The sequence below is a fragment of the Janthinobacterium sp. 1L-D-8-B-C4 genome (assembly GCF_057291295.1).
Window position 1 is genome coordinate 1 of record NZ_JBXAVX010000014.1, and the last position, 219,708, is coordinate 219,708.

Consider the following 219,708-nt stretch of genomic DNA (forward strand, 5'->3'; position numbering starts at 1 on the left):
TGTTAATTGTTAAAGAACTGTATTCGGTACTGCGTGTTTCGCGCTATCGACAAAGCGTTGTGTTTGTCAGCTGCGAAGAAGGAAGAGTATGAAGCTTTTTCAGCATTTCGTCAACCTTCTTTTCTACCCCCGCTTCACTGTGCAACACCTTGTTTTGTGTGCGTCGTTTTGCGAGGAGGCGAACTATAGCAAAGCGCCATGCCGGGCGCAAGGCTTTGGCCGGCTATTTTTACTCCACTGCTACAATTTCGCCCCCTCGACGTCCGTTGACGCTTATAGATAGTGAAGAATCACATGAAACAACAAAAACGCGCAGGCTTCAGCTCCAGCTTCGGCGTGCTGGCCGCCACCCTCGGTTCGGCCGTCGGTCTCGGCAATATCTGGAAGTTCCCCTACCTGACAGGCGCCAATGGCGGCGCCGGCTTCTTGCTGATCTATCTGCTGGCGACCTTGCTGGTCGGCCTGCCGGTGATGATTGCGGAAATCACCCTGGGCCGCCGCGCCAAGGTCAATCCCATCTCGACCATGGAGCAACTGGCGTCCAGGGGCCAGCCCTGGTGGCTGGTCGGCGTGATCGGCCTGGTGGCGGCCTTTCTCATCGTGGCGTTTTACTCGGAAGTGGTGGGCTGGGTGTTTGCCTATATCGTCAAGGCCATCGACGGTTCCATCCTCAGCAGCGACCGCCACGTCACGGAGGCGGCGTTTGCCTCGCTGATCAGCAACCCGCTGCAGGCGCTGCTGTGGCAGTGGGGCGTGCTGCTGTTTATAGGCGGCATATTGATGCTGGGCGTAACCAAGGGCATCGAAGCGATCGCCAAAAAGCTGATGCCGCTGCTGTTCCTGCTGCTGTTGCTGCTGTGTGCGGTCAGCCTGTCGCTGGACAAGGCCAGCGAAGGCCTGGCCTTCCTGTTCCGCCCTGATTTTTCCAAGCTGTCCGCCGCCGTGGTGCTGACAGCGATGGGCCTGGCCTTCTTCAAGTTGTCGGTCGGCATGGGCACCATGATGACCTACGGCAGCTACTTTCGCGATGACCAGGATATTCCGCTGACCACCTTGCGCGTGATGGCGGCCGACCTGGGCGTATCGATGCTGGCCGGCATTGCCATTTTCCCTGCCGTGTTCACCTTCGGCTTTGCACCGAGTGCAGGGCCGTCGCTGGTGTTCATCACCATCCCGGCCGTGTTCTCGCAAATTCCGATGGGCCAGGTACTGATGGTGGCGTTCTTTATCCTGGCGGCCGTGGCCGCTACCGGCGCGATGCTGTCACTGATGGAAGTACCGGTGGTGATCTTTCATGAGCGGCTGGGCTGGGGTCGGCGCAAGGCCACCCTCATCACCATGCTGTCGCTGGCCGCGCTCGGTTCCTTGTGCGCACTCAGTAACAGCACCCTCGCCGGTTTCACGCTGTTCAAGCTGAACATGTTCGACCTGTTCGATTTCGTGTCGTCGAATATTTTCCTGCCGGTGGGCGGTATTGCAATTGCCCTGTTTGCCGGTTGGGTTTGGGGCAAGGACAACTTCAGGCAGGCGATCAGCAACCAGGGCCGCTTGCACAATGGCGCGCTGGCCAACGTGCTGCTGTTCCTGCTGCGCTATATCTCACCCGTATTGATCTTGCTGGTGATGCTGAAGGGGTTGAACGCCTTTTGATTACAGTATGCGGGTGTAGGTCTGGCGCACCAGCACCCGGTCGCCGCAGTCGAAATGCCACCATTCGCTGTTGATGCCAAAGAAACCCGCCTGGAACATGGCGCCGCGTAATAAACGACGGTGCTCCACCTGCTGTTCGGTGACCTCTCCCCGTTCCAGCATGACCAGTTCCAGCGCCGGGTGCGAGCGTTCGCTCAAATCGTCAAAACCGGTGCCCATATCGAGTTCGCGCCCATCCGGTCCGACGATGGTAATGTCGAGCGCCATGCCGAACGAATGGATCGAGCCGCGCGACGGTTCGGCGATATAGCCGAGCAGTTCCGTTCCCTGCAAGGCATCCCACAGTTGCTGCTGCACCCGCTGCGGACGCAAGGCGTCGAGCACCAGCAGATGATGCCCGGGCCTTTGCTGCGCCAGCCAGGCCACGGCGCTTTCCAAAGCAAACGCCGCATCGCGGTGCAGCCAGGCGCAATCGATGGGGCTGTACAGGTCGCGGCCAACGAAGTTATCGGGCGTGGCGTAGCGCAAGTCGACGGCAATGCCGGCGATGCTGCTCAGGTGGCGAAATTGCGGATCGCTGGCGACCGCTTCCAGTTGCAGGCTTGCACCAGCCATTACATTCCTCTTTCCAGGCAGTTACGGGCCGCCACGCCGATGCTGTCGGCCAGGCGGCGCGCGCCATGCGACAACGGCGAGTGGCTGGCCGTCAATAAATACAGTTGAATCGGCACCGCCGGCGCCCAAGGCCGGCGCTGCAGCAGTTCCGTCGAACCGGAGGCGGCCGTGAAGGGATCGACCACCGCCATGCCGGCACCCGCCTCCACCAGCGAGCGGGCGATCTGGTAGGTTTGCACCACGGTGGAAAACACCGGGTGGATATCCTGTGCTTCGCAGCCGGCAATCACCAGTTCGCCCAGCGGATCATTGTCGGCATGGCCGATCAGCTCGCCCGTCAGGCCCTGCGCCGTCAAGGGCGTGCCACAGTCTGCCGCACGCCAGGTGCCGGCGGGCGCGATTACCGTCATCACCCCCTGGGCGATCGGCTCGGCCACGATGCCGGGATGGCGCGGGTCCTGCAGCGACAAAGCCAGGTCCGCTTCACCGAGGCGCAGGGTATTGACGATCTCGCTCGTATGATGGGTGGCCAGCTGGCAACGCGTATGAGGAAAGTCGCGGCGCCAGGCCGTCATGGCAAACGGCAACACGCTGATGGCAATCGTCGGCGTCGATACCAGGCGGATGGTTTCCACCGCATGGCCTTTCAAGCTGGCGGCCAGGCGGCGGATGCCGATCAGATCACGGTTGAGTTTTTCGGTCTCGACAAACAGGCGGTGCGCTTCGGGCTTGGGATACAGCTTGCCGCGCACGCGTTCGAACAGCGGCATGCCCAGTTGCAGTTCGCAATGTTGCAATACTTTAGTGACGGCCGGCTGCGAAATATGCAGCACTTGCGCCGCACCGCTGATGGTGCCGACCTGCATGATGGCGTGGAAGACTTCGATATGGCGCAGCCGCATGACTTGTTCCTTTGCTCTTTACATTCGACCGCTGGGGCCGCAAAGGTTCAGCTTAATGGAAAAAGTCATGGGCTGGAATGACATGCTACTTCGCAGCAACAGCCGGTGCAGGCGCGACCACCGGCAGTGGCGTCGTCAACACTTGCAGCAAGGCCGCCGTTTCCGCATCCGCCGTGCCATTGAACAAGGTGTTACGGTACTTCATCTGGAAAGCGATCAGCACGTTTTTGGTTTCTTCGTCGAACACGCCCGTTTGCGGCGTGGCATAACCATGTTCGGCCAATTTCTTCTGGAACCAGACGGCGTCCGGCAGCGATTGCTCATACATCACGCGCTGGGCGGCCACGCGGGTGGCGTCCGGCCAGACGATCAGGCCGGCATCGGCCAGTTGCTTCCATGGAAACAATGGGCCCGGATCCTGCTTGCGCTGCGGTGCGATTTCATTATGGCCCAGGATGTTTTCCGGCGCGATATTGTAGCGGGCCTGGATATCTTTCAACAGCGGAATCAGCTTGTCGATCTGCGCCTGCGGGAACGGATACCAGATGCGGCCTTCCGGCGATTCGGTAAAGCCCGGGTTGACGATCTCGATGCCGATCGAGCTGACGTTCAGTTGCGTGTACGTCTTCCAGTTGCTGACACCGGCGTGATTGGCCTGGCGCGATTCGTCGACCAGGGCATAGAACTTCGGCTGGGCGGTATCGGTCAGCAAGTAATGGCTGCTGACGACCTGTTCCGTCAGAATCTTGATCGAGCGCGGCAAGTCGCTGACCGTGTAATGGATGACGATGAATTTCACGCGCGGACTCTGGCCGCGCGCCGTCAGGCTGCGGTCGATCTGGGGAACGGTGGTGGTACAGGCCGACAGCAGGGCAACCAGCAGGGCAAGAGCAATTTTTTTCATACGGTATCCATAACAGGGTTAATCAATGCATGCTGCGGCCAGCCGGGCGGCAGCCTCATGCGAGCGCGCCATTTTTTGTTCCAACATCAACGATACAGGCAAAGCGGCGCGCATGGCTGCTGCAATTGCCGGATGCAACTGCGCCGCCCGGCCGGCCAGCACCACCGGACGCGAACCGTGGCGCGCCGTCAGCGCCAAGGCGAGCCGCGCCAGTTCCTGGCCGGCCCGCTGCAAGATGTCCAGCGCCAGCGGGTCCAGCTCGGCACTGGCGGCCACGGCCAGCGCCAGCCGGCCGATGGCGCCGCGGTCCTGGCCGTACATGAACTGGCGCGAGCTGTCCCAGTCGCTGCCACCGATATGCCCGAACACTGCATGGGCCATCGGCGAGGCCTGCCAGCTGCCCGGCGCCTCATCTTCCCTGCGCCAGATCTGGCGCAGGGCTTCACGCGCGATCCAGTAGCCGCCACCGCCATCGTCCAGCAGTACGCCACGCCCGCCCGCGCGGTGAAACACGCCATCGGCATCGATCCAGGCTGCAATCGAACCCGTGCCGGCATACACCAGGTAGCCTTCACCGGGTGCAAAGCTGTCCAGATAGGCAATTTCAATATCATTGCACAAAGTCACGTCCGCCGCGCGCAGACCCAGCATGGTGGCAAGGGCCTGCGCCAGCCGGTCGCCATCGCCGCCAAAGCCGGTCAGCCCGGCATGCACATGGCTGGGCTGGCCGACGGCCAGCACGGCCTGGCACAAGGCGGAAAAAGTGGCATGCAAGGCCGCGCGGCCCGCATCGCTGCCCATTTGCAAGGCTGACAAGCCGTCCACCGCGCCGCTGGCCACGATGGCGCCATCACTGCTGGCCAGCGCCCAGCGCGTCTGGGTGCCGCCGGCATCGATGCCCAGGCCCAGTCGGGAAGTTGCATGGAAAGAAGTCATGCCAGGAGTGTAAAGCGAGAAAAGACTGGCAGGCATGAAAGCTTGCGCACATGACATGCCTGCAGGTTATAGGAGCTGTTACCGCGCAGCCACCACCGTCGGCTGGCGCAGGGTAATGCGCGGGCTTTCATTGCCCAGGCGGTCAACCGCGCTGACCACCACCGCATTGACCCTGCCGATAGCGTCGTCCACCAGGTTCAGCTCGGCTTGCGTGCCGGCCACTACCGAAAAACGCCACTCGTCGCCATAGCGCGCCCACACCGCATATTGCGCCGTCGGCTTGCCGCCGCCAGCCGTCAGTTTCACGTTGACGCCATCGCCGGCACGCCGCATGGCCACCAGCGGCGTGCCGGGCGCTTCCGTCCCCAGCCAGGGCGTGGCCGGGATCAGGGCCGCGCTTTGATACACGCCTGCCTTCAGTTGCTCTCCGATGCCCTTGCGGTTCTGCATCAGCGGCGCCATGCTGAAATGCACCTGGCCATTGGCGCCAGTGCGCGTGCGCGTCACTTCGATCTGCTTGACGATTTCCTGTGGCGTGAAAGACTTGGGCGTATTGTCGATGCGGCTGGTGTACAGGCCCGGCCATACGTGGCGGCCATACGGGTTTTGCGCCAGCCAGTAGTCGAGCAGCACGCCAAACGCCTGCGGCGCCTGCGCCACCGGCCAGTACAGCTGCGGCGACAGGTAATCGAGCCAGCCCTTGGCCAGCCACAGTTCCGCATCCGCATACAGTTTGTCGTACTGGCTGAAGCCGACGATGCCGGGCGGACGCAGGTTGGGGCGGCCAATGCCGAACGGACTGATGCCGAAGCGCACCCAGCTTTTCTCGCGGTGGATGCCGGTATACAAGCCTTCGATCAGCTGATTGACATTCTGGCGGCGCCAGCCGGCGCGATCGAGCTGGCCGCCACCGAGCAGGTACTTTTGCCACGATGGTTCGTCGGGAAACGGCAGTTCGCGCTTGGCGGCGCCGCTGCCCGCGTCCAGCGCGGCGGTTTCGGCACCGGCGCCGGCGCCGGGCGCGTCGATCGGGTAGGGATAGAAATAATCGTCGATATGCACGCCGTCGATATCGTAGCGGCGCACCACATCGAGCACCACCTCGGTCGTGTGTTTCGAAGCAAGCGCGTCGCCCGGGTCCATCCACAGGTAGCGGCCATACTGTTTCACGGACGCGGGGTTGGTAGCGGCAAAACTGTCGCGCGCCAGCGGCGACTTGGCGGTGGCGTGGCGGGCACGGTAGGGGTTGAACCAGGCATGCAGTTCCAGGCCCCGTGCATGCGCCTGGGCCACCCAGAAGGCCAGCGGGTCATACATGGGCAGCGGCGGCTGGCCCTGCTTGCCGGTCAAAAATTCCGACCACGGCTCCAGCTGCGACGGGTAGATCGCGTCCGCGCTGGGGCGCACCTGCAGCACGATGGCGTTCAAATTGAGGGACTTGGCGCGGTCGAGGATGGCGATCGCTTCGGCTTGCTGCTTGGCGACCGTCAGGTTGCTGCGGCTGGGCCAGTCGATATTGGCCACCGTCGAGACCCAGGCGGCGCGAAACTCGCGCGGCGCCGGCGGCGGCACTTCACCACGAATATGCTGCACGGGCGGCACGGCCGGCAGGGCGGCCGGGCCCGGTGTCGCATCGACGGGCATGCGGGAGCTGGTGCAGCTGCTGAGCAAGCTGGCGGCGGCCAGCGCGGCCACCATGGTGGCGGTGGCCGCCAGCCGTTTCTTAAAAGTAGACAACAAAACAATTCCTTGCAAGGGTAGGGCGCAGGTCTATCGGTGCGGGCATTCTACTGTGCGCGGCCGGGCCGCGGCGCGCACTCTTGAAAAGCTCAGGCCTCGGCCTTCTTGCCGAATTCGGGATCGATGTTAACCAGGGCCGCCATGATGAAGGCGGGAATGGTGGCGATACATACCCAGATAAAGAAGTGCTGGTAGCCCAGCATCTGCTGTATCCAGCCGCTGGCCATGCCAGGCAACATCATGCCCAGCGCCATGAAACCGGTGCAGATGGCGTAATGGGCCGTCTTGTGGACGCCATCGGAGACCATGATCATGTACAGCATGTAAGAAGCAAAGCCGAAGCCGTAGCCGAACTGTTCCAGCGCGATGCCGCTGGCGATCACGACAATATTGCTGGGCAGGACGGTTGCCAGGTAGACAAACACCAGGTCGGGCAGGTGTACCGACAGCACCATCACCCACAGGCAGCGCTTGAGGCCGAAGCGCGAAATGATGTAGCCCCCCAGCAAGCCACCGAGGGTCAGCGCGATCACGCCGATAGTGCCGTAGACCAGGCCCACCTGCTCTGTAGACAGGCCCAGGCCGCCCTTGGCGACAGGGTCGAGCAGGAACGGCGCGGCCAGTTTCAGCAACTGCGCTTCGCCGAGACGAAACAGCAGCAAAAAGCCCAGGATGACGAAAATATCCTTCTTTTTGAAGAAGGAGGCAAAGGTGGCGACGAATTCCTGCAGCGGCGAAACACCGGCATCGGCAATGCTGGGCCGGTCGCCGGCCGGTTTGGGCAGGATGAAATAGTGGTACAGGAACAGGCTGATGAACAGGCCCGCCAGGATGGCGAACACGACCGACCAGGCCAATTGCACGCTGCCGGTCGAGTGCGTCAGATAGCCAGCCAGGTACACCAGCAGGCCCTGGCCGGAAATCATCGCCAGGCGATAAAACGTGCTGCGCACCCCGACAAACGCCGCTTGCTGGTGTTCTTCCAGGCCCAGCATGTAAAAACCGTCGGCGGCGATATCATGCGTGGCCGAACTGAAGGCCATCAGCCAGAAGATCGCCAGGCTGATCTGGAAAAAGTGCGGCAAGGAGGTAGTCAGGGCCACCAGCGCCAGCGCCGCGCCGATTACCAGCTGCAAGCCGACGATCCAGAAGCGCTTGGTGCGGTACATGTCGATAAAGGGCGACCACAGCGGCTTGATCACCCATGGCAGGTACAGCCAGCTGGTATACAGTGCGATATCGGTATTGGTAAAACCGTAGTTCTTGTACATGATCACGGACAAGGTCATGACCACCACATACGGTATGCCCTGGCCAAAATACAGCGAGGGAATCCACAGCCAGGGGTTTTTCGCGCCGACAGAAGCTGAGGGCGGGGTTTGTTTCACAAGCTGCATACATCCTTCATCGTCAAAACAAGCAGAAGAATGCCGCGCCATCGGCTCAGGCGGACAGTGCCGAGCGCACGCTGCCGCCAGTGCCGGCCAACAATGCTTGTGCCTGGTCTGTGGTAATTTTTTTTAACAAGGCAACAATCGCTACCTTGACGTGAAACTGGCATTGTTCCAGCACGCTTCTCGCCTGCGCTTCATCGGCGCCGGTGGCATGCATGGTCAGTTTGACGGCCCGCCAGATCAGCTTGGCGTTGGTCGGCTTCAAGTCTACCATCAAGTTTCCATAGGTTTTGTGCAAACCGACCATCAGCGCACTGGAAATGGTGTTGAGGGTGATTTTCTGCGCCGTGCCGGCTTTCAAACGCGTGCTGCCGGAAATCACTTCCGCGCCCGTGTCGAGCACGATGCCGCATTCGGCTTCCAGCGCCACCGGCGCGTCGACATTATTCGCTATCCCGACCGTCAGCGCACCGGCCCGACGCGCGGCGCGCAAGGCCCCCAGCACATACGGCGTAGCGCCGGACGCGGCCAGCAGGATCACCACATCATTTTCCTGCGGCTGCAGGGCCAGCAAATCCTTTTCACCTTGCAATAAATCATCTTCTGCACCTTCGACGGCCGCGAACATGGCGCCCGCACCGCCGGCCAGGATGGCGACGGCGCGGTCCAGCGGCCAGGAAAACGTAGGATGCAATTCAACGCTGTCGAGTACGCCCAGGCGCCCCGACGTGCCGGCGCCCACGTACAGCAGGCGTCCGCCGGCGGCGATACGGGGCAGGGCAACCGTGATGGCGGCAGCGATGTCGGGTGACGCCAGTCGTACGGCCTCGACAGCCCAAAACTGGTCGTCGACCAGCGCCGCCACCAGTTGCTCTACAGGATACATATCCAGATCCGGGTGCCGCCGGCTCGGGGTTTCAGTTTTCAACATGATCTCGAACATGGTTGAAGTTGAAACCAGTTTAATACCGATATGTAAGATCAGCCATGAAAGGATGGCGGGCGGGCATAACGGGAGTTTATGGCTGGGACAGGAGCGTGGTATGCCACCGTCCCGCAGCGCAAGTTCGTGTACCGCATTGGCCATTCAATTTGTTCATTCAGGCCCCAGAGCCAAGTTTCAGACCCCGTTTGTGTCTATACTTCGCCTGGACGCCATAATCAACGACACGCCATGATCGCTCGCCAATTGCTGTTCCTGTTCAGCGCCCTTGGCGCCATCAACGGCATTTTTCTGGCCGTCTATTTTTTCAGCCGTCGGCCTCGCCTCCTTGCCGACTGCATGCTCGGTGCATTGCTGCTTGCCGTCGGGGTGCGCACCGCCAAATCCGCCTTCCTCTTCTTCAATCCTGGGATCGCACTCGAATTCCGCCAACTGGGCCTGTCGGCCTGCTTGCTGATCGGTCCCCTGACCTATCTCTATGTTCGCGCTTTCATAGACGGGCTCGCGCAACTGCCTGCTGGACAACAATGGCGTTGGCATCTCGGCTTGTCCTTCCTGCTGATAGGCATTGGCGTTGCCTTTCCATATTCCGCGTATCGTTCTGTATGGGACCTGTCGAGCCATGCAATTCATGTGTTCTGGCTTTGCTACCTGCTGGCGACCGCCAGGTTGCTCTGGCAAACTCGCCATGTATGGTTTAACGAAGGGCATCGGATGGCGACCGGCACCGTGCTCCTGCTGAGCGTCTTTGCGGGCAGCTGTGTCATGTTGGCGGCGTATGCGAGCACGCCGTTTACGTCCTATATTGTCGGCGCCTTGTCGTTCACCTTCTCGCTGTATGTCGCGGTCATGGTCTTTCTTCTGAGAAAGGAAGTCTTGACGCCTTCCGAGCCGAAGGAGAAGTACCGGAATAGTCGCCTGACGCACGAAGATGCGCTTGCCGTGCTCGCTGCGCTGGAACAACTGATGACCGGGCAGAAATCCTATCTGAATCCGAATCTCACCTTGGCCCAACTCGCAAAGCGGGCGGGATGCACGCAGGCGCAGGTGTCCCAGGTACTGAATGACAAGCTGAGCAAGAGTTTCAATACCTACGTCAACGAATACCGTATCGTCGAAGCGAAACAATTATTGACCGACGCGCCGCAACTCAACCTCGATACAGTTGCCGAGCGCTGCGGGTTCAATTCCAGTTCCACCTTTTACTCTACCTTCAAGAAAGTTGCCGGGCAGACTCCGGCCAGCTTCCGCGCCCAACCCAGCCAAGCGGTCAGGGTCATTTCCACGTGAAACCTCTCCGGAATCGCCATTCCGGAGTCTGAAATCATGTTTGGCGACATCAATTCCCGGACACTTCGATAAATTATCGACTACCAACGATCTGAAACGCTCGTTGCTCCGATAAACGAAGTTCTTCATCAGGGTAAAGCCATGATTCAGTTTTTATTGCGAACGATACTCGCCTGTTGCTTGCTAAGCAGCGCCGCCTTTGGCACCGCCGCGACCGCAGACAAGGACGAAAATGCCATCCGGGAGACCGTGCGCTTGTATATGCATGGCACCAGCTACAACGTACCGGACCACATCAACCAGGCCTTCTATGCAAACGCCCGCCTTTACCTGGACGGTAAAGACGATTCGGAATGGGAGTTGAGCGGTCCGGAATACGCAAAACTCTTTTCACAACAGAAAATAGCGCAGTTCAATGGCCGCCACGGGCGACTGATCAAGGTGGATGTGAGCGGCAAGGTGGCCACCGCCAAGGCCGAGATCCATATTCCCAAACAGGGAATCCGCTATGTGGATGTATTTCTTTTAAAAAAGATCGCCGGCAACTGGAAAATCATCAGCAAGTCGGCCCATCGCGAACAAGCTGCGCGCCATGCACGCAAGGTGCTGCTGGTGGTGTCGAATGTCCATCAATATCCCGGCACAAAAATTAACGCAGGCAATAATTTTCCCGAACTTGCCTATACCTATGATGCATTTCGCAAAGCAGGGTACACGGTCGACTTCGTCAGTCCCGACGGTGGCGCCGTGCCGTTGGAAATGATCGTCACGTCGGACGAGCTGCTCAAGCAGCATCTGTACGACGGTGATTTCATGTGGGCACTGGCCCATACCCGGCCCGTTTCCGAGGTCAGTGCAGACGAGTATGCGGGCATGGCTTTCGTCGGCGGCGGCGCAGCCATCATCGGCATCCCGGAAAACAAGCCACTCCAGGACATCGCTTTGCGTATCTACGAACAACAAGGTGGGGTGATCGCGGCAATCTGCCAAGGAACCGAGGGCATCAAGAATCTGAGGCTCAGTGACGGTACCTTCCTTATCCAGGGCAAGGTGCTCACCTCGTTCCCCGATGCGTTTCTCAACAAGGAGTCGCCGATATACAAGGCCCATCCCTTTTCGGCCGAAGGCAGCATCAAACGCCATGGCGGAATATTCAGGCACGGCGCAAACGGAAAGAGTCACGTCGAGGTCGATGGCAGGCTAGTGACCGGCATGAGCTGGGAGTCCTCGGTCGGCGTGGCGGAATCAATGATGCGCCTGCTCGAGCAGTAACGTGCTGGCGGGTCGGGTAGCGTAGCCGCACTGGCGTGCGGTGGGCAACGCAGACTCGTCAGGGAAACTTGCAGCGGATTTATGGCGCGCGGCGCATTTCGGCCACGAAATCATAATGGTCGCTGCGGCAATACGAATGCGTGAGTTCCACCGCGACACCCGACTCCAGGTAGGCCAGGCGGGTTATGAATAGCACGGCCTGGCCGTCAGGCACGCCCAGTTGCGCGGCCAACACGCCGGTGGCGTTCATGGCGCGGATGTGTTGCAGCGCACGCACGGGCGATTTTTTGATCTTGGCCAGATGGGCGTACAGCGAGTCACCCACGGCGGCCGGGTCCGGCACCACGCTGAAGGGCAGCACGCTGACCTCGTAGGCCATCACCACGTCGTCGGCCAGGCGCAAGCGCTCCAGGCGCGCCACCTTGGTGTTTTGCGCCAGGCCCAGGCTCAGCTGTTCTTCGCTGCTGGCGATCACGACCTCGCGCTTGAGCCAGCGCGAGCCGGCCCGGTAGCCGCGCTGCTGCAATTGTTCCGAAAAGCTCGACAGGTTCGACAGCGGCTGTTCGATGCGCGGCGCAATATAATTGCCCGAACCGCGGCGGCGCACCACCAGGCCCTGCTCGACCAGCTGGTCGATGGCCTTGCGCGCGGTGACCCGCGAAACGTCGAGCAGTTCGGACAGCGTGCGTTCGGACGGCAGGGCCTGGTCTACCTGGTAGCGGCCATTGCGTACATCATCGCTCAGCTTGCGGGCGATCTGCATATACAAAGGCGAATTGTCATTTAAATCGACCTTGAGTTCCATGCTGGTCTGGCTCATTACCGTTCTCCTAGTGTGCCTAGTGTAATGGCGATGGCGCTTGCGCGTGGCGCGCTGCCCATGAATAAATGGAAAACAGGCATAAATAACGGTTATACGCTTTTTAAAACAATGTTTTTTTCGAATAAGACACTTCAGGCATAACCTGAAATTATAGATAAATAAGCAATTTTCATTGGCGCTGTCCTGCACCCCACCCTATGCTGGCTCCTCATGGCAAGAGTGCTCAAGGAAAACCACATGAATCAGACAACGCTGCGATGGCTTGGTGGCTGGATGGGCGGATTGCTGCTCAGTAGCACGGCGATGGCAAGCGCAGGCGAGGTGCGCAAGGTCAAGCTCGATCATCAGCTGGCCGCCATCGCCAGCGATGTGCGGCTGCCATTGGCCAGCTTGTCGGTGCTGGCGATACGCGGTGGCCGGCCGGTGTACCAACAGCAATTCGGCTACCGCTATCTGCCGGCGCAAGCGGAACATGGCCTGCCGGCCACGCCCGACACGCTGTTTCGCATCGCCTCGGTCTCGAAAATGATGACCACCCTGGCCCTGATGCGGCTGCTGGAACAGCACAAGCTGCAGCTGGACCAGGACGTGGGTATTTATCTGGGCTTTTCGCTGCGCAATCCGTACTTTCCCAAACAGCCGCTTACCCTGCGCAGCCTGCTCAGCCATACCTCGTCGCTGCGCGATGCGGCTGGCTACTTCTGGGGCACCGAGCGCAGCCTGCGCGATGTGTTTACAGCGGGCGGCGACGCCATGTGGGCAAGCAACTGCGCGCCCGGTCAGTATTTCAGCTACGCCAACCTGAACTGGGGCGTGATCGGCACGGTGATGGAAAAGGTCACTGGCGAACGCTTCGACCGCCTGATGCGGCGGCTGCTGCTGGCGCCGATGGGATTGCGTGGCGGCTATAACCCGGCAGAATTCTCCCCAAGCGAACTGAACGACGTGGCCACGCTGTACCGCAAGCGCCCGGCCGACAGTGAAACGTGGAACCCGGACGACCCCTGGATTGCCCAGGCCGATGATGTCCATGTGCAGGCCCCGGTGCAGCCGGCCGGCCTCGACAACTATATGAGCGGCAGCAATGCCACCATCTTCAGCCCCACCGGCGGTTTGCGCATCTCGGCGGCAGACCTGGGCAAGGTCATGCAGATGCTGCTGGACGGCGGGCGCTATCAGGGCCGGCAGCTATTGCAGCCGGCCAGCATCGAGCTGATGTTTACCCGGCACTGGCAACTGGCGGCGGACGGCAGCAATGGCGACAGCAGCCAGGGACTGTTCCGTGCCTGGGGCCTCGGTAACCAGCAGTTTGACGCCGATGGCGCACGCGGCAACGGGCTGGTAGCAGGCGCGCATTTTTCCGCCGCCGGCCACCTTGGCGACGCGTATGGCTTGCTGTCCGGCTTCGTGCTCGACTTTGCCAACAAGAACGGCATGATTTACCTGATCGGCGGCACTGGCAGCGACCCTGGCCTGCATCGCGGCGGCCACACTGCGCTATCACAGCCGGAAGAAGCGGTGCTCGACGCGCTCTACCATGGCGCCATTGTCAATCGTGAATAATCCGCACCAAAACTGTGCATTCCTGTAAGTTATGGCTGCACCATGATGTTTCATTGGCCCGCCCCGTACGCACCCTCTAAGCTCTCACCGAATGCTCCCGTGCCCTGGGAGTTCCTACGCAGCGAGGCAGCATGCAACAACAAGTCATCATCATCGGTGGCGGCGTCGTCGGCCTGACGTCGGCCTGGTGGCTGGCCGAAGCCGGCTACAAAGTCACGCTGCTGGAACGCAACGAACAGGTCGGCACCGCCGCCAGCTACCGCAATGGCGGCCAGCTCAGCTATCGCTACGTGGCGCCGCTGGCCGACGCCGGCGTGCCCTTGAAAGCGCTGCAATGGCTGCTGCGCAAAGATGGTCCGCTGCGTTTTCGCCCGGAAGCGGACTGGCGTCAATGGCGCTGGCTGGCCAGTTTTTTGCGCAACTGCAATGCCGCCAGCAATGCGCGCACCACCGCCAAGCTGCTGGAGCTGGGCGAACTGAGCCGCGCCGGCATGGCGCAGCTGGAGCTGGTCGTGCCGCCGGAAGCATATGCCTGGCGCGATGCGGGCAAGCTGATCGTCTACCGTTCACCAGCCCTTTTCCAGCGCGCCGTGGCGCGTCCCGAATCGGAAGAAGCGCGTTTGGTGCTGACGCCTGCGCAGGCGGTGCAGCGCGAGCCGGCGCTGGCCGCGCTGCAAAAGTCGCTCGCTGGCGCCATCTTTACCGAAGGCGAAGCGGTGGCCGACTGCCACGCGTTTTGCCTGGCGCTGGAAGCGCGCTTGCGCCAGCATCCGAATTGCTCGCTGCTGCTCAAGGGCGAAGCCTACAAATTGGTGCTGCGTGGCGGCAAGGTTGCTGGCGTCGACACCAGCCTGGGCCTGCTCGACGCCGACCAGTACGTGCTGGCGGCCGGCATCCAGAGCCGCGACCTGGCCGCCAGCGCCGGTATCTACCTGCCGCTATACCCATTGAAGGGCTATAGCCTGACCGCGCCTATCCGCGCGCAAGACCTGGCGCCCGAGATCAGCATCACCGATTTCGAGCGCAAGGTGCTGTATGCGCGCATCAAAGGATCTTTGCGTGTGGCGGCCATGGTCGACATGGTGGGCGCCGACACCAGCATCACGCCAAGCCGGATCGCCGGCCTGAAACGGCTGGCGTGCGAAGCGATGCCGCAGGCAGCCGACTATGAACAGGCCACCGCCTGGGCCGGCTTGCGCCCTGCCACGCCAAACAGCGCGCCGCTGGTGGGCGCCAGCAAAGTCGCCAATCTGTGGCTGAACGTGGGCCACGGCCCGCTGGGCTTTACCTTTGCGGCCGGCACCGCGCGCATCCTGGCCGACCTGATGACCGGCACGACGCCACCGTTCGCGCTGGACTTCCTGCAGCCGCGACGCTAGCGGCCACGCGCCTTTCCCTTATGGCGGATAATTGCGGAACTTTCCGCTCTTGCCGCCTATCGCATGTCCACAACTTCGAAATCCGTTGCCTGCCCCTGCGGCGGCGGCGCCTACGCCACTTGCTGCGGCCCGTACATCACGGGCGCCGCGTTGCCGCCCACGGCCGAAACCCTGATGCGCTCGCGCTACACGGCATTTACGCTGCGCGACGAGCCGTATCTGCGCGCCACCTGGCACGCCAGTACCTGCCCGGCCGACGCCCTGTTTGCCGAAGAAGAAAAAGTCCAGTGGCTGGGACTTGAGGTAAAATCTGCTTTACGTTTACGTCAACGTAAAGCAGAATCTGCCGATCAGGCCGAAGAGAGCAACCGCGATACCGTCGAATTCGTCGCCCGCTACAAGGTCAAGGGCCGCGCCCACCGCCTGCATGAAGTGAGCCGCTTCGTGCGCGAAGCTGACACTGGCGGCACCGTGCGCTGGTTGTATCTCGACGGCAGTTTTCCCGAATAGCGCGACCCGAGAGACCGGGCGATAATAAAAAGGAACCGCAATGCCGCACATCGAAAGCAAACTCAATCCGCGCAGCGACGATTTCAAGGCCAACGTGGCCGCCATGCAGGCCATCGTCGACGACTTGCGCGACAAGGTGGAAAAAATCGCCGCCGGTGGCGGCGCGGCGGCTGCCGCCAAGCACCTGGCGCGCGGCAAGCTGCTGCCGCGCGACAGGGTGCAGATGCTGCTCGATCCCGGCACGCCGTTTCTCGAGTTGTCGCAGATGGCGGCCTACGCCATGTACCAGGACGCCAACGGCTTCGATGCGGCCCCAAGCGCCGGCATCATTACCGGCATCGGCCGCGTCTCGGGCCAGGAATGCGTAATCGTCTGCAATGACGCCACCGTCAAGGGCGGCACTTATTACCCGATGACGGTGAAAAAACATTTGCGGGCCCAGGAAATCGCCGACCAGAACAACCTGCCGTGCATCTACCTGGTCGACTCGGGCGGCGCCAACCTGCCGAACCAGGACGATGTATTCCCCGACCGCGACCATTTCGGCCGCATTTTCTACAACCAGGCCAATCTGTCGGCCAAGGGCATACCGCAGATCGCGGTGGTGATGGGTTCCTGCACGGCCGGCGGCGCCTATGTGCCGGCCATGAGCGACGAGTCGATCATCGTCAAGGAACAGGGCACGATTTTCCTCGGCGGCCCGCCACTGGTCAAAGCAGCCACCGGCGAAGTGGTAACGGCCGAAGACCTGGGCGGCGGCGACGTGCATACGCGCTTGTCGGGCGTGGTCGACCACCTGGCGCAGAATGATTTGCATGCCTTGTCGCTGGCGCGCACCATCGTCTCGAACCTGAACCGCACGAAACCGCAGCAGATGGCGCTGCGCGAATCGGTCGAGCCGAACTACCCGCCGCAGGAACTGTATGGCGTGATACCGGTCGATACGCGCAAGCCGTTCGATGTGCGCGAAGTGATCGCGCGCATCGTCGACGCCAGCGACTTCGATGAATTCAAGGCCCGCTACGGCACCACCCTGATCTGCGGCTTCGCGCATATCCATGGCATCAAGGTCGGCATCATCGCCAACAACGGCATTCTGTTTTCCGAGTCGGCGCTGAAAGGCACGCACTTTATCGAACTGTGCTGCCAGCGCAAGATCCCGCTGGTGTTTTTGCAAAATATCACCGGCTTCATGGTCGGGCGCAAATACGAAAACGAGGGCATCGCCCGCAATGGCGCCAAGATGGTCACGGCCGTGGCGACAGCGGCGGTGCCGAAATTCACGGTGATTATCGGCGGCAGCTTTGGCGCCGGCAACTACGGCATGTGCGGCCGCGCGTTCTCGCCGCGCTTCATGTGGATGTGGCCCAATGCGCGCATTTCCGTGATGGGCGGTGACCAGGCCGCATCCGTGCTGGCAACCGTCAAGCGCGACGGCATCGAAGGCAAGGGCGGCGCCTGGTCAGCCGAAGAAGAAGCCGCGTTCAAGCAGCCGATCAAGGATCAATACGAACACCAGGGCCACCCCTACTACGCCACCGCGCGCCTGTGGGACGATGGCGTGATCGACCCGGCCGATACCCGGATGGTGCTGGGCCTGGGCCTGTCGGCGGCGCTGAACGCGAAAATCCCCGACACCAAGTTCGGCGTATTCCGCATGTAAGGGAAGGAAAATATCATGGAATTTGAAACCCTGAAGCTGGTCATCGAAGGCAATGTCGCCACCGTGACCCTGAACCGCCCGGACGTGCGCAACGCCTTCAACGAGACCACGATCGCAGAACTCACGCGCGCCTTTGAAGGCCTGGGCCGCAGCGACATGGTGCGCGCCATCGTGCTGGCCGCGAATGGCCCGGCCTTTTGCGCCGGCGCCGACCTGCACTGGATGAAGAAGATGGCCGGCTACACGCATGCCGAAAACCAGGCCGACGCGCTGCAGCTGGCACAGATGCTGCGCACGATTTATACCTGTCCCAAGCCCGTGGTGGCCAAGGTCCAGGGCGACTGTTATGCCGGCGGCATGGGCCTGGTGGCCGCATGCGATATCATCCTGGTTGCGGAAGACGTGCAATTCTGCCTGAGTGAAGTGCGGCTGGGCCTGATCCCGGCCACCATTTCACCGTATGTCATCAAGGCCATGGGCGAACAGGCGGCGCGCCGCTACTGTATCTCCGCCGAGCGATTCTCGGCCCACGAAGCGCTGCGCATCGGCTTTGCCCACGAGGTAGTCGAAGCAAGCGCGCTGGACGCGAAAACCGCGGAAGTGCTGAAAGCGCTGACCGGCAACAGCCCGCACGCGGTGGCGCAAGCGAAAACGCTGGTGCGCGAAATCGCCGGCCAGCCGGTGACCGACGCGCTGCTGGAAGACACCGCCGAACGCATCGCGCAGATCCGCGCCTCGGAACAGGGGCGCGAAGGCGTGCAATCATTCCTGGACAAGCGCAAGCCGGGTTGGCTCATGGGCTAGCGCATGGACGAATAAATCACTGGAGCAGTTTTGAAATCAGAAAAACAATCGGCATGGGTCGAACGCAGCCTGCGCAGCGTGTGGCATCCGTGCACGCAGATGCAGCACCATGAAAGTGTGCCGCTGATCCCCGTCAGCCATGGCCGCGGCGCCTGGCTGTACGACCACGACGGCCGGCGCTACCTGGACGCCATCAGCTCGTGGTGGGTGAATCTGTTCGGCCACGCCAACCCGCGCATCAATGCGGAACTGAAGGATCAATTGGACCGGCTGGAGCACGCCATGCTGGCCGGCTTCACGCACGAGCCGGTAATCGAACTGTCGGAAAAACTGTCGGCCCTGACCGGCGGCGTGCTCGGTCACAGCTTTTACGCCTCCGATGGCGCTTCGGCGGTGGAAATCGCCCTGAAAATGAGTTTTCATGCCTGGCGCAACAGCGGCAAAAGTGAAAAACAGGAATTCGTCTGTTTGAAGGGGAGTTACCACGGCGAGACCATCGGCGCGCTGGCCGTGACCGACGTGGCGCTGTTCAAGGACGCCTATGGCCCGCTGCTGCGCGCCACGCAGACGGTGATGTCGCCGGACTTCCGCCAGGCTGGCGAGGGCGAAACGGCGCAGGACGTGGCGCGCCGCGCGGCAGCCGAAGTGGAGCAGCTGTTCCAGCAGAAATCGGAAAAAATCGCCGCCATCATCATCGAGCCGCTGGTGCAATGCGCGACCGGCATGGCGATGCACGACCCTTTGTACCTGTCACTGGTGCGCGAGCTGTGCGACCGCCATCAGGTCCATCTGATCCTCGACGAAATCGCCGTTGGCTGCGGCCGCACCGGCACCTTCTTTGCGTGTGAGCAGGCCGGCGTGTGGCCCGATTTCGTGTGCCTGTCGAAAGGCATCAGCGGCGGCTACCTGCCGCTCTCCCTGGTGATGACGCGAGAAGATATCTACCAGGCGTTCTACAGCACCGACGTGCGCCGCGGTTTTCTGCATTCGCACTCGTACACCGGCAACCCGCTGGCCTGCCGCGCCGCGCTGGCGACCCTGGCCATCTTCGAGGAAGACGAGGTGCTGGCCAATAACCGCGTGCGCGCCGACAAAATCACGCAGGCCCTGGCGCCGCTGGCGCAGCATGCAAAAGTACAGCACTTCAGGCAGCAGGGCATGATCTGGGCGTTTGACGCGGTCGACGCCGCGCCTGATTTTTCGCGCCGCTTTTTCAGCACCGCGCTGGAACATGAACTCCTGATGCGCCCGATCGGCTCCACCGTCTACCTGATGCCGCCGTATATCCTTGACGACGAGCAGATAGACGGCGTCGGTAAGCAGATGCTGGCTGTGTTCAACCACGTGATGGGAGCTTGACGTGGAACTGATCACACGCTTGCAACAGCAGTTGCAGACACTGGAAGAACGCAGCCTGATACGTCGGCGCCGCACGGTCGACACGCCGTGCGCGCCGCGCATCACGGTCGACGGCCGCGAGATGCTGGCCTTTTGCAGCAATGATTATCTTGGCCTGGCTTCGCATCCGCGCATCGTTGCGGCCTTGAAGGAAGGCGCCGATCTGTATGGCGCCGGTAGCGGCGCCTCGCACCTGATCAGCGGCCACAGCCGCGCCCATGCGCTGCTGGAAGAACGGCTGGCCGCATTCGTCGGCGTGAACCTGGAAAGTGCGCGCGCGCTGTATTTCTGCACCGGCTATATGGCCAACCTGGCCGTGCTGACGGGCCTGGCGGTGGGCGACAAGGACACCGAGATTTTTTCGGAGGCGCTCAATCACGCCTCGCTGATCGACGGCACGCGCCTGGCGCGCGTGGCCACGCGCGTGTATCCGCATGCCGATCTCGATGCACTGGCAAGCCTGCTGGCTGCCAGCACGGCGGCTACGAAAATCGTCGTCACCGACAGCGTGTTCAGCATGGATGGCGACATGGCGCCGCTGCCAGCACTGCTGGCGCTGTGCGAGCAGTACGGCGCCTGGCTGGTGGTCGATGATGCACACGGCTTCGGCGCGCTCGGCGAGCATGGCCGCGGCGCGCTCGAACATTTCGAGCTGCATTCGCCCAACCTGGTGTATGTGGGCACCCTGGGCAAGTCGGCCGGCGTCGGTGGCGCGTTCGTGGCCGCGCATGAAGCCGTGATCGAAACGCTGATCCAGAAAGCGCGCCCGTATATCTTTACCACCGCCGCGCCACCCGCGATGGCCCATGCGCTGCTGGCCAGCCTGGACATCATCGCCGGCAAAGAGGGCCGGCAGCGCCGCGCGCACTTGCAGGCGCTGGTGGCACAATGGAACACCGGCCTGCAGCTGCGCCACTGGCAGCCGCTGGCGTCGACCACCGCGATCCAGCCCGTGATCATTGGCGAGAATGCCGAGATGATGGGCATTGCCGCCAGCCTGTACAGCGAAGGTCTGTGGGTCGGCGCGATCCGCCCGCCGACCGTGCCGGTGGGTACGGCCCGCCTGCGCGTGACCCTGTCTGCCGGCCATACACAGCAGGAAGTCGAACAATTGATCAATGCAGTCAATCACCTGGAAAGGACGCGCCATGAGCTTGAATGATCCTGTGGTCGTGGGCACGGCCGACGTCTCGGAAATCGAACCGGTGCTGGAAGCGGCGCTGGAGCCGGCGTCCGTGGCCGCCACACTGCCATCGCGCTTTGCCTGTTTTGTCACCGGCACCGACACGGAAATCGGCAAGACCCTGACCTCGTCGGCGCTGCTGCACGCGCTGGTCGAGCGCGGCGTGCGCGCCTGCGGCATGAAGCCGGTAGCCGCCGGCGCCGAGCTGCGCGATGGCGAACTGCATAATGAAGACGCCGACAGCCTGAAAGCGGCCGGCAATGTCACCCTGCTGCCCAATATCACGACACCGTATATGTTCAGGGAACCGGCCGCGCCGCATATCGCCGCCGCGCTCGAAGGCGTGACGATCGACCCGGTGCCGATTCTGGCGGCATACCTGGAAGTGGCGGCCGCCTCGGACGCGGTGGTGGTCGAGGGCGTGGGCGGCTTTCGCGTGCCGCTGTCCGCCACGTTTGACACCGCCGACCTGGCGCAGCAGCTGGACCTGCCGGTAATCCTGGTGGTCGGCATGCGCCTGGGCTGCATCAACCAGGCCTTGCTGACGCTGGAAGCGATCGAAGCGCGCGGCCTGACGGTGATCGGCTGGGTCGCCAATACGCTCGAAGTGGAAATGCGCTTTATCGACGAAAATATCGATGCGCTGATCGAACGCATCCCGGCGCCGCTGCTGGGCAAGGTGCCGCGCATGGCGCAGCCAAGCGCCGCAGAAGCGGCGTCGTATCTCGATTTTAGCGGCCTGCCGAACTGGCCGATGCAACATCCCGACAATTGAAAATTGAAGTAACCGCAACCCAAGGAATCACGATGTCATTCATCCAAGAAGCAGCAAAAACCGTCGAACTGCACCGCCCAACGGCGCGCATCACCGTGCCCGAAGCGGCTACCTGGCCCGTCGCCGACGTGCTGGCCCTGTTCGACCTGCCGTTCAACGACCTGATGTTCAAGGCCCAGCAAACCCACCGCACCAACTTCCCGGACGGCGACGTGGAACTGGCGACCCTGCTGTCGATCAAGACCGGCGGCTGCGAGGAAGACTGCGGCTACTGCCCGCAGGCGGCCCGCTACGACACGGGCGTCGAAGCGAAAAAAATCCTCGACATCGACACCGTGCTGGACGCCGCGCGCCAGGCCAAGGCCAACGGCGCCACGCGTTTCTGCATGGGCGCCGCCTGGCGCAGCCCGAAAGAGCGCGACATGGAAAAAGTCGAAGAAATGGTCAGCAAGGTCAAGGCCCTGGGCCTGGAAACCTGCGCCACGCTGGGCATGCTGGAAGAAGGCCAGGCCGACCGCCTGAAAAACGCCGGCCTCGATTTCTACAACCATAACCTGGACACGGCGCCCGAGTTCTACGACAACGTCATCTCGACGCGCGAATACCAGGACCGCCTCGATACCCTGGGCCGCGTGCGCGAAGCGGGCCTGAAAGTGTGCTGCGGCGGCATCGTCGGCATGGGCGAAACGCGTTTGCAACGCGCCGGCCTGATCGCCCAGTTGGCCAACCTGAATCCGTATCCGGAATCGGTACCGGTCAACCATCTGGTGCAGGTGGAAGGCACGCCTTTATATGGCATCGAAGCGCTGGACCCGTTCGAATTCGTGCGCACCATTGCCGTGGCCCGCATCACCATGCCGAAAGCCCGCGTGCGCCTGTCGGCCGGCCGGCGCCAGATGGGCGAAGCGGTACAGGCGATGTGCTTCCTGGCCGGTGCCAATTCGATTTTCTACGGCGACAAGCTGCTCACCACCGACAATCCGGAAGCGGAAGACGACCGTGTCTTGCTGGGTAAACTCGGCTTGCAGACGCGCGGCGCGATGCTGGAATCGGTGCAGAAAGAGAAGTGCGGCTGCTGATAGCGGTCCTTGTCGGGTTACGCCGTTCCGGCTAACCCGACCTACGAATCTCGCCTTCGTGCGTAGGTCGGCTTAGCGCAACGCGCGTAAGCCGACAAGCCAGCAGACCAGGTCCATCAAGAGACAGCTGCCCCTTTGAGAGAATAGAGAGAGAGACCATGTTCACTAAAATCCTGATCGCCAACCGTGGCGAAATCGCTTGCCGCGTGGCCGCTACCGCGCGCCGCATGGGCATCCGCACGGTTGCCGTGTATTCCGAGGCGGACGCGAATGCCAAGCATGTCGCCGTATGCGACGAAGCCGTATTGATTGGCCCCGCGCCGGCCAAGGAAAGCTATCTGTGCGGCGACAAGATCATCGCCGTGGCGCTGGCCACCGGCGCGCAGGCGATCCATCCCGGCTACGGCTTCCTGTCCGAAAACGCCGATTTTGCCGACGCTTGCGCAGCTGCGGGCCTGGTCTTTATCGGCCCGCCAGCGTCGGCCATGCGCGCCATGGGCTCGAAATCGGCCGCCAAGTCGCTGATGGAAAAAGCCAACGTGCCTTTGGTGCCCGGCTATCACGGCGAAGAACAGGATGCGGACTTTTTGCACGCACAGGCCGACCAGATCGGCTACCCGGTACTGCTGAAGGCCTCGGCCGGCGGCGGCGGCAAGGGCATGCGCGTGATCGACAATTCGATTGATTTCAAGGCCGCGCTGGCCTCGTGCAAGCGCGAAGCGATCAGCTCTTTCGGCGACGACAAGGTGCTGGCCGAAAAATACCTGTCGCGCCCGCGCCATATCGAGATCCAGGTGTTTGCCGATACCTTGGGCAACTGCATCTATCTGTTCGAGCGCGACTGCTCGGTGCAGCGCCGCCATCAAAAGGTGCTGGAAGAAGCACCGGCGCCGGGCATGCCGCCTGAACGCCGCGCCGCCATGGGCGAGGCGGCCGTTGCGGCCGCAAAAGCGGTGGGCTACGTGGGTGCCGGCACGGTGGAATTCATCGCCAACCAGGACGGTTCGTTCTACTTCATGGAGATGAACACGCGCCTGCAGGTGGAGCATCCGGTCACCGAAATGATCACCGGCACCGACCTGGTGGAGTGGCAGCTGCGCGTCGCCTTTGGCGAGCCGCTGCCGAAAACGCAAAGCGAGTTGACCATCCACGGCCACGCCATCGAGGCGCGCATTTATGCGGAAAATCCGGAGAAGGGTTTCCTGCCGTCGATCGGCACCTTGCGCCATATGCGCGCACCTGCCGCGGTGACGTTCGAACTCGGTGGCACGCTGGTGCCGGCCGGCGTGCGCATCGATTCGGGCGTGCGCGAGGGCGATGCGATTTCGCCGTTCTACGACCCGATGATCGCCAAGCTGATCGTCTGGGGCGTGGACCGCCGCGAGGCGCTGGCACGCATGGCGCAGGCGCTGGCCAACTACCAGATCGTCGGCCTGGCCAGCAATATCGCGTTCCTGAAACGCCTGGTCGAAGGCGAGGCATTCAGCAATGCCGACCTCGATACGGGCCTGATCGAGCGCAATCACGACGCGCTGTTCCCGGCCCTGCAGGCGGCGCCCGATACGGCGCTGGCGTTGGCCAGCGCGGCGCTGCTGACGCAGGAAGCGGCGTCCAGCCACGGCAGCGGCCCGTGGGGCAATGCGCTGGGCTGGCGTTTGAACAGCACCCTGGGGCGCAGCTTGTCATTCGCTGACGAATTCGCGCTGGCCAGCGACAGCAAGGCCTACATCACGCGTATCGCCTATCAACAAGACGGCTGGCTGTTCAACGGCCAGCGCCTGCGCCTGTCGGCGCGCGACGGCCAGGAACTGCATGTGAAACTCGGCGAGCGCGCCGTGCATGGCACCGTGCATCGCGACGGCGAGCAGTTCCATGTATTTACGGGCGGCGCGCATTACACCTTGCACTACAACGATCCGATGGCGCATGCGGGCGAGGCGGAGGCCGAAGGCGGCCGCCTGACGGCGCCGATGCCGGGCAAGGTGGTCGCCGTGCTGGTGAACAAAGGCCAGGACGTGAAAAAAGGCGAGCCGCTGGTGATCATGGAGGCGATGAAGATGGAACACACCATCGCCGCGCCGCATGACGGCCTGGTGGAAGACGTGCTGTATGCGGTCGGCGACCAGGTGACCGACGGTGCGCCGTTGCTGGCCTTCAAGGCCGCCGCCTAGGAGGCGCCATGCGGATTCTTTTGCAACGCCCGGACGGCACGGAAGCGGCCTGGATCAGCGAGTTTGCCGGGCAACTGCCCGAAGCCGAAGTGCTTGCCTGGCGCGAGGGCGAGCACGTGCCGGACTGCGACTACGCCCTGGTCTTCCGGCCGCCCGCCGCCATGCTCGGTGACCTGGGCAAGACCAGGGCGATTTTCAATATGGGTGCCGGTGTCGACGCGCTGCTGAAATTCGGCGAGGCGCTGCCGGCCCATGTGCCGCTGGTGCGCCTCGACGATGCGGGCATGGGCGTGCAGATGGCCGAATATGTCAGCCACGCCGTGCTGCGCCACTTCCGCCGTTTCGACGACTATGAAGCGCAGGCGCGCGCCGGCATCTGGCAGCCGCTGCCCGCGTTCGACAAGCACGATTTTCCCGTCGGCGTGCTGGGCCTGGGGGTGCTGGGCAAGCGCGTGCTGGGCGCGCTGGCGCAGTTCGAGTTTCCACTGCGCGGCTGGAGCCGCAGCCAGAAAAACATCGAAGGCGTCGATTGCTTCGCCGGCGCAGAAGGGCTCGAAGCCTTCCTGCGCGGCACGCGCGTGCTGATTTGCCTGCTGCCGCTGACACAAGACACGCACAACCTGCTCGACCGCGCGAGACTGTCGATGCTGGTGCCTGGCGCCTATGTGATCAATGTGGCGCGCGGCGCGCACCTGGCCGAGCCGGACCTTTTGAGCCTGATCCGTTCGGGCCATATCGCCGGCGCCACCCTGGACGTGTTTCGCAACGAGCCGCTGCCGCAGCAGCACCCGTTCTGGCAGGAGCCGCGCATCACCATCACGCCGCATATTTCCGCCAATACCCTGCGCCGCGAAAGCGTGGCGCAGATCGCCGCCAAGATACGCCGCCTGCAAGATGGCGAGACTGTCGCCGGCACCGTCAACCGTTTGCAAGGATATTGAAATGAGCATCCAACCGAGTTTGCCGAAGCAGGTCAAGATCGTCGAAGTGGGCCCGCGCGACGGCCTGCAAAATGAAAAGGAAACCATCAGCGCCGCCGTCAAGATCGAACTGGTCGACCGGCTGACGCAGGCGGGGTTTGCCAATATCGAGGCCGCCTCGTTCGTGTCGCCCAAGTGGGTGCCGCAGATGGCCACCAGCACCGAAGTGATGGCCGCCATCGCGCGCCGCCCGGGTACCATCTATTCCGCGCTGACGCCCAACATGCAGGGCTTCGAGGCGGCGCTGCTGGCCAAAGCCGATGAGGTGGTGATCTTCGGCTCGGCCTCGGAGGCCTTCTCGCAAAAGAACATCAACTGCTCGATCGCCGAATCGATCGCCCGCTTCGAAGGCGTCGCCAAGGCGGCGAAAGACAACGGTCTGCGCCTGCGCGGCAGCATCAGCTGCGCCTTCGGTTGCCCCTACCAGGGCGAAGTGCCGCTGGACGCTGTCGCCGACGTGGTGGGGCGCATGCGCGACCTGGGCTGCGACGAGATCGACATTGCCGACACCATCGGTGTCGCCACGCCGCGTAAAACCCAGGCGGTGATGGCGCGCGCCATCGAGGCGTTTCATGTGGAAGGCCTGTCCGGGCACTTCCACGACACCTACGGCCAGGCGCTGGCGAATATCTACGCCAGCCTGGAACTGGGCATCGCGATTTATCACTCGTCGGTATCGGGCCTGGGCGGCTGCCCGTATGCCAAGGGTGCCACCGGCAATGTCGCCACCGAAGACGTGCTGTACATGATGAATGGCCTGGGGATTGCCACCGGCATCGACCTGGACCTGGTGGTGGACGCGGGCCAGTTCATTTCGCAGCAACTGGGGCGCAAGGGATCGAGCCGCGCGGGCAATGCGCTGGCGGCGAAGCGAGCGGCGGCGTAACACCACGTCATGGCCAACAATATTGTCGGGTTACGCGCTGCGCGCTAACCCGACCTACCCGACCTACCGGCAAGCACAAATCGTACAGACGAAAAAAAACCCAAGAGCCGTAACTCTTGGGTTTTTTTCTACAAATTTGGTCGGAGTACAAGGATTCGAACCTTGGACCCCCTGGTCCCAAACCAGGTGCGCTACCGGGCTGCGCCACACTCCGAAGACCAAGATAATACAGACCATATTCGATTCGGTCAAGGGTCCGGCAAAACTTCGCGCAAATAATTTACGCCCCTGCCAGCCTCAGGCGTTTTGGTGCCAAAAAAGTATGCGACACTGGGCGCCAGTTTTCTCTCACAGGATGCGAAAACATGACGGCATTACCTTTTACCTATTCGTCTCATGATTACCCGGGCCCGGTACGCCGGCGCCCCATTGTGCTGGGCGCTGGCGTCTTGCTGCTGCACCTGGCGCTGCTGTACGGCTGGCGCCATGTCCAGCCACCGTCGCTGCCAGATAGCGGGCCGAAGGTGGAATCGATCACCGTATGGATACGCCCGCCCAAACCCATCATCAAACCGCTGCCGCCACCGCCGCCCGTGGCAAGGGTCGAGCCGAAGCGCGAGAAGAAACCGGTGCGTGCAGCAGCGGCATCGCCCGGATTGAAGGTCCCCGCGACGCCCGTAAGCGAAGCCGTGCCGAACGCCATCACCGTGGCGCCGTCACCAGTACCGGCCGATACCCTGGCGGCGGACGCGCCGAAGTTCGACATGGCAGTGGCCCTGAAAACCGCGCGCAAGGTGGCCAGCGAAAAGGACCCGGCCAAGGCCGGCACGGCGGTCGGCCAGATCCCCGACAAGCCGCTGCGCACGGAAACCCAGCTGGCGCGCGATATTGCCAGTGGCAAGCGTGGCGATTGTCGCACTGCCTATGCGGGGGCAGGGCTGCTGGCGCCCTTGGTCATGCTGCTCGACAAGAAAGATAGCGGGTGCAAATGGTGACGGGATAGCAACATACCCATTTCGGGTACGATCATGCCCGGATTGGGTGGGCTTACTCCTGCCCCTTCAACTGCAACGCCCGCTCATATAAAGCATTCTTCTTGCGTCCGGTAATTTGCGCCGTCAGGTTGGCTGCCTGCTTGACGCTGCATTCGGCCAGCAGGATGCCCAGGATGCGCTCGGCTTCCACGTCTTCGGCGTCCTGGGCTTCGGTAGCGCCTTCGAGCAGGATGACAAATTCGCCTTTTTCGCGATGGGCGTCTGCACGAATCCAGGCTTCGGCCTCGGACAGCGGGCAGCGGTGGATTTCTTCGAACAATTTCGTCAGTTCGCGCGCGAACACCACCTGGCGCGTCGGTTCGAACGCTTCTGCCAGCGCGGTGGCGCAGTCGAGGATGCGGTGCGGCGCTTCATAGAACACCATGGTGGCAGTCACGCCGCGCAGGCTGTGCAGCATGTTTTCGCGCTGCTTGGCTTTCGCGGGCAGGAAGCCGACAAAGTAAAACTGGTCGTTCAGCAGGCCGCTGGCGGAAATGGCGGTAATCGCCGCCGAAGGGCCGGGCAGGGGCAGCACGCGCAGGCCGGCCGCGCGCACGGCGTCGACGATGCGTGCGCCGGGGTCGGATACGGCAGGGGTTCCCGCGTCGGACACCAGCGCGATGCGCTCGCCGGCATGCAGGCGGGCGATCAGGGTTTGCGCCACTTCGCGCTCATTATGTTGATGAGCAGCAATTAATGGCTTGTTCAGGCCAAAACGCGTCAGCAGGTGCGCGGTATTGCGGGTATCTTCACAGGCGACGGCGTCAGCCAGGCTCAGCAAGTGCAAGGCACGCAGGCTGATATCGGTGACATTGCCGATGGGCGTGGCCACTACATACAATGTTGCGATAGGATAGACCTGGTGCGCCGCCTCTGTCATGATGGGCAGGCTGGCGATGGAGCTGATTTCTTGTACGGTCATTTTGGAGGTTGAATGCTTGCTAATAGTGTGAAGTTACTGCTTGTTTGTGCCGCGACCGGCATGCTGAGCGCTTGCAGCACGCCTTGCGACGCGCCCGGGCAATTGTGCGCGCCTATTGAATCTAACACAAGGGCACTGCCGCCACCGCCGCGGCCGGCACCTGCACCGATCCCTGCGCCGCTGCCCAAGCCGCCCGCCCCCGAGCCTGTCACGTTCACCGTGGCCGTGCCCGACATCACCTCCTACGATGAAAACGGCAAGCCCGATCTGGCGCCCGTCACCGGCAAGCCAGCCGCCGGCACACCACTCGACATGCCGGCCGCCACGGCGCCGGCGCCGTCCGACGGCAAGGTTCACCATATCGGCCTGCTGCTGCCGCTGCGCTCGGCTACCCTGGGTCCGGCGGCGACCTTGCTGCGCGCCGGTTTCATGGCTGCCTACGAGCGCGACCGCAGCGGCTTCGAAGTGGCCGTGATCGATACGGGCGACGGCAGCGATGATGTACTGAACAAGTTTGCGCAAGCCCAGCAGGAACAGGATATCGTCGTCGGCCCGCTGTCGCGTTCGGCCGTCACGGCAGTGGCCAACAGCGACCTGGTGAAAAAACCGACCATCGCCCTGAACCATCCAGACAACCGCGGCCAGGCACGGCTGCCGGCAAAACTGCTGGTGATGGGCCTGTCGATCGAAGCGGAAGCGCGGCAAGTGGCCGCCTGGGCCGCCAGCGAGCAGCCGCGCGCCAATGCCTTGATTTTGTCGGCCAATTCGGCCTCGCAGCGCCGCACCAGCACCGCCTTCAAGCAGGAATGGCTGCGCCAGGGCGGCAGCGCCGACCAGGTCGACCTGACGGCCACCAACGGCTATCTGAGCGATGCCGAAATGGTGCAGTTGCGCGCGCGCCTGGGCAGCAATCCGCCGGCGCTGATCTTTGCCGCGCTCGACGCCGACCAGGCGCGCCAGCTGCGCGTGGCGATCGGCCCCGACCTGCCGCTGTATGGCACCTCGTCGCTGAACCCGGGCCTTGGCCGTGGCGCCAGCGGTCCGGAACTCGATGGCGCGCGCCTGCTCGACCTGCCATGGCAGGTGCAGCGCGATCATCCGCAAGTAATGGTGTATCCGCAGCCGCCGCAACCCGTCGACGGCCGCCTGACGGCCGACATGGAGCGCCTGTATGCGCTCGGCATCGACGCCTTCCGCGTGGCGCGCGAGGTGGCGCTGCGCCCCGAAGCGCCGTTCACGCTGGACGGTGTGACGGGCCGCCTGGCCGTGCGCTATGACGACGGACAGACGCGTTTCGAGCGCACCGAGCAGGCCGCCACCTATCAGCAGGGCGTGGTCGGCACCTGGCCGCCGAAGCCGGTCCCTGAACCAGCACCGGCCTTGCCGGCGGCACAGTAGAACGCCACCATGCCGGCCGCGCCAGACAAACGTGAATTGGGGCGGCTGGCGGAAGACGATGCGCTGGCGTATTTGCTGCTGCAAGGGCTAAAGCTGGTGGAACGCAATTTCCTGTGCAAGGGCGGCGAGCTCGATTTGATCATGCGCGACGGCAAAAGCGTCGTCTTCATCGAAGTGCGCCAACGCAGCAGCAGCGCTTTCGGCGGCGCCCTGGCCAGCATCACGCCGGCCAAGCAGCGGCGCATGACGCGCGCTGCGCAAACCTGGCTGTTGACGCAAAAGAGCATGCCGCCGTGCCGCTTCGACGCCGTCGTCATCGATGGCGGCCAGATGGACTGGCTGAAAAACATCCTCGATATGTAAGCATTTTTAACAGCGCTTGTCCGCCTTGCGGCGCGCCTGCACTATAATCGGCAGACTATGAATAATCAACGCATCCTCTCGCACTTCCACGAAAGTGCCGAACTCAAGATCCAGGCCGCTACGGTGCTGGCGCCCGCGATTGCCCAGGCAATCGAGCTGATGTTTGCTGCATTGTCGAACGGCAACAAGATCCTGGCCTGCGGCAATGGCGGTTCCGCCGCCGACTGCCAGCATTTTGCCGCCGAGCTGGTCGGCCGCTTCGAGCGCGAACGCTTTCCGCTGCCGGCGCTGGCCTTGACCACCGACACCTCGATCATGACGGCGGTGGCCAACGACTACAGCTACCGCGAGATTTTCTCGAAGCAGGTGCAGGCCTTCGGCCAGGCCGGCGACATCCTGCTGGCCATTTCCACCTCGGGCAACTCAGGCAACGTGATGGCGGCGGTGGAAGCGGCGCTGGAGCGCGAAATGCGCGTGGTGGCGCTGACGGGCAAGGACGGCGGCGCGATCGGCAAGCTGCTGACGGACGCCGACGTGCATATCTGCGTGCCGGCCGAACGCACGGCGCGCATCCAGGAAGTCCATCTGACAACCATACACTGCATTTGCGACGGCATCGATGTCGCGCTATTCGGAGGAGACGTGAATGACTGAATTCGGTACTGGCCCAGGCTGGAAACGTGTACGACGCCCTTTGGTGACCGCCGTGCTGTGCGGCGCCATGCTCACCTCGCTGACCGGCTGCATCGAATTGATGGTCGGTGGCGCGGTGATGAGCGGCGTTGCCGCCGCCGACCGCCGTACCCTGGGCGCCCAGACCGAAGACAAGGCGATCGCCGTGAAGGGCGAGTCGCGCATGCAGTCCATCACGGGTGACGCCGGCCATGTCAATGTCACCAGTTTCAACCGCCGCGTGCTGCTGACGGGCGAGGTGCGCGACGAAGCAATGAAAAACGCCGTCGAGCGCGAAGTGCGCAATATCGCCGGCGTGGAATCGGTGGCCAACGAGCTGATCATCGCCGGCCCAGCCAGCTATACCTCGCGCTCGAACGACGCGCTGATCACCACCAAGGTGAAAGCCAGCCTGGTCGACATGAAAACCATCTCGGCTGCCTCGTTCAAGGTGGTTACCGAAAACGGCACCGTGTTCCTGATGGGCCGCGTGACCCAGCGCGAAGGCACCGTGGCGGCCGACGTGGCGCGCGGCGTGGGCGGCGTGCAGAAAGTGGTCAAGCTGTTCGACTACATCTCGGAGGCGGAACTGAAGCAGTTCCAGGCCGATCCGGCGCCGGCGCGCGCTGTCAGCCAATAATCTCCCAGGCCATCGGGCCTGCGGCGTGAACAATACGATGGGGCTATAATGGCCCCATTGTTACGTATCTGGTGTTTAAAACTATGTCAACATCGACTTCCAAATCCTGGCTCAAGCCCGCCCTGATCGCCGTGCTGGTCGCTGGCGTGGCGGTAGCAGGCTATCTGTCGCTGAACAACAAGCAAAGCGCACCGGACGTGACCTTCCACGCCATCGACGGCGAAAAGATCTCGTCAAGCAGCCTGCGCGGCAAGGTGGTGATGGTCAATTTCTGGGCCACCTCGTGCACCACCTGCGTGGCGGAAATGCCGGAAATGGTCGATACCTACAACAAATACAAGGCGCAAGGCCTGGAGTTTGTTGCCGTCGCCATGCAGTACGATCCGGCTAACTACGTGCTGAACTTTGCCCAGACGCGCCAGCTGCCGTTCAAGGTAGCACTCGATGTGACGGGCGAAGCGGCCAAGGCTTACGGCGACGTGGCGATGACGCCGACCACCTTCGTGCTCGACAAGCAGGGCAAGATCCTCAAGCGCTATGTCGGCAAGCCCGAATTTGCTGAACTGCACAAGTTGCTGGAAAAAGCCATCGCCGGTTAAACACCTGCGCACGACACATAACGTTGTTGCAAAACATTGCCTGGTTGATATAACCTTTGCATTCGTGAATCCCTTTCACCTTGTGAAGGCCAGCCGTGTCCCTCGACGCCCAGACGCTCGACCCGCAACAACTGAAAACCTGGCTGCTCGCAGCCGGCAGCAAGGACGCCAAGGCGTTCCGTCAACTATATAACGCCACATCATCGAAACTGTTTGGCTTCGCGCTGCGTATATTGCATAAGCAGGAGCTCGCTGAAGAAGCCCTGCAAGAGGGTTTCGTCGCCATCTGGAACAACGCCGCCACGTATCAAAGCCACCTGGCGGCGCCGATGACCTGGATGGCCACCATCGTGCGCAACAAGGCGTTCGATGTGCTGCGGCGCAGCGACGACACAGTTGAAATCGATGCCGAACAGTTTGATAGCGAAGTCATGAACGCACTACGAGATCCCCAGGCCACGCCGATAGAGTCGCTGCAGATGAGCGGCGACGCCAAGGCGCTGGCGTTTTGCATGTCGGCCCTGGAAGGGCTGCACCGCCAGGTGGTTGCGCTGGCGTACTACCATGACCTGTCGCACAGCGAAGTGGCGCAGCAGATGTCGCTGCCGATCGGCACCGTCAAGACCTGGATACGGCGCAGCCTGGAACGGCTGCGTACCTGCCTGGCAAAACGGGAGGCACCATGAATATCCGCGGCAACGATGTGCTGCGCCAGAAGCTGGCGTCCGAATACGTGCTGGGTACCTTGAAAGGGGGCGCGCGGCGCCGTTTCGAAGGCTGGCTGTATAACGACGCCGACCTGCGCAATATCACGGCCGAGTGGCGCCAGCGCCTGGAACCGATGGCTGAATTTGCCACGCCGGTGGCGCCGCCCAAACGCGTCTGGCAACAGATAGAACGACGCCTGCACCTGGCGCCGCAGGGTGGCTGGAGTCTATGGCGCGAGTCGGTCTCGTTCTGGCGTAGCCTGGGCCTGGCCTCGAGTGCGCTTGCCGCGCTGCTGGTGATCGTGCTGTCGACGCAGCTGCTGAACGCGCCGCAGATCAGTCATGTGGCCACCCTGATCGATGAAAAATCGCAGACCGCCATGCTGCTGACCGCCGACAGCCGCCACGACACGCTGGAAGTGCGCATGGTGGGCAATGCGCCGGTGCCGACCGACAAGGAACTGGAATTGTGGGCGGTGCCGAAAAGCGGCAACCCGCGCTCGCTGGGCCTGTTGGCCGACAAAGGCAGCGTGAAGCTGGCCTTGTCCAGCCGTGCCATCGGCAACGACGTGGCCCTGCTGGCGGTGACCCTGGAACCTCGTGGCGGCTCGCCCGATCCGAACGGACCGACCGGGCCAATCTTGTATAAAGGTAACTGGGTCAGGCTGTAAGCTTACTTTGGATAAAGAATCATCTGCGTGCAGCGAAACAGCGCCAGGGTCTTGCCGGTTTCCTTGCTCCTGACCACGGCGTCCCACACCTGCGTGTTGCGGCCCTTGTGCTCGACCCTGGCGGTGCAGATGATGGTGCCGTCACGGGCCGTGCCCAGGTGGTTCGATTTCAGTTCGATGGTGGTGAAGTTGTTCGCGCCTTCGGGCAGATTGGCGATGCAGCCATAGCCCGAGGCCGTGTCCGCCAGGGTCACCACGCTGCCGGCGTGCAGATAGCCGTTGGGCGCCAGCAAATGTGGCTGCACCGGCAATTCGGCCGTCACCTGGCCGTCGCCGACGGACGTGATGACGATGCCCAGGTGGCCGGGCAGGCGGCCGACGCCGCGTTCATTCAATAACTCCAGGGTAATTTCAGGATGGCTCATGGTCTCTTTCTCTCTTTATTGTAGGGTCTGAAAACACTATGATGATAGCAACTTTAGCGAAGGGTGGCACGGGACGCTGTTGGTCGATAAAGCAAATCAATTGCAACAGACGCTGACAACATAGCGTTTTTCTTGCTACCATGCGCCACATGTCCATCCGCCAGCCATCCAGTCAGCCACGCCTCAAGGTGTTCGCCCCCGCGCGCACGCCGTGGCAGCTGTGCGTGGCGCTGTTCAGTGCGCTGGCGCTGGTGTTGCTGCTGTCGACGGCCGCCTCGCACCTGCACAAGACCAGCCTGGACGCGGAAGAGTGCACGCTGTGCGCCACCGTCATCGACAAGGTGGCCGATATTGCCGTGCCGCCAGCGATCGCCGAACCACCTGCGCAATTGCTGCCGTACCGCCTGCTGGCGCTGCTGCCGGCGATTCCCGCTCCCGTCATCACCCTGCTGTTGCCGCCCGTGCGCGGCCCTCCATCGACCTCGCTGTAGTTCCCACGCTTTTACTTTTTTCAGGCTGCATCGCCGCGCCCACGAGGCTCGCGCCATGCTGCCTGGCGTACACTATTTTGAGGTTCACCATGCAACACACTCCACGCCTGAGCGCGCTGTCGCTCGCCATTGCCAGCCTGTTTACGATTTCCGCCCATGCCGATGAGGCAGCGCCGCAAGAGATGCAAACGGTCGAAGTCACCTCGGCCCACCTGCGCAGCGCGCGCATCGAACTGTCGCCGAAAGTGGGCACCACCATCTACAGCATCGACAGCCATATGGTCGACATGCTGGGCCAGGGCGACAACACGCCGTTCAATGAAGTGCTGCTGCGCCTGCCAGGCGTGTCGCAGGATTCGAAAGGCTCGGGCGCCCTGCATGTGCGCGACGACCATGCCAACGTGCAATACCGCATCAATGGCGTGCAGCTGCCGGAAAGCATCAGCGGCTTCGGTCAATCGATCGACACGCGCCTGATCGACAAGACCGATTTCATGACCGGCGCCTTGCCGGCCCAGTTCGGCCTGCGCACAGCCGGCATCGTCGATATCGAAACCAAGGAGGGCGGCATGACGCCAGGCGGACGCATCGGCATCCTGGTGGGCAGCCACAACCATATCGAGCCGAGCGCCGAATTGTTCGGCAGCGTCGGCAAATTCAATTACTACCTGTCCGGCAGCTACCTGGGCAACTCGCTGGGGGTGGAAAATCCGCAGGACACGCGCAATGCGCTGCACGACAAGACGCGCCAGAACAAATCGTTCGGCAACCTGTCGTATTTCCTCGATGACAATACCCGCCTCGGCGCCATGTTCGGCACCTACAATGGCCGCTTCCAGATCCCGAACAATCCGGACCAGGCGCCCGGTTTTACCCTGGCCGGGCGCAGCGATGCGCAAGCGGGCACCTCGACCCTGCCGTCGTCGCAGCTCGACGAGAGCCAGCGCGAAGTGAACCGCTTCCTGGTGCTGTCGCTGCAAAAAAGCCTGGGCGACCTGAACTACCAAGTCTCTGCCTTCCACCAGTATTCGCAATTGCACTTCACGCCCGACTCGATTGGCGACCTGATCTACAACGGCGTGGCCTCCGATTCGCGCCGCGCGAACAGCGCCTCCGGTGCCCAGTTCGACGTCAGCTACAAATTGCATCAGGATCACACCGTGCGCGCCGGCCTGGCCTATACGCGCCAGAAAACCAGCAGCGACAATACGGTCGGGGTGTTCCCGGCCGATGAAAACGGCCAAAGCGCCACCACGCCGATGACCATCGTCGACAACAGCGGCAAGACCGGCACCCTGGCCAGTTTCTACCTGCAGGATGAATGGCATATCAGCAAGCCTTTGACCCTGAACTATGGCGTGCGTTTCGACAAGGTTTCGGCCTTTACCGAAGAGCAGCAATGGAGCCCGCGCCTGAACCTGGCCTACCAGGTGGCGCCAGGCACCGCCGTGCACGCCGGCTACTCGCGCTACTTCACGCCGCCGCCGCAGGAACTGGCGGCGCAAGGCAGCATCGACCTGTATGCGAACACGACCAATGCGCCGGAAATCGCCAATTCGGACAACGTCAAGGCCGAGCGCACCCATTATTACGATGTCGGCATCAGCCACCAGGTGAGTTCAAAACTGACGCTGACGGCCGACGTGTACTACAAGAAAATCACCAACCTGCTCGACGAGGGCCAGTTCGGCCAGGCACTGATCCTGACGCCGTTCAACTACGCCGAAGGCTATGCCAAGGGCCTGGAATTGTCGGCCATCTACAGCGAGAAAGACTGGGGCCTGTTCCTGAATGCCAGCACGCAAAAGGCGCAGGGCCGCAACATCAATTCGGGCCAGTCGCTGTTCGGCGCCGATGAGGTGGCGTATATCAAGAACAACTATGTGTTCCTCGACCATGACCAGACCTACACCATGTCCGGTGGTGGCCACTACCACTTCGGCGATTCGCAAGTAAGCGCTGACTTCCTGTACGGCAGCGGCCTGCGCATGACGCCGGACGGCGGTGCACCGAATTCCGGCCACCTGCCGCATTACTTCACGGTCAATACGGCGCTGACCCACACTTGGAAAAACACGCCGGTGGGCAAGGTGGAAGGGCGTTTGGCGCTGATCAATCTGTTCGACAAATCGTATCTGCTGCGCGACGGTTCCGGCGTCGGCGTCGGCGCGCCGCAATATGGCGCCCGCCGCAGTCTGTACGCTGGCCTGTCGACCAGCTTCTAAAGAGTTACGTGCGAAGACAGCGGCAGGGAGCAACGCCTGCCGCTGTCGGTTGCCGTGAAGTCAGCCCCTGTGATTTAACCCCAATGGATCGGCTGCTGGCCGTTTTCCTGCAAATAGGCATTGGCCTGGCTGAATGGCTTGCTGCCAAAGAAACCCCGGTGCGCGGATAGCGGTGACGGGTGCGGCGCCGTCAGCACCAAGTGCTTGCCTTCGTCGATCAGCGCGCGCTTGGCGATCGCGTAAGACCCCCACAAAATGAAGACGATGCCTTCGCGTTCCTGCGCCAGATGGCGAATCGCGCTGTCGGTCAGCTTTTCCCAGCCCTTGTTCGCATGTGAGCCGGCCTCGCCCGAACGTACCGTCAGCACACTGTTGAGCAGGAACACGCCTTGCTCTGCCCAGTCGCTCAGATCCGTATGGGTGCGCTGCACGCCGACATCGCTGGCGAGTTCCTTGATGATATTGCGCAAGCTGGGCTGGGGACGGGTGCCATCCGGTATCGAAAAGCATAGCCCCATGGCCGCGCCCGGCGTGTGATACGGGTCCTGTCCCAGGATCACCACCTTCACTTTGTCGAACGGCGCCAGGTCAAACGCGCGGAAGATGTCCTTACCCGGCGGAAAACAAGGCCCCGCCGCATATTCTTGCTTGACGAACGCCGCCAGGCTGGCCCACCAGGGCTGCTCGAATTCGGCCAACAGCCGGGCTTTCCACGATGGTTCGATACGTACTTCCATGTTCACTCCAGAGATTTTTCGCAAGCCAAGTATAGCTTCCTGAACAATATGGATTGTTTTCGATTCTGCAAAGAAAAAGCCGCCCGGCTTGCGCGGGGCGGCTCGATCTGGTTGCTGCGGTGTTTAGTCGTTCAGCGCCGACTCCACCCCGGCCATATGCGCCTGCTCATCGGCGTGGTACGAGCTGCGCACCATGGCGCCGATGGCGGCGTGGGTAAAGCCCATCTTGTAGGCTTCTTCTTCGAACATCTTGAACACATCCGGATGCACATAGCGGCGTACCGGCAGGTGGCTGTTCGATGGCGCCAGGTATTGGCCGATGGTCAGCATGTCGATGTCGTGCTCGCGCATATCGCGCATCACTTGCAGGATTTCCTCGTCGGTCTCGCCCAAGCCGACCATGATGCCGGACTTGGTTTTCACGCCAGGGTACATGGCCTTGAAGTCCTTCAGCAGTTTCAGCGAATGCATGTAGTCCGAACCGGGGCGCGCTTCCTTGTACAGGCGCGGCGCCGTTTCCAGGTTGTGGTTCATGACGTCGGGCAAGCCATCCTTGAACAGGTTCAGGGCTTTTTCCAGGCGGCCGCGGAAGTCGGGCACCAGCACTTCGATGCGGGTGTTCGGCGACAGGGCGCGCGTTTGCTGGATGCACTCGACGAAGTGGCCGGCGCCGCCGTCGCGCAGGTCGTCGCGGTCGACCGAGGTGATGACGACGTAGTTCAGGCGCAGCTTGGCGATGGTTTTCGACAGGTTGGCCGGCTCTTCCTTGTCCAGCGGATCAGGACGACCGTGGCCGACGTCGCAGAACGGGCAGCGGCGGGTGCACTTGTCGCCCATGATCATGAAGGTGGCGGTGCCCTTGCCGAAGCATTCGCCGATATTCGGGCAGCTCGCTTCTTCGCAGACGGTCACCAGCTTGTTTTCGCGCAGGATATCCTTGATTTCATAGAAGCGGGTCGAGGCCGAAGCGGCCTTGACGCGGATCCAGTCCGGCTTTTTCAGGCGCTCGATCTGTTCGATCGGTACGATCTTGATCGGGATGCGCGCTGTCTTGCTGGCGCCTTTTTGCTTTTCGCTAGGGTTGTAGGCCGGAGCGGCGGTGGCGACGGGGGCGGTGCTGGAAATGGTCTCAGAAGTCATGGCTGCGAGCCCTTGACGGGCATGTTGGTTTGTTAGCTCAGGCATCCGCTGCCTGAGGCGCGCCTGCGGCGCTCTGCTGTACATCGAGTAATTCGGTCAGTTCACGGGCCAGCGCGTGCTGCACGTCGGCCAGCGGGGCGTCCACGCCCATGCTGCGCATGTCGACCGTTTTCAGGCCGGAATAACCACACGGGTTGATCCAGGAAAACGGCGCCAGGTCCATCGCCACATTGAGCGACACGCCATGGTAGGTGCAGCCGTTGCCGCGCACTTTCAAGCCCAGCGCGGCGATCTTGGCGCCTTTGTCGGGCCCGCCGGCGATATAAATGCCGGGCGCGCCATCGATGCGCTCGCCTGCAAGATTATACGCCGCCAGCACATTGATGATGGCCTGCTCGATTTTATGCACGAACTGGCGTGCATACAGCTTGCCGCCGGGCTTGTTGCGGCGCAGGTCCATCAGCAGGTAGATCACCACCTGGCCGGGGCCGTGGAAGGTCACTTCGCCGCCGCGGTCGGTCTGCACCACGGGGATCGCCTCGGCACCGGCCAGCAAGTGGCCACGGTCGGCCGCCAGGCCCAGGGTAAATACGGGCGGGTGCTCGACGATCCACAGTTCGTCGCGCGTGTCGGTCGTGCGCGCGTCGGTAAACGCGCGCATGGCGGCAAAGGTCGGCTCGTAATCGACACGGCCCAGCTCGCGGATCAGGGCCGCTTCGGTTCGGGTGGTGGTCATGACAGATTCTATGATCGGCTGCCGGCGCGCGGTGGACGCTGCGGCGAAGCCGTGATTATACCGCCACCGTGGGGCGAGGGCGGACCACGGCTCAGATCTGCAACAACAACTGCGCCAGTTGCGACGCCGCCAGCCGGATCTGCGCCGGGCTCAACGCGGTGTAGCCAAGCAGCACGGCCGGCGGCAATTGCGCCTGCTGGCAAAATTCGCCCAGCCCCTGCAACGCCAGCCCCGCCTGCGCGGCGCGCGCGCAGAATGCCGCTTCGTCGCTGCCCGGCGGCAGCCACAGCACGCAATGAAAGCCGGCTTGCTGACCCGAAATGCTGTAACGGCCGGGCGCCAGCCGGTCGAGGCAGCCCAGCAGCAGGTCGCGCCGCTCCTTGTAGGCCAGGCGCGCCTGGCGCAGGTGGCGCACGAAGGCGCTTTCTTCGATCCAGGCGGCCAGCGCCAGCTGGTCCGTCATGCCTACCGAGCGACCCGTCACTTGCAAGGTGCGCAGCAGCAAGGGACGCAAGCCAGGTGGCAGCACCATGAAGCCCAGGCGCAGGCCGGCAAACAGGGTCTTGTTGAAGCTGCCGCAATAGATCACGCGCTGATACTGATCCAGCGATTTCAAGGCAGCCAGCGGCGCACTCTGATAGTTGAACTCGCTGTCGTAATCGTCTTCCACCACCCAGGCGCCGCTCTCGCTGGCCCAGTCGAGCAGGGCCAGGCGGCGCGTGACGGACATGGTCACGCCCAATGGCGACTGGTGCGCCGGCGTGACATACACCAGGCTGGCGTCGGCATGTGCTTGCAGGGCGGCGCAATCGATGCCTTCGGCGTCGACCGCAATATCGACCGGCACGGCGCCAGCCAGCGTGAACAGGGTGCGCGCGGCCGGATAGCCGGGGTCTTCCAGGCACACCTTGTCGCCTGCGCGCACGGTGGCGCGGGCGATCAGGTCGATCGCATGGCGGATGCCGGTAGTGATGACGATATCGTGCGGGTCGCAGCGGATGCCGCGGTACTTGGCCAGATAGTCGGCGATCTGCCGGCGCAATTCGGGCGCGCCGGCCGGATCGGTGCTGCACAGCTGGGCCGGCGTGGCGGCGGCCAGCGCCCTGGCCGCGCAGCGCGACCAGGAGGCGGTCGAGAACAGCGCCGCATCGGCGCGCCGCGCCACGAAGGGCAGGCCGTCGCGCACGCCGGTGTCAAACACCGGCTGGGGCGGGGCGCTGCCTGCCTCGGCCGCCGGCTGTGCCGGCAAATCGAAGCCGGCCATCAGGAAGCGTTCCGGCACCACTGCGCACACGCGCGTGCCGGAACCCGGTACGCGCGTGACATAGGCCTCCGCATGCAGGCGGTCGAACACTGTTTCAATGGTGCCGCGCGACAATTCCCAGCGCGCCGCCAGGGCGCGGCTCGACGGCAGGCGGCTGCCGGCCGGCAGTACCTTGCCGAGAATGGCAGAGCGCAGCGCTTCATAGGCGCCATCCTGCTTGCTGACGCCGGGCTGGTCCAGCCAGCTGGTGGGGCGCGGCAAGTCCAGCGCTAGCGGTAATTTTCCTCGCGGCATAGATAACTGTCCAAGTGGTCCAATGATTTTTCGTGCTAACGGCACTTCGCATTACACCACAACCATTTTACTCTCACCGTTCTGGTGCGCCAGCCCTGGCACGCCACTTTTTATTGTGAAAGATCATGAGAAATTTATCATCGCCCCGGGCCTGGAGCGCCATCCTGCTGTTGCTGGTCTGTTTGCCACGCCTGAGCATCGACCTGTACCTGCCGTCGCTGCCGGCAATGGCCGATGCGCTGCACGCCAGCGATGCGCAATTGCAGCTGACCCTGAGCGGGTTCATGGCCGGTTCGGCCGCCTCAATGCTGGTGTGCGGCCCGCTGGCCGACCGCTACGGGCGCCGCCCGGTGCTGCTGGCCGGCACGGTGATTTATCTGCTGGCCAGCATCGCCTGCGCCTGCGCCTGCAATGCGACCGTGCTGATCATCGCGCGCCTGCTGCAAGCCTTTGGCGGCTGCAGCGGCACCATGCTGGGCCGGGTGATGGTGCGCGACCGTTTTGACCGCGCCACGCAGGCGCGATTGCTGGGTCGCATTTCGATGGGCATGGGCCTGTCACCGATCGTCGCGCCGCTGGCCGGCAGCGTGATTGATGCGGCCTTCGGCTGGCGCGCCGTGTTTGCCGCGCTGTGTGCGCTGGGCTTGCTGTCGCTGTGTTTGAGCTTGCTGTACGTGCCAGAAACCCGGCCAGCCAAGGCGGCATCGACAGAAAACGTGCTGGCGCTGTACCGGCGCCTGCTGGGCGACGCCTATTTCCTGCGCTACGCGCTGGCGATCGGCTTTGTGTATTGCACCTATTTCCCGTTCATTGCGCAGTCGCCGGTGCTGCTGCAACGCGGCATGCATTTGTCGCCAGGCGCCTATGCATTGGTGTTTGCGCTGACGGTCAGCGGCTATGTGGTGGGTTCGACGTTGTTTCAGCGCTGGGGCGCGCAACAGGGCGCTGACCGCATGCTGGCCCTGGCCGTGGGGCTGAATCTGGCGGGCGCGGCCAGCCTGCTGGTGGCCGGCAGCCTGGCGCCGCAGCACCTGGCGTCACTGGTAGCACCGATGCTGCTGGTGATGGTGTCGGTCGGCATGGCGATTCCCGCCTGCCAGCTGGCGGTGCTGCAGCCGTATGGCGCACAGGCGGGCAGCGCCACCGGCCTGTTCTTTTTCGTGCAGATGCTGATCACGGCCGCCTGTGGCGCGCTGGTGGCGGCGATTTCCGACGGCAGCGCGCGGCCCATGGTGTGGATCACGGCCGGCGCCAGCGCCGCGTTTGCCACTGTCTGCCTGGCTACGCGGCAGGTACGCTCGCCAGCCATTGCTGCACGCCAGGGCGCTGCCACTGCGCCGCCGCATAGTCGCGCAACCGTTGCGGCACCGGTTCACCGCTCTTGATCAGGCGCAGCAGCATCAATGCCAGGTCAGTGTCGGCGATGCTCCAGGCATCAAACAGCGACGCACCCTGCAGCAGTTCGCCGGCGATGTGCAACAACTTGGCGGCCGCCGCCTGCGCGGCCGGCGACAGCGGCGCATGGTCGGCACGAGGTGGGTAAAACACGACGGTCGAATCGCGCTCGTTGCGCAGCGCCAGCAGGTCGCTGCGCAACCATGCCTGCACCTGGCGTGCCCGCGCGCGCTGGCGCACGTCGTGCGGCAGCAGGCATGGATAAGCGGGTTCGCCGAAAACGTCGTCGAGATAGTCGGCAATCGCGTTCGATTCCGTCAGGATAAAGCCGTCATGGTCGATGGCAGGTACGCGCTGTGTCAGGCTCAGGTCGCTGAAAGGCGGCTGGCGCGCCGCGCCGGCATCCAGGTCGACGTCCTGCACGTTAAAGGAAATCTGCTTTTCGCTCAGGCAGACAAAGGTTGAGAAGGCATACGGACTGATGCGTTTACGGTCGACATACAGGGTCAGGGACATGGTTTCTTTCCGATGGCAAGTGAGCAGCATTCATCATAAAGCCCCTTATGACGCCGTCAAAACGAGTTATATTCGGCATTCTGGTTACTTTTATTCACATCAAACGACATGTCCAGACTACCGAATTTTTCAGCCTTGCGCGCCTTCGAGGCGGCTGCCCGCCACGGCAATTTTTCACGCGCGGCCGAGGAGCTGCACCTGACGCACGGTGCCATCAGCCACCAGGTACGCAAGCTGGAAGCGGAACTGGGTATCTTGCTGTTCGTGCGCAACGGCCGCCAGGTGACAGTCACGCCGCAGGGACAGCAATTTGCCCTGGTGCTGGGCAAGTCGTTTGCCGAGATCGCCACGGCGGCGCAAGCCCTGCGTCCGGCTGGCGCCAGCACGCGCCTGACGATCACCTCGATTCCCTCGTTTGCAGCGCGCTGGCTGGCGCCGCGCCTCGGGCATTTCATCGAGCGCCATCCTGGCATCGAAGTGCTGCTGCAAACGAGCGGCATCCTGCAGGACCTGGCCGCCGAAGGCATCGACGTGGGCATCCGCTTCGGCCGCGGCCATTATCCGGGTTTGCTGGTGCAGCCACTGATGGGCGACGTGTATTACCCCGTCTGCAGCCCTCATTACCGGGGCGGCCAGCTGCCGGCCACGCCGGGCGACCTGGCCCACGCGACCTTGCTGCGCTCGCTCGAACCCTGGCGGCCGTGGCTGGCGGCGGCGGGCTTGCCACTGCCCGAACCGGCGGGCGGCGTGCTGTACGAGGATTTGTCGATGCTGATACGCTCGGCCATCGATGGCGACGGCGTGGCGCTGGTGCGCCATGCGATCGTGCTGCAGGAACTGGCGGAAGGACGGCTGGTGCGCCTGTTCGAGACGTTCGCGCCCAGTGCCGACAGTTATTACCTGGTCAGCCCGCCGACCGTGGCGGACCGGCCGGTGGTGCGCGCCTTTCGTGCCTGGCTGGGCGAAGAGATCGCCGCCTTCCAGGTACGGCATGCGCTGCTTACATGACGATCTTGACCATCGGATGCGCCGACAGCGCGTTGTACAGCGCGTCGAGCTGTTCGCGGCTGACGGCGCGTACGGTCACCGTCAGGCCTGTGTAATTGCCCTTGCCCGATGGACGCACTTCCAGCCGGCCTTCGTGGAAGGTGGGGTCATGGCTGACCACCAGCGCGGTGATGGTGGGCGCGAAATCGACATGCGTCGGACCCATGATCTTGATGGGGAAGTCGCTCGGGTACTCGATCAGCGATTCGCTGGGAGGGATGGTTTGCATGATAGTTCCAATCAGAAGCGGTCAGGGCAGGCGGGGCACGCCTGCATAAGGCCGTATTGTAGCGAAATTCGACAGCGGGTGAAGCGGCCACCAGCGGCGCGCCGGCCGGGCAAAAAAAAGCCAGCTGGGTAAGCTGGCCAAAACTATTTCGCTTGCACAAAATAGCCGGAAAAATCGGTGCTGTCGCGCCGCAGGGCGTTGCGCTGTACTGCAATGACACGACTGTAGACAAAACACCGATGCTTTACTTCCGGCATGTGACGAACTGCCAGTTTGGCGGCATGAAGCGCCTGCATCGCCGCCAGACGGTAACGCTCAGCGCTCCGCTTCCTGGGTGCGGCCATTGTTTCTCCCCTGGTTAGGGCGTTCGCGCGCAGGATTGCCGCGCTCGCCGCCGCGCTCGACACGCGGTTCGGCGGCGGGCCGCGGCGCTGGCATGGCAGGCGCTGGCGCTGGCGCGGGTGCCGCAGGCCGTGGCGCGGCGACTGGCGCAGCGGCGGCCGGTTGCGGCGGTGGGCGGTTGCCGCGCTCGCCACGGTCGCTCCGGTCCACACGCTCGGGACGATCCGGGCGATCCGGGCGTTCGATACGCTCGGGACGGTCGCCGCGTGGCCGCTCTTCGCCGCGCCAGGCCGGACGGCCAGGCTGGCCGATCGCATCCTGTACCGGCGGCAAGGCAGGCGCAGCGGGCATGGCGGGCGCGGCCGGTGTCGCGGGCATGGACGGTACCGCCGGACGGCGTGGTTCGCGCACCGGCATGGCGCCGTCTTCCGTCTGCAAGCGTCCGGGCCGGTTATTCAAGTCGCGGCGCGGAAAATCGGGACGATTCGTTTCGCGCGGCGGACGCTGCCAGTCAGAACCAGTGCCGGGGGCAGGTGAGGGTGCGGTGCTCAAGGGAGCGTTATGGACCTGCGGCGGCGGCATCGTCGTTCCACCATCGCGCCGGGGCCGGTCGCGGTCCCGGTTCCGATAGTCGGGCACATAGCGGTCGCGCGGCGACAATGGAAACCAGCCCATGCCCGGGCCTTTGCCGGGAGCCGCACCCGGGCGTGGTCCGTGCTGCAGGCCAGGGCGTGGACCGTGATCGCTACCGGCCCAGCCCACCAATGCTGGCGCCCAGGCATTGCGGACGCGTTCGCGGCCCGGCGCCCAACCCCAGCGCTGGCCAACCTGCACCCAGCGGCCATAGTGCGACGGCGCATAGCCCCACGGCGCATTGTCGATCCAGGTCCAGCCCCACGGCGCGATCCAGCGCCAAAGGCCATCGCTGTAGGGCGCCCAACCGACGGGCACGGCGCGCGGCAGCCACAAGGGGCCATATTCGGCGTCTTCCTGCCATGCGCCGTGGCGGTCCAGCTCTTCATAGCCGGTCACGTCTTCGGTGACATAGCGCAGCGCCGGCGAGGCGGACACCACCGTTTCGGGCCAGCTGTCAAAGGCGATGCGCTGCAGCGGCCCGGTGCGCAGCTCCTCGTCCGTCAGTTCGGCGCGCTTGCCGGCGCGCAGCATCACGCTGGCGGTGCTGCCGTCGACGTCGGCCGCGCCTTCGAGCACGCTGACGACGCTGGTGCCGGGCGGGCGTTCGGCGTCGATGCGCACCCAACCGGGCTGCGTCAGCACCACGCGCGCCCGGGCGGTGGTTACTTCCAGGCCGCGCAGGCCATCCTGGTTGCGCACCCGCACACTGGCGCTGCCGTAACCGAGATGCAATTTGAAACTGTCGTCATCGAGCTGCGTCACCTCCAGCTCGGAGTCGCCGTCGAGCCGCACGACGGCGCCGCCGACGCGAAACTCGGCCAGCGCATTGCGCCTGGTGGTGATCAGGTTATCGGTGCTGATTGGCCAGTTCAGCAGGGCGTCCTGCGGCGCGCCATCGCCGGCGCGCACCAGCACTTGCCCTTCGACCGTGGAAATGCGCCCCACGCGCTCGGGGGAATCGGCCAGCGCCGGCGCCCCGGCCGAGGACAGCACAAGGGCAAACACGGTGTTCAGGAAAGTCGGACGCATGATGGCGCTCCAGTGAGGGACAATGAAAGTACGGTGCAGGTAGTCAATTACAGCCCGAGGCGCACGGCGCCACAAGCAGGCTTACAAATGATTGCAAGTGGCCCGGTCACGAAGTGGCGTGCGCGCCACGCTTGACGAAAAACAGGGCCGCGCCGACCGCCATCAGCAGGCCGCCAAAGAAGCGGTTCTGCTTCCTGACGGCCTTGGCGTCGCGGAAAAAGCGCTGCATCGACGACGCCAGGTAGGCATAGCTGTGCATGACGATCAGGTCGATGGTGCACATGGTCACGGCCAAAATCAACAGTTGCGGCAGCACCGGAGCACTGGGGCTGATAAATTGCGGCAGCACCGCCACCATGAAGATGATGCCCTTGGGGTTGGTCACGTTGGTCAGGAAACCGGTCAGTACGCGCCGGCCCATGCTTGGCAGCACGGCTGCGGCATGCAGGTCGCCGGCCACCGCGATCTTTGCGCGCCACTGCGACAGGCCCAGGTAAATCAGGTACAGCGCGCCGACGGTTTTCACGATATTGAAGGCCACTTCCGAGGCCAACAGCAGGGAACCGACGCCGGCGCCGGCGATGAACAGCACTACCAGCAGGCCCAGCTGCAGGCCAAGGATGGTGGCGCTGGTCTTTTTCACGCCGTATGACAGGCCGTGCGACATCGACAGCACGGCGCCGGAGCCGGGCGAGATGGCGATGATGGAAGCGGCGAAGACAAAGGCAATCCAGGTGGCAAAGCTCATGCGAAATCCAGAAAGGAGAAGAAGAGGGCGATTTTACCGCGCCGCGTGCGTCGCTGCCGGCCGGGCTGGGTTAAGATCATGCCAACACCTTTCTTGCATCTCAACCAATAAGAACATGATGAACCTTACTTCCATTTTATTTTCGTCGTCCCCATCCACCATCGTGGGAGGATACTGAGATGGCCGGCTCCAGCCTGTTTGCCCTGCTCGACGATATCGCCAGCATTCTCGACGACGTTTCCCTGATGACCAAGGTGGCGGCCAAGAAGACCGCTGGCGTGCTCGGCGACGACCTGGCGCTCAACGCGCAGCAGGTATCGGGCGTGCGCGCCGAGCGCGAACTACCGGTGGTCTGGGCGGTGGCGGTCGGCTCCTTGAAAAACAAGGCCATCCTGGTGCCGGCCGCGCTGGCCATCAGCGCGTTTGCGCCGTGGGCCATCACGCCGCTGCTGATGGTAGGCGGCGCCTACCTGTGCTTCGAAGGCTTTGAAAAGATCGCCCATCCGTTTTTGCACCCGGACGACAGCCACAAGGCCGAGCTGGCCGAGGCGCTGCGCGACCCGAACGTGGACCTGGTGGCGCTGGAAAAGGACAAGATCAAGGGCGCCGTGCGCACCGATTTCATCCTGTCGGCCGAAATCATCGTGATTGCGCTCGGCACGGTCGCTACCGCCACCTTTGCCGAACAGGTGGCGGTGGTGGCCGGCATCGCCGTGATCATGACGGTCGGCGTGTACGGCCTGGTGGCCGGCATCGTCAAGCTCGACGATGCCGGTTTCTGGCTGGCCGCGCGCAAGGGCGCCGGCGCGCTGATGAATGGCGTGCGCGGCTTTGGCCGCATGCTGGTGGCAGCCGCCCCCAAGCTGATGAAATTTTTATCCGTGGTCGGTACCTTGGCCATGTTCATGGTCGGCGGCGGCATCCTGACGCATGGCTGGCCGTGGGCCAGTGACATGCTGCACCAGATGGAGCATGCGGTGGCCGGCGTGGCGGTGGCAGGCGGCGTGCTGGCGGCCGTGCTGCCCAGCGTGGTCAACGCCATCGTCGGCGTGATCGCCGGTGGCCTGGTGCTGGCGGTGGTCAGCGGCGCCCAGGCTTTGTTGCGCATCGTCAAGCCTGCCAAATGAACTTTCTGTTCTGATGGGGCGGCAGCCGCAACCGTGGCTGCCGCCCGCCTCCCCCTTCCATCCACCTCAGGAGTCAAGCATGCCGCAACCAACCTTCCAACGTCCGAGCAGCGCCTTTGTCGGCGCCTCGTGGGCCGCGCTGCTGATCGGCGCCGTCACCTATCTGTCGGGCCTGTGGAATGCCGGCATGGCGCTCAATGAAAAAGGCTATTACTTCACCTTGCTGATGTACGGCCTGTTTGCCGCCGTTTCCCTGCAAAAATCGGTGCGCGACCGCAGCGAGGGGATCGCCGTCACCGGCATTTATTTCGGCTTGTGCTGGATCTCCGTGCTGCTGGCCTTGCTGCTGCTGACGGTCGGCCTGTTCAACGCCACCATGCAGAACAGCGAAAAAGGCTTTTATGCCATGTCATTCCTGCTGAGCCTGTTTGCGGCGGTGGCGGTGCAAAAAAACGTGCGCGATGTCGGCCAGGCTGCCGTCGCCGAACCGGCTGACATGTCGCCGCCTTGATCTGCCGCAACTGGCGCGGGAACTAAACTCCCGCGCGCGCATCTACCCTTCTTTCAAGGGGAGAGCGTGATGAGCGACCAACAACAACGTTTGCATATGGCGCTCGAAGCGGCGCATATGGCGATCTGGGATTCGCGCATCGTCGGCGGCCAGGTGATCGACGGCACGGTGACGTGGTCGGCCAAGGGTGCCACGCTGCTGGGCTTGCCCGAACTCCCGCTGACGCATTCGTTTCGCGATTTCCTTGCCTGCGTGCATGCCGATGACCGCGAGCATGTGCTGCAAGTGCTGCAGGAGGGGGTCGAACGACACGGTAGCTACTCTCTCGAATATCGTGTCGTCTGGCCCGATAACAGCGAGCACTGGCTGGCTGCCAAGGCACAGGTATTCCTGGACGCGCACGGCCAGCCCGAACGCACGCTGGGCATCATCTGGGATATCACCGAAAAAACCTTGCAAGAAATCATGATCGCCGAACACAAGGAGCTGGCCGAAGTCACGCTCAGCTCGATCGGCGACGCCGTGATCACCACCGACCCGTTCGGCAAGACGCGCTACCTTAACCGCATGGCCGAGCAGCTTACCGGCTGGACCAACCAACTGGCGCGCGGCCTGGATATCTGGCAAACCATGCAACTGGTCGATGAGCGCACGGGCGAGCCGCTGGAACATGTGGCCCTCAAATGCCTGCACCAGCGCCAGTCGGTCGGCATGTCCTCGCACACCGAGTTGATCATGCGCGACGGGCGCCATATCGCCATCGAAGATTCGGCCGCGCCGATCTGGTCGCGCGACGGCGAGATCCTCGGCGCGGTAGTGGTGTTTCGCGATGTCAGCCATGAGCGCAAGCTGAGCCAGCAATTGTCGTGGCAAGCCACGCACGACTCGCTTACCGGGCTGATCAACCGGCGCCATTTCGAACACGTGGTGGCCAACGCGCTGCACAGCGCCAAGGAACAGGGCCATGTGCATGCGCTGCTGTACCTCGACCTGGATCAGTTCAAGGTGATCAACGACACCTGCGGCCATGGCGCCGGCGACATGCTGCTGCAACTGCTGGCCAAGCTGCTGCAGTCGCAGATGCGCGACAGCGACATTCTGGCGCGCCTGGGCGGCGACGAACTGGGCGTGCTGTTGCCGAACTGCCCGATGGATCACGCGCGCATTATAGGCGAGCAATTACGCCAGTCGATCCGCGATTTCCGTTTCAGCTGGGACTCGCGCAGCTTCGAACTGGGCGTCAGCATCGGCATGGTGGAAGTCAACCAGGACAGCAAGTCACTGAGCGAACTGCTGATCGCCGCCGACCAGGCCTGCTACCTGGCCAAGGAGCAGGGCCGCAACCGCATCCACGTGTACCAGGAAGCCGACGTGATGCTGGCCCAGCGCCATGGCGAAATGCTGTGGATTTCGCGCCTGAAGGAAGCGTTCGAGCATCAATATTTCCGCCTGTATGCGATGCCCATCGTGCACCTGCACGATGGCCAGGAGAGCCACGACGAAGTGCTGCTGCGCATCCGCAACAGCAAGGGCGATTTGATACTGCCCGGCGCCTTTATCCCGGCCGCCGAACGCTATGACATGATGATTTCGATCGACCGCTGGGTCATCCGCGCCGTCTGTCACCATATCCAGAGCATCCGCGACAGCCTGCCGGTCGCCCTGGCACAGATTGAAAACTGCCGCCGCGCGCCGGCCCTGTATTCGGTCAACCTGTCGGGCATGTCGCTGGCCGATACCCACCTGCAAGATTACATCATTGAACAGTTCGTGCAATACGCCGTCGCGCCCGAGCAGATCTGCTTTGAAATCACCGAAACGGCGGTGATCGCCAACCTGCCCAAGGCGCAGGTCTTCATGCACAAGCTCAGGGCGCTCGGCTGCCGCTTTTCGCTCGACGACTTCGGCAGCGGCTTTTCCTCATTCGGCTACCTGAAGGCGCTGCCGGTCGACTACCTGAAGATCGACGGCGTGTTCGTGCGCGATATCGCCACCAATACGATCAACCGCGCGATGGTCAAGGCCATCAATGAAGTGGGCCACGTGATGGGCCTGAAAACCGTCGCCGAATACGTGGAAGACGAAGCAACGCTGGCGATTATCCGCGAACTGGGCGTCGATTATGCGCAGGGTTATGCGGTGGGCAGTTTGCGGCCGCTGACGGCCGGCATGGATTGAACGGCCTGGCCAGCGCAAAACCGCCAACGCCATAGGCATGATGGCGGCATCGATCAAATCACCCCCCGGTAGAAGTGACTACCTGCGCCCGCGCGCCGTCAAATTACCCACTCCAATTTTAAGGATTTTGATCTACATCAATAAATTTGCGCTGACGACTCCTTACACTGATCCACGTTCTTGCAATCCTGCAAGCTTTATTCAATAAATGCGTCCGACTGCCGTTTGACGCAACCTGTCCGGGAAGCCGTCATGCGCCAGAATTTGCCAGTTACCAACCGTGAAACCCTTGTGCTGGAAGACCAGGCGATCGTCTCGAAAACGGACATGAACGGCAACATCGTGTATGTGAACCCGTATTTCAGCCAGGTCAGCGGCTTTACCGAAGCCGAACTGATCGGTTCGCCGCAAAACATCGTGCGCCATCCGGACATGCCGGCCGAAGCATTTGCCGACATGTGGGCCTCGCTGCAGGCCGGCACGCCATGGACCGGGCTGGTCAAGAATCGCTGCAAGAATGGCGACTTTTACTGGGTGCGCGCAAACGTCACGCCGATCCGCGAGGCGGGCCAGACGGTCGGCTACATGTCGGTGCGCGTGAAGGCCGACAAGGACCAAGTCAAGGTGGCCGAGGAAGCCTATCACGCCATCCGCAACCAGGAGGGCGGGCGCATCGTCATCAAGCACGGCCAGATAGTGCGCCCGGGCCTGGCCCACCTGCTGCACAAGCTGACCCACATGTCGCTCAACCTGCGCATCTGGATGGCCACCAGCGCCGTCAACTGTTTGCAACTGCTGGTATGCGCCATCACCCTGTTTGCCGCCGGCGGCGCGGCAACCAACTACGGCATCTTCGGCGCCACCCTGGTCGGCTTCCTGATCAACGTCTTCCTCTGGTACACCCTGCGCACCTCGGTGCTGCAGCCCTTGAACAAGGCCCTGAACGGCGCGCGAGCGATTGCCGCCGGCGACCTGTCGGGCAGCTTTGAAACCGACAGCACCGACGAAGTGGGCCAGTTGCTGCGCGCGCTGCAACAGATGAACAGCAACCTGATCGCCACCATCCGCGACGTGCGCATCAACGTTGAAACCATGGCGGTGGCCACCAAGCAGATTGCGGCCGGCAATATGGACCTGTCGGGCCGCACCGAATCGCAGGCCGCCAGCCTGGAAGAGACGGCGTCAAGCATCGAAGAATTCTCGTCGACCGTCAAGCAAAACGCCGACAACTCGGTGCAGGCCAACGACCTGGCGGTAGCCGCCTCCAGGGTGGCGGTGCAGGGCGGCGAGATCGTTGCCGACGTGATCACCACCATGGATGAAATCAACACCTCGTCGAAGAAAATCGTCGACATCATCGGCCTGATCGAAGGCATCGCCTTCCAGACCAATATCCTGGCGCTGAACGCGGCCGTGGAAGCGGCGCGCGCCGGTGAACAGGGCCGCGGCTTTGCGGTGGTGGCCGGTGAAGTGCGCAACCTGGCGCAGCGTTCGTCGCTGGCGGCCAAGGACATCAAGCAGCTGATCGACATTTCCGTCAGCAAGGTCGGCGCCGGCATGGTGCAGGTCAACCGCGCCGGCACCACCATGGAACAGGTGGTCAGCTCGGTGCAGCAGGTCACCGCCATCATGCAGGAAATTTCGATCGCCTCGCGCGAGCAAAGCATCGGCGTCGACCAGGTCAACACCGCGATTGCCCACATGGACCAGGTGACGCAGCAGAACGCGGCGCTGGTCGAGGAGGCGGCTGCGGCCGCCACGCGATTGTCGGAGGAAGCGGCCAGCCTGTCGCAGGCCGTCAGCCTGTTCAATTTCGGCAAGATGCCGCCACCGCGCCGTGTCACCCTGAACAACGGCCGCAGCGGCGCCGCCAACGCCAGCAAAAGCGCCGGCCTGAAACGCCTGGCTGCCTGATCTTTTCAAGAATCGAACCATCATGAACACATTACTGAGCAGCAATACCGGCGAACTCGACGCCGTTGTCGAATTCGATCCCGTCATCATCGGCAAGATGAGCCAGTCCGGCCCGCGCTACACCTCGTATCCGACTGCCGACCGTTTCCATGCCGGCTTTGGCTATGGCAATTTCCTCGAAGCGGTGGCCGCCCTGCGCATGCGCGGCGGGCGCCGACCGCTGTCGCTATACGTGCACGTGCCGTTTTGCGACACCCTGTGCTACTACTGCGCCTGCAACAAGATCATTACCAAAGACCGCAGCAAGGCGGCCACCTACCTCAGCTACCTGAAGCAGGAAATCGCCATGCAGGGCAAGCTGTTTGCCGGCATCAACCAGATCGAGCAACTGCACTTCGGCGGCGGCACGCCCACCTACCTGAGCGAAAAGCAGATGGACGAGCTGATGGCGCATTTGCGCCAGCACTTCGACTTCGCGCCCGACGCCGACGGCGAGTATTCGATTGAAATCGATCCGCGCACGGTCTCGCGCGAACGCGTTTTTTCATTGCGCGCGCAAGGCTTCAACCGCATCAGCCTGGGCGTGCAGGACTTCGACGCCGATGTGCAAAAGGCCGTCAACCGCATCCAGCCGGAAGCGGAAACCGTGGCCGTGATGCAGGCCGCGCGCGACGCGGGATTCCGTTCCATCAGCATCGACCTGATCTATGGCCTGCCCAAGCAGAGCATGGACACCATGACGGAAACCTTGCGCAAGGTGATCAACGCCAGCCCCGACCGCATCGCCCTGTACCACTACGCGCACATGCCGCACCTGTTCAAGCCGCAGCGCCGCATCCTCGACGCCGACATGCCCGACAGCAGCACCAAGCTGGCCATGCTGGGCCTGTGCATCGCGCGCCTGACGGCCGCCGGCTATGTGTATATCGGCATGGACCATTTCGCCAAGCCCACCGACGACCTGGCCGTGGCACAGCGCCAGGGCCGCCTGCACCGCAATTTCCAGGGCTATTCGACGCGCGCCGAAGCGGACCTGATCGCCTGTGGCGTATCGGCCATCAGCTCGGTCGGCGCGGTCTACAGCCAGAATGAAAAGACCCTCGACGCCTACTACGAGAAACTCGACGAAGGCGTGCTGCCGATCGCGCGCGGCATCAAGCTGGAAACGGACGACATGCTGCGCCGTATCATCATCCAGATGCTGATGTGCAATTTCGAACTGTCGATCGCCACCATCGAGCAGGCGCACCCGGTGGTCTTTCGCAGCTATTTTGCGGCCGAACTGGAAAAGCTGCGCGAACTGGCGCGCGACGGCTTGCTCGTCATCGAAGAGGACTGGCTGACGGTGACACCGAAAGGGCGCTTGTTGATCCGCAATATCTGCATGGTGTTCGACCGCCACCTGGCCGAAGCGCGCGCCAAGGCCGCGCTGGCGCCAGCCGATGCGCCGCAACCGCTGCGCTACTCGAAAACGGTATAGCGCCAGCCGATGAATCCCCTCAGCCTCTTGCCGCTGTTCATGGTCGGCCTGGCCGGCAGCGTGCACTGCATCGGCATGTGCGGCGGCATCGTCGGCGCGCTGTCGGCAGGCGTGCCCAGAGCGCGTCAGCGCGCCGTGATCGCCATCCATGCGCAGCGTACGGTATCGGAAAGCCATGCGCTGCGCGTGCTGGCCTATAACGGCGGACGCATCGGCAGCTACATGCTGGCAGGCGCCTTTGCCGGCGGCCTGGCCGGCGCCGGCATGCTGCGCATGGCCTCCTTGCAGGTAGCTGGCTACTGGCTGGCCAACCTGATGCTGGTCGCGCTGGGCCTGTACCTGATGGACGCCTGGCGTGGCGTGGCGCATCTGGAAGCGGCCGGCAACCTGCTGTGGCGCCGCGTGCGCCCGCTGCTGGCGCCATTGATGCCGATGGACACGCCATTGAAAGCGCTGGCCGTCGGTGGCCTGTGGGGCTGGGTGCCGTGCGGCATGGTCTACAGCGCCTTGCTGACCGCCATGATGGCCGGCTCGGCTCTGCACGGCGCGGCCGCCATGGCGGCGTTTGGCCTGGGCACCTTGCCGACCCTGCTTGGCATGGGCTTGCTGGGCGCGCGCCTGCGCCAGCAGTTGCAGCGCCGCCCGGTGCGCATCGCCAGCGGCCTGCTGGTGCTGGGTTTTGGCCTGCTGGGCTTGCTGCGCGCGGCCAACGGCGTCTCGCTGGGCTGGCTCGACGCCCTGTGCGTGGCGCCCCATTGATGAAAAGACGCATGAAAAGTCCCCTATGAATGCCGTATTGAAACCGGCCGACTGCTTCCACTGCGGCCTGCCCGTGCCGCCCGGTTCCAGCTGGAGCGTCACCATCGATGAATTTCCACGCGCCATGTGCTGCCCCGGCTGCGAGGCGGTGGCGCAAACCATTGTCGACATCGGCCAAAGCAGTTATTACCGCGAGCGCGACGATTACGCCGCCAACGCGTTTGACGCCACCCTGGTGCCGCCCGAACTGCGCCTGTACAGCAATGACGATGCGCAGTTCGCGCGCGACGCCAGCAGCTGCGAAGCGACCCTGTCGGTCGAAGGCATACGCTGCGCCGCCTGCGTCTGGCTGATCGAGCGCCAGCTGATCCGCCTGCCCGGCGTGCAGGCGGCCAGCCTGAATGTCGCCACCGAGCGCCTGTATGTGCGCTGGAGCAAATCGCAGTGCGAACCGGGCGATATCCTGCAAGCGGTGCGCCAGGTCGGCTATACGGCGTATCCGTATGACGCCGTGCGCCATGGCGAGCAACTGCAAAAGGCCAGCAAGACGCTGGGCCGCCAGCTGTTCGTGGCCGGCCTGTCGATGATGCAGGTGATGATGTATGTGGCGCCGTCCTACCTGGCGGCCGAAGACGGCACGCTGGACCCGGCCATGGCCAGCCTGATGCGCTGGGCCAGCCTGCTGTTGACCTTGCCGGCCATCTGCTACTCGGCGCTGCCGTTCTTCCAGGGCGCCTGGTCCAGCCTGCGCGCGCGCACCCTGGGCATGGACGTGCCCGTTACCCTGGGCATCCTGGCGGCGTTCTTCGGCAGCCTGGTGGCCACCTTCACGGGCCAGGGCGAGGTGTATTTCGACTCGGCCACCATGTTCATTTTCCTCTTGCTGTGCAGCCGCTACTTTGAACTGCAAGCGCGCCGCAAGGCCGCTGGCGCACTGGAACGCCTGCAGCACGCCTTGCCCGCTTCGGCAACCCTGATGCCCGGTTTCCCGGACAGCCGCGCTACCCTCCTGGTGCCGGCCGGCAGCCTTGCGGTGGGCGACATGATCCTGGTGAAACCGGGCGAAGCGATCGCCGCCGACAGCGTGATTATCGAAGGCAACAGCGCGCTCGATCTGTCGCTGCTGACGGGCGAGAGCGCGGCGCAGCGCAGAAACATCGGCGAACAGGTACCCGGTGGCGCCATCAACGCCAGCGCGGCGCTGCTGCTGCGGGTCTTGAAACCGGCACGCGAGAGCACCCTGTCCGATCTCTTGAAACTGATCGAGCGCGCTGGCAGCGGCAAGCCGCAGATCGCGCAATGGGCCGACAAGGTGGCCGCCTGGTTCGTGCTGGGCCTGCTGCTGTTCGCCGCCGCCGTGTTCGCCTTCTGGAGCTGGCACGATCCGTCGCAGGCCTGGCCGGTGGCGATTGCCGTGCTGGTGGTGTCGTGCCCGTGCGCGCTGTCGCTGGCCACGCCGACCGCGCTGGCCGCCGCCACCGACAGCCTGCTGCGGCGCGGCGTGCTGATCGTCCAGCCACATGTGCTGGAAACCTTGCACCGCGCCACCCATATCGTGTTCGACAAGACGGGCACCCTGACCTTGGGCCGGCCCGTGCTGCGGCAGACCGACAGCCTGGGCAAGCTTGATGAACAGGCTTGCCTGCAAGTGGCTGCCGCGCTGGAAACGGGCAGCGCCCATCCGCTGGCGCAAGCCATGCTGGACGCGGCCGGCGCCATCGGCCCGGGTCACGCTCAGCAATTGCAGGAAGTGCAGGGCCAGGGCCTCGAAGGCGTGCTCGATGGCGTGCGCTACCGCCTCGGCAATGCGGCTTTTGTGGCGGCGCTCGCCGGCCCGCCGCTGGGCGACACGGCGCTCGGCGTCAACGGCATGACGCCCTTGTACCTGGGCACGCAGGGGCAGTGGCTGGCGCGTTTTCTGCTGAGCGACGCCCTGCGCCCGGAAGCGCGCGAAGTGGTCGAATACTTCCAGCGCCATGGCAAGCAAGTGGTGCTGCTGAGCGGCGACCAGGAAGCGCTGACGCAAGGCGTGGCGCGCGAGCTGGGCATCGCCACCGCCTGCGGCGAATGCCTGCCCGATGAAAAGCTCGATTTCGTGCAGCAGTTGCAAGCGACCGGCGCGGTGGTGGCGATGGTTGGCGACGGCATCAACGACGCCGCCGTGCTGAGCGCGGCCGACGTCTCGTTTGCCATGGGTTCCGGCGCCGCGCTGGCGCAGGCGCATGCCGATACGGTGTTGTTGTCCAGCCAGCTGCGCTCGGTGCTCGACACGGCCCATACGGCCGCGCGCAGCATGCGCATCATCCGCGAAAACCTGGGCTGGGCCACCTTGTACAACCTGACCGCCATTCCCGCCGCCGCGCTAGGCTACCTGAACCCGTGGCTGTCCGGCGTCGGCATGGCCGCCAGCTCGGCGGTCGTGATCGCCAACGCGCTACGCCTGAGGAAAACCTGATGGAGTCCTTGTACCTGCTTATTCCGCTCAGCATCGTGGTGGTCTTTATCGCGCTATGGGTCTTCTTCAAGGCCTCCGACGGCGGCCAGTTCGACGACCTGGTCGGCCCCGGCATGCGCGTGCTGCAGGACGATGACACCACGCCGGAAAAGCCGGCACAGCAGCCGCCGGATCAGCGCGAATAACCTTGCGAACCGGGCCGCGCATCGTGGCGCAGGCCCCACCAGGGCAGGAACACGCTGCCGCCGCCGCGCGCGCGGAACCACGGCGCATCATGGTCGACCGGCCGCGGCACCGTCGGCGGCGCCACCACCACGGCGCTGACCTGCTGCGCCTCGCTGGTGCCCGCCACCAGCACCGGCCCACCCACATGATGGGCGTAGGCAATCGCCAGCGCCACATTCGTCAAGGCCGTGCCGGCGCCCGTCTCGCCCAGCAAGGCGGGCAGGTTGAAGCTCTGCCGGTTGAAATCGAATTCCGGCAATTGCTCGGTCAGGCTTTGCGCCAGCGGCCCGATGCGGTCGGACGCGGCCGGATACGTGACGCCGGCGTCGTGGATCACATAGCCGATGGCGCTGTCGCTGGTCTGCGCATTGGCCGCGGCATCGGCCATCGCACTGCTCCACGCCTGCACGATGCGCGGCGACTGCCCCTTTTCAGCCTTGAAATCGGCCACCGCGCGCGTGACGGGAAAGCCCAGCCACGCCAGCGGCGCACGCCCGGTCTTGTAAGCGGGCCCGGCCAGCACCAGCAGCACCATGTTTTCATTGATCTGCTCATCCCTGGGCGGAAAACTCGGCGCGTCCCAGTTCATCACCCACACGGTTTTGTCCGGGTTTGCTTGCAGATAAGCCAGGCCGGCGCTCAATGACGCAAAGCCCGCATTGGCGCCGCCCATGGTGACGCGCACATCGGGTGGGGTGGCAGTGGTCCAGGAATCGGGGAAGGAGGTATTGCCAATGCTGAAGGCGCGCCTGATTGTATCCTGCACATATAATCCGGCTTCGACTGGATCGAGGCGTCCTTCAGGTAGGGCATATTCGACATGGATACCGGCCAGTTCTCGCCGCGTGGATTTATCGGTCAGGGAATGGGCATTATAAAAATACTCTTCGCTGGAAAAATAAATGTCGCGAAAACGATAAATCAGCTCCGTCACATATTTGTGATGGTAACCGTGGAAGGTTTCCTCGCCATCATTGCCTGCAGCAATCATGCCAATCGATTGTACCTTGCCAAAACGCACAGGATTTTCTTTCACTTTGCTATCGTCCTTGTTCGGCTTGGCCAGGCCCAGTGTCCACAGCAGTTGCCACTCGGTTGGATAGTCGCGGCGCTGCAAGGGATTCAACCACTGCACCCCGACAACCTGCGCCATATAGGGCTGCTCTGGTGCGACGGACGCAACAGCAGTAGTCGGTGCAACGACAGATCCCTTGCTGGCACAAGCCGAAGTAAAAAAAAGCACGGCAAGCGCCAGCAGTGCTGGCATCAACAATAGTCGTTTCATCAGCAATCCTTCGTCAGGAGAAACATCGAGTGGCGCGGCCTGCAAGACAAACCAGCATGCCATGCCAAACGCAAGGCTGAATACGAACAGGCTCCAGCCTAGCCGGCGTGGCAAAGTCGCAATCAAGTTGCGCATCAGGAGGTCTCCGGGCGCTTGTACATGCGTTCATCCTCTATTTCGGGCGGCATGGCGCCGGTGCTGCCACCGCTACGCACCCAATTGAGCAATGACAATTCCTTGAACATTCCAGACACAAAATACTCATCAAATATCTTCTGTGGATTGTTATCGCCAAGACCATTTAACAATCGCCAGTCAGCTGCAATGCGTAACTTAAGCATCGCTTTTTCGCTGATAACATTGACCCCGATCGCCACGTCATACGCCAGCGCTTTTTCCGCATGCGCGCCGTTCGTCAGGATCGTGGAATGGTCGGTCGCATGCGTATCGCAGGTGGCCACCAATTGCGCCTGGATTTCCTGCTTGCGCCAGTGTCGATATTCGGGCGTAGCGGTCGACAGGTCGTCTTCCATGCCCACCTTGTCGCCATTGCCATACACCTTTTCGCGCCGCGCTTTCATGCGCAGCCGGGCATGGTCTTCGTAGCGCAGGCCCGCTTCGGTATCGCGGTTGCCGGCCGGCCTGCCACCGAGTTCCTCGTCCGCATAGGGATCGTCTTCGGCGCGCGCCTTGCCGGCATGGCGGTGCGTGGCCGGCGGATCGAGATCCTGGTCGAATTGCGCACTGGGCGTGCCGAAACGCACGGCCTGCGGCAAAAAAGTGTTCGGCAGCGCAGGCGCATTGACGGGAATGCGCCAGTCAGCGGGCGGCACGGCATGGATCGGGATTTTCAGCCACTTCATCAGTTGCGAGGCGGCGGCGGCCGTGCGCACGGTGGCGGCCCTGCCGGCGTCGCTGGTACTGGCGCGCACGCCCTTGTTCGGGTCGTACTTTGAAATCGGCGAATGGGGAAACCAGAAATCAACGCTGCCACGTTCGGGCTGGCGATAGTGATTGCTCCAGTAGTCATAATCCCCCTGCTGGCCCACCAGGTGGCCCTGCGCAAAAACCCGCTGGCTGAACACGCCATCGCCGCGCGTGCCCTTGATCTCTTCGGCGCTGAGGCCAAGCCAGCCGATACCCTGTATCGGCGTGGCCGAGATCACCTGGTCATGCGGATTGCAATACAGCGTGACGCGCCCGCGCGTCGATTGCTGCGGGCCGCAGCCATAGCTGGCCCTGTCCTTGTCCAGGCTGAAATCGTGTTTCTGGTTGTCCGCCATGCGGCTCAGGCAAGGGTCCATCGGTGGCTCCTGCGCCTGGCCGCGCACGATATCGAAGAACGCCGCCAGCGTCTTGCGGCGCGCTTTGCCGCTTTGCCGGCCCACATTGCCGTCCACGTCCTTCACCTGTCCTTGCAGCCAGCCTTCGGTGTCATTCCGGCGCAACAGGCTGTAGGGCGGGTTGCACAGCACATAGGTGTCGGCCACGCAGCGGCCAGTGCGTCCGCCGGCATCCTTCACGTCAGCGAGCTTGTTGCCCAGAAACGCCGCCGCCATGCCCACCATATTGCCCTGGCTGTGACAGACGATGGTAATCGGTACATCGGCCTGTTCCTTGCGGATCGCCTGCACCACATGCGCCAGGCGCAGCGCGGCCAGCACGAAGTAGGGACGCGGCGGGCAGGCATACACGATGCGGTCGTTGACGGGGTTCAGGTGTTCGATATGTATCCACAGGAACAGGGCGTCCGACAGCCCCTCGCCCCACAGGTCGGGCAACGAGGAACAGCCATTGGCGAACGGGCCGCCGCCCCAGTAATCGTGTTCGTTCAGGTAGACCGAATCGCCATAGTGCTGCAATTCCCTGTCGCTGGCCTTGTAGCCCCAGCGGAAGTGGATCACGGGCGAGAAATGCGCTTGCGGCTCGATAAAGGTGCTGGCCGTGTAATCGGGATCGACATAGCCGTCATCCGTCAGCTCGCCCTTGTAGCGTACCGGCGTCAACTGCCCGGCTTGCGCCGTGGCATGGCACAAATGCTCGTCGCAGCGCTTCATTCGCGTATTCAAGCCCTTGCACAGGCCTTCCTCCGCCGCGCGGTACCACTCGCCGTCGGAATTGACGCCATGCACGAAGATGACGATGCCGGGCGACGGCATCTGCTGCACGCAGGTGAGCAGGCTGTGGCTGTAGAGGCAGGTGCCGCTGAAGCGCCCTACGACATAATTGGCGGCATCATCAAGCGGCTTGCTGCGGTCGGCATCGGGCATGGCAAGCCTTTGCAGTGGCGGGACTTACCACTGTACGGCGTTGCTTCATAAACATATTAAGCGAGATCAACTGCGGGCATCGGCACGCTGGCATACCACCCCATACCAGCCCAGCCCCTTGTACGTTTCGTAGCCCGGCGTGGCGGCGAAAGAGACCGTCATGTCGCCGTCGCGGTAGAAGCCGGCGCGGCGCTGCTCCGGATGCAGCGGGAACACTTCGCTGAGCACGCCCTCGCCATCGGAACTGGCCAGCACGCGGAACGAGGAATCGAGGATCATGCAGCGCGTGCGCGACCATTCCGCGTCCGTCAGGCGCACGCCCTTGACCACCGCCTGCGCCTGCGGCATCCAGTCGAAGAAGATCACCAGCGCACCGAGCACCTTGCCATGCGTCGCGCCGCCTTCGCGGATCGCCGTGGCGTAGGTTGCCACCTGGGCGCCATGCAGCAGCGCGGTGGTGCAGACATCGGCGGCCACATAGTCTTCGCCGCTGGCGGTGTTCAGCGCCGCCTTGAGCCAGGGCGCGCGGGAGACGTTGCGCCTGGTCACCGGATACTGCGCGCCACGCCCGCTGGCCACGATGGTGCCGTCGGCATCGACTACCCAGATATCCTTGTAGACGGTATAGCTGTCGAGGATCACCGACAGGCGCTGCGCTGCGTGTTCACTGGCCGCCGCGCTGGTGTTGGCCAGGCATGACACCAGCGCCGAGTCGGTGGCCCACCAGCGCACGTCGCACGAGCGCTCGTACAGGTTGCGGTCGATGATGTCGATCATGTTCAGGGCCAGGTCGGCGCAGCGCTGGCCTTCATGCGACTGCATGCGGCCGATCATCAGGTCACCCAGTTCGGTCAGGCTCCTGAGCGAACCGACCAGTTCCTGGTTCAGGCTTTCGGTGACTTCGCCGATGCGCTGCGAGACCTGCTTGACCTGGTTTGCCACCACGGCAAAGCCGCGCCCGGCGGCGCCCGCTCGCGCCGCCTCGATCAGTGCATTGAGCGCCAGGAAGTTGGCCTCGCGGTTGATGTCATTGATGTCCCCGATCTTGCTGGACGCCAGCTTGCGGACCTGATGCGTGAGCTCGACGATTGCCTGTGGATTTGCCATGGGTATGCCCTCCTTTTTGAATTAAAGCGCATGCAAAAAGCGGGCCAGCAAATTAAATATGGAAAATTTATTCCAAAACAACTTTATATGCCAAATTGCACTTTTTTGTCGCATTATTTTGTGCGCCGCACCATGCGGTGCGGCGGCAGCACAACATTGGTGAGAAATCATGATTTTTGTCTTGCTGTCATGGCGCGGCCGCGCTTGCCATGCCAACGCCACGGCGCGCTTGCAGGGATCTTTTACGGCCATTTTTTTACCGAGATCAGTAAATAATTGGTGCTGCCGCACTACCCATCTTTCATCTGGGGAATTTTGATCCACATCAAAGTTTTTTAGACCTCAAACACTTAACCTCTGGCCACCATCATAAATAGACATTCCAGGGAGTCTTTGTGGATCAATCGCTAAACTATAACTACAAGATCGTGAAGCAATTCGCGATCGCTACTGTGGTATGGGGCGTCATCGGCATGCTGGTCGGCGTTATCATCGCCGCCCAGCTGGCCTGGCCCGCCCTGAACCTCGACATACCGTGGCTCACTTACGGCCGTTTGCGTCCGCTGCACACGAATGCGGTCATTTTTGCGTTCGGTATCTGCGGCCTGTTCGCCACCTCGTACTACGTGGTGCAACGCACCTGCCAGGTACGCCTGTTTTCCGACAAGCTGGCCGCCTTTACCTTCTGGGGCTGGCAAGCGGTGATCCTGTGCGCGGTCGTCAGCTTGCCGATGGGCCTGACGCGCGGCAAGGAATACGCCGAGCTCGAATGGCCGATCTCGATCCTGATCGCCGTTGTCTGGATCGCCTACGCCATCGTGTTCTTCGGCACCCTGATCAAGCGCAAGGTCAAGCATATCTACGTGGCCAACTGGTTCTTCGGTGCCTATATCCTGGCCGTGACGATTTTGCACGTGGTCAATGGCGCCGTCATGCCGGCCTCGTTTACCAAATCCTACTCGGCCTATGCCGGCGTGCAGGACGCGATGATCCAATGGTGGTACGGCCATAACGCGGTGGGCTTCATCCTGACCGCCGGCTACCTGGGCATGGTTTATTACTTCATCCCGAAACAGGCCGAGCGCCCTGTGTACTCGTACCGCCTGTCGATCGTCCACTTCTGGGCGCTGATCTTCACCTACATGTGGGCCGGCCCGCATCACCTGCACTACACCGCGCTGCCTGACTGGACCCAATCGATCGGCATGGTGTTTTCCCTGGTGCTGCTGGCGCCAAGCTGGGGCGGCATGATCAACGGCATCATGACGCTGTCGGGTGCCTGGCACAAGCTGCGCACCGATCCGATCCTGAAATTCATGATCGTCTCGCTGTCGTTCTACGGCATCGCCACCTTCGAAGGCCCGATGATGTCGATCAAGACCATCAACTCGCTGTCGCACTACACCGACTGGACCGTGGCACACGTGCATGCGGGCGCTCTGGGCTGGGTCGGCTTCATCACCATGGGTTCGATCTACTACATCCTGCCGCGCGTGGCCGGCCGGACCAAAATGTACAGCACGCGCCTGGTCGACGTGCACTTCTGGGTCGCCACCATCGGCATCGTGCTGTACATCGCCGCAATGTGGATCGCCGGCGTGATGCAGGGCCTGATGTGGCGCGCGGTCAATCCGGACGGCACCCTGACCTACACCTTCGTCGAAGGCGTCAAGGCAACCTATCCGTACTACGTGGTGCGCGTGGGCGGTGGCCTGCTGTACCTGGCTGGCATGTGCGTGATGGGCTACAACACCTGGATGACCTTGCGCGGCACCAAAGTGCCAGTCGCACGCATCCCGGAACTGAACACGGATCACCGCACGGAACCGACCGTGGCGCACGCCTGATTGGAGCGAAAGCAAATGAAATTCTCACATGCATGGATTGAAAAAAACCCCTGGCTGCTGATCGGCCTGGTCACCCTGGTGATCAGCGTCGGCGGCGCCGTTGAAATCGTGCCCCTGTTCTTCCAGAAGAGCACCACCGAGCCGATCGCCGGGCTGAAACCGTACTCGCCGCTGCGCCTGGCTGGCCGCGACATTTACGTGCGCGAAGGCTGCTACAACTGCCACTCGCAGATGATACGTCCGCTGCGCGCCGAGACCGAGCGCTATGGCCATTATTCGGTGGCCGGCGAGTTCGTCTACGACCGTCCTTTCCAGTGGGGTTCCAAGCGTACCGGTCCCGACCTGGCAAGGGTCGGCGCCCGCTACAGCGACGAATGGCACCGCACGCACCTGAACAATCCGCGCGACGTGGTGCCGGAATCGAACATGCCGTCCTACCCATGGCTGGCGAAAACCAGGCTGGCGCCGGAAGACATCGTGCCGAAGATGCGCGCCCTGAAACGCCTGGGCCAGCCGTACAGCGAGGAAGAGATCAAGGCCGGTCCCGAGCAGCTGAAGGACAAGACGGAAGAAGACGCCCTGGTGGCCTACCTGCAAGGCCTGGGCACATTAATCAAAACGAGGAATTAGCATGGCAATCGAGAACCTGTTCGACAGCGCCAGCAGCGTCATGACGGTGGTTTCCTTTACGACGTTTGTTGGCATCCTGTGGTGGACTTTCAGCCGCAGCAACAAGGACTTCGCCGCGGCGGCCAACCTGCCGTTCGCCGACGAGGCGCTGGACTATCCGGCCGATGCCGGAGCGGCAAAAGAGGAGCGCGGCCATGTCTGACTTTACCAGTGGTTTCTGGAATATTTACATCGTCGTGCTGTCCCTGCTGGGCATCATCGGCTGCGGCGTGCTGCTGTACTCGCAGTCGAAGGTGACGGTACTGCCGGGCGCCCCGGCCGACGGCACCACCGGCCATGTGTGGGACGAAGACCTGAAGGAACTCAATACGCCGATGCCGCGCTGGTGGATGTGGCTGTTCTATATCACCATCGTGTTCGCGCTGGCCTACCTGTTCCTGTATCCGGGCCTGGGCACCTATGCGGGCAAGCTGGGCTGGAAATCGTCGGGCCAGTACGAGCAGGAACTGAAAAAGGCGGAAGCCGACTACGGTCCCCTGTTCGACAAGTACCTGAAGCAAGACCTGAAAACCGTGGCCGCCGACCCGCAGGCCAACGCCATCGGCCAGCGCCTGTTCCTGACCTACTGCGCGCAGTGCCATGGTTCGGACGCCCGCGGCAACAAGGGCTTTCCGAACCTGACCGACAAGGACTGGCTGTACGGCGGCGATCCCGACATCATCAAGACCACCATCTTGCATGGCCGCAACGGCATCATGCCGCCGATGGGCGCCGCCCTCGGTTCGGAGCAGGATGTGGAGAATGTCGCGCACTATGTGCTGAGCCTGTCGGGTTCGACCTCGGACCCGGTCAAATCGGTGCTGGGCAAATCGAAGTTCGGCGCCTGCATGGCTTGCCATGGCGCCGATGCCAAGGGCAACGCGCAACTCGGCGCGCCGAACCTGAGCGACAGGATCTGGCTGTATGGCGGCAGTGCCGACACCATCATGGAAACCATCCGCAAGGGCCGCAACAACACCATGCCCGCCTTCGGTGACTTCCTTGGCGAGTCGAAAGTGCATGTGCTGTCGGCGTATATCTGGAGCCTCTCCAACCCCCAGCCTGCGGTTCCTGTGAAGTAAGCAAATGGAACCCCAAGTCATCAAGATGTATGCGGCCCGCGAGCAGATCTACCCTCGCGAGGCCAAAGGGCGCTATGCAACATGGCGCTGGGTATGCGTGTGGCTCACCCAGCTGGCGTTCTACGGCTTGCCGTGGCTCAACTGGAACGGCAGGCAAGCCCTGCTGTTCGACCTGACCACGCGCAAGTTCTACATTTTCGGCGTGGTGCTGTGGCCGCAGGATTTCATCTATCTGGCGGCCCTGCTGATCATCGCGGCGTATCTGCTGTTCCTGGTCACGGCGATTGCCGGGCGGGTATGGTGCGGTTTTTCCTGTCCGCAAACCGTCTACACGGAAATTTTCCTGTGGGTTGAACGCAAGATCGAAGGCACGCGCAGCGCGCGCATGGCGCTCGACCGGCAAGGCCCTTCCGTGCGCAAGACCGGCAAGAAGGTTGCCAAGCACCTGGCCTGGGGCGCCATCGCCCTGTGGACCGGCTTTACCTTTGTCGGCTACTTCACGCCGATCCAGGATCTGGTGCATGCAGTACGGACCTTCAATTTCGGGCCCTGGGAATGGTTCTGGATTCTGTTCTACAGCCTGGCCACCTACGGCAACGCGGGCTGGCTGCGCGAACAGGTATGCAAATACATGTGCCCGTATGCGCGCTTCCAGAGCGCCATGTTCGACCAGGATACCCTGATCATCACCTACGACGAAAAACGCGGCGAGCCGCGTGGCGCGCTGAACAAGAAAGCGGCCAAGGACGGCGCGCAAGCCAAACTGGGCGACTGCATCGACTGCACCCTGTGCGTGCAGGTGTGCCCGACCGGCATCGATATCCGCAATGGCCTGCAGTATGAATGCATCGGCTGCGCCGCCTGCGTCGACGCCTGCAACAGCGTGATGGACAAGGTCGAACGGCCACGCGGGCTGATACGCTACAGCACCGACCATGCGATGGAAAACAACTTCAGTTCGCAGCAGATCCGCCGGCGCGCCATGCGCCCGCGCGTGCTGATCTACACCTCGATCCTGGCCTTGATCATCATCGCCGTGTGCACCTCGCTGTTCCTGCGCACGCCCCTGAAAATGGACGTGATCCGCGACCGCGGTTCGATGGGCCGGGAAGTGGAAGATGGCATGATCGAAAACGTGTATCGCCTGCAGATCATGAACACCTCGGAAGAGCAGCAGCACTTCCGGATCGCCGTGTCGGGCCTGCCCGGCCTGGCCCTGCTGACGCGCGAGGAAGTGACCCTGCAGCCGACCGAAACGCTGGGCTGGCCGGTGCGTTTGCGCGTGCCGCACGGCGTCGGCGAGAAGGGTTCGAACAAGATCCAGATCACGCTGCAATCGATCGACGATCCCTCATTGCATGTGCGCGAAAGCGCGGTATTCATCGTGCCGCGTTAAACCAGGAAGCGGCGCCGGGCCTTGCCTGGCGCCATATTGAATCAGGAGAAACACCATGTCCAAGACCGCCAAACTGCAAGCCCCCGTCGATCCCTGGTACAAGCACCGCTGGCCGTGGCTCTTGATGATCGGCCCCGGCCTGTCGGTCGTCGTCGGCAGCTTCATGGGGTATATCGCGTTCACGCAGCCCGATGCGCTGGTGGTGGGCGACTACTACAAGCAAGGCAAGGCGATCAACCAGGACTTGCGCCGCGACACGGTCGCCAGCGACCTGGCGATGGATACCAGCCTGGCCTACGATGTGGCGCAGTCGCGCATCACCGGTTCCGTGCATAGCTTCGGCAAGGCTTACCGGCAGCCTTTGCTGCTGCACCTGGCGCATGCCACCTTGCCGGAAAAAGATATCCGCCTGATGGTGCAGCCCGATGCCAACGGCAATTTTTCAGTGTCGCTGCCGATGCTCGAGCGCAGCCGCTGGCAGGTGCTGGTGGAAGACCAGCAGCGCGTATGGCGCCTGTCGGGCATCTGGGCCTGGCCGGCCCAGCGCGACATCACCATCCACGCCGACAACGAACTGTAATTACTTGCAGGTGTCAGTACCGTTTGTAATCGCCTTCAACTTGGCAGGCTGCAAGATTTCAATCTCGCGGTTCGAGACGCTCAGCCAGCCTTCCTTCTTGAATTTCGACAGCAGGCGGCTGATGCTTTCGATCGTCAGGCCCAGGTAGTTGCCGATTTCCTCGCGCGACATGCGCAATTGAAACTTGCTGCTCGAATAGCCGCGCGCTTCATAGCGCGACGCCAGGTTGACGATAAAGGCGGCAAAGCGCTGGGTCGCCTGCATATTGCCCAGCAATAGCATCACGCTTTGCTCGCGCGTGATTTCCTGGCTCATCATGCGGTGGAAATGGCGCAGCAGGGTCGGCATATTGCCCAGCAATTGCTCCAGGCTGGAAAATGGAATTTCACACACTTCGCTGTCTTCCAGCGCCACCGCATTGCAATGATGACGGTCGGTGCTGATGGCGTCCATGCCCAACAGTTCGCCGGCCATCTGGAAGCCCGTCACCTGCTCTTCGCCACCGGGATTGATCTGGTAGGTCTTGAAGTGGCCCAGGCGGATCGCGTACAGGTTCTGGAACGAATCGCCGATGCGGAACAGCGAGGCGCCACGCACCACCTTGCGGCGCCGGCCGATGATCTGATCAAGGCGATCCATGTCACCCACGTCGAGCCCCATGGGCAGGCACAGCTGGTGCATGCTGCAGGTGGCGCAGCGCGCACGCAACGCTTCCACGTTCACGGGGGGCAAGGTTGGAGACAACAGCTCTTGTGACATGGGCATCCTTTTAGAAAATACAACAACGAGTTTACTGTATCTGCAGAGGCAATGTGCCAATTTCGGCGAAATGCGATGCTTAAATCACTTTCTGCATTTATTTTCATGGCAACGCCGCCACAAGCCCATGCTTGCCAAGTTGATGTATTGATAGGAGAATTCCTGATAGCATCTCTCGCAGCACGCTTGTGCCGCCTGCCCGTTTGCCAAGGATAAGGAAATGATGAAGCCTCTGGGCATTAAAGCAAAAGTCGCGCTGGCTACCAGCCTGACCTCGATCGCCATGATCGCCCTGGTGACCCTGGTGCAGGTTCAGCGCATGCGCGACGATTTCACCAAAGTATTGCTGAGCCAGCAGACGGCCATGATCGAACGCACCGCCGAAGAACTCGACGACAAGCTTGGCATGCTGCTTGACGTGATCAGCGAAACGGCGCGCCGCCAGCCCGCCGCGCTGATGGCACAGCCGGCCCAGCTGCGCCAGTACCATGAGCAGCGCGCCATGCTGGCCCTGTTCGACGACGTGCTGGTGCTCGATGCGCATGGCAAAGTGGTCAGCGACGTGCCCGAAGTGCCGGGACGCAGCGGTGTCGAAGTGGCTGACCGCGACTACTTCCGCACCGTCATGCGCACGCGCCAGCCCATGATTACCGAACCGATGCTGGGCAAGTCCAGCGGCCTGCCCATCGTGCAGATGGTGGCGCCGGTGATCGGCGCCAATGGCGAGGTGGCCGGCATCGTGATCGGCGTGCTGCGCCTGTACAAGGACAACCTGCTGGGCGACCTGCGCACGGCCAAGGTGGGCAAGAATGGCTATTACTTCATCCTGACGCAGGGCAAGGTGCCGCTGTACGTGCTGCATCCCGATCCGGCCAAGCTGCTGCAGCCGCGCGCCGACAATGCCAACCCCGCCACCAGCGCGCTGATCGCGCGTGGCGGCGAAGGCAGCATGGTCAGCACCAACAGCCGCGGCGTGAAAGCCGTCAACAGCTTCAAGCACCTGAAATCGGTCAACTGGCTGCTGGCTGCCTCGCTGCCGGTCGATGACGCCTTCGAGCCGTTTGACGGCGTGCTGTACCGGCTGATCCTGTGGAGCGCCTGCGCCTCGCTGCTGGCGGCGCTGGTGCTGGGCTGGGTCACGGTGCGCCTGCTGTCGCCGCTGGTGCGCCTGCGAGACACCCTGCTGGCGCTGCGCAGCAGCGGCCAGCGCTTCACGCCGCTGCCGGTCGAGCAGCGCGACGAGATCGGCGAACTGACGGCGGCCTTCAACGGCCTGATGAGCGAGCGCGACCGATTGCAGCAGGAAGTGGAAGCACGCGCGACCGAACTCGAAGACGAGCGCGACCGCGCCGAAGCGGCCAACCGCGCGAAGAGCGACTTTGTCGCCAACATGAGCCATGAAATCCGCACGCCGCTGAACGCCGTGCTGGGCATGGTGTATTTGCTCGGTAACACCAAACTCAATACCGAGCAGCGCAAATACCTGACCATGGTGCGCGTGGCCGGCCAGTCGCTGCTGGGCATCCTCAACGACGTGCTTGATTTTTCCAAGATCGAGGCGCGCCGCATGGATTTGTCGCCGGTCGAATTCGATCTCGATGAAGTGATGAACACGCTGGCCACCACCATGACCATGAATGCCGGCGAAAAGGAACTGGAACTGGCGATCGCGGTCGAGCCCGACGTGCCGCGCCGCCTGGTGGGCGACGCCCAGCGCCTGCAGCAGATCCTCGTCAACCTGGCCGGCAATGCCATCAAATTTACCGCCAGCGGCGAAGTAGTGGTGGCCGTCAGCCTGGCCGAGCAAACGCCCGGCCAGGCCTGGCTGCGCTTTGAAGTACGCGACACCGGCATCGGCATGACGCCGCAGCAGCAGGAACAATTGTTTACCGCCTTTTCGCAGGGCGACCAGAGCATCACGCGCCGCTTCGGCGGCACTGGCCTGGGCCTGGCCATCAGCAAGCATCTGATCCACATGATGGGCGGCGATATCGCCGTGGCCAGCAGCGAAGGCAAGGGCAGCCGCTTCTGGTTCAGCGTGCCGTTCGAAGCACTGGCGCAGCCAAACGAAGAGCGCCGCAAACCGGCCCTGGGCCAGTTGCGCCTGCTGGTGGCCGACGACAACCGCACCACGCGCGAACTGATCGTGAAACTGATCGAAGCATGGGGCTGGGCCGCCGATGAAGTCGACTCCGGCTTTGCCGCCATCGAGCTGTACCGCGAACGCCTGGCCAGCCGGCAGCCATATGACGTGGTGCTGGCCGACTGGCACATGCCCGTCATGGACGGCCTGGCCACGGCCAAGGCGATACGCGAGGCGGCCACCGGCCAGCGCCAGCCCATCGTGGTGATGGTCAACGCGTTTGCCCGCAATCACCTGGAAGAAATCTCCAGCGCGGCCGAGGCCGACGTGGTGCTGATGAAGCCGATCACCGGTTCCAGCCTGTTCGACGCGCTGCACCAGGCCCTGAACGCCACCCAGGACGGCGAACAGCATATCGCGCTGCAGCAAAGCGGCACCGAACTGGCCGGCGTGCATTTCCTGCTGGTGGAAGACAATCACCTGAACCAGGCGGTGGCGCGCGGCATCCTGGAACACATGGGCGCCACGCTGGACGTGGTGGGCGACGGCCTGCAGGCGGTCGAACGCCTGCGCATGGAGTCCTTGCGCTACGACATCGTGCTGATGGACATGCAGATGCCGGTGATGGACGGCTTCAGCGCCACCCACATCATCCGCACCGAACTGCGCTTGCAGCTGCCGGTGATCGCCATGACGGCCGGCGTGCTGGCCTCCGAGCGCGAGCGCTGCATGACGGCCGGCATCACCGACTTCATTGCCAAGCCGGTGGTGGTCGAGGAAATGATGGAAGTGATCAACCGCCACCTGCCCAAGCGCACCGCAGTACAGGCGGTAGCGGCGGCGCCACTCGACGAGGAAGTGTTTTCCATGGCCGCGCTGATGCGCGTGATGGGCAAGGACCCCAAGGGCAGGGCGGTCTTGCGGCGCATGGTGGAAGACGCCCTGAACAAGGGCATGACACCGTTGCGCGACGCCGAAGCGGCCTTGCAGGAGGGCCGCCACAGCGACGTTGCGCGCATCCTGCACGGCCTGCGCGGTTCGGTGGGTACGCTGGGCACCAAGCGCCTGATACGCGCCTCGTTCGCCACCGAGCAGGCGATCGACGAAGGCCGCCACGACGAAGTGCCGGCGCTGCTGGCGCAGACGGTGCTGGAACTGGAGCAAGTGCTGGCGGCGGCGGCGGATTGGCTGTCGCGGCTGGAGGATTGATTGTTTATGCGGGCACGCCCAGGATCACGCTCGACGCCTTGAACATCGCCGTCAGCTGGCTGCCGACGGCGATTTCCATTTCGCTGGCGCTTTGATTGGTAATGATGGCGGCTATCGTGCCGCCACCTGGCAAATCGAGCACCACTTCCGTATTGACGGCGCCCGTCTGCACGCGCGTGACGCTGCCGGCCAGCTGGTTGCGCGCCGAGAAGCGCGCGCCTTCGCCATCCGCCACCAGGATGATCGACGAGGCCTTGATCAGCGCGAACGCTTCCACGCCGGGCGCCAGACCCAGGCTGTCGCTGCTGCCCTGCGTGATGACGGCAACAATCTGCTGGCCACCGGGCAATTCCAGGATCACTTCGTCGTTGACCGCGCCGGATTTAAGTTCGGCCACCTTGCCGAGGAATTGATTGCGTGCCGTGGTTTTCATGGCCATTCTCCGTATCAGTAACAGGTCGTCGGCAATGCCTTCGGCCTGGCCGCTCAGCTGGCGCAGGTAGCGCGCATGCTCGATCTCGATAATGCGAAAATTGTCGACCAGCTGGCGCCCGCGCTGCGTCAGGCGCGTGCCGCCGCCGCCCTTGCCACCCGTCAGGCGTTCCACCAGCGGTTCACCGGCAAGATTGTTCATCGCATCGATGGCGTCCCAGGCCGCCTTGTAGCTCATCTTCACCAGTTTGGCCGCCTGCGTGATCGAGCCGCATTCGGCGATCGCAGCGAGCAATTCCACCCTGCCGGCGCCGCCGAGGTTTTCGCCTCCCACCGTCATCCAGACCGAGCCTTGCAGGCCAATTTCCACCTTATCCAATTTTTACCTCGTGTTGGTTGTCTGCCACCGTGTCGATGCGGCCATCGCGCAAGGTAAGCACATGCTCGCCAAGGATGCGCGCATCTTCCGGGTCATGCGTAATGAGGATCATCGGCACGCCCAGCTGCTGTTGCCACTGGCTCAGTTCCAGCCGCATGCTCACGCGCAGCGCCGGATCGAGCGCGGCAAACGGTTCGTCGAGCAGCAGTGCGGCCGGCTCGGCCACCAGTGCCCTTGCCAGCGCCACCCTTTGGCGCTGGCCTCCGGACAACTCGTCGGGATACTGGTGCGCCAGTTCCTGCAGATGAAATGCATCGAGCCAATGCTCGACTTTTGCCAGTTTTTCGCGCGGCCTCGGATTGAACCAGCCGCGCGCCAGGCCGAAACCCACGTTCTGGCGCACCGTCAGGTGCGGGAACAGCGCATAGTCCTGGAACAGATAGGCCACATTGCGCTGCTGCGGCGCCAGGTTGATGCCGGCGGCGGAATCGAACAGGGTGCGCCCGTTCAGGCGGATATGGCCGGCGTCCGGGGTGAACAGGCCGGCGATCGCTTTCAGGGTCATGCTCTTGCCGGCGCCGGACGGCCCGTACAGGGCGATGCGCTGGCTGGCGGACGTGCATTGCACATGCAGCTTGAAACTGCGTTTGCCGGAGCGCAAAGTGGCGCGGATATCGAGGTCGAGTTGCATGGGTTTTACCTGTGGGCGATGCGACCGGGCGCCAGCTTGCCGGCGGCCAGCAGCACCACGATGCACACCACGGAGGTGATCAGCACCAGCGTGTTGGCGGTGTCGTCCTGGCCCGCCTGCACCGCTTCATACACGGCTACCGACAGGGTCTGCGTCTTGCCGGGGATGCTGCCGGCCACCATCAGGGTGGCGCCAAATTCGCCCAGCGCGCGCACGAAACCGAGCAGCACGCCGGCCAGGATGCCGCGCCAGGCCAGCGGCAGGGTGACGCGAAAGAAAATCGCGAGCTCTGAAATACCGAGTACGCGCGCCGCCTGTTCCAGCTGGCCGTCAACCGCTTCAAACGCCGCGCGCGCCGGCTTGAATACCAGCGGAAAAGCGACGATGGTGGCGGCGATGACGGCGCCCTGCCAGGTAAAGATCAGGTTGATGCCGAAGTGTTCCTGCAGCCAGACGCCCAGAGTGCCGCGCCGCCCCAGCAGCACCAGCAGATAGTAGCCGAGCACCGTCGGCGGCATTACCATCGGCAAGGTCAACAGCGCGTCAAGCAGGTCACGCCCGGGGAAACGGGCGCGCGCCAGCAGATAGCCGGTGCCTATGCCCAGCAGCAGATTGAGCGCCGTGGCCCATGCCGCCACTTTCAGCGACAGGGCCAGCGCGGTCCAGGCGATATCCATGCGGCGCTGTCAGCTTATGGCTTCTTGAAACCGTACTTTGCCAGGATCGCCTGCGACGGCGCCGTCTGCAGATAGCCGACAAAACGCTTCGCCTCGGCTGCATTGCTGCTGCCCTTGATGGTGGCGATCGGGTACAGCACCGGTGACGCCAAAGGCACCTCAAACACCACCTTGACCTTGTCTTTCATGATGGCCGCGTCGGTGCCATACACAAAGCCCGCATCGACTTCGCCGCGCGCCACATAGTCGAGCGACTGGCGCACATTCTGCGTACTGATAGCCTTGGCCTGCACGCCGTCCCACAGCTTTGCCTTCTTTAACGCACCTTCCGCATAACGGCCCACCGGCACGCTGGCCGGGTTGGCGATCGCCACCCGCGTCACGCTTTTCTGCGTCAGGTCATTGAGATTCCTGATGGCCAGCTTGCTGTCGGACGGCACGATCAGCACCAGGCTGTTGCCGACAAAATTATGGCGGTCACTTGGCAGCACCAGGCCCTCTTTTTGCGCCGCGTCCATGGTTTCCTGGTCGGCCGAAGCAAATACATCGACCGGCGCGCCCTTGACGATCTGCTGCAACAGCACGCCCGAGGCGGCGAAGTTCAGCGAGACCTTGCTGCCCGGATACTGCGCCTCGTAGCTTTGCGCCGCATCCTTGAAGGCATTCGTCAGGCTGGCGGCGGCCGACACGACCACTTCCCCGGCCATGGCGGAGCTGGCGGCGGTAGCAAGCAAAGCAGTGCCCAGCAGGCGGGCGAAAGAGGTCAGGCGCATGGTTGTATCCTTGAAGTAAACAATAAACTGAGCAATCAACAGAAGCGTAATATACACCGATATATAACGTCTTGCCATTGCACGGATCAAGCAGGCACAAACCGGGTTTCGCTGATATACTGTATAAAAAAACAGTATATTGGGTGAAGCCATGGAATTGACGGACAAGCTGGAAATCCTGGCCGACGCGGCCAAGTACGATGCGTCCTGCGCCAGCAGCGGTGCGCCCAGGCGCGATTCGATTGGCAAGGACGGCTTTGGCGCCACCTCCGGCATGGGCATCTGCCACAGCTATACGCCGGACGGGCGCTGCGTGTCGCTGCTGAAAATCCTGCTGACCAATTACTGCCTGTACGACTGCCAGTACTGCGTCAACCGCCGCACCTCGAACGTGCCGCGCGCGCGCTTCACGGTGGCCGAAGTGGTCAAGCTCACGGCCGACTTTTACCTGCGTAACTACATCGACGGCCTGTTCCTCAGTTCCGGCATCATCCAGTCGGCCGACTACACCATGGAGCAGCTGGTGCAGGTAGCGCGCGAACTGCGCGAGGTGCACCAGTTCCGCGGCTATATCCACCTTAAAACCATCCCCGACGCCGACCCGGCGCTGATCGCCGCCGCCGGCCGCTATGCCGACCGCCTCAGCGTGAATATCGAACTGCCGACGCAGGACAGCGTGCAAAAGCTGGCGCCCGAAAAAAGCGTACACACCATCAAGCTGGCGATGGGGTCTATCCGCCGCAAGCTCGATGAAAAAGCGGAAGAGCCCAGGTCACCGCGTTTTGCGCCGGCCGGGCAAAGCACGCAGATGATCGTCGGTGCCGACGCCAGCGACGACCAGCAGATCCTCTACACGGCCGAGACCCTGTACGGCAGTTACAAGCTCAAGCGCGTGTACTACTCGGCCTTCAGCCCGATCCCCGACAGCCCGAAAAGCGTGCCCTTGGCGCCGCCGCCGATGATGCGCGAACACCGCTTATATCAAGCTGACTTTTTGCTGCGCAGCTATGGCTTCCAGGCCAGCGAACTGCTGCCCGCCAGCGGCGGCAACCTGGCGCTCGATATCGACCCGAAGCTGGCGTGGGCGCTGGCGCACCGCGAGCATTTTCCGATGGACCTGAACCGCGCCGCGCTGCACATGATCGCGCGCGTGCCCGGCATCGGCCTGCGCAACGCCCAGCGCATCGTCGACCTGCGACGCTTGCGGCAAGTGCGCTACGCCGACCTGTCGCGCCTGCGTTGCAGCATGAAAAAAATTGCGCCGTTCATCATCACGGCCGACTACTTTCCGGCGCGCGACAGCACCACCTCCGAAAACCTGCGCCGCGCCATGACGCAAGCGCCGCAGCAGATGAACTTGTGGCCGGAACTGCAGGCGGCATGAACCAGGTCGTGCGCCTGGCGCAGTCGTTTGACGAGTGGCGCGCGGCCGCGCGTGAGCTGATCGCGCTGGGGGTACCGCCGGCTTCCGTGCAATGGCAGTCGCAGCCAGGCGACGGCGACCTGTTTTCTGCCACGGCCGACGCCACCGATACCAGCGCGCCGCCGCTACGCCTGCCCCGCACGCTGGTGGAACTGCTGGAAAGCGCCGCCTGCTTCAACGCCCATGACCGCTGGGCTTTCCTGTATCAGGTGCTCTGGCGCTGGCAGCAGGGCCAGCACGACGTAATCTCGCCGGCCGATGCGGACGGATCACGCCTGCACGGCATGGCCAAGGCCGTGCGCCGCGAAGAGCACGACATGCATGCGTATGTGCGTTTTCGCGAACGCGAAGAAACGCAGGGCGCACCGCGCTTCGTCGCCTGGTTCGAGCCCGCGCACGACGTGCTGCCGCAAGTGGCGCGCCACTTCGCGCGCCGCATGGGCAATATCAGCTGGATGATCGCCACGCCAACCGCCACCATGCTGTGGGACGGCACAACCTTGCACGCCGGCCCGGCCCTGATGCGCGGCCCGGCCGATCGCGGCCCGGCCGATATCGACGATGCCGGCGAAGCGCTGTGGCTGACCTACTACCGCAGCATCTTCAACCCGGCGCGCCTGAACGCCGACCTGCTGCGCAGCCATATCCCGTCGCGCTTCTGGAAAAACCTGCCCGAAGGCGCCATCGTGCCGGCCATGGTCAGTGGAGCGGCCAACGGCGAACGGCGTACGGGACAGACCGCCACCGTCGGCCAGCGCAGCGGCGCGACCATGATCCCGATCTCCGCCGAGCGCGCCCAGCCCGCGCGCGAACTACCCACCACGCTGGACCAGTGCCGCCGCTGCGAGCTATGGAAAAGCGCCACCCAGGCGGTGCCCGGCGTGGGTCCAAAGCAGGCGTCCATCATGCTGGTCGGCGAACAACCGGGCGACCAGGAAGACCTGGCAGGACTGCCGTTTGTGGGTCCGGCCGGCGCCGTGCTCGAGTGCGCCATGCAGGAAGCCGGCGTCGCGCGCGACAGCATCTATCTGACCAACGCCGTCAAGCATTTCAAGTGGGAACCGCGCGGCAAGCGCCGCCTGCACAAGACCCCCGCCCAGCGCGAAATCGCCGCCTGCCATGACTGGCTGGAACAGGAACTGGCCAGCGTACAACCGCAGGTGATCGTGGCCTTGGGCAGCACCGCATTGAAATCGATTTTGCAGGATGGCGCGGCCACCATGACGCCGCTGATCGGCACGCCGGTGCAGCATGACGGGCGCTGGGTGGTGACCGTGTATCACCCGTCGTATGTGCTGCGGGCGCCGGATGAAGAGAGCCGCAGGCAGGCGTATCAGGTGATTGTCGAGGGGCTGCGGCTGGCGTTGAAGCTCATCATGGAATAGATAAAAACTGTTTTTTGTCGATGATAAAGTAAAAATATTAATTTCTGGAGCAAGCAATGAGTGCAGAAGAAATCATTGATCAATTTGGTGGGCAAACCGCATTATCAAAACTGTTAGGCAAGGGGCAAATTACGGTTGGTTAATGGAGAAGGTCGACGTAATTTCCACAAAATGGCATGGTATTTTGTTCGATCTGGCATAGCGTAGCGGTGTACTCTCAATGCTCATGAATCGTCTCGGGTAAAGCTACTGAATATGTATTTCAAACGTATTTCAGCAGCAGCACTTGTTTTTTTGTTAGTTGCCCATAGTTTAAGTATTGCAACAGATGTTGTACAGAAACTCCAAAAAAATATCCGCCATCTTCGAGTTAGGAAAGTCATGAAGCCCTCAAGTTTGCACACAGTTTATCATTTGATCTGCCGCAATTACATCATGACGAAGTTGCCAAGCGGCATGTATCGCCACTCTTTCTCGCCAGAAAATACTGGTACTGTCTACGAGTTTGAGGCGAATGGAGTTGCTCAAATGCAAGACGGGAAACATTACAATATCGGCTTTCAGCCATTGTCTAGCGGAGTTAATCAGGTTGAGCCGTCCGTCATTACAGAAGCGGACCAAGTAAATCCGCTGCTGAGTTATATGGTTGCGCAAAACTATGCTCAGGAAGCTTATGCGGAAGAGAAAGAGAAGAACGACACACGGGTAACGCACAATGCGCAGGACGATGATTATTACTGGGGAAAAAAGTACGCTTGGCGCATGTACGGGGCGTTCATGGCGGAGGATGCATTCATCGCCTACCTTGACGAGCGCGGGCATAAATCAGTTCCATGCGTGACCATTGATCCAGAAAAACCATACTCGAACAATGCCTCGACAGCGTACTCTGATGCTGGCTTGGAGCAGGCCGCACACGACCTTCTTCATGCGGCAGTCAGGATCAATCCGACCTCGACGTTCTACAGGGCGCCTGCTTTATACTCAAAGAAATTTACGATTAAAGGTATCAGCGCCATCAACCATAAAAAATAGGTACAGCGCTACTGCCGGGATGGCGAAGAACCAATTCCGGCAGTTTTTACACAAAAAATTACACAAACACGCGCTGCACTCTTCCTCGTCCCCAACATCAATCAGCGTGTCGTAACCGGCACCTCCAACACCTCGCGACGCCTTGCATACCGCTGCGCAATCACCGCGCACACCATCAATTGAATCTGGTGAAACAGCATCAGCGGCAGGATCACCATGCCCAGGGAACGCGTAGAGAACAGCACCTTGGCCATCGGTACGCCGCTGGCCAGGCTTTTCTTGGAGCCGCAAAAGACGATGGCGATTTCGTCTTCCTTGGAGAATCCCAGGCGGCGGCTGACAAAGGTGGAAATACCCAGCACCAGCGCCAGCAGCAGCAGGCTGATCAGGCCCAATGCGACCAGCGTTTCGATTGACAAGGTATGCCAGATGCCTTCGTTGACCGCTTCGCTGAAGGCCGTGTAGACCACCAGCAGAATCGATCCCTGGTCGACGTATTTCAGGGTGGCTTTATGGCGGTCGACCCAGCGGCCGATCCAGCGGCGCAGGAATTGGCCAGCCAAAAACGGCAGCAGCAATTGCATCACGATCGACAAGACGGCATCGAGCGACGACTTGCTTTCCGCGCCTTTTGCCACCAGCAAACCGACCAGGATGGGTGCGAGGAAAATACCGATAAAGTTCGAGGCCGAGGCGCTGCAGATGGCGGCCGGTACATTGCCGCGCGCCATGGCGGTCATGGCGATCGACGACTGCACGGTCGACGGCAAGGCGCACAGGAACAGGATGCCCATATACAGGTCGGGCGTGAGGAAGGTCAGGGCCAGCGGACGCAGTGCCAGGCCCAATATCGGGAACAGAATGAAGGTGCTGGCCAGCACCAGCAGGTGCAAGCGCCAGTGCAGGGCGCCGGCCACCACCGCTTCGCGCGACAGCTTGGCGCCATGCAGGAAGAACAGCAGGCCGATGGCAACCGTGGTGACATGGCCGAACACCACAGCGGTGGTGCCCGAGCACGGCAAGAAGCTGGCCAGCGCCACGGTGACCAGCAGGGCGATCGTGAAGTTATCGGGTTTCAGATTGCGCAGCAGGGCGCCGGGAGAGAAGGAAGACATGCGTAGGCCTGGTTGCGGCGCAGCATAGCGCCATTGCCTGGCATTCTACCTGCTTGCCTGGCGGCATGCAGCCAAGCCGCATGCCGCCGTTGTTGCTGCGCTTACACGATACCGCTGCTGCTGGCGCCCGCCTTCGGAGGGCGGGCCACACCACGCGCTTCGCGATAACCCGTGGTGCGATAGCACGCCACCGGATCGATGGCGCCGCCCGAGCGCAGGCGCGCCATGGCCAGAATCGCGCTGACATCGGTGCGGAAGGCCTGTTTCAAGGCTTGTGCCGACGCATGCACGTCGTTGCTTTCCTGCAGCTGGCGCAAGCCGGCGCGGTCGACCAGTGCCGACTGGATAAAGGCGCGCTGCACTTCCACCGCGCTGCTCATCAGGCTTTCGATCGGGTCGGTCACATTGTGCGACTGGTCCAGCATGTAGGCGGGGTTGAAGGTGCTGCCTTCGCGCTCGGCCGCGTCGGCCAGTTCGTTGAAGACCAGGAACAACTGGAACGGGTTGATGCTGCCCGAATCGAGGTCGTCGTCGCCGTATTTGCTGTCGTTGAAATGGAAGCCGCCCAACTTGCCGAACTGCGCCAGGCGCGCGACGATCATCTCGATATTGGTATTCGGCGCATGGTGGCCCAGGTCGACCAGGCATTTGGCTTTCGGGCCCAAGGTAGTGGCGCAGGCAAAGCTGGTGCCCCAGTCGGCGATCGTGGTGGCGTAGAAGGCCGGCTCGAACAGCTTGTGTTCAATGAAGATGTTCCAGTCGGCGGGCAGGGCGCCATAGATGTCGCGCATGCTGTCGAGGTAACGCTCCAGCGCGCCGCGCAGATTGTGCTGGCCCGGGAAGTTGGCGCCGTCGCCGACCCACACCGTCAGCGCTTTCGAACCGAGCGCGTGGCCTAGTTCGATGCACTCGATATTGTGCTCGACCGCCTGCGCGCGCACGGCCGCGCTTTGCGAGGTCAGGCTGCCGTGCTTGTAGGTGTGCGCCTGGCCCAGTTGGTCCTGGAAGGTGTTGGAGTTGACGGCGTCAAAGGCCAGGCCGTAGCCTTGCGCGATTTCGCGCAGGGCGGCGGTATCGCTGACCTTGTCCCACGGAAAGTGCGGCGAGACGGCGGGCGTGGCTTGCGTCAACTGGTTGATGACGGCGCAGTCCTCCAGTTTTTCAAAGATATTGCGCGGCTCGCCCACGCCAGGGAAGCGGGCAAAGCGGGTGCCGCCGGTGCCGGCGCCCCAGGTGGGCACGGCGACGGCAAAGGTCTGCGCCAGCGCCGTCAGTTGTTCAATGTCCTGGCCGCGCCGCTCCAGCACGCCGGCCAGCGCCGCGTAGTCGGCGTCCAGATTCGCTTGCAGCTTGGCATTGTGCTCGGCCACCAGGCCTTCGTTGATCATGGTATTCATGTTTTGTCTCCTTATGCGCAGCGCGGCGCGTTGGCCGGCTGCGTCATGTTTTTATGAGTGTTGATTATCGTGTAAACGCGGCCGCATTGCCGGCGTCCACATTGATGATATTGCCGGTGCTCTTGGCGGCTTTTTCGCTGGACAGGAAATACACGGCTTCGGCGATGTCTTCCGGCAGCACGCTGCGCTTGAGCATGCTGCGCTGGCGGTAGAATTCCTCGATATCGTCGGAATCGATCTTGTTCGAGGCGGCGCGCTCTTCCTTCCACTTGCCATCCCAGATGCGCGAACCGCGGATCACTGCGTCGGGATTGACCACATTGACGCGGATGCCATGTGGCGCGCCTTCCAGCGCCAGGCAGCGCGCCAGGTGGATTTCAGCTGCCTTGGCGGTGCAATAAGCGGAGGCGCCGCCGGAAGCGACCAGGCCATTCTTGCTGGCCACATACACCATGCTGCCGCCCAGCTGCTGCTGCTTCATGATGCGGAAGGCGGCGCGGCTGACCAGGAAGTAGCCGGTGACCAGAATCGACTGGTTGCGCTCCCACATTTCCAGGGTCGTGTCTTCCACCGGCGCGGAAGACGCAATGCCCGCGTTCGACACCAGCAGATCCACGCCGCCAAAGCGCAGCGCGGCCGCGTTCAGGATGGACTCAACCTCATGCTCGGCCGTGATATTGGCGCGCACCGTGGCGATATTGTCGCGGCCCGCCACTTTCAACAGCGCCTGCTCGGCTTCTTCCAGAGCGCCGCCATCGATATCGGTCAGCATCACGCAAGCGCCTTCCTGCAGCAGCTGGCGCGCCACGGCCTGGCCGATGCCGCCGGCGCCACCGGTTACCAGGGCGATGCGGCCGGCCAGGCTTTTCGGTTTCGGCATGCGCTGCAGCTTGGCTTCTTCCAGCAGCCAGTATTCGATATCGAACGCTTCCTGTTCCGGCAGGCCGACATAGGTGTCGACGCCATTGGCGCCGCGCATCACGTTGATCGCATTGACATAGAACTCGCCGGCGATGCGCGCCGTCGCCTTGTCCTTGGCGAACGACAGCATGCCCACGCCCGGGATCAGGTAGATGATCGGATTGGCGTCACGTACGGCCGGGCTGTTGTCGTGCTTGCAGCGCGTGTAGTAGGCAATGTACTCCGCGCGGTAGGCGGCCAGTGCATCGTCGAGGCCGGCGACCAGCTTGTCGAAATCAGGATTGGTCGGATCAAAATCGATCACGAACGGGCGGATCTTGGTGCGCAGGAAATGGTCGGGGCAGGAGGTGCCCAGCGCGGCCAGCGGCAGCAGATCGTTGCTGCAGACAAAATCGAGCACATTGGCGCTGTCGTCAAAGTGGCCCAGCTTGTATTCGTCCTGGCTGATTTTGCCGCGCAGCAGCGGCATCAGCCGCTGTGCCAGCGCCGCGCGTTCTTGCGACGGCAGCGGGGAAACTTTGGCGCCGCCAAACGCCGGTTGTCTGGTATTCGCGGCCAGCCAGTCTTCGGCGCGCTTGATGATGGCCAGGGTCACTTCATAGCAGGACTTGGCCGTATCGCCCCAGGTAAACAGGCCGTGGCCTTCGAGGATAATGCCCTTCAGGTTCGGCTGCGACTGCGACAGCGCTTCGAGTTTCAGGCCCAGGTCGTAGCCGGGGCGCTGCCATGGCAGCCAGCCCAACTCGCCTTCGAAAATCTTTTGCGTGAGCGTTTTGCTGTTGGCGCAGGCGGCAATCGCGATCACCGCGTCCGGGTGCATATGGTCGACATGCTTGCGCGCAATGTAGGCATGCAAGGGCGTGTCGATACTGGCCGCGCGCGGGTTCAGGTTGAAGGTGCAGTGGGGCAGGTAGGCCACCATTTCGTCTTCCAGCGCCAGGCCACGGTAGCGGCCTTTCAGGGCATTGAGCTTGTCCATGTAGAGGGTGGAAAAACCATCGAGCTTGATGCTGCCCAGGTCGCCGCCCGATCCTTTTACCCACAGCACTTCGGCTTGATCGCCCGTCAGCGGATCGGTCATGGTGATCTTGGCAGAGGTGTTGCCGCCGCCAAAGTTGGTGATGCGCATGTCGGAGCCGAGCAGGTTGGAGCGGTACAGCAGCAGTTCCGGTTCGCTCAAGGTTGCGGCGTGCGCGTCATCCCACAGCGAAGTCATGGGCGCGGGCGATTTGGTGTCCATCGTGGCGGTCATACAGTGTCTCCATTATTGGTTATGTGTGCCCATTGCCATGACCACATCTGTGTGCGGAGCAGTTGGCGGCAGCAGCGCTCAGTAGAAATCAGCGGCCTGATCGTGTCAATCAACAAGCAATCAAAATGGTGAGAGAAACGCAAATAATCACCATGTTGATCGGAAGCCCGATCAGCTATTTGCGCAGTGGGCAAATAATCACCATGTTGATTGATTGATTGTTGACACAGACTGCTCAACTGCTTAGGCTGGCTCACCGATAAAGAAGTCGTCCCTGCCTGTGCGCCCTGCGCTTGCCGACAAGGAGATGACTCAAAGAGGAGACAAAGTGATCAATCACAAACGCCGCAAGGGGCTGTTGAAGTTACTCGCCGAGCACACCACGGCGAGCGTCGACCAATTGGTCGGCTGGCTCAATTCGTCGCCGGCCACCGTGCGGCGCGATATCGCCTGGCTGGCCGAACGCAACCTGCTGGTGCGCACCCGTGGCGGGGCGGAAAGCCTGCCGCAAAAAAAGCAGCGCACCTTTGCGCTGTCGGGCGAGACATTCCAGAACAATATCGACCGCTGCGCCGCGCAAAAACGCGCGATTGCCAGACATGCCTGCGGTCTGTGCGCGGACGGCGACACCATCATCATCAATGGCGGCACCACCACCTATCGCATGGTGGAATTTCTGGTCGACAAGCGCCTGAAAATCCTCACCAATTCCTTCATGATGGCCGAGCGATTGCTGATGACCAGCGAGAATGAAATCATCCTGCCGGGCGGCAAGGTCTACCGCGAACAGAACGTCATCCTGAGCCCGTTCGACAACGACATCAGCCAGCACCATTACGCAGGAAAAATGTTCATGGGCGTGTATGGCCTGTCAATGCTGGGCCTGATGGAAGCGGACCCGATGCTGATCCAGGCCGAAAAGCGTTTGATCAGCCAGGCCGAGGAACTGATCGTGCTGGCCGACAGCAGCAAGTTCGCGCGCAAGGCGGGGCTGATCCTGTGCGGCCTGAACCGCGTCTCCTGCGTCATCACCGATACCGGCGCGTCGGACGCGGCGGTGCAGATGCTGGAACAGTCGGGCGTGAAAGTACTGGCGGTGGCGCCCGAGCTGATGCCGGAATCGACCTTGCTGAACGCGGAACGGGAATGGCAAGTCCACTAAAAAAACCAATAACAAGATGGCCGGGGACATGGTGTCTACCGCCACATCAATAATAAAAGGAGACGTGGCATGAAAATGAAAAAAATGATGGTGGCGGTCCTCGGTACCTGCATGATGGCCTGCCTGGCCACCGGCGCGCAGGCGGCGGAAAAAATGAAGATCGCGATGGTCGTGAAAAACCTCGGCAACGGCTTTTTCGACGCCGCCCACGAAGGCGCGAACGAAGCGGCCAAGCAGCTGGGCGACGTGGAAATCATCTACACGGGCCCGACCACCGCCACCGCCGAAGGCCAGATCGAAATCATCAGTTCCTTGATCAGCCAGAAGGTCAAGGCCATCGTCATTTCCGCCAACGACGCCAATGCGCTGGTACCGATCACCAAGAAAGCCATGCAGCGCGGCATCAAGGTCATTTCCTTCGACAGCGGCGTGGCCAAGGATGGCCGCTTGCTGCAACTGAATCCATCGAGCCCGTCGCTGATCGGCCAGAAGCAGATCGAGATGGCCTCTGACGCCATCGGCGGCGCCGGCGAGATCGCCATCCTGTCGGCCACCGCGCAAGCGACCAACCAGAATATCTGGATCGGCGAAATGAAGAAAACGCTGGCCCAGCCCGCGTATTCGAAAATCAAGCTGGTCTCGACCGTGTATGGCGACGACCAGTCCGACAAGAGCTACCGCGAAGCGATTGGTTTGCTGCGCAGCAACCCGAACCTGAAAGCCATCATCGCGCCGACCACGGTCGGCATCAATGCGGCCGGCAAGGCCGTGGTCGATGAAAAACTGGTCGGCAAAGTGTATGTGACGGGCCTGGGCCTGCCATCGGAAATGGCCGGCCATGTGAAGAGCGGCGCCGTGAAGAGTTTCGCGATCTGGAACCCGATCGACCTGGGTTACGCCGCCACCTATGCCGCGCATCAGTTCGTCATTGGCAAGGCGACCGGCAAGGCTGGCGAATCGATTGCGGTGGGACGCATGGGCAAGCTGACCGTCGACGCCACCGGCGAAGCGGCGCTGGCGCCACCGTTCACGTATGACAAGGATAACGTCGACAAGTTCTCGAAAATTTTCTAATACGTCGGCGGCTGTTGTCGGGTTACGCGTTCCGCTAACCCGACCTACGAAATCCTTAACTTGTGAATGGCTATGTCACAGAATCCCCCTATTTCGCAGGCCGAGGCGCCGGTATTGCGCCTGCACGGCATCTGCAAGCATTTCCATGGCGTCACCGCGCTGAAAGACGTGGCGCTGACGGTGCGCGCCGGTGAAGTGATGGCGCTGATCGGCGAAAACGGCGCCGGCAAGTCGACCCTGGTCAAGACCCTGACCGGCATCTATCAACCGGACGCCGGCCATCTCGAAGTGAACGGCCAGCGCGTGCTGTTTGCCAGCCCGCAAGACGCGATGGATGCCGGCATTACCGCCGTGCACCAGGAAACCGTGATGTTCGACGAGCTGACGGTGGCCGAAAACATCTATATCGGCCGCCAGCCGCAGACCGGCTATCCGGCCCGCATCGACTGGGCGCTGATGGCGTCGCAAGCCGAAGCGATCTTCGCGCGCTTGGAAGTGCAGCTGCCGGTGCTGGCCAAGGTCAAGGACCTGAGCGTGGCGCAGCGCCACTTCGTCGAGATCGCCCGCGCCCTGTCGCAAGATGCGCGGGTGGTGATCATGGACGAGCCGACGGCGTCGCTGTCGCAGCGCGAAATCCACGAGCTGTACCGCATTATCGGCCAGCTGCGTGCGGCCGGCACGGCGGTCATTTTCATCTCGCACAAATTCGATGAAATCTTTGCCGTCGCCGACAGCTACACGGTGCTGCGCGATGGCCATTTTGTCGCCGCCGGCCTGCTGGCCGAGATCAGCGAACCGCAACTCGTTTCCCTGATGGTGGGGCGCGCGATCCACCAGGTGTTTCCCAAGGTCGAGGTGCCGCTGGGAGAGACCTTGCTGGAAGTGTCGCAGTTCTGTCATCCGACCGAGTTTCGCGATATCAGTTTTTCAGTGCAGCAAGGTGAAATTGTCGGCTTCTATGGCCTGGTGGGCGCCGGCCGCTCCGAGGTGATGCAGGCGCTGTTCGGCCTCACGCACGGCGTCACCGGCAAGGTCAAGATTGCTGGCCAGGAAGTGGCGATCCGCTGCGCCAGCGACGCCATCCGCCACGGCATCGCCTATGTGCCGGAAGACCGCCAGCACCAGGGCGCGCATTTGTCGCTGTCGATCGTGCAGAACATCACCTTGCCGATCCTGGACGGCATCGGTTTTTTCCTGCGCAGCAAACGCTCGCGTGAAACCGCGATTGCGCGCCAGTTCAGCGAACAGCTGGAACTGAAGGCGAGCCACTTCACGCAGATGGTGTCGGAGCTGTCCGGCGGCAACCAGCAAAAAGTGGTGCTGGCCAAATGGCTGGCCACCAAGCCGAAAGTCATTATTCTCGATGAGCCGACCAAGGGCATCGATATCGGCTCGAAAGCTGCCGTGCACCGCTTTATCAGCGAACTGGTGACGCAAGGCCTGTCGGTGATCCTGGTGTCGTCCGAATTGCCGGAAGTGCTCGGCATGGCCGACCGCGTAGTGGTGATGCACCAGGGCCATATCAACTGCGTGTTGCCGCGCGCCCAGGCGACGCCGGAAAAAGTGGTCGCCGCCGCCTCCGGCAGCGCGCATACCAACGAGGAACTCATATGCACTACCTGAAACAACGCGAAGTCCAGCTGGCGCTGCTGATCGTGCTGCTGGCCGTTGCCGTGGGCGTGCGCGCCCCGGTCTTTCTGACCACCGGCAGCCTGGCCAATCTGCTGACCGACAGCACCTTGTTGATCATGCTGGCGCTGACGCAAATGTTCGTCATCGTCACGCGCGGCATCGATTTGTCGGTGGCGTCGAACCTGGCGCTGTCGGGCATGATGGCGGCGCTGCTGGCGGTCAATTATCCCGGCCTGCCCCTGGTACTGGTGATGCTGGTGGCGGTGCTGATCGGCCTGCTGCTGGGGCTGGTGAACGGTTACCTGATCGGCTACCTGGACCTGCCGCCCATCGTGGTGACCCTGGGCACCATGAGCGTGTATCGCGGCCTGGTGTTCGTCTTGTCGGGCGGCGCCTGGGTCTCGTCGCACCAGATGCCGGCCAATTTCATCGCCTTTCCATTAAGCCATCTGTTTGGCATCACGCATCTGGTATGGATCGCCGCCGCCGCCATTATCGCCATCTGGCTGCTGGCGCGCTACACGCGCTTCGGGCGCGATCTGTATGCGATCGGCAACCAGCCGCTGGCGGCGCGCTATGTCGGTATCTCGACCGCGCGCCGCCTGTTCTGGACCTATGGCCTGTCGGGCATGATGGCCGGCCTGTGCGGCTACCTGTGGGTGGCGCGCTATGCAGTCGCGTATTCGGAAATTGCCTACGGCTTTGAATTTACCGTGATCGCCGCCTGCGTGATCGGCGGCATCAGCATCGCCGGCGGTGCCGGCACCGTGGCCGGCGCCGTGCTCGGCGCGCTGTTCCTGTCGGTGATCAACAACGCCTTGCCGATCATTAAAGTGTCGCCGTTCTGGCAGAGCGCGCTGACCGGCATCGTGATCCTGACGGCCGTCCTGATCAATGCACGCGGCAACAAGAAAGCCGGGCGCCAGATCCTGCCGCTGGCCATGCTGCAACCCTCATCAAGGAGCACCGCGTGAACGCGATCTCGACTACTCTCCACCAGCCTGACGCGGCCAATACGCCATCAGAAAAAGGGCCTGGTTCGCGCTACACCATCCTCGACCGCAAGGCGCCGCGGCTGTCGCATTACCTGGCGCACTGGGAAGCGCTGCTGGCGCTGCTGCTGGTGGCGGTATTCGTCGGCAACAGCATCTTTCTGCCGAACTTTTTCGACACCTACAACCTGGCCGACAGCACTTTCAACTTCAGCGAAAAAGCGCTGATTGCGCTGCCGATGGCCTTGCTGATCATTTGTCGCGAAATCGATATTTCCGTCTCGGGCACGCTGGCGCTGTCGTCGGTGGCGATGGGCTTTGCGCACCACCACGGCGTGCCGCCGGCAGGCCTGCTGTTCGTGGCGCTGGCCATGGGCGCACTCTGCGGCAGCCTGAACGGCGTGCTGGTGACGCGCTTTGCCTTGCCTTCCATCGTCGTGACGATCGGCACCGTGGCGCTGTATCGCGGCCTGGCCAGCGTGATCCTCGGCGACCAGGCTTACACGGGTTACCCGCAATTGTTGATCGACTGGGGCCAGGGCTATTTCTTCGACATCATTCCGCGCCCCTTCGTGATCCTGCTGGCGTTTGCCGTGCTGTTTGCCGTGCTGCTGCATGCGACCAGCTGGGGCCGGCGCATCTTTGCCATCGGCAGCAATCCGATGGCCGCGCGCTTCTCGGGCGTGGCGGTGGACCGCTACCGCTTTGCGCTGTTCGTGCTGACGGGCGCCATGGCCGGCCTGGCGGCGTATTTGCTGACAGGGCGCATTGGCAGCACGCGGCCGAATATCGCCATGGGCTGGGAACTGGAAGTGATCACCATGGTGATTTTAGGCGGCGTCAGCATCGCCGGCGGCAAGGGCAGCATCGGCGGCGTGCTGCTGGCCGTGCTGCTGCTGGGCATGGTTACCTATGGCCTGGCGCTGCTGAATATTCCTGGCGTCATCATGACCATCGTGGTCGGCATCTTGCTGCTCATTACGATCGCACTGCCGCGCCTGTTGAACCGCAAATCGACGAAAAAATAATTAAGAAAATAAGCATGGAACAAATCGCTTTCAGGATGCAGCTCAAACCCGGCAATGCTGCGCAATACAAACTGCGCCACGACGCCATCTGGCCCGAGCTGGCAGCCTTGCTGCACCAGTCCGGCGTGCGCGACTACAGCATCTTTCTCGATGAAGCCAGCGGCGCGCTGTTTGCCGTGCTGCGCCGCATGGACGGCCACACGATGGACGCGCTGCCGCAGCACCCGGTAATGCGCCGCTGGTGGGATCATATGGCCGACCTGATGGACACGCAGCCTGACTCTTCACCCGTGTCCGTGCCTTTGCTGCCCGTATTTCATCTCGCGCAAGGACAGCCATGACTGCCACCGTGGTACTCGATATCGGCAAGACCAATGCCAAGCTGACCCTGCTCGACGCCGCCGGCGCCATCCTGGCCGAGCAGCGCTGCCCGAACAGCATCGTTCAATCGGGACTGTACCCGCACCACGATACGGAGCGGCTGTGGCACTGGCTGCAGAGCACGCTGGCGGCTTTTTCGCAGCTGGCGCACATCACCGCCATCGTCCCCGTCACGCATGGCGCCACGGCGGCGCTGGTCGATGACGAAGGCCTGGTACTGCCCATCCTCGACTATGAATCGAACCTGCCGCAGTCGCTGGCGGCGGAATATGCAACGCTGCGCCCGGCCTTTGGCGACACCCTGTCGCCGCAACTGCCGTGCGGCCTGAACCTGGGTTTGCAACTGTACTGGCTGGCGAAAACGTATCCGCAGCAATTTGCGCGTGCGCGGCACATATTGACGTACCCGCAATACTGGGCCTGGAGATTGTCGGGCGTGGCCGCCAGCGAAGTGACGTCGCTCGGTTGCCATACGGATTTGTGGCAGCCGCAGCAGGGCACGTTTTCTTCCTTGGTGCACAGGATGGAATGGACGCAGTTGTTTCCACCGCTGCAAGCGGCATGGACCGCGCTGGGGCCGCTGCAAGCCAACCCCGCGCTGCCAGAATGCCAGGTACTGTGCGGCATCCATGACAGCAATGCGTCCCTGCTGCGCTATCTCGATGCGCAAGGAGAGTCCCAGCCGCGCACGGTCTTGTCGACCGGCACCTGGGCGATTGCTGCGGCATTTGGTGCGCCCCTGGAACAGCTCGATGAAACGGCCGACATGCTGGCCAACGTCAATGCACTGGGCCAACCGGTGGCCTGCATGCGCTTTATGGGCGGGCGCGAGTTTTCGGTGCTGGCGGGCGCGGCGCCGCAAGTGTGCGATGCGGCCGATATCGCGCGGCTGGTCGAACAGGGCACCTCGGCGCTGCCATGTTTTGCCGAGTCCGGCGGGCCGTTTGTCGGGCAGGCCGGGCGCATCATTGGCCCGCCACCGCAGACGGCACAGGAACACTATGCGCTGGCCACCCTGTACTGCGCGCTGATGAGCGACTATTGCCTCGATGCCCTCGGCGCCGGCGGGCCGGTGACGGTGGAAGGCAGCTTTACCGACAACCCGCATTTCGCCTCCGTGCTGGCGGCGCTGCGGCCAGGCCAGGACGTGGCCGTATCGCAGGACGCCAGCGGCACCACCTGCGGCGGCTGGATGTTGCACCGCTGGGGTGGCGTGCCGGTGATGGCGTCGACGGTGATGGCGGCGCTGAAGATAGACGGTTTGGCTGCGTACCGTGCGCAGTGGCGGGCGCACATTAACCCAACGGCGTAAAAAGGCTGGGGTCGGACCCTGAGGGTCCGACCCCGGGGTTTGCTTTTGGGGTAAAAATGCACGCAAAAAAAATGCCCTGTCCGCAGACAGGGCAACCCGGAGTAAAGTACAGCGCGAGGGCGTTAGCCGGCGGCTTTGACTTTCAGTTCGTTCTTGATTTCTTTCACGCCGCTCACGGAGGCGACGATCTGCACGATGCGGTCGCCCGCTTCGGCGCTCGGTACATCGCCCGACAGCACCACCACGCCTTGTTGCGTTGCCACGTTTACCGGCAGGGCGGCAGCTTGGGCATCGGCGCCCAAGGCGGCCTTGGCCGACGAGGTGATGGTTTCATCAGGTACGGCGGCAGCGGCGTTGGCGGCTACCACGGTGTCAGCAGGAGCTTGTGCTTTTGGTGCGGAGTCAGCGGCATGCGAAGCGGTGATCGAGGCGCCCGACAGAACGATAGCGGCAACCAGGGTATTGAACAGTTTCGATGTTTGCATGGTAGTTCCTCTCAATAAAGTTAAAAGCTTCTTACTTGGTTAAAGCAACACTTTGAAGCGTTACATAGGTCCATGTAGCAAGCAGCGTGCCAGCTTTTATAACTTCTTTAAAATCAACCACTTACATTCAATCTGTATTTTTCCGGCCTGGCATGGCGCAAAAACCCGGGCTTTTTGTCGCCTGACAGCGACACGATGTGAGCACAATAGCAATCCTCAAACATAAGCTATTGATTTCAAACGATTTTATTTTGTCGCTATTCGGCGACAGGGTCGTTTTCGCCGCGGAACAGGGCCGGCGTCAGCTCGTATTTCTGCAGCAAGCGGTAGAACTCGGTGCGGTTGCGGTCGGCCAGGCGCGCCGCGTCCGCCACGTTGCCGTCGGTCAGGCGCAGCAATTGGATCAGGTAATCGCGCTCGAAGCGCTGCTTGGCCTCGTTATAGCTGAGTGCTTCGAGCGACGGCACGCGCAGCGCGCGCTGCACCAGGCTCAAAGGCACCAGCGGCGCCGTGGCCAGCGCGCACACCTGTTCCACCACATTGACCAGCTGGCGCACATTGCCGGGCCAGGGCGCGCTGACCAGCGCCGTCAGCGCGTCGGGCGCAAAGCCGTTCAGGGGTTTTTGATACTTGTCGGCCAGCTTGTGCAAAAAATGATTGGCCAGCAGGGCGATATCTTCACGGCGCTCGGCCAGCGGCGGCAGGGTCAAAGTCACCACGTTCAGGCGGTAATACAGGTCTTCGCGGAACTGGCCTTCCGCCATCGCCACATCAAGGTCGCGGTGGGTGGCCGACAGCAGGCGCACGTCGATGGCCCGCGTCTGGTCGGAGCCGACCGGGCGCACGGCGCGTTCCTGCAGCACGCGCAGCAGTTTGACTTGCAGCGGCAGCGGCATGTCGCCGATCTCGTCCAAAAACAGGGTGCCGCCATCGGCCGCCTGGAACAGGCCCTCGCGGTTGCCGACCGCGCCCGTAAACGAGCCCTTCACATGGCCGAACAGTTCGGACTCCAGCAGTTGCTCGGGAATCGCGCCGCAGTTGACGGCGATAAACGGCGCCTTGGCGCGGCGGCTGGCGTTGTGCAGCGCGCGTGCCAGCAATTCCTTGCCGGTGCCGCTGGGGCCGCGTATCAATATGCTGGCGTCCGAGCCGGCCACCAACTTGGCTTCGGCCAGCAATTCGGCCATTTGCGAACTGCGGCTGATCAGCTCGGCGCGCCAGCTCTCGTCGCTGGAGGCGGCGGCCGGCATCACGGTCGACAGGTTGACGGCGTAGGCCACTTTTTCCATCAGCGCCTTGCCGTCGAACGGTTTCGTCAGATACGCAAACGCGCCGCGCGCGGTGGCGTCGACGGCGTCGGGGATGGTGCCGTGGGCCGTCAGCAGGATCACCGGCAGGGCCGCATGCTGGCGGCGGATATCGTCGAACAGCGCCAGGCCATCGCGGCCAGGCAATTGCACATCGGTAATGACCAGCGCCGGCAATTCCACCGCCAGGCGCGCCAGCGCCGCTTCGGCGCTGCCGACTGCCGTCACGCGGTAATTGCCGGCCTGCAGGCGGATCGTCAGCAGGCGCAGCAGGTCGGGGTCGTCGTCGACCAGCAAGATATGTGCTTGATTCAGCTGGCTCATTTTGGCGCTCCCGCAGCAGGGCGCACCGACAGGCTGCGCTCGATGTTCTTCAACGCTTCGAGTTTTTCATTGAGCTGGTCGTTGCGGCGCTGGGCTTCGCGCACCTGGCCGTTAAGCCTCTCCACCGCCTCGTCCTGGCGTCGCAAGTCGGCATACTGGACGGACAGGAACTGCGCCAGCGGCGCCAGCAGTTTTGCTTCGGCGCTGCTCGCCTGCGTGATCGAATCGAGCAGGGTTTGCGCGCGCGCCAGGTCGCCCGGCGTGCGCAGGGTCGCCTGCAGCATCGCGCGGCGGATGGTATTTTGCGGCGCATGGTCGGCGCGCGACAGTTCCAGCTGGGCTTTTACCAGTTCGGACGGCGTCATCAAACGCAGGCTGGCCTGGTAGGCCAGCAGCTCGGTCAGCGTGGGATCGGCCACGACAACGATGCGCGGCGGCGTTTGCACCAGCACGGCAGTCTGTTTCACAGGCGGTGGCGCGGCGCAGCCGGCCAGAAACATGCTGGCGGCCAATAGCGGCGCGGAAAGTTTGATCATCATAAGGGCAGTTCTATCCGAAAGTGAGCGCCGGCCGGGCGCGGTAAAAGAAGGACGCGGCCATCGTGGGCGGCAATATATTCGCGCACGATGGACAGGCCGATGCCATTGCCGTTGCGCGCGCCGGCCACCTGGCGCACGCCCTGGTAAAACGGCTCGAAAATGCGTTCGGCATCTTCGGGCGCGACGCCGGCGCCCTGGTCGATGCAGTCGATGCGGGCGCAGCCCTGGTCGCCCGACAGTTCAAAGCGCACGCTGCCGCCTTCGGGGCTGAAGCGCACGGCGTTCGACAGCAGGTTGGCCAGCGCGGTGGCCAGCTTGTCGCGATCAAGCCGCACGATCAGCGGCTCGCCCCGTACATCGATGCTCAAGCGGCGCGCCTGCCATTGCAATTGCTGCGCCGCCACGACTTCCTGCAGCAGCGCCAACAAGTCCACCTTGCTGTGTGCCAGGTGCTGGGCGTCAAAGGCGGCGGTATTGTAGCGCAGCAAGTCTTCAATCTGGGTTTGCAAGGATGCCGTATTCTGCTGCAGGATGCCGGCGATTTCGCGCTGGCCATCGCTGAGCTTGCCTGCCACCTCGTCTTCCAGCAACGCCACGCCTTCGCGCAGCGCCGCCAGCGGGGTTTTCAGTTCGTGCGAGATATGGCGCAAAAAACGTTCCTTATCGGCATCGAGGCTGGCCAGGCGCTGGCGCAGCCAGTCCAGCTGCTGGCCCAGCAAGCGCGTATCGGCCGGGCCGCCAACCACGATGGTCTGGTCATAGCGCTTGTCGCCGAGGCGTTCGATGGCGCGCTCGATGCGGCGCAGCGGGCGCGACAGCAGAAAGCCGAAGCAGGTGGCCAGCACGGCCGCCAGCACCACGGCGCCGATCACCAGCAAGCCCAGCAGGCGGCGCTGGCGTTCCAGTTCGACCAATAAGTCGTCATTGCGGCTGCCGATTTCCGTCTTGCTGTCGCGCGCCACCGTGTCGTTGATCTGCGCCATGCGCACAAAGGCGCGCGACACCACCGCGTGGCCATCGCGCTTGCGCTTCTTGCCCGCCTGCAACACTTCCCATGCCGACTCGGCCTGCGCCGTCCATTCGTCGGCCAGTTGCGGCGCAAAGTTCGGTGTGCCGCGGTTCAGGATTTGCAAGGCCGCCGTCGCTTCTTCGCGCGCGCTGGCATAGCGTTCGCGGAACACCGGGTCGTCCAGCACCATGAACTGGCGCGCGCTGCGTTCCATCGCCAGGGTGCGTTCGGCCAGGCGCTGCGACTGTTCCGTCAGGGTAATCGCCTGCGCCGCCGTTTCGCGGCCGAGACGGGCCAGGTGTTCCAGGGTCAGCAGGGCCTGCACGGAGGTGGCCGTCATGATGCCGGCTGTCAGGATGAACGCGGCAAATAGCAGTTGGCGAAAGGAAAGTCTGGACAAGATGCGGCCTTCGGCTCGGTGAGCGTGGGAAAAGGCGCATGGTACGCCAAGCAGGCCGAGCATGACGCCGTCTTCCCTTGAATGGTCGATATTACAAGATTGCCGGATTGCCTGCTGTCCAGGGCGCCGGCGGCGCACGGCGAACAGTCCTAGTACAATAAGGAAAAATCCACCATTACACCGGCGGCCAGCCCTGGCTTTTCGCCGTGTTGCCCCAAGATACGATGCAAGCCCCGAGTCAGTTCCAGTCACCTACAGCAGAGATCCCATACCGCATGAGCACATTTGAAAAAGTCAGCAGCAACTTCATTCCAGTCTTGCAGGCAACCATCGAGCAATACGTCGAGCCCGCATCGGGCATGCGCCATATCCATATGCATACCGAGCAGGCTGAAATGGTGTTCCTGGTGGCCTTTCCCACCGTGCCCGAAGTAAGCGACGGCCGCGCCCATATCCTGGAACACCTGGCCTTGTGCGGCTCGGCCCGCTACCCGGTGCGCGACCCCTTCTTCTCGATGCTGCGCCGCTCGACGGCCACCTTCATGAATGCGATGACCTACCCGGACCGCACCGTGTACCCGTTCGCCAGCACCGACCGCAAGGATTTCTTCAACCTGCTCGACGTCTACCTGGACGCCGCGTTCTTCCCGAATCTCGATTACCTGAACTTCCGCCAGGAAGGCTGGCGCCATGCCTTCGAAGGCGACAAGCTGGTGTACCAGGGCATCGTCTTCAATGAAATGAAGGGGGCCTTCAACAGCCCCATGCGCGCGCTCGACAGCGGCATCGCCAGCACCTTGCTCAAGGGCACCACGTACGAAGTGGAATCGGGCGGCGATCCGCTCGATATCCCCGAGCTGACGCACGAAATGCTGAAACAGTTCCACGCCAGCCACTACCATCCTTCGCAGGCCGTGATCATGACCGCCGGCAATATCGAAGCGTCGGCGGTACAGCAGCAGGTGGCAGAGCGCGTGCTGTCGAAACTCAGCGGTTTCAGCCCGCGCCGCCTGCCGCAGCTGGCTCCGGCCTGGACCGCGCCGCAGGAAAACGTGGTAAAGATTCCGTCGCAGGAAGCGCGCGACGATGAATTCGGCCTGCAGTTCGCATGGCTGCTGGGCGAGTCGTCCGATCCGCTGGCGTTTTACCATGCGCATTTGCTGTCGGCGGGCTTGCTCGGCGAATCGTCGGCGCCGGTAATGCGCGCGATGGAATCGGCCGGATATGGGCGCCCGTCGGACATGAACGGCCGCGACGCCGGCACGCGCCAGATGGTCTTCCATATCGGCATGGAAGGCCTGACGGAAGAACAGATCGCCGATGCGCACGCGCGCATCTGGGCCGCGCTGGAAGAAACCGCCGAAGAAGGCATTCCGGCCGCGGTGCTGCACGCAGCCCTGCGCGACATCAAGTACGGCCAGCGCGAAATCAGCAGCGGGCGCATGCCATACGGCCTGGGCCGCCTGCTGCACGCGCTGCCGCTGGCCATGTATGACGGCGACGTGATGGATGCGTTCGACAATGCGGCCATTCTGGAAACGCTGGAACAGCAGATCGACGACCCGGAATTTTTCAAGAACCTGGTACGCGAGCTGATCGCCAACCCGACCCGCTTGACCACCCGCGTGGTGCCCGATGCCGCCTTTTTCACGGAACGCGCCGCGCAGGAAGACGCGAAGCTGGCGGCCCTGCAGGCCAGCCTGACGGAAGAACAGCGCGCGCATATCTTGGCCGAATCGGCCGCACTGGACGCGCACCAGCAACTGCCATCGAACTCGGAAGTGCTGCCGCGCATCCGCCCGAGCGACGTCAGCGCGCATCCGCGCCCGGCGCTGGGCATTCCCGAGGCCGTCAACGGCGCGGTGGCGTTTTCGATCGCCTCGAACGGCATCAGCTACGCCAACGTGCTGTATGACGTGTCGCACCTGCCGGAAGCGTCGTGGCCATGGCTGCGCCTGTACACCGACCTGGCGCCGGAACTGGGCGTGGGCGACATGTCGTTCGACGACGCCAGCGCCTGGCGCCAGAGCATGGTGCCGTCGTTCCATATCGGCCTCGAAGCGATTCCACGTCCGCAGCAGACCATGCGCGTGGAATTGTCGTTCTCGGCCAGCGGCCTGCGCGAAGAACACGCGGCGATTGCCGCCGTGCTGTCGGCCTGGATCGCCAAGCCGCGCTTCGATGAAGAAGAGCGCCTGGCCTTTTTGATCGAAAGCCTGGTGCAGGACAAACTCTCCAGCCTGGCCGAGTCCGGCAGCCGCTACGCCATGCTGGCCTCGACCGCGCCGCTGTCGCCGATGCGCCGCTTCGACGACATCATCGGCGGCCCGGCCGCGCTGCCGTTCTACCGCCGCCTGCAGCAGCTGAGCAAGACGTCGGAAGGCTTGCAGGAAATCGCGCGCGAACTCGACACCCTGCACGCCCATATCATCGCCCAGCCACCGACCGTGCTGTGCGCCGGCCTGGACCAGGACGGCGTGATCCTGGCCGGCCTGCTCGACTTGCCGGCTGTCGACAAAGCTGCAGCCAAGGAAGAAGTGACAGAAGAAAGTGCAGTCAATGCGCCGCCGGTGGTGCCGCTGCCGCTGGCCAATACGGCCTTGCACGCGACCAGCCAGATCAACCATTGCTTCGTTTCCTGGACCGTGCCCGGCGTGCACAGCCCGGACGCGGCGGCGCTGGCGGTGGCGGCCGAACTGATGACCAACCAGGTGCTGCATACGGCGCTGCGTGAAAAAGGCGGCGCCTATGGCGGCAGCGCCAGCTATGCGGCCGGCGCGGGCACGTTTACATTGAGTTCCTACCGCGATCCACGCCTGGCCGGCACCTATGCCGACTTCGACGTGACCCTGACGCAGATCCTCGACGGCGACTTTTCGCAGGAACAAGTCGAAGAAGCCATCATCTGCGTGATCAAGGGCCTGGACAAGCCGCACTCGCCGTACGCCGAAGCGCTGACGGCCTGGAACATGCAGCAGCGCGGCACTACCGAAGCGGTGCGCCAGCAGTTCCGCACCGGCGTCTTGACCTGTACCCTGGAGCAGATCAAGGCCGTCACCCGCACTTGGCTGAAAGACGGCCAGCCGAGCCGCGCCGCGTTTGCGGGCAATACAACGCAAGACCTGGCCGGGCTGGAAGTGGTGGATTTGCTGGCGCTGGCGAGCTGAGTCAACAATGGTGTCGGGTTGAGCCAACAATGGTGTCGGATTACGCGCTTGCGCGCTAATCCGACCTACGTTGGCTGATGTCAATTCGTAGGTCGGGTTAGCGCTCCGCGCGTAACCCGACATCACCGCCACCGCCAACGTTCACTGCGGTATCGCTTCCGGTTCCATGAACATCACCTCCCACTGATGGCCATCGGGATCCTGGAAGCTGTGGCCGTACATGAAGCCGAAATCGATCGGCTCCTTGTAGAGGCTGCCACCGGCCGCCAGGGCTTTCGCCACCAGCTGATCGACTTCGGCCCGGCTTTCCGCCGACAAACACAGCAATACTTCCGTCGCCTGCTTTGTATCGCACAGCTGCCTGGGCGTGAACTGTCTGAATTTTTCCTCCGTCAGCAGCATCACGAAACTGCTTTCGCTGACGATCATGCAGGTCGCCGTTTCATCGGTGAAATGGGCGTTGAAACTGAAGCCGAGCGCGGTGAAAAACCGCACTGAACGGTCGAGGTTGCTGACGGGCAGATTGACAAACAGTTTGCGGGCCATCGTGTCTCCTTGAAGTGAATCGAACAGCAGTGTCCGCCGATTCTACCCGCCATGCTCAACTGCTGGCGCGCCCCACCGTCTTGGCTGCATAGCCTAAATACCGTGCAAATGCGGTGCTGAAATTGGCCGGGTGGCGGTAGCCCACCTGCCAGCCCGCCTGCGCCACCTGCCAACCATTTTCAAGCAGCAAGTGTGCGCGCCGCATGCGCAGCGCCAGCAAGGTGCGATACGGGCTGTCGCGATAGCGGTGGCGCCAGCCCTGTTTCAGCTTGAACAGACTCAGGCCCACTTGCGCGCAGAGATAATCGAGCGTCAGTTCCTGCGCCATCTGTTCTTCCATCAACGCATGGACGCGCTCGATTTTCGCCATCTCGGCCTCGCGCCAGCGCACCGGCATGACGGGCGCCGGCTGCAGCGCGCGCAGCTGCTCGGACAGCAATCCGAGTACGCCGATATGCATCGCCAGCGCATCGTGCGCATGCAGCAGCGAGCGGGTCAGCAGGGCGCCACTGCGCGTGGTCGCACCAAACGCCAGCGGCCGCACGCCATGCCCGGGCAGCAAGCCGCCATGGCCATAGCGCGCCAGCGCCTGCTCGTCGACCAGCAGGCGCAATTGCGCCACCCTGGCCCCCGCTTCGAAGCGGCGCTCGCCGCTGCCCTGGCGAAAAGCGGACACGGTCGTATGGCCCTGCTCGAAGCGCAGCCGGGCGCCGTCGTGCCCGACATAGCCGGACTTGCCCTGCAGCCCGATGGTAATCACCAGCCCGCCCGCCTCGCCACTGCGCACTGCCTGCTCGACCAGCGCCTGGCGCGGGTGGAAATCGGAATGCACCAGCAGCAGCCCGTGATCGATGGTGGTCTGCTCAAAACGGCCTTCGCCACCGCCGGCATCGCGCTGGCGGCGCATCCATTCGGGCGCTTCGAATTGCTGCAACCGCATGCGTGCTCCTTTCAACGAAATGCAGATGAAATGCGCCTGATCGCATACAAATGCAAATGATAATTATTCTCATTGTTGCATAAAATAGCGTTCATGACACCACCACCTGAAAGGAAATCACCATGAACTTCCATGCCGGCCACGCACTGCAAGCGTATTGGGACCTGGCCGTCGCGCCAGTGCAGGCCGACGCCCTGGCCGCGACCCTGGAACTCGGCATTTTCGATGCCCTGGAAACGCCGCAAACGGCAGTCAGACTGGCCGATAGCCTGGCGCTGGACGCACCGCATACGGCGCTGCTGCTCGAACTGCTGTGGAGCATGCATCTGCTCGAACGCAATGGCGCCGGCAGCGTCGACAGCTACCGCTGCACGGCCACCGCACTGCAATATTTTTGCCGCAGTTCGTCCGCCTTTTGCGGCGACGCCTGGCTGTACCGCCTGCATGCGCTGCGCGATTTCGGTACGCAATTGGACACCCTGGTGCGCGACGGCGGCAAGCCCACGCCCTACCAGAGCGCCAGCGGCGTCAACTGGGCATTGGCGGCCCGGCAGCAGATCGGCCAGGAACAGCGCGCCGTCACCATGCGCGCGGCGCTGTCGGTAATGGAGCGCATCGCGCCGTTCACTTCACGCGACACGCCGCTGCAGTTGCTGGACCTGGGCGGCGGCCCGGGCTGGGTCGCCATCGCACTGGCACAGGCCCACGCGCGCTTGCACGGCACGGTGTTCGACTGGCCGGAAACGGTGGCCGTGGCAGCGGCCAATATCGCCCATGCGGGGCTGGCGGCGCGTCTCGACGCCATCGGTGGCGACCTGTGCGTTGACGAGATCGGCAGCGATTACGACCTGGTCTGGTGCGTATCGGTGCTGCACTTCGTGCCCGACCTGCCGGCCGCCTTGCGCAAGATCCATGCAGCCTTGAAGCCGGGCGGGGTGCTGGTCTGCGTGCAGGCGGAAATTGCCGCCACGCCCGACGCCGCGGCGCGCGTGCTGCCGTATTACCTGGGCATGCGCATGCTGGGGCGCCATGTCACGCGCCAGGGCGAACTGGCGGCGCAACTGCAGGCGCACGGCTGGCGGCATGTGGAGCAATACCAGGCCAGCAACTTTCCGATGGCGCCGATGCAAGTGATCATCGCGCGCAAGGCTGCCATGGCGCATGAAGCTTAATTGTCCTGCACACCTTCCAGGGCATCGGCCAGCAGGCTTGCCAGCCGCTCGACAGGCGGGCGCGGCGTATGTGCGGCGCGCAGCAGTTCCAGCGACAGCGACGGCAGCGCGGGCAAGCCGGCCGCTGCCGCATCGAGCGCGCAGACCGAGGCCGGCAGGCCATAGCTGGTGCGCACCGTCACGCCCAGGCCGGCAGCGGCGGCCGCCCACAAGCCGGCCAGGCTGGGGCTGGTAAACGCGATGCGCCAGGCGATGCCGGCGTGGTCCAGCGCATCGGTGGCGCAGCGCTGGAACAAACACGGGCGGTCAAAGGCGATCAAGGGCAATGGTTCGCCCGACTGGGGCTGCCAGGGCAGGGTCGGCGAGGCGATCCAGCGCATGTCCGGCGTGGCGATCAGGGTGCGCCGCTGCGCCGGCCAACCGGTCAGGTCCTGCACGCCGCTGCAGCCCCACAGCAGCGCCAGGTCGAGCTGGTCCATTTCCAGGCGTTCGAGCAAATCCGTATTGCGCGCCACATGCGCCTCGATGCGCACCTTGGGATGGGCGCGCGCAAAACGTCCCAGCACGGCCGGCAGCAGCGCTTCGCCAAAGTCTTCCTGCAAGCCCAGCCGAACCCAGCCTTCCAGTTCCTCGCCGCGCAGGGCGACAGCCGCCTCGTCGTTCAGTTCGACCATGCGGCGCGCGTAGCCGAGCAGGATCTCGCCCGCGTCGGTCAGCGCCAGCCCCCGGCCCGCCTTGCGGAACAGCGGCATGCCGGCCTGGTCTTCGAGTTTTTTCAGCTGCGCACTGACGGCCGAGGTGGAGCGGCCCACCTTGCCGGCCGCGCGCGCAAAGCTGCCCAGCTCGACGCCGGCCACATAGCTGCGCAGGAAAGCGATATCAAAATTGAGTACGTTCATGATCATCCGGTTTTATCGAACAATCAGATAAAAATTATCTGATATTCAGAATCATCGTACTGCGCAACACTGTGCCGGTCAATCACAGCCTTTAGTCCATCATGAACGCTTCCTGCCCCGCCATCGTTGCCCACGCGCCTGTCCTGAACCCCGCCCACCGCTGGAAAGTGCTGGGGGTCGGCGTAGCCGCCAACGCCAGTTTTTCGGCCTGCGCCAACGGCATGCCCACCACCGCCATCTGGCTGCGCAGCGGCTATCACCTGAGCAATACCGAACTGGGAGTGGCGCTGGGCGCCATGGGCCTGGGCGTGGCCCTGTCCGAACTGCCATGGGGCATGGCTACCGACCGCTGGGGCGACCGGCCGGTGCTGCTGACCGGTTTGCTCGGCACCCTGCTGGCACTGCTCACCCTGATGCTGTGGATTACGCCGCAGGGCGCGGCCGTGCCGTCATTGTTCTCGCTGGCGACCGGTCTGGCGCTGGTGGGCATCCTGGGCGGCAGCGTCAACGGCGCCAGCGGCCGCGCCGTGATGCGCTGGTTCGGCGCCGGCGAACGTGGTTTTGCCATGAGCATCCGCCAGACAGCCGTGCCGCTGGGCGGCGGCCTCGGCGCTTTGCTGCTGCCGACCCTGGCCGACCGCTACGGCTTCGTGCCCGTCTTCGGCGTGCTGGGCCTTTTCTGCGCCGTGACGGCGCTGCTGACGTGGCGCTGGATGCATGAACCGGCTTTTACTGCCGAGGCCGCCAGGGGGCCGCAAAACGCATCCACGGGGGTGCCTGACGGCAAGCCTGGATCGCCACTGCGCAACCGCCAGGTCTGGCGCATGGTGGCCGGCATCGGCGTGCTGTGCGTGCCGCAGTTTGCAATCCTCAGCTACGCCACCGTGTTCCTGCACGACCATGGCCGCCTGGGCCTGGCGCAGATCACCGCCGTGATGGTGATCCTGCAACTGGGCGCGATGGTGATGCGCATCTGGAGCGGGCGCCATACCGACCGCCATGCGAACCGGCCGGCCTACCTGCGCGGCTCGGTGCTGGTGGCGCTGGCGTCGTTCCTGCTGCTGGCCGGCGTGGCAGGGCTGGCGGCGCCGGGCTGGCTGCTAATGGCGGCCGTGATTCTGGCTGGGGTGTGCGTCTCGGCCTGGCATGGCGTGGCCTATACGGAACTGGCGACGCTGGCCGGCGCGGCCAGCGCCGGCACCGCCCTGGGCATGGCCAATACGGCCGTGTATGTGGGGCTGTTCGCCACGCCGGTAGCGCTGCCGCACTTGCTGGCGGCCAGCAGCTGGGCCTGGGTGTGGGCGGTGGCGGGACTGGTGGCGCTGGCCGCCAGGCCGCTGTTTCCGCGGCCTTAGGGAACCAGGGAAATGCGGTACACGCAGCGCATCGCATCGGCCAGCACATGCTGCTCGCGCACCACGCTGGCCGATGGGCCCACCACTTCCTGGAACAGCTGCAACTCGGAGCGGCAAAAGCCCTGGCAGGTGCGCGCGGCGGCGCAGATCGGGCAGTGGTCTTCGATCAGCAGCCAGTCTGCGCCGTCCGGCTCGACCCTGGCCATATAACCTTCTTCATCGCGGATCGCGGCCAGTTGCGCCAGGCGCGTGGGCAGGTCCGGCGCCGAACACGCCAGCGCATAAGCGTTGCGGCTTTCCTCTTCGCGCTGGGCAATCAGCTTGTCCAGGCCGTCCTCGCCAAACAGCTGGCGCACCGAGCCGATCAGCTTGATGGTCAGCTGCGCATGGGTATCGGGAAAGCGCGCATGGCCGGCCTCTGTCAGCACCCAGTTCTGGCGTGGCCGCCCGGCGCCCGCCTGCGCCTCTTGCCGCCCCTCGATCAAGCCTGCCGTCACCAGCTTTTGCACCTGCTGGCGCGCCGCCTCGCCCGTCATGGCCAGCGTCCTGGCCAGCGTGGCCGTGGAAACGGGACCCTTGGTCTTGATGAAATACAGGATGCGCTGCGTGGTCTGCGGGGCTGCGGCGCTGTCGCCATTATCCAAACGTTTACTTGTGTAATTCATTTTGCTCAACTATGATGGGGCCAGTTATACAACCGATTGCTTGCATAATAGGCCGATAGCGCGGCGCTGTCGAGCAGTTCCATGCCTCTTTGCCGGCAAGCCACCTTTGACGGGACTACCCATGCAGCTTCATCACTCCATCTGGCTGTTTCAGCTGATCCTGGCCGCTGGCCTGGCGTCCTGGCTGAGCATTGCCGCCATCAACAACCTGCACGCCTTTCATGGCGCGGTCTGGGCCATCGGCAATACCATGCGCATGGATCCGCTGCGTCAGGACCCGACCATGGAGACGCCCTTGCTGCGGCGCGCGCTGGCGTCATTGACACTGCACCGGCTGGCGCTGGTGGTGGTACTGGCGCTGCAGCTGGCAGGCGCGATTGCCGCCTGGACCGGCGTGGCGCTGTTCCCGGGTGGCGGGCTGCCAGCCGCGCTGCCCTGGATCAACCTCGCCCTGTGCGCAATGGCGGCATTCCTGCTGCTGATGCATCTCGGTGGCCTGTGGTTCGGCTACTGGATCGCCCAGGAAGGCTTGCAAACGACCCACCTGGTGCTGCTGCTGTGGGCGCTCGCCCTGTTCTTCCTGTTTAACGCGCGGCTCTGACGCGCCTTCCCGAAAGACTTCATCATGAAAATCAGACTTGCCGGCGCTGGCGCGCTGGCCATCACGCTCGCGCTGGCGGGTATCGTTACGTACCCACGGCTCGAATCGCAGGCGGCCGAAGCGGCCCCATACCCGGCCACCAAGGTGGCGCTGGCGCCCGTATTGCTGGAGACGCAAGAACGTTTTTTCACCGGCATCGGTGAGCTCGAAGCGGCGCGCCAGGTGCAGGTGGCGGCCGAGACGGGCGGGCGCATCACGCAGATCCGCTTTGCCTCGGGCCAGCAGGTCAATGCTGGCGACGTGCTGGTGCAGCTCAATGACGCGCCAGAACAAGCCAGCCTGCTGCGCCTGCGCGCCCAGCTGAAAAACGCCGAGACCGGCTACGCCCGCACTGTCCAGCTGGTGCAGGATAAAGCCTCGACGCAGGAGCAGTTGGAGCAGGCCCTGGCCATGCGCGATGCTGCCCTGGGCGAAGTGCGCCAGACCGAGGCGCTGATCGCGCAAAAAATCATCCGCGCGCCATTTTCAGGCCAGATGGGCATCCGCCGCGTGCATGCCGGCCAGTACCTGAACCCGGCCGATACGGTCGCCAGCCTGGTCGATACCAGCTCCTTGCTGGTGAACTTTGCGCTCGATGAACAGAGCAGCGCCAGGCTGGCGACAAGGCAGGCGGTGCAGGTGACGGTCGACGCGTATCCGGAGCGGGTATTTGCGGCCAGGATCAGCGCCATCGACCCCCTGATTTCGCGCGCGCGCATGGTGCAGGTGCAAGCGGTGCTGGCCAACTCCGACGCCATCCTGAAGGCGGGCATGTACGCCAACGTCAAGGTGACGCAGGCCGGCAAGGTCCGGCAACTGACGGTGCCAGAAACGGCGGTGACCTACAGCGCTTACGGCGACACGATATTCGTTGCGCAGCAGGGAAAAACGCTGACCGTGAAACGGGTGGCGGTCACCTTGGGCGAACGTTCGGAAGGCCGCGTGGAAATCATCAAGGGCCTGGCTGCCGGCCAGCAGGTGGTGGCTTCGGGCCAGCTGAAACTGGCTGACGGCATGGCAGTGCAGGCGGTCGCCAATACGCTGGCAAAGGAAAATGTGCGATGAACTTTACCGACCTGTTCGTGCGCCGCCCCGTGCTGGCGCTGGTGATCAGCAGCCTGATCGTGATGCTCGGCGTGCTCGCCATCAAGCAGTTGCCGGTGCGCCAGTATCCGATGCTTGAAACATCGACCATCACCATCGCCACCACCTATCCCGGTGCGCCGGCCGACCTGATGCAGGGTTTTGTCACGCAGCCGATTGCGCAAGCCGTGTCGTCGGTGGAAGGCATCGACTACCTGACCTCGTCGTCGGTGCAGGGCAGCAGCCTGGTCACCATACGCATGGAACTGAACCGCGATTCGACTCAGGCGCTGACCGAAGTCATGGCGAAGGTCAACCAGGTGCGCTACAAGCTGCCCGAAGCCGCGTTCGACCCGGTGATCGAACGCTCGGCCGGCGACTCCACCGCCGTGGCGTATGTCGGCTTTGCCAGCGATACGGTATCGGCTGCGGCCCTGACCGACTATCTGGCGCGCGTGGTGCAGCCGATGTTCTCCACCATCGCCGGCGTGGCAAAAGTCGAGACCTTCGGCGGCCAGCAGCTGGCGATGCGCCTGTGGATCGATCCCGCCAGACTGGCAGCGCGGGGCCTGACGGCGTCGGACGTGGCGAACGCCGTGCGGCGCAATAACTACCAGGCCGCGCCCGGCAAGGTAAAGGGGCAATTTGTCGTCTCCAATATCAGCGTCAATACCGATCTCACCAGCGTGGCGCAGTTTCGCGAGATGGTGATTGCCAATAGCAAGGACGAGGGCGGCACGCTGATACGGCTGAAAGATATCGGCACGGTGGAACTGGGTGCGGCGGCCAGCGAGACCAGCGCCAGCATGGATGGCGTGCCGGCCGTGCACCTGGGGCTGTTTCCCACGCCGGGCGGCAACCCTTTGGTGATCGTCGAGGGCATCAGGAAGCTGCTGCCCGAGATACAGAAAACCCTGCCGCCGGGCGTCAAGGTGGAGCTGGCGTTCGAGACGGCGCGCTTTATCCAGGCCTCGATCGACGAAGTGGCGCACACCCTGCTCGAAGCCCTGGCGATCGTGGTGCTGGTGATCTGGTTGTGCATGGGTTCCCTGCGCTCGGTGCTGATCCCGGTAGTCACCATTCCGCTGTCGATGCTGGGCGCCGCCGCCTTGATGCTGGCCTTCGGCTTCAGCATCAACTTGCTGACCTTGCTGGCGATGGTACTGGCGGTGGGCCTGGTAGTCGACGACGCCATCGTGGTGGTGGAAAACGTGCACCGTCATATCGAGGAAGGCAAGACGCCGGTAGCGGCGGCGCTGGCCGGCGCGCGCGAAGTGGCCGGCCCCGTGATCGCCATGACGATCACGCTGGCGGCCGTGTATGCGCCGATCGGCATGATGGGTGGCCTGACCGGTGCGCTGTTCAAGGAATTCGCGCTGACCCTGGCCGGCGCCGTGGTGGTGTCGGGCGTGGTGGCATTGACACTGTCGCCGGTGATGAGCTCCTTCCTGCTGCAGGCCAAACAGTCGGAAGGGCGCATGGCGCGCGCCGCCGAACATTTTTTTGGTGGCTTGACCAGCCGCTATGCGCGGCTGCTGGCCTGGTCGCTGGGGCGCCGCTGGCTCAGTGGCGGCTTTGCGCTGCTGGTGATGGCCAGCCTGCCGGTTTTGTACCTGCTGCCGCAGCGCGAACTGGCGCCGTCGGAAGACCAGGCCAGCGTGCTGACAGCCATCAAGGCGCCGCAGCATGCCAGCCTCGATTACGTCGAGCGCTTTTCAACCAAGCTCGAAGATATCTACCGGCGCACGCCGGAGACGGCGTCGACCTGGATCATCAACGGCAGCAACGGCCCGGCATCGAGCATCGGCGGCATCAACCTGACGCCCTGGGGCGAGCGCGCGCGCAATGCGGCCGTGATCCAGGCCGAGCTGCAGCAGGCGGTGGGCGACATTGAAGGCACCAGCATTTTTGCGTTCCAGATGGCGCCCTTGCCAGGCTCCAGCGGTGGCTTGCCGGTGCAACTGGTGCTGCGCAGCGCGCAGGATTACGCCACCCTGTACCGCACCATGGAAGAGATCAAGCAGCGCGCCCGCGCCAGCGGCCTGTTCGCGGTGGTCGACAGCGACCTCGATTACAACAATCCGGTGGTCAAAGTGCGCGTCGACCGTTCAAAAGCCAATAGCCTGGGCGTGCAGATGCAGGATATCGGCGAGTCGCTGGCGGTGCTGGTGGGCGAGAACTACCTGAACCGCTTTGGCCTCGATGGCCGCGCCTATGACGTGATCGCACAAAGCCCGCGCGCCCGGCGTTTGACGGCGCAGGCGCTGACGCAGCAATACGTGCGCGCCGACGACGCCAGCCTGGTGCCCTTGTCCGGCCTGGTGACCTTGACGCAGGAGGTCGAGCCGAACCAGCTGACCCAGTTCAACCAGCAAAATGCCGCCACCTTCCAGGGCGTGCCGGCGCCCGGCGTCACCCTGGGCGACGCGGTGGCTTTCCTCGATGGCGTGGCGAAAACGCTGCCACCCGGCTTCAGCTACGACTGGCAGTCGGACGCGCGCCAGTTCGCCAACGAAGGCAATGCGCTGCTACTGGCGTTTCTGGCCGCCGTGATCGTGATCTACCTGGTGCTGGCGGCGCAATATGAAAGCCTGATGGACCCGTTGATCATCCTGATCACGGTGCCGCTGTCGATCTGCGGCGCCCTGATTCCGCTGGCGCTGGGCTGGGCCACCATCAATATCTACACGCAGATCGGCCTGGTGACTCTGATTGGGCTGATCAGCAAGCACGGCATTCTGATGGTGGAGTTTGCCAATGAATTACAGGTACGCGAGCGGTTTGATCGCGCCAGCGCGATTGCCCGCGCGGCGCAGATCCGCCTGCGCCCGATCCTGATGACGACGGCCGCCATGGTAGTGGGGCTGGTGCCGCTGCTGTTCGCTTCCGGCGCGGGTGCCAACAGCCGCTTTGGCCTGGGCGTGGTGATCGTCTCGGGCATGCTGGTCGGCACGCTGTTTACGCTGTTCGTGCTGCCGACGATGTACACCTTTTTGGCCCGCAATCACGCTGCAGGCGATGCCAGCGAACGCGCCCGCGCGCTGGCGCTGGCAACTACCGCACAAGGACAATCATGAGACCATCGCGCTACGTTTTTTCCGCTTTGTCATTGCTGCTGGCCGGCTGCGCCATCAGCCCCGCCTACGTCACGCCGGGCACACCAAACATCACGCTTGCCAGCCCGCAGCAAGCGCAATTCATGGCCGCCGACAACACCGCCAGGCCCGCGCCATGGTGGACATTTTTCAACGACGCGCTTCTCACGCAACTGATCAACGGTGCGCTCGCGCACAACCGCGATATCGCGCAGGCGCAAGCGGCTCTGCTGGCTGCGCGCGCCGTATTCGACGAGCGCCAGCTGGACCGGCTGCCCGCCGTCACCGGCCAGGCCGGATGGCAGCGCAACCGGCAGCAAACCACGCCCGATACACGTACCGCGGCCAGCAGCACGCGCCTCGGTTTCGATATGCAATGGGAGCTGGACCTGTTCGGAAGACTGGGCCATATCAGCCGTTCGGCGCAGGCCCGCGCCGAGGCCGCGCAAGCCGATCTGCGCCAGGCGCAGCTGGTGATCGCGGCCGAGGTGGCGCGCAATTACTACCAGGCTCTGGGCGACCAGCAAGGCCTGGCGCTGGCGCAGTCACAGGTGCAAAGCTGGCGCGAAACCGTGGCATTGCTTGAGGCGCGCCTGGCAGCCGGCAGCGGCCTGCCGGAAGAGCGGCAAAACGCGCTGGCCAACCTGGTGCGCAGCGAGGCGGCACTGGCGCCATTGCAGGCCAGTTTGCGCCAGGCGCAGTACCGGCTAGATGTACTTGGCGGCCAGGCGCCGGCAGCGACGGCACTGCTGCCGAATGCATCTGCGGCGGCGCCGCTGGCCGGCCAGCTGCCGCTCGGCGACGTCAATCTGCTGATCAGGCAGCGGCCCGACGTGGTGCGCGCCGAACGCCTGCTGGCCGCTTCCAGCGAAGACGTGGGCGCGGCCAGGGCCGAGCTGTATCCAAGGCTCAGCCTGGGCGGCTTTATCGGCTTTTTCGCGCTGCGCGGCAGCAGCGTGCTTGACGGCGGCGCACGCGCCTTCGAGCTCGCGCCCGGCATCAGCCACCCGGCGTTCCAGCTGGGCAGCGCCAGGGCGCGCGTGCGTGGCACGCAGGCGCTGGCGCAAGGCGCACTGGCCGGCTATGAACAATCGCTGCTGCTGGCGCAGGAAGAGGTGGAAAACGCCGTCACGCAACTGGCGCAAAACCAGTCGCGGCTGGCGTCCTTGCTACAATCGGCACGCCACGCCGGCGCTGCCCTGGCGATCGCCAATACGCGCTTGCGGGCCGGCGCCGGCAGCTACCAGGCGGTGCTGGAAAACCAGCGCGCCGTGTATGACATTCGGCGCGAGGCGCTGCAGTCGGAAACGGCGTCCTACACCAGTGCAATTGCGCTGTACAAGGCGCTGGGATGGGGCTTGTCCAATGATGCATGAACCAGGAGGAGACACAATGTTCGAACACGCGAGCTGGTTGAACCAGCCGGAAAAGTGGTCGCTCGACGATGGCAAACTTCACGTCACCAGCGACGACAAGACCGACTTCTGGCGCAAGACCAGCTACGGTTTCATCCGCGACAGCGGCCACTTTTTCGGCGCACCTGCCGATGGCGATTTCACGGCCCAGCTGCATGTGGCAGGCCACTATGCAAGGCTGTATGACCAGGCCGGGCTGATGGTGCGCATTGATGCAGAAAACTGGATCAAATGCGGCGTCGAGTTTTCCGACGATCTGCTGTGGCTGAGCAGCGTGCTGACGGTAGACAAATCCGACTGGGCGGTGAGTGCCGCACCGCTGATGCCGGATGGATTCTGGCTGCGCGTGACCGTCAGCGAGGGCGTGATCCGGGTGCAGTATTCGGTCGATGGCAAGCTGTGGCCGTTGCTGCGACTGGCGCCGTTTCCCGTGGCAGCGCGCTACCTGGTAGGGCCGATGTGCTGCACGCCGGAACGCGGTGGGCTGGAGGTGGAATTTTCACAGTTTGCCGTCGGCCCGGCGCTGCGCAAGGACCTGCACGACCTAACTTAAGGCCGTGTCGAGCACCATCATCAGCAGAAAGCCGAACACCAGCGCGGCGCTGGCAAAGCCGCCGTTGCCACTGCGGTGCGCCTCGGGAATGGCGTCATGCACAACGACGAACAGCATGGCGCCAGCGGCTGCGCCCAGCCCCCAGGGCAGCAGGGCCGACGAGATGCCGATCAGCGCCAGACCAGCCACCGCGGCCACCGGCTCGATCAGGCCTGAAGCCACCCCTGCCGCCACCGATGGCAGGCGGCCATAGCCGACGGCGCGCAGCGCCAGCGCCACCACCAGTCCTTCCGGTATATCCTGGATCGCGATGCCGGCCGCCAGCGCATTGGCCTTGTCGAGATCGATGCCGGCATAGCCGACGCCGATCGCCAGCCCTTCGGGCAGGTTGTGCAGGCTGACGGCAAAGACAAACACCCATGCACGCTTGACGCTGCCCGACACGCCGGCGTCAAGCGCGTCCACTTGCGTGCGCTCGCGCACGACGATATTGAGCCCGATGATCAACAGCACGCCAGCGCCCATCGCCAGCGCGATCAGGAAGCTGGCCGCCATCGGCGTGGCGTGCACGCGTGCAGCGGCCAGCGCCGGCAGGATCAGCGAGAACGCCGTGGCCGCCAGCATGACGCCGGCGCCAAAGCCCAGGAAGCAGTCATAGCGGCGCTGCGACAATTTTTGCGACAGCAGCACCGGCAAGGTACCGAGCGCGGTGGCCGCCGCCGCGCTGGCGCCGCCGGCCAGTACCGGCGGCAGCAGCCCGTCCTGGCGCAGCGCCAGCTGTTCGATCACGGCCAGCAGCAACAACAGGGCGCCGCCGCTGCATACGGCAAAGCCCAGCAGGTGGCCCCAAGTCAGGTGCCTGGCAAAAGCGCCCAGGGCGCGCTGCCTGTTCACTGGCGCACGCGACCTGGCTGCGCCTACAGTGGCATCGCCGGCGGTGCCACGCCGTCGCCGCCACTGCTGCCATTGGCGCGCATGCCCAGTTCGGCACCCGTGAGGGGATCGGCGGCCGGGTTGGACGCCGTGCGCGCAGCCATTTGCTGCACCACCGCCAGGTCGTCGCTGTGCATGCGCACGGCTGCCTCGCCGGTGCCGCCATCGACCGCCATCTGCTGCAGCGGATCGGAAATATATTGCCACTTGCCGCCCTGGTTCCACGGGCCACGCTCTTCGCCGGGCCCCTGCGACATATTGAAATACACGTCCGCATATTGCGGGTCGCCAGGCAATTTTCCTGGAGGAAAATTGGGCTCGATCGAATACAGGGCTTTTTCAAACGACTTCTGGTGCGCCACTTCACGCGTCATCAGGAAACCCAGTGCTTCCTTCACACCCGGATCGGTGGTCAGGTTGATCAGGCGCTCGTAGACGATCTTGGCGCGCGCCTCGGCGGCAATGTTCGAGCGCAGGTCGGCGGTAGGCTCGCCGATGGTGTCGATATATGCAGCTGTCCATGGCACGCCGGCCGAATTGACGAGCGGTGCACCGCCGCCATACAGTACCTGGGTCACGTGGCTGTCGTTGCCGGCGCCCGTGATGTTGCGGTACAGCTCGCCGGCCTGGTCAATGCCCTCGGCCAGGCGGCCCTTGGCGCCCTTGTTGAGCATGACGACGATATTGCCGATCACTTCCAGGTGGCTCAGCTCTTCGGTGGCGATATCGAACAGCATATCCTTGCGGCCAGGATCATCTTCGGCCAGGGCCTGCGTGAAATAGCGGCAGGCGGCGGCCAGCTCGCCTTGCGGGCCGCCGAATTGTTCCAGCATCAGGTTGGCCAGCCCGGGATTGGGCTGGTCCACCCTGACCGTGTATTGCAGTCGCTTGTTGTGTGCAAACATGGTGTTCTCCTCGTCCTTGTTTACAGCACGCGTACCTACTCGTGCTGATTCAGTGATGTGTGGATATTCTTCGGCTCGTCGCGGCCGGGCCGGTCATCGGCCAGCTTGCCCGCTTCGCTTTGCGGCTGCTGGCCCGAACCCTTGACGTCGGCATGGCTGTCCGGCTTGCCAAGGTTGTGCATGTTTTCCTGCTCGACCGCATCGGGCGGGCCTTGCGGCGTGATCACGTCGTTGGCCCAGTGGCCGCTGTTGGCCGTGCCGCTGGCGATCTTGCCGCCGCCCTGGTTGGCATACGGATCGCCCGCCGCCTTGTCGGCATCGGTCTTGTCGATCCGCGTGTTGCGGCCCTGGTCGGTCGGGTGCTGCGGGGTATTGCCGTGTTTTTCCTGCATGATGCCTCCTTGATGGATACGATGATGTGACCTCATGCTAACGGCGCCGGCACGCCAGCAAGATAGGCGCGCAGCGTACGCACTTGTAGGAAACCATCGCGCATGCTTGCCGCGTCAGCGGCGGCGCAGCAGCACCGCGCCGGCGGCCAGGCCGATACCGAAGGCGCCGTACACCAGCAGCAGCGAACCATGTGACAGGCGCTTTTCATAGCCGGGCTGCAAGCGCGGCGGCGTCAGCTGGTAATCGACAAAACAGGCCAGGGCCGTGGCGCCGGCCGCCGCCGCCACCGTGGTGCCCAGCTCGCGGCGGTCGAGCAGACGGCTGGCGTAGCGTTCGAACAGCACGCCCCAGAAAACCGCGCTGCCATGGTGGATCGCATAGCCAACCGCCGTGTGCTTGAGCGAAGGCGCGTTGTGCAATGCCGCGCGCTCGCCCCATATCCAGTGGCTGACGGCATTGACGGCGGCAAACATGCTGCCTGTTTCGCGCCGCGCGCACAGCGCCAGCGCGGTGGCGGAAAGCAGCGACGCGATGCTGCCGGACAGGGCGCCATGACGCAGGGCAAGACGAAAGTTTTTCATGTTTTTCTCCAAAGTTTGATGCCGCACAATAGACCGCGTGAACGGAGCCGCCCGCCACAGATCAAACTGTCTGCAGGAGGGCAGTGGATGCGTATATTGTTGACGGGCATGACGGGTTTTATTGGTACCCATGTTTCGACCGCGCTGCTGGCCGAAGGTTTCCAGCTCGTCTGCACGGTGCGCCGCGCACCTGTGCAGGCCGACCCGCGCCTGCTGCTGCTCGAAGCCGATTTTGCGCGCGACACGAACGCGGCCGCGTGGCTGCCACGCCTCGATGGCATCGATGTCGTCATCAACTGCGTGGGCATCATCGCCGAACAGGGCACGCAAACTTTTTCCGCGCTGCACGCGCAAGCGCCTTGCGCGCTGTTTGCCGCCTGCGCCCAGCGCCGCGTGCGCCTGGTGATCCAGCTGTCGGCGCTGGGCGCCGATGCCGGCGCCGTCTCGCCCTATCACCTCAGCAAGAAAACAGCCGACGATTTCCTGGCCAGCCTGCCGCTGCCTTCGGTCATCGTCCAGCCCTCGCTGGTGTATGGCGACGACGGCGCCAGCGCGCGGCTGTTCCGCATGCTGGCCAGCCTGCCCGTGTATCCGCGCTTCGGCACGTCGCCGCAGGCGGTGCAGCCGGTGCATGTGGATGACCTGGCCGGCATTATCGTCGCGCTGGTGCGCGGCGCTGGCCAGGCCGGCAAAGCTGGCGAAGCAGACGGCCAGGCCGCGCGCCGCATCGCCGTTACCGGGCCGCAAGCGCTGCCGTTTGCCGGCTATCTGGCGGCCCTGCGCGCTGCCATGGGACTGGGCGCGCTGCCGGTACTGACGCTGCCGCGCCCGCTGATGCCGGCCGCGCTGCTGGCAGCCAGGGTGCTTGGTTTCGCCATGCCCGACCGCGATACCCTGCGCATGCTCGAACGCGGCAACGTGGCCGACGCCGCGCCCGCGCAGCGCCTGCTGGGGCGCGACTTGCGGCCCGTCTCGCGCTTTGTCGCCAACCCGCGTGGCGCCGCACTGCAAGCCAGGCTCGACTGGCTGCTGCCGATGCTGCGCCTGTCGATCGCCCTCGTGTGGATTGCCACGGCGGTGGTTTCGGCCGGCGTGTATCCGGTCGAAGCGAGCTACCGCCTGCTCGAACGCAGCGGCATGCCGGCCAGCCTGGCGCCGCTGCTGCTGGCCGGCGCCTGCCTGCTCGATCTGCTGTTTGGCGTGGCAACGCTGGCGCTGCGCCCGCCGTGGCGGCGCTGGTTGTGGCCGGCGCAAGCCGTGCTGATCGGTTTTTATACGGTACTGATCGCGCTGCGCATGCCGGAATTTCTATGGCATCCATACGGCCCGCTGACCAAAAACCTGCCGATGCTGGCCGCCCTGTGGCTGCTGCATGAACTCGAGGAGGAATAAGATGGAATACCTGATCGTCAAATGGCTGCATATCGTTTCGTCGACCCTGCTGTTCGGCACCGGCATCGGCTCGGCCTTCTACATGCTGTTTACCAGCCTGAGCCGCGATGTGCGCGCAATCGCCGTCGTCAGCCGGCACGTGGTGCGGGCCGACTGGCTGTTTACCGCCACCACCGTGGTGTTCCAGCCCTTGAGCGGCTTTTACATGATCCACCTGGCCGGCTATCCACTCACCAGCACGTGGATCGTCTGGTCCATCGCACTGTACCTGGTGGCAGGCGCCTGCTGGCTGCCGGTGGTGTGGCTGCAGATGCGCATGCGCGACATGGCGCAGGCCAGCGCGCGCGACAACCTGGCGCTGCCCGCGCTGTACTGGCGCTACCTGCGCATCTGGACAGCGCTGGGCGTACCCGCCTTTTTCGCGCTGATCATCGTGTTTTACCTGATGACGGCCAAGCCCATGTAGCTACCGCAAACTAGTGCTTGCGGCCCTGTTTCTTGCCGCCGCCGGCGCCCTTGTCGCTGCCGGCCTTGACATGGCTGGCGGCGTCCTTGCCGCGCTTGTTGCGCTCGACCTTGCTGCTGCTGTCCTGCTCCGGCGCGTCCGGCGCCGGCGTGGCCGATTGCCGGTTCTGGCCGGCCTGCGATGATGACTTGCCCATGGCGATCTCCTCCTGGTTGCTGCCGTCTTCATCAGCCTAGCGCGGGTCCCTGCAATGGCTATCGGCGCAGTGCTCCGCGCCCTGTAGGAATCACGCTTGCGGCGCGGCCCAGGTCTCGTGCAGATGGCGCCACAGCAGGCGGCCATCCGGCGTTTTTTCATACACCACGGTCGACCAGCGCTCGGTCGGCTGCGCACCAGTTTGCGTCTGCCGTTCGCGGTACGAGACGGTGGCGCCCTGCTCGCTTTCCTGCAGCAGGACCAGGTCGGCAATCCGCATGTGCAGGCCCGGCCGGCTACCCGACGCGGCGCTGAAAAACGCCGCCAGACCGGCCTTGTCGAGTACCTTGCCGGCGGGAGAAATCATGGAAAAACCAGGCGCAAAACGCGCCAGCAGCGCGCTGCACGCCGCCGCGTCGGTGCTGACGCCGGCCAGCCAGTCGCAAATCAGTTCATGGGTCGATACAACGTCGTCAAAAAAGGGATGCATGTCGCTCATTTCGTAGTCTCCAGATGGTGTAAAACAGCGCGGTTATCGATGCGCAAACACAGGGCCACCGGCAGCACCACCAAGGCGGCGGCCAGGGCAAAACACAGCTGAAACACCGGCATCGCAGCGCGCTCCGTGGCAGTGACATGGTGCGCCGCCAGCAGCAGCTCGAGCAGCGCGCTGGCCAGCGCGACGCCGAGGCAAAAGCCCAGCTGGCGGTTGATATTCCACACGGCGCTGGCCTGGCTCAATTGCGCGTCCGGCGTGCGCAAAAAGGCCGTCGATTGCGCGGTGCTGCTGCACAAACCGCCACCAAAACCCATCAGTGCGTAAGCCAGCGCCAGCCGCAGCAACTGCCCTTCGCTGGTCACCCAAATGAGCATCAGCACGCCCGCAGCCTGCAGCAGCGCGCCGGCGATCCACAACGGTTTCGGCCCCACGCGGCGATAGCTTTTGCCGGTCAGCGCAATCGCCCCAAACGAGGCGATTGCCCACGGCAGCATCAGGCCACCGGCGGTCGAGGCCGTCATGCCGAGCAGCCCCTGCAAATACAAGGTCGCCAGCAGGCTCACGCCCATGAACACGCCCGGCACCAACAGGTACACCAGCATCGAGGTGCACAGCAGCGGTTCGGCCACCAGCCGCAGGTTGAGCAGCGGCGTGGCCTTGCTTGGCGCGCTGCGCGGCGGGTCGGCCTGCAGCCAGCAGACGGCCAGCAGCAGCGCCAGCGCGGCCAGCGGCAGATTCAGGTAAAAAATCGCCCGCCACGACAATTGGTCGACGATCAGGCCGCCCAGGGCCGGCGACAGCGCGGGCGCCAACAGCCCCACCAGCATGATCACGGACGACAGGCCAGGCCGCTCGGCCGGGCGGTACAACCGGTAGGCCATGCTCTGGCCCAGCGGGATCAACAGGCCGCCGCCCAGGCCTTGCAGGGCGCGCCAGGCGATCAGGGCGTCGATGGAGCCGGCCTGACCAGCCGCCATGCTTGCCAATAAAAACATCAGCAAAGAGGCAATGAAGACCCTTTTGCTGCCATAATAAGCAGCAAGCGGGGCGCTGGCGGGAATGACGATGGTCAGGCCGATGATATACGCGGTGCTGATCCAGCCCAGCTGCGACACGGACGCGCCCAGCGCGCGGCCGATGCCGGGATAGGCCGCGCTGGTGATGAACATGTTGATCAGGTCGATGAAAAAACCCAGCAGATACAGGGCTGCGACTTTTTGGCGATAGTCCATGGTGCTTCCGGATGGCAAAGCGCCATCTTGGGCGCCAGGCGTCAATTGCATAAGATCCCGGCCTCGATTACACTGTCAAAAATATTTTGACATTCCTTGAAACCCGCATGTATCCACACTTTTATCGATGATCAGTCTTGACCGCCTGGGGATTTTTATTGCCATCGTCGATGCCGGCTCGCTGACGGCGGCCGCCGTCGTGCTGGGGCAAAGCAAGGCGGTAGTCAGTTTCAACCTCAAGCAGCTGGAGGCGGAACTGGGCGTGTCGCTGCTCACGCGCAGCACCCGCAGCCTGGCGCTGACCGACGTGGGCCGGCGTTTTTACGAAGACTGCCAGCGCGTGCTGGGCGAGGCGCATGGCGCGATCGAAACGGCGCGCCAGGGCCACCAGGGCTTGCGCGGTACCTTGCGCCTGACCACCACCGCCGAATACGGCCAGCGCACCGTGGTGCCCGCCTTGATCGCGTTTGCCCGCCTGCATCCGCAACTGCAGATCCAGCATTCCTCGTCATCCTCGCATGAAGACCTGATTTCGGGCCGCATCGACCTGGCCATCCGCCTGGGCCAGTTGAACGATTCGAGCTACCGCGCCGCGCTGGTGGAACACTATGCGATCTGGCCCGTCGCCTCGCCCGCCTACCTGGCCAGCCTGCCCGGCAAGGGTATCGCCACCGTGGACGATTTGCGCAACGCGCGCTGGCTGGCGCACAGCCGCCTGGCCACGCCCTTGCGCTGGGACGTGATCACCCCCGAGGGCCCGCTGGCGTTTGCCACGCGCGACGAGGCGCTGATGACGTCGGACTCCGCTTCGGCCCTGCTCGGCTTTGCGCTGGGCGGCTGCGGCGTGGCCCTGCTGCCGCAATGGCAGGTGGAGGCGGAAGTGCGAGCCGGGCGCCTGCGCCATCTGCTGCCCGAGGTGCTGTTTCCGCCGCAAGGCGTGTACGCGGTGTATCCCGATACCCGGCATATCGCGGAAAAAGTGCGCACGTTTATCGACTTCCTGCGCGACTTCGTGGGCGCGCCGATAGTGTCCACGTGAAACAATTCCCGCACGGAAAAGGAAAGACGCGCTGCCGTTTTTCGTCCTAGACTAGTGCCATGGCTGCAGACTCTGCTTTTTGCAACAAGGCAGGCTGCGGCTAAGCGAATGATGCACTTACCTCAATCCCTTACCGATCGGAGACCATCATGGCACAAACTTTGGCAGCAGTATTCGACAACCGCGCATCGGCCGAAAGCGCACGGCAAAAACTGATCGCCTCGGGCTTTGGCAGCGAGCGCATCCGTCTCAATGACTCCGCCAGCGACTACAGCGGCGCGCCTTCCGCGACGTCCACCGTGGCCAATACCACCGGGCGCGACGATGATGGCTTCGTGGCCAGCATCAAGCATTTTTTTGCCGACCTGTTCGGCAGCCATGAAGACCGCTATGTGTACGCAGAAGCTGTCTCGCGCGGCCACGTGGTGCTGACCCTGGAAAGCGCCAGCGACGCCGAGATCGACCGTGCCAGCGATATCGTGGAAGACTTCGGCCCGCTCAATATCGAAGAACACAGCGAACAATGGCGCGCCGGCGGCTGGAGCCGCGACGACAGCACCACCGGTGCAGGCTATGCCGGCAATACCGCCGCCACGGGTAACCTCAGTGGCAGCGCTGGTGCCAACCTGCAATCGCAGTCGCAGGCAGGCAGCCTGTCGCAGCAGGCCACGCCGCTGGGCGCTGGCGCCGAACTGGGCATCAATCCAGCCGTGCCTGTGGGTAACCTCAGCCAGTCGTCGACGGCCTCGCAGCAGTTCGCCCGCGATGACACCCCCGACTTCATCCAGCCGGGCGGCGCAACCAGCCTGGGTGGCACGCGCAATGTGCGTACCTACCCGCGCGCCGACACGCTGTCGAACGATATCGTCGACGACGAGCAGTACTATCGCAGCCACTGGGATTCGACCTATCTGTCGACCGGCGGGCGTTTCGAGGACTACGACCCGGCCTACCGCTATGGCCGCTCGATGGCCGGCAGCGACACCTATCGCGGCCGTCCGTGGGATGAAGTGGAACCCGACCTGCGCAGCAACTGGGAGCACACCTATCCGCAGTCGGCCTGGGAAAACTTCAAGGATGCGGTGCGCCATGGCTGGAATCGTTTGACGTCGTAAGGCGACTGCCTTGAACAGCGCTGACGGCTGCGTCAGCGCTGTTTTTCATCAGCGCTCTTCTTTCGTCAGCTTCAGGAAGTGATTGAGGATATGAAAATGATCCTCGAAAAACTGTTCCTCCATCGCCGGCAGCGAGGCCAGCGGCAGCCACTGGGCCAGCGCCGCGTCGTCGGCTGCCGACACTTCCGGCAACTGGCTGGTCTGCAGATTGAAATGATGGGCGTGCGTGATGGTGCGCCCGCGCTGGCTGCGGTCCGGGTGGTCGAACACGGCCACGCCGACCAGCGCTTCTTCCAGGGTTGGCGCCAGCACGCCCAATTGTGTTTCTTCCGCCAGTTCCCGTATCGCTCCTTGCAGCAGGCGTTCGCGCGGCTCCAGGAAACCGCCCGGCAGCGCCCACAAGTCCTTGCCCGGATAGCCGCCGCGTTTGACCAGCAGCACATGGCCGCCGGTCTGCACCAGCGCATCGACGGTGCTGAAAATCGGTGCATACGGCGCCGTGCGCCAGCGGGTTTTATACGCTTCGATGGCGCGGTGTTCCTGCACCAGCGGCGCATACCACGGCAGCATGGTCCAGGCTTTCAGGTACTGGGCAATCGCCCTGGGCAGCAGTTGCGCCAGCGCGCCCAGCGATACATCGACGTCTTCCGCTTCGAACAGCACCTTGCGGATCGCCGTGGCGCCGATCGGGGCGCCGGCGTCGATTTCCTGGTTCAGCATCTGCCACTGCGGGAAATGATGCAGATAGTAGCTGGTGGCGTCCTTGAAGCAGGCCACCAGCGCCACGCGTGACGCATGCGGCACGGCGTTGGCGACGGCGCGGCGCACGCTGTCGGCCCACAGGCCATCGTCGTAATAATCGCGCACGGCCACGTAGTGTACGCGCGCGCGCTGCGCTTCGGGCAGGCTGGCGCCAATCATGGCGGCGCGTTCCTGCCACGTAAACGGGTTCTTCGGGCTGCGTGCATGGAAGGCCGAACCAAGCACCACCACTACCTGCGCGGCGCTGGCCAGCGCCGCCTGCAGCAGGCCGGCATGGCCGCTGTGGAACGGCTGGAAGCGGCCGATCAGTACCGCGCAGTCGAAGGCAAGGCTGGAATGTGCTGCGCTCATGCGGCGTCTCCGGTGGGGTAGTGGGCGGCGATCGGCAACTGGCGGCCGCTGCCAAAGGCGCGCGATCGCACGCGGATGATGGGCGCCGCCTGGCGCCGCTTGTATTCATTGCGCGCCACCATGCCGAGGATGCGCGTGACCAGGCGGCGCCCTTCCTCGCTCTGGCGCAGCTGGCTGACAAACGCCAGCGCCTGCGCGCTTTCCGGCGCCGGCAAATGGTTGCCCTCGATATGCCACTTCAGGATTTCATCGAGCACGGGGTAGGGCGGCAGGCTGTCGGTGTCGCGCTGGCCCGGCGCCAGTTCGGCCGACGGCGGCTTGTCGAGCACGGCGAGCGGGATCAGCTCGCGCCCCGCACTGGCGTTCACGTGGCGCGACAGGGCAAACACTTCCGTCTTGTACAGGTCGCCAATCAGGCCCAGGCCGCCATTGGTGTCGCCATACAGGGTGCAGTAGCCAACCGAGATTTCGCTCTTGTTGCCGGTGGTGAGCAACAGCGCGCCAAACGCATTCGAGTATTCCATCAATATCGTGCCGCGCACGCGCGCCTGCAGGTTTTCCAGCGGCAGGCCGGCCAGCTTGCCGTCGAACGCGGCGGCATAGCCGCTTTCATACTGCGCCACGATGTCGCGGATCGGATGCGTCAGCAAGGTGATGCCGAGGTTGTCGCACAGGGCCACTGAATCGGTGACCGAGCCGGCGCTGGAAAACACCGACGGCATGGTAATGCCGATGACGTTATCGGCGCCCAGCGCTTCGACCGCCAGCGCCAGGGTCAGCGCCGAATCGATGCCGCCCGAGCAGCCGACCACGACTTTGGTAAATTTGCAGCGACGCGCGTAGTCGGAGAGGCCCAGCACGATCTGGCGGCGCGCAAATTCCACCGCCGGGATGCCTTCCGGAGAGGGCGCGGGAAACGGCTGGCCACCGGGCTGGCTGAACTGGCCGTTGTCAAAACGCAGCAACTGAAAATCTTCCACGAAGCGGGCCGCCTCGAACTGTACCGCGCCCTGCGGCGAGATGGCGAACGAGGCGCCGTCGAATACCAGCTGGTCGTGGCCACCGACCTGGTTGACAAACAGCAGCGGCAGCTCCAGGCGGCGGCAGGCGGCGCCGAATACGGCGTGGCGCAGCGCGCGCTTGCCGATATCGGACGGGCTGGCGTTGATGCTGACCACCAGGTCGGGGCGCGCCGCCTGCAAGGAGGCAAACGGGTTGATGGCGTAGGCGCGGCCTTCGTCGTTCCAGCCGTCTTCGCAGATCATGAAGCCGACCTTGTGGCCGGCCACGTCCAGGGTGCAAGCCACCGGTGGCCCCGCCTCGAAATGGCGGCCTTCGTCAAAGATGCCGTAGGTGGGCAGCAGTTGCTTGTAGTATTCGGCGACGATCTGGCCGTTGCGGATCGCCAGCAGCGCATTGTGCAGCGGCTTGCCAGGTCCAGGATTGGGGCGCGCCGTGCCAAGCACCGTGACCAGCGCCGGCCAGCGCGTGGAGGCCTGCAGCACCGTTTGCAGCGCCGCGTCCATCGGGCGCAGGAAGGCCGCGTCCTCCAACAGATCGGCCGGGTAATAGGCGCTCAGGGTCAGCTCGGAAAACACCACCATCTGCGCGCCCTGGCCGCTGGCGCGCGCCATATGGTCCAGCACGGCGGCGGTATTGGCGTCGAAGTCGCCGATGGTCAGGTTGAGCTGGGCGATGGCAATCGAGAGCATGGTGTTTTCCTTCAGTCGGGAGCGCGTAAATTGCTATCCTGCCTGAAAATCGACAAACGGTACGGATGCAATCGTGCAAGGCAATACCGCTCCCGAAAATGTTTCACGTGAAACCGTTCGGGAGCGGCGGGCAAATCAGCTACCGAGCGGTGGCGTCGACGGTGGTGGCGGCGCTGCCGTGGCGCCTGGCACGGCAGCTGAAATCGCCGGCGCCTCGGGCTGCGCCGGCAGCGTGCTCAAGACCATGGTGCTGGGCTTGGAAATGGCGATATGCGCGTCGCCCAGGCGTTTCAGCAGTTCGAACAGCAGCGCGCTGCGGATGCCGTAGGTCAGGCGCGGCGACGAAGCAAAACCGGTGGCGTTGAACATCAGGTAGCCATTGTCGATGCCATCGAGCTGCACGCTGGGCGCCGGCGTGTCGAGCACGTCATGATTGTCGACAAACGCGCCCAGGATCAACGCGCGCGCTTCCTCGGCATTCGTGCCCAGCGGCAGCGGCAGCTTGATCTGCACCAGGCCCAGCGGGCTGGCGTGGGTCACGTTGCGCACCGTCTTGGTAATGAATTCCGAATTCGGCACGATCACTGTGGAACGGTCGCCCATCTGGATTTCCGTGGCGCGCACATTGATGCGGCGAATATCGCCTTCCACGCCGCCCAGCGAGACCCAGTCACCCACTTTCACGGGCCGTTCGGCCAGCAGAATCAAACCGGATACAAAATTCTGCACCACCGCCTGCAAGCCAAAACCGATACCGACCGACAGCGCCGAGGCCACCCATGCGATGCGTTCCAGGCCAATGCCGGCCGACGACAGCGCCAGCGCCACGGCGGTGATGCCGCCGATATAGCCAAACAGGGTCAGGAACGAGGTCTGCATGCCCGAATCGAGATTGGTGGTTGGCAGGTAGCTGTTTTGCAGCCAGCGCTTGAAAAAGCCCACGCCGATATAGCCCACCAGCAGCACCAGCAGCGCCTGGATCACGGAACCGGGGCGTATCGCCACTTCGCCGATGGCCAGGCCGTCCTGCAGCTTGCCCAGGCGCTGGAACAGTTCGGCCGGTCCTTCGCCAAAGGGCGCCAGCAGCAGCATCAGCATCAGCAGCACGATCAAAGCGCGGCCCAGGCCGGACAGCAGCACGGCCGCCTGGTCGCGCGCCTTGGGCGTGGCCAGCACCGGGTTGCTTGAATCGGGCGGTGGCGGCGTCGAGGCCAGCAACATGCACACATCGTCGACCAGCACCGTCAGCAAATAAGTGGTGCAGACCACTACCATGATCCAGGTGATCTGCTTGGTAACGAAGCTGCCGAAAGCCACATAGCCGACCAACAGGCTGATCAGGCTGACCGCCAGCGCCAGCCACAGCACCACCACCACGCAGCGCAGCCACAGCGGCGTGGAGGGCGAATCCGCGTCGGCGGCGCGCACCTGGCGCCAGCAGCGCTCGGCGCGCAGCAAGCCGTAGGCCACCGTCATGCTCAGCACCAGCGCGACGATGCAGTTGATGGCTACCGCCGTCGACAAGCCGGTATTGATCACGATGGAGACGCGCTCGGCAGCCCACACCAGCACCATCACCAGCGCGAACTCGGTCGGGTAGCGGCCCATGCGCGAGGCCAGCGCGTCGGGCAGCGGCAGCAAACGCCACGAAGTACGGTTAGGCGACAGCAGGGCATGGCCCAGCCCCGCCGTGAAGCCGGCAAAGCAGATGATGCCAACCAGGCTGCTGAGGAAAACATTGGTCTTGTCCGACAGGTCGCCGCTCCAGCGCAAGCCGAAGGCCAGCAGCTCGGCCACCAGGCCCGGCGTGGCCAACGCCAGCACCAGCACCGCCAGCGCGTGCAGCGAGCGGCGCAAACGACCATGCGGCACGCGGGTCGAGGTCAGCATCAGCAAATGGCGTGAAATCCATACGCTGGCCGCCAGCAGCAGGGCGATGCCGGCAAAAATGATGACCCAGACCGAGATCGGCGTGGCGCGCGCCGCATCGACCAGCTCCTGCCCCAGGTTTTGCAGGCGCATCAGCGTTTGCGGCCATTCGGCATGCAGCTGCTTCCAGAAAGCCCCGGCCAGGATCGACGAGGTGCGCTCGCCCAGGCGCGCCTGCAGCTGCGCGCGTCGCACCGTGGTCACTTGCTCGGAGGCCTGCGCCGCTTCCACCGACAACAGCCGCGCCAGCTTGGCCTGCGAGTCGAGCTCGCTACTGCTGCGGTCGAGCTGCTTGCGCTGCTCGGCCACATCGGGCGCGTCTTTGGTGCCAGCGGCCGGCTTGCCCAGCTCGGCCAGGCGTGCCTGCACCCCGGCCAGCAGCGGTTCGATATCGGCCGCCACCTTGTCGGCCTCGGCGCTGGCGGCAACCGCATCGGTCTTCATCTGCGACAGCGCGGCGTCCGGCACATCGGCCTCGCCGTCCAGGGTCTTCTGGATCGTGGTGATCTGCTTGCGCAAGGTGTCGAGGCGCTGGTCGGCCGTGGCGGTGTCGTTATCGGCCTGGGCCTGGGCCCAGGCAGGGCTGGCGCCGAAAGAGAGGGCCAGCAGCAGCGCCAGCAGGAAGGGAAGCAGCAATCGGAATGGTCGTTTGGAAATCATGCGCGCCTAGGACGGAAGAGAAAGGTGGAGCGGCACAATATAGCCGAAAACGCCGCTGCAAAACGCGCAATTGCGGCCCCGGCGGTCATGATCGCGGCGATTGCCGCTACTGGTCTACGCCTATTGCACTATAGATATGTGATATGAAAAAGACTAGTATCGTGTGCCCAGGACAAGGTGCTTTCGTAGCCGCAGCCGGTCCTCCCACCTCCCTTATCGAGCCCATCATGAAGTTCATCTCCAATATCAACATCGGCAAACGCCTTGCGCTGGGCTTTGGCGCCATCAGCGCCATGCTGATCGTCATCTCCTTGCTGGGCCTGGTCATGCTGGGCAGGATCAACCAGGGCACCGACCATATCGTGAAGGACAGCATGCCGAAGATCGCGATTGCCAATGCGCTGGCGGACCACGTCAACGATATCGCCATCGCCTTGCGCAACAATATGCTGACCACCGATCCGGCCGACCGGCAACGGCAGGTGGGCGCCGTGCTGGCCGCGCGCGAGGCGGCGGTGGCCGACATGGCCAGGCTCGAACGCACGGCCAGCCTGCCGCGCGAACGCGAACTGCTGGCGCAGCTGCGCGCCGCCCATGTGCGCTATGCCGAAGGCCAGGACCACCTGCTTGAACTGGTGAAAACCAGCACCCTGGAGGAAGCGCGTACGTATATGTACGATCAGGTGCGCGCCATGCTCGACGCCTACAAGCGCTTGATCGCGCAAGAGATCGCCTTGCAGAGCGAACAGGCCGTGGCCAACGCCGCCAGCGCGCACGGCACCTATGTCACCACGCGTTTGCTGCTGATCGTGCTGTCGGGTGTGGCGCTGCTGTGCGCGGCGCTGCTGTCGTACATCATCACCCATTCCGTCACCAAACCGCTGGCGCAGGCATTGAAGGTGGCCCATACGGTGGCCGCTGGCGACCTCAGCAGCACCATCATCATCGAGTCGCGCGACGAAATGGGCCAGCTGCTGCAAGCGCTCAAGGGCATGAACGACAGCCTGGCGCGCACGGTGGGCACGGTGCGCGCCGGCACCGACACCATCGCGGCCGCCTCGGCCCAAGTGGCGGCGGGTAGCCAGGACCTGTCGTCGCGCACCGAGCACGAAGCGAGTTCACTGGAAGAGACCGCCTCATCGATGGAACAGCTGACCGCGACCGTCAAGCAGAACGCCGACAATGCGCGCCAGGCCCATGTGCTGGCCGATACCGCCTCGAACGCGGCCCAGCGCGGTGGCGCCATGATCACGCAGGTGGTCGCCACGATGGACCAGATCAGCCAGTCGTCGAGCAAGATCACCGACATCATCGGCGTGATCGACGGCATCGCGTTTCAAACCAATATCCTGGCCCTGAACGCGGCCGTCGAGGCGGCGCGCGCCGGCGAGCAGGGACGCGGCTTTGCCGTGGTTGCTACCGAAGTGCGCAACCTGGCCCAGCGCTCAGCTGCCGCGGCCAAGGAAATCAAGAACCTGATCGATGATTCGACCACTTCGGTGGCCAGCGGCAGCTCTCTGGTGCACCAGGCCGGCGCGTCCATGACCGATCTGGTCGACAGCGTGCGCCGCGTCACCGACATCATGGGCGAAATCACCTCGGCCAGCGCCGAGCAGACGGCCGGCATCGAACTGATCAACCGCGCCATCAGCGAGATGGACATCGACACCCAGGAAAACGCCGCCCTGGTCGAGGAGTCCGCCGCAGCTGCGGCGGCCCTGCGCGAACAGGCCGCCACCCTGGCGCAGGTAGTCAGCGTGTTCAAGCTGGGCGACCAGCCGGCCAGCGTCAAACCAACCTCCGCTGTCACGCTGCCAGTGGCCAGGCCGGTGCCAGCCTCGCCGGCTCATGCCCCGCTGCCCGCAAGGCAACAGCAGGCGGAACCGGTACTGTCGGAGTGGGAAGAGTTTTAACCCTGCGAAATAGTGAACATAATATTTAAATTAAACACTTTAAATTCAATGATATGTTTATCTTCAAGGTAAACCAATATCGACATCATTTTTCATTTAAGGACTACAATATAAAAAATATGTTCACTCTTCAATCATGACAAAACGCCTGCGCAGCCCCGATACCATGCCCACCCTCGTCAACGAACGGCTGCGCACCTGGGGCCAGTGCGTGCGCAAGCAGCGGGTACAGCAAAACATCACGGCGCGCGACCTGTGCGCCCGTCTCGACATTTCACATCCGACCCTGCAGCGCATGGAGCGCGGCGAAGCGTCCGTCAACGTAGGCCTGTTCCTGGCCGCCTTCCACGTGCTCGGCATGCTCGGCATGGCCGCGCCGGAACTCGAGGTGGCGCTGTGGCAGATGAACAGCCCGGCAATGCGCAGCCGGCCAGGCTTGAAGGAGGGCGATGATGACTACTTCTGAGCGCCCGCTGTTCGTCTACCTGCAGCGCCCCGACAATGGCGAGTGGGTGGTGGCCGGCCGCTACCTGCCCGATGCGCATGCCGGCAGCGGCAGCTTCCGCTATGCGCCCAGCTATGTCGAAGCGGGATTGTCCTGGGCCATCGATCCGGTCAACCTGCCTTTCGTTCCCGGCGTGGACTACCCGGCGCAGCGTTATGACGGCTTGCACGACGTGCTGCGCGACGCCAGCCCGGACTCCTGGGGGCAGATGCTGATACGCCGGGAACACCAACTGGGTGTACACGCCACGGCCATCGACTTTTTGCGCCTGTCCGGCAATGGCGACCGCTGGGGCGCACTGGCGGTCGGAGAGTCGCGCAAACCGCATGTCGCGAAACTGGCCAGCCCCCGGCTGCACCGCCTCGATGCGCTGGTGCAGGAAGTGCTGGCGATTGCGCAAGCCAAACCGGCCATCGATGGGCCATTGCGCAAGCGCCTGTTTGCCACGCCCAGCATGGGTGGCGCCCGGCCGAAAGCCACGGTACAGGACGGCGACGACTACTGGCTGGTGAAGCCGGGCCTGATGACCGATACGGTCGACCTGGCGCTGCTTGAGCATGCCACGATGCAGTGGGGCAGAAGGGCCGGCCTGCGTTTCGCCGACACGCGCCACCATCGGCTGGGCATCGGGCGCAGCGTGCTGCGCATCCTGCGCTTCGACCGGCGCGGCGCGCAACGCATCATGACCGTCAGCGCCGCGTCCCTGCTGCAAGTGCAGTATCCACCGGTGGAAGCGGCCGACAGCAGCGGCGCCAGTTATCCGCGCCTGGCCGAAGAGCTCAAGCGCATCGGCGCGCCGCCGGAAGACGGCATCGAACTATTTGGCCGCATGGTGTTCAACGGCGTGGTCGGCAATAACGACGATCATCCGCGCAACCACGCCGTGCTGTTCGACCTCGATCAGCAACGCTGGCGCCTGTCACCCGCCTTCGATGTCGTGCCGGATACGCAAGACGATCCCGGCGTGCTGGTCATGCAAGTGAGCGCCGGCCGCCACGACATCACGCGCGAGGCGATGCTGCAGGACTACCTGCGTTTCGGCTTCGCCACCCATGCGGACGCATCAGACCATTTCGATGCCCTCTTGAAACGCATCGAGGATGGCTACGCGGATATCGCACCGCTGCTCGATGCCGCCTTGCGCGCCAGCATGCAACAGCGCTTGCAAACGATGCTGGCAAAGTTGAGCGTGGCGCCGGTCGTCAGATAGCAGCCGGTCCAGGCGCAAAATACCGCCCCGGCGTGGTGCCGAAGGTGCGCCGGAACAGGGCGATAAAGGCGCTGACATTGGCGTAGCCCAGATCAAACGCCACCGTCGTCACGGGCAAGCCGCCGGCCAGCAGTTCCAGCGATCGCAGCAGGCGCACGCGCTGGCGCCAGGCGGTCAGACTCATGCCCGTCTCGACGGCAAAACGCCGGCTCAGGGTGCGCGGCGCCAGGTTGGCCCAGCTGGCCCATTGCTCCAGCGTGCGCGCATCGGCCGGGTCGGCGATCAGGGCGCTGGCGATGCGCAGCAGACGCGCTTCGCGCGGCATCGGCAAGCCCAGCGGATCGACCGGCGCACTGGCGATTTCATCGATCAGCATCTGCGCCACGCGCGCCCTGGCGCCATCGAGCGGCGCCGCGTCCCACTGCGCCGCGCGCAGCACCGCCTCGCGCAACAAGCCCGGCACCGCAATCGCGCACGGCGCTTGCGGCAGGGCTACACAGTGCTGTGGCGCCACATACACGGCCCAGCCGGCAAACGGGCCATGCGACCTGGCCGCGTGCGTGACGGACGACGGTATCCATACGGCGTGCGTGGTGGGAATGGTCCAGGCGCCGGCGTCGGTGCGCACCGTCAGCAGGCCCGAAAACAGGCCCAGCAGCTGGCCCGGCGGATGGCTGTGCGGCACCGACTCGCGCGGCACGCTTTCCCTGGCGATAACGGCGATCAGGGGCGGCTCGCCATCGGCCATGCTGACGGCGTGGCGGAGCTTGGTTTCCAGTGTATCGGCAGGTAACATGGCGTCATTGAGCTATTGATTGGCACCTATAGCTTAGCAGCGCCAAGGTTTCAGCGCTATCGTGGCAATCATCATTGCTGCCAAGGAGAACCGCATGACCACCGTTGACCTCGCTGAACTGTACGCGCCGCCGTCCGACATGATCGTCAAGGGCGTGCTCGGCCACTTGCTGCCGTTTCACCTGAGCTATCTGAAAGCGGCAACCTTCTTTTGCCTGGCCAGCGGCAGCGCCGACGGCCTTGACGCCTCGCCGCGCGGCGGCGCGCCGGGCTTCGTGCATGCACTCGACAACAAGACGGTGGCGTTTGCCGACTGGCCCGGCAACAACCGCATCGCCTCGCTCACCAATCTGCAACAGGACGACCGCATCGGCATGCTGTTCATTTTTCCCGGCCTGGAAGTGTTCATGCGCATCAATGGCCATGCCGCCATTTCGCTCAATCCGGATCTGCTGCTGGCGCTGGCTGAAGGCGAACGCGTGCCGAAGACCGCCATCGTGGTACGGATCGATGAAGTGCTGTTCCACTGCGGCAAAGCCATCAACCGCGCAAAACTGTGGCAGCCGGAATCGATGCTCGACCGCAAGGACGTGCCGTCGCCCGGCGAAATCAAGGCAGCCATGACGGGCGAGGACAGCAGCACGGCCAGGGCGATGGACGAGGGTTATTACACGGCGATCCGCGGCGATCTGTATTGATGGCATTAACAAGCACTTAATCGGCGCGCGGTACCATTGCCGCTTTCGCGCCTTTTCGAGAGCCTGCCGTGCATATATTACTGGTTGAAGACGATGCCATGCTGGCTGAAGCCGTCTGCGATGGCGCGCGGCAGAATGGCTGGCAAATCGATCATGCCTTTGACGCGGCCTCGGCCCGGCTGCTGCAGCTCGACAGCCAGTATTCGGTGATGTTGCTCGACCTGGGCCTGCCGCGCGAATCAGGCCTGAGCCTGCTCAAGACCATGCGCGCCCGCTACGACGTGACGCCGGTGCTGATCCTGACGGCGCGCGGCCAGCTCAGCGAACGCATTGCCGGGCTCGACGCGGGCGCCGACGATTACCTGCTCAAGCCGTTCCAGTTCGATGAACTGTGGGCCCGCGTGCGGGCGGTGATCCGGCGCAGCCAGGGCAGGGTAGTGCCGCTGCTGACCTGCGGCGAGGTCCAGCTCGACCTCGGCAAGCGGGTCGTCACGCGCGCCGGCCAGCGCGTTGCACTGAGCGCCCATGAATACCGCACCCTGCTGGCCTTGCTGGAGCGGCCCGGCCACGTGGTGACCCGCGATTACCTGCACGAAATGGTGTATGGCAGCGCCAGCGCGATCGAAAGCAATACCATCGCGGTCTTTATCCATCAGTTGCGGCGCAAGCTCGGTGACAACATCATCACTACCGTCCACGGCCAGGGCTACATGATAGAAGGCGACGCATGAAGTCGCTGCGCGCACGCATGCTGCTGGTGATAAGCAGTTGTATCGCCTTCTGCTGGGTACTGGTGCTGGCGCTGGCGGTCAGCTATACCACGCTCGGTGAAGGCTTTGCCTGGGATAATGATCTGCGCAATATCGGCAACCGGATCTTGCACTCCATGCCACCGGGCCTCGGCACGCTCGACGCCGCCAGGCCTGGCGTGTTCCCGCCCGACGACAAGCCATCGTACGACAGCGATACCAGCTTCCAGATATGGAGCAACCGGACGCGCCTGGTAGTGCGCGCGCCGGACTCGCCGCTCACGCCGTTGCGACCGGACTTCGTCGACGGCTACAGCACCACGCTCATCGATGGACAGGAGTGGCGCGTGTATTCGGTGGCCGACAGCAGCGGCACCATCCATGCACAGGTCGGCAACCTGCGCAGCACCATCGACGCCGAAATCAGGCTCAAGGTGCTGACCGTGCTCGGCATCAGCACCTTTTTATTGCTGATGGGCGGCGTGCTGATGGCCTATGCCGTGCGGCGCGCGCTGAACCCGGTGGTGGACATCGGCGCCGCCCTGCGCCAGCGGGGAAAGTTTGACCTCACGCCACTGCCGCTGGCACAACTGCCGGCAGAACTGCATCCGCTGATCGTGTCGTTCAATCATTTGCTGGACCAGGTGGGCCAGGCGGTGCAAGGCGAGCGGCGCTTCATCGATGATGCCGCCCATGAATTGCGCACGCCGCTGTCGGCGCTGCAGGCCCAGGCGCAAGTGGCGTTGAAAGCTGCCACGCTGGCCGAAAAAGACGCCGCGCTGGGCAAGCTGCTGGCGGTGGCCCAGCGCAGCACGCGGTTGTCCGAGCAGCTGCTCGACCTGGCGCGGCTCGACGCCGGCAGCCACCTGGCGCACGCGGCGCTGGCCGACTTGAGTGAACTGACGGTGCATGTGGTGCGCGAATTCGACGTTGTTGCCGAGCAGCAGGGGCGCAGCCTGATCATCGCCGCCACGCCGTGCCAGATCGCCTGCGATATCGACGAAATCGGCATCCTGCTGCGCAACCTGATCGACAATGCGCTGCGCTTTGCGCCGCCCGGCGGGCGCGTGCGCATCGCCTGCGGCCATGCCGACAACCAGGTCTACCTGGAAGTGGCCGACGACGGCCCCGGCGTGCCGGAAGCCGAACGCGAGCGTATCTTCCAGCGCTTTTACCGCCTTGCCGAAGGCAAGCAGGGGCGTGGCAGCGGCATCGGCCTGTCGCTGGTGGCGGCCATTGCGCGGCTGCACCAGGCCGGCATCGTTACCGGCGCCGGCCTCGATGGACGCGGTTTTTGCGTGCGCATCGTGTTTCCCCGGTTGTTTCCAGCCCCTTAAAAGCTGTACAGGTAGCCAGCCTTGACGCTGCTCTGGTTCGAGCGGTCCACCAGCGGACTGTCCTTGATGGCGCCGCCCAGTCTGGTGGCGCTGAGGTCAACAAACACATTGTGGCGCGGCGCCACGGCATAGCCGACGCGCAGTCCCACTTCGACATTACTGGCGGCGTCGCCGGTGTAGGCGGCACGGCCGGCGCGTACTTCGGCAGCGCGCACGCCGTAGTAGTAATCGACAAATTTCTTGTCCTGCCAAATGGCCGCCACGCGCGGCGTGAGGGTGAAGGCGCCGGCCTGGAAGTTGCGGTTCAGTTCCAGCTTGACGCGCTTGCCTTCGGCGTCGCCGGTGGCGGCCAGCGCTTCGGCCGAGGCATTGATCACGCTGCCACGCCACAGCACGGCGCCACCGACCCATACGCCGCCCTTGCGCTCGGCCATGCCGCGAAGAAATGGCGAATCCTTGGCTTCATAGCCATCGTTGGCGTAGCGTGCGCGCAAGCGGAACGACAGCGGACCGCTTGATGGCAGCTTGGCGTCAAGCGTGGTGCCGAAAAAGCTGACATGGCGGTTTTCAAACAATAGTATCGGCAAGGCCTTGACGTCGTTGTCGAAATCGCGATAGGCCTTGCGGTCCAGTCCCACGCCCAGGCCCAGCCCCCATTGCGATGGTGCCGGCGAGGCTTCTTTGGCAGCCAGTTCGGGCGCCAGGACCTGTGCCTGGGCGGCGTGCTGGGTGGCGAGGGCGAGGGTGGCGGCCAGCAGTGCGTAGGCGTAACGGGAATATGCTGTGTGTGCTTGCGTCATGCGTTGTGTCTTTCCAAGGTTAAGCCAGCGTGACTGGCCGGTGCAATACGGGAAGGCACAGGGACGATCTGCCTGTGCTTGCAGCCATCATGCACGACCGGGATTAATAAGTTTTTAGGAAGAAAGCGCCGTGATCCGGATATCGGTGCCGCCGCTGGCTACACCCAGATGCGGTAGATCCAGTAGCTCTCGTCGCCGGATGCCAGCAGCCGCAGGAACTTGCCAGGGCTGTGGCCGGTGATGCCGCGCACTTCACGGCAGAGGTGCGCCTGGTCCGCATAACCACCCTGCGCGGCCACATCCGCCAGGTTCGCCGCGCCGGCCCGGGCTTTGTCGCGGGCATCGAAAAAGGCCTGCTCGGCACGCCGCAGCCGCAACAGGCTGCGCATCGATTGCCCGGCGCGCGCCTTGATGCGGCGCTCGATATTGCGCACGCCGCGCCCCAAGGCCGTATCGGCCACCTGCCACGCCAGATGACGCACCCAGTCACCCGCCAGCGCGCCCGGTCCCATCGACCGCGCCGCCAGCCAGCGCGGCGCCACGAACTGTTCCAGCAGCGCCAGGCGCACAGTGTCGTCAGGCGCTGCCAGGATCGCATCGGACAGGGCCTGCCATTCGGCGCCCAGCACGTCATCCAGCGCCGCCCAGCGGTCCACGCATGAGGCCATGTCGATGCCGCTGATCACCTGCAGGGCCTGCGGATAAAACATCACCATGAACAATCGCACCGGGCCGGGATTCCAGCTGGTGGTCGGCTGCGTTTGCGGGCCGGCAAACACGGCGCGCACCGGTACCGGCGACACCGGCAAGCCAGCTGGCATCACCAGTTCGCCCTCGCCCTCGATAAACCAGGCAATCGTGCACAGCGGCGTGGCCGGCGAGTGGTTGTAGCGGTCGCGCGGATCGAGCAGCGGCGACTCGACCGTGCTGCGCGTGACCAGCGCGCGCACGCAGGAAACCAGTACCTGGGGCGGGGCGAGCAAACGCGTGGCGGCGGGATCGGGCATGGGGAAATTCTAACCCGGCGGCAGCTTGTCGCAAACGTTCAAGACGGTAATTTCTTGCCGCGGCACACTGGCGCCACACCCTTCAGGAGAAATCATGCCACGCCACCTTGCCGACCTGCCCGGGCCACGTCCCTGGCCACTGCTGGGCAACCTGCCGCAACTGTCGCCCACGCGCATGCATCTCCAGGTAGAAGCGTGGGCCAGACAATACGGCCCGCTGTTCGCCATGCGCTTTGCCAGCACGCCGGTGCTGGTGGTGGCCGACCCGATACTGGTCGGCGCCGTGCTGCGCGACCGGCCCGATGGCTTTCGCCGCCCGTCCGCCACGGCGCAAGTGGCGATGGAAATGGATGGCCGCCCCGGCCTCATCATGGCCGAAGGCGTGGCCTGGCGCGCACAGCGCCGCATGGTCATGGCCGCGCTGGCCCCGCACGCCGTCAAGGCCTATTTTCCGGCCCTGGTGAGTACCAGCCTGCGCCTGCAGGAACGCTGGCGCCAGGCCGCGCAGGCCGATAAAAGCATCGAACTGGCGGTCGACCTGAAGTGCTACAGCATCGACATCATTGCCGGCCTGGCCTTCGGTATCGAGGTCAATACCCTCGAGCACGGCGAGCATGCGCTGCAGCGCCATATGGAAATCATTCTGGCCGGCGTGGCGCGCCGCTCGATGGCGCCATTCCCTTACTGGCGCTACCTGAAGCTGGCGCGCGAACGCGAGCTCGACGCCAGCGTCGCCGCGCTGCGCACAGCCGTCGATGAGCTGGTCGCCGGCGCACGCACGCGGCTTGATGCCGAACCGGCACGCCGCCAGCACCCGGCCAACCTGCTCGAAGCGATGCTGTGCGCGGCGCACGAAGAGGGCAGCGGCATCGACGACAATATTGTTGCCGGCAACGTCGCCACCATGCTGCTGGCCGGCGAGGAAACCACCAGCAGCGCGCTGGCATGGCTGCTGTATCTATTGCAAGGCAACCCGGCCGCGCTGCGGCTGGCGCGCGAGGAAGTGCTGCGCGTGGCGCCCGAGCCGGCGCGTTACACCATCGAGCAGATGGACGCGCTTGCCTACCTGGACGCCTGCGCCCAGGAAGCGCTGCGGCTGAAACCGGCCACGCCCTTCATCCCGCTCGAAGCCCTGCGCGACAGCATGGTGGGCGATGTAGCCGTGCCGAAAGGCGGCCTGGTCTGGTGCGTGATGCGCCACGGCAGCGATATGCCGCCTGACAGCGACTTCGATCCCGGCCGCGGCTTGCGCCAGGACGGCGAGGCCATCGGCAAACCGGCCTCGACACCCTTCGGCGCCGGCCCACGGACCTGCCCCGGACGCTATCTGGCGCTGCTGGAAATCAAGGTGGCCTGTGCCATGCTGCTGGCGACGTTCGAGATCACCGCCATCGATACGAAAAACGGCAGGGAACCCGCAGAGCTGATGGGTTTCACGATGTCGCCACAGGCTTTGCACATGCGGCTGCGCACGCGCGACATATGCGCCGATACGCCGCCGCCGCACGGCACGTTTGAGCCACATCAACCATCGCCTGTCGTCCAGTCCTAGACTGAGGGTCTTGCGTCACGCAGTTGGGGGTGACCATACCTGGACAAGGAAAAATGATGGTAGTCATGGACATCATCAAGACCCTGCTGCAAAGCGGTACCGAAGGTGAGATTTACCTCACCGAGCTGCGCTCGAAAAGCCATGTCAGCAGGGGGCAGGCGGGCCTCAGCTGGACGCGTTGTCCGGCATGGCCGCCCGATCTGTTTGCGGTTGCCGCCACCCTGGTTGAAAAAGCCAGCTGCTGCATGCTGGCCGGCCCCGATACGGCGGCGCTGGAACAGCACCGCGAGTATTTCCGGCGCATCTATGCCGCGGCCAAAATCTGGACCACCGGCTATGTCGCGCCGCCCGACGTGCAACAGTTATGGACTGCCTTGCTCGCGTTCGGCGATGTCAAGCTGGGCGACATCAAATGCCGCAAAGACGTGCGCGACGTGCTGTTCCTGCTGCTGGCGATTGCCGACGAATCGTGTAACGGCATGGGCTGGGCGCCGGTGGATACCTCAAGCACCGAAGCACCCGGCGCAGTCAATCTGCTGGTCAACATGGTCATGACCAGTTTGCTGGACCAGCACGAGCTGCTGAAAAAAGACGGGCCGGTTTATGTGCTGCCGTTCGTGCCGACCTCCCTGTGTTCGCTGATCATGACCGATGCGGCAGTGGTGTTGCCGAAGTCGATGACGGCCGGCGTAGGCTGCACCATCCGCTCCATGAGCCATCATCTGGCGCTGCTGCCCAGCAGCCTGGAAGTCAAGCCGAGCTGGCAGCTGGTCGACAAATCGTTTGGCGTGGCGCGCGACAGAATCGATCACGATCACGATGACGCTGCCGGCAACGGCGCGGCCAACCGCAAGCCGGCAGAGCGCGATTCCAAGCTGCGTCTGCTGCTGGTGCCGTATCCGTTTCACATGCCCGAAACCAGTTTTCACTTACGCGAAGACAAGATAGCGCTGAACAGGCATACGTCGACCGGCGCATTTTTCGAACTGCGCCAGCTATGGCTCAGGAAAGGACAGCGCAAATTGAATGGCCCGAGCGTGGTGGCGGAACTGTTCCAGCCACTGCTGGAGCAGGCGCGCACCGAATGTGGCAGCGACGAGATCCACGGCATCGTCATGCCCGAGTGTGCCTTGTCGCGCGAACTGGCCAATGCAGTGGCGGCCCACTTGCGCGAAGAAAATATCGACTTTTTCATCAGTGGCGTACTCGACCATGGCGCGCCCAACGGCCATGGCGGCGCACGCTTGCCGCACAACCAGGCCAGTACCTATCTGTTTCCCAAGGTCGCCAATGGCAGTTTGCCCGGCGACGGCCCGCTGGTAATGAGCAGCCAGTCGAAACATCACCGCTGGTCGCTTGATCCGGCGCAGGTACAACGCTATGCGCTGAACTTTCCCGACCGCTCGCCGGCCAGCGAAGCACTGCGTGCCCGGCAATGGTGGGAAGGCATCGATATTGCAGACCGCGACTTGCCGTTTTATGCGATACGCCGCGGCGTCTCGTTGGCCGTGCTGATCTGTGAAGACCTGGCGCGCACCGATCCGGCCATGTCCGTCATCCGCGCCGTCGGCCCCAACCTCGTCATCGCGCTGCTGATGGACGGCCCCCAGCTGGCCACGCGCTGGCCGGCGCGCTATGCCACGGTACTGGCCGACGACCCGGGTTCATCCGTTCTGACCTTGACCTGTGCGGCCCTGGTGGACCGCTCCAACTGGCTGGAAAGCCGCCCGGTACGCTCGATCGCGCTGTGGCGCGATGCCGGCGGACGCACGCAAGAGCTCAATTTGCCGGCCGGCCACCACGGCATGTGTTTGACCCTGACCGCGAAAAACGAGTCTCAGTACACAATGGATAGCCGCTGCGATATTTCCAGTACCCAGAAACTGACGCTGACGTCGGCGATTCCGCTGGCAATTGCATCGCCACCCAATTGGTTATAAAGTATCAGATGCGGAGCGTCGAAATGACAATTCCGTCAAGAAAGGATTTCACCATGTCAGACAATGAAAACATGCCGCAATATCGCACCTCGCGTTTCTTGCGGCCCGGCGAAGACCGGATGGTGCAACTGGTGCAAGACACCTTGCGCCGCGGCGGGCTCCACCCGGTGGATTCAGCCATTGCCGAGCAAATTTCGTCCGCCAATCGCGACAGCAGCGGCGCACGCAAGAGTCCCGCCAGCCACGACACGCGCGAACAACGCACGGAGTGCTGAACATCACCGCCGCGAGCCGCATGGCCGTGGCTGGAAAAGCGGCGCTGTGCATATGCATGGCGCTGGCGTAGGCATAGGCACGCAAACGATGGATGAGACCCGGGAGCTCGATCTCTGAAGTTGTGCAATCGCCATATTGCGCCGGACACAATAGCAATTCCTTGTTAAGATGCCATTCTTGACATTGCCCAGAGCTCCCATGACATTGCTTGTGAATCAAGCGGCACAGCATTTGCGCGCCGCCATACGCGAGGCCACCGCCGGCCTGGTCGAGCGCGAACAGCTGGCCGAACTGATGATACTGGCGGCGGTCGCGCAGGAGCATTTGCTGGTGATCGGGCCGCCCGGCACGGCCAAGAGCGCGGTGGTGCGGCGCGTGGCGCACAGCCTGGGCGGGCAGTACTTCGAATACCTGCTGGGCCGCTTTACCGAGCCGTCCGAGCTGTTCGGCCCTGTCAACCTGAGCAAGCTGCGCGAGGGCCAAGTCGAAACCGATATCGCCGGCATGCTGCCGGAGGCGGAAATCGCCTTCCTCGACGAAGTCTTCCTCGGCTCGACCGCCATCCTTAACACCCTGCTGGGCCTGCTGAACGAACGCCAGTTCCGGCGCGGCCATACGCGCATCGATTGCCCGCTGCGCGTCTGCGTCGGTGCGGCCAATGCCCTGCCCGAGGATGAAGGCCTGGCGGCATTCGCCGACCGCTTCCTGCTGCATGTGTTCGTCGAGCCGGTGCCGGACAATCGCCTGGAAGACCTGCTGGCGGGCGGCTGGGCGGCCAGCCAGAAGAGCGTGACGGCGATGGCCGAGCTGGCCAGCCTGGATGTGCTGAACCAGGCCGTGCCGCAGGTCGACATGGAAGGCGTGCGGCTGGCGCTGGCGCAGGCGATCCGCCTGCTGCGCCAGGCCCACGTGCAACTGTCGGACCGCCGCATCGTCAAGGCCCAGCAGCTGATCGCTGCGGCCGCCGTGCTGGCCGGCCGTCGTGCCGCCACGCGCGCCGACCTGTGGCCACTGCTGTATGTAATACCGACCGCCGCCGGCCAGCAGAGCGCCCGCGAAACCCTGCGCGAGCTGCTGGCCGACGCCAGCCATCCGCTGTTGCAGGCGGTGGTCGAACAGGTGGCGCAACAGCCAATGGCGCGCCTGGCGCGGCTGATGGAAAGCGCCGATCTGTTGCTGGCCGATAGCGGTGGCGAGCGCACGCGGATCGAAGCGCTGCTGCGCGAAATCGACGCCAATTTCGATGCCACGCAGATGCCGGAAGAACTGGCGCAGCGCCGCCAGCGCCTGATCGCTGCGGCGGGCCAGCGCTGATGCCGGTGATGGCCTGGCAAGCGCGCGCCATCGCGCTGGTACCGGCCGGGTTGGTCGCACCTGCAACGCTGGCACCCGCGCTGCTGCCGCTATTGCAATCATGCAGCATCAAACAGCTGCAGGCGCTGTCGGTGGTGGCCACGCGCGACCTGCTGGTACTGCTGGGCGCCAACCAGGCGCTGCCGTGGATCGACGGCGCACGCTATTGCGCGCCGGATCCACAGGCGCCCAATTTGTGGACCCCCACGCATCTGGCGCCAACCCTGCCAGCCGACCTGGTGCAAACGAAGCTGATCGAACGTGCCGCCAGCAGCCCGGTACTGCTGTGGCACGCGCCGGAACTGCTGCTGCCGCTGGCCGGCGCGCAGGCGCTGACGCCTTCCCTGCTGGACTGGCTGGCGCAGGTAATGGCATGACAGCGCTGCCGACCGCCCTGGAGCCATGGACCTCCTGGCTGACCCTGTTTCCGCCCGACCTGGCACCGGCCGTCGGCGCGCTGCTGCTGCGCCTGCATCCGCTGATCGGCAAGCTCAGCACCGCCACGCTGGAGCGCGGCGCCGAGCCGGAAGGCATCGGCAACATCGTGCGGCGCGGCAACTACGAACGCCTGCTGATGACGGAGTGGCTGGTCGCCGACGTCGAGCCGGATGAATTTTTGCGCCGCGCCGGCAGTGGTGAACTGCTGTTCAACGGCCCGGAACCGGCCGTGCACCAGCGTTCGCTGCACAGCGTGGCGCTGTTCGACGCCGGCCTGGCGCAACTGGGCGAACCGCGCCTGGCGCACCTGGCGCTGTTCATCCTGCTGGCGCGCCGCGCGCAACAGGCCGGCGCCCAGTTTCGCTGGGGCATCTGGCAGCGGCCAGGCGTCATGTTCGACGATAGCGGGCAGGAGGCGCTGCGCAAGCTGATCCGCTCGCGCACCTTGCAGCCGGCGCCCGTGGATGCGGCGCAGCAGTGGGAAACCATGCTGGGCGGCGACCTGGCCGACTGCTGGCTGATCGGCGTCACTGGCGACGCCCCCAGGCAGGCGCGCGAACGGGTTGAAATTCGCCGCGCCCTGTGCGGCAACCACCTGCACGTCAACCTGCGGCAGCGGCGCGACCAGCGCACGCTGCAACTGGAACTGCCCGATGCGCCTGCCGCCGTGCGCCTGTTGCGCAAGCCGTTTACACCTGCCGCGCCACCGGGCGTGATCCACCACCGCGACAACCGGCCATCGCGCGCGCAGGCGCCGCGCTTTGCCAGTGGCGGCAAGCTGGTCTGCGTGCGGCAACTCGACGGTAGTGGCATCGTCTATCACGTGCCGCAGTCGGCGTCTTTCAAGCCGGGCAAATACCGCATCCTGTCCGTCCCCGCGCATGGCGCCATCCTCGCCGCAGGCGTGTTCAAGACCACGCTGTCGTGCATCACCAGCGCCGATGGCACGCTGGCTTTTCACAACTTTCCCAGCCCGCTGTTTTCCGGCACACCGATCGTTTGCGAGCGGCCGCCGCTGGAAGATTTTCATGCGCCGCCCGGCATGGCGCGCTGGCTCGAAGCGTTTCACGTGATCTCAAGCGACCCCCTCAAGAAGCACGAATATGTCGCCGTGCTCGATACAAAAAAAAGCCTGGTCTGCTGGCAAGCCGTCGCCGCACCGTCGCGCACGGCCAGGGCGACGGTTTCGTTTCACCAGTTGCTCGACAACGTGATCGGCACCCATCAAATCAGCGGCACACTGTTCATCGCCTGCGCCGACGGCGGCGGCGTGCAGCTGTATCGCTGGACCGGCCAGCAGGCATCGCCCGAGAAAATGCTGCGGCTCGAACACGCCGCCAGCGAACTGCTGTATGGCGTCATCAAGGGTGCGGCCGGCGGCTATGGCAGCAATCTGCTGGCGCTGAAAACCGGCGCAAAGCAATGGTGGGTAGGCAGCCGCGACCAGGGCGAGACGATCGACATTGACGATGGCGCCACCGTACTTGGCGTGGCCATCATCCGCAAGCACCCGAAGCCTGGCCTGGTGGTACTGCATCCGGGGCGCCGCCGCATCGAATTGCGGGTCGGCCATCTGCGCTACGAACTGGCCACCTCGACCGAAGCGATACAGCAGGCCAGCATGGACGCGGCCAGTGCCCGCATCGCCTGGCTCACGGCCAGGAGCAGCACAGTGGTGGTGCGCGATCTCGATGGCGAGCAGCCACTGCTGCAAATTTCCTGCGATGGCGGTGCCGATGACACCGGTGAATAAAGTACGCCGCCCCCTGCATGAGGGCATGCAGCTGGTGCATGCGCTGTGGTTCGACCTGGCGCTGACCGGCGAGGCCGAGGCGCGCCGGCGCGTGCTGCGCCACTGGGCGCCAGGCGCGCGGCTGCATCTGGTGCAGGACGGCTGGCTGCTGCTGCTGGCAACCCCGCGCCAGGCCCGTTGCGAGCTGCTCGATGGCCTGGCGCTGTGCCAGCAGGCGGGCATACTCAGCAGTGCGCCATTGGCGCCAGACGAGCGCGCCGCCACGCCACCATCATGCTTCTGGCTGGTGCGCGCGGCGCAAGCGCAGCTGATCAGTCTTGCCGCCTCGCCGCGCATCGACCCCGCCGCGTGGCTCGAGCTGGATGCGATTGCCCTGCATGCGCCGCTGCGGCCACCGCGCGCCGCCGCTGCCGATTCGGCACTGCTGGCAGCGCTGCCCGTGCATGACATTTTTTCGGGCGCGCTGGCGCCGCTCAGCACCAGCCGCGGCGATTTTCTGCAACAGCTCGACCAGGCCAGGCACGGCCAGCGCTCGGCGCTACCTGGCGCCGGTGTCGGGCAGGTGGTAGCCGGCATGGCGGGCATCCTGGCCAAGCTGCTTGGCACCCACGCGCAGGCCGCTTCCGGGCAACAGGCCAGCCAGCAGCAGCCCTCGGCGCTGGGGCAGCGCCTGGCCGCGCTGGCAAGCCGGCTGGCGATTGTCACGCGCGCTTCCAGCATCATCGGCTGGCGCCAGGCCGCCTACCTGCGCAAGATGATGGAATTGCTTGAAAAAGGCGATACGGCCGAAGCGCTGCGCCATGCGATTCCGCTCGACACCTCGTCGCAGGCCGGCCGCCAGGCTTTCGGCACGCCGCGCCCGCGCAGCAACCTGGAAATCTCCGGCCCGAGCCGCACGCGCAGCGTGATCGGCCTCGGTGGCGAACTGGAAGACTATTTGCGCACCACCTACCGCCGTACCTTCGAACGGCTGGACCGTGAAGGCAAGATCGACGAAGCCACCTATGTGCTGGCCGAACTGCTCAAGCAAGGCGGCGAGGCGGTCGATTACCTGGAAAAACATGGCCGCCTCAGGCAGGCCGCCCAGCTGGCCGAAACCATGGAACTGGCGCCGGAAATCGCCGTGCGCCTGTGGTGCATGGCAGGCAATCTTGAACGGGCGGTGCAACTGGCCAAGCTCGGCCAGGCGTTTGCCGCCGCAGTCCAGCTGCTGGAGAAGCGCAGGAGCGCGCAAGCACCGCTGATGCGGCAGCTGTGGGCCGAAGACCTGGCCTTGCGCGGCCAGCTGGTCGAAGCGGCCGGGGCCATCTGGCCGCTGTCGGAACAACAAGGCCAGGTGCTGGTCTGGCTGCTCGAAGGCGAGCGCGCCGGCGGCACCCTGGGCCTGCGTTCGCTGCTCAAGAAACTGGTGCTGCTGCCGGCCAGCCTGGCCGACAGCGAAGCGCGCCTGCTGCAACTGCTGGACGACGACAGCGAACACGGCGTGCAGCAGCGCATGCGCCTGGCTACGGAACTGCTGGTGCTGTCGCAGCATTCGCCCGCCACCAAACGCCTCGCGGCAGAACTGATGCGCCCGCTGCTGGCCGACCGCATGGCCGGGCGCAGCGACTTCGACAAAAAATCGCTGACCAAGCTGTTGTCACTCTCCGACGGCGCCATCCTGCAAGCCGACCTGCCGCCGCTGTCGATCAGCGCCACCACGCCGCCAGCGGGGCTGGCCGCGCGGGGCGAGGTGCTGCGCGTGCACCTGGACGAGCGCGGCCTGCTGGCGATCCACGATGCCCGCCGCCTGCCCGACGGCCATTACCTGCTGGCGCTGGGCGAGGGTGGCGTGGTACGCATCGACCGCCATGGCCGTCAGCTGGCGCAGTTCCCCGTGCCGGCCACGCGGCTGGTGCTGGCGGCAGGCGGCCAGCGCGCGCTGGCGCTGGTGCAGCGCGACAGCAAGTGGCGCGTCAGCCGCATCGACCTGATCGCGCGCAAGGTATCGGACTGGATCATCGAACCGCTGCGCTTCTGGGCCGACAACTATGACGGCCTGGTGTGGAACGCGGTGATCGACAACCGCCTGGTCGCCATCGACACCAGCAAGGACCAGTTGGCGGTATGCTGGCAGGTGGCCGACCTGCCAGGGCGCGTGGTCGCCTTTCTGGAAGAGCAGGGCACGCAGACCCTGCTGCTGGAAACCAAGTGGGAGATCGAACAATGGCGCTATCAGCTGCCGGCGCGCCGCCTGATGCAACGCGACAGCTTCCCCCGTCCGCGCCATCAAGTGCTGGCGCTACTGCCGCATAACGCGCGCGACACGCCGACCCTGGTGCGTGAGCTGCGCGACAAGGGATATGCGTTGCTGCAAGTACATAACGGCGTTTCTGCCGCGCCATTTACTCTTGCGTTGCGGACCCTATGCTACTTGATCGAAGTGACACAGGCGGCAGGGTTGCTGCTGGTGGGCAGCTACCCGGACGACGGCGACACGCTGGACTGCCTGGTAGCAGACAACCGGACCGGAAAAGTCCTGGCCCAGCTGTCGCTGGCCGACTGCAAATCGGCGCGCGTGCAGGTCGATGATGGCCATATATTGCTGTTCGACCTGGCGGGGCGCCTGATGGATGTTTGCTGCGAAGATAGCGCAGTGCATGTGCTGACGCTGGGGTAAAGGCTATCTCGACAGTTCCCTGCGGATGATTTCCGCGCCTGCGCTAAGCGCATTCAGCTTGCCTCTTGCCACCTGGCGCGGCAAGGGCGCCATGCCGCAGTTGGTGCAAGGATAGAGCTTGTCGGCATCGACAAACCGCAATGCATTGCGCAGGGTGTTGGCGACTTCCTCTGGCGTTTCAATCACATGGCTTGCCACGTCGATCGCCCCGACCATCACTTTTTTGCCGCGTATCAGTTCAAGCAGGTCGATTGGAACGTGCGAGTTGTGGCATTCCAGCGAGATGATATCGATATTGGATTTCTGCAGCTTGGGGAACGATTCTTCATATTGACGCCACTCTGAACCCAGCGTATTTTTCCAGTCGGTATTGGCCTTGATACCGTAGCCATAGCAAATATGGACGGCGGTTTCGCATTTGAGTCCTTCAATCGCCCGCTCCAGGGTAGCGATGCCCCAATCATTGACCTCGTCAAAGAAAACATTGAATGCGGGTTCGTCAAACTGGATGATGTCGACGCCGGCAGCCTCCAGTTCCCGCGCTTCCTGATTGAGGATCTTGGCGAATTCCCAGGCCAGTTTTTCGCGGCTCTTGTAGTGGCTGTCATACAGCGTATCGATCATCGTCATCGGACCTGGCAGGGCCCATTTGATCGGCTGGCTGGTCTGCTGGCGTAAAAACTTGGCGTCGTCGACAAACACCGGCTTCTGGCGGCTCACGGCGCCGACCACGGTCGGCACGCTCGCATCGTAGCGGTCACGAATTCGGACGGTCTCGCGTTTGTCAAAATCAACGCCGCTCAGGTGCTCGATAAAGGTGGTGACGAAATGCTGGCGGGTCTGCTCGCCGTCACTGACAATATCGATGCCTGCCTGCTGTTGCTCCTGCAGCGACAAACGCAAGGCATCCTGTTTGCCTTCGATTAATTCCTCGCCGTCCAATTTCCAGGGCGACCAGAGTTTTTCAGGTTGTGCAAGCCAGGACGGCTTGGGCAAACTGCCGGCAGTTGAAGTAGGCAATAATTTTTTCATGATAGTGATGTCGTGTGTTGGTTAATCAGAGCGCGTAACTGGCAGCCCATTGTTCAAGAACAGTTTTGTAGGGCTTGATGAAGTGCTCTTCTGTATATTTGCCCTGCTTCACAGCCAGCTGGCTGCGCTCTTCCCGGTCATAGACAATTTGCGTCAATGAATAGTCCTGGTTCTGCAGGCTGGGCTGATAACATTTCCCTGCCACCGAATTGGCATTGTAGATTTCGGGCCGGTAAATCTTTTGAAATGTTTCCATCGTGCTGATGGTGCCGATCAGCTCAAGATTGGTGTAGTCGCCAAGCAGGTCGCCGATAAAATAAAAAGCCAGCGGCGCAAAGCTGTTGGGCGGCATGAAATAGCGAACTTTCATGCCCATTTTTTCGAAATATTGATCGGTCGGGGAAAATTCATTTTGCTGATACTCGACGCCCAGGATAGGATGCCGGTTTTCAGTTCGATGATAGGTCTTGCTGCTTGAGGCGCTGATGCAGATCACCGGCGGCTTGCTGAAATGCGCCTTGTAAGTCGTTGAATTGACAAAGTGTTTGAACAGCTTGCCATGAAAATCGCCAAAATCATCGGGAATGCTGAATGCAGATTTATTATTGTTGTGCTCCGGCAGCAGCACGCTGAAATCGTAATCGCGCACATAGGACGAGAAGTTATTGCCTGCAATGCCGTCAATGCGCTCACCGGTTTTTTTGTCGACGATATTCGGTTTCAATATCTCGATCAATGGCAGCGGATCATTGCTGCCTTCGGCATCAATATTCATTGAAACCGAAATGATTTCAAGCTCCACTGCATAGCGATCGCCGTTCGGATTGTCCCAATGCGCCAGGTTGTTGAAGCGGTTGTCTATCATCCTCAGGGTATTGCGCAAATTCTCCTGGCGGCTCTTGCCCCTGGCCAGATTGGCGAAGTTGGTGGTGACGCGCGTAGTGTCCGATGGATGATAATTTTCATCGAAACGGATGCTCTTGATGGTGAAGGAAAAGTCGTTGCTCATGATGGTCCGGTGTCCTGATTTCTGCGAAAAATGAATATATTGATTGCTGGCCGTCGTGATGCGTTTCAGGCCGCTACCGCTTCGTCAGCGGTGGCAGATGCTGCACGGCGCGTCAGCTCGATCAACGGCAACGCCCGCTGCACCGCCAGCGTGGCCCGCTGGAGCAGGGCCTCGTCCTGCAGACGGTAGCTGGCGAAATCCTTGTCGGTTGCGTAGACGCCCAGCGGCAATGTGCGTGCGTGGAAAAAGCTGAACAGCGGCCGCATCTGGTGATCGATCATCAGCGCATGGCGCTCGCTGCCGCCGGTGGCAGCGAGCAGGACCGGCTTGTCGATCAAGGCGTCCTGGTCAATGAAATCGAAGAAGTGCTTGAACAGTCCCGTGTACGAGCCGCGGAAGACCGGGGTTGCCACCACCAGAATGTCGGCTTGCTCGACCGCCACAATTTCCCGCTCCACCGCAGCGGGCAGCTGGGAGCGCCAGACCGCACCGGCCAACTGCGGCGCAAGCTGGCCCAGTTCGACCAGGCGCTGTTCGCACAGGACTTCGTCGGCGATCAGGTCCATCAGGTGCTCTGACAGGGCCGCAGCCTTGGAAGGGCGTTGCAGCCCGCCGGAAACCGCTACCAAACGCAGTGGACGTGTCATGTTTGCTTTCATGGGGAGTGATGCGCGAGGGCAAAAATGCCAGCAGCAAGGAGACCGATGATAACGGCGGGAATCGATGAAGTATAATGGTCTTATTTCATACATCCATGAACTTGGCTCATACAAATGCTTGAACGCATCCACCTCAGCATCGTCCAGCAAGTGGAGAAACAAGGGTCGTTGACGGCCGCCGCAGGTGTGCTGAACCTGACGCAGTCGGCGCTGAGCCACAGCATGAAGAAACTGGAACAGCAGCTGGGCACCGACGTGTGGCTGCGCGAAGGGAGAAACCTGCGCCTGACGCAGGCCGGCCAGTACCTGCTGGCGGTGGCGAACCGGGTGCTGCCGCAACTGGACCTGGCCGAAGAACGCCTGGGCCAGTTCGCGCAAGGCGAGCGCGGCGCGCTGCGCATCGGCATGGAATGCCACCCTTGCTACCAGTGGCTGCTGAAAGTGGTTTCGCCGTATCTGAGCGCATGGCCGGACGTGGATGTGGACGTCAAGCAGAAGTTCCAGTTTGGCGGAATCGGCGCGCTGTTCGGCTACGAGATCGACCTGCTGGTCACGCCCGACCCGCTGTTCAAGCCAGGGCTACGGTTCGAACCGGTGTTCGACTACGAGCAGGTGCTGGTCGTGGCCAAGGGCCATGCCCTGGCCTCGGCAGCCTATGTGCAGCCGCAGCAACTGACGCAGGAAGTGCTGATCAGCTACCCGGTGGACATTGAGCGCCTCGATATCTACAACCAGTTCCTGCTGCCGGCCGGCGTCACGCCCAAGCGCCACAAAGCCATCGAAACCACCGACATCATGCTGCAGATGGTAGCCAGCGGCCGCGGCGTGGCCGCCCTGCCGCGCTGGCTGGTCGAAGAGTACGCCGCCAAGATGGACGTGGTCCCCGTGCGCCTGGGCGTGCGCGGCGTCGCCAAGCAGATCTTCCTCGGCGCCCGCGAAACGGACACCGCCATCGACTACGTGCGGGCCTTTATCGAAATGGCGCGCCAGCCTGCCGCTGCTATTGCGCAAGGAGCTGGTTGAAGGCCAGCCGGAATTGCCCCCCTTACTCCACCGTCACCGACTTCGCCAGATTCCTCGGCTTGTCCACATCCGTGCCGCGTGCCAGCGCTGTGTGATACGCCAGCAATTGCAGCGCCACCACGTGCAGGATCGGTGACAGTACGCCGTAGTGTTCGGGCAGGCGGATCACGTGCAGGCCTTCGCCGGAGCTGATGCGCGAGTCGACGTCGGCGAAGACGTACAGCTGGCCGCCGCGGGCGCGTACTTCCTGCATGTTCGATTTCAGCTTTTCGATCAGGGTGTCGTTCGGGGCGATGGTGACGACCGGCATTTCGTTGGTGACCAGGGCCAGCGGGCCGTGTTTCAGTTCGCCGGCCGGGTACGCTTCGGCGTGGATGTAGGAAATCTCTTTCAGTTTCAAAGCGCCTTCCAGGGCGATCGGGTAGTGCATGCCGCGGCCCAGGAAGAGGGCGTTTTCCTTGCGCGCGAATTCTTCGGACCAGGCGATGATCTGCGGTTCCAGCGCCAGCACGGCGGCGATCGCCACGGGCAGGTGGCGCATGGCTTTCAGGTGCGCCGCTTCTTCGTCGTCGGTGAGGCGTCCATTGACTTGCGCCAGGCACAGGGTCAGCAGGAACAGGCCGGCCAGCTGGGTGGTGAAGGCCTTGGTCGAGGCCACGCCCACTTCGACGCCGGCGCGGGTGATGTAGGCCAGCGCGCATTCGCGCACCATGGCACTGGTGGCCACGTTGCAAATCGTCAGGGTGTGGTGCATGCCCAGGCTGCGCGCGTGTTTCAGGGCGGCCAGGGTGTCGGCCGTCTCGCCGCTTTGCGAGATGGTGACGACCAGGGTATTCGGGTGCGGCACGCTGTCGCGGTAGCGGTATTCGCTGGCCACTTCCACGCTGACTGGCACTTTGGCGATCGATTCGATCCAGTATTTCGCCGTCATGCCGGCATACGAACTGGTGCCGCAGGCCAGGATCAGCACGCGGTCGACCTGCTTGAAGATTGTATAGGCGCCGTCGCCGAACAGTTCCGGCATGATGGCGGTCACGCCTTCGAGCGTGTCGCCGATGGCGCGCGGCTGCTCGAAGATTTCTTTCTGCATATAGTGGCGGTAAGGGCCCAGCTCGGCCGCGCCGGTGTGGGCATGCACGGTTTTGACGTCGCGGTTGACCGGCTTGCCGTCGACGTCGACGATCCACACGCGCGACAGCTGCAGGTCGACCACGTCGCCTTCTTCCAGGTAGATGATCTGGTCAGTGGTGCCGGCCAGCGCCATGGCGTCGGAGGCAACGAAGTTTTCGCCCTGGCCCAGGCCGACGATCAACGGCGAGCCCTGGCGCGCGGCAACCACGCGGTGCGGTTCGTCGCGGCAGAAAACGGCAATCGCATAGGCACCTTCAAGGCGCTTGACGGCCTGCTGCACGGTCTCGAACAGGTCGCCGTTATACATGTGCTCGACCAGGTGGGCGATGACTTCGGTATCGGTCTGGCTCTGGAATACATAGCCGAGCGCGGTCAGTTCGGCGCGCAACTCGTCGTGGTTTTCGATGATGCCGTTATGCACCAGCGCCACGCGGGCGTTTTCTTCGGTTGGCGAAAAGTGCGGGTGGGCATTGAAGGAGACCGGCGCGCCATGCGTGGCCCAGCGCGTGTGGGCAATGCCGGTAAAGCCGGAGAGGCCTTCCTCGGCGATCTGCTTTTCCAGCTCGGCCACGCGCGCGGTGGAACGCGAACGCTGCAAGCGGCCATCGGCGTGCAGGGCGATGCCGCAGGAATCGTAGCCACGGTATTCCAGGCGCTTCAGGCCTTCGAGCAAGATGGGGGTGATATTACGCTGCGCTACCGCGCCGACGATGCCGCACATGGAAACCTCTGATGAAAAATTAATCAATGCACGCATGCTAAAGCAGAGTGCGTGAAATAAGCTTTCTAAATAATGATATTTTTGACTGAATATTTCGTGTATATTTAGTGATGAAATATTCTTTCATTTAACAGAAATTTCTTTTTATATTTACCAAGCCCATGAATGAACCGACATTCTTTCTTGACGACCTGGACCGACGCATCCTGAATGCCCTGCAAGTTGATGCATCACAAACCAACAGCGAACTGGCGCGTTCGGTGCATGTATCGGCGCCGACCTGCCTGCGCAGGGTCAAGCATCTGACAGACAGCGGAGTGATCGAACGGCAGGTCGCCATCGTGGCGCCGCATTTGGTGGGGGCACGCCTGAGCGCCGTGGTCGAGATCACGCTCGATGTACAGGCGGCGGAAAGAATGGCCGAGTTCGAACAATTGGTGGCGAACGAAGCGGCCGTGCTGCAGTGCTACCGCGTTTCGCCGGGCCCCGATTTCGTGCTGATCGTGCAGGTGGCCGACATGCCGGCCTACCATGCGCTGGCGCACAGCTTGTTTACAACACACGCCAATGTGCGCAATGTAAAAAGCTATTTTTCCACTTTCCGCAGCAAGTTCGAGACGCGTATTGCCGTCTGAAGCGGCGCGAGGGAAAGTTATCCCGGCTTGTCCTGCCGCTTATCCACATTGTTATCCACAAGCAGGAAACACTCTGTGGGTGAGCCTGGCGCATTTTGCACCATGGCGCCATATGCAAGGCGCGCCGAAAAACAAGTTATCCCGACTTGTCCGCTGCTTGCCCACCAGTTGGCAACAGGCTTGTACACATATTTACCCACAGGCACATCTCCGCAGGCATCTTGAAATCATGAGCAAATTCAATGACTTGAAAGTTATCCCTGATTTATCCAGCGCTTGCGCACAGCGTTATCCACAGCAGAAAAAAGCAAAATTTCGGTGGGTAAAATAGCGGCGTCGCTTTAGTGCAAAGCAGCCAGATACAAAAAACTTATCCCGTTTTCCACACAGCTTTTACAGCACTTATACCGTGCTTGTCCCGGCCTTGTCAGCATGCTTGCACACATGTTTATCCACACCGGAAAACATGCGCAGGTAAGATCATGGTATTTATCCCCTGCTTGCCCAGCGGCTATCCACAAGCTTGTCCACAACCTCTGCGGCAATAAAAATGCCGCCAGCCCGTGAAAGCTGGCGGCATCGTCGTGACTGTGCGTAACTTATTTCGGCTTCTTGACCGGGCGGCTCCAGCCGTCGATGGTGATCTGTCTGGCGCGCGAGACGGTCAGCTTGCCGGCCGGCGCATCTTTCGACAAGGTGGTGCCGGCGCCCAGGGTGGCACCCTTGCCGACCGTTACCGGTGCGATCAGCTGGCTGTCGCTGCCGATAAAGGCGTCGTCCTCGATCACGGTGCGCGATTTATTGACGCCGTCGTAGTTGCAGGTAATGGTGCCGGCACCGATATTGACGCGCGAACCGATGGTGGCGTCGCCGATATACGCCAGGTGATTGGCCTTGCTGTTGGCGGCCACCTGGCTGTTTTTGACTTCGACGAAGTTACCGATATGCACTTCTTCGGCCAGCACGGTACCCGGGCGCAGGCGCGCGTACGGGCCGATCAGGGAACCGGCACCCACCACCGCTTCTTCGATATGGCAGAACGGCTTGATATGCGCGCCGGCCGCCACGGTGGCGTTGACCAGCACGTTGTTGGCGCCCACGCGCACGCCGTCGCCAAGCTCCACCCTGCCTTCGAACACGCAGCCGACATCGATGGTGACGTCGCGTCCGCAGATCAGTTCGCCGCGCACGTCGATGCGGGCCGGGTCGAGCAGGGTCACGCCTCGCTCGAGCAGGGCCAGCGCAATATTATTCTGGTGTATGCGTTCCAGCTGGGCCAGTTGCAGCTTGCTGTTCACGCCAGCGACTTCCCACACGGCGCCGGGCTGGGCCGAAGTGACGGGCACGCCATCGGCGACGGCCTGGGCAACGATGTCGGTCAGATAGTATTCACCTTGTGCATTGTTGTTCGACAACGCCGACAGCCATTTCTTCAGTTCCACGGTCGGCGCGACCATGATGCCGCTGTTGATCTCACGGATGGCGCGCTCGGCCGGCGTGGCGTCTTTTTCCTCGACAATGCGCACGATGGCGCCGTTCTCGCGCACGATGCGGCCCAGACCGAACGGATCATCCTGTTCCACCGTCAGGATCGCCAGTTGGCCACTGCCGGCGGCCTGCACCAGCTTTTGCAAGGAATTACTGCTGGTCAGCGGCACGTCACCGTACAGTATCAGGGTCGGCACGTTATCGTCGAGCAAAGGCAGCGCCTGCTGCACGGCGTGACCAGTGCCCAATTGCTGCGCTTGCTCGGCGGCGTCGATGACCACCGACTGTCCGGACTTGTAGTCGTCGAGCAGTTTCAGCACCGCTGCGCCCCCATGTCCGTAAATCACGCATAATTTGGACGGCGCCAAGGTGCGCGCCGTATCGATCACATGCGACAGCAGCGGCTTGCCAGCCAGCGGGTGCAACACTTTTGGCAACGCCGACTGCATGCGTTTTCCCATACCGGCGGCGAGAATGACAACGTTCATAGTCCGTATTTATTTTATAAGTTAAGAATATGAAAAAGTTTAACACGCAGGCCCCTTTTCAGAATCGCTTTGCATACGCTCTCCTGGCCCTGATGCTGGTCATCGTGGCCGGCTGCAGCAGTTTGCGCCTGGCCTACAACAATGGCGACACCGTGCTGTACTGGTGGCTCAACGCGTATGTCGACCTGGACCGCGACCAGAAGGGCTGGGTGCGCGAAGATATCGACAAGCTGTTCAACTGGCACCGCAAGACGCAGTTGCGCGATTACGTGGAAATCCTGCGCAAGGGCCAGAAGCAGGTACAGGGCAACCCTACCCAGGCCGACCTGATGGCCGACTACAGCGAGATCAAGGCGCGTACCCAGTCGCTGCTGCTGAAAGCGGCGCCCGAACTGGCCGACCTGGCCCGCTCGCTCAAACCCGAGCAAATTGCGCAGATGGAAAAGAAGTTCAAGTCCAACAATGACGACTACCGCAAGAAATTTCTCACCGGCGACCAGGAAAAGCGCCAGCAGTTACGCTACAAGAAATCGATGGAACAGTTCGAACTGTGGTTCGGCAGTTTCAGCAGCGAGCAGGAGGCCATTATCCGCAAGGCTTCCGATGCGCGTCCTTTGGACAATGAAATCTGGCTCGACGAGCGCATGCGCCGCCAGCGCAATGTCTTGACCCTGGTGCAAAAGGTGCAGAACGAAAAATTGAGCAAGGAAGCCACCGTGGCCCTGATCAATACCCTGATCAAGGACAGTTTCGAGCGCCTGGAACACTCCGATCGCAAGGCCTTTTTTGACGCGTTTGAAAACAGCACGGCGCAGATGATTTTGACCGTCGTCAAGATCGCCACGCCGGCGCAGAAAGCCCACGCCGTCAAGCGCATGCAGGGCTGGATCGATGACTTCAACTCGCTGGCGACGCAGCCTCAGTAAGCAGCGCCAGCACAGGGGCGGTGGGGGCCATATGCTATAGTGGCCGCCACCAAATTGAAGAAATGAAACGCCTGACAAAACCGTAGCGAGCGGAAGTGAGTTGTGGCTGAGAAGCGCAGCTGTGCGAATGCACAGTGAGCATCGCCGGCCGCAAATCGCGACGCGCAGTAGGTTTTGTCAGGTGTTTAAAGCCCATGCAAAAGAAAATCAAAAAACCCGCCAAAGTCCCGGTCCACCACGCGCCGCCACCGAACCAGGTACGCATTATCGGCGGACAATGGAAACGCTCCGTGCTGCCCGTGCTGCAGGCGCTGGGCTTGCGCCCGACGCCAGACCGCGTGCGCGAAACCGTATTCAACTGGATCAATCACCTGCGCGACGGCGACTGGGCCAACGCCCAGGTGCTGGATCTGTTCGCCGGCAGCGGCGCGCTGGGCTTCGAAGCGGCCAGCCGCGGCGCCGCGTCCGTCACCATGGTCGACACGCATACGCCCGTGGTGCGCCAACTGGAAGAAAACAAGACCAAATTGCGTGCAGAAAACGTGCACCTGCTGCGCGGCGACGCGCTGCTGACGGCGCAAGGCCTGGCAGCGCGTGGCCAGCGTTTCGACCTGATCTTCCTCGATCCACCTTACCAGCAAGACTTTCTGGCCAAGGTATTGCCGCTGTGCGCCAATCTGTTGAAAGAGGGCGGTATCGTGTATGCGGAATCGGGGTTGTCGATGGTGTTCGCTGAAAACAGCGAACTGGACAGGCCGGACTGGATGGCGCAGTGGGAAGTCATCCGCGCCGACAAAGCAGGTACTGTTTATTATCATTTACTAACTTACAACAAAGTACCGGCAACTGCTTGAATCTGCTCATAATTTAAGCAAAAAAGGCCGCCAGCCCAAGGCGACTCCCCAAATTCAGGCATAATGCGCGTCTATATTGGTGCATCGTCAGGGAGCCGCAATGGTTGTAGCCGTTTATCCGGGAACGTTCGATCCGCTCACGCGCGGTCATGAAGATCTGGTGCGCCGCGCATCGGGTCTGTTTGACAAGCTGATCGTGGGCGTGGCCGACAGCAAAAACAAAAATCCGTTTTTCTCGCTCGACGAACGCCTGGAAATTGCCAACGAAGTGCTCGGTCATTATCCGAACGTGCAGGTGGAAAGCTTTTCCGGCCTGCTCAAGGATTTCGTGCGCAAGCACGAAGCGCGCGTGATCGTGCGCGGCCTGCGCGCCGTGTCCGACTTCGAATACGAGTTCCAGATGGCCGGCATGAACCGCTACCTGCTGCCTGAAGTTGAAACCATGTTCCTGACGCCGTCCGACCAGTACCAGTTTATTTCGGGCACCATCGTGCGCGAAATCGCGGCGCTGGGCGGCGATGTCTCCAAGTTTGTCTTCCCCTCGGTCAACCGCTGGCTGCAGAACAAGATTGCCGCCAACGCTGCATTGCCGGAATAAGCAAGAGTAAAAATCATGGCACTACTGATCACCGACGAATGCATCAACTGCGATATCTGCGAGCCCGAGTGCCCGAATGACGCGATCTACATGGGCGCCGAAATCTACGAAATCGACCCGAACAAGTGTACCGAATGCGTGGGTCACTTCGACGAGCCGCAATGCCAGCAAGTGTGCCCGGTCAGCTGCATTCCGCTCAATCCGGCCTGGCTGGAAAGCCCGGAACAACTGAAGGCCAAGTACGAGCGCCTGCAGGCCGAACTGCCCCTGAAGGCGTAAGCAACATTCCGGCCGCCAAGCTGCGCGGCCCTCTTCTTGCAACTGCTCTACACTGTCCTTTCGCTTAATCCACGCAAAGGCAGCAGATGCTCAGCATATCCCGACTCGGCCGTTCGCTGGCCACCGCTTGTATCTGCGCCACCCTGGCGCAGCCGGCGCTGGCCGTCGACGTCGGCGGCGTCAAGCTCGACGACACGGTGCAACTGGCGAACCAGGCTCTGAAACTGAATGGCGCCGGCGTGCGCTACAAGCTCATCTTCAAGGTCTACACCATCGCCTTGTACCTGCCGGAAAAGAAGAGCCAGCTGGCCGACATCCTGGCGCTGCCCGGGCCGCGCCGGCTGGAAATCGTCATGCTGCGCGATATCAGTTCCGACGACCTGGGCAAGTCTTTCATGGAAGGCCTGAACCGTACGTCCGACCAGGCCGACCGCACACGCCTGCTGAGCCAGACGATGCAGCTGGGCGCCATGTTCGAAATGGTGCCGGGCCTGAAAAAAGGCGACATGCTGACGGTTGACTGGCTGCCCGAAGAAGGTACCTTGTGCCGGCTGAACGGCAAGCAGCTGGGCGAAAAAGTACCCGACCTGGCTTTCTACAATGCGCTGCTGAAAATCTGGATCGGCGCCCATCCGGCCGATATGCAATTGCGCGCGCATCTGCTCGGCGACCCTGCGTAAAACCATCGCACGAAAAAAAAGCCGGTGACTCTCACCGGCTTGCCTTGGCTGCGTGGCGCTTTTATGCGCGCGCGGCCAGTTCGCGCGCCAGGCGCTGTTCACGGCTCAGCTTGGGACGCACCACCAGCATCAGCGCGCGGGCAATACCGACCAGCAAGGGCTTGAAGATCAGCACGAAGGCGCCGATGGCGACCAGCGCCAGCAGCACTTGCACGACGGTGATAAAGGGAATCTCCAGTACGGGTGCGGATACTGCGTACAGGGCGGTAGCGAAGGTAGACATGATTTCCAGTGCATTATAGAATTTGGCAGTACTATAGTGCAGTGCAACATATAAATCTAATTCCATTTCCTGATACCAATTATATGAATCATGAATGGAAAACTGTAATATTTTTTTACCAGCGAATTCAATCGGCCCCGGCGCGGTTTACACTGGTAAATATTTAACTGAATTCAACTTTTCCTTGGACTTTCCATGAGTTTTCTGACGCTGGATCTGAACTTGCTGCGCGTTTTCGACGCCGTCATGACGGAACAAAACCTGACGCGCGCGGCCGGCCATCTGGCAATGACACAGCCGGCGGTATCGAACGCCATCAAGCGCCTGCGCGAAAGCCTGGGCGATGAGCTGCTGATCCGCACGGCATATGGCGTGAAACCGACGCCGCGCGCCGAAGCGCTGTGGCCGTCCGTGCGCTCGGCGCTGGCCAGCCTGGAAGCGGCGGTCACGCCGGAAACCTTCGATGTCTCGAAAACCCATGCCACTTTTCGCATGGCGATGGCCGATGCTACCGCCGCCTTCTGGCTGCCTTCCTTGATGCGCTCGATCGAGCGCGAGGCGCCCGGCGTGAATGTGCGCATGATGCCGCTCACCACGCGCGAACCGCGGCCGATGTTGCTGCGTGGCGACATCGACCTGGCGGTCGGCTTCTTCCCTGGCGTGGCGGCACAACTGTCGAGCGAAACCGGTTCGCCGATCCGCCACGAGCGCCTGTATTCCGGCAAATATGTGTGCGTGATGCGGCGCGGCCATCCGCTGGCCAACCAGGAATTGACACTGGACAACTACTGCGCCGCGAATCACTTGCTGGTGAGTTTTTCCGGCCGCGCGCATGGCCTGATCGACGAAGCGCTGTCGCAGATCCACCGCGAACGGCGTATTTTGCTGACGGTGAACCAGTTCTTCACGGCCGGCCGCGTGGTGGCAAACTCCGACCTGATCACGGTATTGCCACGCCACCTGATCGCGTCCACCGGCATGACGGAATCCCTGCTGTACAAGGACCTGCCATTGACCCTGCCTGCGGTCCACCTGGACATGCTGTGGCACGAGCGCGACGCACGCAGCCCGGCCCACAAATGGCTGCGCAATCACCTCGAAGGCATGAATACGCCGGTGTTACGCTCGGCAACAGCGGCCGGCGGCGGGGTTACCGCCAAACCCCACGCCGATTAAGCGTGCGTGCTGGAGCGGTAGCCAACGCGGAAACCGCCCCAGTGCTTGCCGTCCACATAGATCGGCGCCGACAGGTCGTGCATGACCTCGCCCGTATCCCTTTTATACGTTTGCAACAGGAACGGCCGCGTATTGCTGCCGCAGCGCGCACCCGTGCGGTCGCTGAAAATGCGCTTGGTGCGGTTATGCACGATATCGTGTTCATAGTCGCCGGTCAGCGGCTGCGAGAATTTCTTGTTATGGGTTGGAAAATAGCCATTCGTGTCGACCGCGCCAGCGTAAGCGAGCTGGGGCAGGGCAACCAGCAGTGCTTCCTGTAAATCCGGCAAAACCTTGTCGGTAAACGCGTCGAATTTCGTGCTGTGCTTGGGTGGATTGGTATTCGGTATCGGCTGGTAATGTCGATCGAACAGCGCTTCGCGCGTGATGCGCCCGGCGGCAATCGCCTGCTCGAACAATTTGCCGACCTCGCGTGCAGCCTGCTGGGCGGCGACGCGGATCTCGTCGTGCGGGGTGGATACGCTTGATTCGCCCAGCGCGCTGGCGATCACTTCGGCCCGCTCGGCCAGCGCCATCGCCGACTGCGTGGCGCGCGGCAATTCGGTATTGGTCGACAGCATGCTGTCGCGGATCTGCGCGATGGCCTCGGCGATCACTTGCGTGGTATCGACGTGTTCACGCGAGGCGCGGGCGATCTGGCCGATCTCGTCTTCCGACACGCCCGACGATTCCTCGATATGGCTCAGCGAACCATGCACGCTTTCCACATTGCGCGCCGCTTCCGTCACGTCCGCCGCCAGCGACTGCATGCCGCGCGCCGCTGTTTCCGACTGCTCATTGATTTCGCGCACCATCACGCTGATCTCGTCGCTGGCTTCCTTGGTGCGCTGCGCCAGTTGCCGCACTTCACCAGCCACCACCGCAAAACCGCGGCCATGTTCGCCGGCTCGCGCCGCCTCGATGGCGGCGTTCAGCGCCAGCAGGTTGGTGCGCGCGGAGATATCGGAGATCGCTTCCGTAAAGCCGGTGATGCGTTTTGATTTGTCTTGCAGGCTCAGCATGGCGGTGGACGCCGATCGGGCATCTTCGCGGGCACGGTTGACGCGCTGCAAGCCTTGGTCCAGTTCGGCGCGCGCCGCCACGCTTTCAACCCGCACGCCGGCAGCCACTTTGGCAGCCCGCTCGGCATTGGCGGCAATTTTTTCGGTGGTGCGCGCATTCTGTTCGGAACTGTCGGCTATATCGCTGGCCGTCTGCACGTCCAGGTCGACCTTTTTTTTCACCGAGTCGACAAAATACGAGGTTTCCGCCGCGCCGATCATGATGGCATCGATGGCGCGCCCGACCGTGCCGGCAAACTGCTGCAGGCCCTGCTCGCCGTCGCTGTGGTTGGCCAATGCCGTCAGCGCGGCGCCAATGATGGCGGCCAGCACGGCGATCAGATAGGCAGAAGTGGCGCCCGCCAGTTGCAGCAGGAATACCAGGCAACAGGCCAGCACGACGGCCAGCAAGGTGAATAGAAAGAAACGTACCAGCCGGTGCGGCAACTGCTTCATTGGTCCCCCACTGCGAGAATCCGCGCCGGCCCAGGCGGGGCAGGCCGTAGCCGGATGCGGCTGTGCACGATTGCACGCACCGCACCCTGATCCCGACGTCTGCGCGTCGTGTCAGGCGGCTACCGGATGGCAGAATATGTAGTTCCACCCTACAACATTTATCCGCTTAGCTCAATCGGAAAAACGGCAAGGTGTTACCGAGGTCATTTGATCGGCAATTTGGTGGTATTTTTGACTTCTTCCATCACTGCATAAGTGTGGGTTTCACGCACGCCCTTTTGCAGCAGGGTCTTGCCGAGGAATTCGCGGTAGGCCGCCATGTCCTTCACGCGCGCCTTGACCAGGTAATCGAAACCACCGGCCACCATATGACATTCCAGTACCTCCGGAATGATTTGTACGCTATGCTTGAAGGCATCGAATACTTCCGGCGTGGTACGGTCGAGCACGACCTCGATAAACACCAACAGCGACACGTCGAGCAGCTGCGGGTTCAACTGGGCCGTATAGCCCATGATATAGCCCGATTCGTGCAGCTTGCGCACGCGTTCGAGACAGGCAGCCGGCGACAGATTTACGCGCGCGGCCAGCTCGACGTTGCTGATGCGCCCATCGCTCTGCAATTCCATCAAGATTTTCTTGCTTATCTTGTCCAGCATCCGAAGCACTCCCCAAATAAATATTATTTGGTTAAATTGTCGCATCAAAAACTATCTATTGCTAGTCCTCTGTATTACCAGAATTAATCCATAAGAATCCCCTTTACAATCGAATCATCTTAACATCCGACTTTCTGTATTATTTTGCACTAAAAAAGGGCAAAAAATACCGCCGGTTCCGTCATCTTTTTCCTTGTAAAGAGTCCCTATGCATCCTGCTGGCCACCCGGCTTTTACCCCGCATCCATTTGCCGCGCTCCAGGCGGAAATCCTGCCCGAAGCGACCGCGCCACGCGCTGCCATCACTGCCGCCTATAGGCGCGACGAGGTTTCCGCAGTGCAGTGGCTGTTGCAGCAGGTACGCGCATCAAGCACCGAAACGACGGCCGAAGGCCAGGCGCTGGCGCACCGTCTTGTATCAAACGTGCGCCAAAAACGCACACGCGCGTCGGGGGTCGATGCACTGATGCATGAGTTCTCTTTATCGTCGGAAGAGGGCGTCGCATTGATGTGCCTGGCGGAAGCGCTGTTGCGTATACCTGACACTCAGACCGCCGACCGCCTGATTGCCGACAAAATCAGCAAGGGCGACTGGAAAAAGCATCTGGGCGAATCGCCGTCGATGTTCGTCAACGCGGCCACCTGGGGCTTGCTGATCACCGGCAAACTGGTCGGCACCAGCAGCGAGTCGGGCCTGGGTTCAGCCATGACCCGCCTGATCGCCAAGGGAGGCGAACCTTTGATACGCAAAGGCGTGGACCTGGCAATGCGCATGCTGGGCAACCAGTTTGTTACCGGCCAGACCATCGAAGAGGCCCTGAAAAACAGCCGCGAGAATGAAACGCGCGGCTACCGCTATTCCTACGACATGCTGGGCGAAGCGGCCCTGACCGAACAGGATGCGGCCAACTACTACGCCTCGTATGAAACGGCGATCCACGCCATCGGCAAGGCATCGAATGGTCGCGGCATCAGGAACGGCCCCGGTATTTCCGTCAAATTGTCGGCCCTGCATGCGCGCTACAGCCGTGCCCAGCGTGCCCGCGTGCTGGCCGAATTGCTGCCGCGCGTGAAAGCGCTGCTGCTGCTGGCCAAGCAGTACAACATCGGCTTCAATATCGATGCGGAAGAAACCGACCGCCTGGAACTGTCGCTCGACCTGATGGAAGCGCTGGCGTTCGATGCCGACCTGGCCGGTTTTGACGGCATCGGCTACGTGGTGCAGGCGTATCAGAAACGCTGTCCGTTCGCCATCGATTACCTGATCGAGCTGGCCCAGCGCAGCGGCCGCAAGTTCATGGTGCGCCTGGTCAAGGGCGCGTATTGGGATGCCGAAATCAAGCGCGCCCAGGTCGATGGCCAGGACGGCTATCCGGTCTACACGCGCAAGGTCTATACCGATGTGTCCTACCTGGTGTGCGCGCAAAAGCTGCTGGCCGCGAGCAAGCTGATCTACCCGCAATTTGCCACCCACAACGCGCAGACCCTGGCGACGATCTACACCTGGGCCAGGCGCGACGGCATCACCGACTATGAATTCCAGTGCCTGCACGGCATGGGCGAAACCCTGTACGACCAGGTGGTGGGCCCGGCCAACCTCGACAAGCCTTGCCGCATCTATGCACCGGTCGGCTCGCACGAAACGCTGCTGGCCTACCTGGTACGCCGCCTGCTGGAAAACGGCGCCAACTCGTCTTTTGTGAACCAGATCGTCGATGAAAGCGTCGCCATCGACAGCCTGATCCGCGATCCACTGGAACAGGCACGCCTGCAAGGCGGCCTGCCGCATCCGGCGATTCCCTTGCCGCTGGCGATGTTCGGCGGCGAACGCAAGAATTCGGCCGGCATCGACTTGTCGAACGACGACACCCTGCGCGCCTTGGCCGCAGGCCTGGCGCAGCCGCATGCCTGGCAGGCCTCGCCGCTGATCGATGGCGCCGTCAGCCTGAATGCAACGACGGTGGCGATCTGCAATCCGGCCCGCCACGACGACCTGGTGGGCAAGGTCGCTGAAGCGTGCCCGGCCGACGTGGAAACGGCGCTGGCCGCGGCCAGTGCCTTTGCCCCTGCGTGGCAGGGCACGGAAGCGTCCTTGCGCGCGCATGCGCTGCGCCGCGCCGCCGATCTGTTCGAAGAGCATCACGTCGAGCTGATGGCGCTGGCCGTGCGCGAAGCGGGCAAGTCGCTGCCCAACGCGATCGCGGAAATTCGCGAAGCGGTCGATTTCCTGCGCTATTACGCGGCCGAGGTCGACCATGCGCCGGCCACCGTGGCGCTTGGCCCAGTCACCTGCATCAGTCCATGGAATTTCCCGCTGGCCATTTTCACAGGCCAGGTCGCCGCTGCCCTGGCCGCCGGCAACGTGGTGCTGGCCAAGCCGGCCGAGCAAACGCCGCTGATCGCCTGGCGCGCCGTGCAACTGCTGCACGAAGCGGGCGTGCCGCGCGGTGCGCTGCAGTTCCTGCCGGGCAGCGGCGAAGTGGTGGGTGCGGCGCTCTGTAGCGATGCGCGCGTGAAAGGCGTGATCTTCACCGGCTCGACCCAGGTGGCGCAGCTGATCAACCGTACCCTGGCGGCACGCGCCGTGGCGGAAAACCTCGATATTCCGCTGATCGCCGAGACCGGCGGCCAGAATGCGCTGATCGTCGACTCCTCGGCCTTGCCGGAACAGGTGGTGCAGGATGTGATGTCGTCGGCGTTCGACAGCGCCGGCCAGCGCTGCTCGGCCTTGCGCGTGTTGTTCCTCCAGGAAGAAATCGCCGACAAGACCATCAGGATGCTCAAGGGTGCGATGCAGGAACTGCGCGTCGGTAATCCCGATCGCCTGGCCACCGATATCGGCCCCGTCATCGACGCCGAAGCGCAAGGCAATCTGCTGGCCCACATCAACCGCATGAAAACCGTGGCGCTCGATCATTTCTCGCTCGACCTGCCACCCGTGGAAGGCACGTTTGTCGCGCCGACCGTGCTGGAAATCAAGTCGCTGGACCAGTTGACGCAGGAAGTGTTTGGCCCCGTGCTGCACGTGATCCGCTACCAGCGCGCCAACTTGCCGAAACTGGTGCAGTCGATCAACGACAGCGGCTATGGCCTGACCCTGGGCATCCATACCCGCATCGATGAAACCATCGACTTCATCACGCAGCGCGCGCATGTCGGCAATATCTACGTGAACCGCAATATCGTTGGCGCCGTGGTTGGCGTGCAGCCGTTCGGCGGTGAAGGCAAATCGGGCACCGGCCCGAAAGCGGGCGGCCCCTTGTACCTGAAACGCCTGCAGCGCAATGCACCGGCCGGTAGCCAGCATCAGCGCCAGGCGGCGCCGGCGCTCGACGCGCTGATCGTCTGGGCCAAGATGCACGGCCACGACCAGGTGATGCAGCTGGCCCAGGAATATACGCGCACCACCTTGCTGGGCAGCACAATCGTCTTGCCGGGCCCGACCGGCGAGCGCAATACCTTGAGCTTTGCTGCGCGCGGCACGGTCCTGTGCGCGGCTGCCACCTCCGGCGTGCTGATGAACCAGCTGGCGGCAGTGCTGGCGACCGGTAACCAGGCGCTGGTATTGGCCCAATCCGTCGGCCTGATCCCGGCCGATTTGCCGGCGGCGCTGAAAGACCGTATCCAGGTGATTACCGATATCGCCTCGTGTGATCACGGTTTCCAGATCGCCATGCTCGAAGCGGAGCTGGCCAGCGAGCTCAAACCGCTGCTGGCGGCCCGTGAAGGGGCGCTGGTGGGCACCATGGAGACGACGGCAGACTCCGCTATTCCCCTGTGGCGTCTGGTCGCCGAGCGGGCGCTGTGCGTCAATACGACAGCGGCCGGCGGCAATGCCAGCCTGATGATGCTCGGCGTGTAAGTGTCAATGCGTTAAAAAAGGCAGAACCTGCGGGTTCTGCCTTTTTTTTAAGCAAACTGATTGTCGAACCGCTGGCACAGCTTCTTGATAGTGCCAAACGCATAACGTGAAGCAACGCTTTGCACAAAGCGCATGAAATCGACGGCCGCCTCCTCATTGGCGTTGTCCGACACCGTACGCATCACCGCATACGGCACGCCAAGCTCGAAACACACTTGCGCCACTGCTGCGCCTTCCATTTCGACGGCCAGCAGGTCCGGGATATCGGCTTTCAACTGGTTCACATGCGCGGCGCTGCCGATGAACTGGTCGCCGCTGGCGATCAGGCCGCGGTGGACCTGCGGCTGCTGCAAGCCGAATTCATTGATTTCCCGCGGTTCGAGCACCGCCTGCGCATCCTCGCGCAAAAAGTCCTGCGCGGCGCTAGCCAGTTGCTCGCTGAGCGCCAGGTCGCTGGCAAAGCGCTGCAGGCCTGTTAACGGCACCTCAAAGCGGGGAAATAGCGGCCGCGCATCCATATCGTGCTGCAGCAACGCTTCGGCCACCACGATATCGCCGACTTTCACCAATTTATCGCCGCTACCAGCCACGCCGGTGAAGACGATGTGGGTAACTCCGAACTTTTCCACAAGCAAAGAAGCCGTCATGGCTGCGGCAACCTTGCCTATACGCGACAGGACGCACACAGCGTCGATATTCCACAGCTGTCCAAGGGTGTAGACCCGCATGCCGTGCGACAGCGTGGCGGCCCCTTGCATGGCTTCTACCAGCCCCTGCTGTTCTTCTTGCAAGGCGCTGATGATTCCAAGGCGCATTTTTTTGTCTGTTGTCATGTGTTTTTCACTGGTTTTGCGGGGTTGAGAACGTTCAACGAAGCCGTTTGGCCGGCTTTTCCACCGTTCGCGTTTGTTTCTGTGTTTTAAATAAAGAGGTATACATAAAAATAGTAGTGATAGTAAACGACGGCTTTTCTGTGGATAAGTCGGTATACCGTCGCGTTAACAGTCACTTAGCTTACAAAAAAGGCGCTGCATAAGCATTGTATCGAGGCAGGACTTGTTTGGGATAAAAGTTTGCCTGTGGACAAAGAACGACTTTTCCCACATCTCATCCTGTGGATATACAGGCAGTTATCCACAGTAGTCAGCAAAAACTACGGTTTTCAAGGCTGCTGCCGTGCAGTTTTTTCATCTCGATGCCTCATCAGCATGTTGACCATGATCGACCACAGATTTCTGCAGATGCTTTGGCCTTGGCTGTCAGCGTGCCGTTAACGTTTTTTTTTGCGGTTTTTGCCGGGTTTTGGAAAAATCGCGTGCATTCGCGGTTTTTTTGTCGGTTTACAATAGATTCATATATAAAAATAGTAGTAATAGTAAACGCCGATCTTTCTGTGGATAAGTCGCTTTTTTTCAACAGGATCAACTGTTTACCTCCAAAAAAAATCCTGCATAAGCTCTGTATCGTCGCAGGAGCAAAATTGTATAAAATCTCCGCGCTGGCGTAACTACCTGTTTACGCACAAGTCATCCTGTGGATATCAAGAGTCTTATCCACAACCGCCCTGCATCCCTCCTCTTTTTGCTACTTCCGGACTTTGCCAAGCTCGTTGGCAGGCGGTCATACGCGTGCGCCTTGCCGGCAGGTGGTTTTGCAGCATTGATGTTCGCGGGTGCTGGCATGGCGAGCCGAAGTGCGCGTGACCAGGTTTACGTTAACAAGATCGTATACAAGAATAGTAATAGTAGTTAACGCGGCAAACTTCTGTGGATAAGTGCAGATTTATCCTTGTAAACAAAAACTTGCCGTGCGTATAACCGCTGGGCAAGCGTTGTATGACGCCGTAACAGTTTTGGGACAAAAAAATCGTCCCTGAAAAAAATTTTGTTTACGCACATAGTGTACCTGTGGATATCCCTACACTTATCCACAGGCGGAAAGGTTGATTTTTGAGCAGGACTGAGCCGGCAAAGCAATTAATGTCGCCGGGCAAGGTCACTGGTGGTAATCTGCTTGGCGACTGATACACGAACACAGACTCTGGTAATGGCAAGCGGCGAGGAGACACGCCGCCTACCCTGGAAGGTACATACCGAAAGGAGCTTCATTGGAATCGGCAGGCGAATTCGACTACATCATCATCGGTGGCGGTACGGCAGGGTGCGTGCTGGCCAACCGGCTCACGCGCGACCAGAACGCCAGCGTCTTGCTGGTGGAAGCGGGCGGCAAGGACGACTATGTGTGGATCCATATCCCGGTTGGCTACCTGCATTGCATCGGCAATCCGCGCACCGACTGGCTGTATGCCACGGAAAACGATGCGGGCCTGGGCGGGCGCAGCCTGATTTATCCGCGTGGAAAAGTACTCGGCGGCAGTTCTTCCATCAACGGCATGATCTATATGCGCGGCCAGGCGCAGGACTATGACCGCTGGGCCGAGCTGACCGGCGATGCTTCCTGGCGCTGGGACCAGGTGCTGCCGCTGTTCAGGCAAAGCGAGGATTATCATGGCGGCGCTTCAGCCATTCACGGCGCGGGCGGCGAGTGGCGCGTGGAAAAACAGCGCTTGTCGTGGGATATCCTCAATGCTTTCCGCGATGCGGCGGAACAGGTCGGCATTGCGAAAACGCCAGACTTCAATGGCGGCGACAATAGCGGCAGTGCGTATTTCGACGTCAACCAGCGCCGCGGCATCCGCTGGAACACCTCGAAAGCGTTTTTGAAACCGGCTTCGCGCCGGCCGAATTTGACCATCATGACGGGCTGCCACGTGGAACGCCTGCAAATCAGTACTTCGGAAAACGGTCCGTGCTGCACCGGCATCACGTTTACAGGCGGCGGCACGCAATGGCAGGCCACGGCGCGGCGCGAAACGCTGCTGACGGCCGGCGCCATCGGTTCACCGCATCTGCTGCAATTGTCGGGCATCGGCGCGGCCGCCTTGCTGCGGCAACATGGCATTGCGCCCGTGGTTGACGCCCCTGGCGTGGGCGGCAATCTGCAGGATCATTTGCAGTTGCGCATGGTGTTCAAGGTGCAGGGCGTGAAAACCTTGAACATGATGGCCGGCAATCTGCTCGGCCGCATGCAAATCGGCCTGCAATATGCGCTGTTCCAGAGCGGGCCGATGTCGATGGCGCCGTCGCAGCTGGGGGCGTTTGCCAGGTCCGATCCGGGCCAGGCCACGCCAAACCTGCAATATCATGTGCAACCCTTGTCGCTCGACAAGTTCGGCACGCCACTGCATGCGTTTCCCGCGTTTACGGCCAGCGTCTGCAATTTGCGCCCGACCTCGCGCGGCCAGGTACAACTAGCGTCGAACGACAGTTATGCGCCCCCCAAAATTGCCCTCAATTACCTGAGTACGGCAGAGGACCGCCAGGTGGCGGCCGATGCCCTGCGCCTGACGCGCACGATCGTCGCCGCGCCCGCCTTGCAGCGGTTTGCTCCGCAGGAATACAAGCCCGGTCCGCACTATCAGACGCAAGCCGAACTGGTGCAGGCGGCCAGCGAGATCGGCACGACGATTTTTCATCCGGTCGGCACCTGCCGCATGGGCCTGGCCAGCGACCCCTTATCGGTCGTCGACAGCCAGTTACGCGTGATCGGCGTGGCGGGGCTGCGCGTGGTCGATGCTTCCATCATGCCGTATATCACATCGGGCAACACCAATTCTCCAACCGTGATGATCGCGGAAAAAGCAGCGCAAATGATACAAAAGTGCTGGAAAAGCTCTGTCGTCTGACGTCGCTTTCACCATCATGGGAAGCGGAAAATCCCCGTAGTTATACTGTATTGTGCGGCAAATTCAAGTTGTGTATTATAAAAAAGACTAAGTAGTACAAAAAGTACAACTAGGAGACACGATGTCAAACATCATCTTGGAAACAAGAAATTTGACCAAGGAATTCAAGGGCTTCACCGCTGTGAGCGATGTGAACCTGCAAGTGGAACGCGGCCATATCCACGCCTTGATCGGCCCTAACGGCGCCGGCAAGACCACGTGTTTCAATCTGCTCACGAAATTCCTGGTTCCCACTTCCGGACAGATCCTGTTCAATGGAAAAGACATCACGGCCGCGAAACCGGCCCAGATCGCCCGCATGGGCGTGATCCGTTCTTTCCAGATTTCTGCCGTCTTTCCGCACCTGTCTGTGCTGCAAAATGTGCGCATCGGCTTGCAGCGCCAGCTCGGCACATCGTTTTATTTCTGGCAAAGCGAGCGGGCCCTGAACCAGCTCAACGACCGCGCCATGGCCTTGCTGGCCGAAGTCGACCTGACCGAGTTTGCCGACACCATCACGGTCGACATGCCTTACGGGCGCAAGCGCGCGCTGGAAATTGCCACCACCTTGGCGATGGAGCCGGAAATGATGCTGCTCGACGAGCCGACGCAGGGCATGGGCCACGAAGACGTGCACCGGGTCACCGAGCTGATCAAGAAAGTTTCGGCCGGTCGCACCATCTTGATGGTGGAACACAATATGAGCGTGGTCTCGGGCATCTGCGACAAGATTTCCGTGCTGCAGCGCGGCGCCATGCTGGCCGAGGGCAGTTATGCGGAAGTATCGCGTAATCCACAGGTGATGGAAGCGTACATGGGCACCACCCATGCCGAACTGGAAGGGGCGCATTGATGACGGCTCAACATTCGGCGCCTGCGCTGGAAATTTCGCAACTGCAAACCTGGTATGGCGAGTCGCACATCTTGCATGATGTGAACCTGAAAGTGCAGCAGGGCGAGGTGGTCACTTTGCTGGGCCGCAATGGCGCCGGCCGCACTACCACCTTGCGCGCCATCATGGGCCTGACGGGCGCGCGCACCGGTTCCATCAAGGTCAACGGCGTCGAAGCGATCGGCTTGGCGACGCACAAGATCGCCCACCTGGGCATCGGCTATTGTCCCGAGGAGCGCGGCATTTTTTCCTCGCTGTCGACGGAAGAAAACCTGATGCTGCCGCCCAGCTTGGCCAGCGGCGAGAAGGGCATGTCGGTGGCGGAAATCTACGCCATGTTCCCCAACCTGCAGGAGCGCCGGCACAGCCAGGGCACGCGTTTGTCCGGCGGCGAGCAGCAGATGCTGGCCGTGGCGCGCATCCTGCGCACGGGCGCGCGATTGCTGCTGCTCGATGAAATTTCGGAAGGCCTGGCGCCCGTCATCGTGCAGGGCCTGGCGCGCATGATTACCACCCTGAAAGCGAAGGGATACACCATCGTCATGGTGGAGCAGAATTTCCGGTTTGCCGCGCCGCTGGCGGACCGGTTTTATGTGATGGAGCACGGTCAGATCGTCGAGACTTTTGCTGCATCCGAACTGGAGGCCAAGATGCCGGTACTGACCGAGCTGCTTGGTGTGTAGCACCAAGCGATCGTCTGAATAGCACACAATAATTTTCTACGGAGACACCATGAAACGTAACGCTATCGCCATTGCCACCGCTGCCATTTGCGCAGTGGGCTTTTCCTCCTTCGCGCACGCCCAGATCTCGGGCGATACCATCAAGATCGGCTTTATCTCGGACATGTCGGGCGTGTATTCCGACGTCGACGGCCTGGGCGGCGCCGAAGCCATCAAGATGGCGATCGCTGACGCCGGCGTGGTCCTGGCCGGCAAGAAAGTGGAATTCATTTCCGCCGACCACCAGAACAAGGCCGATATCGCCGCCTCCAAGGCGCGCGAGTGGTTCGACCAGCAAGGCGTGGACATGCTGATCGGCGGCACCAATTCCGGTGCCAGCCTGGCCATGGCCAAGGTCGCGGCCGAAAAGAAAAAAATCTTCGTGGCCATCGGCGCCGGTTCCTCGCGCCTGACCAATGAAGAGTGCTCGCCTTACACCGTGCACTACGCCTACGACACGGTGGCGCTGGCGCGCGGCACCGGCGGCACCATCGTCAAGCAGGGCGGCAAGAACTGGTATTTCATGACGGCCGACTATGCGTTTGGCCATTCGCTGGAAAAAGACACGGCCGACGTCGTCAAGGCGGCCGGCGGCAAGGTAATGGGCAGCGTCAAGCATCCGCTGGGCGCCTCGGATTTTTCCTCGTTCCTGCTGCAGGCGCAAGCGGCCAAGCCGCAAATCCTGGGCCTGGCCAATGCCGGCGGCGACGCCATCAACAGCATCAAGGCGGCCAATGAATTTGGCGTCACCAAGAACGTGAAGCTGGCCGGCTTGCTGATCTTTATCAACGACATCCATTCGCTGGGCCTGAACCTGACGCAGGGCATGTACCTGACCGATGGCTGGTACTGGGATCTGAATCCGGAAACGCGGGCCTGGTCGAAACGCTATTTCGACAAGATGAAGAAAGAGCCGTCGATGCTGCAGGCAGCCGACTACTCGGCAGCGGCCAACTACCTGAAAGCGGTCAAGGCGCTCGGTACCGATGATTCCGACAAGGTCATGGCCTACCTGAAAAAGACCAGGATCAACGACATGTTTACCAAGAACGGTGAAGTGCGTCCCGACGGCCGCATGGTGCACGACATGTATCTGATGGAAGTGAAAAAGCCGGCCGAGTCGAAATACCCATGGGATTACTACAAGGTCGTGGCCACCGTGCCCGGTGCGCAAGCGTACCTGACCAAGGCCGAGTCGAAATGTTCGCTCTGGAAATAAACTGACCGTACTGCCCGCCTGGCGCCATGTCACGCGGGTTGTCGTGGCCGCTCGTGCCGGCCATGTTGCACCTTGCGCCGCCGCGCCCAGGCAGGGCGGCGCGCCTCCCTTGACACCACACCGTCGTCCGGCGGTGCTTTTTATACTGTGATGCCATGGAAATTTTCGGCGTTCCATTACAAGCGATGATGAGCCAGTTGCTGCTGGGTCTTGTCAACGGCTCGTTCTATGCCATGTTGTCTCTCGGTCTGGCCGTCATCTTTGGCCTGCTCAATGTCATTAATTTCTCGCACGGCGCCATGTACATGATGGGCGCCTTCCTGGCCTGGATGGGCCTGAGCTACTTCGATATCAATTACTGGGCCATGCTGGTGATCGCCCCGATCATTGTCGGCGCCTTTGGCATTCTGATCGAAAAGACCATGCTGCGCTGGCTCTACAAACTCGACCATCTGTATGGCTTGCTGCTGACCTTCGGCATTACCCTGATCGTCGAAGGCGTGTTCCGCTCGTTTTACGGCGTCTCGGGCCAGCCTTATGCCGTGCCGGAACTGCTGTCCGGTGCCACCGATCTGGGCTTCATGATCCTGCCGAATTATCGCGCCTGGGTGGTGGTTGCGTCATTGGTGGTGTGCCTGGCGACCTGGTTCGTGATCGAAAAAACCAAGCTCGGCGCCTACCTGCGCGCCGGCACGGAAAACCCGAAACTGGTAGAGGCATTCGGAATCAACGTGCCGCTGATGGTGACGTTGACGTTTGGCTTCGGCGTGGCACTGGCCGGTTTTGCCGGCGTGCTGGCCGCGCCCATCATCCAGGTCTCGCCGCTGATGGGCTCGAACCTGATCATCGTCGTATTCGCCGTGGTGGTGATTGGCGGCATGGGTTCCATCATGGGCTCGATCCTGACCGGCCTGGGCCTGGGCGTGATCGAGGGCCTGACCCGCGTGTTCTATCCGGAAGGCTCGGCCACCGTGGTGTTCGTGGTGATGGTCATCGTGCTGCTGCTGCGTCCGGCAGGCCTGTTCGGCAAAGAAAAGTAATCTCATCAGTCATGTATTGGAGCAATCACGATGAATAAGAATGTAGGCTACGCAATCGCCCTGGCGCTGGCGCTGGCCGCACCGTTTTACGGCTACCCGGTCTTCCTGATGAAGTTGTTGTGCTTTGCCCTGTTTGCCTGCGCCTTCAATTTGCTGATCGGCTATACCGGTTTGCTGTCGTTCGGCCATGCGGCGTTTTTTGGCGGCGCCGGCTATGTCACCGGCTACGCCTTGCGCACCTGGGGCTGGCCGACGGAACTGGGCCTGCTGGCCGGCGTCGCCACCGGCGCTTTCCTCGGCCTGGTGATGGGCGGCCTGGCGATCCGCCGCCAGGGCATCTACTTCACCATGATCACCTTGGCGCTGGCGCAGATGGTGTACTTCCTGGCGCTGCGCCTGCCGTTCACCGGTGGCGAAGATGGCTTGCAGGGTGTTCCACGTGGAACACTGCTCGGCACCATTGATCTCGGCAATGACACTGTGCTGTACTACGTGGTGCTGGCCATCTTTATCGCCGGCTTCGCCCTGATCGTGCGCACCATCCATTCGCCGTTCGGACAGGTGTTGAAAGCGATCAAGGAAAATGAACCGCGCGCGATTTCGCTCGGCTACGACGTCAACAAGTACAAGCTGACGGCCATCGTGCTGTCCGCTTCCCTGGCGGCCCTGGCCGGCGCCACCAAGACTCTGGTGCTGGGCTTTGAAACCCTGACCGATGTGTATTGGGGTATGTCGGGCCTGGTTGTATTGATGACCCTGGTCGGCGGCATGGGTACCCTGGCCGGCCCGATTATCGGCGCCGTGCTGATCATTGCGCTGGAAAACAAACTGGGCGACCTGGGTACTTTCCTGGCCACCCACACGGGCGTGGAATGGTTCGCCAGTCTGGGCGAATCGGTCGGCATCGTTACCGGCATCATTTTCGTGATCTGCGTGCTGATGTTCCGGCGCGGTATCGTGGGCGAGGCGATCGCTCGCTTCGGGGGCAGGGCAGCCAAGCCTGCAGCCTGAGTTGCAAGCAGCAAGCAAGGCCGGACGCAAGTCCGGCTTTTTTTATCTGGAGACAGTTTTTAGCGTTACCTCATCAATGAATGGAGAACAGCTATGACCACCACTACCACCACCATCCGCACCGGCGCCGGCTTGTGCAGCGTATTGATATTGGCCGCCTGCGGCAGCAGCCATACGGCCGAAGACCTGAACCAGTTGCCCGCCTATCTGGGCGCCATCACGCGCCTTGACGTCGATGGCAAGACCAATGACTTGTTGACGGCTGGCCTTGGCAAGACGGGCTTGGCCGCAGCGGCGCCCGCGTATGCCGACCCTGAGCGCCCGACCGCGCAGGAATTGCGCCGCAATGCCTTCCATGCCAATTACCGCGCCGTGCTCGACATTGCAGCGGGCAGCGGCTATGGCACCTTGTACGGCCCGAATGTCGACGCCAATGGCGTGGCCGGCAGCGGCGAAGGCTTGATCGCCGGCAGTGAATACGTGGCCTACGCCGACGATGGCAGCGGCAAGAAAAACGTCACCCTGATGGTGCAGGTGCCCGCCAGTTTCGATCCCGAGCGCGCCTGCATCGTCACAGGCACGTCGAGCGGCTCGCGCGGCATTTACGGCGCCATCGGCAGTTCGGGCGAATGGGCCCTCAAAAAAGGCTGCGCCGTGGCCTATGCCGACAAGGGCTCGGGCACCGGCCTGTATGTGTTCGAGGACGACAGCGTGAACCTGCAGAACGGCGTGCGCGCCACACGCTCCGCTGCTGGCAAGAACGCCATCTTCGCGCCCGACCTGACCGACGCCGATCGCGCCGCCTTTGCCAGCGCGAGTCCGAACCGCATCGCCTTCAAGCATGCGCACTCGCAACAGAACCCGGAAAAGGACTGGGGCAGGGCGACCTTGCAGGCGGTCGAATTTGCTTATTACGTGCTCAACGAACGCCATGGCGCCACCGCGCGCGACGGCGTGGCCCACCTGGTGCGCCTGAAGCCATCGAACACCATCACGATAGCGTCAAGCATTTCCAACGGCGCCGGCGCCGCACTGCTGGCCGCCGAGCAGGATACCAGGGGCCTGATCAGTGGCGTGGCCGCCAGCGAGCCGCAGATCCAGCCGCAGCCATCGACCGCATACAGCGTGCGCCAGGGGGCGGTGACGGTGGCCGGCGCTGGCCGCGCGCTGTTCGATTATTCCACCTATGCGGCGCTGTACCAGCCCTGCATCGCCTCGGTCGCTGGCAACGCCGGGCGCTGCACCGCGCTGGTGGCCAAAGGCCTGTTGACCGGTGGCGACCTGGCCTCACAGCAGCAGGATGCAAAACGCCGCTTGCAAGCGTATGGCTGGCTGGCGGACTCCGACCCGCTGCAGGCGTCGCACGCGGGCACGAATATCCTGGTGGCGGTAACCTATGCTTATGCCTACGGGAAATTTGCGGTGACCGACAAAGTCTGCGGCTTCAGCTTTGCGCAGACCGATGCGCTGGGCAACCCGGTCGCTTACACCAATGCGCAGAAGGCGGCCAGCTTTGCCACGCAAAACGGCATCCTCGGCAATGTCATCTATGAAAACGCCGTCGGTGGCGCACGCATGTATACGGCCGCCGTGTCGCCGTCGAGCAACCTGGCCGACCAGGCGCTCGATGGCTTCCTGTGCCTGCGCAGCCTGGCGACCGGTAGCGACGCCGTCAGCGGCGCCGCCCTGACGGGCAGCCTGGCCGCGCAAAGCGCACGGGTGCGCGCCGGCGTGGCGGAAGTGCAGGCAACGGGCAAGCTCAACGGCAAGCCGGCGATCATCGTGCAAGGGCGCAGCGATACGCTGATTCCCGTGAATCACGCTTCGCGCGCCTACTTGGGATTGAACGCGGCGGTGGAGGGCGGCAACAGCAAGCTGCGCTATATCGAGGTGACCAACGCCAATCACTTCGACTCCTTCAGCAGCGCCTTGCCGACCCTGGTGGTGCCGCTGCATGTGTACTTGAACCGGGCGCTGGACGCCCTGTATGCGCACCTGAAATCGAACCAGGCGCTGCCGCCATCGCAAATGGTACGCACGGTGACGCGGCCGGACGCCGGCACGCCGGTCACGAACGCCAACCTGCCGGCGATTGCGGCAACGCCGGCGGCGGCCAACAGCATCACGCTGACAGGGGCGGTAGTGAACGTGCCTGACTGAAGGTTTGTCCGGAAAAAAAATGGCCACGTTTCACGTGGCCATTTTTTTCAGCGCCAAGCGCTATCGGGTATCTGCGCCAGGCCCTGGAATACCGGTTTTGAAAACCAGTAGCCTTGCATCAGCGAGATACCGCAGCTGGCCAGGAAGTCGCGCTCGGCGCGCGTCTCGATGCCTTCGGCCAGCACCTTGATGTTCAGTTCGCGGCACAGGCTGGCGATCGAGCGCACGATGGCCTGGCGCGGTGCGTGACTGTCAATGCCGCGCACCAAGTCCATGTCGATCTTGATGATGTCGGGCTGGTATTCAGCCAGCAGGTTCAGTCCGGCATAGCCGGCGCCGAAATCGTCGATGGCGGTCTGGAAACCGAAACGCCGGTATTCACGGAAGATATTGACCAGGTGAGGGCGGTCCTGCACCCGTTCGCCTTCCGTTACTTCAAAGATGATTTTGTCGGTAGGGAAGTGATGCGTGCGCGCCGCTTCCAGCGTGCTGCGGATGCAGACCTCGGGACGGTACACGGCATTCGGCAAAAAATTAATCGACAGAAATTCCTGCATGCCCAGCCGCGCGGCGCCGGCCACCGCCTTGACGCGGCAAGCCTGGTCGAAGCGGTAGCGGTTTTCGTCCGTCACCTGGGCCAGCACGCTGGCGGCGCTTTCGCCGTTGGGTCCGCGCACCAGCGCCTCGTAGGCATAGATGCTGCGCGTGTCCAGATCCACGATGGGCTGGTAGGCATACTCGAATGCAAACGACAGCGGTGCGCTATCGTGGCAACCGGCACAACCTTTGTAGGGAAAGACGGTGGCGTCCGGATGGATGGGGATATCGGCAGGCTTCATGGGGCGTAGTTTACCATTCTCGTTGATGGCGTCAGTGTGCTGGTTCACCATGCGGCTGCATAGATGGCACGTGCGTCGGGCAAGGTGACGGTGCGTGGATTGTTGCCGAGCAAGCGGGTCTGCAGCATGGCGGCCTGGGCCAGGTCATCGAGATCCTCTTCGGCGATACCTACTTCACGCAAGGTGCGCACGATACTCGTCTCCAGCGCCAGTGTCTGCAGGGCCGTGATCAGACCTAGTGCGCGCGCTTCTTCGCTGCCGCTCGCTTGCGGCGCAACGATGGATGCCAGCTCGGCATACAGGGATGTCGCATGGCCGAGGTTAAAGCGCAGCACATGCGGCAGCACCAACGCATTCGACAAACCATGCGGCACGTGGAACATGCCGCCGATCGGATAGGCCAGGGCGTGCACGGCCGCCACCGGCGCGTTTGAAAAGGCCTGGCCGGCCAGCATGGCGCCCAGCAGCATGGCTTGCCGCGCCGCCAGGTCCTGGCCGTTGCGGCACACGCGCACGAGATTGGCGGCCAACAGAGACAAGGCTTGCCGCGCCAGCATGTCGGACAGCGGGTTTTTCAGATGCGCCGTGGTGTAGGCCTCGATCGCATGCACCATTGCGTCGATGCCGGTGGCGGCCGTCACGGCTGGCGGCAGGCCCAAGCTCAAGCTGGCATCCAGGATGGCCAGGTCCGCATACAGCTGCGGCGCCACCACGCCCATCTTGCTGGTGGCGCCGGTGGTAACGATTGAGATATTCGTCACTTCCGAACCGGTGCCGGCGGTGGTGGGAACTTGTATCAAGGGCAGGCGCGCGCCTTGCACTTTGCCGATGCCGTACATGTCGCCGAGTGCTTGCTGGCCCGGCGCGAGTACGGCGATCAGTTTGGCTACATCCATCGAACTGCCGCCGCCGAGTCCGATCACCAGTTCCACGTGAAACAATCGTGCCTGCTCCACGGCGGCCAGCACCACCGCTTCCGGCGGATCGGCCTGGACCTCGGAAAAGACATGCACCTCAAGGCCTGCCTCCTGCAAGCTGCGCAGCGGTGTATCCACCAGCCCCGTCGACAGGAAACCAGGATCGGTCACCAGCAGCGCTCGGCGCACGGCAGGGAAGTGCTGGCGCAGGTGCGCGCCGAGTTGGCTACTGGCACCAGGCTCACTGATCAGATGGGGAACGGTGCGAAACTGAAAGGCGGACATGCGAACTCCCGGCAGAGGTGATGCAGGAAGCTTACTCCGCTTCTTGCGCCTGCGCATGTTCCACGTGAAACCAATATTGACGATGATCAGCATTGTTTCACGTGGAACAGAAAACCGCGCATCGCTTGCTTGCTGAGTAAAAAATAGGCAAAAAATGGCCTGTAAAAAGTTACGGCCGCAAAAAGACTCTATAATCGGAGCTCACTCCTCGCATTTATCTATTACTCATGTTATTTCCTACAGAATTCGACGTCATCGTCGTCGGTGGTGGTCACGCCGGTACCGAGGCGGCCCTTGCTTCCGCCCGCATGGGGCAGAAGACGCTTTTGCTCACGCACAATATCGAGACCCTGGGCCAGATGTCCTGCAACCCGTCCATCGGCGGTATCGGCAAGGGTCATTTGGTCAAGGAAGTCGACGCCATGGGTGGCGCGATGGCGATTGCCACCGACGAGTCCGGCATCCAGTTTCGCATCCTCAATTCCTCGAAAGGCCCGGCAGTTCGCGCCACGCGCGCCCAGGCCGACCGTATTCTTTATAAAGCCGCGATCCGCTCGCGCCTGGAAAACCAGCCTAACCTGTGGCTGTTCCAGCAGGCGGTCGATGACCTGATCGTCGAAGGCGACCGCGTGGTCGGCGCAGTGACCCAGATCGGCCTGAAGTTCCTGGCGCGCGCGGTGGTGCTGACGGCTGGCACTTTCCTTGACGGCAAGATCCACGTTGGCCTGAATAACTACTCGGCCGGCCGCGCCGGCGACCCACCGGCCATTTCTCTATCCGCCCGCCTGAAGGAATTGAAGCTGCCGCAGGGCCGCCTGAAAACCGGCACGCCGCCGCGCATCGACGGGCGCAGCATCGACTTTTCCGTAATGCAGGAACAACCGGGCGACCTCGACCCGGTGCCCGTGTTTTCGGTCATGGGCAACACGTCCATGCACCCGCAACAGGTGCCGTGCTGGATCACCCACACGAATAGCCAGACGCACGACATCATCCGCGCCGGCCTCGATCGCAGCCCCATGTATACGGGCGTGATCGAAGGCGTGGGCCCGCGCTATTGCCCGTCGATCGAAGACAAGATCCACCGCTTCGCCGGCAAGGAATCGCACCAGATTTTCCTCGAGCCGGAAGGCTTGACCACGCACGAATTCTATCCGAACGGCATTTCGACCAGCCTGCCATTCGACGTGCAGATCGCCCTGGTGCGCTCGATGAAGGGCATGGAAAACGCGCATATCTTGCGCCCTGGCTACGCCATCGAATACGATTATTTCGACCCGCGCGGCTTGAAGGCGTCACTGGAAACCAAGGTGGTGGCGGGCCTGTTCTTTGCCGGCCAGATCAATGGCACCACCGGTTACGAAGAGGCGGCTGCGCAAGGCATGCTGGCCGGCATCAATGCCGCACTGCTGACACAAGGCAAGGAATCGTGGACACCAGGCCGCTCGGAAGCCTACCTGGGCGTACTGGTTGACGACCTGATCACGCAGGGCGTGCAAGAGCCTTACCGCATGTTTACCAGCCGTGCCGAATACCGTTTGAGCCTGCGCGAAGACAATGCCGACATGCGCCTGACGGAAATCGGCCGCGCTCTGGGTTGCGTTGGAGATGTGCAGTGGGAAGCGTTCGAGCGCAAGCGCGAAGCGGTAGCGGTCGAACTGGAACGCCTGCGTTCCACGTGGGTCAACCCGCGTATCCTGGCAGCGGCCGAATCGGAACGCATCGTCGGCCAGGCGATCGAGCGCGAGTATTCGCTGGCAGACTTGCTGCGCCGCCCGAACGTGGCCTACGACACCCTGATGAGCATGACCGGCGTTGAAGGCCAGGCGCTGGCAGGCCCCGGCGTGGAAGACCCGGCGGTACGAGAACAGGTGGAAATCCAACTCAAGTATGCGGGTTATATCGAGCGCCAGAGCAAGGAAATCGAGCGCCACGAACACTATGAAAACCTGGCCCTGCCAGAAGGGTTCAATTACCTGGACATCACCGCGCTGTCGGTCGAAGTACGCCAGAAACTCGACAAGCAGCGCCCGGAAACCCTGGGCCAGGCCTCGCGCATTTCGGGCGTCACGCCGGCGGCGATTTCGCTGCTGCTGGTCCACCTGAAAAAGCGCGGCTTTGGCGCAGGTCAGGCCGAAATACAGACCACCACTTTACAGGACGAGGTTGTTGAATGAAGCAGTTTGACCGGGCCACACTGGCCCAGATTTTACAAGATGGCATTACCGCGCTGGGGCTGGACCTGAGCGCGCAGCAAGCGGAACAACTGCTCGATTATCTGGCCTTGCTGGCCAAGTGGAACAGCGTCTACAACCTGACCTCGGTGCGCGATCCGCTGCAGATGCTGACCCTGCACGTGCTCGATTCCCTGGCCGCCGTGCCGGCGTTTGCTGACGCGAAAAACGTGCTTGATGTAGGCGCTGGCGGCGGCCTGCCGGGCATGGTGCTGGCCATCGCGCGGCCCGATATCAAGGTGTCGATGATCGATACGGTGCACAAGAAAACTGCGTTTTTGACACAAGTAAAGGCCGAACTGGGCCTGGCCAACGTCACGGTGTACACCAAGCGCGTGGAGCAGCTGGAAGTACAGCAGAAATTCGACGTCATCACCTCGCGCGCCTTTGCCGACCTGTCCGACTTCGTCAACTGGTCAAACCACGTATTGGACGAGGACGGTCAATTTATCGCCTTGAAAGGGGTGGCCCCGCCAGACGAACGCGAGCGACTGCCGGCAGACTGGAAAGTGACGAAATTACAGGCTATAGCGGTTCCAGGGCTAAATGCAGAGCGTCATCTGGTATTTATAGCAAGAATTTGAAGAGTCAAAAATAAACGATATAAATCATTTATACAGTATAAATTATATAAATCGTATAAACAGAATAAACGATTTATATCGTATAAATAGAATAAACAAAATAAATAGTATAAATCGTTTCGGCGCTATGCCGGGGCGCGACAACGAAGTTTGCATCCATTTACAACTAGAAGATACATGGCCAAAATTTTTTGTGTAGCAAATCAAAAGGGTGGTGTTGGTAAAACCACAACGAGCGTCAATCTGTCCGCCGGCCTGGCCAAGCTGGACCAGCGCGTGCTGCTGGTCGACCTCGATCCGCAAGGCAATGCCACCATGGGTGCCGGCATCAACAAGGCGGGGCTGAGCGCGTCGACGTATGAAGTGATGCTGGGCGAGTCCGATGTCAGGACCGCACGCCAGCGTTCGGAAGCGGGCCGCTTCGACGTATTGCCGTCGAACCGCGAACTGGCCGGCGCTGAAGTCGAGATGGTGGAACTGGACCGCCGCGAAAGCCGGCTGAAGGATGCGCTAGCCGAAGTCGATGGCGACTACGATTTCATCCTGGTCGATTGTCCGCCGGCGTTGTCGATGCTGACCCTGAACGGCCTGTGCGCCGCGCATGGCGTAATTATCCCGATGCAGTGCGAGTACTACGCACTCGAAGGCTTGTCGGACCTGGTCAACACCATCAAGAAGGTGCACGCCAATCTGAACCCCGAGCTGAAAATCATCGGCTTGCTGCGCGTGATGTTCGATCCACGCATGACATTATCGCAACAAGTGTCGGCCCAGCTGGAACAGCACTTCGGCGACAAGGTCTTCAAGACCATTATCCCGCGCAACGTGCGCCTGGCCGAAGCGCCATCGTATGGATTGCCTGGCGTCAACTTCGACCCCAGCTCGAAAGGCGCGCAAGCGTATATCGCCTTTGGCGCCGAAATGGTCGAGCGCATCAAACATATGTAAATAGAACAGTACAGACCCGCAGCATCGGGGTCCGACCCTTGGGGTCGTACCGCAGCTTCTGCAGTTTGGTTAATACTGTGTTAACCCCAAGAAAAATACTGGGGTCAGGTCCAAAGGGTCTGACCCCCAAGTTAGTTAGGACAGCATGGCTACCAAAAAATTAAAAGGACTGGGGCGCGGCCTCGACGCCCTGTTGGGTGGCGGCGATTTCGCCAGCCCTGAAGTGAACACGCCGACAAGCTTGCCGGTAACACAAATGCAAGCCGGCAAATACCAGCCGCGCACGCGCATGGACGAGGGCGCCTTGAATGAACTGGCCGCTTCGATCAAGGCGCAGGGATTGATGCAGCCGATCCTGGTGCGGCCGATCGGCCAGGATACCCTGAGCGGAATTATCAAATATGAAATCATCGCCGGCGAGCGCCGTTTTCGTGCTTCGCAACTGGCCGGCCTGACCGAGGTGCCGGTGCTGGTGCGCGATGTCGACGACCTGGCAGCGGCCGCCATGGCGCTGATCGAGAACATCCAGCGCGAAGACCTGAACCCGCTGGAAGAAGCGCAAGGTATTCATCGCCTGATCACCGACTTCAGTTTTACCCATGAGCAAGCGGCCACTGCGGTCGGGCGCTCGCGCAGCGCGGTGTCGAACCTGCTGCGGCTGATGAACCTGGCAGCTCCGGTGCAAACCATGCTGATGGCCGGCGACATCGACATGGGCCATGCACGCGCGCTGCTGGCCGTCGACGCGGCCAGCCAGATCACCCTGGCCAATCAGGTGGTGGCAAAACGCCTGTCGGTGCGCGAAACGGAAAAACTGGTCACCCGCACGGTCGAAGAAGCAGCCAACCCGACCGAGCCGCGTGTCAAGGAGAAGTCGGGCGATATCGCGCGCCTGGAAGAAGAGCTGTCGGACGCGCTGGCCACGCCGGTGGTCTTCAAGATGGGCAGCAAGGGGCGCGGCCAGTTGGTGATCGATTTTGCCGATCTTGACATATTGGACGGTTTGCTGAGCCGTTTGCGTGGTTAAATGGCGGACTGCTGACATAGTCGGAAGCGGCTGCACAAGCCGCTTTGCAATATGTTGGTGCAAAGCGCCGCGAAGTGTCGGTAAAGCGTCTGTTTCATGCAGCAATTGCCCTGCAGCGGTGCGTCAACGTTTGACTCTGTATGTCAAAGCCAACTATAATCCCGTGTCTTTGCGTGTGTAGATTTTTCTGGGAACTTGGTAATTGAGTGATTCGAAGCAAAACATTGCCAAGCCAGTCTACAAAGTAGTTGCCTTGCAGCTAGCAATCGTGATCAGCTTCGCCACTGTTACCCTGTTTTTCGGTGGCAGTGTGAAGGGCTGGTCTGCCGCAGTTGGCGGTGCAATCGCCGTCATTGGCAGCATGACATATGCCATGCTGGTCGTTCGCGGCTCCAGCGACGCCAAAAAGGCTTTTCGTGCGCACGTACGCGCCGAAGCGGTGAAAATGTTTATCACAGCGGTGCTGTTTATATTGGCACTGGTGTTGTTTCAGTCGGCCGCCTGGTTATGGCTGATCTTGGGTTTCGCGGTGGCAACCTTAGCATACTGGTTTTCATTGCTCGCTGTTTAATCATTGGTTTTAGGGCCTGTTGTGCTCTGAAACGACAAATCTAAATTCATTATGACCACAGAACACGCTATTGAAGCGGGCCATGCTGCCCCGGCCAACGCCACAGAATACATCAGTCACCATTTGACCCACTTGAAAAGTGCCAGTGGCACCTTCAATCTGGACACCTTCTGGATCTCTGCTGCCCTGGGCTTTGTTTTCCTTGCCGTTTTCTACATGGCCTCGCGCCGCGCGACGGCCGGTGTTCCTGGCAAGCTGCAAAACTTCGTTGAAATGATCATGGAAATGGTCAATGAGACTATTAATGGTGCTTTTCACGCAAAAAGCAAGATCATCGCCCCGCTGGCCATCACGATTTTCGTCTGGGTCTGGCTGTTGAACGCGATGGACTTCCTGCCGGTTGACCTGCTGCCGATGATTTTGAGCTTGTTTGGCGTGCATAACCTGCGCGTGGTACCGACCGCCGACGTGAACCATACTTTTGGCATGTCGTTCTCGGTGGTTCTTTGCATTATCGCGTTTTCGGTCAAGGCCAAGGGCCTGGGCGGCTGGATCAAGGAATTGTTTACGGCGCCGTTCCATGCAAGCGGCATCATCGGCACGATCTTGTTGGCACCAGTTAATTTCTTGCTGCAAATGGTTGAGTTGGTTGCAAAACTGATCTCCCTGTCGCTGCGATTGTTCGGCAATATGTATGCCGGCGAGCTGATTTTCATCTTGATCGCGTTGTTGCCTTGGTGGGCACAGTGGGCGTTGGGTGGTCCATGGGCAATTTTCCATATCTTGATTGTAACTTTGCAAGCTTTTGTGTTTATGGCGTTGACGGTTGTGTATCTGAGCCTTGCGGTTGAGAAGCACTAATCAGCAACTTTATATTTTGTTTTTTTGTTAGTACCTTTCGTTTTTAAATTTAGGAGAATTTTATGCAAGCTCTGATCGCACAAGTACAAAGCATGACCGTTCTGGCAGCAGCAATCATCATCGGCCTGGCCGCAATCGGTACCGCTTTGGGCTTCGCTATCTTGGGTGGTAAATTCCTGGAAGCTTCGGCACGTCAACCAGAACTGATGCCACAACTGCAAACCAAACTGTTCGTTATCGCTGGTCTGCTGGATGCCATCTCGATGATCGGCGTTGGTATCGCTCTGCTGTACACGTTCGCTAACCCGTTCCTGGCTCCATTGATGGCTGCTGCTCAGTAATTCGCTCCAATCCTAGGAGAAACTTTTAGTCAGGAGCAAAGGTATGGACATCAATATGTCGCTCATCGGCCAGATGATCACCTTCGCGGTGTTGGTCTGGTTTTCGATGAAGTTCGTATTTCCAGCGCTGAATACAGCGCTGGATGAGCGTGCCAAACGAATCGCGGATGGATTGGCTGCGGCTGATCAAGGTCAGGCTTCGATGGCTGTCGCTGAAAAGCGTGCGCAAGAAGCATTGAACGGTGCACGTGAAGAAGCGTCGCAACGCGTTGCGGACGCTGAAAAGCGTGCCCAGCTGGTTGCTGAAGAGATCAAGCAAAATGCCCAGGCTGAAGCGGCGCGTATCATTGCGCAAGCCCAGTCCGACGCCGAGCAGCAACTGTCGAAAGCACGCGAACAACTGCGCGCTCAGGTGGCTGACCTGGCGATCAAAGGTGCCGAGCAGATCCTGAAGCGTGAAGTCAACGCGACGGCGCACGCCGAAATGTTGCAGCGTCTTGCTGTCGAGCTGTAATCATGGCAGAACTCGCAACCGTCGCCCGTCCCTACGCGGAAGCTTTGTTCCGCGTAGCCCAAGCAGGTAAGGAGTCAAGCAACCTCGCGGCGTGGTCCGAACTGGTGTCCGAATTGGCCCAGGTCGGTAGCCACCCCGAGGTACAGGCGTACGCGCGCAATCCGAAAGTTTCGGATAGCGACGTCGCCGCCACCATCCTGTCGTTGTTGAAATCGCCGCTCAACGAAGAAGTCAAAAACTTCGTCAACTTGTTGATCGAAAATGGCCGCATCAGCCTGCTGCCGGAAATCGGCGCGCAATTCCATGCCTTGAAAAATGGCCTGGAAGGTGCGGCTGACGCCGAGATCACGAGCGCTTTCGATCTGAGCGAAGGCCAAACGGCCGAGCTGGTCGCAACGCTGGAAAAGAAATTCAGTCGTAAGCTCAACCCTGCTGTCACAGTGGATCCATCGCTGCTTGGCGGCGTGCGCGTAGTTGTTGGCGATCAGGTGTTCGACACCTCGGTGCGCGCCAAACTGCAGCAATTGCACGCCGCACTGGTGTCGTAAGACACGCGCTTCGGCAGGCCAGCTTAGACAGACCCTTACCCCTCGCGCAAGCTGAGAGAAACACTTTTAGGAGTTAGTATGCAACTCAACCCATCTGAAATCAGCGAGTTGATCAAGAGCCGGATCCAAGGTCTTGATGGCGGCGCTGAAGTGCGTAACCAAGGCACGGTTATTTCCGTCGCCGACGGTATCTGCCGCATCCACGGCCTGTCGGACGTGATGCAAGGCGAGATGCTGGAATTCCCGGGCAACACCTTTGGCCTGGCGATGAATCTGGAGCGCGACTCCGTCGGCGCCGTGATTCTGGGTGCTTACGAGCACATCTCCGAAGGCGACACGGTGAAATGCACCGGCCGCATTCTGGAAGTGCCGGTCGGTCCTGAACTGTGCGGTCGCGTGGTCAATGCACTGGGCCAGCCGATCGACGGCAAAGGCCCGGTCAACGCCAAGCTGACCTCGCCGATCGAAAAAATCGCCCCGGGCGTGATCGCCCGTGAATCCGTTTCGCAACCGATGCAAACCGGCCTGAAGTCGATCGATGCGATGGTACCGATTGGCCGTGGCCAGCGCGAGCTGATCATTGGCGACCGTCAAACCGGTAAATCGGCCGTGGCGGTTGATGCGATCATCAATCAAAAAGGCCAGGGCATGACGTGTATCTACGTCGCCATCGGCCAAAAAGCGTCGACGATCAAAAACATCGTGCGTTCGCTGGAAACCCACGGCGCGATGGAATACACCATCGTTGTCGCCGCGACCGCGTCGGAATCGGCCGCCATGCAGTACATCTCGGCCTACTCGGGCTGCGCCATGGGCGAGTACTTCCGCGACCGTGGTGAAGATGCACTGATCGTCTACGATGATCTGTCGAAACAAGCCGTTGCTTACCGTCAAATCTCGCTGCTGCTGCGCCGTCCACCAGGTCGCGAAGCGTACCCTGGCGACGTGTTCTACCTGCACAGCCGCCTGCTCGAACGCGCAGCCCGCGTGAACGCCGACTACGTCGAGAAGTTCACCGACGGCGCCGTCAAAGGCAAGACCGGTTCGCTGACGGCGCTGCCGATCATCGAAACCCAAGCGGGTGACGTGTCGGCCTTCGTGCCAACCAACGTGATTTCGATTACCGACGGCCAGATCTTCCTGGAAACGTCGTTGTTCAACGCCGGTATCCGTCCTGCAATTAACGCCGGTATTTCCGTATCGCGCGTCGGTGGCGCCGCCCAGACCAAGGTCATCAAAAACCTGTCCGGCGGTATCCGTACCGACTTGGCGCAGTACCGTGAATTGGCCGCGTTTGCGCAGTTCGCCTCCGACCTGGACGAATCGACCCGCAAGCAGCTCGACCGTGGTGCACGCGTGACGGAATTGCTCAAGCAAGCCCAGTACTCGCCATTGTCGATCTCGCTGATGGCCGTCTCGCTGTTCTCGGTGAACAAGGGCTTCATGGACGACGTGCCAGTCAAGCAGGTGCTGTCGTTCGAAGCAGGCGTCCACGCTTACATGAAAACCAAGCAAGCTGCTCTGCTGGCCAAGATCGAAGAAACCAAGCAACTCGACAAAGACAGCGAAGCAACTCTGTCGGCGGCCATTGCTGATTTCAAGAAATCCGGCGCATATTAAGCGGCCAGGCGGCGCCCACCATGTGTGAGGCGCTGCCCTACGCGCAGAAGGAGTAAGGACTCATGGCATCAAGCAAAGAGATACGTGGCAAGATCAAAAGCGTAGAGAATACGAAGAAGATCACCAAGGCGATGGAAATGGTCGCCGCGTCCAAAATGCGCAAGGCGCAAGACCGGATGCGGGCTGCTCGTCCCTACAGTGACAAGATTCGTAATATCGCCGCCAATCTGGCGAATGCCAATCCGGAATACACGCACCCGTTCCTGGCGGCAGCGCAAGGCACGGAAGCCAAGGCAGTGGGTTTCATCGTCGTCACGACCGACAAGGGTCTGTGCGGCGGCATGAATACCAATATCTTGCGCCAGGTGACGTCCAAGGCGCGCGGGCTGGAAACAGCCGGCAACAAGATTGAAGCAGTCGCCATCGGTAACAAGGGTTTGGGTTTTTTGAATCGCATCGGCGTCAAGATCGTCGCCTCCGCGATTCAGACTGGTGATACGCCGCACCTGGATAAATTGATCGGACCTGTCAAGGTCATGCTCGAAGAGTTCCAGGCAGGCAAGCTCGACGCAGTGTACCTGTGCTACACCAAATTCATCAACACGATGAAGCAGGAACCAGTGGTCGAACAGCTGCTGCCTTTGACGGCCGACAAAATGGTCGCCGACAAGAGCGCACACTCGTGGGATTACATCTACGAGCCGGATGCACAAAGCATCATCGACGAATTGCTGGAGCGCTATGTAGAAGCGCTGGTGTACCAGGCAGTCGCAGAAAATCTGGCGTCCGAGCAATCGGCACGGATGGTCGCGATGAAAGCTGCAAGCGACAACGCAGGTAGTGTGATCGGCGAACTGAAGCTCGTCTACAACAAGACCCGCCAAGCTGCGATTACCAAAGAACTCTCCGAAATCGTCGCCGGTGCGGCAGCGGTTTAAACGAATTTAACTATATTTGAAGGAACGAACATGGCTGATGGCAAAATCGTTCAGTGTATCGGCGCTGTGGTGGACGTTGAGTTTCCCCGCAACGCGATGCCCAAGGTATTTGATGCCTTGAAGATGGCGGGCTCGGAACTGACCCTGGAAGTACAACAGCAGTTGGGCGACGGCATTGTCCGTACCATTGCACTCGGCTCGTCCGATGGCCTGCGTCGCGGCATGATGATCCAGAACACCGGCAAACCTATCATGGTGCCAGTCGGTAAAGCAACCCTGGGCCGCATCATGGACGTGCTGGGTAACCCGATCGACGAATGCGGTCCGGTATCGCACGAACAGATCGCCTCGATCCACCGCACCGCTCCTGCGTACGACGAACTGTCGCCATCGCAAGAACTGCTGGAAACCGGCATCAAGGTGATCGACCTGGTGTGCCCGTTTGCAAAAGGCGGTAAAGTCGGCCTGTTCGGCGGCGCCGGCGTGGGCAAGACCGTGAACATGATGGAACTGATCAACAACATCGCCAAGGCACACAGCGGCGTGTCCGTGTTTGCCGGCGTCGGTGAGCGTACTCGCGAGGGTAACGACTTCTACCACGAGATGGCTGATGCGAAAGTGGTCGATCTGGAAAATCCGGAAAACTCCAAAGTGGCAATGGTCTACGGCCAGATGAATGAGCCGCCAGGTAACCGTCTGCGCGTCGCGCTGACCGGCCTGACGATCGCTGAATCGTTCCGTGATGAAGGCAAGGACGTGTTGTTCTTCGTCGACAACATCTACCGCTTCACCCTGGCCGGTACCGAAGTATCGGCACTGCTGGGCCGTATGCCGTCGGCGGTGGGCTACCAGCCTACCCTGGCCGAAGAAATGGGCCGTCTGCAAGAGCGCATCACCTCGACCAAGACCGGTTCGATCACCTCGATCCAGGCCGTCTACGTTCCTGCCGATGATTACACCGATCCTTCGCCAGCAACCACCTTCGGCCACTTGGATTCGACCGTTGCCCTGTCGCGTGACATCGCTTCGCTGGGTATCTACCCGGCCGTCGATCCACTCGACTCGACCTCGCGCCAGCTGGACCCGCTGATCGTCGGTCAAGAGCACTATGACACCGCGCGTGCCGTGCAAACGACCCTGCAGCGCTACAAGGAACTGCGTGACATTATCGCGATTCTGGGCATGGACGAGCTGGCACCGGAAGACAAACTGCTGGTGGCCCGCGCACGTAAGATGCAGCGTTTCCTGTCGCAGCCTTTCCACGTCGCTGAAGTATTTACCGGTTCGCCAGGTAAATACGTTTCGCTGAAAGACACGATCAAAGGCTTCAAGATGATCGCGTCGGGCGAACTCGATCACCTGCCGGAACAAGCGTTCTACATGGTCGGCACGATCGACGAAGCAATCGAAAAAGCCAAGAAACTTAACTAAGTTAAGTCTGGGCCTAACCCCGCCCCTCACCGGGCGGGGTTCTTCAACCCGATAGGACACACATGGCACACACAATTCACGTTGACGTGGTTTCCGCTGAAGAATTGATTTTTTCAGGTGAAGCAGAATTCGTCGCGTTGCCGGGTGAACAGGGCGAGCTGGGTATCTACCCACGCCACACGCCCTTGATTACCCGCATCCGTCCGGGCGCGGTCCGCATCAAGGTAGTCGGCCAGGCTGAAGAAGAGTTCGTCTTCGTTGCCGGCGGCCTGCTGGAAGTGCAGCCTGACACCGTGACCGTCCTGGCCGATACCGCGATCCGTGGTCACGACCTCGACGAAGCGAAAGCGCTGGAAGCGAAGAAGCTGGCGGAAGAAAATATTCACAACAAGGATTCGGGCATCGACTACGCGCAAGCGCAAGCCGAGCTGGCCAGCGCGATTGCGCAACTGGCCGCGATCCAGAAGCTGCGCAAGCATTAATTTGCCGCGCATGCATCAATGCAAAAAGCAGCCTTCGGGCTGCTTTTTTTTTGATCAGCTGCACATGCCATACGCCTTGCGTTCGTCAAAATAACGATACGTAAACGTGCGTACCGGATAGCGCTTGCCGGCTACCAGCATGTCGGGCATATTCAAATCAAAACGCTGCGGCAGCTGGCGCGGCAATTGCAGGCGCAAGCGCCATTGGGTGGCCTTGCTGTTGCCCACCGCCGAAAACATGATCGGCAGCTGCTCGATCACGTCGACGATTTCCGCTTTCTGGTCCAGGCCGCGCTGGTAGATGGTGGTGACCCTGGCGTTTGCAAACGGCGGCTTTTTCGGCTCTTCCAGCAAGAATGACAAACGCGTGAAGCTCGCTTGCGTGCCGAGCGGCAAGGTAAAGATCAGTGCCAGTTCGGTGCCGCCTTCTTTCAGGGTGGTCGGTGGCGTGGCGTAGACGGTAATGCCGCGCGGCAGCTCGAAGCGCGAGCCTTCGGTCCATGTCTTGCAATCAGGCGTGGTGGCCTGGTACAGGCTGGGCGCCGTATAGTCGTCGCAGGCGGACACCAGCAGCAGGAGTGGGAAAGCAAGCAGGGCGGAACGGCGCATGGGTGTGATCGATAAGAAGTGAGCCGACAGTGTAAGCGATCCACTGGCGATCAGCCAGCAATGGCCTGGCCCGGTGGTGCACGGCGCGCCGTATGCAATGTGCAGTGCTGCGCTTGCAGTTGTGTACTGATGATATCGAGCGCCAGCTGCGGCCTGGCTGCGCCGCACATGAAGATATCGACGGCAGCAAAGCCCGCTTCAGGCCAGGTGTGGATCGAGATATGCGACTCGGCCAGCAGCAGCACGCCGGTCACGCCAGCCTCCTGGCCAAAGCTGTGGAAGTGGCCATGCAATACCTGCGCGCCGGCGGTGACAGCCGCCTGGCGCAGCAGTGCATCGAGTGCCGCGCAGTCGCGCAAAGCGGCCGCATCGACGCCGGACAAATCGGCCAGCAGATGGGTACCGAGCGGCAGGTGCGCGCTGGCCGTCACTTGTGGCTGCCGCCGCTGGAGCCGCCGCCATAGCTGCCGCCGCCGCTGCCGGTGCGCGAACTCCAGCTGCTGCCGCCGCCACTGCCGCTGCCGGCCACTTTGAACATGCGCACCCAGTTGGCGGCCGTGACGGAGAAGGTCACCATCAGCGCGTAGATCACGTATTTGCTCATTATGGGGTCCTGTTCTTGTCGAGGAAAAGGGCGGGCACGAACAGCGCCAGGCAGCCCAGCAGGCTCCACATCAGGGTGCTGGAAAACGAAACGAACATCGGAATCGCATTCAACACCAGGGTGATGATGATGAAGACCTTGGCCACGCCGCGGTGGCTCATCTTGATGTTCGAGGACGGCGTGATGCCGTGAAAAGCGGCGCCGAACCAGGCGCTCATCTGGTCGTAGGCGACCGGCGTGGAGCGCGACCAGGTCATCTCCTCTGCTGTCAGCTCGGCCGCCAACTTGGTCTGCCCCTGTTCGAATTCATACACATGCGTGGTGTCGCCGACGGCCACCTTCCAGTTGAAGGCGCCGGCCGCATACGTCACTTGCGAGCCATAGTCATACAGCTTGGTGTAGGTGGCGCCGTCGAGCGTGCATTTTTCAGCTTCCAGCGAGGGCCAGGTTGGCCAGTTCGGCAGCACGTTCGAGCGCGACCAGCCGTCGTCGGTTTCCACCAGCCAGAAAAAGCCGGCGTGTGTGTTGTACAGCAGGTATTCGTTCCACTCGGTGCCTTCGTCGTCGGCGCGGCGCATCATGCCGATCACGGTAAAGTCGACATTGTTGATCTTGGCGCTGGCGCCCAGCTCCAGCGTAATGTCGGCTTCCTCTTCCACCTGCCGGCCCTTGGCCAGCACCTGCGCCTCGGGGCCGGTGGCGTCGAGCTGCGCATGGCAGGACGGGCAGACCAGCTGCGCGGCGGCGCCCGGCACGTACTTGATGTCACTGCCGCAGGAAGGGCAGTCGAGCGCATCGAGCTTGCCGCGGTATTTGCCGGCAGTGCGCGCGATCGCGTCGGTATCGCGCAGCAGCTGGCACTGCATGCCTTCCAGGGTAACGGCCATGCCCTGGTACAGCACCGGCTGCGGGCCATCCGTATAGTCGAGCGTGGCGAAGCTGGCGTAGTTGCGCAAATCGGCCACCTGGATGCGCCAGCCGCTGCCGACCTTGAACGGCAGCTCGCCCTGGCCGGCGATGCACTCGCCGCTGCGCACTTCGGCCGCCGTGTACGGTTCGCCATTGATGCTGTACTGCTGGCCCGGGCGCAGTTCGGCAAAGGCGGGCAGGGCACCAATTGCCTTGCGCTCGCGCGTGAGCGTGTAAAGCCCTGACGAGTCGCCCAGCCAGGCCGTGCTGGCGTCGTCGAACAGCACATACCACTCGTTCCAGGTGCCGGCTCCATAACGCTGCTGGATGCGGCCCACCACCGTGAAACTGACGCCGTCGTGCACGCCGGCGGTGCCGACCTGGATCGGGGTATAGTCTTCCAGCACGGACGACATCTTGCCGATATCGCGCACCGAATCGGCATCTTTCAGGATGGTGCTGTGACAGTACTCGCACACGGCCAGCACGGAAGCGTGCGAGCGGAAGTGGACTTCCGCGCCGCAGCTGGGACAGGAGACAGTTTGCATGCAGTCGCGTTTAGCCGATCAGTTTTTTCAGCAGTTCCGCTTTCGCGCCGTCGTAGTCGGCCGGCGAAATCAGTCCCTTGTCGAGCAGGCCCTTGAGCTTTTCCAGGCGCGCTTCGATCGGTTCTTCCGCAGGCGCGGGAGGCGCGGCTGGTGCCGGCGCTGGTGCGGGCTGCAAGGCATTGCCCATGCCCTGCGCCATCACCTGGCCGATCGACAATCCAGCCCCCAGGCCCGCGCCGACGCCGGCCAGGCCGCCTTCGTTCTGCGCCGCCAGCGGAATCGCGTTCGCCACCTGGAACTTGGTAAAGCCGCTCATCTTGTCGGCGCCCAGGCCGCCCTTCATGCCGGCCGAGATGCGCTCGTCCAGCGCCGCCTGCAGTTCTTCGGGCAGGCTGATGCTGGCCACATTGAATTCATCCAGGCCCACGCCATAGCGGGCAAACGCCTGCGCCAGGCCGTCCTTGACCTGCTGCGCCATCAGCGCCTGGTTGGCCGCCATGTCGAGGAAGGGCACGTTGGCGCCGCCGAGCGAGCTGGCCATGCTGGACATCAGGATGCCGCGTAATTGATCTTCCACTTCATCGCGCGTGTAGACGTCGCGCGTTCCGGAAATTTCGGTAAAAAAGGTGCGGGCGTCGGCAATGCGGTACGAGTACATGCCAAAGGCGCGCACGCGTATCATGTCGAAGTCCTTGTCGCGGATCGTGATCGGCTGCGGCGTACCCCATTTGCGGCCGGTCTGCACGCGGGTGCTGAAGTAATACACGTCGGACTTGAAGGGCGAATCGAACAGCTTGTCCCAGTTTTTCAGGTTGGTCAGCAGGGGCAGGGTTTGCGTGGTCAGCTTGTGGGTGCCGGGACCGAACACATCGGCGATCTTGCCTTCGTTGACAAAGACGGCGACCTGCGACTCGCGCACGTTCAGAATGGCGCCGTTCTGGATCTCGAAATCCTGCATCGGAAAGCGCCAGGCCAGCACGCCTTCCTTCTCTTCGTTCCATTGCAGTACATCGATAAACTGCTTCTTGATAAAGCTGCCGAGGCTCATGATGGTGTCCTTGCGAAGATGATGACGGGGTCAGGAAATGCAGGCGGCGTTGATGGCGCCGATCGCCAGCGCGATGGCGCCCAGCAAGCCGCCAAAGGCGGTGTTGTTCGATTCGATCTGGTTCTTCGACATGCGCAGCAGCCGCGTGGTGACCAGGTAGGCCAGCAGCTGCACCACCATCGCGCCGAACGCCCAGGCGAAGAACTGCTGGTAGTTCGCCGTGTGCATCAGCGAGGAGGCAATGGTGGCCGAAAAGCCGAGGATGGCGCCGCCCAGCGACAGTGCCGCCGCCTGGTTCCCCTGGCGTATCAGCAGCACCTCGTTATATGGCGTGACGCGCGTGTAGATGATAAAAAAAGCAATCAGCAGCACGGCGGCCAGTAAAAGATGGATCAGATAGTTTAGGATGTCGGGCACGGCATTCCTCGCAAGTGGCGCGCCCAGCCGGCGCGATGGCCACGCTTCCAGATGAGCATTTGATAACGTGCAAGCATATTAGAACAAAACCAGCCCAATGAACAAAAAGATTCTGATTTTATCGGTGTTCGTGGTCGCTTCCTGCGGCCTTGCATATGAGCTGATCGCCGGCGCCATGTCCAGCTATCTGCTCGGCGACTCCATCCTGCAGTTTTCCACCATCATCGGCTGTTACCTGTTTGCGATGGGGGTAGGCGCTCACTTTTCAAAGTATGTCAAAGACGCTGACGTGCTGTCGCGCTTTGTCGATATCGAGCTGGCCGTCGGCCTGATTGGCGGCCTGTCGGCGGCGATCCTGTTCATGACGTTTTCGTGGATGGCCGCGCCGTTTCGCACCTTATTGTATGTGATGGTGTTCCTGATCGGCGCACTGGTGGGCATGGAAGTGCCTTTGGTGATGCGCGCGCTGAACACGCGCCAGACCGAATTTTCCGAACTGGTCAGCCGCGTGCTGACGTTTGACTATCTGGGCGCACTGGCCGTCTCGCTGCTGTTCCCGCTGGTGCTGTCGCCCTACCTGGGCCTGGTGCGCACCGGCTTTTTGTTCGGCATGCTCAATGTGGCCGTCGGCCTGTGGAGCATCTGGGTGTTTCGCGCCGAACTGCACAACATGACCGGCCAATTCCTGCGCGCCTGCGCCGTGATGCTGCTGCTGGTGACCGGCTTTGCCATGTCCGACCGCATGGTGGAGTGGGGCGAGCATGGCCTGTTCGGCGACCAGATCGTGTATTCCACCACCACGCCTTACCAGCGCCTGGTGATCACGCGCTGGAAGGACGACACGCGTTTGTACATCAATGGCAACCTGCAGTTCTCCTCGCGCGACGAATACCGCTACCACGAAGCGCTGGTGCATCCGGTGCTGGAAGCCTTGCCGTGGGCGCGCCGCGTGCTGGTACTCGGTGGCGGCGACGGCCTGGCGCTGCGCGAGATCCTGCGCTATCCGAATATCGAACACGTCACCGTGGTCGACCTGGACCCGGCCATGACGGGTGCGTTTACCACCCGCCCCGAGCTGGCCGCATTGAATCACAAATCATTCTCGGACAAGCGCGTCACCGTCATCAATGCCGACGCCGCCGTCTGGCTGCGCAACAACGGCGACATGTTCGATGCGGCCATCGTCGACTTCCCCGATCCATCGAGCTTCGCGCTGGGCAAGCTGTATTCGGTGCCGTTCTACGACCTGGTGAAAAAACACCTGGCGGCCAAGGGCCTGATGGTGGTGCAATCGACCTCGCCCTTCTTCGCGCCGCACGCCTACTGGACCATCAATGCCACCTTGCGCGAGGTGGGCATGCGCACCTGGCCGTACCACGCTTACGTGCCGTCGTTCGGCGAATGGGGGTTTATCCTCGCCTCGCCGCAGCTTGACTACCAGCCGCCCACCAGCTACCGCCTGCCGATGCGCTACCTGAATGCCGACACCACGCGCGAAATGTTCATCTTCCCGCCCGACATGCAGCCGATGACCATGGCGCCGAACCGCCTCAACACTCAGTCGCTGGTGCATGAATTCGAGCAGGACTGGAACCGGGTGATACGCTGATGTTGCGCCGCTCTTTTTTACTGTGGAGCGCCGGCGGCACGGCGGCCCTGGCTGCAGGCGCCGGCAGCATCGCGGCGTACCTGCGCTGGCAGGAGATTACGCCGAAGGTGCTGTATCCGGGCCGCGCCGAAGGCCACTTCCTTCGTGACCGCAAGGCGCTGCCGCCGCCGTCGCGCACCCTGGTCACCGACGTGGCCATCTTCGGTTCCGGCATCGCCGGTTTGACGGCCGCCTGGCGGCTCAACAAGCTCGGTCACAAGGACTTCCTGATGGTCGATGGCCCGCAACCGTATGGCAACGCGGCTGGCGGCCATTTCGGCGAGCTGGCCTATCCCACCGGCGGCCACTACCTGCCGCTGCCCTCGCCCGAATCGACGCACGTGCGCGAGATCTTGCACGACCTGGGCATCATCCAGCGCGATCCGATGGCGGAAAAGCCGACCTACGACGAGCGTTATATCTTGCATGCGCCGGAGGAACGGCTGCTGTTCAACGGCCACTGGCAGGACGGCTTTATTCCTGTCGAAGGCGTGCCGGCGGAAGAACTGGCGCAGCACCGGCGCTTCTTTGCCCAAGTCGAGCAGCTGCGCCAGGCGCGCGGCAATGACGGCAAGCGCGTGTTCGTGTTCCCGACCATCGCCTCTTCGCAAGACCCGGCCTGGCAGGCGCTCGACACCATCACCTTGAAAACCTGGATGGAGCAGCACGGCTATACCTCGCCCACCCTGCACTGGTATTTGAACTACTGCTGCCGCGACGACTACGGTACCCGCTACGACCAGGTCTCGGCCTGGGCCGGCCTGCACTACTACTGCAGCCGCTGGGGCCAGGCGGCGAACGCGGGAAACGGCGCCTGGCTGACCTGGCCGGGCGGCATGCAGCCGGTGGCCACCGCGCTGGAGCAGGCTTCCAAGGTCCAGCGCCATGCTGGCACGGTGGTGTCGCTCGCCACCACCGCCGATGGCGTGGAAGCGCTGTGCTTCGAGCTGGTCGATGGCCAGCCGCGCACTTATATCGTCCGCGCCCGCAAGGCCATTTGCGCCATGCCGCTGTATGTGGCGGCGCGCGTGGTGCGTGACATCGCCAGCTATGGCTTTGACGTCAAGCGCGATACGCCCGCGTATGCGCCGTGGATGGTGGCGAACTTTCTATTGAAACGCTTTCCCCACGAACTGCCGCATGCGCCGCTATGCTGGGACAACGTGGTGTACCAGGAGCCGGGCCTCGGCTACGTGGTTTCCACTCACCAGGACATCCGTGTGCGCCCGCCCGAAAAAACCGTCTTCAGCGCCTATGTGGCGCTGTCGGATCGCACGCCGGAACAGGCGCGCAAGTGGCTTGATACCGCCACCCCCGAGGAACTGCTGGCGCTGGCCAGCGTCGACCTGAAAACCGCCTACGGCCGTGACTTTGCCAGCTGCGTCGAGCGCGTCGACATCACCGTGCGCGGCCACGCCATGGCCGCCCCCTTGCCCGGCTTTCGCAGCAATGCGGGCCTCAAGGCGCTGCGCGAGCACGACGGCGCTATCCTGTTTGCGCATGCCGATTTGTCGGGCTTTTCCGTGTTCGAGGAAGCGGCGTGGTGGGGCGACAGGGCGGCGCGGCTGGCGGCAGGCTAGTGCCTGTATTTGAAAACTGAAAACTGGCTGTACAACTAACCCGATGGAGCAAGCATGAGCAGTGCATTGATTGTGATCGATTTCCAGAACGCCGTACTGAGCGAACCGCCTGCCTGGCAGGCCGACATCATGCTGGGGCGCATCGCCGGCCTGATCGCCCGGGCGCGCGCCGCCGGCGTGCCGGTGATCTATGTGCAGCACGATACCGCCGATTCGGACTGGGCCGCCGGCACGCACGGCTGGCAGTTTCCGCAGCAGATCGCGCCGCAGCCGCAAGACCATGTCAGCGCCAAGAATTCCTGCGATGCGTTTCGCCAGACGGGGCTGCAGCAGCACCTGGCGCAGGCCGGCATCAAGACGATTTATGTATGCGGCTATGCGACCGAATTTTGCATCGATACCAGCGTGCGCCGCGCCGCCAGCCTGGAACTGGCGACGGTGGTGATCAGTGACGCGCATACCACGCGCGACCGTCCGCACCTGGCCGCGCCGGCCATCGTCGAACACCATAACTGGGTATGGCGCCAGCTGCTCAATCCGGGCAATCCCGTCACCCTGTGCACGGCCGACGCCGTGTCATTTTGAGAACAGACGCGGCCGCTTCCTGCTAACGCGATGCTGCCATCTGCCCGCGCGCATAACGTGCCGGCGGCATGCCGACATGGCGGGCAAAGGCAACACTGAAGGCGCTGGCCGAGCTGTAGCCGACCCGTCCGGCCACTGCGGCGATGCCGCCTTCCTTGCGCCGCAGCAGGTCTTTGGCGCAGGCCATGCGCCAGGCCAGCAGGTATTCCATCGGCGCGACGCCGACCGCGCGGCTGAAGCGCTCGAAGAAGGCCGAGCGCGACAGCGCTGATTGTTGCGCCAGTTCGGCCACCGTCCAGGCGCGCGCCATGTCGTCGTGCATGCAGCGCAGCGCGGCGGCGAGCCGGTCGTCGGCCAGGCCGCGCAGCAAGCCCGGCGCCGCCAGGTTTTCCCTGTCTTTGTCTGCATTCTTTTCCGCCGTCGAGCGCAGCGCTTCGATCAGCAGCACTTCCATCAGATGCGCCAGGATGACCTCGCGCCCGGGCCGCCGTGCGCGCGATTCGTCCATGACCAGCTGCACCAGGGTGGCCAGCCGGTGCTCGCCGCGTACATGCACCAGCTGCGGCAGCAGCGACACCAGCAAGGCCGCGTCGGGCGAACCGAACGCGCAGTGGCCGACCAGCAGCAGCACCTCCGGTGGCCCATCCGGATCGCCGAGCCGGAACTGGCCCTGCGGCAGTTCGACTGGCACGCTGTCGGCCGCTTGCGGCAGGGCCGGTGCCAGGCTCGACATGGTGTAGCCCTGGGCGGCGGGGATCAGCACGAAATCGCCTTGCCGCAATTGTAGCGGCGCCTGTCCGTCCAACGTCAGGCGGCAAGCGCCGTCGAGGACCACGCAGTAGAAGGGCTGGCCCGACTCCGCGCGGCGGATGCGCCAGCTGCCCGCGCCGCCGACGAGTTTCGAGTACCTCGCTTGCGGCTGGAGCAGGGTGACGACTTCGGCAAGCGGATCGACCATTTTGGACTATTGCGAATAAAAGATGGACTTTTGATTATAGCAAGTCCGGCAGCGGCATTCTATAGTCAGGGCACTGCCAACCACACCAGGAGTTTGTATGAAAACTGTTCTGATCACCGGATGCTCGTCCGGTTTCGGCCTTGCCACCGCCCGCCATTTCCTCGAACGGGGCTGGAACGTGGTCGCCACGATGCGCACGCCGAATCCGGATTTGTTGCCACCATCGGCCCAGCTGCGCGTGCTGGCGCTCGACGTCACCGACGCCGCCAGCATCGCCCGGGTCATCCAGGATGCCGGGCCGGTCGACGTACTGGTCAACAATGCCGGCATCGGCGTGCTGGGCGCACTCGAAGGCACGGCAATGGCCACCGCGCGCGAGGTGTTCGAGACCAATACGCTGGGCACCATCGCGCTGACGCAGGCGGTGCTGCCGCAGTTCCGGCAGCGCAAGGCCGGCGTGATCGTCAACGTCACGTCCAGCGTGACACTGGCGCCGCTGCCGCTGCTGTCGGTGTACACGGCGAGCAAGGCGGCCGTCAACGCCTTTACCGAGTCGCTGGCGCTGGAACTGGCACAGTTCAATGTGCGGGTCAGGCTGGTGCTGCCGGGCCGTGCACCCGCAACGCGTTTCGGCGAAAATGCCCGCGAGCGCATGCAGGGCGCCATCCCCGACGCCTACGCGGCGCTGGCGCAAGACGTCTTTGCACAGTGGGGCCTGTCGTCCGAGGTGACGCTGGCGGCGGACGTGGCTGAAGCGGTATGGTGCGCCGCCAACGATGACGCAGGCCCGCTGCGCATTGCAGCCGGCGCCGATGCGGTGGCGCTGGCCGCCGTGCTGGGTGCGCCATAAGGCCGCGCCCATGAAAAAAGCCGGCGCATGCGCCGGCTTGAACCCCCTAAAGGCTCGAACCTTCTCTAGTTTGTTCTTCTCATTTATTTTTATTAACGACGTCGATAAACACGGCAGCCAGCAGCACCAGGCCCTTGATCACCTGCTGGTAATCGATGCCGATGCCCATGATGGACATGCCGTTGTTCATCACGCCCATGATGAAGGCGCCAATCACCGCTCCCATCACCTTGCCGACGCCGCCGGAAGCCGAAGCGCCGCCGATAAAACATGCTGCGATCACGTCCAGTTCGAAGCCGGTACCGGCTTTCGGCGTGGCGGTATTCAAACGTGCCGCGAAGATCAGGCCGGCCAGGGCGGCCAGCATGCCCATGTTGACGAAAGTGTAGAAGCTGACACGCTCGGTCTTGATGCCCGACAGGCGCGCCGCTTTTTCATTGCCGCCGACGGCGTAGACACGGCGGCCCAGCACGGTGCGGTTGGTGATGAAGGTGTAGGCGACGATCAGGATCGACATCACGGCCAGCACGTTCGGGAAGCCGCGGTACGACGACAGCAGGTAGCTGAAGTACACCATGACGGCGGCGAACACGCCGTTTTTCAGCAGGAAGAAGGCGCGTGGCTCGTTTTCCATGCCGTGTTTCATCTGCTTGGCGCGGCTGCGCAGCGAGGTGAAGATCAGGGCGGCGGCGGCGATCACGCCCAGCAGCAGCGAGAAGCCGCGCAGGTTTTGACCACCGAACGGATCGGGCAGGAAGCCCGAACTCAGCATCTGGAAGCCTTCAGGGAAAGGACCGACCGACTGGCCAGCCAGCAGCGCCAGGGTCAGGCCCTTGAACACCAGCATGCCGGCCAGGGTGACGATAAAGGACGGAATCTTGAAGAAGGCGACAAAATAGCCTTGCGCGCCGCCGATGACGGCGCCGGCGATCAGGCAGATGATGCTGGCGGCGACAAAGTTCATCTCGTAGTTGACGATCAATACGGCCGCCAGTGCGCCGACAAAGCCCACCACCGAGCCGACCGACAGGTCGATATGGCCGGCCACGATGACCATCAGCATGCCCAGCGCCATGATGACGATGTAGCTGTTCTGCAGCACCAGGTTGGTCAGGTTCAGCGGCTCCATCAGGGTGCCGTTCGTCATGTACTGGAAAAAGCCCATGATGACGATCAGCGACAGCAGCATGCCGTAGTCGCGCATATTGTTTTTCAAAAAGCCGGCGTAGCTTTTCGCTTCCGGTGCGGCCGCTGGCGTTGCTGGCGCGCCGGCTGTCATTTTGTTATCCATTGTTCTCTCCGTGTGTGACGATTGCGCGCATGATTCTTTCTTGCGACGCTTCTGCTGCGCTTAGTTCTGCCGCAAAGCGGCCTTCGTTCATGACATAGATCCGGTCGCACATGCCCAGCAATTCCGGCATTTCCGACGAAATCATGATGATGCATTTGCCTTCGGCGGCCAGGTCGCTGATGATGCTGTAGATCTCGTACTTGGCGCCAACGTCGATGCCGCGGCTCGGTTCATCGAGGATCAGCACGTCGGGGCGCGAAAACAGCCACTTTGCCAGCACCACTTTCTGCTGGTTGCCGCCGGACAGGTTGACTACTTTTTGCGCCACGCTCGAGCAACGCGTCTTGAGCTTGCGGCGGAATTCTTCGGCCACGCTGAATTCGCGCTGCTCGTCGATCACCATGTTGGTCGAAATCGCATCGAGGTTGGCCAGGCTGGTGTTTTTCTGGATGTCTTCTTCCAGGATCAGGCCCAGGCCCTTGCGGTCTTCCGTCACATACGCCAGGCCGTGGGCGATCGCCTTGCCGATGGTGCTGACGTCGATTTCCTGGCCGTTCTTGAGTACCGTGCCGCTGATGCGCTGGCCGTAGGCGCGGCCAAAAATGCTCATTGCCAGTTCCGTGCGTCCGGAACCCATCAGGCCGGCGATACCGATGATCTCGCCCTTTTTGGCATGCATGTTGATGCCCTTGATAACGGCGCGGTCGGCGTGCTCGGGATGGTAGACCTTCCAGTCGCGCACTTCGAAAATGGTCTCGCCGATGGTTGGCGTGCGCGGCGGATAGCGGTCGGCCATCTCGCGTCCGACCATTTTTTCAATGATGCGGTCTTCGCTGACGGGTTCGGCGCGGCAGTCGAAACTGTCGACGGTGTTACCGTCGCGCAGCACCGTGATCGCATCGGCGACGCGCGAAATTTCATTCAGTTTGTGCGAAATCAGGATCGACGAAATGCCCTGGGCTTTCAGGCCCAGCAGCAGGTCGAGCAGGGCCGCGCTGTCGCTTTCGTTCAGGCTGGCAGTCGGCTCGTCGAGGATCAGCAGCTTGACGTCCTTGCACAGTGCCTTGGCGATTTCGATCAGTTGCTGCTTGCCCACGCCCAGGTTCGTGATCAGGGTGTCGGGCGACTCTTTCAGGCCGACTTTCTGCAGCAGTTCGCGCGTCTTGCTTTGCGCGTGTTCCCAGTCGATGACGCCCATTGTCGACGGCTCGTTGCCGAGGAAAATATTCTCGGCGATCGACAGCTGAGGCACCAGCGCCAGTTCCTGGTGAATGATGATGATGCCGATTTCTTCGCTGTCCTTGATGCCGCGAAATTGCCGGGTCTGGCCCTGGTAATCGATGTCGCCCGAGTAGCTGCCGTAGCCGTATACGCCACTCAGTACTTTCATCAGGGTCGATTTGCCGGCGCCGTTTTCACCCACGATGGCGTGGATTTCGCCGCTGCGCACGCGCAGGTTGACATTGTCGAGCGCAACCACGCCCGGGAACGTCTTGCGTATCCCGCGCATTTCCAGGATAGTGTTCGTCATATAACCTCTCTGGCACGGCCGCGCGCCATGGTTTGCCCTTGGCGCTGGCCGTGCGGCAGTTTGTTCTAGAATTCTGTGAAGCGAAAGGCCCGGCGTCGCCGGGCCCTCAGTACCCGTCTGCTAAATTACTTTACTTGCGCTTCGGTGTAGTAGCTGCTGCCGGTGACCAGCACTTGCTTCCAGTTCGCCTTGTCGACGATGACCGGTTTGAGCAGGAACGATGGCACGACTTTCACGCCATTGTTGTAGGTCTTGGTGTCGTTGACGGTCGGCGTTTTGCCGGTCATCATCGCATCGACCATGTTGGCGGTCACTTTGGCCAGTTCGCGCGTGTCCTTGAACACGGTCGAAGCCTGCTCGCCACGGATGATCGATTTCACCGATGGGATCTCGGCATCCTGGCCCGTCACGACCGGGAATGGCTGCTTCGGCGTACCGTAGCCGACGCCTTTCAGCGACGACAGGATACCGATGCTCAGGCCGTCATATGGCGACAGCACCGCGTCAACGCGGGCATTGCCGTAGTAGGCGCTCAGCAGGTTGTCCATGCGGGCTTGCGCCACGGCGCCGTCCCAGCGCAGGGTGGCCACTTTTTCCATGCCCATCTGCTTCGAACGCACCACCAGCTTGCCGCTGTCGATGTATGGTTTCAGGACCGACATGGCGCCGTTGTAGAAGAAGTGCGCGTTGTTGTCGTCAGCCGAACCGCCAAACAGTTCGATATTGAACGGGCCCTTGCCTTCTTTCAGCTTCAGCGCCGATTCGATATAGCCAGCTTGCAGCACGCCGACCTGGAAGTTGTCGAACGTTGCGTAGTAGTCGATGTTTTTCGTGCCGCGGATCAGGCGGTCATAGGAAATGACCTTGATGCCCTTGTCGGCGGCTTTTTGCAGCACGTTCGACAGGGTGGTGCCGTCGATGGCGGCGATCACCAGCACCTTGGCGCCCTTGGTGATCATGTTTTCCACTTGTGCCAGCTGGTTCGGGATATCGTCGTCGGCGAACTGCAAGTCGGTCTTGTAGCCGCGCTCCTTGAACACCTTGACCATGTTGTCGCCGTCGGCGATCCAGCGCATCGACGATTTGGTTGGCATCGAAATGCCGACCGCGCCCTTGTCTGCGGCGTTGGCCATTGGTACCACGGTCATGCCGGACATGGCCAGCACCAAGCTGGCGCTCAGCATTTTCATTGTTGTTTTCATATTAGGTCTCCACCGTCTTTGAATAGTTGAATGGTCCAGCGTATCGGTCTGTCGGCCGGCTTGGCGCTGGTGGCCAATCCAGGCCACGGCTGATACTAGTTTGTCCAGTGAGACCTCACCAATCAATTTTTTCACATATGCGATATCCAAAAAGATATCAGCACCTGTATTGATGCACTGCCGCAACCATTTTCCTGGACCACGGCCAGACGCAGCCGGCCCCCATGAAGCAGGGTTTTTTGGTGCGTCGCAATACCAATAATCATCATGCAATTTGGTGATTTTCGTAATTGCGGCGGCGTTGGACGGCGCGCAGAATCGGCCTCACCTGAACTTTGCTCCCATTTTCCCGAAAGCCGCCATGTTGCCGATTTCCCCTGTTTCCCTGCTGCCTGCCGACCTGGCCAACGCCACCCTGATCGGCCGTATCTGGCGCGATGGTCCCTGCGTGGTGGCCGTGCGCGGCGGTGAAGTATTTGACATCACGGCGTCGGTATCGACCGTGTCGGAGTTGTTGGAGCGCGACAATCCGCTCGAGTTTGTCCGCCAGGCGCAAGGCGAGTCGCTGGGACAGGTAGAGCAATTGCTAGGGCAGGCCCTGGCCGCGCCGGCAGGCCAGCCCTTGTTGCTGGCACCATGCGACCTGCAGGCTGTCAAGGCTTGCGGCGTGACGTTTGCCGTCAGCCTGCTCGAGCGCGTGATCGAGGAACAGGCCGGCGGCAATGCCGACAAGGCCAATACCTTGCGCGCCGCCCTGCAAGCGACCCTGGGCAGCGACCTGTCGGCCCTGAAGCCCGGTTCGGACGCGGCACAGCGCCTGAAAGAGCAATTGCAGCAGCGTGGCGCCTGGTCGCAATACATGGAGGTGGGCATCGGCCCCGACGCCGAAGTGTTTACCAAGGCCCAGCCGATGTCGTCGGTCGGCTGCGGCGCGCAGGTGGGCCTGCTGCCGGCATCTGCCTGGAACAACCCGGAACCGGAAATCGTCCTGGCCGTCAACAGCCGCGGCGAAGTGCTGGGCGCGACCTTGGGCAACGACGTCAACCTGCGCGATATCGAAGGGCGCAGCGCGCTGCTGCTGGGCAAGGCCAAGGACAACAACGGTTCCTGCGCCATCGGCCCCTTCATTCGCCTGTTCGACGACAGCTTTACCATCGACACCGTGCGCGACGCCGAAGTGTCGCTGCTGATCGAGGGCGCCGACGACGGCTTCGTGCTGGACGGCGCCAGCTTCATGCGCGAAATCAGCCGCGATCCGCTCGACCTGGTGCGCCAGACTGCCGGCCAGTACCACCAGTATCCGGACGGCTTCATGCTGTTCCTGGGCACCATGTTCTCGCCCGTGAAAGACCGTGGCGCGCCGGGCGGCGGCTTTACCCACCACTTGGGCGACCGCGTGACGATTGCCAGCCCGGCCCTGGGCGCGCTGGTCAATGAAGTCCAGCATTGCGACACGATCGCGCCGTGGCAGTTCGGCGTGCGCGCGCTGTACGGCAATCTGGCAAAACGCGGCCTGATCTGATTCATACCTTACACAAAATAATACGAGAGACACTAATGCTGCATGCAACCTATCCCAGCCTGGCCGGAAAAAACGTCATCATTACCGGTGGCGGCACCGGCATCGGCGTGGCCATCGTCGAAGCGTTTGCGCGCCAGGGCGCCCAGGTCACTTTCCTCGACATCGCCACCGAGCCTTCGCGCGAACTGGAAGCCAAGCTGGCCGACCTGCCGCAACCGCCCGTGTTCCGTCATTGCGACCTGACGGATCTGGCCGCGCTGGCCACTACCTTTGCCGACATTGAAGCCTCGGTTGGCGCCACCGATATCCTGATCAACAACGCCGCCAACGACGACCGCCACCAGATCGAAAACGTCACGCCCGCCTACTGGGACGAGCGCATCGCGGTCAACCTGCGCCACCAGTATTTCTGCGCCCAGGCCGTGGCGCCGGCCATGCGCGCCCGCAAAAGCGGCGTGATCCTGAACCTGGGATCGATCTCGTGGCACCTGGCGCAAGCCAACCTGTCGATCTACATGACGGCCAAGGCCGGCATCGAAGGCCTGACGCGCGGCCTGGCGCGCGACCTTGGCGTCGATGGCATCCGCGTCAACTGCATCATCCCCGGCGCGGTGCGCACGCCGCGCCAGGAGCGCCTGTGGCATACGCCGGAAGCCGAAGCGGTAATCCTGCAGGGCCAGTGCCTGCAGTTGCGCGTGGAGCCGGAAGACGTGGCGGCGCTGGCGCTGTTCCTGGCGTCGGACAATGCCGCCAAGTGCGCCGGCCGTGAATACTATGTCGACGCAGGCTGGTACGGCGCATGAGCGAGCTGAAAATTCCACCGACCGGCGCGCCGCGCCGCTTCCGCTCGCAGGACTGGTTCGACAATCCCGACCATATCGACATGACGGCGCTGTACCTCGAGCGCTTCATGAACTACGGCATCACGGCCGAGGAACTGCGCTCGGGCCGGCCCATCATCGGCATCGCCCAAAGCGGCAGCGACATCAGCCCGTGCAACCGCATCCACCTGGACCTGGCCAAGCGCGTGCGCGACGGCATCCGCGACGCCGGCGGCATTCCGATGGAATTCCCGCTGCACCCGATCTTTGAAAACTGCCGCAGGCCGACGGCCGCGCTGGACCGCAACCTGGCGTACCTGGGCCTGGTGGAGATCCTGCACGGCTATCCGATCGACGCGGTGGTGCTGACCACCGGCTGCGACAAGACCACGCCGGCGCAATTGATGGCCGCCGCCACGGTGGACATTCCCGCCATCGTGCTGTCGGGCGGCCCGATGCTCGACGGCTGGATGGACGGCGAACTGGTGGGCTCGGGCGCGGCCATCTGGAAAGGCCGCCGGCAACTCTCCGCCGGCCTGATCGACAACGACAAATTCCTGCAGATCGCCGCCGCTTCGGCGCCGTCGGCCGGCCACTGCAACACCATGGGCACGGCCTCGACCATGAACGCGCTGGCCGAAGCCTTGGGCATGTCGCTGACGGGCTGCTCGGCAATTCCCGCGCCGTACCGCGAACGGGGCCAGATCGCCTATGAAACGGGGCGACGCATCGTCGCCCTGGCGCATGATGACGTACGTCCGTCAACCATTTTGACGCGCGAAGCATTCCTGGACGCGATCATTGTCAACGCGGCCATCGGCGGCTCGACCAACGCCCAGCCGCATTTGATGGCAATGGCGCGCCACGCCGGAGTCGAGCTCCATTCGAGCGACTGGATGGCGCATGGCTACGACGTGCCGCTGCTGCTGAACATGCAGCCGGCCGGGAAGTATCTGGGCGAGCGCTTCCACCGAGCCGGCGGCGTGCCGGCCATCATGTGGGAACTGCAGCAGGCAGGCTTGCTGCATGCCAACCGCCCCACGGTTACCGGCAAGACCATGCTGGAAAACCTGGCCGGCCAGGAGAGCAATGACCGCGAGATGATCCGCCCGTTTGCCGAACCATTGAAGGAAAAGGCCGGTTTCCTGGCCCTGCAGGGCAATCTGTTCGACTTTGCCATCATGAAGACCAGCGTGATTTCGCCTGCTTTCCGCGAGCGCTACCTGTCGCGCCCCGGCAGCGAAGGCGTGTTCGAAGCGCGCGCCATCGTGTTCGACGGTTCAAGCGATTACCACGCCCGCATCAACGACCCGGCGCTGGCGATCGACGACAGCTGCATGCTGGTGATGCGCGGCGCCGGCCCGGTCGGCTGGCCAGGTTCTGCCGAAGTGGTCAACATGCAGCCGCCCGACGCCTTGCTGAAAGCCGGCATCCAGAATTTGCCGACCCTGGGCGACGGGCGCCAGTCCGGCACCTCGGACAGCCCGTCGATCCTGAACGCCTCGCCCGAAAGCGCGGTCGGTGGCGGCCTGGCGCTGCTGCGCACGGGCGACATGATCCGCGTCGACCTGGCTGCCGGCCGCTGCGACATGCTGGTCGACGAGGCCGAACTGGCGCGCCGCGCGAAAGAACTGCCGCCACCTATCAACGAGAGTGCCACGCCATGGCAGGAAATCTACCGCGCCAGCGTGGGCCAGCTGGAAACGGGCGCCTGCATGGAGCTGGCGCTGAAATACCGCGCCGTGGGCCAGACCCTGCCACGGCATAACCATTAGCAGGTAGGTCGGGTTAGCGCTGCGCGCGTAACCCGACACCACCACAGACACAAAATTTTTCAGAAGCACCCGTAGTTAAAAAACGTTGTTAATAACATCCACTAGGAGACACACCATGAACAAGATCATCAGCGCCGCCATCATGACCGCCATGCTGGCAATGACCAGCGGCGCCGCCCTGGCCGATGCCAAAAACCCGAAGATCGGCTTTTCCATCGACGACCTGCGCGTGGAACGCTGGACGCGCGACCGCGATTTCTTTATCGCCGCCGCCGAAAAGCAGGGCGCCAAGGTGTTCGTGCAATCGGCCGACGCCAGCGAGCAGCGCCAGATTTCGCAGATCGAAAACCTGATCTCGCGCGGCGTCGACGTGCTGGTGATCGTGCCGTTCAACGCGACGGTACTGAACAACACCGTCAAGGAAGCCAAAAAAGCCGGCATCAAGGTGCTGTCGTATGACCGACTGATCCTGGGCGCCGATATCGACGCGTACATTTCGTTCGACAATGAAAAAGTCGGCGAAATGCAGGCCGAAGGCGTGACCAAGGTACAACCGAAAGGCAATTACTACCTGCTGGGCGGTGCGCCGACCGACAACAACGCCAAGATGCTGCGCGAAGGCCAGATGAAGGTGCTGAAACCGTTCATCGACAAGGGCGACATCAAGATCGTCGGCCAGCAATGGGTCAAGGACTGGAGCGCCACCGAAGCGCTGTCGATCGTGGAAAACGCGCTGACGGCCAACAACAACAAGATCGACGCCATCGTCGCCTCGAACGACGGCACCGCCGGCGGCGCGATCCAGGCGCTGGCCGCGCAAAAACTGGCCGGCAAGGTACCGGTCTCGGGCCAGGATGCCGACTTGGCCGCCGTCAAGCGCGTGATCGCCGGCACCCAGGCCATGACCGTCTACAAGCCGTTGAAAACCATCGCTTCGGAAGCGGCCAAACTGGCCGTGCAACTGGCGCGCAACGAAAAGCCGGCCTACAACTCCAGCTATGACAATGGCCTGAAAAAAGTCAGCACCGTGCTGCTCAAACCAACGCCGCTGACCAAGGCGAACGTCAACATTCTCGTCGACGACGGTTTCTATACCAAGGCGCAGCTGGGTAATTGATTGCCTTAGCTTTACTTTCAACCAAGCGGCAGAAACTGGGGTCGGACGGGGACGCCTAGTCCCTGAGGGTCCGACCCCGGCCTTTCGACGTTGGGGTGGGAATACCAGCTACAACCGGTGTAGTTTCTGTTATCAGCAACGAGAGTGAGCATGTCCGACTATCTGCTTGAAATGAAAGGCATCGTCAAACAGTTTGGCGGTGTCCGCGCGCTCGATGGCATCGACCTGCAAGTGCGGGCCGGCGAGTGCATTGGCCTGTGCGGCGAGAATGGCGCCGGCAAGTCGACCCTGATGAAGGTGCTGTCGGGCGTGTACCCGCACGGCACCTGGGATGGCGAAATCCTGTGGGACGGCCAGCCCCTGCGCGCCGAATCGATCCGCGATACCGAGGCGGCCGGCATCATCATCATCCACCAGGAACTGATGCTGGTGCCGCAGCTGTCGGTGGCCGAAAACATCTTCATGGGCCGCGAGATCACCATGGCGGGCGGGCGCATGAATTATGGCGCCATGTACAAGCGCGCCGACGAACTGCTGCGCGAACTGAAGATACCCGAACTGAACGTGGCGCTGCCGGTGATGAATTACGGCGGCGGCCACCAGCAGCTGGTGGAGATCGCCAAGGCGCTCAACAAGAATGCGCGTTTGCTGATCCTGGACGAACCGTCGTCGTCGTTGACGGCGTCCGAAATCGCCGTGCTGCTCGATATCATCCGCGCATTGAAGGCCAAGGGCGTCACCTGCATCTATATTTCGCACAAGCTTGATGAAGTGGCGGCGATTTGCGACACCATTGTCGTTATCCGCGACGGCAAGCATATCGCCACCACGCCGATGGCGCAGATGAATGTCGAACGCATCATCGCGCAGATGGTGGGCCGCGAAATGAACCAGCTGTATCCGCACCGTAGCAAAAAAGACGCGATCGGCGAGGTACTGTTCGAGGCGCGCCACGTGACCTGCATCGACGCCGACAATCCGCAGCGCAAGCGCGTCGACGATGTCTCGTTCAGTTTGCGCCGCGGCGAAATCCTCGGCATTGCCGGGCTGGTGGGAGCAGGGCGCACGGAACTGGTCTCGGCGCTGTTCGGCGCCTACCAGGGGCCGTGCCAGGCCGAAGTCTGGCTCGATGGCAAGCAGATCGACACCACCTCGCCGCAAAAGGCGATCGCCATGGGCCTGGCGATGGTGCCCGAAGACCGCAAGCACCACGGCATCGTGCCGGACCTCGACGTGGGCCAGAACATCACCCTGTCGGTGCTGGGTCAGTTCGCGCGCGCCACGCGCATCGACGGCGATGCGGAACTGTCGGCCGTGCGTGGCGAGATCGCCCAGCTGGAACTGAAAACGGCCAGCCCTTCGCTGCCGATTACCAGTCTTTCTGGCGGCAACCAGCAAAAGGCGGTGCTGGCCAAGATGCTGCTGACGCGCCCGCGCGTGCTGATCCTCGACGAACCGACGCGTGGCGTCGATGTCGGCGCCAAGTATGAAATCTACAAGCTGATGCTGGCGCTGGCCGACCAGGGCGTGGCCATCATCATGGTCTCGTCCGAGCTGGCCGAGGTACTGGGGGTATCGGACCGCGTGCTGGTGATGGGCGAAGGCCGCTTGCGCGGCGACTTTATCAACGATGGCCTCAGCCAGGAAACCGTGCTGGCGGCGGCGCTCGACCAGCGCCCGGCGCCAGGCATCAACACTGCACACAAGGAACCTGCCGCATGAATACGCATAGCGTGAAACAACTTTTTACCCAGTACAAGATGCTGGCGCTGCTGATCGCAGTGGCCCTGATCTGGGCCTTTTTTTCGTGGAAGACCGAAGGCAGCTTCGTCACGCCGCGCAACCTGTCGAACCTGCTGCGCCAGATGTCGGTCACCGGCATTCTGGCCTGCGGCATGGTGCTGGTGATTATCGCCGGCGAGATCGACCTGTCGATCGGCTCCTTGCTGGGCCTGTTGGGCGGCATTGCCGCCGTGCTCGACGTCACGCAGCACTGGCCGCTGGCGCTGAACCTGATGGCGGTGCTGGGCTGCGGCCTGGTGATCGGCCTGTTGAACGGCTATCTGACGGCCTACCGGGGCATTCCGTCGTTTATCGTCGGCCTGGGCGGCATGCTGGCGTATCGCGGCATCTTGCTGGGCATTACGGGTGGCATCACCATCGCGCCGGTCTCCGAGCCGATGGTCTACCTGGGCCAGGGCTATCTGCCAGCCACGCCGGGCGTGATCCTGGGCGTGTTCCTGTTCGTGCTGGCCGCTTTCCTGACCTGGCGTGGCCGCACCAGCCGCGCCCAGCATGGCTTGCCGCAAACGGCGGTGTGGATCGACACCCTGCGCGTGGCGGTGATCGGCGCGGTGCTGTACGCTTTCGTGCGCACCCTGAACGGCTATGAAGGCATTCCGCTGCCGGTGCTGCTGCTGCTGGCGCTGCTTGGCCTGTTCAGCTATATCACCAGCCAGACGGTATTTGGCCGCCGCATCTATGCGGTGGGCAGCAATATGGAAGCGACGCGCCTGTCGGGCATCAACGTGAAAGCCGTCAAGCTGTGGATCTTCGGCATCATGGGCCTGATGTGTGCGCTGGCCGGCCTGATCAACACGGGCCGCCTGGCGGCAGGCTCGCCTTCGGCCGGCACCTTCAGCGAACTCGATGCGATTGCCGCCTGCTTTATCGGCGGCACCTCGATGCGCGGTGGTTCGGGCACCGTGTATGGCGCCCTGATCGGCGCGCTGGTGATGGCCAGCCTCGACAACGGCATGTCGATGCTGGACGTCGACACGTATTGGCAGATGATCGTGAAAGGCAGTATCCTCACCCTCGCCGTCTGGGTAGACGTTAGTACAAGGGCGGGACGCCGGTAAAAAGACCGATGCGTGACAGGCAGCCAGGGACGAAGATACGTCCCGGCCGCCACAAGGAGGAGACACCCACATGAAGATGCCGACCGCGCACCGGATCGCGCTGCTTTTCAATGGCAACAAGATCTACGACCGCGACATTATCGCCGGCATCGCGGCGTATCTGAACACCACGCGCGTGTCGTGGGATTTGTTCCTGGAAGAAGACTTCCGCTGCCGCCTGCCCGGTATTGAACGCTGGCAGGGCGACGGCATCATCGCCGACTTCGATGACCCGGCCGTTTGCGCGGCACTGGCCAACAGTCATCTGCCGGTGGTGGCCGTCGGCGGCTCCTACGCGCAGGAAAGCAGCTACCCGGCCGGCATCCCCTATGTCGCGACCGACAACTTCAAGATCGTCAAGCTGGCCTACGACCACTTGGTCGAAGCGGGATTGAGCCGCTTTGCCTGTTTCAGCCTGCCCGAAGCCGATGTGAACCGCTGGGCACAGGAGCGCGAAACGGCCTTCTGCACCCTGATGGAACGCGACCACATGCGCGCCGACGTGTACCGGGGCGTGGCCACCAGCGCGCCGTCGTGGGACGAGGCGGTCGAGCAGCAGATCGCCTGGCTCAACAGCCTGGAAAAACCGGTCGGCATCATTGCCGTCAGCGACGCGCGGGCGCGCCAGTTGCTGCAGGCCTGCATGCATGCCGGCATTGCGGTGCCCGAGCAAGTAGCGCTGATCGGCATCGACAACGACCCGCTGGCGCGCATGCTGACGCGCATACCGCTCAGCTCCGTGATCCAGGGCGCCGAAGAGATGGGCCGCACGGCTGCGCACCTGCTGCACCAGATGCTGAACGGCGCGCGCCTGGCCGACACGCGCATCCTGGTGCCGCCGGCCGGCCTGAATGTGCTGGCCTCGACGCGGCACCAGCCGTTCCAGCATCCGCAGGTGATGCAGGCGCGCCACTTCATTCGCCAGTACGCCTGCCAGGGTATCAAGACCGAGCAGGTGGCCGATTACGTGGGCGTGTCGCGCTCGACCCTGGAAGCGCATTTCCGCCACGAGCTGGGGCGCAGCGTGCACGATGAGATCCTGCATTTCAAGCTCGATGCGGCCAAGACCCTGCTCACGCGCGAACCGGGCCAGGTGGCCGACGTCGCCGTGCGCTGCGGCTTTACCACGGTGCAGTACATGCACGCCGTCTTCAAGCGCGAACTGGGCTGCACGCCGCGCGAATTCCAGTTGCGCAGCCGGTCGCCACAGGCGGCCTCTCCATGACCATCAGCGTCGCTGCCGGCAGCCACATCTTGAGCAACAGTCGTGGCATGCGGGTGCAAGTCAACCCGCACGACGCCAGCCTGCAAGCGTGGTGGGCGCCCGACCGCTATGGCCGCCTGGCCGATGTGCTCGGGCAGGCGATGGCGGCGCCGGCCAGCGAGACGGCTGCGCCGCGCTGGCAGTGCGATGCCGCCAGCGACGCCGGCCTTGAGCTGCGCCTGGCGCAGGATGGCCTGTGCGTGCGCCTGCGCTACCGGCTGGAAGACAATGGCGGCCTGCATATCGACTGCGAGGCGGTGGCAATCGCGCCGGCCCGCATCGGCCTGGCGGCACCCTCGTTCAACCTGCATGGCGGCGGCGTGGTGGCAGATCATGTGCTGCGCCTGGCGGCCGACCATTATCTGCAGGCCGCTGTTGTGACCGACGTGGCCGGCAGCGCGTTTGATTTTCGCCAGCCGGCGCCGCTCGGCGCGCGCCTGGCCTGGCCCGGCGCCCAGCCGGCCGGCACCGTGGGCTTCGACCACGGCTTCTGCCTGGCCGGCGACGGGTTGCTGCGCGAAGCGGCGCGCGTGGCGGACCCGGCATCGGGCCGCGAGTTGCGCTTTTTCACTACCCAGCCACGCTTGCATTTGCACTCGGACAATCGCCGTTTTTGCCTGGCAACACAAGCCCTGGATGTGCCCTGTGGTGCGGCGGCCAGGCACACTTTCGTGTATCGTTTGGGGGTACAGGATATCGATGCATTTGACATATCGGAATCGGTATCAATGTTGTTAAATAAGTGATTGGTCAGATATGCCGCGCGGTTCTAACATAGGGCAGTTTTTAGCCCATCTTTTTACTGACGCCGCGAAACTTGCCCATGAATATAATCACCATCGATGCCGGCACCACCAATACGCGTACGCTGTTATGGCGGGACGGCGCCGTCGTCGCCCATGCCTCACAGGAAATCGGTGTGCGCAATACGGCCATCGATGGCCATAACGGCGCGCTCAAGCAGGCTCTGCGCGACAGCATCGCCGCCGTGCAATCGCAGGCGGCCATTGCCAGCGCCGACATCAAGCTGGTGCTTGCTTCAGGCATGATCACCTCGCCCATGGGCGTCAAGGAAATACCGCATCTTCCGGCCCCGGCCGGTCTGGCGCAACTGGCGCAAGGCATGCAGGCGGTCGACCTGCCCGACGTACTGTCCCAGCCGCTGTGGCTGGTGCCGGGCGTGCGCAACCAGCATGGCGCCATCGGCCTGCACAATGCCGAAGCGATGGACATGATGCGCGGCGAAGAAACAGAAGTGATCGGTTTGCTGGACCGCCTGCAATTGCAGGGCGCGGCCACCCTGATCATGCCCGGTTCGCATACCAAGCTGGTCAGCGTTGACGAGCAGGGACGCATCATGGGCTGCGCCACCACCATCGCCGGCGAGCTGCTGCAGGCGATTACCCAACACACCCTGATACGCCAGTCGGTCGACGGCGATTTTGCCGAGTCGCTGGTACCGAAGATGCTGCTGGCCGGCGCCGCCGCCGCGCAGAAGACCGGTCTGGCGCGCGCCTGCTTCAGCGTGCGTACGCTGGCCCAGTTCGGCGCCGTCGAGCGCAATGAACGCGCCAACTTCCTGATGGGCGCCGTGCTCAGCGGCGACCTGCTGGCGCTGCGCAACAGCAGCGCCATCCAGATGCGCCCCGAGACCACCCTGGTCATCACGGGCAAGGCCATGCTGCGCCAGGCGCTGGCATTATTGATCGAAGAACACGGATTTTTTTACGGCAAGCGCATCGTCGTCGACGATGCACAGCAAGCCAATCTGGCGGGCCATGGAGCCCTTTTAATTGCCGCCGCGCGCGGCTTGATTTCACAGCAGGAGGCCGCGTGAGCGAGCAAAAGAACAAACGAGTATTACGCTCGCAATCGTGGTTTGGTGGCGACGACAAAGACAGCTTCATCCACCGCAGCTGGATGAAAAACCAGGGTATGCCCAGCGACGCCTTCGATGGCCGTCCGGTCATCGGCATCTGCAATACCTGGTCCGAACTGACGCCATGTAACGCGCACTTCCGCGACCTGGCCGAAATGGTCAAGCGCGGCGTGCTCGAAGCAGGCGGCTTCCCGGTCGAATTCCCCGTCATGTCGCTGGGCGAGACCAATTTGCGCCCGACCGCCATGTTGTTCCGCAACCTGGCCAGCATGGATGTCGAAGAATCGATCCGCGCCAACCCGATCGACGGCGTGGTGCTGCTGACCGGCTGCGACAAGACCACCCCGGCCCTGCTGATGGGCGCGGCCAGCGTCGACCTGCCGACCATCGTGCTGTCGGGTGGCCCGATGCTGAACGGTAACTACCGTGGCAAGCCGATCGGCTCCGGTACCGACGTCTGGAAGTTCTCCGAAGACGTCCGCGCCGGCCGCATGACGTCCGCCGAATTCAAGCAGGCCGAATCGTGCATGTCGCGCTCGGCCGGCCACTGCATGACCATGGGTACGGCATCGACCATGGCCAGCATGGTCGAAGCGCTGGGCGTGACCCTGCCGGGCAACGCCGCGATTCCGGCCGTCGATTCGCGCCGCAAGCTGCAGGCGCAGCTGACGGGCCGCCGCATCGTCGACATGGTGCACGAAGACCTGAAACTGTCGAAAGTGCTGACGCGCGACGCGTTTGAAAACGCCATTATGGTCAACGGCGCCATCGGCGGCTCGACCAATGCCGTGATCCACCTGCTGGCGATTGCCGGCCGTATCGGCGTCGACATGCGCCTGGCCGACTGGGACCGCTTGGGCCGCGACATTCCATGCCTGCTGAACCTGATGCCGTCCGGCCAGTACCTGATGGAAGATTTTTATTATGCAGGTGGCCTGCCCGTGATCATCCGCGATTTGCTGGACAAGCTGCATGGCGAAGCGCTGACGGTGACCGGCGCCACCATGGCCATCAACGTGGCCGAAGCGGAAAACTTCAATCCCGAAGTCATCACGCCGCTTGAACAGCCGTTCAAGGACGAAGGCGGCATCGCCGTCCTGCACGGCAACCTGTCGCCGCGCGGCGCCGTCATCAAGCCATCGGCCGCCTCGCCCGAACTGATGCAGCACCGCGGCCGCGCCGTGGTCTTCAGCAGCATCGAGCACTACAAGGAACGGGTCGATGATCCTGATCTGGACATCGACGCCAGCTGCATCATGGTGCTGCAGAATTGCGGCCCGCAGGGCTACCCCGGCATGGCCGAAGTGGGCAACATGGGCCTGCCGAAGAAACTGCTGGAACTGGGCGTGCGCGACATGGTCCGCATTTCGGACGCGCGCATGAGCGGCACGGCGTACGGCACCGTAGTGCTGCACGTGGCGCCGGAAGCGGCCGCCGGCGGCCCGCTGGCGCTGGTGCGCGATGGCGACATGATCGAACTCGACGTGCATGGCCGCCGCCTGCACCTGGAAGTGTCGGACGAAGAACTGGCGCGCCGCCGCGCCGAATGGAAGCCGATTGCCCCGACCATGCGTGGCGGCTACCAGTCGATGTATATCAAGCACGTGATGCAGGCCGACGAAGGCGCCGACCTGGACTTCCTGGTCGGTTGCCGTGGCTCGGCCGTACCGCGCGAGTCGCATTGATTAGCAATTACCCCTAAAGCAAGGGCCGGGGTCAGACCCTCAGGGACTCGGCGTCCCCGTCTGACCCCAGTTTTCGCTTCTGGGGTACAAATGACACTGGCCGCTTATATGACAGCCAGGTCAAAAAGGAAAAAATATGGAGACAAAAGCCGAACTGCTGGTCGACTCCCAGGATTTCCTGGGCGAGGGCGTGCGCTGGTGCGAACGCAGCGGGCGCGTGTTCTGGACCAATATCGAAGGCTGCAAGCTGCATGCTTTGACCTTGGCCAGCGGCGTACGCGAAACCTGGGCCATGCCCGAGCGCCTGGCCTGCTTTGCGCTGACCGGCGACGAGCATGTGCTGCTGCTGGGACTGGCCTCGCGCCTGGCCTGGTATGACCTGCGGAGCAGCGCCGTGACTACCTTGCATGAGGTGGAAGCGGATATGCCGATGACGCGCCTGAACGATGGCCGCTGCGATCGCCAGGGCCGCTTCGTGTTCGGTACCCTCGACGAGCGCCCATGCCGCGATCCGATCGGCAGTTTCTACCGCCTGAACCTGGACCTGACGCTGGAACGCCTGCCGCTGCCGAACGTGGCGATCTCGAACAGCATCTGTTTCAGCGTCGATGGCACGGCCATGTATTTCTGCGACTCGATCCAGGGCGTGATCTGGCGCTGGGACGATTACCTCGGTGGCGACGCCAGCCAGGTCAAGGTGTTTGCGCATCTGGCCGGCGAACCCGGTGCGCCCGACGGCGCCACCATCGATGCCGATGATCATCTGTGGAGCGCGCAGTGGGGCGCTTCGCGCGTGCTGCGCTTTGCGCCCGACGGCAGCATCGCCCGGCAGGTAACTTTGCCCGTCTCGCAGCCGAGCTGCGTGAGCGTCGGCGGCCCCGCTTGCAACGACGTATTCATCACCACGGCGCAGGAAAACCTGACGCCGGAACAACTGGCGGCAGAACCGCAGGCCGGTGGCCTGTTCCATGCGCACATCGAAGGCGTGCGCGGCTTGCCCGAAGTGCGCTTTGGTGCACTGCCAGCTTAATTGATCGATCAGGAGAATCAGCATGTTGAAACAAACAATTTTTCAGGGCATCGTCGAGCGCGGCATGGTGGGTATCGTGCGCGCCGACTCGCCCGAGGCTGCGGTACAGATCGCCGAGGCGTGCATCGCCGGCGGCGTGACGGCGCTGGAAGTGGCGTTCACCACGCCCGATACGCTGGGCGTGCTGCGCACCCTGCGCGAGCGCCACGGCAAGGACGTGCTGTTGGGCGCGGGCACGGTGCTGGACCCTGAAACGGCGCGTGCGGCGATCCTGGCCGGCGCCCAGTTCATTATTTCGCCCGGCGTCAATGTCGACACCATCGCCGTGTGCCAGCGCTACCAGGTGCTGGCCATGCCGGGCGCCATGACGCCGACCGAAATCGTCACGGCGGTGCAGGCTGGTGCCGATATCGTCAAGGTGTTCCCGGCCGAGATGTTTGGCCCCGCCTATATCAAGGCCCTGCGCGCACCGCTGCCGCAAGTGCCGTTGATGCCGACCGGCGGCGTGACGGTAGAAAACCTCGGTGAATGGTTTGCCAGCGGGGCCATCGCTGTCGGCATCGGCAGCAGCCTGAGTGGCCCGGGCGCCAAGGGCGATTACGCCGCCGTCACCAGCCGCGCGCGCGAGTTCGTCGCGCAGATGGCCGCCATCCGCAAGTAAGCCGGCTCCAGGCATGGCCTGAATCTGCTACGCTAGGCGGGCAATTCCGCACGCTTATCGTTGACCTGACCATGCCCTCTATCGCCCGCATTCTGCAAGACGCCCGCATTATCGCCATCGTCGGCATGTCCGACAAGCTTGACCGCGCCAGCCACCAGGTGGCCGAGTACCTGCTGGAGCACGGCTACCGCGTGGTGCCCGTCAACCCGGCGCTGGCCGGCCAGGAAGTGCTGGGCCAGCGCGCCTATGCCACCCTGAGCGAGGCTGCCGCCTCCGTGGCGCCCAAGCGCATCGATATCGTTGATGTTTTCCGCAAAGCCGAAGATATTGTGCCCATCGCCGAAGAAGCGGTGGCCATCAAGGCCGGCTGCCTGTGGCTGCAACTGGACGTCGTCAACCAGGAAGCCGCAGCGATTGCGCGCGCGGCCGGTCTCGACGTGGTAATGGATCACTGCACGAAAATCGAGCACCGCAACTTGCCGGTGGCCGCATGAAGGCGCGCACGCAGTTCCGCGCCGGCAAAGGGTTTGACCTGGACGAGGATTTTGCCGGCAAGCGCTTGCTGGGCGCCGCCACCAAGGCCGCCAACAAGAAGCTGACCCACGCCCAGTGCAAGGCGTTGGACCGCGAGGAAACACAGGCCCTGACGGCGCAGATCGCCGAGTGCCAGAGCATGCTGTACGCGCAGCGCAAGCAGAAAGTACTGCTGGTATTGCAGGGCATGGACACCTCGGGCAAGGATGGCACGGTGAAAGCCATCTTCAGCAATATCAACCCGATGGGCATCCGCGCCGTGGCCTTCAAGGGGCCAACCGATATCGAACTGGCGCACGACTACCTGTGGCGCGTGCACCAGCATGTACCGGTGAAAGGCGAGATCGCCATTTTCAACCGCAGCCATTACGAAGACGTTTTGATCACGCGCGTGCAGGACATGATCGACAAGGCCGAATGCCAGCGCCGCTTTGCGCAGATCCGCGATTTTGAGCGCATGCTGAGCGAGACCGGTACCGTCATCCTGAAAATTTTCCTGCATATCTCGAAAGACGAACAGCGCGGCCGCCTGCAGGAACGCCTGGACGATCCCGACCGCCAGTGGAAGTTCGACCCGAACGATATTTCGCAGCGCAAGAAGTGGGCATCCTACCAGCGCGCCTATGAAACGACGCTGCGCGAGACCGACGCCGATCACGCGCCCTGGTATGTGGTGCCGGCCAATTCCAAGACCCAGCGCAACCTGGTGGTGGCCTCGCTGCTGCTCGAAACACTGCAGGGCATGAAGCTGGCCTACCCGGCGCCGGACCCGAAGCTGTCGTCGTACAAGGTCGAATAACCGTCCTAGCGCGACCCTCTGCGCGCGGCCAGGCGGTCGAGCATCGCCTTGACCGCCTCCATCTGCGTGCCGCTCTTGCGGTAAAACTCCGGCGCCAGCGGGTTGATGCTGGTGTAGCCCCAGAAGTCCCAGCAGCCTTTCGGGTTGTAGGGGTAGATCGGGCTCGGTTCGACCTGCGGATACAGCACCACGATCTTGTTGGCATCGGCCACCTGGTTGTAGCCGGTGCGTGTATAAAACTGCTCGCCGATCGCCTGCGTGGTTTGCAGGCAGCCGTGGAACACCACATGCACGCGGCAGCTCTCGCTGTTGCAGGCGGCGGGTATATAAGCGTAGCCCGTATTGCCCATGCTGGAATACGAACTCCTGATAAAGCCGCGCTGGTTGAAGGCGATCAGTTTCCCCTTCAGGGTAATCGATGATGGTTGCAGGTCCGGGTACAGATGCTGCAGGATGTCGCGCGCCTGCACAAAGCCGCAGTTGTTGATGAACGGCGGCGCGGTGCTGTCGCAGGCCGAGTCCTGCAGGCTGTCGGTAATGATGGCGTGGCCGGCCGCCACCGTATCGGCAAGGCGGATTTGCGCGGCCGGCGTGCCGGCCAACTGGTAAAACCTGGCCACCTGCTCAACCACTGGCCGCGTTACGGTCTGGTCTTTGGCGCCGCTGAACAGATAGATGCGCTGGCGCTGCAGGTTGCCGGTGTCGTCGATCAGCTTGTCGCGCGCAAAATCCTGCGCCGCGCGCAGCAGGCCGGCAGCATCGGGCGGGGACACCTGTGCGTCGCCCGGGTTCATGCAGGTGCTCAGGGCATTGTTCAGGTAAGCGATATACGGAAAGCGGCCCGGCTGGCTGGCGCAGTAATATGGCCCGCCGGCGATAATGCCGGCGCCGCTGACGGTGGCCGAATAGGCGACGGCGAACTGCGCCGCCATGAAGCCGCCCGACGACAGGCCGGAGACCGTGGTCTGGCGCAAGTCGACCTGCAGCGCGGGCAGGGCGATGGCCTCGGCTTTGGGGACCGCCGGCTTGGCGGGGTTGGTAATGGCATGCACCTGCGGCGCCAGCAGCAGGCTGGCGGCGAACAGGGCAGGGATGGCTGGATGGGTCATGGCGTGTCCTTGCAATGGGGTATGCCGAGCATAGGGAAAAAATATGTCCCATGGGCAAGCACTGTCCTGCTCTTGATATCGCTCAATTGGCGCCGTGGCATGCGCAAGCGGGGCGATTGGCATAAAATGCTTTTTTATCCTTCATCATGGTGCCCGCATGTCCAAGACTATTGCCAAGCTGTTTGCGTTGACCGCCCTGTGCGCGGGCATGCCGGCTTTTGCCGCCCAGCCGGTAGCAGCCGCCGCCGCTCCAGCCGTGGCAGCGCCCGCAGCCTGTCCGGCCATCCTCAAGCAGACCTTCAACCGCCTGCAGGACGAAGCGCCGCAGAACCTGTGTCAGTACGCGGGCAAGGTCGTGCTGGTCGTCAATACGGCCAGCTATTGCGGCTTTACCAAGCAGTATGAAGGCCTCGAAGCGCTGTATGCCAAATACGGCAGCAAGGGATTGGTGGTGCTGGGCTTCCCGTCGAATGACTTCGGCAACCAGGAGCCGGGCAACAGCAAGGATATCGCCGACCTGTGCTACAACACCTATGGCGTGAAATTCCCCATGTTCGCCAAGTCGGCGGTGTCCGGCTCCACGCCGAACCCGTTCTATGCCGACCTGATCAAGCAGACCGGCAAGACGCCGGCCTGGAATTTCCATAAATACCTGATCGACCGCAACGGCAAGGTACTGGAGAGCTTCCCCAGCAAGGTGACGCCGGAAGACAAGAAACTGGTGGGCGCCGTGGAAAAGGCGCTGGCGATGTAAGCATAAACCGGCCCGCGCGCCGTAATGCCGTTCAGTTAAGCTGTCCGACGCATTTAAATGCGTAAGGCGTAAAAACGTAAAAATGGCGGGCCGGCGTGAACTGACCCCAAATAGTTGGACGGTTTAATTTGCTAGCTGCTCAAGAACTGAGTTCTGTACTGCACAGGACTCAGCCCTTTTAGCTTGAGCTT

199 protein-coding genes and 1 tRNA gene are annotated in these 219,708 nt (G+C 62.6%); 125 read left to right on the plus strand and 75 right to left on the minus strand.

The window, feature by feature from the left end; genetic code table 11:
* The first annotated feature begins 294 nt into the window (after nt 1-294).
* Nucleotides 295-1,650, plus strand: coding sequence for a sodium-dependent transporter (locus AC0Z42_RS21630; RefSeq protein ID WP_485470246.1), 1,356 nt, complete (start codon nt 295-297; stop codon nt 1,648-1,650).
* Here the strand turns inward: AC0Z42_RS21630 and AC0Z42_RS21635 are convergent, their stop codons facing one another.
* From AC0Z42_RS21635 to AC0Z42_RS21665, 7 genes are all read right to left on the minus strand, one after another.
* Nucleotides 1,651-2,265 (minus strand): M15 family metallopeptidase, encoded by a 615-nt coding sequence (locus tag AC0Z42_RS21635; RefSeq protein WP_485470247.1) that lies wholly within the window; start codon nt 2,263-2,265, stop codon nt 1,651-1,653. It abuts the gene before it with no gap.
* Nucleotides 2,265-3,167, minus strand: coding sequence for a LysR family transcriptional regulator (locus tag AC0Z42_RS21640; protein ID WP_485470248.1), 903 nt, complete (start codon nt 3,165-3,167; stop codon nt 2,265-2,267). The genes AC0Z42_RS21635 and AC0Z42_RS21640 overlap by 1 nt, the downstream gene beginning before the upstream one ends.
* An 85-nt stretch (nt 3,168-3,252) precedes the next feature.
* Nucleotides 3,253-4,071, minus strand: coding sequence for an N-acetylmuramoyl-L-alanine amidase (locus tag AC0Z42_RS21645; protein WP_485470249.1), 819 nt, complete (start codon nt 4,069-4,071; stop codon nt 3,253-3,255).
* A gap of 18 nt (nt 4,072-4,089) precedes the next feature.
* Nucleotides 4,090-5,007, minus strand: a complete 918-nt coding sequence (locus tag AC0Z42_RS21650) for an N-acetylglucosamine kinase (RefSeq protein ID WP_485470250.1) — start codon at nt 5,005-5,007, stop codon at nt 4,090-4,092.
* 78 nt (nt 5,008-5,085) lie between these two features.
* The gene (locus tag AC0Z42_RS21655) at nt 5,086-6,747 is read right to left on the minus strand and encodes a glycoside hydrolase family 10-like protein (RefSeq protein WP_485470251.1); all 1,662 of its coding nucleotides are present in this window, start codon (nt 6,745-6,747) and stop codon (nt 5,086-5,088) included.
* Between the two features lie 89 nt (nt 6,748-6,836).
* Nucleotides 6,837-8,144, minus strand: coding sequence for an MFS transporter (locus tag AC0Z42_RS21660; protein ID WP_485470252.1), 1,308 nt, complete (start codon nt 8,142-8,144; stop codon nt 6,837-6,839).
* Nucleotides 8,145-8,190: 46 nt separating this feature from the next.
* Nucleotides 8,191-9,072, minus strand: a complete 882-nt coding sequence (locus tag AC0Z42_RS21665) for an N-acetylmuramic acid 6-phosphate etherase (protein ID WP_485470427.1) — start codon at nt 9,070-9,072, stop codon at nt 8,191-8,193.
* A 243-nt stretch (nt 9,073-9,315) separates the two neighbouring features.
* Between AC0Z42_RS21665 and AC0Z42_RS21670 the strand changes: the two genes are divergently transcribed.
* Nucleotides 9,316-10,374, plus strand: coding sequence for a helix-turn-helix transcriptional regulator (locus tag AC0Z42_RS21670; RefSeq protein ID WP_485470253.1), 1,059 nt, complete (start codon nt 9,316-9,318; stop codon nt 10,372-10,374).
* A 141-nt stretch (nt 10,375-10,515) separates the two neighbouring features.
* Nucleotides 10,516-11,646, plus strand: a complete 1,131-nt coding sequence (locus tag AC0Z42_RS21675; protein WP_485470254.1) for a nuclear transport factor 2 family protein — start codon at nt 10,516-10,518, stop codon at nt 11,644-11,646.
* Between the two features lie 79 nt (nt 11,647-11,725).
* On the opposite strand, the gene AC0Z42_RS21680 is transcribed toward AC0Z42_RS21675, so the two are convergent.
* Entirely contained in the window at nt 11,726-12,466 is a 741-nt protein-coding gene (locus tag AC0Z42_RS21680) for a GntR family transcriptional regulator (protein ID WP_485470255.1), read from the minus strand.
* 240 nt (nt 12,467-12,706) lie between these two features.
* Between AC0Z42_RS21680 and AC0Z42_RS21685 the strand changes: the two genes are divergently transcribed.
* The 12 genes from AC0Z42_RS21685 (at nt 12,707) to AC0Z42_RS21740 (ending at nt 26,860) form a co-directional block, all read left to right on the plus strand.
* The gene (locus tag AC0Z42_RS21685) at nt 12,707-14,032 is read left to right on the plus strand and encodes a serine hydrolase domain-containing protein (protein ID WP_485470256.1); all 1,326 of its coding nucleotides are present in this window, start codon (nt 12,707-12,709) and stop codon (nt 14,030-14,032) included.
* 131 nt (nt 14,033-14,163) lie between these two features.
* Nucleotides 14,164-15,411 carry a D-amino acid dehydrogenase gene (locus AC0Z42_RS21690; protein WP_485470257.1) on the plus strand — a complete coding sequence of 416 codons (1,248 nt, stop codon included), beginning with the start codon at nt 14,164-14,166 and terminating at the stop codon, nt 15,409-15,411.
* A 63-nt stretch (nt 15,412-15,474) separates the two neighbouring features.
* Entirely contained in the window at nt 15,475-15,921 is a 447-nt protein-coding gene (locus tag AC0Z42_RS21695; RefSeq protein ID WP_485470258.1) for a YchJ family protein, read from the plus strand.
* 40 nt (nt 15,922-15,961) lie between these two features.
* Nucleotides 15,962-17,584, plus strand: a complete 1,623-nt coding sequence (locus AC0Z42_RS21700; protein WP_485470259.1) for a carboxyl transferase domain-containing protein — start codon at nt 15,962-15,964, stop codon at nt 17,582-17,584.
* Between the two features lie 15 nt (nt 17,585-17,599).
* Nucleotides 17,600-18,388 (plus strand): enoyl-CoA hydratase/isomerase family protein, encoded by a 789-nt coding sequence (locus tag AC0Z42_RS21705; protein ID WP_485470260.1) that lies wholly within the window; start codon nt 17,600-17,602, stop codon nt 18,386-18,388.
* A 30-nt stretch (nt 18,389-18,418) separates the two neighbouring features.
* A complete protein-coding gene (gene bioA, locus AC0Z42_RS21710; protein ID WP_485470261.1) occupies nt 18,419-19,747 on the plus strand; it encodes an adenosylmethionine--8-amino-7-oxononanoate transaminase in 1,329 nt (442 codons plus the stop codon).
* A 1-nt stretch (nt 19,748) separates the two neighbouring features.
* Nucleotides 19,749-20,948, plus strand: a complete 1,200-nt coding sequence (bioF, locus tag AC0Z42_RS21715; RefSeq protein WP_485470262.1) for an 8-amino-7-oxononanoate synthase — start codon at nt 19,749-19,751, stop codon at nt 20,946-20,948.
* Complete coding sequence (bioD, locus tag AC0Z42_RS21720) at nt 20,935-21,744, plus strand: dethiobiotin synthase (protein WP_485470263.1); 810 nt, start codon at nt 20,935-20,937, stop codon at nt 21,742-21,744. Before bioF ends, bioD begins: the two co-directional genes overlap by 14 nt.
* A 32-nt stretch (nt 21,745-21,776) precedes the next feature.
* Entirely contained in the window at nt 21,777-22,823 is a 1,047-nt protein-coding gene (gene bioB / locus AC0Z42_RS21725; RefSeq protein WP_485470264.1) for a biotin synthase BioB, read from the plus strand.
* Nucleotides 22,824-22,981: 158 nt separating this feature from the next.
* Nucleotides 22,982-24,994 (plus strand): acetyl/propionyl/methylcrotonyl-CoA carboxylase subunit alpha, encoded by a 2,013-nt coding sequence (locus AC0Z42_RS21730; RefSeq protein WP_485470265.1) that lies wholly within the window; start codon nt 22,982-22,984, stop codon nt 24,992-24,994.
* A gap of 8 nt (nt 24,995-25,002) precedes the next feature.
* A complete protein-coding gene (locus tag AC0Z42_RS21735) occupies nt 25,003-25,935 on the plus strand; it encodes a 2-hydroxyacid dehydrogenase (protein ID WP_485470266.1) in 933 nt (310 codons plus the stop codon).
* A 1-nt stretch (nt 25,936) separates the two neighbouring features.
* Nucleotides 25,937-26,860 (plus strand): hydroxymethylglutaryl-CoA lyase, encoded by a 924-nt coding sequence (locus tag AC0Z42_RS21740; protein WP_485470267.1) that lies wholly within the window; start codon nt 25,937-25,939, stop codon nt 26,858-26,860.
* 137 nt (nt 26,861-26,997) lie between these two features.
* Here AC0Z42_RS21740 and AC0Z42_RS21745 read toward each other — a convergent pair.
* A tRNA-Pro gene (locus AC0Z42_RS21745) sits at nt 26,998-27,074 on the minus strand.
* A gap of 151 nt (nt 27,075-27,225) precedes the next feature.
* Between AC0Z42_RS21745 and AC0Z42_RS21750 the strand changes: the two genes are divergently transcribed.
* A complete protein-coding gene (locus AC0Z42_RS21750; RefSeq protein ID WP_485470268.1) occupies nt 27,226-27,855 on the plus strand; it encodes a hypothetical protein in 630 nt (209 codons plus the stop codon).
* A 52-nt stretch (nt 27,856-27,907) separates the two neighbouring features.
* Here AC0Z42_RS21750 and rsmI read toward each other — a convergent pair whose 3' ends face one another.
* Nucleotides 27,908-28,816, minus strand: a complete 909-nt coding sequence (rsmI, locus tag AC0Z42_RS21755; protein WP_485470269.1) for a 16S rRNA (cytidine(1402)-2'-O)-methyltransferase — start codon at nt 28,814-28,816, stop codon at nt 27,908-27,910.
* A 225-nt stretch (nt 28,817-29,041) separates the two neighbouring features.
* Between rsmI and AC0Z42_RS21760 the strand changes: the two genes are divergently transcribed.
* The 7 genes from AC0Z42_RS21760 (at nt 29,042) to AC0Z42_RS21790 (ending at nt 33,866) form a co-directional block, all read left to right on the plus strand.
* The gene (locus tag AC0Z42_RS21760; protein ID WP_485470270.1) at nt 29,042-30,214 is read left to right on the plus strand and encodes a penicillin-binding protein activator; all 1,173 of its coding nucleotides are present in this window, start codon (nt 29,042-29,044) and stop codon (nt 30,212-30,214) included.
* A gap of 9 nt (nt 30,215-30,223) precedes the next feature.
* Nucleotides 30,224-30,577, plus strand: a complete 354-nt coding sequence (locus AC0Z42_RS21765; RefSeq protein ID WP_485470271.1) for a YraN family protein — start codon at nt 30,224-30,226, stop codon at nt 30,575-30,577.
* Nucleotides 30,578-30,634: 57 nt separating this feature from the next.
* Complete coding sequence (locus AC0Z42_RS21770) at nt 30,635-31,231, plus strand: phosphoheptose isomerase (protein ID WP_065306202.1); 597 nt, start codon at nt 30,635-30,637, stop codon at nt 31,229-31,231.
* Nucleotides 31,224-31,889 (plus strand): BON domain-containing protein, encoded by a 666-nt coding sequence (locus AC0Z42_RS21775; protein ID WP_485470272.1) that lies wholly within the window; start codon nt 31,224-31,226, stop codon nt 31,887-31,889. Before AC0Z42_RS21770 ends, AC0Z42_RS21775 begins: the two co-directional genes overlap by 8 nt.
* 83 nt (nt 31,890-31,972) lie before the next feature.
* Entirely contained in the window at nt 31,973-32,488 is a 516-nt protein-coding gene (locus AC0Z42_RS21780) for a peroxiredoxin family protein (RefSeq protein WP_485470273.1), read from the plus strand.
* 95 nt (nt 32,489-32,583) lie between these two features.
* Nucleotides 32,584-33,174: a sigma-70 family RNA polymerase sigma factor gene (locus AC0Z42_RS21785; protein WP_485470274.1), complete on the plus strand. Its 591-nt coding sequence runs from the start codon at nt 32,584-32,586 to the stop codon at nt 33,172-33,174.
* A complete protein-coding gene (locus tag AC0Z42_RS21790) occupies nt 33,171-33,866 on the plus strand; it encodes an anti-sigma factor (protein WP_485470275.1) in 696 nt (231 codons plus the stop codon). The genes AC0Z42_RS21785 and AC0Z42_RS21790 overlap by 4 nt, the downstream gene beginning before the upstream one ends.
* A gap of 2 nt (nt 33,867-33,868) precedes the next feature.
* Here the strand turns inward: AC0Z42_RS21790 and AC0Z42_RS21795 are convergent, their stop codons facing one another.
* The gene (locus tag AC0Z42_RS21795) at nt 33,869-34,291 is read right to left on the minus strand and encodes a PaaI family thioesterase (protein WP_485470276.1); all 423 of its coding nucleotides are present in this window, start codon (nt 34,289-34,291) and stop codon (nt 33,869-33,871) included.
* Between the two features lie 149 nt (nt 34,292-34,440).
* Here AC0Z42_RS21795 and AC0Z42_RS21800 point away from each other — a divergent pair, with 149 nt between their 5' ends.
* On the plus strand, nt 34,441-34,782 hold the full coding sequence (locus tag AC0Z42_RS21800; protein ID WP_485470277.1) for a hypothetical protein: 342 nt from the start codon (nt 34,441-34,443) through the stop codon (nt 34,780-34,782).
* An 89-nt stretch (nt 34,783-34,871) separates the two neighbouring features.
* A complete protein-coding gene (locus AC0Z42_RS21805; RefSeq protein ID WP_485470278.1) occupies nt 34,872-37,007 on the plus strand; it encodes a TonB-dependent receptor in 2,136 nt (711 codons plus the stop codon).
* A 74-nt stretch (nt 37,008-37,081) separates the two neighbouring features.
* Here the strand turns inward: AC0Z42_RS21805 and ung are convergent, their stop codons facing one another.
* From ung to pdxR, 4 genes are all read right to left on the minus strand, one after another.
* Nucleotides 37,082-37,744 carry a uracil-DNA glycosylase gene (ung, locus tag AC0Z42_RS21810; protein WP_485470279.1) on the minus strand — a complete coding sequence of 221 codons (663 nt, stop codon included), beginning with the start codon at nt 37,742-37,744 and terminating at the stop codon, nt 37,082-37,084.
* A gap of 123 nt (nt 37,745-37,867) precedes the next feature.
* A complete protein-coding gene (lipA, locus tag AC0Z42_RS21815) occupies nt 37,868-38,884 on the minus strand; it encodes a lipoyl synthase (RefSeq protein ID WP_485470280.1) in 1,017 nt (338 codons plus the stop codon).
* Nucleotides 38,885-38,921: 37 nt separating this feature from the next.
* Nucleotides 38,922-39,620 (minus strand): lipoyl(octanoyl) transferase LipB, encoded by a 699-nt coding sequence (lipB, locus tag AC0Z42_RS21820; protein ID WP_065306213.1) that lies wholly within the window; start codon nt 39,618-39,620, stop codon nt 38,922-38,924.
* A 91-nt stretch (nt 39,621-39,711) separates the two neighbouring features.
* Nucleotides 39,712-41,178 carry a MocR-like pyridoxine biosynthesis transcription factor PdxR gene (gene pdxR / locus AC0Z42_RS21825; RefSeq protein WP_485470281.1) on the minus strand — a complete coding sequence of 489 codons (1,467 nt, stop codon included), beginning with the start codon at nt 41,176-41,178 and terminating at the stop codon, nt 39,712-39,714.
* 125 nt (nt 41,179-41,303) lie between these two features.
* On the opposite strand from pdxR, the gene AC0Z42_RS21830 reads away from it, so the two are divergent.
* Nucleotides 41,304-42,563, plus strand: a complete 1,260-nt coding sequence (locus tag AC0Z42_RS21830; RefSeq protein WP_485470282.1) for a multidrug effflux MFS transporter — start codon at nt 41,304-41,306, stop codon at nt 42,561-42,563.
* Here the strand turns inward: AC0Z42_RS21830 and yfcF are convergent.
* Complete coding sequence (gene yfcF / locus AC0Z42_RS21835) at nt 42,460-43,089, minus strand: glutathione transferase (RefSeq protein ID WP_485470283.1); 630 nt, start codon at nt 43,087-43,089, stop codon at nt 42,460-42,462. The two genes, AC0Z42_RS21830 and yfcF, sit on opposite strands and share 104 nt — an antisense overlap.
* A 108-nt stretch (nt 43,090-43,197) precedes the next feature.
* Here yfcF and gcvA point away from each other — a divergent pair, with 108 nt between their 5' ends.
* The gene (gcvA, locus tag AC0Z42_RS21840; protein WP_485470284.1) at nt 43,198-44,097 is read left to right on the plus strand and encodes a transcriptional regulator GcvA; all 900 of its coding nucleotides are present in this window, start codon (nt 43,198-43,200) and stop codon (nt 44,095-44,097) included.
* Here gcvA and AC0Z42_RS21845 read toward each other — a convergent pair.
* The 4 genes from AC0Z42_RS21845 to AC0Z42_RS21860 form a co-directional block, all read right to left on the minus strand.
* Complete coding sequence (locus AC0Z42_RS21845) at nt 44,090-44,365, minus strand: DUF493 family protein (RefSeq protein ID WP_436548199.1); 276 nt, start codon at nt 44,363-44,365, stop codon at nt 44,090-44,092. The genes gcvA and AC0Z42_RS21845 overlap by 8 nt on opposite strands.
* A 143-nt stretch (nt 44,366-44,508) precedes the next feature.
* Nucleotides 44,509-44,709, minus strand: a complete 201-nt coding sequence (locus AC0Z42_RS21850) for a hypothetical protein (RefSeq protein ID WP_485470285.1) — start codon at nt 44,707-44,709, stop codon at nt 44,509-44,511.
* Complete coding sequence (locus tag AC0Z42_RS21855) at nt 44,681-46,372, minus strand: DUF6600 domain-containing protein (RefSeq protein ID WP_485470286.1); 1,692 nt, start codon at nt 46,370-46,372, stop codon at nt 44,681-44,683. Before AC0Z42_RS21855 ends, AC0Z42_RS21850 begins: the two co-directional genes overlap by 29 nt.
* Before the next feature lie 106 nt (nt 46,373-46,478).
* Nucleotides 46,479-47,120 carry a LysE family transporter gene (locus AC0Z42_RS21860; protein ID WP_485470287.1) on the minus strand — a complete coding sequence of 214 codons (642 nt, stop codon included), beginning with the start codon at nt 47,118-47,120 and terminating at the stop codon, nt 46,479-46,481.
* A gap of 179 nt (nt 47,121-47,299) precedes the next feature.
* On the opposite strand from AC0Z42_RS21860, the gene AC0Z42_RS21865 reads away from it, so the two are divergent.
* From AC0Z42_RS21865 to ccoS, 8 genes are all read left to right on the plus strand, one after another.
* Entirely contained in the window at nt 47,300-48,247 is a 948-nt protein-coding gene (locus tag AC0Z42_RS21865) for a DUF808 domain-containing protein (RefSeq protein ID WP_485470288.1), read from the plus strand.
* 79 nt (nt 48,248-48,326) lie between these two features.
* Nucleotides 48,327-48,758, plus strand: coding sequence for an inner membrane protein YiaA (gene yiaA, locus AC0Z42_RS21870; RefSeq protein ID WP_485470289.1), 432 nt, complete (start codon nt 48,327-48,329; stop codon nt 48,756-48,758).
* A 69-nt stretch (nt 48,759-48,827) separates the two neighbouring features.
* Entirely contained in the window at nt 48,828-50,936 is a 2,109-nt protein-coding gene (locus AC0Z42_RS21875; RefSeq protein WP_485470290.1) for an EAL domain-containing protein, read from the plus strand.
* 252 nt (nt 50,937-51,188) lie between these two features.
* Nucleotides 51,189-52,850 carry a methyl-accepting chemotaxis protein gene (locus AC0Z42_RS21880; RefSeq protein WP_485470291.1) on the plus strand — a complete coding sequence of 554 codons (1,662 nt, stop codon included), beginning with the start codon at nt 51,189-51,191 and terminating at the stop codon, nt 52,848-52,850.
* Nucleotides 52,851-52,872: 22 nt separating this feature from the next.
* Nucleotides 52,873-54,330, plus strand: a complete 1,458-nt coding sequence (gene hemN, locus AC0Z42_RS21885; protein WP_485470292.1) for an oxygen-independent coproporphyrinogen III oxidase — start codon at nt 52,873-52,875, stop codon at nt 54,328-54,330.
* A gap of 9 nt (nt 54,331-54,339) precedes the next feature.
* Nucleotides 54,340-55,089, plus strand: coding sequence for a sulfite exporter TauE/SafE family protein (locus AC0Z42_RS21890; protein ID WP_485470293.1), 750 nt, complete (start codon nt 54,340-54,342; stop codon nt 55,087-55,089).
* A gap of 25 nt (nt 55,090-55,114) precedes the next feature.
* Nucleotides 55,115-57,544, plus strand: coding sequence for a heavy metal translocating P-type ATPase (locus AC0Z42_RS21895; RefSeq protein WP_485470294.1), 2,430 nt, complete (start codon nt 55,115-55,117; stop codon nt 57,542-57,544).
* Nucleotides 57,544-57,729 carry a cbb3-type cytochrome oxidase assembly protein CcoS gene (gene ccoS, locus AC0Z42_RS21900; RefSeq protein WP_485470295.1) on the plus strand — a complete coding sequence of 62 codons (186 nt, stop codon included), beginning with the start codon at nt 57,544-57,546 and terminating at the stop codon, nt 57,727-57,729. Before AC0Z42_RS21895 ends, ccoS begins: the two co-directional genes overlap by 1 nt.
* On the opposite strand, the gene AC0Z42_RS21905 is transcribed toward ccoS, so the two are convergent.
* The 4 genes from AC0Z42_RS21905 to AC0Z42_RS21920 form a co-directional block, all read right to left on the minus strand.
* Nucleotides 57,717-58,922: a hypothetical protein gene (locus tag AC0Z42_RS21905; protein WP_485470296.1), complete on the minus strand. Its 1,206-nt coding sequence runs from the start codon at nt 58,920-58,922 to the stop codon at nt 57,717-57,719. The genes ccoS and AC0Z42_RS21905 overlap by 13 nt on opposite strands.
* A 266-nt stretch (nt 58,923-59,188) precedes the next feature.
* Nucleotides 59,189-61,324 carry a T6SS effector phospholipase Tle3 domain-containing protein gene (locus AC0Z42_RS21910; RefSeq protein ID WP_485470297.1) on the minus strand — a complete coding sequence of 712 codons (2,136 nt, stop codon included), beginning with the start codon at nt 61,322-61,324 and terminating at the stop codon, nt 59,189-59,191.
* Nucleotides 61,325-61,390: 66 nt separating this feature from the next.
* On the minus strand, nt 61,391-62,431 hold the full coding sequence (locus AC0Z42_RS21915; RefSeq protein ID WP_485470298.1) for a methyl-accepting chemotaxis protein: 1,041 nt from the start codon (nt 62,429-62,431) through the stop codon (nt 61,391-61,393).
* Nucleotides 62,432-62,452: 21 nt separating this feature from the next.
* Nucleotides 62,453-62,755, minus strand: a complete 303-nt coding sequence (locus AC0Z42_RS21920; RefSeq protein ID WP_485470299.1) for a hypothetical protein — start codon at nt 62,753-62,755, stop codon at nt 62,453-62,455.
* A 71-nt stretch (nt 62,756-62,826) separates the two neighbouring features.
* Between AC0Z42_RS21920 and ccoN the strand changes: the two genes are divergently transcribed.
* The 6 genes from ccoN to AC0Z42_RS21950 are packed head-to-tail and all read left to right on the plus strand — an operon-like array spanning nt 62,827 to nt 68,005.
* The gene (gene ccoN, locus AC0Z42_RS21925) at nt 62,827-64,278 is read left to right on the plus strand and encodes a cytochrome-c oxidase, cbb3-type subunit I (RefSeq protein ID WP_485470300.1); all 1,452 of its coding nucleotides are present in this window, start codon (nt 62,827-62,829) and stop codon (nt 64,276-64,278) included.
* 15 nt (nt 64,279-64,293) lie between these two features.
* Nucleotides 64,294-64,908, plus strand: a complete 615-nt coding sequence (ccoO, locus tag AC0Z42_RS21930; RefSeq protein WP_485470301.1) for a cytochrome-c oxidase, cbb3-type subunit II — start codon at nt 64,294-64,296, stop codon at nt 64,906-64,908.
* A gap of 1 nt (nt 64,909) precedes the next feature.
* Complete coding sequence (locus AC0Z42_RS21935; protein ID WP_485470302.1) at nt 64,910-65,110, plus strand: cbb3-type cytochrome oxidase subunit 3; 201 nt, start codon at nt 64,910-64,912, stop codon at nt 65,108-65,110.
* On the plus strand, nt 65,103-66,029 hold the full coding sequence (ccoP, locus tag AC0Z42_RS21940; RefSeq protein WP_485470303.1) for a cytochrome-c oxidase, cbb3-type subunit III: 927 nt from the start codon (nt 65,103-65,105) through the stop codon (nt 66,027-66,029). The genes AC0Z42_RS21935 and ccoP overlap by 8 nt, the downstream gene beginning before the upstream one ends.
* A 4-nt stretch (nt 66,030-66,033) precedes the next feature.
* The gene (gene ccoG / locus AC0Z42_RS21945; RefSeq protein ID WP_485470304.1) at nt 66,034-67,425 is read left to right on the plus strand and encodes a cytochrome c oxidase accessory protein CcoG; all 1,392 of its coding nucleotides are present in this window, start codon (nt 66,034-66,036) and stop codon (nt 67,423-67,425) included.
* 55 nt (nt 67,426-67,480) lie between these two features.
* Nucleotides 67,481-68,005: a FixH family protein gene (locus tag AC0Z42_RS21950; RefSeq protein WP_485470305.1), complete on the plus strand. Its 525-nt coding sequence runs from the start codon at nt 67,481-67,483 to the stop codon at nt 68,003-68,005.
* Here AC0Z42_RS21950 and fnr read toward each other — a convergent pair whose 3' ends face one another.
* Complete coding sequence (gene fnr / locus AC0Z42_RS21955) at nt 68,006-68,764, minus strand: fumarate/nitrate reduction transcriptional regulator Fnr (RefSeq protein ID WP_485470306.1); 759 nt, start codon at nt 68,762-68,764, stop codon at nt 68,006-68,008. It lies immediately after the preceding gene.
* A 220-nt stretch (nt 68,765-68,984) separates the two neighbouring features.
* Here fnr and AC0Z42_RS21960 point away from each other — a divergent pair, with 220 nt between their 5' ends.
* Entirely contained in the window at nt 68,985-72,056 is a 3,072-nt protein-coding gene (locus AC0Z42_RS21960; protein WP_485470307.1) for a HAMP domain-containing sensor histidine kinase, read from the plus strand.
* Nucleotides 72,057-72,060: 4 nt separating this feature from the next.
* Here AC0Z42_RS21960 and AC0Z42_RS21965 read toward each other — a convergent pair whose 3' ends face one another.
* From AC0Z42_RS21965 to modA, 4 genes are read right to left on the minus strand one after another with little or no spacing between them, the layout of a single operon-like run.
* Nucleotides 72,061-72,828: a TOBE domain-containing protein gene (locus AC0Z42_RS21965; RefSeq protein ID WP_485470428.1), complete on the minus strand. Its 768-nt coding sequence runs from the start codon at nt 72,826-72,828 to the stop codon at nt 72,061-72,063.
* Nucleotides 72,829-72,859: 31 nt separating this feature from the next.
* Nucleotides 72,860-73,558, minus strand: coding sequence for a sulfate/molybdate ABC transporter ATP-binding protein (locus tag AC0Z42_RS21970; protein ID WP_485470308.1), 699 nt, complete (start codon nt 73,556-73,558; stop codon nt 72,860-72,862).
* Nucleotides 73,559-73,563: 5 nt separating this feature from the next.
* Entirely contained in the window at nt 73,564-74,235 is a 672-nt protein-coding gene (gene modB / locus AC0Z42_RS21975; RefSeq protein ID WP_485470309.1) for a molybdate ABC transporter permease subunit, read from the minus strand.
* A 14-nt stretch (nt 74,236-74,249) separates the two neighbouring features.
* Nucleotides 74,250-75,008, minus strand: a complete 759-nt coding sequence (modA, locus tag AC0Z42_RS21980; RefSeq protein WP_485470310.1) for a molybdate ABC transporter substrate-binding protein — start codon at nt 75,006-75,008, stop codon at nt 74,250-74,252.
* A 151-nt stretch (nt 75,009-75,159) separates the two neighbouring features.
* Here modA and AC0Z42_RS21985 point away from each other — a divergent pair, with 151 nt between their 5' ends.
* From AC0Z42_RS21985 to AC0Z42_RS21995, 3 genes are all read left to right on the plus strand, one after another.
* Entirely contained in the window at nt 75,160-76,392 is a 1,233-nt protein-coding gene (locus AC0Z42_RS21985; RefSeq protein WP_485470311.1) for a putative DNA modification/repair radical SAM protein, read from the plus strand.
* Nucleotides 76,389-77,816, plus strand: a complete 1,428-nt coding sequence (locus AC0Z42_RS21990; RefSeq protein WP_485470312.1) for a UdgX family uracil-DNA binding protein — start codon at nt 76,389-76,391, stop codon at nt 77,814-77,816. The genes AC0Z42_RS21985 and AC0Z42_RS21990 overlap by 4 nt, the downstream gene beginning before the upstream one ends.
* Nucleotides 77,817-78,071: 255 nt before the next feature.
* Complete coding sequence (locus AC0Z42_RS21995; RefSeq protein ID WP_485470313.1) at nt 78,072-78,851, plus strand: hypothetical protein; 780 nt, start codon at nt 78,072-78,074, stop codon at nt 78,849-78,851.
* 101 nt (nt 78,852-78,952) lie between these two features.
* Here AC0Z42_RS21995 and AC0Z42_RS22000 read toward each other — a convergent pair whose 3' ends face one another.
* From AC0Z42_RS22000 to AC0Z42_RS22010, 3 genes are all read right to left on the minus strand, one after another.
* Complete coding sequence (locus AC0Z42_RS22000; protein WP_485470314.1) at nt 78,953-79,966, minus strand: bile acid:sodium symporter family protein; 1,014 nt, start codon at nt 79,964-79,966, stop codon at nt 78,953-78,955.
* Nucleotides 79,967-80,067: 101 nt separating this feature from the next.
* Complete coding sequence (rhaI, locus tag AC0Z42_RS22005) at nt 80,068-81,363, minus strand: L-rhamnose catabolism isomerase (protein WP_485470315.1); 1,296 nt, start codon at nt 81,361-81,363, stop codon at nt 80,068-80,070.
* Between the two features lie 64 nt (nt 81,364-81,427).
* Nucleotides 81,428-83,536, minus strand: coding sequence for a bifunctional rhamnulose-1-phosphate aldolase/short-chain dehydrogenase (locus AC0Z42_RS22010; RefSeq protein ID WP_485470316.1), 2,109 nt, complete (start codon nt 83,534-83,536; stop codon nt 81,428-81,430).
* A 328-nt stretch (nt 83,537-83,864) separates the two neighbouring features.
* Between AC0Z42_RS22010 and AC0Z42_RS22015 the strand changes: the two genes are divergently transcribed.
* The 7 genes from AC0Z42_RS22015 to AC0Z42_RS22045 all read left to right on the plus strand — a co-directional run bounded on the left by AC0Z42_RS22015 (nt 83,865) and on the right by AC0Z42_RS22045 (nt 91,117).
* A complete protein-coding gene (locus AC0Z42_RS22015) occupies nt 83,865-84,698 on the plus strand; it encodes a DeoR/GlpR family DNA-binding transcription regulator (protein WP_485470317.1) in 834 nt (277 codons plus the stop codon).
* 75 nt (nt 84,699-84,773) lie between these two features.
* On the plus strand, nt 84,774-85,772 hold the full coding sequence (rhaS, locus tag AC0Z42_RS22020; RefSeq protein WP_485470429.1) for a rhamnose ABC transporter substrate-binding protein: 999 nt from the start codon (nt 84,774-84,776) through the stop codon (nt 85,770-85,772).
* Between the two features lie 72 nt (nt 85,773-85,844).
* Nucleotides 85,845-87,395 carry a sugar ABC transporter ATP-binding protein gene (locus AC0Z42_RS22025; protein WP_485470318.1) on the plus strand — a complete coding sequence of 517 codons (1,551 nt, stop codon included), beginning with the start codon at nt 85,845-85,847 and terminating at the stop codon, nt 87,393-87,395.
* A complete protein-coding gene (locus tag AC0Z42_RS22030; RefSeq protein ID WP_485470319.1) occupies nt 87,383-88,378 on the plus strand; it encodes an ABC transporter permease in 996 nt (331 codons plus the stop codon). Before AC0Z42_RS22025 ends, AC0Z42_RS22030 begins: the two co-directional genes overlap by 13 nt.
* 5 nt (nt 88,379-88,383) lie before the next feature.
* A complete protein-coding gene (locus AC0Z42_RS22035; protein WP_485470430.1) occupies nt 88,384-89,424 on the plus strand; it encodes an ABC transporter permease in 1,041 nt (346 codons plus the stop codon).
* A gap of 14 nt (nt 89,425-89,438) precedes the next feature.
* Nucleotides 89,439-89,765, plus strand: coding sequence for an L-rhamnose mutarotase (rhaM, locus tag AC0Z42_RS22040; RefSeq protein ID WP_485470320.1), 327 nt, complete (start codon nt 89,439-89,441; stop codon nt 89,763-89,765).
* Nucleotides 89,762-91,117, plus strand: coding sequence for an FGGY-family carbohydrate kinase (locus AC0Z42_RS22045; RefSeq protein ID WP_485470321.1), 1,356 nt, complete (start codon nt 89,762-89,764; stop codon nt 91,115-91,117). Before rhaM ends, AC0Z42_RS22045 begins: the two co-directional genes overlap by 4 nt.
* Before the next feature lie 122 nt (nt 91,118-91,239).
* Here the strand turns inward: AC0Z42_RS22045 and AC0Z42_RS22050 are convergent, their stop codons facing one another.
* The 4 genes from AC0Z42_RS22050 to AC0Z42_RS22065 all read right to left on the minus strand — a co-directional run bounded on the left by AC0Z42_RS22050 (nt 91,240) and on the right by AC0Z42_RS22065 (nt 95,181).
* Entirely contained in the window at nt 91,240-91,602 is a 363-nt protein-coding gene (locus AC0Z42_RS22050; RefSeq protein WP_485470322.1) for a BON domain-containing protein, read from the minus strand.
* Between the two features lie 257 nt (nt 91,603-91,859).
* A complete protein-coding gene (locus tag AC0Z42_RS22055; RefSeq protein WP_485470323.1) occupies nt 91,860-93,233 on the minus strand; it encodes a sigma 54-interacting transcriptional regulator in 1,374 nt (457 codons plus the stop codon).
* Nucleotides 93,230-93,772, minus strand: a complete 543-nt coding sequence (locus AC0Z42_RS22060; protein WP_485470324.1) for a hypothetical protein — start codon at nt 93,770-93,772, stop codon at nt 93,230-93,232. The genes AC0Z42_RS22055 and AC0Z42_RS22060 overlap by 4 nt, the downstream gene beginning before the upstream one ends.
* Entirely contained in the window at nt 93,769-95,181 is a 1,413-nt protein-coding gene (locus AC0Z42_RS22065; protein WP_485470325.1) for a HAMP domain-containing sensor histidine kinase, read from the minus strand. The genes AC0Z42_RS22060 and AC0Z42_RS22065 overlap by 4 nt, the downstream gene beginning before the upstream one ends.
* Before the next feature lie 275 nt (nt 95,182-95,456).
* Here AC0Z42_RS22065 and AC0Z42_RS22070 point away from each other — a divergent pair, with 275 nt between their 5' ends.
* Nucleotides 95,457-98,348 (plus strand): insulinase family protein, encoded by a 2,892-nt coding sequence (locus tag AC0Z42_RS22070; protein WP_485470326.1) that lies wholly within the window; start codon nt 95,457-95,459, stop codon nt 98,346-98,348.
* A gap of 141 nt (nt 98,349-98,489) precedes the next feature.
* Here AC0Z42_RS22070 and AC0Z42_RS22075 read toward each other — a convergent pair whose 3' ends face one another.
* Nucleotides 98,490-98,894, minus strand: coding sequence for a VOC family protein (locus AC0Z42_RS22075; RefSeq protein ID WP_485470327.1), 405 nt, complete (start codon nt 98,892-98,894; stop codon nt 98,490-98,492).
* A 55-nt stretch (nt 98,895-98,949) separates the two neighbouring features.
* Entirely contained in the window at nt 98,950-99,834 is an 885-nt protein-coding gene (locus AC0Z42_RS22080; protein ID WP_485470328.1) for a helix-turn-helix transcriptional regulator, read from the minus strand.
* Nucleotides 99,835-99,956: 122 nt separating this feature from the next.
* On the opposite strand from AC0Z42_RS22080, the gene AC0Z42_RS22085 reads away from it, so the two are divergent.
* On the plus strand, nt 99,957-101,006 hold the full coding sequence (locus tag AC0Z42_RS22085) for a methyltransferase domain-containing protein (RefSeq protein ID WP_485470329.1): 1,050 nt from the start codon (nt 99,957-99,959) through the stop codon (nt 101,004-101,006).
* Here AC0Z42_RS22085 and AC0Z42_RS22090 read toward each other — a convergent pair.
* Nucleotides 101,003-101,905, minus strand: coding sequence for a LysR substrate-binding domain-containing protein (locus AC0Z42_RS22090; RefSeq protein WP_485470330.1), 903 nt, complete (start codon nt 101,903-101,905; stop codon nt 101,003-101,005). The genes AC0Z42_RS22085 and AC0Z42_RS22090 overlap by 4 nt on opposite strands.
* A gap of 101 nt (nt 101,906-102,006) precedes the next feature.
* Between AC0Z42_RS22090 and AC0Z42_RS22095 the strand changes: the two genes are divergently transcribed.
* Complete coding sequence (locus tag AC0Z42_RS22095) at nt 102,007-103,260, plus strand: MFS transporter (RefSeq protein ID WP_485470331.1); 1,254 nt, start codon at nt 102,007-102,009, stop codon at nt 103,258-103,260.
* Here the strand turns inward: AC0Z42_RS22095 and AC0Z42_RS22100 are convergent.
* Nucleotides 103,257-103,925, minus strand: coding sequence for a helix-turn-helix transcriptional regulator (locus AC0Z42_RS22100; protein WP_485470332.1), 669 nt, complete (start codon nt 103,923-103,925; stop codon nt 103,257-103,259). The genes AC0Z42_RS22095 and AC0Z42_RS22100 overlap by 4 nt on opposite strands.
* Nucleotides 103,926-104,046: 121 nt before the next feature.
* Between AC0Z42_RS22100 and AC0Z42_RS22105 the strand changes: the two genes are divergently transcribed.
* Genes AC0Z42_RS22105 through AC0Z42_RS22125 form a run of 5 tightly spaced genes read left to right on the plus strand, consistent with a single transcriptional unit; the run spans nt 104,047 to nt 110,711 of the window.
* Complete coding sequence (locus AC0Z42_RS22105) at nt 104,047-104,526, plus strand: DUF2165 family protein (RefSeq protein WP_485470333.1); 480 nt, start codon at nt 104,047-104,049, stop codon at nt 104,524-104,526.
* Nucleotides 104,527-104,550: 24 nt separating this feature from the next.
* Entirely contained in the window at nt 104,551-105,630 is a 1,080-nt protein-coding gene (locus tag AC0Z42_RS22110; protein ID WP_485470334.1) for an efflux RND transporter periplasmic adaptor subunit, read from the plus strand.
* Nucleotides 105,627-108,725 carry a MexW/MexI family multidrug efflux RND transporter permease subunit gene (locus AC0Z42_RS22115; RefSeq protein ID WP_485470335.1) on the plus strand — a complete coding sequence of 1,033 codons (3,099 nt, stop codon included), beginning with the start codon at nt 105,627-105,629 and terminating at the stop codon, nt 108,723-108,725. The genes AC0Z42_RS22110 and AC0Z42_RS22115 overlap by 4 nt, the downstream gene beginning before the upstream one ends.
* Entirely contained in the window at nt 108,722-110,119 is a 1,398-nt protein-coding gene (locus AC0Z42_RS22120) for an efflux transporter outer membrane subunit (protein WP_485470336.1), read from the plus strand. Before AC0Z42_RS22115 ends, AC0Z42_RS22120 begins: the two co-directional genes overlap by 4 nt.
* A gap of 16 nt (nt 110,120-110,135) precedes the next feature.
* Nucleotides 110,136-110,711, plus strand: a complete 576-nt coding sequence (locus AC0Z42_RS22125) for a DUF1349 domain-containing protein (protein WP_485470337.1) — start codon at nt 110,136-110,138, stop codon at nt 110,709-110,711.
* Here AC0Z42_RS22125 and AC0Z42_RS22130 read toward each other — a convergent pair.
* From AC0Z42_RS22130 to AC0Z42_RS22145, 4 genes are all read right to left on the minus strand, one after another.
* The gene (locus AC0Z42_RS22130) at nt 110,703-111,512 is read right to left on the minus strand and encodes a ZIP family metal transporter (protein ID WP_485470431.1); all 810 of its coding nucleotides are present in this window, start codon (nt 111,510-111,512) and stop codon (nt 110,703-110,705) included. The genes AC0Z42_RS22125 and AC0Z42_RS22130 overlap by 9 nt on opposite strands.
* 116 nt (nt 111,513-111,628) lie before the next feature.
* A complete protein-coding gene (locus AC0Z42_RS22135) occupies nt 111,629-112,549 on the minus strand; it encodes a manganese catalase family protein (protein ID WP_485470338.1) in 921 nt (306 codons plus the stop codon).
* Nucleotides 112,550-112,584: 35 nt separating this feature from the next.
* A complete protein-coding gene (locus AC0Z42_RS22140; RefSeq protein WP_485470339.1) occupies nt 112,585-112,941 on the minus strand; it encodes a hypothetical protein in 357 nt (118 codons plus the stop codon).
* Between the two features lie 114 nt (nt 112,942-113,055).
* Nucleotides 113,056-113,523, minus strand: a complete 468-nt coding sequence (locus tag AC0Z42_RS22145; RefSeq protein WP_485470340.1) for a hypothetical protein — start codon at nt 113,521-113,523, stop codon at nt 113,056-113,058.
* 87 nt (nt 113,524-113,610) lie between these two features.
* Here AC0Z42_RS22145 and AC0Z42_RS22150 point away from each other — a divergent pair, with 87 nt between their 5' ends.
* Together AC0Z42_RS22150 and AC0Z42_RS22155 are read left to right on the plus strand one after the other, a co-directional pair.
* Nucleotides 113,611-114,915 (plus strand): SDR family oxidoreductase, encoded by a 1,305-nt coding sequence (locus AC0Z42_RS22150; RefSeq protein WP_485470341.1) that lies wholly within the window; start codon nt 113,611-113,613, stop codon nt 114,913-114,915.
* Between the two features lies 1 nt (nt 114,916).
* Entirely contained in the window at nt 114,917-115,381 is a 465-nt protein-coding gene (locus AC0Z42_RS22155; protein ID WP_485470342.1) for a DUF2269 family protein, read from the plus strand.
* A 10-nt stretch (nt 115,382-115,391) separates the two neighbouring features.
* On the opposite strand, the gene AC0Z42_RS22160 is transcribed toward AC0Z42_RS22155, so the two are convergent.
* The 3 genes from AC0Z42_RS22160 to AC0Z42_RS22170 form a co-directional block, all read right to left on the minus strand.
* Complete coding sequence (locus tag AC0Z42_RS22160) at nt 115,392-115,577, minus strand: hypothetical protein (RefSeq protein ID WP_485470343.1); 186 nt, start codon at nt 115,575-115,577, stop codon at nt 115,392-115,394.
* Nucleotides 115,578-115,667: 90 nt separating this feature from the next.
* Complete coding sequence (locus AC0Z42_RS22165) at nt 115,668-116,075, minus strand: DUF4440 domain-containing protein (protein WP_485470344.1); 408 nt, start codon at nt 116,073-116,075, stop codon at nt 115,668-115,670.
* Nucleotides 116,072-117,307, minus strand: a complete 1,236-nt coding sequence (locus AC0Z42_RS22170; RefSeq protein ID WP_485470345.1) for an MFS transporter — start codon at nt 117,305-117,307, stop codon at nt 116,072-116,074. The genes AC0Z42_RS22165 and AC0Z42_RS22170 overlap by 4 nt, the downstream gene beginning before the upstream one ends.
* Before the next feature lie 127 nt (nt 117,308-117,434).
* On the opposite strand from AC0Z42_RS22170, the gene AC0Z42_RS22175 reads away from it, so the two are divergent.
* Together AC0Z42_RS22175 and AC0Z42_RS22180 are read left to right on the plus strand one after the other, a co-directional pair.
* Nucleotides 117,435-118,346 (plus strand): LysR family transcriptional regulator, encoded by a 912-nt coding sequence (locus AC0Z42_RS22175; RefSeq protein ID WP_485470346.1) that lies wholly within the window; start codon nt 117,435-117,437, stop codon nt 118,344-118,346.
* A 149-nt stretch (nt 118,347-118,495) separates the two neighbouring features.
* Nucleotides 118,496-119,461, plus strand: coding sequence for a hypothetical protein (locus AC0Z42_RS22180; protein ID WP_485470347.1), 966 nt, complete (start codon nt 118,496-118,498; stop codon nt 119,459-119,461).
* Between the two features lie 48 nt (nt 119,462-119,509).
* On the opposite strand, the gene AC0Z42_RS22185 is transcribed toward AC0Z42_RS22180, so the two are convergent.
* The 3 genes from AC0Z42_RS22185 to AC0Z42_RS22195 all read right to left on the minus strand — a co-directional run bounded on the left by AC0Z42_RS22185 (nt 119,510) and on the right by AC0Z42_RS22195 (nt 124,875).
* Complete coding sequence (locus AC0Z42_RS22185) at nt 119,510-120,574, minus strand: bifunctional nicotinamide-nucleotide adenylyltransferase/Nudix hydroxylase (RefSeq protein WP_485470348.1); 1,065 nt, start codon at nt 120,572-120,574, stop codon at nt 119,510-119,512.
* Complete coding sequence (locus tag AC0Z42_RS22190) at nt 120,571-122,286, minus strand: NAD+ synthase (RefSeq protein ID WP_485470349.1); 1,716 nt, start codon at nt 122,284-122,286, stop codon at nt 120,571-120,573. The genes AC0Z42_RS22185 and AC0Z42_RS22190 overlap by 4 nt, the downstream gene beginning before the upstream one ends.
* 135 nt (nt 122,287-122,421) lie before the next feature.
* Entirely contained in the window at nt 122,422-124,875 is a 2,454-nt protein-coding gene (locus AC0Z42_RS22195; RefSeq protein ID WP_485470350.1) for a DUF3772 domain-containing protein, read from the minus strand.
* Between the two features lie 227 nt (nt 124,876-125,102).
* Here AC0Z42_RS22195 and AC0Z42_RS22200 point away from each other — a divergent pair, with 227 nt between their 5' ends.
* From AC0Z42_RS22200 to AC0Z42_RS22210, 3 genes are all read left to right on the plus strand, one after another.
* Nucleotides 125,103-126,788: a methyl-accepting chemotaxis protein gene (locus AC0Z42_RS22200; RefSeq protein ID WP_485470351.1), complete on the plus strand. Its 1,686-nt coding sequence runs from the start codon at nt 125,103-125,105 to the stop codon at nt 126,786-126,788.
* A 136-nt stretch (nt 126,789-126,924) separates the two neighbouring features.
* Complete coding sequence (locus tag AC0Z42_RS22205; protein WP_485470352.1) at nt 126,925-127,254, plus strand: helix-turn-helix domain-containing protein; 330 nt, start codon at nt 126,925-126,927, stop codon at nt 127,252-127,254.
* Nucleotides 127,238-128,503, plus strand: a complete 1,266-nt coding sequence (locus tag AC0Z42_RS22210) for a type II toxin-antitoxin system HipA family toxin (protein ID WP_485470353.1) — start codon at nt 127,238-127,240, stop codon at nt 128,501-128,503. The genes AC0Z42_RS22205 and AC0Z42_RS22210 overlap by 17 nt, the downstream gene beginning before the upstream one ends.
* Here AC0Z42_RS22210 and AC0Z42_RS22215 read toward each other — a convergent pair.
* On the minus strand, nt 128,496-129,299 hold the full coding sequence (locus tag AC0Z42_RS22215) for an AraC family transcriptional regulator (protein ID WP_485470354.1): 804 nt from the start codon (nt 129,297-129,299) through the stop codon (nt 128,496-128,498). The two genes, AC0Z42_RS22210 and AC0Z42_RS22215, sit on opposite strands and share 8 nt — an antisense overlap.
* A gap of 94 nt (nt 129,300-129,393) precedes the next feature.
* Here AC0Z42_RS22215 and AC0Z42_RS22220 point away from each other — a divergent pair, with 94 nt between their 5' ends.
* From AC0Z42_RS22220 to AC0Z42_RS22230, 3 genes are all read left to right on the plus strand, one after another.
* Nucleotides 129,394-129,996 carry an MSMEG_1061 family FMN-dependent PPOX-type flavoprotein gene (locus tag AC0Z42_RS22220; protein ID WP_485470355.1) on the plus strand — a complete coding sequence of 201 codons (603 nt, stop codon included), beginning with the start codon at nt 129,394-129,396 and terminating at the stop codon, nt 129,994-129,996.
* A 68-nt stretch (nt 129,997-130,064) separates the two neighbouring features.
* Entirely contained in the window at nt 130,065-130,727 is a 663-nt protein-coding gene (locus AC0Z42_RS22225; protein ID WP_485470356.1) for a response regulator, read from the plus strand.
* Nucleotides 130,724-132,082 carry a sensor histidine kinase gene (locus AC0Z42_RS22230; RefSeq protein WP_485470357.1) on the plus strand — a complete coding sequence of 453 codons (1,359 nt, stop codon included), beginning with the start codon at nt 130,724-130,726 and terminating at the stop codon, nt 132,080-132,082. Before AC0Z42_RS22225 ends, AC0Z42_RS22230 begins: the two co-directional genes overlap by 4 nt.
* On the opposite strand, the gene AC0Z42_RS22235 is transcribed toward AC0Z42_RS22230, so the two are convergent.
* Nucleotides 132,079-132,882 (minus strand): MipA/OmpV family protein, encoded by an 804-nt coding sequence (locus AC0Z42_RS22235; RefSeq protein ID WP_485470358.1) that lies wholly within the window; start codon nt 132,880-132,882, stop codon nt 132,079-132,081. The two genes, AC0Z42_RS22230 and AC0Z42_RS22235, sit on opposite strands and share 4 nt — an antisense overlap.
* 158 nt (nt 132,883-133,040) lie before the next feature.
* The gene (locus tag AC0Z42_RS22240) at nt 133,041-133,889 is read right to left on the minus strand and encodes an AraC family transcriptional regulator (protein ID WP_485470359.1); all 849 of its coding nucleotides are present in this window, start codon (nt 133,887-133,889) and stop codon (nt 133,041-133,043) included.
* A gap of 94 nt (nt 133,890-133,983) precedes the next feature.
* On the opposite strand from AC0Z42_RS22240, the gene AC0Z42_RS22245 reads away from it, so the two are divergent.
* The 7 genes from AC0Z42_RS22245 (at nt 133,984) to AC0Z42_RS22275 (ending at nt 143,860) form a co-directional block, all read left to right on the plus strand.
* Nucleotides 133,984-135,441, plus strand: coding sequence for a cytochrome P450 (locus tag AC0Z42_RS22245; protein WP_485470360.1), 1,458 nt, complete (start codon nt 133,984-133,986; stop codon nt 135,439-135,441).
* A 53-nt stretch (nt 135,442-135,494) separates the two neighbouring features.
* Nucleotides 135,495-137,381, plus strand: coding sequence for a hypothetical protein (locus AC0Z42_RS22250; protein ID WP_485470361.1), 1,887 nt, complete (start codon nt 135,495-135,497; stop codon nt 137,379-137,381).
* A 53-nt stretch (nt 137,382-137,434) separates the two neighbouring features.
* On the plus strand, nt 137,435-137,656 hold the full coding sequence (locus AC0Z42_RS22255; protein ID WP_485470362.1) for a hypothetical protein: 222 nt from the start codon (nt 137,435-137,437) through the stop codon (nt 137,654-137,656).
* A gap of 199 nt (nt 137,657-137,855) precedes the next feature.
* Nucleotides 137,856-138,971 (plus strand): AAA family ATPase, encoded by a 1,116-nt coding sequence (locus AC0Z42_RS22260; RefSeq protein ID WP_485470363.1) that lies wholly within the window; start codon nt 137,856-137,858, stop codon nt 138,969-138,971.
* Complete coding sequence (locus tag AC0Z42_RS22265) at nt 138,971-139,387, plus strand: bpX5 domain-containing protein (protein ID WP_485470364.1); 417 nt, start codon at nt 138,971-138,973, stop codon at nt 139,385-139,387. The genes AC0Z42_RS22260 and AC0Z42_RS22265 overlap by 1 nt, the downstream gene beginning before the upstream one ends.
* Complete coding sequence (locus tag AC0Z42_RS22270; protein ID WP_485470365.1) at nt 139,384-141,201, plus strand: hypothetical protein; 1,818 nt, start codon at nt 139,384-139,386, stop codon at nt 141,199-141,201. Before AC0Z42_RS22265 ends, AC0Z42_RS22270 begins: the two co-directional genes overlap by 4 nt.
* Nucleotides 141,185-143,860, plus strand: coding sequence for a bpX6 domain-containing protein (locus AC0Z42_RS22275; protein ID WP_485470366.1), 2,676 nt, complete (start codon nt 141,185-141,187; stop codon nt 143,858-143,860). Before AC0Z42_RS22270 ends, AC0Z42_RS22275 begins: the two co-directional genes overlap by 17 nt.
* Before the next feature lie 3 nt (nt 143,861-143,863).
* Here the strand turns inward: AC0Z42_RS22275 and AC0Z42_RS22280 are convergent, their stop codons facing one another.
* From AC0Z42_RS22280 to msuE, 3 genes are all read right to left on the minus strand, one after another.
* The gene (locus AC0Z42_RS22280; RefSeq protein ID WP_485470367.1) at nt 143,864-144,892 is read right to left on the minus strand and encodes a methionine synthase; all 1,029 of its coding nucleotides are present in this window, start codon (nt 144,890-144,892) and stop codon (nt 143,864-143,866) included.
* Nucleotides 144,893-144,917: 25 nt separating this feature from the next.
* Nucleotides 144,918-145,901 carry a DUF1852 domain-containing protein gene (locus tag AC0Z42_RS22285; RefSeq protein WP_485470368.1) on the minus strand — a complete coding sequence of 328 codons (984 nt, stop codon included), beginning with the start codon at nt 145,899-145,901 and terminating at the stop codon, nt 144,918-144,920.
* A 65-nt stretch (nt 145,902-145,966) separates the two neighbouring features.
* Nucleotides 145,967-146,548, minus strand: a complete 582-nt coding sequence (gene msuE, locus AC0Z42_RS22290) for an FMN reductase (RefSeq protein ID WP_485470369.1) — start codon at nt 146,546-146,548, stop codon at nt 145,967-145,969.
* A 126-nt stretch (nt 146,549-146,674) separates the two neighbouring features.
* Between msuE and AC0Z42_RS22295 the strand changes: the two genes are divergently transcribed.
* Complete coding sequence (locus AC0Z42_RS22295) at nt 146,675-147,583, plus strand: LysR family transcriptional regulator (protein ID WP_485470370.1); 909 nt, start codon at nt 146,675-146,677, stop codon at nt 147,581-147,583.
* 22 nt (nt 147,584-147,605) lie between these two features.
* Here AC0Z42_RS22295 and glmS read toward each other — a convergent pair whose 3' ends face one another.
* The gene (glmS, locus tag AC0Z42_RS22300) at nt 147,606-149,435 is read right to left on the minus strand and encodes a glutamine--fructose-6-phosphate transaminase (isomerizing) (RefSeq protein ID WP_485470371.1); all 1,830 of its coding nucleotides are present in this window, start codon (nt 149,433-149,435) and stop codon (nt 147,606-147,608) included.
* 161 nt (nt 149,436-149,596) lie between these two features.
* On the opposite strand from glmS, the gene AC0Z42_RS22305 reads away from it, so the two are divergent.
* The gene (locus AC0Z42_RS22305) at nt 149,597-150,070 is read left to right on the plus strand and encodes an Lrp/AsnC family transcriptional regulator (RefSeq protein WP_485470372.1); all 474 of its coding nucleotides are present in this window, start codon (nt 149,597-149,599) and stop codon (nt 150,068-150,070) included.
* 599 nt (nt 150,071-150,669) lie between these two features.
* Here the strand turns inward: AC0Z42_RS22305 and glmU are convergent.
* The gene (gene glmU / locus AC0Z42_RS22310; RefSeq protein ID WP_485470373.1) at nt 150,670-152,046 is read right to left on the minus strand and encodes a bifunctional UDP-N-acetylglucosamine diphosphorylase/glucosamine-1-phosphate N-acetyltransferase GlmU; all 1,377 of its coding nucleotides are present in this window, start codon (nt 152,044-152,046) and stop codon (nt 150,670-150,672) included.
* A 92-nt stretch (nt 152,047-152,138) separates the two neighbouring features.
* Here glmU and AC0Z42_RS22315 point away from each other — a divergent pair, with 92 nt between their 5' ends.
* The 5 genes from AC0Z42_RS22315 to AC0Z42_RS22335 all read left to right on the plus strand — a co-directional run bounded on the left by AC0Z42_RS22315 (nt 152,139) and on the right by AC0Z42_RS22335 (nt 155,383).
* The gene (locus AC0Z42_RS22315) at nt 152,139-152,972 is read left to right on the plus strand and encodes a DUF6279 family lipoprotein (protein WP_485470374.1); all 834 of its coding nucleotides are present in this window, start codon (nt 152,139-152,141) and stop codon (nt 152,970-152,972) included.
* Nucleotides 152,973-153,166: 194 nt separating this feature from the next.
* Nucleotides 153,167-153,826: a 16S rRNA (guanine(966)-N(2))-methyltransferase RsmD gene (rsmD, locus tag AC0Z42_RS22320; protein ID WP_485470375.1), complete on the plus strand. Its 660-nt coding sequence runs from the start codon at nt 153,167-153,169 to the stop codon at nt 153,824-153,826.
* A gap of 100 nt (nt 153,827-153,926) precedes the next feature.
* Entirely contained in the window at nt 153,927-154,424 is a 498-nt protein-coding gene (gene coaD, locus AC0Z42_RS22325) for a pantetheine-phosphate adenylyltransferase (RefSeq protein WP_308923232.1), read from the plus strand.
* 15 nt (nt 154,425-154,439) lie between these two features.
* Nucleotides 154,440-154,703, plus strand: coding sequence for a YfhL family 4Fe-4S dicluster ferredoxin (locus AC0Z42_RS22330; RefSeq protein ID WP_485470376.1), 264 nt, complete (start codon nt 154,440-154,442; stop codon nt 154,701-154,703).
* Between the two features lie 86 nt (nt 154,704-154,789).
* Nucleotides 154,790-155,383: a chalcone isomerase family protein gene (locus tag AC0Z42_RS22335; RefSeq protein WP_485470377.1), complete on the plus strand. Its 594-nt coding sequence runs from the start codon at nt 154,790-154,792 to the stop codon at nt 155,381-155,383.
* A gap of 61 nt (nt 155,384-155,444) precedes the next feature.
* Here the strand turns inward: AC0Z42_RS22335 and AC0Z42_RS22340 are convergent, their stop codons facing one another.
* Nucleotides 155,445-155,666, minus strand: a complete 222-nt coding sequence (locus AC0Z42_RS22340; RefSeq protein WP_485470378.1) for a hypothetical protein — start codon at nt 155,664-155,666, stop codon at nt 155,445-155,447.
* A 195-nt stretch (nt 155,667-155,861) separates the two neighbouring features.
* On the opposite strand from AC0Z42_RS22340, the gene AC0Z42_RS22345 reads away from it, so the two are divergent.
* Nucleotides 155,862-156,842 carry a LysR family transcriptional regulator gene (locus AC0Z42_RS22345; protein WP_485470379.1) on the plus strand — a complete coding sequence of 327 codons (981 nt, stop codon included), beginning with the start codon at nt 155,862-155,864 and terminating at the stop codon, nt 156,840-156,842.
* Here the strand turns inward: AC0Z42_RS22345 and AC0Z42_RS22350 are convergent.
* Nucleotides 156,839-158,398, minus strand: coding sequence for a methyl-accepting chemotaxis protein (locus tag AC0Z42_RS22350; RefSeq protein WP_485470380.1), 1,560 nt, complete (start codon nt 158,396-158,398; stop codon nt 156,839-156,841). The two genes, AC0Z42_RS22345 and AC0Z42_RS22350, sit on opposite strands and share 4 nt — an antisense overlap.
* 203 nt (nt 158,399-158,601) lie before the next feature.
* Nucleotides 158,602-159,057: an Lrp/AsnC ligand binding domain-containing protein gene (locus AC0Z42_RS22355; RefSeq protein WP_010393827.1), complete on the minus strand. Its 456-nt coding sequence runs from the start codon at nt 159,055-159,057 to the stop codon at nt 158,602-158,604.
* A 208-nt stretch (nt 159,058-159,265) separates the two neighbouring features.
* On the opposite strand from AC0Z42_RS22355, the gene putA reads away from it, so the two are divergent.
* On the plus strand, nt 159,266-162,919 hold the full coding sequence (gene putA / locus AC0Z42_RS22360) for a trifunctional transcriptional regulator/proline dehydrogenase/L-glutamate gamma-semialdehyde dehydrogenase (RefSeq protein ID WP_485470381.1): 3,654 nt from the start codon (nt 159,266-159,268) through the stop codon (nt 162,917-162,919).
* Between the two features lie 47 nt (nt 162,920-162,966).
* On the opposite strand, the gene AC0Z42_RS22365 is transcribed toward putA, so the two are convergent.
* Nucleotides 162,967-163,752 carry a 5'-methylthioadenosine/adenosylhomocysteine nucleosidase gene (locus AC0Z42_RS22365; protein ID WP_485470382.1) on the minus strand — a complete coding sequence of 262 codons (786 nt, stop codon included), beginning with the start codon at nt 163,750-163,752 and terminating at the stop codon, nt 162,967-162,969.
* Between the two features lie 1,274 nt (nt 163,753-165,026).
* On the opposite strand from AC0Z42_RS22365, the gene AC0Z42_RS22370 reads away from it, so the two are divergent.
* The 7 genes from AC0Z42_RS22370 (at nt 165,027) to AC0Z42_RS22400 (ending at nt 173,747) form a co-directional block, all read left to right on the plus strand.
* Nucleotides 165,027-166,664 (plus strand): GMC family oxidoreductase, encoded by a 1,638-nt coding sequence (locus tag AC0Z42_RS22370; RefSeq protein WP_485470383.1) that lies wholly within the window; start codon nt 165,027-165,029, stop codon nt 166,662-166,664.
* Nucleotides 166,665-166,785: 121 nt separating this feature from the next.
* Nucleotides 166,786-167,556 carry an ABC transporter ATP-binding protein gene (locus AC0Z42_RS22375; RefSeq protein ID WP_308923241.1) on the plus strand — a complete coding sequence of 257 codons (771 nt, stop codon included), beginning with the start codon at nt 166,786-166,788 and terminating at the stop codon, nt 167,554-167,556.
* A complete protein-coding gene (locus tag AC0Z42_RS22380; protein ID WP_485470384.1) occupies nt 167,556-168,278 on the plus strand; it encodes an ABC transporter ATP-binding protein in 723 nt (240 codons plus the stop codon). Before AC0Z42_RS22375 ends, AC0Z42_RS22380 begins: the two co-directional genes overlap by 1 nt.
* A 49-nt stretch (nt 168,279-168,327) precedes the next feature.
* The gene (locus AC0Z42_RS22385) at nt 168,328-169,536 is read left to right on the plus strand and encodes an ABC transporter substrate-binding protein (protein WP_485470385.1); all 1,209 of its coding nucleotides are present in this window, start codon (nt 168,328-168,330) and stop codon (nt 169,534-169,536) included.
* Between the two features lie 155 nt (nt 169,537-169,691).
* A complete protein-coding gene (locus tag AC0Z42_RS22390; protein ID WP_485470386.1) occupies nt 169,692-170,576 on the plus strand; it encodes a branched-chain amino acid ABC transporter permease in 885 nt (294 codons plus the stop codon).
* Between the two features lie 30 nt (nt 170,577-170,606).
* Nucleotides 170,607-171,587 (plus strand): branched-chain amino acid ABC transporter permease, encoded by a 981-nt coding sequence (locus tag AC0Z42_RS22395; protein WP_485470387.1) that lies wholly within the window; start codon nt 170,607-170,609, stop codon nt 171,585-171,587.
* 93 nt (nt 171,588-171,680) lie between these two features.
* Complete coding sequence (locus AC0Z42_RS22400) at nt 171,681-173,747, plus strand: 3-hydroxybutyrate oligomer hydrolase family protein (RefSeq protein WP_485470388.1); 2,067 nt, start codon at nt 171,681-171,683, stop codon at nt 173,745-173,747.
* Nucleotides 173,748-173,794: 47 nt separating this feature from the next.
* On the opposite strand, the gene AC0Z42_RS22405 is transcribed toward AC0Z42_RS22400, so the two are convergent.
* Together AC0Z42_RS22405 and AC0Z42_RS22410 are read right to left on the minus strand one after the other, a co-directional pair.
* Complete coding sequence (locus AC0Z42_RS22405; protein ID WP_485470389.1) at nt 173,795-174,586, minus strand: EAL domain-containing protein; 792 nt, start codon at nt 174,584-174,586, stop codon at nt 173,795-173,797.
* Between the two features lie 44 nt (nt 174,587-174,630).
* Nucleotides 174,631-175,788, minus strand: coding sequence for an iron-containing alcohol dehydrogenase (locus AC0Z42_RS22410; protein WP_485470390.1), 1,158 nt, complete (start codon nt 175,786-175,788; stop codon nt 174,631-174,633).
* Between the two features lie 227 nt (nt 175,789-176,015).
* Here AC0Z42_RS22410 and mnmG point away from each other — a divergent pair, with 227 nt between their 5' ends.
* The 13 genes from mnmG (at nt 176,016) to AC0Z42_RS22475 (ending at nt 187,887) form a co-directional block, all read left to right on the plus strand.
* Nucleotides 176,016-177,965, plus strand: coding sequence for a tRNA uridine-5-carboxymethylaminomethyl(34) synthesis enzyme MnmG (mnmG, locus tag AC0Z42_RS22415; protein WP_485470391.1), 1,950 nt, complete (start codon nt 176,016-176,018; stop codon nt 177,963-177,965).
* Complete coding sequence (gene rsmG, locus AC0Z42_RS22420) at nt 177,962-178,606, plus strand: 16S rRNA (guanine(527)-N(7))-methyltransferase RsmG (protein ID WP_485470392.1); 645 nt, start codon at nt 177,962-177,964, stop codon at nt 178,604-178,606. Before mnmG ends, rsmG begins: the two co-directional genes overlap by 4 nt.
* 177 nt (nt 178,607-178,783) lie before the next feature.
* Nucleotides 178,784-179,554, plus strand: a complete 771-nt coding sequence (locus AC0Z42_RS22425; protein WP_485470393.1) for a ParA family protein — start codon at nt 178,784-178,786, stop codon at nt 179,552-179,554.
* A 145-nt stretch (nt 179,555-179,699) separates the two neighbouring features.
* On the plus strand, nt 179,700-180,581 hold the full coding sequence (locus AC0Z42_RS22430) for a ParB/RepB/Spo0J family partition protein (RefSeq protein ID WP_485470394.1): 882 nt from the start codon (nt 179,700-179,702) through the stop codon (nt 180,579-180,581).
* A gap of 202 nt (nt 180,582-180,783) precedes the next feature.
* The gene (locus tag AC0Z42_RS22435) at nt 180,784-181,152 is read left to right on the plus strand and encodes an ATP synthase subunit I (RefSeq protein ID WP_094442673.1); all 369 of its coding nucleotides are present in this window, start codon (nt 180,784-180,786) and stop codon (nt 181,150-181,152) included.
* 51 nt (nt 181,153-181,203) lie between these two features.
* Nucleotides 181,204-182,013, plus strand: coding sequence for a F0F1 ATP synthase subunit A (atpB, locus tag AC0Z42_RS22440; RefSeq protein WP_485470395.1), 810 nt, complete (start codon nt 181,204-181,206; stop codon nt 182,011-182,013).
* A 62-nt stretch (nt 182,014-182,075) separates the two neighbouring features.
* Complete coding sequence (atpE, locus tag AC0Z42_RS22445) at nt 182,076-182,354, plus strand: F0F1 ATP synthase subunit C (protein WP_094442675.1); 279 nt, start codon at nt 182,076-182,078, stop codon at nt 182,352-182,354.
* Nucleotides 182,355-182,397: 43 nt separating this feature from the next.
* The gene (locus tag AC0Z42_RS22450; protein WP_094442676.1) at nt 182,398-182,868 is read left to right on the plus strand and encodes a F0F1 ATP synthase subunit B; all 471 of its coding nucleotides are present in this window, start codon (nt 182,398-182,400) and stop codon (nt 182,866-182,868) included.
* A 2-nt stretch (nt 182,869-182,870) separates the two neighbouring features.
* The gene (locus AC0Z42_RS22455) at nt 182,871-183,416 is read left to right on the plus strand and encodes a F0F1 ATP synthase subunit delta (RefSeq protein ID WP_485470396.1); all 546 of its coding nucleotides are present in this window, start codon (nt 182,871-182,873) and stop codon (nt 183,414-183,416) included.
* A gap of 78 nt (nt 183,417-183,494) precedes the next feature.
* Nucleotides 183,495-185,036: a F0F1 ATP synthase subunit alpha gene (gene atpA / locus AC0Z42_RS22460; protein WP_485470397.1), complete on the plus strand. Its 1,542-nt coding sequence runs from the start codon at nt 183,495-183,497 to the stop codon at nt 185,034-185,036.
* Between the two features lie 62 nt (nt 185,037-185,098).
* The gene (gene atpG / locus AC0Z42_RS22465) at nt 185,099-185,974 is read left to right on the plus strand and encodes a F0F1 ATP synthase subunit gamma (RefSeq protein ID WP_485470398.1); all 876 of its coding nucleotides are present in this window, start codon (nt 185,099-185,101) and stop codon (nt 185,972-185,974) included.
* A 30-nt stretch (nt 185,975-186,004) separates the two neighbouring features.
* Nucleotides 186,005-187,405, plus strand: coding sequence for a F0F1 ATP synthase subunit beta (atpD, locus tag AC0Z42_RS22470; RefSeq protein ID WP_485470399.1), 1,401 nt, complete (start codon nt 186,005-186,007; stop codon nt 187,403-187,405).
* 62 nt (nt 187,406-187,467) lie between these two features.
* On the plus strand, nt 187,468-187,887 hold the full coding sequence (locus tag AC0Z42_RS22475) for a F0F1 ATP synthase subunit epsilon (protein ID WP_065307860.1): 420 nt from the start codon (nt 187,468-187,470) through the stop codon (nt 187,885-187,887).
* Nucleotides 187,888-187,941: 54 nt separating this feature from the next.
* Here the strand turns inward: AC0Z42_RS22475 and AC0Z42_RS22480 are convergent, their stop codons facing one another.
* The 6 genes from AC0Z42_RS22480 to AC0Z42_RS22505 are packed head-to-tail and all read right to left on the minus strand — an operon-like array spanning nt 187,942 to nt 192,022.
* Complete coding sequence (locus AC0Z42_RS22480; protein ID WP_485470400.1) at nt 187,942-188,496, minus strand: hypothetical protein; 555 nt, start codon at nt 188,494-188,496, stop codon at nt 187,942-187,944.
* Nucleotides 188,497-188,546: 50 nt separating this feature from the next.
* A complete protein-coding gene (gene speD / locus AC0Z42_RS22485) occupies nt 188,547-188,927 on the minus strand; it encodes an adenosylmethionine decarboxylase (protein WP_485470401.1) in 381 nt (126 codons plus the stop codon).
* Nucleotides 188,924-189,100: a hypothetical protein gene (locus tag AC0Z42_RS22490; protein WP_314633269.1), complete on the minus strand. Its 177-nt coding sequence runs from the start codon at nt 189,098-189,100 to the stop codon at nt 188,924-188,926. Before AC0Z42_RS22490 ends, speD begins: the two co-directional genes overlap by 4 nt.
* Nucleotides 189,100-190,557, minus strand: a complete 1,458-nt coding sequence (locus AC0Z42_RS22495) for a DUF4178 domain-containing protein (RefSeq protein ID WP_485470402.1) — start codon at nt 190,555-190,557, stop codon at nt 189,100-189,102. The genes AC0Z42_RS22490 and AC0Z42_RS22495 overlap by 1 nt, the downstream gene beginning before the upstream one ends.
* A 10-nt stretch (nt 190,558-190,567) precedes the next feature.
* Nucleotides 190,568-191,605 carry an SPFH domain-containing protein gene (locus AC0Z42_RS22500; RefSeq protein WP_485470403.1) on the minus strand — a complete coding sequence of 346 codons (1,038 nt, stop codon included), beginning with the start codon at nt 191,603-191,605 and terminating at the stop codon, nt 190,568-190,570.
* 30 nt (nt 191,606-191,635) lie between these two features.
* Nucleotides 191,636-192,022, minus strand: a complete 387-nt coding sequence (locus tag AC0Z42_RS22505; RefSeq protein ID WP_485470404.1) for a DUF350 domain-containing protein — start codon at nt 192,020-192,022, stop codon at nt 191,636-191,638.
* Nucleotides 192,023-192,119: 97 nt separating this feature from the next.
* On the opposite strand from AC0Z42_RS22505, the gene AC0Z42_RS22510 reads away from it, so the two are divergent.
* Genes AC0Z42_RS22510 through AC0Z42_RS22520 form a run of 3 tightly spaced genes read left to right on the plus strand, consistent with a single transcriptional unit; the run spans nt 192,120 to nt 195,835 of the window.
* Nucleotides 192,120-193,631: a polyamine aminopropyltransferase gene (locus AC0Z42_RS22510; RefSeq protein WP_485470405.1), complete on the plus strand. Its 1,512-nt coding sequence runs from the start codon at nt 192,120-192,122 to the stop codon at nt 193,629-193,631.
* The gene (locus tag AC0Z42_RS22515) at nt 193,631-195,250 is read left to right on the plus strand and encodes an NAD(P)-binding protein (RefSeq protein WP_485470406.1); all 1,620 of its coding nucleotides are present in this window, start codon (nt 193,631-193,633) and stop codon (nt 195,248-195,250) included. The genes AC0Z42_RS22510 and AC0Z42_RS22515 overlap by 1 nt, the downstream gene beginning before the upstream one ends.
* A 54-nt stretch (nt 195,251-195,304) precedes the next feature.
* Nucleotides 195,305-195,835, plus strand: coding sequence for an isochorismatase family protein (locus tag AC0Z42_RS22520; RefSeq protein WP_485470407.1), 531 nt, complete (start codon nt 195,305-195,307; stop codon nt 195,833-195,835).
* A 22-nt stretch (nt 195,836-195,857) separates the two neighbouring features.
* Here the strand turns inward: AC0Z42_RS22520 and AC0Z42_RS22525 are convergent, their stop codons facing one another.
* Nucleotides 195,858-196,793 (minus strand): AraC family transcriptional regulator, encoded by a 936-nt coding sequence (locus tag AC0Z42_RS22525; protein ID WP_485470408.1) that lies wholly within the window; start codon nt 196,791-196,793, stop codon nt 195,858-195,860.
* A gap of 97 nt (nt 196,794-196,890) precedes the next feature.
* On the opposite strand from AC0Z42_RS22525, the gene AC0Z42_RS22530 reads away from it, so the two are divergent.
* Entirely contained in the window at nt 196,891-197,643 is a 753-nt protein-coding gene (locus AC0Z42_RS22530; protein WP_485470409.1) for an SDR family oxidoreductase, read from the plus strand.
* Between the two features lie 79 nt (nt 197,644-197,722).
* On the opposite strand, the gene mmsB is transcribed toward AC0Z42_RS22530, so the two are convergent.
* The 3 genes from mmsB to chvE form a co-directional block, all read right to left on the minus strand.
* On the minus strand, nt 197,723-198,934 hold the full coding sequence (mmsB, locus tag AC0Z42_RS22535; RefSeq protein ID WP_485470410.1) for a multiple monosaccharide ABC transporter permease: 1,212 nt from the start codon (nt 198,932-198,934) through the stop codon (nt 197,723-197,725).
* Entirely contained in the window at nt 198,927-200,465 is a 1,539-nt protein-coding gene (gene mmsA / locus AC0Z42_RS22540; protein WP_485470411.1) for a multiple monosaccharide ABC transporter ATP-binding protein, read from the minus strand. The genes mmsB and mmsA overlap by 8 nt, the downstream gene beginning before the upstream one ends.
* Before the next feature lie 125 nt (nt 200,466-200,590).
* The gene (gene chvE / locus AC0Z42_RS22545; protein WP_485470432.1) at nt 200,591-201,622 is read right to left on the minus strand and encodes a multiple monosaccharide ABC transporter substrate-binding protein; all 1,032 of its coding nucleotides are present in this window, start codon (nt 201,620-201,622) and stop codon (nt 200,591-200,593) included.
* 406 nt (nt 201,623-202,028) lie between these two features.
* Between chvE and AC0Z42_RS22550 the strand changes: the two genes are divergently transcribed.
* The 14 genes from AC0Z42_RS22550 (at nt 202,029) to AC0Z42_RS22615 (ending at nt 217,654) form a co-directional block, all read left to right on the plus strand.
* Nucleotides 202,029-203,189 carry a fumarylacetoacetate hydrolase family protein gene (locus AC0Z42_RS22550; protein ID WP_485470412.1) on the plus strand — a complete coding sequence of 387 codons (1,161 nt, stop codon included), beginning with the start codon at nt 202,029-202,031 and terminating at the stop codon, nt 203,187-203,189.
* A 35-nt stretch (nt 203,190-203,224) separates the two neighbouring features.
* Complete coding sequence (xylB, locus tag AC0Z42_RS22555; protein ID WP_485470413.1) at nt 203,225-203,992, plus strand: D-xylose 1-dehydrogenase; 768 nt, start codon at nt 203,225-203,227, stop codon at nt 203,990-203,992.
* Nucleotides 203,989-205,785 (plus strand): IlvD/Edd family dehydratase, encoded by a 1,797-nt coding sequence (locus AC0Z42_RS22560; RefSeq protein WP_485470414.1) that lies wholly within the window; start codon nt 203,989-203,991, stop codon nt 205,783-205,785. Before xylB ends, AC0Z42_RS22560 begins: the two co-directional genes overlap by 4 nt.
* 142 nt (nt 205,786-205,927) lie before the next feature.
* Nucleotides 205,928-206,902 (plus strand): D-xylose ABC transporter substrate-binding protein, encoded by a 975-nt coding sequence (xylF, locus tag AC0Z42_RS22565; RefSeq protein ID WP_485470433.1) that lies wholly within the window; start codon nt 205,928-205,930, stop codon nt 206,900-206,902.
* Between the two features lie 150 nt (nt 206,903-207,052).
* Nucleotides 207,053-208,624 carry a D-xylose ABC transporter ATP-binding protein gene (gene xylG / locus AC0Z42_RS22570; protein ID WP_485470415.1) on the plus strand — a complete coding sequence of 524 codons (1,572 nt, stop codon included), beginning with the start codon at nt 207,053-207,055 and terminating at the stop codon, nt 208,622-208,624.
* The gene (locus AC0Z42_RS22575; RefSeq protein WP_485470416.1) at nt 208,621-209,763 is read left to right on the plus strand and encodes a sugar ABC transporter permease; all 1,143 of its coding nucleotides are present in this window, start codon (nt 208,621-208,623) and stop codon (nt 209,761-209,763) included. The genes xylG and AC0Z42_RS22575 overlap by 4 nt, the downstream gene beginning before the upstream one ends.
* Nucleotides 209,764-209,833: 70 nt before the next feature.
* A complete protein-coding gene (locus AC0Z42_RS22580; protein ID WP_485470417.1) occupies nt 209,834-211,027 on the plus strand; it encodes a XylR family transcriptional regulator in 1,194 nt (397 codons plus the stop codon).
* Nucleotides 211,024-211,812: an aldose epimerase family protein gene (locus AC0Z42_RS22585; protein WP_485470418.1), complete on the plus strand. Its 789-nt coding sequence runs from the start codon at nt 211,024-211,026 to the stop codon at nt 211,810-211,812. Before AC0Z42_RS22580 ends, AC0Z42_RS22585 begins: the two co-directional genes overlap by 4 nt.
* Before the next feature lie 77 nt (nt 211,813-211,889).
* Nucleotides 211,890-212,903 (plus strand): 2-dehydro-3-deoxygalactonokinase, encoded by a 1,014-nt coding sequence (locus AC0Z42_RS22590; RefSeq protein ID WP_485470419.1) that lies wholly within the window; start codon nt 211,890-211,892, stop codon nt 212,901-212,903.
* On the plus strand, nt 212,900-214,630 hold the full coding sequence (gene araD, locus AC0Z42_RS22595; RefSeq protein WP_485470420.1) for an L-arabinonate dehydratase: 1,731 nt from the start codon (nt 212,900-212,902) through the stop codon (nt 214,628-214,630). The genes AC0Z42_RS22590 and araD overlap by 4 nt, the downstream gene beginning before the upstream one ends.
* Before the next feature lie 136 nt (nt 214,631-214,766).
* The gene (locus AC0Z42_RS22600) at nt 214,767-215,660 is read left to right on the plus strand and encodes an SMP-30/gluconolactonase/LRE family protein (RefSeq protein ID WP_485470421.1); all 894 of its coding nucleotides are present in this window, start codon (nt 214,767-214,769) and stop codon (nt 215,658-215,660) included.
* 22 nt (nt 215,661-215,682) lie between these two features.
* Nucleotides 215,683-216,321, plus strand: a complete 639-nt coding sequence (locus tag AC0Z42_RS22605) for a bifunctional 4-hydroxy-2-oxoglutarate aldolase/2-dehydro-3-deoxy-phosphogluconate aldolase (protein ID WP_485470422.1) — start codon at nt 215,683-215,685, stop codon at nt 216,319-216,321.
* 71 nt (nt 216,322-216,392) lie between these two features.
* Complete coding sequence (locus AC0Z42_RS22610) at nt 216,393-216,815, plus strand: CoA-binding protein (RefSeq protein ID WP_485470423.1); 423 nt, start codon at nt 216,393-216,395, stop codon at nt 216,813-216,815.
* Entirely contained in the window at nt 216,812-217,654 is an 843-nt protein-coding gene (locus AC0Z42_RS22615) for a PPK2 family polyphosphate kinase (RefSeq protein WP_485470424.1), read from the plus strand. Before AC0Z42_RS22610 ends, AC0Z42_RS22615 begins: the two co-directional genes overlap by 4 nt.
* A gap of 5 nt (nt 217,655-217,659) precedes the next feature.
* On the opposite strand, the gene AC0Z42_RS22620 is transcribed toward AC0Z42_RS22615, so the two are convergent.
* Nucleotides 217,660-218,763: an extracellular catalytic domain type 2 short-chain-length polyhydroxyalkanoate depolymerase gene (locus AC0Z42_RS22620; RefSeq protein ID WP_485470425.1), complete on the minus strand. Its 1,104-nt coding sequence runs from the start codon at nt 218,761-218,763 to the stop codon at nt 217,660-217,662.
* 157 nt (nt 218,764-218,920) lie between these two features.
* Between AC0Z42_RS22620 and AC0Z42_RS22625 the strand changes: the two genes are divergently transcribed.
* Nucleotides 218,921-219,517: a glutathione peroxidase gene (locus tag AC0Z42_RS22625; protein ID WP_485470426.1), complete on the plus strand. Its 597-nt coding sequence runs from the start codon at nt 218,921-218,923 to the stop codon at nt 219,515-219,517.
* Nucleotides 219,518-219,708 lie beyond the last annotated feature (191 nt).

Bases quoted from the DNA above. Each gene is read 5' to 3' on its own strand.
- AC0Z42_RS22455 (WP_485470396.1), top strand. From the start codon at position 182,871: ATGGCAGAACTCGCAACCGTCGCCCGTCCCTACGCGGAAGCTTTGTTC.
- AC0Z42_RS22160 (WP_485470343.1), bottom strand. From the start codon at position 115,577: ATGGGCAAGTCATCATCGCAGGCCGGCCAGAACCGGCAATCGGCCACG.
- ccoP (WP_485470303.1), top strand. From the start codon at position 65,103: ATGTCTGACTTTACCAGTGGTTTCTGGAATATTTACATCGTCGTGCTG.
- coaD (WP_308923232.1), top strand. From the start codon at position 153,927: ATGGTTGTAGCCGTTTATCCGGGAACGTTCGATCCGCTCACGCGCGGT.
- AC0Z42_RS22585 (WP_485470418.1), top strand. From the start codon at position 211,024: ATGACCATCAGCGTCGCTGCCGGCAGCCACATCTTGAGCAACAGTCGT.
- AC0Z42_RS22275 (WP_485470366.1), top strand. From the start codon at position 141,185: ATGACACCGGTGAATAAAGTACGCCGCCCCCTGCATGAGGGCATGCAG.
- AC0Z42_RS22480 (WP_485470400.1), bottom strand. From the start codon at position 188,496: ATGCGCCGTTCCGCCCTGCTTGCTTTCCCACTCCTGCTGCTGGTGTCC.
- AC0Z42_RS22380 (WP_485470384.1), top strand. From the start codon at position 167,556: ATGACGGCTCAACATTCGGCGCCTGCGCTGGAAATTTCGCAACTGCAA.
- AC0Z42_RS22170 (WP_485470345.1), bottom strand. From the start codon at position 117,307: ATGGACTATCGCCAAAAAGTCGCAGCCCTGTATCTGCTGGGTTTTTTC.
- AC0Z42_RS22150 (WP_485470341.1), top strand. From the start codon at position 113,611: ATGCGTATATTGTTGACGGGCATGACGGGTTTTATTGGTACCCATGTT.
- AC0Z42_RS21865 (WP_485470288.1), top strand. From the start codon at position 47,300: ATGGCCGGCTCCAGCCTGTTTGCCCTGCTCGACGATATCGCCAGCATT.
- AC0Z42_RS21635 (WP_485470247.1), bottom strand. From the start codon at position 2,265: ATGGCTGGTGCAAGCCTGCAACTGGAAGCGGTCGCCAGCGATCCGCAA.
- AC0Z42_RS22395 (WP_485470387.1), top strand. From the start codon at position 170,607: ATGAATAAGAATGTAGGCTACGCAATCGCCCTGGCGCTGGCGCTGGCC.
- mnmG (WP_485470391.1), top strand. From the start codon at position 176,016: ATGTTATTTCCTACAGAATTCGACGTCATCGTCGTCGGTGGTGGTCAC.
- xylB (WP_485470413.1), top strand. From the start codon at position 203,225: ATGCTGCATGCAACCTATCCCAGCCTGGCCGGAAAAAACGTCATCATT.
- pdxR (WP_485470281.1), bottom strand. From the start codon at position 41,178: ATGCCGCGAGGAAAATTACCGCTAGCGCTGGACTTGCCGCGCCCCACC.
- AC0Z42_RS21850 (WP_485470285.1), bottom strand. From the start codon at position 44,709: ATGGCCGCACCCAGGAAGCGGAGCGCTGAGCGTTACCGTCTGGCGGCG.
- ccoO (WP_485470301.1), top strand. From the start codon at position 64,294: ATGAAATTCTCACATGCATGGATTGAAAAAAACCCCTGGCTGCTGATC.
- AC0Z42_RS21860 (WP_485470287.1), bottom strand. From the start codon at position 47,120: ATGAGCTTTGCCACCTGGATTGCCTTTGTCTTCGCCGCTTCCATCATC.
- lipA (WP_485470280.1), bottom strand. From the start codon at position 38,884: ATGACTTCTGAGACCATTTCCAGCACCGCCCCCGTCGCCACCGCCGCT.
- AC0Z42_RS22315 (WP_485470374.1), top strand. From the start codon at position 152,139: ATGCTGGTCATCGTGGCCGGCTGCAGCAGTTTGCGCCTGGCCTACAAC.
- AC0Z42_RS22340 (WP_485470378.1), bottom strand. From the start codon at position 155,666: ATGTCTACCTTCGCTACCGCCCTGTACGCAGTATCCGCACCCGTACTG.
- AC0Z42_RS21775 (WP_485470272.1), top strand. From the start codon at position 31,224: ATGACTGAATTCGGTACTGGCCCAGGCTGGAAACGTGTACGACGCCCT.
- AC0Z42_RS22355 (WP_010393827.1), bottom strand. From the start codon at position 159,057: ATGCTGGACAAGATAAGCAAGAAAATCTTGATGGAATTGCAGAGCGAT.
- AC0Z42_RS21830 (WP_485470282.1), top strand. From the start codon at position 41,304: ATGAGAAATTTATCATCGCCCCGGGCCTGGAGCGCCATCCTGCTGTTG.
- rsmD (WP_485470375.1), top strand. From the start codon at position 153,167: ATGCAAAAGAAAATCAAAAAACCCGCCAAAGTCCCGGTCCACCACGCG.
- AC0Z42_RS22625 (WP_485470426.1), top strand. From the start codon at position 218,921: ATGTCCAAGACTATTGCCAAGCTGTTTGCGTTGACCGCCCTGTGCGCG.
- AC0Z42_RS21805 (WP_485470278.1), top strand. From the start codon at position 34,872: ATGCAACACACTCCACGCCTGAGCGCGCTGTCGCTCGCCATTGCCAGC.
- glmS (WP_485470371.1), bottom strand. From the start codon at position 149,435: ATGTGCGGCATCGTCGGCGCGGTAGCGCAGCGTAATATCACCCCCATC.
- AC0Z42_RS21800 (WP_485470277.1), top strand. From the start codon at position 34,441: ATGTCCATCCGCCAGCCATCCAGTCAGCCACGCCTCAAGGTGTTCGCC.
- AC0Z42_RS22075 (WP_485470327.1), bottom strand. From the start codon at position 98,894: ATGGCCCGCAAACTGTTTGTCAATCTGCCCGTCAGCAACCTCGACCGT.
- AC0Z42_RS21845 (WP_436548199.1), bottom strand. From the start codon at position 44,365: ATGCAAACCATCCCTCCCAGCGAATCGCTGATCGAGTACCCGAGCGAC.
- AC0Z42_RS22265 (WP_485470364.1), top strand. From the start codon at position 138,971: ATGCCGGTGATGGCCTGGCAAGCGCGCGCCATCGCGCTGGTACCGGCC.
- AC0Z42_RS21675 (WP_485470254.1), top strand. From the start codon at position 10,516: ATGATTCAGTTTTTATTGCGAACGATACTCGCCTGTTGCTTGCTAAGC.
- AC0Z42_RS21645 (WP_485470249.1), bottom strand. From the start codon at position 4,071: ATGAAAAAAATTGCTCTTGCCCTGCTGGTTGCCCTGCTGTCGGCCTGT.
- AC0Z42_RS22165 (WP_485470344.1), bottom strand. From the start codon at position 116,075: ATGAGCGACATGCATCCCTTTTTTGACGACGTTGTATCGACCCATGAA.
- AC0Z42_RS22375 (WP_308923241.1), top strand. From the start codon at position 166,786: ATGTCAAACATCATCTTGGAAACAAGAAATTTGACCAAGGAATTCAAG.
- AC0Z42_RS22350 (WP_485470380.1), bottom strand. From the start codon at position 158,398: ATGAAGCAGTTGCCGCACCGGCTGGTACGTTTCTTTCTATTCACCTTG.
- atpA (WP_485470397.1), top strand. From the start codon at position 183,495: ATGCAACTCAACCCATCTGAAATCAGCGAGTTGATCAAGAGCCGGATC.
- AC0Z42_RS22045 (WP_485470321.1), top strand. From the start codon at position 89,762: ATGACTGCCACCGTGGTACTCGATATCGGCAAGACCAATGCCAAGCTG.
- modB (WP_485470309.1), bottom strand. From the start codon at position 74,235: ATGGATATCGCCTGGACCGCGCTGGCCCTGTCGCTGAAAGTGGCGGCA.
- AC0Z42_RS22510 (WP_485470405.1), top strand. From the start codon at position 192,120: ATGAACAAAAAGATTCTGATTTTATCGGTGTTCGTGGTCGCTTCCTGC.
- AC0Z42_RS21640 (WP_485470248.1), bottom strand. From the start codon at position 3,167: ATGCGGCTGCGCCATATCGAAGTCTTCCACGCCATCATGCAGGTCGGC.
- AC0Z42_RS22200 (WP_485470351.1), top strand. From the start codon at position 125,103: ATGAAGTTCATCTCCAATATCAACATCGGCAAACGCCTTGCGCTGGGC.
- putA (WP_485470381.1), top strand. From the start codon at position 159,266: ATGCATCCTGCTGGCCACCCGGCTTTTACCCCGCATCCATTTGCCGCG.
- AC0Z42_RS21915 (WP_485470298.1), bottom strand. From the start codon at position 62,431: ATGGCAAATCCACAGGCAATCGTCGAGCTCACGCATCAGGTCCGCAAG.
- modA (WP_485470310.1), bottom strand. From the start codon at position 75,008: ATGCGCCTGACCTCTTTCGCCCGCCTGCTGGGCACTGCTTTGCTTGCT.
- AC0Z42_RS22025 (WP_485470318.1), top strand. From the start codon at position 85,845: ATGTCACAGAATCCCCCTATTTCGCAGGCCGAGGCGCCGGTATTGCGC.
- bioD (WP_485470263.1), top strand. From the start codon at position 20,935: ATGAGCTTGAATGATCCTGTGGTCGTGGGCACGGCCGACGTCTCGGAA.
- AC0Z42_RS22245 (WP_485470360.1), top strand. From the start codon at position 133,984: ATGCCACGCCACCTTGCCGACCTGCCCGGGCCACGTCCCTGGCCACTG.
- AC0Z42_RS22270 (WP_485470365.1), top strand. From the start codon at position 139,384: ATGACAGCGCTGCCGACCGCCCTGGAGCCATGGACCTCCTGGCTGACC.
- AC0Z42_RS21950 (WP_485470305.1), top strand. From the start codon at position 67,481: ATGTCCAAGACCGCCAAACTGCAAGCCCCCGTCGATCCCTGGTACAAG.
- AC0Z42_RS21695 (WP_485470258.1), top strand. From the start codon at position 15,475: ATGTCCACAACTTCGAAATCCGTTGCCTGCCCCTGCGGCGGCGGCGCC.
- rhaI (WP_485470315.1), bottom strand. From the start codon at position 81,363: ATGAATACCATGATCAACGAAGGCCTGGTGGCCGAGCACAATGCCAAG.
- AC0Z42_RS22195 (WP_485470350.1), bottom strand. From the start codon at position 124,875: ATGATTTCCAAACGACCATTCCGATTGCTGCTTCCCTTCCTGCTGGCG.
- ccoS (WP_485470295.1), top strand. From the start codon at position 57,544: ATGGAGTCCTTGTACCTGCTTATTCCGCTCAGCATCGTGGTGGTCTTT.
- AC0Z42_RS22520 (WP_485470407.1), top strand. From the start codon at position 195,305: ATGAGCAGTGCATTGATTGTGATCGATTTCCAGAACGCCGTACTGAGC.
- bioB (WP_485470264.1), top strand. From the start codon at position 21,777: ATGTCATTCATCCAAGAAGCAGCAAAAACCGTCGAACTGCACCGCCCA.
- AC0Z42_RS22235 (WP_485470358.1), bottom strand. From the start codon at position 132,882: ATGACGCAAGCACACACAGCATATTCCCGTTACGCCTACGCACTGCTG.
- xylG (WP_485470415.1), top strand. From the start codon at position 207,053: ATGTCCGACTATCTGCTTGAAATGAAAGGCATCGTCAAACAGTTTGGC.
- AC0Z42_RS22050 (WP_485470322.1), bottom strand. From the start codon at position 91,602: ATGCAAACATCGAAACTGTTCAATACCCTGGTTGCCGCTATCGTTCTG.
- ccoG (WP_485470304.1), top strand. From the start codon at position 66,034: ATGGAACCCCAAGTCATCAAGATGTATGCGGCCCGCGAGCAGATCTAC.
- AC0Z42_RS22495 (WP_485470402.1), bottom strand. From the start codon at position 190,557: ATGCAAACTGTCTCCTGTCCCAGCTGCGGCGCGGAAGTCCACTTCCGC.
- mmsB (WP_485470410.1), bottom strand. From the start codon at position 198,934: ATGGATAACAAAATGACAGCCGGCGCGCCAGCAACGCCAGCGGCCGCA.
- AC0Z42_RS22220 (WP_485470355.1), top strand. From the start codon at position 129,394: ATGACCACCGTTGACCTCGCTGAACTGTACGCGCCGCCGTCCGACATG.
- AC0Z42_RS21795 (WP_485470276.1), bottom strand. From the start codon at position 34,291: ATGAGCCATCCTGAAATTACCCTGGAGTTATTGAATGAACGCGGCGTC.
- AC0Z42_RS22115 (WP_485470335.1), top strand. From the start codon at position 105,627: ATGAACTTTACCGACCTGTTCGTGCGCCGCCCCGTGCTGGCGCTGGTG.
- AC0Z42_RS22095 (WP_485470331.1), top strand. From the start codon at position 102,007: ATGAACGCTTCCTGCCCCGCCATCGTTGCCCACGCGCCTGTCCTGAAC.
- AC0Z42_RS21880 (WP_485470291.1), top strand. From the start codon at position 51,189: ATGCGCCAGAATTTGCCAGTTACCAACCGTGAAACCCTTGTGCTGGAA.
- AC0Z42_RS22155 (WP_485470342.1), top strand. From the start codon at position 114,917: ATGGAATACCTGATCGTCAAATGGCTGCATATCGTTTCGTCGACCCTG.
- xylF (WP_485470433.1), top strand. From the start codon at position 205,928: ATGACCGCCATGCTGGCAATGACCAGCGGCGCCGCCCTGGCCGATGCC.
- AC0Z42_RS21780 (WP_485470273.1), top strand. From the start codon at position 31,973: ATGTCAACATCGACTTCCAAATCCTGGCTCAAGCCCGCCCTGATCGCC.
- AC0Z42_RS22080 (WP_485470328.1), bottom strand. From the start codon at position 99,834: ATGCGGTTGCAGCAATTCGAAGCGCCCGAATGGATGCGCCGCCAGCGC.
- mmsA (WP_485470411.1), bottom strand. From the start codon at position 200,465: ATGACGAACACTATCCTGGAAATGCGCGGGATACGCAAGACGTTCCCG.
- AC0Z42_RS22330 (WP_485470376.1), top strand. From the start codon at position 154,440: ATGGCACTACTGATCACCGACGAATGCATCAACTGCGATATCTGCGAG.
- AC0Z42_RS22385 (WP_485470385.1), top strand. From the start codon at position 168,328: ATGAAACGTAACGCTATCGCCATTGCCACCGCTGCCATTTGCGCAGTG.
- AC0Z42_RS21890 (WP_485470293.1), top strand. From the start codon at position 54,340: ATGAATCCCCTCAGCCTCTTGCCGCTGTTCATGGTCGGCCTGGCCGGC.
- yfcF (WP_485470283.1), bottom strand. From the start codon at position 43,089: ATGTCCCTGACCCTGTATGTCGACCGTAAACGCATCAGTCCGTATGCC.
- AC0Z42_RS22140 (WP_485470339.1), bottom strand. From the start codon at position 112,941: ATGCAGGAAAAACACGGCAATACCCCGCAGCACCCGACCGACCAGGGC.
- AC0Z42_RS22240 (WP_485470359.1), bottom strand. From the start codon at position 133,889: ATGCCCGATCCCGCCGCCACGCGTTTGCTCGCCCCGCCCCAGGTACTG.
- AC0Z42_RS22490 (WP_314633269.1), bottom strand. From the start codon at position 189,100: ATGAGCAAATACGTGATCTACGCGCTGATGGTGACCTTCTCCGTCACG.
- AC0Z42_RS22525 (WP_485470408.1), bottom strand. From the start codon at position 196,793: ATGGTCGATCCGCTTGCCGAAGTCGTCACCCTGCTCCAGCCGCAAGCG.
- AC0Z42_RS22145 (WP_485470340.1), bottom strand. From the start codon at position 113,523: ATGAAAAACTTTCGTCTTGCCCTGCGTCATGGCGCCCTGTCCGGCAGC.
- gcvA (WP_485470284.1), top strand. From the start codon at position 43,198: ATGTCCAGACTACCGAATTTTTCAGCCTTGCGCGCCTTCGAGGCGGCT.
- AC0Z42_RS21985 (WP_485470311.1), top strand. From the start codon at position 75,160: ATGGAATTGACGGACAAGCTGGAAATCCTGGCCGACGCGGCCAAGTAC.
- yiaA (WP_485470289.1), top strand. From the start codon at position 48,327: ATGCCGCAACCAACCTTCCAACGTCCGAGCAGCGCCTTTGTCGGCGCC.
- AC0Z42_RS22120 (WP_485470336.1), top strand. From the start codon at position 108,722: ATGAGACCATCGCGCTACGTTTTTTCCGCTTTGTCATTGCTGCTGGCC.
- AC0Z42_RS22135 (WP_485470338.1), bottom strand. From the start codon at position 112,549: ATGTTTGCACACAACAAGCGACTGCAATACACGGTCAGGGTGGACCAG.
- AC0Z42_RS22260 (WP_485470363.1), top strand. From the start codon at position 137,856: ATGACATTGCTTGTGAATCAAGCGGCACAGCATTTGCGCGCCGCCATA.
- AC0Z42_RS21895 (WP_485470294.1), top strand. From the start codon at position 55,115: ATGAATGCCGTATTGAAACCGGCCGACTGCTTCCACTGCGGCCTGCCC.
- AC0Z42_RS22055 (WP_485470323.1), bottom strand. From the start codon at position 93,233: ATGAGCCAGCTGAATCAAGCACATATCTTGCTGGTCGACGACGACCCC.
- AC0Z42_RS21790 (WP_485470275.1), top strand. From the start codon at position 33,171: ATGAATATCCGCGGCAACGATGTGCTGCGCCAGAAGCTGGCGTCCGAA.
- AC0Z42_RS22390 (WP_485470386.1), top strand. From the start codon at position 169,692: ATGGAAATTTTCGGCGTTCCATTACAAGCGATGATGAGCCAGTTGCTG.
- AC0Z42_RS21855 (WP_485470286.1), bottom strand. From the start codon at position 46,372: ATGCGTCCGACTTTCCTGAACACCGTGTTTGCCCTTGTGCTGTCCTCG.
- AC0Z42_RS22110 (WP_485470334.1), top strand. From the start codon at position 104,551: ATGAAAATCAGACTTGCCGGCGCTGGCGCGCTGGCCATCACGCTCGCG.
- AC0Z42_RS22605 (WP_485470422.1), top strand. From the start codon at position 215,683: ATGTTGAAACAAACAATTTTTCAGGGCATCGTCGAGCGCGGCATGGTG.
- AC0Z42_RS22400 (WP_485470388.1), top strand. From the start codon at position 171,681: ATGACCACCACTACCACCACCATCCGCACCGGCGCCGGCTTGTGCAGC.
- AC0Z42_RS21770 (WP_065306202.1), top strand. From the start codon at position 30,635: ATGAATAATCAACGCATCCTCTCGCACTTCCACGAAAGTGCCGAACTC.
- rhaM (WP_485470320.1), top strand. From the start codon at position 89,439: ATGGAACAAATCGCTTTCAGGATGCAGCTCAAACCCGGCAATGCTGCG.
- atpE (WP_094442675.1), top strand. From the start codon at position 182,076: ATGCAAGCTCTGATCGCACAAGTACAAAGCATGACCGTTCTGGCAGCA.
- AC0Z42_RS21730 (WP_485470265.1), top strand. From the start codon at position 22,982: ATGTTCACTAAAATCCTGATCGCCAACCGTGGCGAAATCGCTTGCCGC.
- AC0Z42_RS21690 (WP_485470257.1), top strand. From the start codon at position 14,164: ATGCAACAACAAGTCATCATCATCGGTGGCGGCGTCGTCGGCCTGACG.
- AC0Z42_RS21910 (WP_485470297.1), bottom strand. From the start codon at position 61,324: ATGCCCGATGCCGACCGCAGCAAGCCGCTTGATGATGCCGCCAATTAT.
- AC0Z42_RS21680 (WP_485470255.1), bottom strand. From the start codon at position 12,466: ATGAGCCAGACCAGCATGGAACTCAAGGTCGATTTAAATGACAATTCG.
- AC0Z42_RS22430 (WP_485470394.1), top strand. From the start codon at position 179,700: ATGGCTACCAAAAAATTAAAAGGACTGGGGCGCGGCCTCGACGCCCTG.
- AC0Z42_RS22175 (WP_485470346.1), top strand. From the start codon at position 117,435: ATGATCAGTCTTGACCGCCTGGGGATTTTTATTGCCATCGTCGATGCC.
- AC0Z42_RS21750 (WP_485470268.1), top strand. From the start codon at position 27,226: ATGACGGCATTACCTTTTACCTATTCGTCTCATGATTACCCGGGCCCG.
- AC0Z42_RS22030 (WP_485470319.1), top strand. From the start codon at position 87,383: ATGCACTACCTGAAACAACGCGAAGTCCAGCTGGCGCTGCTGATCGTG.
- AC0Z42_RS22000 (WP_485470314.1), bottom strand. From the start codon at position 79,966: ATGTCTTCCTTCTCTCCCGGCGCCCTGCTGCGCAATCTGAAACCCGAT.
- AC0Z42_RS21960 (WP_485470307.1), top strand. From the start codon at position 68,985: ATGATGAAGCCTCTGGGCATTAAAGCAAAAGTCGCGCTGGCTACCAGC.
- AC0Z42_RS21685 (WP_485470256.1), top strand. From the start codon at position 12,707: ATGAATCAGACAACGCTGCGATGGCTTGGTGGCTGGATGGGCGGATTG.
- AC0Z42_RS22285 (WP_485470368.1), bottom strand. From the start codon at position 145,901: ATGAGCAACGACTTTTCCTTCACCATCAAGAGCATCCGTTTCGATGAA.
- rhaS (WP_485470429.1), top strand. From the start codon at position 84,774: ATGAAAAAAATGATGGTGGCGGTCCTCGGTACCTGCATGATGGCCTGC.
- AC0Z42_RS22610 (WP_485470423.1), top strand. From the start codon at position 216,393: ATGCCCTCTATCGCCCGCATTCTGCAAGACGCCCGCATTATCGCCATC.
- AC0Z42_RS22010 (WP_485470316.1), bottom strand. From the start codon at position 83,536: ATGACCGCCACGATGGACACCAAATCGCCCGCGCCCATGACTTCGCTG.
- AC0Z42_RS21700 (WP_485470259.1), top strand. From the start codon at position 15,962: ATGCCGCACATCGAAAGCAAACTCAATCCGCGCAGCGACGATTTCAAG.
- ung (WP_485470279.1), bottom strand. From the start codon at position 37,744: ATGGAAGTACGTATCGAACCATCGTGGAAAGCCCGGCTGTTGGCCGAA.
- AC0Z42_RS21970 (WP_485470308.1), bottom strand. From the start codon at position 73,558: ATGCAACTCGACCTCGATATCCGCGCCACTTTGCGCTCCGGCAAACGC.
- AC0Z42_RS21650 (WP_485470250.1), bottom strand. From the start codon at position 5,007: ATGACTTCTTTCCATGCAACTTCCCGACTGGGCCTGGGCATCGATGCC.
- AC0Z42_RS22125 (WP_485470337.1), top strand. From the start codon at position 110,136: ATGTTCGAACACGCGAGCTGGTTGAACCAGCCGGAAAAGTGGTCGCTC.
- fnr (WP_485470306.1), bottom strand. From the start codon at position 68,764: ATGTCACAAGAGCTGTTGTCTCCAACCTTGCCCCCCGTGAACGTGGAA.
- AC0Z42_RS22530 (WP_485470409.1), top strand. From the start codon at position 196,891: ATGAAAACTGTTCTGATCACCGGATGCTCGTCCGGTTTCGGCCTTGCC.
- AC0Z42_RS21905 (WP_485470296.1), bottom strand. From the start codon at position 58,922: ATGGCGCAGGTTGTCGGGGTGCAGTGGTTGAATCCCTTGCAGCGCCGC.
- chvE (WP_485470432.1), bottom strand. From the start codon at position 201,622: ATGTCCGGCATGACCGTGGTACCAATGGCCAACGCCGCAGACAAGGGC.
- lipB (WP_065306213.1), bottom strand. From the start codon at position 39,620: ATGACCACCACCCGAACCGAAGCGGCCCTGATCCGCGAGCTGGGCCGT.
- atpB (WP_485470395.1), top strand. From the start codon at position 181,204: ATGACCACAGAACACGCTATTGAAGCGGGCCATGCTGCCCCGGCCAAC.
- AC0Z42_RS22575 (WP_485470416.1), top strand. From the start codon at position 208,621: ATGAATACGCATAGCGTGAAACAACTTTTTACCCAGTACAAGATGCTG.
- AC0Z42_RS22295 (WP_485470370.1), top strand. From the start codon at position 146,675: ATGCTTGAACGCATCCACCTCAGCATCGTCCAGCAAGTGGAGAAACAA.
- AC0Z42_RS22515 (WP_485470406.1), top strand. From the start codon at position 193,631: ATGTTGCGCCGCTCTTTTTTACTGTGGAGCGCCGGCGGCACGGCGGCC.
- AC0Z42_RS22250 (WP_485470361.1), top strand. From the start codon at position 135,495: ATGATGGTAGTCATGGACATCATCAAGACCCTGCTGCAAAGCGGTACC.
- AC0Z42_RS22185 (WP_485470348.1), bottom strand. From the start codon at position 120,574: ATGAGCGCAGCACATTCCAGCCTTGCCTTCGACTGCGCGGTACTGATC.
- AC0Z42_RS21665 (WP_485470427.1), bottom strand. From the start codon at position 9,072: ATGTTGAAAACTGAAACCCCGAGCCGGCGGCACCCGGATCTGGATATG.
- AC0Z42_RS21630 (WP_485470246.1), top strand. From the start codon at position 295: ATGAAACAACAAAAACGCGCAGGCTTCAGCTCCAGCTTCGGCGTGCTG.
- AC0Z42_RS21965 (WP_485470428.1), bottom strand. From the start codon at position 72,828: ATGACGGTGGGAGGCGAAAACCTCGGCGGCGCCGGCAGGGTGGAATTG.
- AC0Z42_RS22210 (WP_485470353.1), top strand. From the start codon at position 127,238: ATGATGACTACTTCTGAGCGCCCGCTGTTCGTCTACCTGCAGCGCCCC.
- AC0Z42_RS22580 (WP_485470417.1), top strand. From the start codon at position 209,834: ATGAAGATGCCGACCGCGCACCGGATCGCGCTGCTTTTCAATGGCAAC.
- AC0Z42_RS22280 (WP_485470367.1), bottom strand. From the start codon at position 144,892: ATGAAAAAATTATTGCCTACTTCAACTGCCGGCAGTTTGCCCAAGCCG.
- AC0Z42_RS22450 (WP_094442676.1), top strand. From the start codon at position 182,398: ATGGACATCAATATGTCGCTCATCGGCCAGATGATCACCTTCGCGGTG.
- rsmG (WP_485470392.1), top strand. From the start codon at position 177,962: ATGAAGCAGTTTGACCGGGCCACACTGGCCCAGATTTTACAAGATGGC.
- rsmI (WP_485470269.1), bottom strand. From the start codon at position 28,816: ATGACCGTACAAGAAATCAGCTCCATCGCCAGCCTGCCCATCATGACA.
- atpG (WP_485470398.1), top strand. From the start codon at position 185,099: ATGGCATCAAGCAAAGAGATACGTGGCAAGATCAAAAGCGTAGAGAAT.
- AC0Z42_RS22560 (WP_485470414.1), top strand. From the start codon at position 203,989: ATGAGCGAGCTGAAAATTCCACCGACCGGCGCGCCGCGCCGCTTCCGC.
- AC0Z42_RS22335 (WP_485470377.1), top strand. From the start codon at position 154,790: ATGCTCAGCATATCCCGACTCGGCCGTTCGCTGGCCACCGCTTGTATC.
- AC0Z42_RS21995 (WP_485470313.1), top strand. From the start codon at position 78,072: ATGTATTTCAAACGTATTTCAGCAGCAGCACTTGTTTTTTTGTTAGTT.
- glmU (WP_485470373.1), bottom strand. From the start codon at position 152,046: ATGAACGTTGTCATTCTCGCCGCCGGTATGGGAAAACGCATGCAGTCG.
- AC0Z42_RS22405 (WP_485470389.1), bottom strand. From the start codon at position 174,586: ATGAAGCCTGCCGATATCCCCATCCATCCGGACGCCACCGTCTTTCCC.
- AC0Z42_RS21765 (WP_485470271.1), top strand. From the start codon at position 30,224: ATGCCGGCCGCGCCAGACAAACGTGAATTGGGGCGGCTGGCGGAAGAC.
- AC0Z42_RS22620 (WP_485470425.1), bottom strand. From the start codon at position 218,763: ATGACCCATCCAGCCATCCCTGCCCTGTTCGCCGCCAGCCTGCTGCTG.
- AC0Z42_RS22215 (WP_485470354.1), bottom strand. From the start codon at position 129,299: ATGTTACCTGCCGATACACTGGAAACCAAGCTCCGCCACGCCGTCAGC.
- AC0Z42_RS22590 (WP_485470419.1), top strand. From the start codon at position 211,890: ATGAATATAATCACCATCGATGCCGGCACCACCAATACGCGTACGCTG.
- AC0Z42_RS21935 (WP_485470302.1), top strand. From the start codon at position 64,910: ATGGCAATCGAGAACCTGTTCGACAGCGCCAGCAGCGTCATGACGGTG.
- AC0Z42_RS21660 (WP_485470252.1), bottom strand. From the start codon at position 8,144: ATGCAGCTTGTGAAACAAACCCCGCCCTCAGCTTCTGTCGGCGCGAAA.
- AC0Z42_RS22425 (WP_485470393.1), top strand. From the start codon at position 178,784: ATGGCCAAAATTTTTTGTGTAGCAAATCAAAAGGGTGGTGTTGGTAAA.
- AC0Z42_RS22345 (WP_485470379.1), top strand. From the start codon at position 155,862: ATGAGTTTTCTGACGCTGGATCTGAACTTGCTGCGCGTTTTCGACGCC.
- hemN (WP_485470292.1), top strand. From the start codon at position 52,873: ATGAACACATTACTGAGCAGCAATACCGGCGAACTCGACGCCGTTGTC.
- AC0Z42_RS21735 (WP_485470266.1), top strand. From the start codon at position 25,003: ATGCGGATTCTTTTGCAACGCCCGGACGGCACGGAAGCGGCCTGGATC.
- AC0Z42_RS22190 (WP_485470349.1), bottom strand. From the start codon at position 122,286: ATGCTCTCGATTGCCATCGCCCAGCTCAACCTGACCATCGGCGACTTC.
- AC0Z42_RS22085 (WP_485470329.1), top strand. From the start codon at position 99,957: ATGAACTTCCATGCCGGCCACGCACTGCAAGCGTATTGGGACCTGGCC.
- AC0Z42_RS21705 (WP_485470260.1), top strand. From the start codon at position 17,600: ATGGAATTTGAAACCCTGAAGCTGGTCATCGAAGGCAATGTCGCCACC.
- AC0Z42_RS22230 (WP_485470357.1), top strand. From the start codon at position 130,724: ATGAAGTCGCTGCGCGCACGCATGCTGCTGGTGATAAGCAGTTGTATC.
- AC0Z42_RS22305 (WP_485470372.1), top strand. From the start codon at position 149,597: ATGAATGAACCGACATTCTTTCTTGACGACCTGGACCGACGCATCCTG.
- AC0Z42_RS22475 (WP_065307860.1), top strand. From the start codon at position 187,468: ATGGCACACACAATTCACGTTGACGTGGTTTCCGCTGAAGAATTGATT.
- AC0Z42_RS22600 (WP_485470421.1), top strand. From the start codon at position 214,767: ATGGAGACAAAAGCCGAACTGCTGGTCGACTCCCAGGATTTCCTGGGC.
- AC0Z42_RS22410 (WP_485470390.1), bottom strand. From the start codon at position 175,788: ATGTCCGCCTTTCAGTTTCGCACCGTTCCCCATCTGATCAGTGAGCCT.
- AC0Z42_RS22090 (WP_485470330.1), bottom strand. From the start codon at position 101,905: ATGAACGTACTCAATTTTGATATCGCTTTCCTGCGCAGCTATGTGGCC.
- AC0Z42_RS22205 (WP_485470352.1), top strand. From the start codon at position 126,925: ATGACAAAACGCCTGCGCAGCCCCGATACCATGCCCACCCTCGTCAAC.
- AC0Z42_RS21990 (WP_485470312.1), top strand. From the start codon at position 76,389: ATGAACCAGGTCGTGCGCCTGGCGCAGTCGTTTGACGAGTGGCGCGCG.
- atpD (WP_485470399.1), top strand. From the start codon at position 186,005: ATGGCTGATGGCAAAATCGTTCAGTGTATCGGCGCTGTGGTGGACGTT.
- AC0Z42_RS22070 (WP_485470326.1), top strand. From the start codon at position 95,457: ATGAGCACATTTGAAAAAGTCAGCAGCAACTTCATTCCAGTCTTGCAG.
- AC0Z42_RS22500 (WP_485470403.1), bottom strand. From the start codon at position 191,605: ATGAGCCTCGGCAGCTTTATCAAGAAGCAGTTTATCGATGTACTGCAA.
- AC0Z42_RS22615 (WP_485470424.1), top strand. From the start codon at position 216,812: ATGAAGGCGCGCACGCAGTTCCGCGCCGGCAAAGGGTTTGACCTGGAC.
- AC0Z42_RS22060 (WP_485470324.1), bottom strand. From the start codon at position 93,772: ATGATGATCAAACTTTCCGCGCCGCTATTGGCCGCCAGCATGTTTCTG.
- AC0Z42_RS22105 (WP_485470333.1), top strand. From the start codon at position 104,047: ATGCAGCTTCATCACTCCATCTGGCTGTTTCAGCTGATCCTGGCCGCT.
- AC0Z42_RS21670 (WP_485470253.1), top strand. From the start codon at position 9,316: ATGATCGCTCGCCAATTGCTGTTCCTGTTCAGCGCCCTTGGCGCCATC.
- msuE (WP_485470369.1), bottom strand. From the start codon at position 146,548: ATGACACGTCCACTGCGTTTGGTAGCGGTTTCCGGCGGGCTGCAACGC.
- AC0Z42_RS21875 (WP_485470290.1), top strand. From the start codon at position 48,828: ATGAGCGACCAACAACAACGTTTGCATATGGCGCTCGAAGCGGCGCAT.
- AC0Z42_RS21740 (WP_485470267.1), top strand. From the start codon at position 25,937: ATGAGCATCCAACCGAGTTTGCCGAAGCAGGTCAAGATCGTCGAAGTG.
- AC0Z42_RS22550 (WP_485470412.1), top strand. From the start codon at position 202,029: ATGTTGCCGATTTCCCCTGTTTCCCTGCTGCCTGCCGACCTGGCCAAC.
- AC0Z42_RS22255 (WP_485470362.1), top strand. From the start codon at position 137,435: ATGTCAGACAATGAAAACATGCCGCAATATCGCACCTCGCGTTTCTTG.
- AC0Z42_RS22365 (WP_485470382.1), bottom strand. From the start codon at position 163,752: ATGACAACAGACAAAAAAATGCGCCTTGGAATCATCAGCGCCTTGCAA.
- AC0Z42_RS22100 (WP_485470332.1), bottom strand. From the start codon at position 103,925: ATGAATTACACAAGTAAACGTTTGGATAATGGCGACAGCGCCGCAGCC.
- AC0Z42_RS22180 (WP_485470347.1), top strand. From the start codon at position 118,496: ATGGCACAAACTTTGGCAGCAGTATTCGACAACCGCGCATCGGCCGAA.